The sequence below is a fragment of the Mangrovibacterium diazotrophicum genome, assembly GCF_003610535.1.
Classification (GTDB): Bacteria; Bacteroidota; Bacteroidia; order Bacteroidales; family Prolixibacteraceae; genus Mangrovibacterium; species Mangrovibacterium diazotrophicum.
Map to the genome: position 1 here is coordinate 2,306,856 of NZ_RAPN01000001.1, position 230,686 is coordinate 2,537,541.

General features: G+C 45.1%; 179 protein-coding genes, 5 tRNA genes and 1 pseudogene (1 of these 185 running past the window's edge). 74 read left to right on the plus strand and 111 right to left on the minus strand.

Annotated elements, in window-relative coordinates; translation table 11 throughout:
- Positions 1 to 65 precede the first annotated feature (65 nt).
- Both BC643_RS09110 and BC643_RS09115 read right to left on the minus strand, forming a co-directional pair.
- Positions 66 to 1,166 (minus strand): PAS domain-containing sensor histidine kinase, encoded by a 1,101-nt coding sequence (locus BC643_RS09110; protein ID WP_120272787.1) that lies wholly within the window; start codon positions 1,164 to 1,166, stop codon positions 66 to 68.
- Between the two features lie 254 nt (positions 1,167 to 1,420).
- Entirely contained in the window at positions 1,421 to 2,344 is a 924-nt protein-coding gene (locus tag BC643_RS09115) for a LysR family transcriptional regulator (RefSeq protein ID WP_120272788.1), read from the minus strand.
- 93 nt (positions 2,345 to 2,437) lie between these two features.
- On the opposite strand from BC643_RS09115, the gene BC643_RS09120 reads away from it, so the two are divergent.
- Positions 2,438 to 3,034 carry an NAD(P)H-dependent oxidoreductase gene (locus BC643_RS09120; RefSeq protein ID WP_120272789.1) on the plus strand — a complete coding sequence of 199 codons (597 nt, stop codon included), beginning with the start codon at positions 2,438 to 2,440 and terminating at the stop codon, positions 3,032 to 3,034.
- 1,042 nt (positions 3,035 to 4,076) lie between these two features.
- Here BC643_RS09120 and BC643_RS09130 read toward each other — a convergent pair.
- The 4 genes from BC643_RS09130 to sucC form a co-directional block, all read right to left on the minus strand.
- Positions 4,077 to 5,093 (minus strand): mechanosensitive ion channel family protein, encoded by a 1,017-nt coding sequence (locus BC643_RS09130; RefSeq protein WP_211338022.1) that lies wholly within the window; start codon positions 5,091 to 5,093, stop codon positions 4,077 to 4,079.
- Between the two features lie 3 nt (positions 5,094 to 5,096).
- Positions 5,097 to 7,973: an ATP-binding protein gene (locus tag BC643_RS09135; RefSeq protein WP_120272791.1), complete on the minus strand. Its 2,877-nt coding sequence runs from the start codon at positions 7,971 to 7,973 to the stop codon at positions 5,097 to 5,099.
- A gap of 156 nt (positions 7,974 to 8,129) precedes the next feature.
- A complete protein-coding gene (sucD, locus tag BC643_RS09140) occupies positions 8,130 to 9,011 on the minus strand; it encodes a succinate--CoA ligase subunit alpha (RefSeq protein ID WP_120272792.1) in 882 nt (293 codons plus the stop codon).
- Between the two features lie 33 nt (positions 9,012 to 9,044).
- Complete coding sequence (gene sucC / locus BC643_RS09145; protein ID WP_120272793.1) at positions 9,045 to 10,178, minus strand: ADP-forming succinate--CoA ligase subunit beta; 1,134 nt, start codon at positions 10,176 to 10,178, stop codon at positions 9,045 to 9,047.
- A 275-nt stretch (positions 10,179 to 10,453) separates the two neighbouring features.
- On the opposite strand from sucC, the gene BC643_RS09150 reads away from it, so the two are divergent.
- The 3 genes from BC643_RS09150 to BC643_RS09160 all read left to right on the plus strand — a co-directional run bounded on the left by BC643_RS09150 (position 10,454) and on the right by BC643_RS09160 (position 13,847).
- The gene (locus BC643_RS09150) at positions 10,454 to 11,080 is read left to right on the plus strand and encodes an SIS domain-containing protein (protein WP_120274222.1); all 627 of its coding nucleotides are present in this window, start codon (positions 10,454 to 10,456) and stop codon (positions 11,078 to 11,080) included.
- Positions 11,081 to 11,208: 128 nt separating this feature from the next.
- Positions 11,209 to 11,751, plus strand: coding sequence for an isochorismatase family protein (locus BC643_RS09155; protein ID WP_120272794.1), 543 nt, complete (start codon positions 11,209 to 11,211; stop codon positions 11,749 to 11,751).
- Positions 11,752 to 11,894: 143 nt separating this feature from the next.
- Positions 11,895 to 13,847 (plus strand): sensor histidine kinase, encoded by a 1,953-nt coding sequence (locus BC643_RS09160; protein ID WP_170154506.1) that lies wholly within the window; start codon positions 11,895 to 11,897, stop codon positions 13,845 to 13,847.
- 12 nt (positions 13,848 to 13,859) lie between these two features.
- On the opposite strand, the gene BC643_RS09165 is transcribed toward BC643_RS09160, so the two are convergent.
- From BC643_RS09165 to purN, 10 genes are all read right to left on the minus strand, one after another.
- A complete protein-coding gene (locus BC643_RS09165; RefSeq protein ID WP_120272796.1) occupies positions 13,860 to 16,430 on the minus strand; it encodes a T9SS type A sorting domain-containing protein in 2,571 nt (856 codons plus the stop codon).
- 276 nt (positions 16,431 to 16,706) lie between these two features.
- Positions 16,707 to 17,372 carry a transaldolase family protein gene (locus BC643_RS09170; protein ID WP_120272797.1) on the minus strand — a complete coding sequence of 222 codons (666 nt, stop codon included), beginning with the start codon at positions 17,370 to 17,372 and terminating at the stop codon, positions 16,707 to 16,709.
- 72 nt (positions 17,373 to 17,444) lie between these two features.
- Positions 17,445 to 18,716, minus strand: coding sequence for a zinc-binding dehydrogenase (locus BC643_RS09175; RefSeq protein WP_120272798.1), 1,272 nt, complete (start codon positions 18,714 to 18,716; stop codon positions 17,445 to 17,447).
- 148 nt (positions 18,717 to 18,864) lie between these two features.
- Positions 18,865 to 20,832, minus strand: coding sequence for an SDR family NAD(P)-dependent oxidoreductase (locus BC643_RS09180; protein ID WP_120272799.1), 1,968 nt, complete (start codon positions 20,830 to 20,832; stop codon positions 18,865 to 18,867).
- A 41-nt stretch (positions 20,833 to 20,873) separates the two neighbouring features.
- Positions 20,874 to 22,109, minus strand: a complete 1,236-nt coding sequence (locus BC643_RS09185) for a hypothetical protein (protein ID WP_211338023.1) — start codon at positions 22,107 to 22,109, stop codon at positions 20,874 to 20,876.
- Positions 22,110 to 22,205: 96 nt separating this feature from the next.
- On the minus strand, positions 22,206 to 24,674 hold the full coding sequence (locus BC643_RS09190) for an IPT/TIG domain-containing protein (protein WP_120272801.1): 2,469 nt from the start codon (positions 24,672 to 24,674) through the stop codon (positions 22,206 to 22,208).
- Positions 24,675 to 24,685: 11 nt separating this feature from the next.
- On the minus strand, positions 24,686 to 25,828 hold the full coding sequence (locus BC643_RS09195) for a hypothetical protein (protein ID WP_120272802.1): 1,143 nt from the start codon (positions 25,826 to 25,828) through the stop codon (positions 24,686 to 24,688).
- A 145-nt stretch (positions 25,829 to 25,973) separates the two neighbouring features.
- On the minus strand, positions 25,974 to 26,996 hold the full coding sequence (locus BC643_RS09200; RefSeq protein WP_120272803.1) for an adenosine deaminase: 1,023 nt from the start codon (positions 26,994 to 26,996) through the stop codon (positions 25,974 to 25,976).
- Positions 26,997 to 27,170: 174 nt separating this feature from the next.
- The gene (locus tag BC643_RS09205) at positions 27,171 to 27,704 is read right to left on the minus strand and encodes a hypothetical protein (RefSeq protein WP_211338024.1); all 534 of its coding nucleotides are present in this window, start codon (positions 27,702 to 27,704) and stop codon (positions 27,171 to 27,173) included.
- 56 nt (positions 27,705 to 27,760) lie between these two features.
- Positions 27,761 to 28,345 (minus strand): phosphoribosylglycinamide formyltransferase, encoded by a 585-nt coding sequence (gene purN / locus BC643_RS09210; RefSeq protein WP_120272805.1) that lies wholly within the window; start codon positions 28,343 to 28,345, stop codon positions 27,761 to 27,763.
- A gap of 188 nt (positions 28,346 to 28,533) precedes the next feature.
- On the opposite strand from purN, the gene BC643_RS09215 reads away from it, so the two are divergent.
- The 5 genes from BC643_RS09215 (at position 28,534) to rprY (ending at position 33,362) form a co-directional block, all read left to right on the plus strand.
- A complete protein-coding gene (locus tag BC643_RS09215; protein ID WP_120272806.1) occupies positions 28,534 to 28,770 on the plus strand; it encodes an acyl carrier protein in 237 nt (78 codons plus the stop codon).
- Between the two features lie 19 nt (positions 28,771 to 28,789).
- A complete protein-coding gene (gene fabF, locus BC643_RS09220) occupies positions 28,790 to 30,031 on the plus strand; it encodes a beta-ketoacyl-ACP synthase II (protein WP_120272807.1) in 1,242 nt (413 codons plus the stop codon).
- A 64-nt stretch (positions 30,032 to 30,095) separates the two neighbouring features.
- Positions 30,096 to 30,782, plus strand: coding sequence for a ribonuclease III (gene rnc, locus BC643_RS09225; RefSeq protein WP_170154507.1), 687 nt, complete (start codon positions 30,096 to 30,098; stop codon positions 30,780 to 30,782).
- Between the two features lie 293 nt (positions 30,783 to 31,075).
- Entirely contained in the window at positions 31,076 to 32,701 is a 1,626-nt protein-coding gene (locus BC643_RS09230; protein WP_120272809.1) for a sensor histidine kinase, read from the plus strand.
- Entirely contained in the window at positions 32,661 to 33,362 is a 702-nt protein-coding gene (rprY, locus tag BC643_RS09235; protein WP_120272810.1) for a response regulator transcription factor RprY, read from the plus strand. Before BC643_RS09230 ends, rprY begins: the two co-directional genes overlap by 41 nt.
- A gap of 63 nt (positions 33,363 to 33,425) precedes the next feature.
- Here the strand turns inward: rprY and BC643_RS09240 are convergent, their stop codons facing one another.
- The 3 genes from BC643_RS09240 to BC643_RS09250 all read right to left on the minus strand — a co-directional run bounded on the left by BC643_RS09240 (position 33,426) and on the right by BC643_RS09250 (position 36,354).
- On the minus strand, positions 33,426 to 35,408 hold the full coding sequence (locus tag BC643_RS09240) for a cation:proton antiporter domain-containing protein (protein WP_120272811.1): 1,983 nt from the start codon (positions 35,406 to 35,408) through the stop codon (positions 33,426 to 33,428).
- 324 nt (positions 35,409 to 35,732) lie between these two features.
- Entirely contained in the window at positions 35,733 to 36,044 is a 312-nt protein-coding gene (locus BC643_RS09245) for an isoamylase early set domain-containing protein (RefSeq protein WP_120272812.1), read from the minus strand.
- 109 nt (positions 36,045 to 36,153) lie between these two features.
- The gene (locus tag BC643_RS09250; protein ID WP_120272813.1) at positions 36,154 to 36,354 is read right to left on the minus strand and encodes a hypothetical protein; all 201 of its coding nucleotides are present in this window, start codon (positions 36,352 to 36,354) and stop codon (positions 36,154 to 36,156) included.
- Positions 36,355 to 36,772: 418 nt separating this feature from the next.
- On the opposite strand from BC643_RS09250, the gene BC643_RS09255 reads away from it, so the two are divergent.
- The gene (locus BC643_RS09255; protein ID WP_120272814.1) at positions 36,773 to 39,280 is read left to right on the plus strand and encodes an NACHT domain-containing protein; all 2,508 of its coding nucleotides are present in this window, start codon (positions 36,773 to 36,775) and stop codon (positions 39,278 to 39,280) included.
- Between the two features lie 28 nt (positions 39,281 to 39,308).
- Here the strand turns inward: BC643_RS09255 and lepA are convergent, their stop codons facing one another.
- Positions 39,309 to 41,096 carry a translation elongation factor 4 gene (lepA, locus tag BC643_RS09260; protein WP_120272815.1) on the minus strand — a complete coding sequence of 596 codons (1,788 nt, stop codon included), beginning with the start codon at positions 41,094 to 41,096 and terminating at the stop codon, positions 39,309 to 39,311.
- Between the two features lie 207 nt (positions 41,097 to 41,303).
- Here lepA and BC643_RS09265 point away from each other — a divergent pair, with 207 nt between their 5' ends.
- Together BC643_RS09265 and BC643_RS09270 are read left to right on the plus strand one after the other, a co-directional pair.
- Positions 41,304 to 41,993 carry a lipid-A-disaccharide synthase N-terminal domain-containing protein gene (locus tag BC643_RS09265; RefSeq protein WP_120272816.1) on the plus strand — a complete coding sequence of 230 codons (690 nt, stop codon included), beginning with the start codon at positions 41,304 to 41,306 and terminating at the stop codon, positions 41,991 to 41,993.
- A gap of 11 nt (positions 41,994 to 42,004) precedes the next feature.
- Positions 42,005 to 42,982 (plus strand): GDP-mannose 4,6-dehydratase, encoded by a 978-nt coding sequence (locus tag BC643_RS09270; protein ID WP_120272817.1) that lies wholly within the window; start codon positions 42,005 to 42,007, stop codon positions 42,980 to 42,982.
- Here BC643_RS09270 and BC643_RS09275 read toward each other — a convergent pair whose 3' ends face one another.
- Positions 42,983 to 43,768, minus strand: a complete 786-nt coding sequence (locus BC643_RS09275; protein WP_120272818.1) for an SDR family NAD(P)-dependent oxidoreductase — start codon at positions 43,766 to 43,768, stop codon at positions 42,983 to 42,985. It lies immediately after the preceding gene.
- Positions 43,769 to 43,959: 191 nt separating this feature from the next.
- Positions 43,960 to 44,340, minus strand: a complete 381-nt coding sequence (locus BC643_RS09280) for a MotA/TolQ/ExbB proton channel family protein (RefSeq protein ID WP_120272819.1) — start codon at positions 44,338 to 44,340, stop codon at positions 43,960 to 43,962.
- 228 nt (positions 44,341 to 44,568) lie between these two features.
- On the opposite strand from BC643_RS09280, the gene BC643_RS09285 reads away from it, so the two are divergent.
- The 5 genes from BC643_RS09285 (at position 44,569) to BC643_RS09305 (ending at position 48,537) form a co-directional block, all read left to right on the plus strand.
- On the plus strand, positions 44,569 to 45,663 hold the full coding sequence (locus BC643_RS09285) for a sensor histidine kinase (RefSeq protein WP_120272820.1): 1,095 nt from the start codon (positions 44,569 to 44,571) through the stop codon (positions 45,661 to 45,663).
- Positions 45,664 to 45,671: 8 nt separating this feature from the next.
- A complete protein-coding gene (locus BC643_RS09290) occupies positions 45,672 to 46,403 on the plus strand; it encodes a LytR/AlgR family response regulator transcription factor (RefSeq protein ID WP_120272821.1) in 732 nt (243 codons plus the stop codon).
- Between the two features lie 74 nt (positions 46,404 to 46,477).
- Positions 46,478 to 47,347: a cation diffusion facilitator family transporter gene (locus BC643_RS09295; protein WP_120272822.1), complete on the plus strand. Its 870-nt coding sequence runs from the start codon at positions 46,478 to 46,480 to the stop codon at positions 47,345 to 47,347.
- A gap of 70 nt (positions 47,348 to 47,417) precedes the next feature.
- Entirely contained in the window at positions 47,418 to 47,885 is a 468-nt protein-coding gene (locus tag BC643_RS09300; protein WP_120272823.1) for a DUF6452 family protein, read from the plus strand.
- On the plus strand, positions 47,830 to 48,537 hold the full coding sequence (locus tag BC643_RS09305) for a DUF6048 family protein (RefSeq protein WP_147377185.1): 708 nt from the start codon (positions 47,830 to 47,832) through the stop codon (positions 48,535 to 48,537). The genes BC643_RS09300 and BC643_RS09305 overlap by 56 nt, the downstream gene beginning before the upstream one ends.
- Before the next feature lie 143 nt (positions 48,538 to 48,680).
- Here the strand turns inward: BC643_RS09305 and groL are convergent, their stop codons facing one another.
- The 6 genes from groL to BC643_RS09335 form a co-directional block, all read right to left on the minus strand.
- Entirely contained in the window at positions 48,681 to 50,315 is a 1,635-nt protein-coding gene (gene groL / locus BC643_RS09310) for a chaperonin GroEL (RefSeq protein ID WP_120272825.1), read from the minus strand.
- Positions 50,316 to 50,349: 34 nt separating this feature from the next.
- Positions 50,350 to 50,628 carry a co-chaperone GroES gene (locus tag BC643_RS09315; protein WP_120272826.1) on the minus strand — a complete coding sequence of 93 codons (279 nt, stop codon included), beginning with the start codon at positions 50,626 to 50,628 and terminating at the stop codon, positions 50,350 to 50,352.
- A gap of 440 nt (positions 50,629 to 51,068) precedes the next feature.
- Complete coding sequence (secG, locus tag BC643_RS09320; RefSeq protein ID WP_120272827.1) at positions 51,069 to 51,422, minus strand: preprotein translocase subunit SecG; 354 nt, start codon at positions 51,420 to 51,422, stop codon at positions 51,069 to 51,071.
- Positions 51,423 to 51,435: 13 nt separating this feature from the next.
- Positions 51,436 to 52,014 carry a hypothetical protein gene (locus BC643_RS09325; protein ID WP_120272828.1) on the minus strand — a complete coding sequence of 193 codons (579 nt, stop codon included), beginning with the start codon at positions 52,012 to 52,014 and terminating at the stop codon, positions 51,436 to 51,438.
- Positions 52,014 to 52,541 carry an LptE family protein gene (locus BC643_RS09330; RefSeq protein WP_120272829.1) on the minus strand — a complete coding sequence of 176 codons (528 nt, stop codon included), beginning with the start codon at positions 52,539 to 52,541 and terminating at the stop codon, positions 52,014 to 52,016. The genes BC643_RS09325 and BC643_RS09330 overlap by 1 nt, the downstream gene beginning before the upstream one ends.
- Positions 52,528 to 53,766, minus strand: a complete 1,239-nt coding sequence (locus BC643_RS09335) for a sigma-54 interaction domain-containing protein (RefSeq protein WP_120272830.1) — start codon at positions 53,764 to 53,766, stop codon at positions 52,528 to 52,530. Before BC643_RS09335 ends, BC643_RS09330 begins: the two co-directional genes overlap by 14 nt.
- Positions 53,767 to 53,927: 161 nt before the next feature.
- Between BC643_RS09335 and BC643_RS09340 the strand changes: the two genes are divergently transcribed.
- Positions 53,928 to 56,576, plus strand: a complete 2,649-nt coding sequence (locus tag BC643_RS09340; RefSeq protein ID WP_120272831.1) for an Ig-like domain-containing protein — start codon at positions 53,928 to 53,930, stop codon at positions 56,574 to 56,576.
- Positions 56,577 to 56,670: 94 nt separating this feature from the next.
- Here the strand turns inward: BC643_RS09340 and BC643_RS09345 are convergent, their stop codons facing one another.
- The 4 genes from BC643_RS09345 to BC643_RS09360 are packed head-to-tail and all read right to left on the minus strand — an operon-like array spanning position 56,671 to position 61,175.
- Positions 56,671 to 58,146 carry a glycosyltransferase family 2 protein gene (locus BC643_RS09345; protein ID WP_120272832.1) on the minus strand — a complete coding sequence of 492 codons (1,476 nt, stop codon included), beginning with the start codon at positions 58,144 to 58,146 and terminating at the stop codon, positions 56,671 to 56,673.
- Complete coding sequence (locus tag BC643_RS09350) at positions 58,146 to 59,534, minus strand: HEAT repeat domain-containing protein (RefSeq protein WP_120272833.1); 1,389 nt, start codon at positions 59,532 to 59,534, stop codon at positions 58,146 to 58,148. Before BC643_RS09350 ends, BC643_RS09345 begins: the two co-directional genes overlap by 1 nt.
- 3 nt (positions 59,535 to 59,537) lie before the next feature.
- The gene (locus BC643_RS09355) at positions 59,538 to 60,815 is read right to left on the minus strand and encodes a YaiO family outer membrane beta-barrel protein (protein ID WP_120272834.1); all 1,278 of its coding nucleotides are present in this window, start codon (positions 60,813 to 60,815) and stop codon (positions 59,538 to 59,540) included.
- On the minus strand, positions 60,816 to 61,175 hold the full coding sequence (locus BC643_RS09360) for a response regulator transcription factor (protein ID WP_120272835.1): 360 nt from the start codon (positions 61,173 to 61,175) through the stop codon (positions 60,816 to 60,818).
- A 286-nt stretch (positions 61,176 to 61,461) separates the two neighbouring features.
- Between BC643_RS09360 and kdsB the strand changes: the two genes are divergently transcribed.
- Together kdsB and BC643_RS09370 are read left to right on the plus strand one after the other, a co-directional pair.
- On the plus strand, positions 61,462 to 62,214 hold the full coding sequence (gene kdsB, locus BC643_RS09365; protein ID WP_120272836.1) for a 3-deoxy-manno-octulosonate cytidylyltransferase: 753 nt from the start codon (positions 61,462 to 61,464) through the stop codon (positions 62,212 to 62,214).
- The gene (locus tag BC643_RS09370) at positions 62,214 to 62,687 is read left to right on the plus strand and encodes a putative molybdenum carrier protein (protein WP_120272837.1); all 474 of its coding nucleotides are present in this window, start codon (positions 62,214 to 62,216) and stop codon (positions 62,685 to 62,687) included. The genes kdsB and BC643_RS09370 overlap by 1 nt, the downstream gene beginning before the upstream one ends.
- A gap of 1 nt (position 62,688) precedes the next feature.
- On the opposite strand, the gene uxuA is transcribed toward BC643_RS09370, so the two are convergent.
- Together uxuA and BC643_RS09380 are read right to left on the minus strand one after the other, a co-directional pair.
- Positions 62,689 to 63,912, minus strand: coding sequence for a mannonate dehydratase (uxuA, locus tag BC643_RS09375; RefSeq protein ID WP_245994900.1), 1,224 nt, complete (start codon positions 63,910 to 63,912; stop codon positions 62,689 to 62,691).
- Between the two features lie 42 nt (positions 63,913 to 63,954).
- Entirely contained in the window at positions 63,955 to 64,764 is an 810-nt protein-coding gene (locus BC643_RS09380) for an SDR family oxidoreductase (RefSeq protein ID WP_120272839.1), read from the minus strand.
- 106 nt (positions 64,765 to 64,870) lie between these two features.
- On the opposite strand from BC643_RS09380, the gene BC643_RS09385 reads away from it, so the two are divergent.
- Positions 64,871 to 65,746: an AraC family transcriptional regulator gene (locus tag BC643_RS09385; RefSeq protein WP_170154508.1), complete on the plus strand. Its 876-nt coding sequence runs from the start codon at positions 64,871 to 64,873 to the stop codon at positions 65,744 to 65,746.
- A gap of 158 nt (positions 65,747 to 65,904) precedes the next feature.
- Positions 65,905 to 67,452 (plus strand): acyl-CoA dehydrogenase family protein, encoded by a 1,548-nt coding sequence (locus BC643_RS09390; protein ID WP_120272841.1) that lies wholly within the window; start codon positions 65,905 to 65,907, stop codon positions 67,450 to 67,452.
- A 62-nt stretch (positions 67,453 to 67,514) separates the two neighbouring features.
- On the opposite strand, the gene BC643_RS09395 is transcribed toward BC643_RS09390, so the two are convergent.
- From BC643_RS09395 to BC643_RS09415, 5 genes are read right to left on the minus strand one after another with little or no spacing between them, the layout of a single operon-like run.
- Positions 67,515 to 68,966: a DUF4230 domain-containing protein gene (locus tag BC643_RS09395; RefSeq protein ID WP_147377186.1), complete on the minus strand. Its 1,452-nt coding sequence runs from the start codon at positions 68,964 to 68,966 to the stop codon at positions 67,515 to 67,517.
- Entirely contained in the window at positions 68,954 to 69,598 is a 645-nt protein-coding gene (locus BC643_RS09400) for a DUF4230 domain-containing protein (RefSeq protein ID WP_211338025.1), read from the minus strand. The genes BC643_RS09395 and BC643_RS09400 overlap by 13 nt, the downstream gene beginning before the upstream one ends.
- Positions 69,567 to 70,352 carry a hypothetical protein gene (locus BC643_RS09405; protein WP_120272844.1) on the minus strand — a complete coding sequence of 262 codons (786 nt, stop codon included), beginning with the start codon at positions 70,350 to 70,352 and terminating at the stop codon, positions 69,567 to 69,569. The genes BC643_RS09400 and BC643_RS09405 overlap by 32 nt, the downstream gene beginning before the upstream one ends.
- Positions 70,349 to 71,059 carry a DUF5675 family protein gene (locus BC643_RS09410; RefSeq protein WP_120272845.1) on the minus strand — a complete coding sequence of 237 codons (711 nt, stop codon included), beginning with the start codon at positions 71,057 to 71,059 and terminating at the stop codon, positions 70,349 to 70,351. Before BC643_RS09410 ends, BC643_RS09405 begins: the two co-directional genes overlap by 4 nt.
- Complete coding sequence (locus tag BC643_RS09415) at positions 71,056 to 71,892, minus strand: N-acetylmuramoyl-L-alanine amidase (RefSeq protein WP_120272846.1); 837 nt, start codon at positions 71,890 to 71,892, stop codon at positions 71,056 to 71,058. Before BC643_RS09415 ends, BC643_RS09410 begins: the two co-directional genes overlap by 4 nt.
- A gap of 353 nt (positions 71,893 to 72,245) precedes the next feature.
- Here BC643_RS09415 and yccS point away from each other — a divergent pair, with 353 nt between their 5' ends.
- Both yccS and BC643_RS09425 read left to right on the plus strand, forming a co-directional pair.
- On the plus strand, positions 72,246 to 74,405 hold the full coding sequence (gene yccS, locus BC643_RS09420) for a YccS family putative transporter (protein ID WP_120272847.1): 2,160 nt from the start codon (positions 72,246 to 72,248) through the stop codon (positions 74,403 to 74,405).
- A 102-nt stretch (positions 74,406 to 74,507) separates the two neighbouring features.
- Positions 74,508 to 75,878, plus strand: coding sequence for a dipeptidase (locus tag BC643_RS09425; protein ID WP_120272848.1), 1,371 nt, complete (start codon positions 74,508 to 74,510; stop codon positions 75,876 to 75,878).
- Between the two features lie 57 nt (positions 75,879 to 75,935).
- Here the strand turns inward: BC643_RS09425 and BC643_RS09430 are convergent, their stop codons facing one another.
- The 9 genes from BC643_RS09430 to BC643_RS09470 all read right to left on the minus strand — a co-directional run bounded on the left by BC643_RS09430 (position 75,936) and on the right by BC643_RS09470 (position 86,490).
- Positions 75,936 to 76,685: a LytR/AlgR family response regulator transcription factor gene (locus tag BC643_RS09430; RefSeq protein ID WP_120272849.1), complete on the minus strand. Its 750-nt coding sequence runs from the start codon at positions 76,683 to 76,685 to the stop codon at positions 75,936 to 75,938.
- Entirely contained in the window at positions 76,685 to 77,728 is a 1,044-nt protein-coding gene (locus BC643_RS09435) for a sensor histidine kinase (protein ID WP_120272850.1), read from the minus strand. Before BC643_RS09435 ends, BC643_RS09430 begins: the two co-directional genes overlap by 1 nt.
- Before the next feature lie 72 nt (positions 77,729 to 77,800).
- The gene (locus BC643_RS09440; protein WP_147377187.1) at positions 77,801 to 78,439 is read right to left on the minus strand and encodes a hypothetical protein; all 639 of its coding nucleotides are present in this window, start codon (positions 78,437 to 78,439) and stop codon (positions 77,801 to 77,803) included.
- A gap of 30 nt (positions 78,440 to 78,469) precedes the next feature.
- Complete coding sequence (locus BC643_RS09445) at positions 78,470 to 80,635, minus strand: TonB-dependent receptor (protein WP_120272852.1); 2,166 nt, start codon at positions 80,633 to 80,635, stop codon at positions 78,470 to 78,472.
- Between the two features lie 168 nt (positions 80,636 to 80,803).
- On the minus strand, positions 80,804 to 81,517 hold the full coding sequence (locus tag BC643_RS09450; RefSeq protein ID WP_120272853.1) for an OmpA family protein: 714 nt from the start codon (positions 81,515 to 81,517) through the stop codon (positions 80,804 to 80,806).
- 207 nt (positions 81,518 to 81,724) lie between these two features.
- On the minus strand, positions 81,725 to 82,999 hold the full coding sequence (locus BC643_RS09455) for a spondin domain-containing protein (RefSeq protein WP_120272854.1): 1,275 nt from the start codon (positions 82,997 to 82,999) through the stop codon (positions 81,725 to 81,727).
- Between the two features lie 224 nt (positions 83,000 to 83,223).
- Positions 83,224 to 84,174, minus strand: coding sequence for a bifunctional methionine sulfoxide reductase B/A protein (locus BC643_RS09460; protein ID WP_211338026.1), 951 nt, complete (start codon positions 84,172 to 84,174; stop codon positions 83,224 to 83,226).
- 131 nt (positions 84,175 to 84,305) lie between these two features.
- Complete coding sequence (locus BC643_RS09465; RefSeq protein WP_120272855.1) at positions 84,306 to 85,778, minus strand: sensor histidine kinase; 1,473 nt, start codon at positions 85,776 to 85,778, stop codon at positions 84,306 to 84,308.
- A gap of 16 nt (positions 85,779 to 85,794) precedes the next feature.
- Positions 85,795 to 86,490 carry a response regulator transcription factor gene (locus BC643_RS09470; RefSeq protein ID WP_120272856.1) on the minus strand — a complete coding sequence of 232 codons (696 nt, stop codon included), beginning with the start codon at positions 86,488 to 86,490 and terminating at the stop codon, positions 85,795 to 85,797.
- Between the two features lie 209 nt (positions 86,491 to 86,699).
- Between BC643_RS09470 and BC643_RS09475 the strand changes: the two genes are divergently transcribed.
- Positions 86,700 to 87,173, plus strand: a complete 474-nt coding sequence (locus tag BC643_RS09475) for a hypothetical protein (protein WP_147377188.1) — start codon at positions 86,700 to 86,702, stop codon at positions 87,171 to 87,173.
- Here the strand turns inward: BC643_RS09475 and BC643_RS09480 are convergent.
- From BC643_RS09480 to BC643_RS09500, 5 genes are all read right to left on the minus strand, one after another.
- The gene (locus BC643_RS09480; RefSeq protein ID WP_120272858.1) at positions 87,170 to 88,864 is read right to left on the minus strand and encodes an MG2 domain-containing protein; all 1,695 of its coding nucleotides are present in this window, start codon (positions 88,862 to 88,864) and stop codon (positions 87,170 to 87,172) included. The genes BC643_RS09475 and BC643_RS09480 overlap by 4 nt on opposite strands.
- A gap of 10 nt (positions 88,865 to 88,874) precedes the next feature.
- Complete coding sequence (locus tag BC643_RS09485; protein ID WP_120272859.1) at positions 88,875 to 90,035, minus strand: DUF4249 domain-containing protein; 1,161 nt, start codon at positions 90,033 to 90,035, stop codon at positions 88,875 to 88,877.
- Positions 90,022 to 92,832: a TonB-dependent receptor gene (locus tag BC643_RS09490; RefSeq protein WP_120272860.1), complete on the minus strand. Its 2,811-nt coding sequence runs from the start codon at positions 92,830 to 92,832 to the stop codon at positions 90,022 to 90,024. Before BC643_RS09490 ends, BC643_RS09485 begins: the two co-directional genes overlap by 14 nt.
- Positions 92,810 to 93,514 carry a hypothetical protein gene (locus BC643_RS09495; RefSeq protein ID WP_120272861.1) on the minus strand — a complete coding sequence of 235 codons (705 nt, stop codon included), beginning with the start codon at positions 93,512 to 93,514 and terminating at the stop codon, positions 92,810 to 92,812. Before BC643_RS09495 ends, BC643_RS09490 begins: the two co-directional genes overlap by 23 nt.
- Before the next feature lie 269 nt (positions 93,515 to 93,783).
- The gene (locus BC643_RS09500) at positions 93,784 to 95,424 is read right to left on the minus strand and encodes an AMP-binding protein (protein ID WP_120272862.1); all 1,641 of its coding nucleotides are present in this window, start codon (positions 95,422 to 95,424) and stop codon (positions 93,784 to 93,786) included.
- Positions 95,425 to 95,742: 318 nt separating this feature from the next.
- Between BC643_RS09500 and BC643_RS09505 the strand changes: the two genes are divergently transcribed.
- The 7 genes from BC643_RS09505 to BC643_RS09535 all read left to right on the plus strand — a co-directional run bounded on the left by BC643_RS09505 (position 95,743) and on the right by BC643_RS09535 (position 103,880).
- Positions 95,743 to 96,387, plus strand: coding sequence for an HD domain-containing protein (locus tag BC643_RS09505; protein ID WP_120272863.1), 645 nt, complete (start codon positions 95,743 to 95,745; stop codon positions 96,385 to 96,387).
- Between the two features lie 26 nt (positions 96,388 to 96,413).
- On the plus strand, positions 96,414 to 96,803 hold the full coding sequence (locus tag BC643_RS09510; protein ID WP_120274224.1) for a VOC family protein: 390 nt from the start codon (positions 96,414 to 96,416) through the stop codon (positions 96,801 to 96,803).
- A gap of 147 nt (positions 96,804 to 96,950) precedes the next feature.
- The gene (locus BC643_RS09515; RefSeq protein WP_120272864.1) at positions 96,951 to 98,147 is read left to right on the plus strand and encodes an alpha/beta hydrolase-fold protein; all 1,197 of its coding nucleotides are present in this window, start codon (positions 96,951 to 96,953) and stop codon (positions 98,145 to 98,147) included.
- Between the two features lie 110 nt (positions 98,148 to 98,257).
- The gene (locus BC643_RS09520; protein WP_120272865.1) at positions 98,258 to 100,444 is read left to right on the plus strand and encodes an ATP-binding protein; all 2,187 of its coding nucleotides are present in this window, start codon (positions 98,258 to 98,260) and stop codon (positions 100,442 to 100,444) included.
- Between the two features lie 237 nt (positions 100,445 to 100,681).
- Positions 100,682 to 100,963: a hypothetical protein gene (locus tag BC643_RS09525; protein WP_120272866.1), complete on the plus strand. Its 282-nt coding sequence runs from the start codon at positions 100,682 to 100,684 to the stop codon at positions 100,961 to 100,963.
- Positions 100,964 to 101,037: 74 nt separating this feature from the next.
- Positions 101,038 to 103,194, plus strand: coding sequence for a hybrid sensor histidine kinase/response regulator transcription factor (locus BC643_RS09530; protein ID WP_120272867.1), 2,157 nt, complete (start codon positions 101,038 to 101,040; stop codon positions 103,192 to 103,194).
- 116 nt (positions 103,195 to 103,310) lie between these two features.
- Entirely contained in the window at positions 103,311 to 103,880 is a 570-nt protein-coding gene (locus BC643_RS09535; RefSeq protein WP_147377189.1) for a hypothetical protein, read from the plus strand.
- A 95-nt stretch (positions 103,881 to 103,975) separates the two neighbouring features.
- Here the strand turns inward: BC643_RS09535 and BC643_RS09540 are convergent, their stop codons facing one another.
- Entirely contained in the window at positions 103,976 to 104,554 is a 579-nt protein-coding gene (locus BC643_RS09540; protein WP_120272869.1) for a DUF3109 family protein, read from the minus strand.
- Between the two features lie 213 nt (positions 104,555 to 104,767).
- A complete protein-coding gene (gene gpmI, locus BC643_RS09545) occupies positions 104,768 to 106,294 on the minus strand; it encodes a 2,3-bisphosphoglycerate-independent phosphoglycerate mutase (protein WP_120272870.1) in 1,527 nt (508 codons plus the stop codon).
- Positions 106,295 to 106,625: 331 nt separating this feature from the next.
- Here gpmI and BC643_RS09550 point away from each other — a divergent pair, with 331 nt between their 5' ends.
- The 3 genes from BC643_RS09550 (at position 106,626) to BC643_RS09560 (ending at position 110,594) form a co-directional block, all read left to right on the plus strand.
- Positions 106,626 to 107,768: a carbohydrate porin gene (locus tag BC643_RS09550; RefSeq protein WP_120272871.1), complete on the plus strand. Its 1,143-nt coding sequence runs from the start codon at positions 106,626 to 106,628 to the stop codon at positions 107,766 to 107,768.
- A 14-nt stretch (positions 107,769 to 107,782) separates the two neighbouring features.
- On the plus strand, positions 107,783 to 110,284 hold the full coding sequence (gene feoB / locus BC643_RS09555) for a ferrous iron transport protein B (RefSeq protein WP_120272872.1): 2,502 nt from the start codon (positions 107,783 to 107,785) through the stop codon (positions 110,282 to 110,284).
- Between the two features lie 82 nt (positions 110,285 to 110,366).
- Positions 110,367 to 110,594 carry a FeoB-associated Cys-rich membrane protein gene (locus tag BC643_RS09560; protein WP_120272873.1) on the plus strand — a complete coding sequence of 76 codons (228 nt, stop codon included), beginning with the start codon at positions 110,367 to 110,369 and terminating at the stop codon, positions 110,592 to 110,594.
- Positions 110,595 to 110,903: 309 nt separating this feature from the next.
- Here the strand turns inward: BC643_RS09560 and BC643_RS09565 are convergent, their stop codons facing one another.
- Complete coding sequence (locus BC643_RS09565) at positions 110,904 to 113,420, minus strand: S9 family peptidase (protein ID WP_170154509.1); 2,517 nt, start codon at positions 113,418 to 113,420, stop codon at positions 110,904 to 110,906.
- Between the two features lie 195 nt (positions 113,421 to 113,615).
- On the opposite strand from BC643_RS09565, the gene BC643_RS09570 reads away from it, so the two are divergent.
- The 5 genes from BC643_RS09570 to BC643_RS09590 all read left to right on the plus strand — a co-directional run bounded on the left by BC643_RS09570 (position 113,616) and on the right by BC643_RS09590 (position 120,216).
- On the plus strand, positions 113,616 to 113,963 hold the full coding sequence (locus BC643_RS09570; RefSeq protein ID WP_120272875.1) for a hypothetical protein: 348 nt from the start codon (positions 113,616 to 113,618) through the stop codon (positions 113,961 to 113,963).
- Between the two features lie 147 nt (positions 113,964 to 114,110).
- On the plus strand, positions 114,111 to 115,112 hold the full coding sequence (locus BC643_RS09575) for a glutamate ligase (protein ID WP_120272876.1): 1,002 nt from the start codon (positions 114,111 to 114,113) through the stop codon (positions 115,110 to 115,112).
- 69 nt (positions 115,113 to 115,181) lie between these two features.
- A complete protein-coding gene (locus BC643_RS09580) occupies positions 115,182 to 116,552 on the plus strand; it encodes a glutamate--cysteine ligase (RefSeq protein WP_120272877.1) in 1,371 nt (456 codons plus the stop codon).
- 106 nt (positions 116,553 to 116,658) lie between these two features.
- Positions 116,659 to 118,404: an ABC transporter ATP-binding protein gene (locus BC643_RS09585; RefSeq protein ID WP_120272878.1), complete on the plus strand. Its 1,746-nt coding sequence runs from the start codon at positions 116,659 to 116,661 to the stop codon at positions 118,402 to 118,404.
- An 18-nt stretch (positions 118,405 to 118,422) separates the two neighbouring features.
- Entirely contained in the window at positions 118,423 to 120,216 is a 1,794-nt protein-coding gene (locus BC643_RS09590; RefSeq protein ID WP_120272879.1) for an ABC transporter ATP-binding protein, read from the plus strand.
- Positions 120,217 to 120,273: 57 nt separating this feature from the next.
- On the opposite strand, the gene BC643_RS09595 is transcribed toward BC643_RS09590, so the two are convergent.
- The 4 genes from BC643_RS09595 to BC643_RS09610 form a co-directional block, all read right to left on the minus strand.
- Complete coding sequence (locus tag BC643_RS09595; RefSeq protein ID WP_120272880.1) at positions 120,274 to 121,833, minus strand: ArnT family glycosyltransferase; 1,560 nt, start codon at positions 121,831 to 121,833, stop codon at positions 120,274 to 120,276.
- A gap of 253 nt (positions 121,834 to 122,086) precedes the next feature.
- Positions 122,087 to 125,272 carry a T9SS type A sorting domain-containing protein gene (locus tag BC643_RS09600; protein WP_120272881.1) on the minus strand — a complete coding sequence of 1,062 codons (3,186 nt, stop codon included), beginning with the start codon at positions 125,270 to 125,272 and terminating at the stop codon, positions 122,087 to 122,089.
- Between the two features lie 410 nt (positions 125,273 to 125,682).
- A tRNA-Phe gene (locus BC643_RS09605) sits at positions 125,683 to 125,755 on the minus strand.
- A 159-nt stretch (positions 125,756 to 125,914) separates the two neighbouring features.
- Positions 125,915 to 125,987 (minus strand) — tRNA-Phe (locus tag BC643_RS09610).
- Positions 125,988 to 126,176: 189 nt separating this feature from the next.
- Between BC643_RS09610 and BC643_RS09615 the strand changes: the two genes are divergently transcribed.
- Together BC643_RS09615 and BC643_RS09620 are read left to right on the plus strand one after the other, a co-directional pair.
- The gene (locus BC643_RS09615) at positions 126,177 to 127,397 is read left to right on the plus strand and encodes a M16 family metallopeptidase (RefSeq protein ID WP_245994903.1); all 1,221 of its coding nucleotides are present in this window, start codon (positions 126,177 to 126,179) and stop codon (positions 127,395 to 127,397) included.
- The gene (locus tag BC643_RS09620; RefSeq protein ID WP_120272883.1) at positions 127,397 to 128,035 is read left to right on the plus strand and encodes an O-methyltransferase; all 639 of its coding nucleotides are present in this window, start codon (positions 127,397 to 127,399) and stop codon (positions 128,033 to 128,035) included. Before BC643_RS09615 ends, BC643_RS09620 begins: the two co-directional genes overlap by 1 nt.
- A gap of 69 nt (positions 128,036 to 128,104) precedes the next feature.
- Here the strand turns inward: BC643_RS09620 and BC643_RS09625 are convergent, their stop codons facing one another.
- From BC643_RS09625 to BC643_RS09655, 7 genes are all read right to left on the minus strand, one after another.
- Positions 128,105 to 129,541 carry a monomeric [FeFe] hydrogenase gene (locus tag BC643_RS09625; protein ID WP_245994908.1) on the minus strand — a complete coding sequence of 479 codons (1,437 nt, stop codon included), beginning with the start codon at positions 129,539 to 129,541 and terminating at the stop codon, positions 128,105 to 128,107.
- Between the two features lie 188 nt (positions 129,542 to 129,729).
- On the minus strand, positions 129,730 to 129,939 hold the full coding sequence (locus BC643_RS09630) for a CCE_0567 family metalloprotein (RefSeq protein WP_120272884.1): 210 nt from the start codon (positions 129,937 to 129,939) through the stop codon (positions 129,730 to 129,732).
- Positions 129,940 to 129,947: 8 nt separating this feature from the next.
- On the minus strand, positions 129,948 to 130,199 hold the full coding sequence (locus BC643_RS09635) for a hypothetical protein (RefSeq protein ID WP_120274226.1): 252 nt from the start codon (positions 130,197 to 130,199) through the stop codon (positions 129,948 to 129,950).
- Between the two features lie 261 nt (positions 130,200 to 130,460).
- Positions 130,461 to 131,405, minus strand: a complete 945-nt coding sequence (locus BC643_RS09640) for an aldo/keto reductase (protein ID WP_120272885.1) — start codon at positions 131,403 to 131,405, stop codon at positions 130,461 to 130,463.
- A gap of 50 nt (positions 131,406 to 131,455) precedes the next feature.
- On the minus strand, positions 131,456 to 132,571 hold the full coding sequence (locus BC643_RS09645) for an aldo/keto reductase (protein WP_120272886.1): 1,116 nt from the start codon (positions 132,569 to 132,571) through the stop codon (positions 131,456 to 131,458).
- A 25-nt stretch (positions 132,572 to 132,596) separates the two neighbouring features.
- Positions 132,597 to 133,652: an SDR family oxidoreductase gene (locus tag BC643_RS09650; protein WP_120272887.1), complete on the minus strand. Its 1,056-nt coding sequence runs from the start codon at positions 133,650 to 133,652 to the stop codon at positions 132,597 to 132,599.
- Between the two features lie 58 nt (positions 133,653 to 133,710).
- Positions 133,711 to 134,112: a DoxX family protein gene (locus tag BC643_RS09655; protein WP_120272888.1), complete on the minus strand. Its 402-nt coding sequence runs from the start codon at positions 134,110 to 134,112 to the stop codon at positions 133,711 to 133,713.
- A gap of 150 nt (positions 134,113 to 134,262) precedes the next feature.
- On the opposite strand from BC643_RS09655, the gene BC643_RS09660 reads away from it, so the two are divergent.
- From BC643_RS09660 to BC643_RS09675, 4 genes are all read left to right on the plus strand, one after another.
- A complete protein-coding gene (locus tag BC643_RS09660; RefSeq protein ID WP_120272889.1) occupies positions 134,263 to 135,105 on the plus strand; it encodes a helix-turn-helix domain-containing protein in 843 nt (280 codons plus the stop codon).
- Between the two features lie 162 nt (positions 135,106 to 135,267).
- Complete coding sequence (locus BC643_RS09665) at positions 135,268 to 136,452, plus strand: aldo/keto reductase (protein ID WP_120272890.1); 1,185 nt, start codon at positions 135,268 to 135,270, stop codon at positions 136,450 to 136,452.
- A 438-nt stretch (positions 136,453 to 136,890) separates the two neighbouring features.
- Positions 136,891 to 141,327: a beta strand repeat-containing protein gene (locus BC643_RS09670; protein WP_120272891.1), complete on the plus strand. Its 4,437-nt coding sequence runs from the start codon at positions 136,891 to 136,893 to the stop codon at positions 141,325 to 141,327.
- Positions 141,328 to 141,374: 47 nt separating this feature from the next.
- A complete protein-coding gene (locus BC643_RS09675; RefSeq protein ID WP_170154510.1) occupies positions 141,375 to 142,274 on the plus strand; it encodes an outer membrane beta-barrel protein in 900 nt (299 codons plus the stop codon).
- A gap of 152 nt (positions 142,275 to 142,426) precedes the next feature.
- Here the strand turns inward: BC643_RS09675 and BC643_RS09680 are convergent, their stop codons facing one another.
- The gene (locus tag BC643_RS09680; RefSeq protein ID WP_120272893.1) at positions 142,427 to 143,773 is read right to left on the minus strand and encodes an NUDIX hydrolase; all 1,347 of its coding nucleotides are present in this window, start codon (positions 143,771 to 143,773) and stop codon (positions 142,427 to 142,429) included.
- 174 nt (positions 143,774 to 143,947) lie between these two features.
- Here BC643_RS09680 and BC643_RS09685 point away from each other — a divergent pair, with 174 nt between their 5' ends.
- Positions 143,948 to 144,358, plus strand: a complete 411-nt coding sequence (locus BC643_RS09685; RefSeq protein WP_120272894.1) for an acyl-CoA thioesterase — start codon at positions 143,948 to 143,950, stop codon at positions 144,356 to 144,358.
- Between the two features lie 7 nt (positions 144,359 to 144,365).
- On the opposite strand, the gene BC643_RS09690 is transcribed toward BC643_RS09685, so the two are convergent.
- Complete coding sequence (locus BC643_RS09690; protein WP_120272895.1) at positions 144,366 to 145,172, minus strand: alpha/beta fold hydrolase; 807 nt, start codon at positions 145,170 to 145,172, stop codon at positions 144,366 to 144,368.
- A gap of 216 nt (positions 145,173 to 145,388) precedes the next feature.
- Between BC643_RS09690 and BC643_RS09695 the strand changes: the two genes are divergently transcribed.
- Positions 145,389 to 145,922, plus strand: coding sequence for an LptM family lipoprotein (locus BC643_RS09695; protein WP_120272896.1), 534 nt, complete (start codon positions 145,389 to 145,391; stop codon positions 145,920 to 145,922).
- 245 nt (positions 145,923 to 146,167) lie between these two features.
- Positions 146,168 to 148,549 (plus strand): outer membrane beta-barrel family protein, encoded by a 2,382-nt coding sequence (locus BC643_RS09700; RefSeq protein WP_170154511.1) that lies wholly within the window; start codon positions 146,168 to 146,170, stop codon positions 148,547 to 148,549.
- Between the two features lie 2,028 nt (positions 148,550 to 150,577).
- Here BC643_RS09700 and BC643_RS09705 read toward each other — a convergent pair.
- The 6 genes from BC643_RS09705 to BC643_RS09730 all read right to left on the minus strand — a co-directional run bounded on the left by BC643_RS09705 (position 150,578) and on the right by BC643_RS09730 (position 155,544).
- Positions 150,578 to 150,653: transfer RNA gene (locus tag BC643_RS09705), tRNA-Gly, on the minus strand.
- A gap of 22 nt (positions 150,654 to 150,675) precedes the next feature.
- A tRNA-Leu gene (locus BC643_RS09710) sits at positions 150,676 to 150,759 on the minus strand.
- Positions 150,760 to 150,768: 9 nt separating this feature from the next.
- A tRNA-Gly gene (locus BC643_RS09715) sits at positions 150,769 to 150,844 on the minus strand.
- A gap of 133 nt (positions 150,845 to 150,977) precedes the next feature.
- Positions 150,978 to 153,596, minus strand: coding sequence for a DNA mismatch repair protein MutS (gene mutS / locus BC643_RS09720; protein ID WP_211338027.1), 2,619 nt, complete (start codon positions 153,594 to 153,596; stop codon positions 150,978 to 150,980).
- A 188-nt stretch (positions 153,597 to 153,784) separates the two neighbouring features.
- Positions 153,785 to 154,963 carry a lipoprotein N-acyltransferase Lnb domain-containing protein gene (locus tag BC643_RS09725; RefSeq protein ID WP_147377190.1) on the minus strand — a complete coding sequence of 393 codons (1,179 nt, stop codon included), beginning with the start codon at positions 154,961 to 154,963 and terminating at the stop codon, positions 153,785 to 153,787.
- A gap of 155 nt (positions 154,964 to 155,118) precedes the next feature.
- Positions 155,119 to 155,544 (minus strand): DUF1761 domain-containing protein, encoded by a 426-nt coding sequence (locus BC643_RS09730; RefSeq protein ID WP_120272899.1) that lies wholly within the window; start codon positions 155,542 to 155,544, stop codon positions 155,119 to 155,121.
- Between the two features lie 160 nt (positions 155,545 to 155,704).
- On the opposite strand from BC643_RS09730, the gene BC643_RS09735 reads away from it, so the two are divergent.
- Positions 155,705 to 156,835 (plus strand): PSP1 domain-containing protein, encoded by a 1,131-nt coding sequence (locus BC643_RS09735; protein WP_170154512.1) that lies wholly within the window; start codon positions 155,705 to 155,707, stop codon positions 156,833 to 156,835.
- A gap of 41 nt (positions 156,836 to 156,876) precedes the next feature.
- Here BC643_RS09735 and BC643_RS09740 read toward each other — a convergent pair whose 3' ends face one another.
- From BC643_RS09740 to BC643_RS09780, 9 genes are all read right to left on the minus strand, one after another.
- Entirely contained in the window at positions 156,877 to 157,794 is a 918-nt protein-coding gene (locus BC643_RS09740; RefSeq protein ID WP_120272901.1) for a mevalonate kinase family protein, read from the minus strand.
- 3 nt (positions 157,795 to 157,797) lie between these two features.
- Complete coding sequence (gene mvaD / locus BC643_RS09745) at positions 157,798 to 158,829, minus strand: diphosphomevalonate decarboxylase (protein ID WP_120272902.1); 1,032 nt, start codon at positions 158,827 to 158,829, stop codon at positions 157,798 to 157,800.
- 6 nt (positions 158,830 to 158,835) lie between these two features.
- Positions 158,836 to 159,771 carry a GYDIA family GHMP kinase gene (locus tag BC643_RS09750; protein WP_120272903.1) on the minus strand — a complete coding sequence of 312 codons (936 nt, stop codon included), beginning with the start codon at positions 159,769 to 159,771 and terminating at the stop codon, positions 158,836 to 158,838.
- Positions 159,755 to 161,080: a hydroxymethylglutaryl-CoA reductase gene (locus tag BC643_RS09755; protein ID WP_120272904.1), complete on the minus strand. Its 1,326-nt coding sequence runs from the start codon at positions 161,078 to 161,080 to the stop codon at positions 159,755 to 159,757. Before BC643_RS09755 ends, BC643_RS09750 begins: the two co-directional genes overlap by 17 nt.
- Positions 161,067 to 162,077: a beta/alpha barrel domain-containing protein gene (locus BC643_RS09760; RefSeq protein ID WP_120272905.1), complete on the minus strand. Its 1,011-nt coding sequence runs from the start codon at positions 162,075 to 162,077 to the stop codon at positions 161,067 to 161,069. The genes BC643_RS09755 and BC643_RS09760 overlap by 14 nt, the downstream gene beginning before the upstream one ends.
- A gap of 172 nt (positions 162,078 to 162,249) precedes the next feature.
- Positions 162,250 to 163,410 (minus strand): acyl-CoA dehydrogenase family protein, encoded by a 1,161-nt coding sequence (locus BC643_RS09765; RefSeq protein ID WP_120274228.1) that lies wholly within the window; start codon positions 163,408 to 163,410, stop codon positions 162,250 to 162,252.
- Positions 163,411 to 163,491: 81 nt separating this feature from the next.
- Positions 163,492 to 165,465: an acetyl/propionyl/methylcrotonyl-CoA carboxylase subunit alpha gene (locus BC643_RS09770; protein ID WP_120272906.1), complete on the minus strand. Its 1,974-nt coding sequence runs from the start codon at positions 165,463 to 165,465 to the stop codon at positions 163,492 to 163,494.
- Positions 165,462 to 166,268 carry an enoyl-CoA hydratase-related protein gene (locus tag BC643_RS09775; protein WP_120272907.1) on the minus strand — a complete coding sequence of 269 codons (807 nt, stop codon included), beginning with the start codon at positions 166,266 to 166,268 and terminating at the stop codon, positions 165,462 to 165,464. The genes BC643_RS09770 and BC643_RS09775 overlap by 4 nt, the downstream gene beginning before the upstream one ends.
- Before the next feature lie 79 nt (positions 166,269 to 166,347).
- Entirely contained in the window at positions 166,348 to 167,913 is a 1,566-nt protein-coding gene (locus BC643_RS09780) for a carboxyl transferase domain-containing protein (RefSeq protein ID WP_120272908.1), read from the minus strand.
- A gap of 321 nt (positions 167,914 to 168,234) precedes the next feature.
- On the opposite strand from BC643_RS09780, the gene BC643_RS09785 reads away from it, so the two are divergent.
- The 3 genes from BC643_RS09785 (at position 168,235) to ygiD (ending at position 170,601) form a co-directional block, all read left to right on the plus strand.
- Positions 168,235 to 169,065, plus strand: a complete 831-nt coding sequence (locus tag BC643_RS09785) for a helix-turn-helix domain-containing protein (protein WP_120272909.1) — start codon at positions 168,235 to 168,237, stop codon at positions 169,063 to 169,065.
- Between the two features lie 106 nt (positions 169,066 to 169,171).
- A complete protein-coding gene (locus BC643_RS09790; protein ID WP_120272910.1) occupies positions 169,172 to 169,699 on the plus strand; it encodes a YceI family protein in 528 nt (175 codons plus the stop codon).
- A gap of 11 nt (positions 169,700 to 169,710) precedes the next feature.
- On the plus strand, positions 169,711 to 170,601 hold the full coding sequence (ygiD, locus tag BC643_RS09795) for a 4,5-DOPA-extradiol-dioxygenase (protein WP_211338028.1): 891 nt from the start codon (positions 169,711 to 169,713) through the stop codon (positions 170,599 to 170,601).
- Between the two features lie 200 nt (positions 170,602 to 170,801).
- On the opposite strand, the gene BC643_RS09800 is transcribed toward ygiD, so the two are convergent.
- Positions 170,802 to 171,158, minus strand: a complete 357-nt coding sequence (locus BC643_RS09800; RefSeq protein WP_120272911.1) for an arsenate reductase family protein — start codon at positions 171,156 to 171,158, stop codon at positions 170,802 to 170,804.
- Between the two features lie 117 nt (positions 171,159 to 171,275).
- Here BC643_RS09800 and BC643_RS09805 point away from each other — a divergent pair, with 117 nt between their 5' ends.
- The 4 genes from BC643_RS09805 (at position 171,276) to BC643_RS09820 (ending at position 173,752) form a co-directional block, all read left to right on the plus strand.
- Complete coding sequence (locus tag BC643_RS09805) at positions 171,276 to 171,659, plus strand: DUF6122 family protein (protein WP_120272912.1); 384 nt, start codon at positions 171,276 to 171,278, stop codon at positions 171,657 to 171,659.
- A 243-nt stretch (positions 171,660 to 171,902) separates the two neighbouring features.
- Positions 171,903 to 172,544: a DUF4272 domain-containing protein gene (locus BC643_RS09810; protein ID WP_120272913.1), complete on the plus strand. Its 642-nt coding sequence runs from the start codon at positions 171,903 to 171,905 to the stop codon at positions 172,542 to 172,544.
- A gap of 247 nt (positions 172,545 to 172,791) precedes the next feature.
- On the plus strand, positions 172,792 to 173,232 hold the full coding sequence (locus BC643_RS09815; RefSeq protein WP_120272914.1) for a YybH family protein: 441 nt from the start codon (positions 172,792 to 172,794) through the stop codon (positions 173,230 to 173,232).
- 85 nt (positions 173,233 to 173,317) lie between these two features.
- A complete protein-coding gene (locus BC643_RS09820) occupies positions 173,318 to 173,752 on the plus strand; it encodes a hypothetical protein (protein ID WP_120272915.1) in 435 nt (144 codons plus the stop codon).
- Between the two features lie 84 nt (positions 173,753 to 173,836).
- Here BC643_RS09820 and BC643_RS09825 read toward each other — a convergent pair whose 3' ends face one another.
- On the minus strand, positions 173,837 to 175,213 hold the full coding sequence (locus BC643_RS09825) for a C1 family peptidase (RefSeq protein ID WP_211338029.1): 1,377 nt from the start codon (positions 175,211 to 175,213) through the stop codon (positions 173,837 to 173,839).
- Between the two features lie 337 nt (positions 175,214 to 175,550).
- Here BC643_RS09825 and BC643_RS09830 point away from each other — a divergent pair, with 337 nt between their 5' ends.
- Positions 175,551 to 176,564, plus strand: coding sequence for a fibrobacter succinogenes major paralogous domain-containing protein (locus BC643_RS09830; RefSeq protein ID WP_120272916.1), 1,014 nt, complete (start codon positions 175,551 to 175,553; stop codon positions 176,562 to 176,564).
- Between the two features lie 58 nt (positions 176,565 to 176,622).
- Here BC643_RS09830 and BC643_RS09835 read toward each other — a convergent pair whose 3' ends face one another.
- The 18 genes and pseudogenes from BC643_RS09835 to BC643_RS09915 all read right to left on the minus strand — a co-directional run bounded on the left by BC643_RS09835 (position 176,623) and on the right by BC643_RS09915 (position 205,202).
- Entirely contained in the window at positions 176,623 to 177,225 is a 603-nt protein-coding gene (locus BC643_RS09835; protein WP_211338030.1) for a nitroreductase family protein, read from the minus strand.
- A gap of 86 nt (positions 177,226 to 177,311) precedes the next feature.
- Entirely contained in the window at positions 177,312 to 179,675 is a 2,364-nt protein-coding gene (locus BC643_RS09840) for a glycoside hydrolase family 127 protein (protein ID WP_120272917.1), read from the minus strand.
- 6 nt (positions 179,676 to 179,681) lie between these two features.
- Complete coding sequence (locus BC643_RS09845; RefSeq protein ID WP_120272918.1) at positions 179,682 to 180,236, minus strand: DUF6144 family protein; 555 nt, start codon at positions 180,234 to 180,236, stop codon at positions 179,682 to 179,684.
- 33 nt (positions 180,237 to 180,269) lie between these two features.
- Positions 180,270 to 182,456 (minus strand): family 43 glycosylhydrolase, encoded by a 2,187-nt coding sequence (locus BC643_RS09850; protein ID WP_120272919.1) that lies wholly within the window; start codon positions 182,454 to 182,456, stop codon positions 180,270 to 180,272.
- Positions 182,457 to 182,487: 31 nt separating this feature from the next.
- On the minus strand, positions 182,488 to 185,079 hold the full coding sequence (locus BC643_RS09855) for an alpha-L-arabinofuranosidase C-terminal domain-containing protein (RefSeq protein ID WP_120272920.1): 2,592 nt from the start codon (positions 185,077 to 185,079) through the stop codon (positions 182,488 to 182,490).
- Positions 185,080 to 185,098: 19 nt separating this feature from the next.
- Positions 185,099 to 186,466, minus strand: coding sequence for a glycoside hydrolase family 27 protein (locus tag BC643_RS09860; protein WP_120272921.1), 1,368 nt, complete (start codon positions 186,464 to 186,466; stop codon positions 185,099 to 185,101).
- A gap of 407 nt (positions 186,467 to 186,873) precedes the next feature.
- Positions 186,874 to 188,817, minus strand: a complete 1,944-nt coding sequence (locus BC643_RS09865) for a glycoside hydrolase family 127 protein (protein WP_211338031.1) — start codon at positions 188,815 to 188,817, stop codon at positions 186,874 to 186,876.
- Between the two features lie 116 nt (positions 188,818 to 188,933).
- Positions 188,934 to 190,571 (minus strand): RagB/SusD family nutrient uptake outer membrane protein, encoded by a 1,638-nt coding sequence (locus BC643_RS09870; RefSeq protein WP_120272923.1) that lies wholly within the window; start codon positions 190,569 to 190,571, stop codon positions 188,934 to 188,936.
- 21 nt (positions 190,572 to 190,592) lie between these two features.
- Positions 190,593 to 193,823, minus strand: coding sequence for a SusC/RagA family TonB-linked outer membrane protein (locus BC643_RS09875; RefSeq protein ID WP_120272924.1), 3,231 nt, complete (start codon positions 193,821 to 193,823; stop codon positions 190,593 to 190,595).
- A gap of 174 nt (positions 193,824 to 193,997) precedes the next feature.
- Positions 193,998 to 195,035 (minus strand): FecR family protein, encoded by a 1,038-nt coding sequence (locus BC643_RS09880; RefSeq protein ID WP_170154513.1) that lies wholly within the window; start codon positions 195,033 to 195,035, stop codon positions 193,998 to 194,000.
- A 115-nt stretch (positions 195,036 to 195,150) separates the two neighbouring features.
- On the minus strand, positions 195,151 to 195,717 hold the full coding sequence (locus tag BC643_RS09885) for an RNA polymerase sigma-70 factor (RefSeq protein ID WP_170154514.1): 567 nt from the start codon (positions 195,715 to 195,717) through the stop codon (positions 195,151 to 195,153).
- 179 nt (positions 195,718 to 195,896) lie between these two features.
- Positions 195,897 to 197,447 carry a RagB/SusD family nutrient uptake outer membrane protein gene (locus tag BC643_RS09890; RefSeq protein WP_120272927.1) on the minus strand — a complete coding sequence of 517 codons (1,551 nt, stop codon included), beginning with the start codon at positions 197,445 to 197,447 and terminating at the stop codon, positions 195,897 to 195,899.
- Between the two features lie 12 nt (positions 197,448 to 197,459).
- Positions 197,460 to 198,863 (minus strand): annotated as a pseudogene (locus BC643_RS09895) (SusC/RagA family TonB-linked outer membrane protein); the annotation flags it as partial.
- Positions 198,863 to 199,039, minus strand: coding sequence for a hypothetical protein (locus BC643_RS23390; protein ID WP_170154515.1), 177 nt, complete (start codon positions 199,037 to 199,039; stop codon positions 198,863 to 198,865). The pseudogene BC643_RS09895 and the gene BC643_RS23390, both read right to left, overlap by 1 nt.
- Before the next feature lie 140 nt (positions 199,040 to 199,179).
- On the minus strand, positions 199,180 to 200,793 hold the full coding sequence (locus BC643_RS09900) for a SusC/RagA family TonB-linked outer membrane protein (protein ID WP_120272929.1): 1,614 nt from the start codon (positions 200,791 to 200,793) through the stop codon (positions 199,180 to 199,182).
- Positions 200,794 to 200,889: 96 nt separating this feature from the next.
- Positions 200,890 to 201,882 carry a FecR family protein gene (locus BC643_RS09905; protein WP_120272930.1) on the minus strand — a complete coding sequence of 331 codons (993 nt, stop codon included), beginning with the start codon at positions 201,880 to 201,882 and terminating at the stop codon, positions 200,890 to 200,892.
- 75 nt (positions 201,883 to 201,957) lie between these two features.
- Complete coding sequence (locus tag BC643_RS09910) at positions 201,958 to 202,521, minus strand: RNA polymerase sigma factor (RefSeq protein ID WP_120272931.1); 564 nt, start codon at positions 202,519 to 202,521, stop codon at positions 201,958 to 201,960.
- An 80-nt stretch (positions 202,522 to 202,601) separates the two neighbouring features.
- A complete protein-coding gene (locus BC643_RS09915) occupies positions 202,602 to 205,202 on the minus strand; it encodes a carbohydrate binding domain-containing protein (RefSeq protein ID WP_120272932.1) in 2,601 nt (866 codons plus the stop codon).
- Positions 205,203 to 205,633: 431 nt separating this feature from the next.
- Here BC643_RS09915 and BC643_RS09920 point away from each other — a divergent pair, with 431 nt between their 5' ends.
- The 11 genes from BC643_RS09920 (at position 205,634) to BC643_RS09970 (ending at position 217,186) form a co-directional block, all read left to right on the plus strand.
- On the plus strand, positions 205,634 to 205,969 hold the full coding sequence (locus BC643_RS09920; protein ID WP_120272933.1) for a hypothetical protein: 336 nt from the start codon (positions 205,634 to 205,636) through the stop codon (positions 205,967 to 205,969).
- Between the two features lie 133 nt (positions 205,970 to 206,102).
- Positions 206,103 to 206,813, plus strand: coding sequence for a hypothetical protein (locus BC643_RS09925; protein WP_120272934.1), 711 nt, complete (start codon positions 206,103 to 206,105; stop codon positions 206,811 to 206,813).
- A gap of 437 nt (positions 206,814 to 207,250) precedes the next feature.
- Positions 207,251 to 207,706 carry a DUF423 domain-containing protein gene (locus tag BC643_RS09935; protein ID WP_120272936.1) on the plus strand — a complete coding sequence of 152 codons (456 nt, stop codon included), beginning with the start codon at positions 207,251 to 207,253 and terminating at the stop codon, positions 207,704 to 207,706.
- Between the two features lie 63 nt (positions 207,707 to 207,769).
- The gene (locus tag BC643_RS09940) at positions 207,770 to 208,951 is read left to right on the plus strand and encodes an NADase-type glycan-binding domain-containing protein (protein ID WP_120272937.1); all 1,182 of its coding nucleotides are present in this window, start codon (positions 207,770 to 207,772) and stop codon (positions 208,949 to 208,951) included.
- 128 nt (positions 208,952 to 209,079) lie between these two features.
- Entirely contained in the window at positions 209,080 to 209,859 is a 780-nt protein-coding gene (locus BC643_RS09945) for a GDSL-type esterase/lipase family protein (protein WP_120272938.1), read from the plus strand.
- Positions 209,860 to 210,189: 330 nt separating this feature from the next.
- Entirely contained in the window at positions 210,190 to 211,524 is a 1,335-nt protein-coding gene (locus BC643_RS09950; RefSeq protein ID WP_120272939.1) for an MFS transporter, read from the plus strand.
- A 115-nt stretch (positions 211,525 to 211,639) separates the two neighbouring features.
- A complete protein-coding gene (locus BC643_RS09955) occupies positions 211,640 to 212,638 on the plus strand; it encodes a family 43 glycosylhydrolase (protein WP_211338033.1) in 999 nt (332 codons plus the stop codon).
- A 201-nt stretch (positions 212,639 to 212,839) separates the two neighbouring features.
- On the plus strand, positions 212,840 to 213,043 hold the full coding sequence (locus BC643_RS23305) for a hypothetical protein (RefSeq protein ID WP_147377191.1): 204 nt from the start codon (positions 212,840 to 212,842) through the stop codon (positions 213,041 to 213,043).
- 353 nt (positions 213,044 to 213,396) lie between these two features.
- Entirely contained in the window at positions 213,397 to 215,676 is a 2,280-nt protein-coding gene (locus BC643_RS09960) for a TlpA family protein disulfide reductase (protein WP_120272941.1), read from the plus strand.
- A gap of 156 nt (positions 215,677 to 215,832) precedes the next feature.
- Positions 215,833 to 216,444: a sensor histidine kinase gene (locus tag BC643_RS09965; RefSeq protein WP_147377192.1), complete on the plus strand. Its 612-nt coding sequence runs from the start codon at positions 215,833 to 215,835 to the stop codon at positions 216,442 to 216,444.
- Positions 216,437 to 217,186 carry a LytR/AlgR family response regulator transcription factor gene (locus BC643_RS09970; RefSeq protein ID WP_120272943.1) on the plus strand — a complete coding sequence of 250 codons (750 nt, stop codon included), beginning with the start codon at positions 216,437 to 216,439 and terminating at the stop codon, positions 217,184 to 217,186. Before BC643_RS09965 ends, BC643_RS09970 begins: the two co-directional genes overlap by 8 nt.
- A gap of 83 nt (positions 217,187 to 217,269) precedes the next feature.
- Here the strand turns inward: BC643_RS09970 and BC643_RS09975 are convergent, their stop codons facing one another.
- From BC643_RS09975 to BC643_RS09990, 4 genes are all read right to left on the minus strand, one after another.
- Positions 217,270 to 218,073, minus strand: coding sequence for an HAD-IIA family hydrolase (locus BC643_RS09975; RefSeq protein ID WP_120272944.1), 804 nt, complete (start codon positions 218,071 to 218,073; stop codon positions 217,270 to 217,272).
- A 157-nt stretch (positions 218,074 to 218,230) separates the two neighbouring features.
- A complete protein-coding gene (mtaB, locus tag BC643_RS09980; RefSeq protein ID WP_120272945.1) occupies positions 218,231 to 219,532 on the minus strand; it encodes a tRNA (N(6)-L-threonylcarbamoyladenosine(37)-C(2))-methylthiotransferase MtaB in 1,302 nt (433 codons plus the stop codon).
- Positions 219,532 to 220,890 (minus strand): tRNA (N6-isopentenyl adenosine(37)-C2)-methylthiotransferase MiaB, encoded by a 1,359-nt coding sequence (gene miaB / locus BC643_RS09985; RefSeq protein ID WP_120272946.1) that lies wholly within the window; start codon positions 220,888 to 220,890, stop codon positions 219,532 to 219,534. The genes mtaB and miaB overlap by 1 nt, the downstream gene beginning before the upstream one ends.
- An 80-nt stretch (positions 220,891 to 220,970) precedes the next feature.
- Positions 220,971 to 221,651, minus strand: coding sequence for a ferredoxin--NADP reductase (locus tag BC643_RS09990; protein WP_170154516.1), 681 nt, complete (start codon positions 221,649 to 221,651; stop codon positions 220,971 to 220,973).
- 158 nt (positions 221,652 to 221,809) lie between these two features.
- Here BC643_RS09990 and BC643_RS09995 point away from each other — a divergent pair, with 158 nt between their 5' ends.
- On the plus strand, positions 221,810 to 222,292 hold the full coding sequence (locus BC643_RS09995; protein WP_120272948.1) for a flavodoxin domain-containing protein: 483 nt from the start codon (positions 221,810 to 221,812) through the stop codon (positions 222,290 to 222,292).
- A 19-nt stretch (positions 222,293 to 222,311) separates the two neighbouring features.
- Here BC643_RS09995 and BC643_RS10000 read toward each other — a convergent pair whose 3' ends face one another.
- Positions 222,312 to 223,022, minus strand: coding sequence for a tRNA1(Val) (adenine(37)-N6)-methyltransferase (locus tag BC643_RS10000; RefSeq protein WP_120272949.1), 711 nt, complete (start codon positions 223,020 to 223,022; stop codon positions 222,312 to 222,314).
- A 258-nt stretch (positions 223,023 to 223,280) separates the two neighbouring features.
- Between BC643_RS10000 and BC643_RS10005 the strand changes: the two genes are divergently transcribed.
- The 3 genes from BC643_RS10005 (at position 223,281) to BC643_RS10015 (ending at position 227,999) form a co-directional block, all read left to right on the plus strand.
- Entirely contained in the window at positions 223,281 to 223,481 is a 201-nt protein-coding gene (locus BC643_RS10005) for a hypothetical protein (RefSeq protein ID WP_120272950.1), read from the plus strand.
- 530 nt (positions 223,482 to 224,011) lie between these two features.
- Positions 224,012 to 226,780 (plus strand): TonB-dependent receptor, encoded by a 2,769-nt coding sequence (locus BC643_RS10010; protein ID WP_120272951.1) that lies wholly within the window; start codon positions 224,012 to 224,014, stop codon positions 226,778 to 226,780.
- A 109-nt stretch (positions 226,781 to 226,889) separates the two neighbouring features.
- Entirely contained in the window at positions 226,890 to 227,999 is a 1,110-nt protein-coding gene (locus tag BC643_RS10015) for a phytase (protein ID WP_120272952.1), read from the plus strand.
- A gap of 78 nt (positions 228,000 to 228,077) precedes the next feature.
- On the opposite strand, the gene BC643_RS10020 is transcribed toward BC643_RS10015, so the two are convergent.
- Positions 228,078 to 228,998, minus strand: coding sequence for a DUF6263 family protein (locus BC643_RS10020; RefSeq protein ID WP_120272953.1), 921 nt, complete (start codon positions 228,996 to 228,998; stop codon positions 228,078 to 228,080).
- A 230-nt stretch (positions 228,999 to 229,228) separates the two neighbouring features.
- Between BC643_RS10020 and BC643_RS10025 the strand changes: the two genes are divergently transcribed.
- The gene (locus BC643_RS10025) at positions 229,229 to 229,879 is read left to right on the plus strand and encodes a hypothetical protein (protein WP_147377193.1); all 651 of its coding nucleotides are present in this window, start codon (positions 229,229 to 229,231) and stop codon (positions 229,877 to 229,879) included.
- A 12-nt stretch (positions 229,880 to 229,891) separates the two neighbouring features.
- Here BC643_RS10025 and BC643_RS10030 read toward each other — a convergent pair whose 3' ends face one another.
- Positions 229,892 to 230,686, minus strand: partial view of a diacylglycerol/lipid kinase family protein gene (locus BC643_RS10030; protein WP_120272955.1) — the 3' portion only. Its footprint extends 90 nt past the window's final position; only the last 795 of its 885 coding nucleotides appear in the window; the start codon falls outside the window, past its right edge — the gene reads right to left on this strand; its stop codon occupies positions 229,892 to 229,894.

The following is a 230,686-nucleotide window of genomic DNA, read 5'->3' on the forward strand; positions in this document are numbered from 1 at the left end:
GATCGTTTGCTGAAAATTGCAACAGCCGATCCGCCGGATAAAGAGACGTTACAACCGGACGGCCTTTAGCTTTCCTGAATTGGAACACTGACATAAAAGGTGCTGCCAACGCCAACTTCGCTTTCAACCCATATCGATCCGCCCTGGCGTTCGGCCAGCATTTTACAAATTACCAAGCCCAGTCCATTCCCGATTTCCCGAGATGTTCCCTGCGTGGGCTGGTTATGCATATTCTTGAATAAAGTTGCTAATATTTCTTCCGTGATACCTTTACCGGTGTCCTTCACCGATACGATGATTTGACCATCTTTCTCTGTGGCGTCAAAGCTGACTTTTCCATTGAGATTGGTAAATTTCAATGCATTGGTCAGCAGGTTGCGGATAATAATCCGAAGCATGTTCGCATCCGTATACACCTGCAGCTTTTTGTCAATTCTGTTTGCAATGATGATCTTTTTGTTCCCGGCAATCGGCTCCAAGATGTCAATCGTTTTCTGGCAAATGTCTTTCAGGTTGAAGTAGTCCGGCTCAAAGCTCATGGTACCGGAAGTGGAGCGAGACCAGGTTAAAATTTCCTGCAACAGATCGAACGCCTTTGTTGAAGCTTCATTGACGATTTCGACCTGCTTCTTGATTGTCGACCTGTCATAACTGTCGAGATTCGAATTGAGAACCCCCAAATACCCCAGGATGGTGTTGAACGGGCTGACCAAATCGTGCGCCAGAATGGTAATAAAATGGTCTTTATCTTCATTCAGCTTGCTCAGCTGGTTGGCATAGTCCAACAGCTGCGATTCATACTTTTTACGTTCCGAAATATCGCGGTAAATCGATTGGTAAGTACCATCGGGCATCATTTTCGTGCGCATTTCAATGGTAATTGTCGTTCCGTCCGAACGAATCAACTCGCGCTCACTCACCACCAATTGTCCGCTGCGTAGCAAGTCGAAGCGGAAAGGAGTTTGCTCAACACTTGCTTTCACAAAAGGAATGTCCGCAATAAATAAACCCACCAACTCTTCTTTGGGGCGCCCAATCATCTGGCAAAATGTTGAATTTGCCTCAATTACGATCCCCTCATTCGAACCAAGCAGGATACCATCAGTCGCCAATTCAATTAAGTTGCGAAGTTTTTCTTCTTCAATACTCAACGATTTTCCGTCCATTCCCTTACGATTTTCTACAATGGACTAAACTTACATATTTTGTGTGTAAAAGCCACACACTGCAAAACGGTTTTGCAATTGGGCAAAGCAACACGATTTTTCACCAACATTCAGCTACCGCTTTCTCCGAACGCAAAACGAATCGACAATATTCAAGCTTTAATGGTCGATGGTTGAAAACGAACGTTCCCATTTTTTGATAGGTTACCTTCTTTTCTACCTGAAACTTACAAAATCTGTTAGCGAGCTCCTCTTTATCCTAAATGTTGCGCAACGTTTTTCATTTTCGTTTTAAATATATTTTGAAGCACGTCCAACTCTTTCTTGTTTTTTGAGTCTCCTCTTGAAGCAAAATAAAGTGTGTTTTCCGTCTTTACTTTTCCTTTCCAGATCAAGTTAATCTTGTTCGTCAGAATCTCGTCTTGACAAAGAAAATCCGGAACGATGGAAAAACCGCTCCCATTATTCAAACACCTGATTATTGAGGTTATACTTGGTAGTATATAATTGGGTTTAAACGTTGGTTTCCGGTTAAAATTCTCAAACCAGAACCGTCTAAAATGTTCCATTTCATTCGACGAACTGTACCAGGTATTTTTCAATAATTCGCGTTCCAACTCCTTCCAGTCATTCGCTTCGATATGTTTCATTACGAGAGAAACATCCGTTTTTACTCCGGCAATTAAAACAATTCTTTCTTTGGTAAAAGGAACATAGTCAATAATCGATTTTTTATCGGTTTGCTTTTGCGGCGTAATAACCAGGTCCAATAAGCCATTATTCAGATCCTTGATTAACTCGCTGTGGTCTCCGAACCGAGCAACCAAATCGAAGTTCAGCGTGGGTATCTCCGGTTCAACAACCAGTTGAAACAACTCAGAACACATTCCAATATTGATAGAAGGGTATTTTTCCTGTGTTGTTTTTTTAAAATGTTGTTCTGCAATCTCCAGCTTATTTAATGGTTCAATTATACACTCATATAAGATTTTTCCCTCTTCCGTTGGAATCATTTTTCGAGAAGTTCTTTCAAACAATTTCTTCCCAACATATGCTTCCAGCGAGTTTAAATGGACACTAACGCCCGGTTGAGAAGAATACAATGCGACTGCAGCCTGCGTCAGCGTTCCTGTCTCGTAGATTTCCTTAAAAGTCCGATACCATTCAAGGTTTACCATTAATATCAATTTATTTATACAAAGGTATCATTTGTATTATTTTAATAATGCCTTATCATGATTTATTTTTGCAGAAATTAATGATTAAGAAAAATGAAAAACATACTAGTAATCAATGGAGGTCATCCATTTGCCCATTCGGAAGGTCGGTTTAATGATACTCTATTCAGAACGACAACAGAGTATTTTAAATCTATCGCCGACAAAGAGGTGAAGTCAACTGAAGTCGGTACCGATTATGATCCCCTGGAGGAGGTTGAAAAGTTCAAATGGGCAGACTTAATTATTTACCACACGCCTATTTGGTGGTTTCAAGTTCCCTTTGGTTTTAAAAAATACCTTGATACTGTCTTCACTGCAGGACATCAAAACGGCATGTACAGCAGCGATGGAAGAACCAGAACAAATCCTGATTTTAATTACGGAACCGGGGGCTTGCTGCATGGGAAGAAATACATTCTCACAACAAGTTGGAATGCCCCTAAAACGGCGTTTACATTGGAAAACGAATTTTTCAATCAAAAGAGTGTTGATGAAGGCGTCATGTATGGATTTCACAGAATGAATGCTTTCACTGGAATGGAATTATTGGCAACTCACCATTTTCATGATATCGAGAAAAATGCGAATGTGCCGCTGGAGTTGAAAAACTACCATGCTTTTTTAAATGAAGTGATCAAGTCCAATTAACTGACATACTACTATTTGCAGATTTTACTCGGCGCAGTATCTGGATGGACACAACGCACGCCACTACACCCGCGATGTAATTTGCAAATCCTAAGTTTTTATTTTATTTATTCAAATAGTAAAGCTACTTATATGATATTGTCCAATCAGACTTTTGCATATCTGCCTCTGTATATTGATACCGTTTCAGAATCACATTATACTTAACAATACTATCCCAATGTATTTTTTCTATAATCTCTCCATCAAATAAAAATAATTGCATCGTTTCGTTTACAGCAAAATCTGCTGCCGGCAAAGTCTCTTGGTTATCAACTAAAATCCGATGAGATATATTCCCGTCTCGCCCCGGAATATCCGCAATATTTTGTATGCGGTATCTGGATATGAATATGAAATTCCATAATATATCGTTTTATCAGAATTATTTTGCAAATAAATATATCTATGAACGTCTTCATCATGACACCCCGATACAACAAACGCTACAATTATCATAAAAATGAATGAACTCATTTTGCATTTCATATTTTGCATCATTTTAGTTTCATCAGTTATATGCATTTCATCAAATTGTTGCCAAAACTAGCCACGAACAGCACCAGTTGTTCCTATTTTGCTTCTATCCAACTCAACGAAGTTCACCTGCCAATTTACAATTTTTCATAATCAAATAATCAATTTTTAGATGGGAAGTGTGATTTGGGAAAATCATGCGGATGAAAAAAAATTTCTTGCTTACGAAATTGAAGAATCATGCTTCTAATTTAGGGAAGGCACAGGAGACAGGTTCAGCAATCGGATAGTCTTCCCCGCCTACTCGTCATTGGCTTTTAAAAGCATTTTGCCCGAATATTGCCGGGTACAGAGGTTCTAACCCACTTTTTTAACATTCTAACCTGGGGTACGGCCTTACTAACCTACTTTTTTGAGGCTCGAACCAAGGTTAGAAGCTCCCTAACCTACTTTTTTAACGTCCTAACCTGGGGTACGGCCTTGCCAACCCACTTTTTTGCTATTCTAACCTAAACCCCAAAGCTGTCTAAATCGAAATCTTCGGGTCAAGAATACCGGCTTTCAGCAACTCACTGATAACGATTTCGGTCATCTCACTCTTAAAGGCGAACTCGTAGCGGATATCCATCACGTAGGCTTTCAGTCGCATTTTGTAGCAAAGTTTGTCGTGCTTAATGTCGTTGAAAAACAAAACGGCAATGGGCTTGGCGAGGTAAATATATTGAGACGTTTGCGCGGCTTCAACAGCAATTTGCCGCACCTTGACCGTGTCGATCGTGATGGGCAGGTAAATTTCGGCTACCACCTGGCAGTTCGATTCCCCCGAATTTGAGTTGGAAATAGGCTGGTTCAGCAGTTCGCCATTGGGCAGGGTAACCAGCGAGTCGTCGGCCGTTTGGATCCGGGTCGAGCGCAGCGACATGTCGAGCACCTCACCGTACACGCTGCCCACCTCAATCTTATCGCCCACCTTAAAGGGACGGTCAATCAGTATGACAAATCCACCGAAAATATTTTTGAGCAAGTCCTGCGCGGCAAATCCAATGGCCACCCCAATGGACGCGCCGAATGCAATCAACGAGCCAAGCGGAGGATTGAAAATACCGCGAATAACAATGTAACTGACAATAATCCAGCTGGCAATTTTCACCACCGGCAAAAGCGCCTTGCCCTTAATGCGTCGCTCCGCATTCTTCTCGGACCACGCCTCGATACTCTTGGAGAGGAAGCGAATGATAAAGTAGCCAACAAGGCAAAAAACGATCGCCCAGAAAATCTTGGCAAAGGAGAAGATTTCCTTCAGTTCGACCGGGGGGCCGCTTTCCACCGCTTTCTTCAACCCACCATCGGTTGTTTTCGTGGTGTCGGCAGCTGCACTAGCCGAATCGGCAACAGCAACCGGTCCCCCTTGTGAAACGATCATATTGATGGTATCGGGCAATTGCAGTACATTTTGCTGCGTGGTGTCGGCTGCCCGCCCTGTGACGGCCAGCATCAGGAACACCAGCAAAAATCCCAATTGTATAGAAGCTCTTTTTCGCATAGCCTAATAGATAAAATTCAACGATTTGAGCTGACTAACCAGCATTCGGTAAACCAAGGGGTTGATGAAGTAAATGTCGTCGCGCAACTCCAGCAAGCCGTCGTCGGTCAGCACCATCAGCTTTTGAAAACTACTCTCGGCACTGCAACGGAAGATTTGGCTGTGTGCATTCAAATCCAGTCCCCCATGAATCAAGATAGCGTGGAGCGTGGTCAGTTCCGGGGTCTTCAGCGAGTTGAGGAAACTAAAGTTCACACGTTTTTGCTGAATGAAGATTTCGCCGTCTTCCACCTTTTGAATGGCCCTCAACCAAAAGATAAACGCCAGGCTGAGGTTCGACTGCGCATATTGTCCCAGCTCTTCAAAAAACATGTTTTTCAGAAAAAGCTGCTTGTCTTCGTCGCTCATTTTCTGGTAAGTCTTTTTGGGTGCAAAATTCTCAGGTTCCAGGTAGGTCAATGAGAATCCACTCACCTGGTGGCGTTTCAAAATCGCATCGCGCAATTGCTCGAGATTCATCGGGCTAAATTCGATAACGTAAGCAAAATAACCAGCAATATCGTTGGTGAAATCGAGCAATTTCCAGCTGTAAATGTAACAGCTGGTCAACCAGAAAACCTTACCGTTCGTCTGGCTAATCAGTTTAAATAAGTGGTGCAGGTTCCTAAAATTACCGCTGCTTCGGATAAACAGGTTATGAATGTTTTCGAGGACAATGACACGTGTTTCGTCCATTTCCTGAATTTCGGCAATCAGCTCGCCCACCGAGTTAAAGGTGATTGAGGGAAAAGCCTTTGAGAGCAGTTTTAGCAATTGTTCTTCTTCTGTAATGTTCTGAACAACCTCCAAACGGGTTACCGAAAGTTCTTTGGCTGTTGATTTAGCGAAGAAATTCAGAATCGTGGTAATCCCGCTCCCCTGCTCCCCGACAACACAGACCGGCGAAAACCGCCCGGCTTTCCAGTTTTCGAAAGCGTCGTTCAGCCGCTGTATCTCAATGCGGCGCGCGATGTAGAAACGCTCTTCTTTGAGCGGCACGTTCTCGAACAACTTTTGGTACATCAGCGGCAAACGGCGGATGGCCTGCTTGGTTTCAGACAGGTAGTTGGCCAACTCAGCGCTGATCGGCGCTTTCTCGTACGAAATGCCCAGCAGATTACGAAGGTTGAAATATTTACTGGTCCAGGCCGAATAGAGTTCCTTGCCTTTTTTAAAGTAGTGAATTGAATACTTGACGGTCTGCTTCCAGAAATCGCGGATTTGTGCTTTCCGGCGCGAAATGAACTCGCGGCGCTGGTTAATCTTTTCGGACTGATGCAGGCGGTGTGGCTCGAAATACTGCAAAACCTGTTCGGCAAAAACCTGAGTCATCCGAGAGAAAGTTTCCGTAATCAGTTCCTGCATCGCTCCCAGGTAACTAAGGTTTTCGTCGGCCTTTTTAACACTCCTCTTCAGGCTTTCAGCAAATTCGCCCGGTGCGTTCTCATCGCGTTTCTGCGAAAAATAGAAATCTACGCTGTAGTTCGCGGCATATTGAATTTCTTCGAGGCTGGTGTTCAGCTTCTGCACCAGGCTCATAAATTTCTTTCGTTCTTCGGTAAACTCCACTTTCAAGGGGCTCAGAACACTTCCTTTCAAAAGTTCGCGGGTCTTCACCGGATCAAAGGATTTCCGGCTGATCTTCTTGCCGTCGAAAACGGGAGCTGCAAATTGGTGCAACTCGGGACCGGCTTCAATCGCCTGTTCCAACTCGTTAACCGGCCGATCGATCTGGCTGGTCAATTTGGATTGAAACACCAACTGAATCAGCTCCGGCATCCGCTGCTTAACGAAGGATCTGATCTCGAGCACTTTTTTGCGATCCTCCCAAGTACTGACATCTTCAGTAGCGAAGGCGTTCAGATCTTTCTTCAGGTTGACAAAAGCCGGCTTTAGTTCGTTATTGATCAAATCCAAAAGAACAGAGCCCTGCTCCTGCGATTGATCTTTCAGTTTAAAAATGAGATCGCGGTTATGCAACTTGAGTCGCCAGTGTTCGCCAATGGCAAAAAACACCATCAATTGCTCATTGAGCACCCGATCCAGCCGACCGGTCACTTCTTTGGCTCTTTTTGCCAACTTAGCCGGCTTCAATTTTCGCAATGGAAACTCGAAGGTCCCGGCAATTTGGCTTAGCGAATTAAATTGCTTTTCCAATTCGACGGACTCCTTCTCGAAGAAGGTTTCGATTTCTTTTCGGTCAATCTCCAGATCTTCTTTCAACTGCTCCACTGTTTCCGTAAAGCCTTCATGCTCTTCACCCAATAACTGGAATTGCTCCAACTCTCGGTCGAGCACATAAAACTGCCGAATTCGAATCTCGCGATTTTGCAGCAGCTGATCTAAAAACGGAAGCAGATCTTCGCAAAACCGGTTCATAAAAACATGTTCGGCAAGTGCCAGCTCCGGAATTTCGTGCGACCAGAACTCCTTTCCCTTTTTCTCCTTTCGGAACAGATTGGCAAAACCCGTGAATAGCCAACCCATTTTGAGTGCAAAGCGCTTGCCCAGCTTACGCACCCGAACAGGAATACGATCGCCCTCAATCGAGTAAAAGCGTTCCAGCGCTTGCTTCTCCTTTTTGGTCTCGACATAGCTATCGAAACTCGCGCGGAGCTCCTCCATGTTATTGAAGGCCGACATAAACGAACTCAGCTGCATCGTATTCAGGTTGCTGCTCAGTAATGCAGACAACTGAGCTGAATACTCCGGATAAATCGTCGCATTTTTTTCAGGCAATCCTGTAGTCTGATATGCGTCAAGTAATTCCGCCTCAAAATTCAGCGAAACGAGCATCCGCTCTTTTATAGCCTTGTACTTTTCCTCGGGAGAATGCGCCATGGGTCGATATTAGTCTTCTTTGAAACAATGATGATCAACTAAAGTTAAAGCAAATCCTTTAAATCTGATAGGTTTTGCGCCTTTCGGCGGGCCAAAAACAAAGAAATCCCGCAATTTCTTGCAGGATTTCCACATATCATTTTATGAACGAATAGCCTAAACGGAAGCTTTCGCCATTTTTTCCTTTAACAAGCCTGGAATTTCAGATGGTTCTTTTGCCACCGGAACACCAGCTTTTGCAAATGCTTTAATCTTGTCTTCAGCCGTTCCCGAGCCGCTGGAAATGATCGCACCGGCGTGGCCCATGCGTTTTCCGGGAGGAGCTGTTTGACCAGCGATGAACGACACAACCGGCTTGGTTACATGCTTGGCAATGTATTCTGCAGCCTGTTCTTCAGCGTCGCCACCAATTTCGCCAATCAAGACAATTGCTTCTGTTTCCGGGTCATTTTCATACATCTCCAGCAGGTCGATGTAGTACAATCCGGCAACCGGATCGCCACCAATACCAACAACGGTACTTTGTCCCATGTTGTTTTCGGTCAACATGTTTACCACTTCATAGGTCAAGGTACCACTACGCGACATCAAACCAATATTCCCTCTTTTGAAGATCATGGCCGGAGAAATTCCGATCAATGCTTCATCCGGCGTAATCAGCCCCGGGCAGTTTGGCCCGATGAGTTTGGTACCGTTCTTTTTAATAATTGGCGTCACACGGATCATATCCAAAATTGGCACCCCTTCTGAAATACAAATTACCAGGTCAACCCCTGCATACGACGCTTCGAGAATCGCATCAGCAGCAAACGGAGCGGGTACAAAAATGATTGATGCGTTGGCTCCTGTTGCTTTTACAGCTTCCTCAACCGTATCGAAAACAGGAATACCTTCGACTATTGTGCCGCCTTTACCCGGTGACGTACCTGCTACAACCTGTGTTCCGTATGCTTTCATTCGGCCGGCGTGAAATTGGCCATCGCGACCAGTGATTCCCTGAACCACCAGCTTTGTATCTTTATTAACGAGTATACTCATTGTAATTCTTCTTTTTTGATTTCGGTTTTTCCACTACTTCTTACTTAACTCAATTGCTTTCTGAGCCGCTTCGCTCATAGTTGATACCGTTGGCAAGCCGGTTGCTTTCAAAATAGCTAAACCTTCGGCTGCATTGGTACCTGAAAGGCGCACAACAATTGGGATTTTTGGTTTAATAATGTCAAGGGCTGTGATCAAACCACGGGCAACATCATCGCAACGGGTGATTCCACCGAAGATATTGATCATCATCGCTTCCACGTTTTTATCCGAAAGCAAAATATTCATGGCATCAACCACTTTTTGCGGATTCGAACTACCACCGATATCGAGGAAGTTTGCCGGGCTTCCACCATACAACTTGATCATATCCATGGTTGCCATCGCCAAACCGGCACCGTTCACCATACAACCAATGTTTCCATCCAGTTTGATGTAAGAAAGGCCTTTTTCTTTGGCGTCAATTTCCTTTTGTTCGTCCTCGTCGACTTCGCGAATAGCCAACAGCTCCGGTTGACGATACAGCGCGTTGTCATCGAAGTTCATTTTGCCGTCGATGGCTAAAATGTCGTTATCAGGCGTTACCACCAATGGGTTAATTTCAGCTAGTGTAGAGTCCGTATCCAGGTAGATCTGGTACAACTTTTGGAAAATATCAGCTGCTTTACGGGCCAGCTTCACATCTTTGAACAACTTCAGGGCAATGTTGCGAGCCTGGAAGTCCAGCAGGCCGGTCATCGGATCGATGTTGAACTTGTAGATCAACTCGGGCGTGTTTTTCGCCACTTCCTCGATTTCGACACCGCCTTCGGCACTCACCATCAGGGTAACCGACTTGGAGTTGCGGTCGCTCACCAAGCCCACATAGTACTCTTTGGCTATGTCGGCTGCATCGGCAACAAGCACTTTTTCAACTGTGAAGCCTTTAATATCCATTCCTAGGATTTGTTCGGCTGCTTTTACGGCTTCGTCTTTTGTTTTCGCCAGTTTCACACCACCGGCTTTACCACGTCCGCCAACTAAAACCTGGGCTTTTACCACCACCAGGTGATCGATACTTGCCATTGCTTCTTTTACTTCCTCAACCGTATGGCACAATACTGAATTGGGTACAGGAATGCCATATTTCTTGAAGATGGCTCTGGCTTGATACTCGTGTATGTTCATAGTTTGAAATAATTAATTTTTATAGGTCAGTATCCTAATTTGTTAAAATTATTAATTCACAGGTTTTCAAAAATGGAACAAAGTCAGATTTTGTTCTATTTTAAAACATATCAACACCGCTTTATCCGAATTGTTTGGACATTTTCCAGAATTTGCCATTTTAACACGAACGGCCGCCAATCAAGTGATTCCAAGCGGTTCGGGCACCTGATTTTTATCGCTTGAATTCCTTGATTTTTGAATTAGCTTTGCAGTTGTTTCAAATCAATAAACCTATGATCAACGAAGTACAACGATTAATAAACCATGAGGCGGAAGCCATTCAAAACATACCGGTAAGTGATCAGTATGAGCGCGCCATTGAACTGATTGAGAAGCATGTCCATCAGTTACATGGAAAGCTGGTAGCCAGCGGAATGGGGAAAGCAGGACAAATTGCTTTAAACATCGCCACCACGTTCAGTTCAACCGGAACCCCGGCTGTTTTTCTGCACCCGAGCGATGCCCAGCACGGTGATTTGGGTGTTATTCAACCCAACGACGTGTTATTGCTGATCTCCAACTCAGGCAAAACACGCGAAATTCTGGAGCTAGTCGATCTGGCCGACAACCTGTGGCCGAACCTGCCGATCATTGTGATTACCGGAAACCCGGACGGCGAATTGTGCAAAATGGCCAATGTAACCTTGTTCACCGGAAACCCTGCTGAAGTATGCACCCTCGGCCTCACTCCAAGTACGTCAACGACAACGATGACCGTTATTGGCGATATCCTGGTTGTACTGATGATGAAACGCATTGGCTTCACCAATGCGGAATATGCCAAACGTCACCATGGCGGTTATTTGGGTGACAAATCGCGCCGCCAGGCCCGGCTGACACCTGACCAGTTATCGAAGTAAGCGAGCGGAACAAAACTCGTGTTAAACCAATTTGAAACCTCCGTGAAGTTCCGCTGAATAAATCGCCCGAAGATCACCGAAACAAAATAAATTAGGGTATTTTTACGGCGAGAAAAAAATAAAAAATCATGCGAATTAACAGAGAAAATACGGTTGGTTTAGTGATCGACATGCAGGAGCGCCTGGTACCCGCGATGGAAGGACAGGAAGAATTGCTGCACAATTGTCAGATTCTGATCAACGGTCTGCAGGAATTGGGACTCCCGCTACTGGTTACACAGCAGTACAGCAAAGGATTAGGCGAAACAATAGAGCCGATCCGGAGCATTATCAAAGACTTTAAAACCATCGAGAAAAAAGATTTTAGCTGTTGCGATGACGCTAACTTTGCCGCTGAATTGGAGAAGCTGCACGCAACAAATATTATCATCTGTGGTATTGAGAGCCACGTGTGTGTACTTCAAACAGCACTCGATTTAAAAGAAGCCGGCCTGAACCCGGTGATTGTCATGGACTGCGTATCATCACGCTCTTTCGACAACATCGATCTGGCAGCAGAGCGCTTCCGCTTTGAAGGCATCATGATGACTTCATACGAATCCATTTTATTCGAATTGACAAGAACAGCTTCGGCTCCTGAGTTCAAAGCAATCTCGAATTTGGTGAAATAATTGCCGAAAAAGACGTCCATTTAGTCCTTTTTACAGGAACCATTGGTCTAAAATATAAAGTTGACCCGCAATCATTCTGATTTGGGTCAACTTTTTTATATTTTCGCCTACGCAATCATTCGATCAACCAGATGAGCTCCAGAGTGAACAGGACACCTTTCAGAATTTTTCTGCCGGCACTTTACGCGCTTCTATTCCTCATTTTCCTGCTAACGGTATCGTACTATTATGCCTCGTACCGTCGCGGACTTTGGGAGAAAGATATTCGTAACAGCCTGTTGGAAACGCTGGTGATGAAAAAGTCGAGGATCGAAAAAGCCCTTTCTTCACGCGTTTACTATACCAAAGGAATCGCTGCCTTTGTTTCCATCCAGCCCGACATTACCGACAGGGAGTTTTACAACCTGGCCCAGCAACTCGTTCAAAACGACCCGGTTATTTCAACCATGTCGCTCTCGCGCGATGGAATTATTAATGCTATTTACCCACTCGCAGGGCACGAAGCTGCCATTGGATTAAACCTGATGGCTCACCCCAAGCGAAAAGAGGTTGTGGAGAAAACGATCCGAACCCGTAAGACCTTTATTGCCGGCCCGGTTGAATTGATTGAAGGCGGAGTCGCATTCATCAGCTATACGCCCATCTTTACCAAAAATACTGACAGCTCGGAACGTTTTTGGGGAATGACCGATATTGTCATCAAAAAAGACGAGCTTTTCGAAGATGCCGGATTGGTTGATACCGAGAATAATTTCGAGTTTGCAATGCGGGGTATGGACGGAACGGGCGAAAACGGAGCTGTCTTTTTCGGCGACTCAGCCGTTTTTGATCAAACACCTGTAGAGATCAAAATTAATCTTCCCGACGGCAACTGGATCCTGGCAGCAACACCGTTAAAAGGTTGGACACACTTCTTCGATCAGGACAAAACGCTGGATTACATCATGATCATCAGCGCCTTTATCATCAGCATTTTATTCTGGTTGCTGTTGCGTACTCAGTTTAAAGTCAATGCGAACGAGAAAGAACTGAAAGCAGTGTTCCGGTCGATGCAGAACCTGATTATCGAATTTTCCGATGAAGGCGAATACATTCGCATCCCCGAAACCAACAAGGAATTGCTGTACAAAGAAGAGAAGCAATTGCTGGGCAAGCGAGTAACCGAGATATTCGACTCGGAAATGGCCGATCTGTTCATGTCTGCCATCAAAAGATGTCTCGCCTTAAAGGATTTGGTGGAGATTGAATACCCACTCGACATCAGCGGGAAAAAACACTGGTTTTCCGCACGGATATCCTACAAATCGCCTCACCGGGTGATTATGAATGCCTACGACATTACCGACCGCAAGGAGAACGAACAAAACCTGCGTAAATCGGAGCAACGCATGAAAGAGTTGAACGATGTGAAAGACAAGTTCTTTTCAATTATCGCTCACGATTTGCGAAGCCCTGTCGGTAGCTTCAAAATGCTGACCGAAATCATGCTGAACGAAGTAGAATGTGCGGATCAAAAAAAGAACAAACGGATGCTCACTTCGATCCACTCGGCCAGCTCAAACCTTTACGACCTGCTTGAAAACTTGCTAAGCTGGTCGCACACCCAACGAAATTCCCTGATTATAAACAAGGAAGAACACAACCTCTTCCACTTGGCCGACGATGCTATTGACTCACACATCGTCAACGCTGAGATCAAGAATGTCGCGCTCATCAACGAGGTGAAAGAGGATGCCAGGATTGTTTGCGACCAGTATGTGACGCTGACGATTATCCGGAACCTGGTTTCGAATGCGCTGAAATTTACCCCGACAAAAGGTAAAATTGTTGTTTCGAACCAAACGATTGAGAAAGATGGAATTCGCTACCAGGGAGTGACTGTGACTGACACAGGAGTTGGAATTGCTGCAGATCGCCTGGGCACTATTTTCAACTTCAAGCTGGCTGACACTACGATTGGAACTGCCAACGAACAGGGCAGCGGCCTGGGTCTGATGCTCTGCCGCGAATTCAGTGAAAAACAAGGCGGTTTCATCACCATCCAAAGCGAAATTAAGAAAGGCACTACTGTCACTTTTGCCCTTCCGCTCAGCTAGAGAAATAATCGACTACTTGACAAGGATCAATTTCTTCGACATCATCTCGCCATTGATCGACGCCCGGAAATAGTAGATTCCTGCCGGATTATTTGACAAATCGAAATCGATAGTATTTTCATCCTGATCGAACGTTCCCGTTCCCGAGTAAACCATCTGCCCAAGCTGATTATAAACAAACAGCTCCGCTTCGCCGCCTTCAACACTTGCGACAGTCAAGTGATAAAGTCCCGAAGACGGATTCGGATAAACCTCGATGGAATTGGTCAACAAACGCAAGCCAATCTCGCCTTCAGCTGCATCGGTACCATCCACCTGCAACCAGTATTTTGCGCCGGGAGTGACCGAAAGATTTTCAATTGCAGCAGCATCATTTCCGTCAGCATCCCGTTCCGAGGCACCAACCAGATTATAGGAGGCTGTACTTCCCGACAACAGATAATCGGCTGTTGTTGCACGGTAGACCGCAATCTGAGAATCGATGCCCTCTGTCTGAATGGTTATCGAGCTGCTCGATGGTCCTTCAAAATAAAACCAAATTGAATTATCCAGCACATCGGTGCCGTTCGGTGGACACCAATTATTGGCGATCGAACAACCAGCGGTTTCCGGTGAAGGCTCATTGTCTTCAACCGTGGCACACGCGTTTGAATAATAACCGTTGTTCCCCAACCTTAAAGCAACCGCCTGCGCTACATTGTCGTTTTCGGGGATGATGACATGAATCAGGACACTGTCGGATGCAGAGCACCCACCTTGCGTACCGGTTATTTTCGCATAGGTATCAAAAGAGCCTTCCTCGCGACCTTCGTCCGACAAACTAACCGAAAACACATTGTCAGTTTGTGTCACCACAAATTTACTCTCGGCCGTTAGCTCCAGACTGTACTCCGGTGCCCCCTCTGCCACAAACTCGTAACCATCAAGCTCCCAGCCGCACATCGTCATCTCGTCGGGAAGGCCCGCCAAACGAACGGGCAACTGCGCATAAACTGAAACAAAATCACCTTCTACCAGCTCGTCGCTTCCGTTCTCATTTGCAACGGTCAGGCTTACCGAGTAAACACCTTCGCTTAAAAATTGCACCTCCGGGTTTTGAGAAGAGGCAGAGGTTCCATTTACAAAAACATAAGTTGAAGGCGAAATTTCCCAACTCCAGCTCTCCGGTGAATATTTCGATTCGTCGGACAAGATCAGGTTTTCCGAGAGACATAAAATTGACACTTCCGCAGAAAAAGCGGCGACCGGCCGGGTATAGGCTTCCAGCCCTTCAATTTGTTCCATCCCGGTATCATCCGGGTCGAGCCAATGTTTTAGCTGGCGATCCGACTCCGAGCGATAATCCCACGACAGGGAAAGCTTTCCGAAAAGAGACGAATTGTCGTCGCCACCGTGCAATTGGCCAACTAGAAGCTTGTCCTGATTGAACAACGGAGCTCCCGACGAACCACCTTCGTCAATACCCGCATCGTAATCCACTTCCCAGTGTGAGTTGGGTTGGGAGATTGTTCCATCATCCCAGCGCACGGTGTAACTGTTACCTGTCACCTCATCATAGTCCAGAGCAATACATTTCGTGCTCCCCTTTGGATGATGAATACAGGTTCCGGATTCGGATGTGGAACCGCTAACGTCCCAGCCTGCGAAAAAAGGATTGTATTCTTTGGGCGGATATTCCTGTAATTCGAGCAGTGTAAAATCTGAATATTGATTGGAAGCTCGCAGGCTCGCGCCCGACACCGACTGACTCAGGCTTGCGTCGGAAGATTCGCAGGTTGAATTCTCGTAATTGAAGTAGGCAACCAATGTTGATGCTTCGGTGGTTGAAGAAATACAGTGATTGGCCGTCAGGAAATAAGGCGTTCCATCTTCGCGGGCATTATTCAGTAGTGCACCGCTACAATAATAGCTGTAAGTTCCGTCGCTAAAAGTGATCATGCACACCGCTTTCTTCTGCTCCTGCCAGTCCTCCCCTTCCGGGCAATTAATCTGGATTCGCTCGTTGGCGTTTGCTTCAAGGCTGCGATAAGCTTTCACAACAGCACCAATGACAACGCCACCTTCGAAACTCGCCGAAACCGGTTCGTCATACTCAACAATCAATTGGTCACCCATCAGGTCGCCAACCCGGAAAAGACCGCTCTCCTTCTTGTTTTGCCAGGTATAAGCCCCTCGAACGGTTTGCTGATCGGGCGTGTAAACATACAGAGAGGCACCCTCCGGAATATCAAAAGTACTCAAGATTACTGCCAGCGACAGCGCCTCATCGGCACTTAGCTGCAACCTCCAAATATTCATATTACCGGTTTGGGAATAGCTGCCAGCTTTCCGGATATCCAGCGCAACATCTTCAACTACCCCATATCGGTTTTGAACGCCGTCTTTTTCATCAAGCGAAATTTGCTCCTGAAGATCAATTGGGTTGAGTGATTTTTGAGAAATGATTGCCGCTGCTTTGAGATTAGTTGCGAACGATGCAGGTAAACCGCCATCTTCAATCTGGCCCCAGGCAACATTGCCGGTCAAAAGCACACCAATAATTACCAAGGCATTCAGCCTGCGTGTCCAGTTCGCTATTCTCACTCTCGTTTAATTTTTATGCAGTTTAAACATTCTGAAGCAGATCAGCACAAATCGCCCTCGTTTTCGGTCAATTCTTCGAACTAAATTAAAAAATGTGCCGGAAACACTGCAAGCTGAAAGATTCATCTATCATCTAACTAACAACCAAAACTGATTATTGTATCACGAAACCTTCAACTTTTTTTTAACCGTCCGAGATGTCTCCCTCCCTAACCCAAAATAATAAAAAAAGGGCCCGAAGGCCCTTTCTGTTGAAGTCATGGTATATTTCAAATCCTAAAATGAAATATCGTATAAATCTTTCCCGTCTTCCAGGAATGTTGCGACACTGATATCAGTCATCGGGTGCTTAATCAATTGCATCAACAATTCGGGGCCCACAGTTGCCGAGTGCGATCCCACCATGCTCACGCGATGGATCTGGTCGACTGTTTTAAAGCTGGCGGCCAACACTTTGGTCGGTAATTTAAAATCGTTCATGTTTTTGGCAATATCGCGAACAACTTCAATACCGTGTGACGAAATGTTATCCAAACGGCTCACGTAAGGAGCAACGAAATCAGCACCGGCTTTCGCCGCTACCAGGGCTTGCTGCTGGGTAAAGATTGCTGTTGCAGTAACATTGATTCCGGCGTCTTTCAAAATTGTCATCGCTTTGTATCCTTCCGGAGTCACCGGGATTTTCGCGTAAAAATTATCGCCGATATCGAAGAAGTTTTTGTAAGTCTTTGCTTCGCGAACAATATCTTCTGCTTCTTCGCTCATCACCTGCACGTGAATCATCCCGTGACCAATCAGTTTCAAAATGTTTTCGATTGCCACCGACAACTTATTTCCCGACTGTTTCAAAATCGTCGGGTTGGTTGTCACACCTTCCAACGGAAAAAAGCTGTACAAATCTTTCAAGGCTGCCAAATCAGCCGTGTCTGCCATGTAAATCATATCGTCTTTCTTATTTTAAGTCTCAACAATTGTCGACAGCCGGCCGTGCAAAGCAGTCCTTAAGTACCTCAATTAAATATCATTGGCATTCGCCAACAGGAACTCTTCAGCTTCGACGGACCAAAGTTCGTTATTTCGCTGGCAAATCTCGTGCAGACCTGCAAACAGAGGATCAGATTTACCTTTTTCTTTAAATTCAGCAATGGCAGTCAGCGGAATGTCCTTGTGCGTGTAGATTAACTTTTTGCCACCCGGGATTTCCGGCAAATGCAAAGTCGTATCAATCACCGCATTCAAGCCACCAACATGAGTAACCAGCCCGGCAGGATCCAATCCTTTGCCGAACATTTCCAGCGATTCTACCATGTCGTCGTTGTTACCGCCCGATGTTCCCACAATGTGGGTTGAAGCGTAATGAACGTTGTAGAAGTTCATTTTCGCCGTGAAATCCGCGTTGCCCGGCCCGGCAAAGAAGTTCAAACAGCCATCGTTCGAAAGGATAGCATCGCCCTGCTCAATAACCGGAGGAACCGGCGCAAATACAAACACATCATTGTAGCCTTCGCCACCTGTCAGGTCGCGTAACTTTTGCACCGGATTTTCGCCGCTTGTGTTCAGATAAATCAACTCAATCCCTTTCGATTTTGCCCATTCGGGTGAATAGATTGAAGCTGCCCGATCCAAACGCGACTGATCAATATCTGTTACCACCATCAACGACGGCTTGCGATCTTCGCGCATGATGACGTAATTGATGGCAGCCAGGCCCATCGGGCCAACACCTGCCAGGATTGCCATTTTACCACCGTCAATAATTTCCATTTGGTGCACATACGAGCCCGGCTTGGTGTGATAGTTGGCATGCATGGCGCCAATCACACAGCTCAGTGGTTCGGCCAGCGACGCCGGGTAATAGCCAGGTCCTTCATAGGCCAGCAAACAATCCTGCACCAGCACATCTTTCGGAATGATGACATAAGTGGCGTCACCGCCGATGTATTGATAAGAATATCCGGGAGCACTCAACACGCCAACCGGGCCTTCTTCGTAATAGATTGCCGGCTGAATGGAAAACTTCTGCCCGGCTTTGAATTTATGTTGCCAATTGGCACCAATTTCAACCAACTCGCCGGCAAACTCGTGCCCGATCAGGATTGGTTTTTCCGCTACATCATCCGGGATCCGCTTGTGGTCGCTCCCCTGCGACGCCGCTTTGTAGGACGACATGCAAATACTGTCGGACACCACCTTTGCTAAAATCTCATCAGCTGTAATTTTCGGAAGTTCAAACTCTTCCATCCGCAAGTCCTTCTTGCCATATAATCGAATACCTTTTGTTTTCATATCCTGGTTACTGGTCGTTGGTTGCTAATTACTAGTTGCCAACGATGATTAATAATTTACTTTTATACGATTCATTCACATCGTTCCGATTCTACCGCCTTGGTTCCGGATTGCGAAAAACCGGGAACCAGCAACGAAGAACCAGAATCTAGTTCAACATATTTTGCCCACCGGTTACCGGAACCGCCTGGCCTGTTTCATACTCCTGCTCAATTACGTAGAAAATTGCCCGCATCACATCAATCGGTGTGCAGCCACGGCCTGCCGGAACCTGTGCTTCGTAAAAGGCCTTCACATCGTCGATGGTTTTGGCACCGGGAACCTTGCCTGCGTTCAAATATTGTACGAACAAACCTCTGTCCGGATCGGCCCAAAGCGGTCCATCGAAGAAGTTACCGGGACAAATTGAATTCACCTTGATCCGGGAAGGCATCAGCTCGAGCGCAAAAGATTGAGTCAAACCAATTCCACCAAATTTACCACCAGCATAGGCAAAGTTTTTATTACTGCCTTTCAGGCCCGATTTCGAGTTAATCTGAATGATATCGGTGAAGTGATCGCGCTTAAATTTATTCTGCAATTTCATAACAGCCGAAGCATATTTTGCACACAGGAAGTAGGCTGAATAATTCACTTTGGTCATCAGCTCGAAAGTCTCTGGTGTCATTTCATCCAAACCTCCGGCACGCAAAATACCGGCGTTGCTGATGAAAGCGTCCAAACCTCCAAAGTTGATTACCGTTTGACAAACCAGCTGCTCAACCGACGCGGCATTCGAAACGTCTGCCTTCACAAACAAAGCTTTGTTTTTGCGATTTCCCATGTTCAATTCTTCCGCAAAAGCAAGACCTTTTTCCTCATTCAGATCTGCAATCACCACATTTGCCCCGTGTTTCATCAGTTCTTCAACAATACCGGCACCGAAACCTTGTGCACCGCCGGTGACCACAATTACTTTGCGGTCGACGCGACCGGCTGTTGCTCCGAGCGAAACTTTGGAGCGATATTGCTCTACCTCCCAGTTTTCGATAAATTGAATCTGCTCAGGCGTCATCGGATGCTCGCCTCCAAACGACTGCGCCAAGCTTGCAATGCGACAACTATCAGTCACAACATCGTACAAAATATCGGCACCCTGCGCATGATCGGCAATCAACAACACGCCAAGCCCCGGTGCAAAAATCACTTTTGGCAGCTTGCCTTTGGTCGTTTCGTATTCTTTAATTTTCGCTTGAATGTCATTCAAAAAACTATCAACATCGCCTGTGAATTCAGCATAAACAAAAGCTGAATTTGCATAAACAATGCCATCGGGCGTGAACGGCTTCGCGACGGCTTTGTAATTCTCTTTGTCGAGATAGTAATTGATGAGGCTGTTATTCGCCAAACGAACGCTCTTGAGTCCTTCGCCGGAAACCATCATCCGAACGGCAGGTACAATCTTCGCCGCTTCTGCAGGCACCGAAAGCTCCTCAATCGCAGCTTCATCTCCAAACGCCGCATCCAATTTGGCGATTATGTCGTCGTAAATTGCTTTGATTTCGTCAATGCTATTTGCCCCCACGAATACACCGTGGTTTTGCAGCAAAATAACGGCCGGATCTTTACCCTTTTTCGCACGGTATCCGAGCACCGCTTTTTCAACAACCTTAAACAAAATATACCCAGGATCATCGTAGGGGACATACAAAACATCGTCGCCAAAAAGTTCAGCCGCCTTCTCTTCCGCCTGGTTACTGCACATCAGCCCATTGACCTTGGTCGAGTGCGTGTGCACAATGAAGGCATAATCAATCAGGTTGTGCAGCGAAGTCTCAACTGAAGGGCGTCTCCCTTTCTCCGGTTCCATCCGACTTTTCAGCAAATCATTTTTGATTTCCTCTTCGCGCTGCAACACATTCGTTGAATAGTTTTTGGTATTGATTTCATTTAATTGCTTACGATCCAGCTTGGCAAAACCAGGCTCGGTGATTGTTGATAAGCTGAAGCCACTGGCCTTTACCCGTAGGCAATCGGCCGTTTTATAGGAAGTATTACCACCACCAGCCAATACAAAATCTTTCTGCCGGCCGTAATACTGCGATATCTCAACTAAGTCTAAAATTCCTTGTTCCATAGGTTTGAAAACTCCTGTTTGATTGGTTTGAATTGATTGGTTTAATTTCCGAGGACGAATTTTTTAATCACCGCATTGCCTAATGCGATGAACTCATTACGTTGCTCAACTTTTGCTTTTCCGGACTTGTGCAGGTACCCGCCTTTCCCTTTCGACTTCAGGTACTGGTGAGCCGCAATGACGCACGCCCCTTCGTAACCGATCTTTTTCATAGCCGGACTCAGCTCGTTGCCATCGCCGCCATAAACCGTAATCGGATCCAATTGTGGCGTATTGTGCTCGGTTCCAAAGGTGATAACGAATCCTTTATCATTAAAGAAATTGACGAACTCTTCCAGAATTTCCGGTTTGTTACGTCCGGGAATCAGCTCTAACATGAAGACATTTTTGGCAACCAGCTTCTTGTAAAGCTTATCGTAATCACCCTCGAAGTCGGTAAACTCGCCTTTCGGATTATCCAGCAAAACCGGGTAACATGGAATACCACCGGCGTGGATGATCAGCTCCATCACCTGCTCCAAACTGAGGAAAGCCTTGTCGTCTTCAGGAACAAAAGCGCGACCGCCCGACTTTAACAGGTTACCCCGGATTTCATTTTCAAGCCCAGCATAGTCAGTCATTGCCGACTTCGGCTCCTTACCCGAAAACAGTTTTACAAAAAAGGCCTTTTGCTCGTCTTCCGACGGGTAATGCTCGACAACCGCTTCGCGCAATGCTTTGGCAATATGCCTTTCGCGCAACAGGTTCTTGGCGTACTTGGCTTTCATTTCATCAAAACTGAAAGAAAAATCGGCTCCGAGTTCCTTCAAAAAAGCGTTCAGCTTTTCGATCATCTGGGCGGTTTGCCGGTTACTTTCATCCTGCACCTGGAACAAGCGCTCCACCATCGCTGCATTCAGCTTTACCGGGAAACGCAATCCTTTACCACTAAAATAAGTTCGTCCGGGATTATTTGGGTCGTTTACCCGAACACCAGCGGCCTGCAAATCCTTTTGCAAACTCATAAACTCGATGTTGAACAGGGGAAACACCATCGCTCCTTTGGCCAACGCATTGAATTCTTCGTAACCATCGGTGGTATAAAAATCGTTTATACCCAAGACTTTTACATTCTCGTGGTGCGCCATATCAAATGGCTGTCGGATTTCGGTAAAAGCGCTGAAAGAATAAGGCGTGTGAAAATGCCCGTTCACCTGCAGCACTTCCGAATTGAAATCGCCGACCGAGGCATACATTTGCTCCGGCCCGGGATATTTGGAAAATACAGAAGAAGACATAAGATTTTGATTTCGTTTTTGGTTTGTACATCAAATTAACGAAATCAAAACCGGATGGCTATCCTTGGGTGTCCTGCTACTAGATCAAAACAGTTCTCATTCCGTATAAATATTCGGAACTTCAGACAACGGCAATATTCCCAACCACCAATAATCTACAAACCCCATATTGGAGTAAAAATAAATATCATCATTTACCCTGTAGAGATCGAAATCTCCTGACCATTCGCCTGGTGGAGGAATGAGACTAATTGAAGTGTTCATTAATGGATCATATTCAACGAATTTTCCGACCTCCTGATATCCTTTTCCTGCCACATAAACTTTGTTGTCGACAACTAAAGTAGCTCCTCCATAATAGAGATTAACAGGAGCCGCTCCCAAATCAATCCAGCTATCATTAGTACTATCGTACTTCCAAAATTCTGTAACTGCATCCGTCACACCAGAGTATTTGTAGAACCCCACATAGCCAAAATTCCCGACAGCAAAGTTTATTACCCCTTTCATTATCATAGACTGATTAGTCGGAATGCTCGCTCTCTTTATCCAATTCCCAGCATCGACATCGTAACTGTAAAAACTTTGACTAGTCCCCACATATGGTATTCCCTGAATAACAAACGTAAATATTTTGCCTTGATCATCCACAACCGGCGGGACATTATCCAACTTCACCCAAGAATTGTCAGTTATAGAATAACAATAAAACATTCCCTCACCAGCATAGGTTATCCCAATTAAATAGAACTTTTCGCCAATACCAAAGGACGTTAATAAATACGCATGAGAAAAAGCATTAATCCGTGTTATCTCTCCCCATTCATTCGTCAAACCATTAAACTTCTCTATAACCGCATAGTCCGACTCTAAAAAGCAAGCATAGTTTTCTCCTCCTATATTGACCAAATGTCTTTTTTCTCCAATATAGTCAGAGTTTACATCTATTCGCTCCCAACTTTCTTGCAAATCAAATGCATTGGGTACTGTGGCTTCTATTTGGGAAATGAAAGCTGTTAACGTCGGTTGCTCCAAGAAACTAGCATAAATTGGTATCTGAACTTCGAATTTATCATTATCAATCCGTGTATACTCACACCAAACATCATCAACTTTAAACCCATAAGAACCATAAATATAACCATCGGGATAATTCTTCGTTACTACTGTCAGCGTTTCTCCTCGCCTCAACGTTTTTGGGGAATAATCCACCACCTCTATCTGAGGTACGGTGTATTCAACCGAATTTGATTGTTCTCCACCAAAATTCAGGAAGAAAGAGTAATTCCCAGGTGTCAAATCACTATTTGCAGTAATGCTGGCCACGTTATCGCTCTCATATAATACTTTCCCTAAATTCGAAGTAGCCCCATAAGCTAACCTTTCCCCTTCAATCCGAATAACTTGGTCTGGGTAAATCAGGGAAGACGATACCGATGTAATAACTGGAGGTAATACATGTACCTTTACTTCAGACAATATCGAGCTATTGTAAAATCGCGCAGATATATAATCAGAACTTGATGCCCCTTTAATCTGTAGTTTAACAATGCTATCGTTTTGAGAAAGAACCTGCAACCAAGTCCCTGGTAGCGTAAAACTTTCTAACAAACTCAAATTAGTTCCTGTTAATGTCAATACCGAATCAACCCAAGCAACTTGAGGATTAACACTTTTAATAGTTGGTAAAACCACTTCTATTTTTTGAGCAATCGGCACTTCCCGGTCTATCTGCACTAGCGACAATGCTTTTTGACCAGCAGTTTCATCATAATTCAACTCGATAACCAAGGTTGTATCAGTCTTCGTCGACGGATTATAGGTTACAGTTCCGACTTTTACCTCAGTGACCGAAGCTAAACTTTTCCCTTTCAACAAAACCTTCTCATGAGGCAAAGCCTGCAAAATACTATCTGAAGTAACCTGCGGCATACCTAAAGCGAGTTTGTCGTCAAAAACACCTGTTTTACCAGCTGATGTTACCTGCAATGCAATATTGCTCGAGCTCAGAACCGCCGGCACAATTACTTTCAGCAAACTGTCTGAGGCCACCGCCGAAGAAGTCGATACTGTTCCAAAAGCCACCGCATTCAAATCATTGTCATCTGAAAAGTGTATCCCCTTTATTTCCAAGGTATCGCCAACATCAATTGTTGTAGAATTAACCGAGTAAATCACGGGAGTCATCGCTCCCATACTGACAAAGTTAATTACATTACCATAAACCAAATGACTATCCGTCTGCGCATAAGCCTTCGCCCAATACTCTTTCCCTTCGATTAAATTGTTGTTTATCTCTACTTGGTAAACGCCTTCACCTGAATTCTGATTTCCAAGAGATAGCTTAAACGTAGTATTTCCATACGACCCAACTGCGTATAGAACCCCACAGTCGACAAGCTGTTTCGAACCAACATGTTCAACCGAAAAGCTAACAGTAGCACCATCGGCGTTAACCGATACGGCCTCCGAAGTTGTAACTTCCGGAAAACCAACGCCACTTCGATCGTCAGCACATTGAACCAAACACAAGGCTACTAGAAAAAGTGCATAAAAACGTTTCATCAGCTTAGAAATTAAAATGTGTACCGAATAAAAAATGAAGCCGAGCGAGTCAGCTCAAGATGAAAATCAGAATTTGTACTAAACATGTGGTATTTATAACCTCCTCCGATTGCAAACTTCGAACTCAGTTTCGGGAACTTCAATAGCATTTGATTGGACTGTGCCAGAAAGACCGGAAGCCCGTTCTCTGTTTCCAAAAAACTCGTGTTTACAACCCCATTCTTCTCCTCTTCCAAGCGAAGCTTATAGTTCTGCCACTTGATCAACTCAAAATCAACACCTGCCAAAAAAGACAAATCTACCATTGGAGAATTTATTAATTTGAAGTCAATCAACATGGGAAATGCAACGCTATAGGCGTCACCTGAGACCGTATAATAATCGGTTGACCAAGTAGCAGGAAATTCGGCTGTTTCTTCGTCTATATTCAAATAGCTAAATCGAGCACCTAAGTAAAACGACAGGAACTTTGGAATAGAGTGGCTTTTGAAATGAAATCCGGCTTCGACAAATGCGCTCGTACCCGACAAAACAGCTTTCTCTGCTTCAGACACTGTTAATTGAACCTGGTTTAGGTTTCCACCAAAGCTAATTTCGGTTGTATGCGTTACTGCTACATAGGTGGTATAATCTTGGTATTTCAAGCCTTTTTCTTCGTGATACTTTCGAATCGGCTTGGACAAGGAAGACGGCTCGTAACGCATGGTATTGAAATCATAATCCACCTTTTTATTGTAAAGCGCGATCATTTGTCCGATATACAATTTCACACCTCTTCTCCCCTCTGAATCGGAATTCTTCTTTAACTTATACAACTCACCATTCCTGTGGATATAATAATCCCCTTTGAATAGCAATAGTTGGTCCTCCCCATCAAAATAGCAACGCATCCAAACAGTTCGGTTTTCGCGTGGATGCTTGACACTGACGTACATTTTTTTATCAGGAATACAAGCTAACTCCGCATTTTCGGGGTAAATAATATTCCAGTGACCAGCAGCCCCTTTCCTAACGTAAATCTGATTTTCAAACTTTCTCTTTCTAATCTGTATCTGAAAACTTGACGTATCGTTATCAACAACTAAATAGCCTTCATTTTGTGCAGCTACTGCCAGGGACGTGACAAGTAGAAACAGGATGAGCGTTATCTTCATAAAGATTTCGAGGTTGGTTGATTTAACATTCCACCTCCGAAAATAATCAACTTATCCTTTTCATAAAAATATTTTCCATGAATTTACAAAAAACAAAAAGGGCACCTCCAAAACGGAGACGCCCTTTTCAAAAAAATCCCATAATCTATGCAAATGAGGCACAATAGTGCTCGATCGTATTCAAATATTTTTGTTTCTCGTCAGGTGTCAGGAAACTTCCTTCGAAGGAATTCTTCGCCAACTGAGCCAGTTCATCCTTGCTCAGCAGAAGCGCGTTCGAAACAGCCTCGTAATTTTCATTAATGTAGCCGCCAAAGTATGCAGGATCATCAGAATTTACTGTAACCAATAACCCTTTGTGCAACATCTTTTTCAACGGATGTTCTTCCAGATTTGTCACAACCTTGAGGGCCTTATTCGACAACGGACACAATGTCAACGGAATTTGGCGCTGTTTCAACACCTCAACCAAATGGTCGTCCTGAATTGAAGCATTTCCATGATCAATGCGATCAACACGCAACAGATCAATAGCCTCTCGGATATAATCCTCTGGCCCCTCTTCTCCTGCATGGGCTACCAAGCGGAATCCCTCTGCCTTAGCTTTCAGAAATACGTCCAAAAATTTCGAAGGTGGATTTCCTTTTTCTGATGAATCCAGTCCAACAGCATAAATCAAATGGCGGTATGGTAAGGCATCTTCCAGCGTTTTGAAAGCAGACAACTCCACCATGTGGCGCAAGAAACACATGATTAACTTACTGGTAATTCCCAATTGCTCGCGGCCGTCATCCAATGCCCGGTGAATACCGGTAACAACAACGCCCAACTCAATTCCCCGAGAAGTGTGCGTTTGCGGATCAAAAAAGATTTCGGTGTGAACGATTCCCTGTTCTTTTGCTTTTTGCAAATAGGCCCAGGTTAAATCGTAGAAATCCTGCTCAGTCTGAAGCACATTGGCTCCTTCGTAGTATATATCCAAAAAGTCCTGAAGTCTCGAAAAAGAATAAGCTTCCTTCAGCGCCTCAACAGTCGGATATTTCAAATCAATTTTATTGCGTTTTGCAAGTTCAAACAATAGTTCCGGCTCAAGCGTGCCCTCAATATGGACATGCAACTCGGCTTTCGGCAAACCATTAATAAAGTCGGCTGGTACGTTCTTCGACATATAAAATAATTTTGGGCAAATTTCCGTATTCTTTCTAATTAAAAATCAAGACAAAAGTCATCTTCTGACACACTGTTCAGAAATAACGCTAATGACATCCTTTTTAAAGTCGAATAACTAGCAAAATGTTCTCGGAAATTGCTCTTTTTTTAATGTCGATCCGGTAAGAATTTTTTATTTGGACTGCCCCTTAAAATAATCGTCTTTTTCGGCGAATAAAACATTGAAAGTCGTTAAACTTCCGTACGCCCGGGTAATGTATTGCTGAAGCTGGACTTTATCCTGATCGTCCAGCTTTTCATGGGTATTTATATTCTGTTCCAGTACGCGCAAGCGATCGCGAAGCATTACGATTTTATGGAAGAAGGTTTCCATCGGAATGTCCTTCGACTGCAGCTCCGGGTTTGCAGGCTTCATTTCCAGCGTTCCGCCTTTCCATTTGTCGGCCATCTTTGCGTCGTAGGTAATCCCCTGGTATTTATCCAACACCAAAGCAATTACCTTTTCCACTTCAATCAAGCTCAAACCGGAACGAGGTTTCTCTTCCGAAGGTGTACTTAGAATCTCTAGTTCTGTATTGTATTTGGTGAGCTCCATTTTTCCGCCCCGCTCGAAAAAGATCTCAAAGATCGTCAGATGTGAGCGACTGACAATTCCCTCGCCGTAAACAGCGTGTTTCACCCTGGTTCCAACAGCCAAATCTTCCATAGTCTTCAGTTTTTTTCGAAACTACTCCACTATATTATAAATACGTATCCTGAATATTATTCGTAATCACTCTCTGCTTCTTCCTTCATCAGCATTTCTTCAATTACGCGCGGAAAGTGCTCGTACTCGAGTTTATGTACCCGTTCCGCCAAGCTTTCAGCTGTATCGCCAGGCATCACTGGGCAAGTCGCTTGAAAAATAATTCCGCCCGAGTCGTAGCGATCATTCACAAAATGAATCGTGATACCACTCTCTTTATCCTTATTTTTCAATACTGCTTCGTGTACATACTTTCCGTACATCCCTTTGCCACCATATTTCGGCAGAAGCGCGGGGTGAATATTTACGGTTACGAATTCCTCCGTGAGGTTATTGGGAACTAACCACAGGAAACCGGCCAGCACAATCATATCAACTTTGCGATCACTCAGCTCTTCCAGGATTTCAATACTGTGGTAAAAGTCATCGCGGTCAAACGTAAAAGTCTCAATCCCTAACTTTTCCGCCCGAATAAGTGCGTAAGCATCCTCATTATTAGACCACAACGAATCGACCTGAATGTCGCGACTGCTTTTAAAATACTCGATAATATTCTGTGCATTAGTGCCTGATCCTGAAGCAAAAATGGCAATTCTTTTCATAAAAAAACGTCTTAGATCTTGTTTTTTGAACTTTAGACTAACTTGTTCAATTATAGTTTGCTTTTATCTCTTTTAGCTGGCCAAACCAGCGATTTATTTCAATTTTATTTTGAAATATTTTGGGTAAATTTATTACTTTGCACCGATTTTTTAAAAACAAAATTGAATATTAACTTAAAATTAGAACTATGTCTGACATTGCATCTAAAGTAAAGGCAATTATTGTCGACAAATTAGGAGTTGACGAAAGTGAAGTAACCAATGAAGCTTCTTTCACAAATGATCTTGGTGCAGATTCTTTGGACACTGTAGAATTGATCATGGAATTTGAAAAAGAATTTGATTTGGCTATCCCAGACGATCAGGCTGAAAAGATCTCGACTGTAGGTGAAGCTATCGCTCACATCGAAGCAAACAAAAAGTAATAAATCAGAACAAGAATTTATGGAATTTAAACGGGTAGTTATTACCGGACTTGGAACCGTAAACCCGCTTGGTAATTCTGTACAGGAATATTGGGAAGGGCTTAAAAATGGCGTTAGTGGATGTGCACGTATTACTAGAATGGACGTGGACCTTCACAAAACCCAATTTGCATGTGAGTTAAAAAACTTTGATCCGACAGTTTATGTTGAGAAAAAAGAGGTTCGTAAACACGACCCGTATACACTCTATGCATACGCATCAGCACAACAAGCCATCGAGGATTCAGGTCTCGACCTGGAAACCCTTGATAAGGACCGTGCAGGTGTAATTTGGGGAGCCGGAATTGGTGGTTTGCAAACCTTCTACGAAGAAGTTAAAGCATACGACCTGGAGCGCCCTAAATTTAATCCTTTCTTTATTCCGAAAATGATTGCGAACATAGCTGGTGGATTATTATCTATCCGCTATGGTTTCCGCGGTCCCAACTTTACAACTGTAACAGCATGTGCATCAGCTTCACATGCCATGATCGAAGCGTTTAACTACATTCGCATGGGTAAAGCTGACTTGTTTATTACAGGGGGATCGGAAGCTGCAATCAACCAGGCAGGACTCGCTGGTTTCAATTCGATGCGTGCACTTTCAACACGGAATGATGATCCCGCGACTGCATCTCGTCCCTTCGATAAGGATCGCGATGGGTTTGTTATGGGCGAAGGATCAGGTGCTCTTATTTTTGAAGAGTACGAACATGCCAAAGCCCGCGGAGCAAAAATTTACGCTGAATTTGTAGGCGGGGGGATGTCGGCAGACGCCTACCATATGACTGCCCCTGATCCGGATGGAAAAGGTGCTTCCCTGGTTATGAAATGGGCCTTGGAAGACGCAGGTATCAAACCGGAAGACATTGACTACATCAATGTTCACGGTACCTCTACTCCTCTTGGAGACATTGCAGAGCCAAAAGCAATTCAAGCTTGCTTTGGCGATCATGCCTATAAATTGAGCATTAGTTCCACCAAGTCAATGACTGGCCACCTTTTGGGTGCTGCCGGAGCCGTTGAAGGTATCGCATCAATTCTGGCGTTACAAAACGGAATTATTCCTCCAACTATCAACCATTTCACGGACGATCCTGAAATCGATCCAAAACTCGATTTCACGTTCAATGTTGCTAAAAAACGCGATATTACTTACGCGCTTAGTAACACATTCGGGTTCGGAGGTCATAATGCTTCAGTAATTTTCAAGAAATACTGATAACGTGATACGATCACTCGTAGAAAAAATAAAACTCTTTTCAAATCCACGAAAAGAGTTTTATTTGTTTTTAAAATCGCTGTTTGGATACGCTCCAAACCACCTGAATTTGTATGAGACCGCACTCATACACAAGTCTGCGTCGAAACTGGACTCCCAAAAGAATCTGGTCAATAACGAACGTCTCGAATATTTGGGCGATGCCATTTTGGGCTCGGTTATCGCTGAGTTTCTCTACAATCGCTTTCCAAACCAAGACGAAGGATTTCTCACCCAAATGCGTTCGAAGCTGGTTAACCGTGCGTTCCTGACCGAATTGACCTACCAGATCGGCTTAAATAACTACATCAAGTCGAACACCAACAACACGGCAGAGAACAGTCACATCTACGGTGATGCCTTCGAAGCTTTGATCGGCGCGCTATACCTGGACAAGGGATACAAGCGAACCCGGGAGTTTATTATCAAGAAATTACTGGCCAACTATGTCAATCTCAGTGAAGTTCAACATACCAATACGAATTTCAAAAGCCAGCTGATCGAATGGAGCCAGAAAAATAAGAAAGAGATTAATTTCGAAACAACGGAACATCTGTCGGGCGACAACCGAAACCCTAGTTTTATAACGGTAATTACCACCGATGGACAGCCGATTGGCCAAGGGGAAGGAAGTTCGAAAAAAGAATCGCAGCAAAATGCATCCAAACAAGCTTTGGAACATTTAAAAGCAACAGAACCGGGATCATTTTAACCTGACAATCAGAGGTGTATATAAAAAATTTGCGGGGTCCCCTGACCCCGCAAAACCAAAACCTAAATTCACCTTGTTAAAACTCAGTTAAACCCCAAATTGTAAAAAGACAATTGCTTTGCTTTTCACATTTCAAAGATAGATATTCACATTGGTACGACATGTAAACAAATGTTAAAGCCTGTTAACGATTTTAAGTGCGAAACAGTTCTCCTAAACATCAGATTTTCAGGCCATGTTAAATTGTGTTAAGTACTAATTTTAGCTAGCCATTTAAAGTTATATTTGCGCCCATGAGCAAAAAGATCATCATCAGCCTTATTGTTTTAATGGCATTAGTTATGACCAGTCTGATCCTGGTTCAGTCTAATTCCATTAAAAAAGCTTTTGATATTCGGGAGGAACAATTTGACCAAACCGTTGGGCGAGCTCTGCGCCGAGTGATCGACCGGATGGAACGGGAGGAGATGTCGCGTTTGAATAGCACCTATTCGTCACAATCCAGCGGAAGCTCATTATTTCCCAACATGGGCCGAAACGGCAACTTCGTTCCGCAAAATAAGAAACAAGGTGAAGTTAGTTTCTCCAGAAAGTTCTACCAACGAAACGGAGCAAGTGCCATCTACCAGGAAGAGTTGACTTTTAGCTACTCCGACTCTGTTGTCGATTTGAACAACGAACGAGGCAGACCCGGAGAATTCCCTTCTGCTTTCGACATGTTCCACGACTACGACAGCTACTTTATTCAAGAATACGAACGTAAGCTGGATGAACGGGCTGAAGCCCTGCGCATCATTCAAAATCAACGTTTCTTTGCAGAGCTTCCGTTGACCGAGCGCATTAACCAACAACAGCTGGAGCACGCCTTACAATCGGAATTGGAAGACAACGGGATTGATCTCGATTTTAAATATGCTGTAAAGTCCTACCCGCTGGCCAAAGAGCAATTCGTGTTTGGCGACAAGGATTACAACCCGGGAACACGTAAAGAGTACAAAGACGTGCTGTTTCCACGCGACATCGGAGAATTGAAGCCAAACTACCTACGCATCTATTTCCCGAAGCGTGATACCTTCCTTCTAAAAGCGACAGGTTTCATGGTGATCCCGACAGCAATCCTCACCTTCATGCTGATTGCCATTTTCGTGTACACCATCCTGATCATTTTGAAGCAGAAAAAGTTGTCGATCATCAAGAACGACTTCATCAACAATATGACCCATGAGTTGAAAACGCCAATTTCAACCATTTCGTTGGCCAGCCAAATGTTGCACGACAATAGTGTGTCGAACACGCCACGGACGATTGAGCACATCTCAAATGTCATTCTACAGGAAAGTAAACGCCTCAGTTTCCAGGTTGAGAAAGTGCTGCAAATGGCTATCTTTAACGAAGGGAGACTTAAACTTAAGTTTAAAGAGTTCCACTTTAATGACTTAGTTAGTAATGTTATTATTAACTTTGAACTAAGGGTCAAAAACAAAGGCGGAAAGCTTGATGCTGAACTTTTAGCGGGACAAGATCTGATTAAAGGAGACGAAGTGCACATCACCAACGTTATTTTTAACTTGTTGGACAATGCTGTCAAGTACAGCAAAGGAGAGCCCGCAATTTCAATTAAAACAGAAAACAAAGGAAATAATTTACTGGTATCGGTAAAAGACAATGGAATCGGGATTCCGAAGGAACACCTTGATCAGATTTTTGAGCGCTTTTTCCGGGTACCAACAGGAAATGTTCACGACGTAAAAGGATTTGGACTTGGGTTGAGCTACGTGAAAAAAATTATTGACTCGCACCAGGGAAAAATCAAAGTAGAAAGTGTTGTTAATAAGGGAACGAAATTCATTCTTTACTTCCCGCTTAATATGAAAGAAAATGGAAACAAAAGCAAAACTTTTATTGGCCGAAGACGATGAAAACCTCGGCTTACTTTTAAAAGAATACTTAATTGCCAAAGGTTTCGATACCGATCTCTTCGGAGACGGAGAACTGGCTTACGCAGGATTCAAGAAAAACGAATATAATTTGTGCATCCTTGATGTAATGATGCCCAAAAAAGATGGTATTTCACTGGCACGCGACATCCGCCTGATCAACCAGGAAACACCGATTATTTTCCTTTCGGCTAAAAACCTGAAAGAAGATGTGCTGGAAGGTTTCCGCACTGGTGCTGATGACTATATCACCAAGCCGTTCAGTATGGAAGAATTGATTTTCCGTATTGAAGCGATTTTGCGCCGCACTGCGCAGGAAACCAATAAAGCCGGAACTGAGCAGTCCGTATTCAAACTCGGGCGTTTCACCTTTGATCCGCGCAAACAAGTTTTGACGGACGACGAAAAAGACGAAACCGTAAAACTGACAACCAAGGAATCAGAATTATTGCGTCTGCTTTGCAATAATGCCAACAAGGTACTGGAACGCAATTTTGCGTTGAAGACAATTTGGATTGATGACAACTACTTCAATGCACGAAGCATGGATGTATATATCACCAAACTGCGCAAGCATTTGAAAGAAGAACCGTCGGTTGAAATCATCAACGTTCACGGTAAAGGCTACAAATTGATTTTGTGATTTGACAGAGAAACCAAGTATACCGACAAGATCCCGGCACAACCGGGATTTTTTTTGCTTCTGCTAGGAGGTCTCGTCTTTCCCGAATAAGTTGAATGCATTCGAAATTTCTTCGGAACGCCCCATGATATAAACGGTATCATTCTCTTGGAGCACAAACCGAGCCTCGGGATGTTCTATCAAGCGATCATCACGTAAAATCGCAACCAGCGTCACGCCGTACTCTTTACGAAACTGAATTTCCTTAATACTTTTAGCAATCACTTCGGAACCTTCCCTCACCTTCAGCGCGACAATATTCAGGTTGGGTAATTCTTTAAAAATTTGATTGGAATCGTCGCTGTCGTCCCTGAAAATTCCGTAGTGATCATCCCTGATCTTGGCGATCAGCCTGTTAATTTCACGCTGCGGAACCAATCGCTTGCTCAGTACTTTTTCAAACAAATCAATGGCTGTTTCAAACTCCTCCGGAATCACCTGGTTCGCACCAATGCGGTACAATTCATCCACATCAAAAACATGCTTGGTTCGCACAATGATGTGAATACTCGGATTCAGATGCCGAATTTTCTCAATAACCGACATAGCGGTGATCAGGTTGCCAACCGAGATCACTACAACATCAGCGGTATTGATGTACGCTTTCTCCAGAATTGGTTCATTCACTGCATCTCCATAAATTACCGTCTCCCCTTTCGCCTGCAGCTTCTTCACGACAACCGGATCGAAAATAATAGATACATACGGTAAGTTAACATACTTCGCCATTGCCGACAGATTGACAGCACGCGAGTCCTTGCCGATGAAGACAACATGATTTTTAAAAGCAGGCAGTTCAATTTGAGGCAGTGGGAATAGCCCATCAACAAGTGTCTGCGGAAGCGGCAATTTCAGCAAAATAGTTGCGACCCTCCGCGAAACCATGATGAGAAGGGGCGTAACCGACATACTGATAATGGCAACCGCCAAAAATAACTGGTAATATTCATCGGCGATAATACTGTACTTCATTCCTGTTTGTGCGAGGATGAAGGAGAACTCCCCCACCTGACACAAAGCGAATCCAACCATCACCGTTCCCCTAAAGGTGTGCCCTAAAACGAAAGCAGTTCCACCTGCAATTACGGTTTTCAAAACCAAAACCAACAAAACAGTTCCAAACACGAGGAACGGATTATCGATGACGAAACCGATATTCAGCAGCATCCCAATACTGACAAAAAAGAAACTGGTGAAGGTATCTTTAAATGGAATCAAATGTCCGAATGCGTTGTGGCTGTACTCCGAATCGGAGATCATGAGGCCCGCGAGGAAAGCTCCAAAAGCGAGCGAAATACCCATTTGTGCTGTCAACAGAGCCACCGACAAGCATATTACAAAAATGCTCATCATAAATAATTCCTGGTTCTTGGTGTGCGCAACCATTTGCAACACTTTTGGCATCAGCCAGCGATTGCCCACATAGACAAGGCCAACCAAAATAACGGTTTTACCCAACAGCAAAAGCAACTCATTGGTGTGGTTGCTACTTTCGCCGCCCAACATTGGCGTAAAAAGCAACAATGGGATCAGAATGATATCTTGAAAAATGAGAATTCCGACAACGGTTCTCCCGTAGTTTGAGGTGATTTCCGATCGTTCCTGCATCAATTTCAATACTACTGCAGTACTGCTCAAGGCAGTCAGGAAGCCGACGAACAAAGCTCCCGGCCAATCGATTTTATACAATCGTGCGACCAACATAGTAATCCCTGCAGTCAACAGCAACTGCATAAATCCACCAACAAATACAACTTTACGAATCTTGAATAAATGATTGATAGAGAATTCCAACCCAATTGTAAACATCAGCAAAACGACTCCAATTTCGGCCATCAACTCGATGGAATGCGGCTCGCGAATAACTCCCAACGCGTACGGACCGGCAATAACTCCGGTGAGCAGATAGCCGATAATCGTCGGCACTTTTATCTTCGTAAACAAATAGTTTACGGACGTGGAAAGAGCGAAAATGATAACAATGTCAATCAGCAGACTAAGATCCATAAATATTCCGGGTTACTATATCAGACAGAAATTGTTGCGTTATAAACAACAAATGTCAAAATAAGCAAAAATGAGCAACCCATTGATATGCCCGTAATCCTTTCACTACAATTCTTTTTATAAAATTGACTTTCCGAATTCGGCAAAAGCAAAACAAACGGGTTGCCTCGACCGGCTGAGAAAAACTGGTCGTTTTTGAGTGATTGGAAATAAGCGAAAAGGTTGTCTGCCTAATTACACGAAACGGCTTATAAAAAAGGAACTCGAAAATCTTACCGCATGATAAGATCTTCGAGTTGCCAGCTGTTAATTATTCTGATTAAACTAAAGCACGATCACTGAATTGTAATCTTCCTTGCCGGTACCGGAAGGAACAAGGTCGTCTGCGTCGGGATCATTTTCCCAAAACTTGTTGTCAACCAAGTAGCGAAACTGATACTCCTGATCTGCATCGAGTTCCAACACCTTCGTAAATACTCCTCCTTCAGACTTTTCCATCGGCTCACTCGCAAAATCCCAATCATTGAATTCTCCAATAATCCGAATGTTCTTTGCATCGAGCCCGTTGCCGTTAATAAGCCTGAATGTTACTTTATACAATTGTTTGCCTTTTAAATATTGTCTCTTAATACTCATCAAAATCTCCTTTTAAAATAAAACATACACCTCTTCTTTAATCTCTATTTAAAACCGCAAACAGGAAAAACTTCTCAACCGAAGTCAAAGAGTATAGCCTATCGAAATACTAAAAAAAATGTTTGGATTGTGGTTTATTCGGTTGGGTATGAACATTTCCTACCTGCCAATCAACAACAAATTCCTGGCGACCTTTCTCTTTCGCCACCGGGTTCAAATGACGCGACGCATAAGCGGATGTCGCCTTTTCTTCCGCCCAATGATGTCCGGAAGAATGACTTTTCAAGTTAGTTTTAGATACACGATTCATATAGCTTGGATTTTTAGTTAATTAGAAAACGTCGGCAAGATATCTTTTTAACATTTTTTTTGTTCCTTTTTCACCATTCATTTCCTGTTCATTTTATTCATTCACACACATTAATACAAAAATCCTAACTGTCAGAAAAACAATTAGTACAGCTGAAATTAAAATAATATTACACTTTCATTTTTATTACATATGTTCTATAATTGCAATTAGAAACAGCGCAAAAGGCACCGAAAAGTAGATTTACATAAATTATTGAGCAAGTTAAGGACAACTCGTTTTCTCATTTTTTTCGTGTTAAAAGACATTGAGAGAACCACATATATTTCAATAAAACCTTGATAGAACTTTCGGTATTTTTTTGTAAATTAAGTATGGTTTGATGACCTGATCGAATAAAAATTTTACTCCGCGCAACATGAAGGGGCAGGAATTTGAAATAAAAGAACTCATCAATGACGAAATCCGCAGAAAGTACGGACACAAAATCCGCTATGCCAAAGACTGCCAGGTTCTCGCCGACTCGATCACGGAAACTACGAACAGGCAAATCAGTGTTTCTACCTTAAAACGATTTTTCGGTATCATTAAAACGCCTTTTAATCCGTCTCAATACACACTCGATACCTTGGCTATTTACCTCAATTTCGAAAATTGGGAAGACTACGCCAACACATTCGAAAAAAATAAGCATTCATTCTCGAATTTGAATTCCTGGCAGCAACTAAAAAGGCGGATGCTTTATATTACTTCCACCTCCATGGAATCAATCGGGGCGAAGATTGGAAGAGATGCCTGCGAATGGCCACTCCGCGAATTCGCCGTCAACAAAATCGACACTTTCCTGAATTCACAAAAAACGGCGACCGCATTCATTGCTCCCGATGGCTATGGAAAATCGACGCATATTTACCGACTGGTCGAACACTATTTCACCGGACAGAATGCGAAGTATCCCGACGACATTGTGCTGCTAATTGATGGAGGCAGCCTGGTTAACATGGTCAATAAATATTCGAGCAATGCCCGAATAAAGAATCTGCTGAGCTTTGACCCGGGCAACAGCTTCAGTAACTATTTCCGCGAAAATCCTGACGAAATAACCGGTCGCTTCGTTTTAATCATCGACGGATTGAACGAAATATTTTATCAAACAGATAAGTTGAGCGGGTTCATCGAAAACCTGTTGGACATTGTTGCCTTTTACGAAAACACCCCCTGGTTCAAGCTGATTCTGACCGCACATCCGGATAACTGGAAAATCCTATCTGGCATTACGCAGAAAAAGACGTCGATCCGGAAGCAATGGTTTGATGTGAGCTTCAATGCGCTCGTGAACGAGACAATCAATATTCCGTTACTGAAGAAAAAGGAAATCAAACAGCTTTTGGAAAAGCATCATTCGCAAAAGCAGTTGCAACAAATGTATTTTCAGGCTCCGCATACGCTGGAAGTGATCAGCCATCCGTTCTTTCTAAATCTATTCCTCAAGAAGAAACAGGAAAATATTGAAACAGATATCGACCTTCTGCAGGACGCAATTTGCAACAACTTATTTTCAGAACCGTTCTCTGTTCAGAAAGCCGCCATTATCGATACAATCTTCCAACACTCCGAATACGGACGAAAAATTACGTCTATCGACAAAGATGTCTTTCCAACAACCGAAGAATTCACAGCAGCATACAAAGATTTGGTTGCGAAAAACATCCTCTATGAATATACGATTCCCGGCTACTATCTTTCACTGAAAACCTGTGTCAATTTTTCGCACGACATTTTGATGGAGTTCATGCTGGCCAACAAATGGCTTCGCGAGAATAAGTTCGACCTTAACCTGATTAAGAGAGTCAGCGATTACTATTCAGACAACAGGCAGCTGCGGTCGAACATCATTAAATACCTCATTAAAATTGCCTTCAGGGAAAGTAAAACAGAACTTTTGAAAGACATTTATTCCATCTTCAAAGTTGGTAGTAGTAACGAAATCCTGATTGACACGCTGGACATTGACTCCGATGCTCTAAATATTCTGACGCTTGAACTCCGAAAACACAAGGAGATTCGGGATTACCTTATTCCCCATTACGCAAAATCTCAGGCCGGCCAACAGTTTTATTTTGAATTCTTCTTCGACATGGATGCATTGGTATTGCACTCGGGAGAGAATGTGAATTATTATCTGGAAAATGCACCGAGGGAAGACGCTCAGATTTACGGGCACTATTTGAAATTTACACAGTTTTTCTTCGAAAAGGATATGGAAAACTTGCAGGCGGAAGCTGGATGGTTTGCTCAAATTCAACAACCTGAGAAGCTGGTTCCTCTAACAGCTGGCTTCTACTACGCAGTGCAGATCATGTCCGAAGTGTTCCTTCAAAACCGGTTTAGCGATCAACTGATGCAACGGATCATGAAGCAATCGGAACAGTTTCTGACCGACAAAGCGCAATTAAAATTCAGCTTTCCCATATTTGAATACCTGGTAGCTAATGCTCTGAATTACGCCAATCGCTTTAATGAGATCGTTACGGTCACGAACGCAGTTACCGACAAATATATTCTAGATAAACATCGGTCATCCTGGCTGTATGAACTAATGAGAGCGTTTTACGCCCGGGCACTTTTAAATACAGGCGAAGAAGAAATAGCTCGGGAGAATCTCAAAGAAGTGGAACTAAGATCTGTCTCCGTCAACTACAAATACTATGTGAAACTACGCTACTACCTGGTCCAGGTCGACTTTTTACTGCATGACGAAAAAACGGGGCAGGCGATAGAGCTTTTAGATGAAATAAAAAGCATCGCCAAGATGATCAAATTCAAGTATTTCTACGACCAAGCCAGCACAATCGAAAAGAAGCTCAAAAGCAATTCTTCGAATTCATCCAACATGCACGGGCGAAAAAATCTGGAAAAGATCTAAAAAAAGAAAAGGAACACAAGGTTCCTTTTTAATCCAGTTTCAATACAGCGAGGAAGGCTTTCTGCGGAACTTCCACGTTACCAACCTGCTTCATTCGTTTTTTACCTTTCTTCTGTTTTTCCAACAGTTTTCGCTTCCGGGTAATATCACCACCGTAACACTTCGCAGTTACGTCCTTACGCACCGCTTTAATGGTTTCGCGGGCGATGATTTTAGCCCCGATAGCTGCCTGAATCGCAATGTCGAACTGTTGACGAGGGATTAGCTCCCGTAACTTTTCGCACATGCGGCGGCCAAGGTTATATGCGTTGTCAAAGTGAATTAACGACGAAAGTGCATCGACCATTTCACCATTCAGCAGGATATCCAAACGAACCAACTTAGCTGGTTTGAAGCCAATCATGTGGTAGTCGAATGACGCGTATCCTTTCGAAATCGACTTCAGTTTATCGTAGAAATCGAATACAATTTCGCCCAATGGCATATCGAAAGTCAGTTCGGCACGCTCTGCAGTCAGGTAATCCTGCTTGGTCATTAACCCGCGCTTTTCCATACAAAGGGTCATGACCTGCCCGATAAAATCAGACTTTGTAATGATCTGTGCACGAATGAACGGCTCTTCAATTTCCATGATTTTATTGGCCGAAGGCAATCCGCTCGGGTTGTAAACCTGTATGGTTTCGCCATCGGTTGTATGCACCAGGTACGACACGTTGGGAACAGTTGTGATCACGTTCATATCGAATTCGCGATCCAATCGTTCCTGGATGATTTCCATGTGTAACATCCCGAGGAACCCGCATCGGAAACCAAAACCAAGTGCCGCTGACGACTCCGGCTCGTAGGTCAGCGAAGCATCATTGAGCTGCAATTTTTCCATCGCCGCTCTCAAATCTTCGTAGTCGTCTGATTCGATCGGGTAAACGCCGGCAAAAACCATCGGTTTCACTTCCTCGAAACCTTCAATTGCTTTATCACACGGACGTTCTTTATGCGTAATGGTATCACCAACTTTTACTTCTTTGGCCATTTTAATACCCGAGATGATGTACCCCACATCTCCGGTCCCCAGCATTTTGCGAGGTTCCATTCCTAAACGAAGTACTCCAACTTCGTCGACGTCGTACTCCTTCTTGGTGTTGACAAATTTCACCAAATCGCCTTTGCTCATCGAGCCATTCAGTATTTTAAAATAGGCGATTACACCGCGAAACGGGTTGAAGACCGAGTCGAAAATCAAGGCTTGAAGCGGTGCTTCCGGATCTCCTTTTGGTGCCGGCACACTTGCTACAATCCTGCGAAGAATCTCCTCTACGCCTTCTCCGGTTTTTCCGCTGGCGCGAATAATATCGCTGCGGTCGCAACCAATCAGGTCAATAATCTGATCTTCGACAACTTCCGGCATAGCATTTGGAAGGTCCATTTTATTCAGGATCGGAATAATTTCCAAATCATGTTCCAATGCCAGGTACAGGTTTGAAATCGTCTGAGCCTGGATCCCCTGGGTTGAATCGATGATCAACAAGGCACCTTCGCATGCCGCAATCGACCGCGACACTTCGTACGAAAAGTCAACGTGTCCCGGAGTATCAATCAGGTTCAGGATATATTTTTCTCCGTCCTGCTCATAATCCATTTGTATGGCGTGGCTCTTAATGGTAATCCCTCTCTCCTTTTCAAGGTCCATACTATCGAGTACCTGAGCCTGCATCTCCCGTTCGCTAACCGTTTTGGTTATTTCCAACAAGCGGTCAGCCAAGGTGCTTTTACCATGATCGATATGAGCAATAATGCAAAAGTTACGGATGTTCTTCATCTAATTATTTTCAAAAATTCTTTAACCGGTTATCCCAATGTCATTTGGCGCAAAGATATTCAAATTTTGGTAACTATTACTGCAGGTTCATCGGGTTCGGGAAGTTTAAATGTGTCGTGTTTTTGTTAATTCTTGCAAATATTCGGCAATAAAAACTTCACCAATCAGATAAGCTCTATCTTTGCAGGGCTTAAAGAGACTGTATAGATGGATCATATCCTGATAATTTCAATCGGATTTCTTGCGCAAATCCTGTTTTTTGGCCGTACAATTGTGCAGTGGTTCAAGTCGGAACACGAAGGCAAAGTCTTATCGCCCACCCTTTTCTGGAAAATAAGCTTGTTTGGTTCTATTCTAATGCTCACCTACGGTATTTTGCGTCAGGACGCAGCAATCCTGATCGGCCAAATCCTGGTCTATTTTATTTATGTCCGAAATATTCAGCTGAAAAACGACTGGAAACCAATGGCACTTCCGATGCGGATTTTTATTTTGGCCACTCCAGTTGGCATTTTGGCTTACTTGTTTTTCGGCACGGATTATTCGCTGTCCACCTTTTTCAACAACTCGAAAAATCCCCCGCTGTTGATGTTCTGGGGGATCGCAGCCCAGTTAATTTTCATCTCGCGTTTTTTCTACCAATGGATATATTCTGAAAACCGGAAAGAGTCGGTATTACCCGTCGGCTTTTGGGTGATTAGTATCGTTGGTTCGGCAATGAATTTCATTTACGGTATGTTCCGGCTCGATCCGGTACTTTTGGCTGCCCATAGTTTCGGAATGTTTGTGTATCTTCGTAACATATTAATTCACTACAACAAACAGAGTTTATTCAGTCGACTAGACGTGCCGGCCCTCAATAAACTAATCGCCCGAATATCGGGAAAGATAAAGTAGATCCTAATTTTATGGCAGTAATTCTCGTTACAGGTTGTGCCGGATTCATCGGCTCCCATCTTACCGAAAAGTTATTGAAAGAAGGCTATCGGGTTGTTGGAATTGACAACTTTGATCCGTTTTACGATCGAAGTATCAAGGAGCGTAACATGAAATCATTCATCAAGCATCCTTCGTTTTTATTTTTTGAGTTAGACCTGACTGATGGGCCAACCATGGAAGCCAATTTGGCTGATATCGAAATTGACGGTATCGTTCATTTGGCGGGGAAAGCCGGAGTTCGTCCTTCAATCATGTCGCCTCACGCTTATACGCGGGCAAATGTCACCGCCACTCAAAATATTCTGGAAATGATGCGCAAGCGCGGAATCCGCAAGATGGCCTTTGCATCATCATCGTCAGTCTACGGTAACTCAACCGATATTCCGTTTCTGGAAACGCAAGATGTAAGCAACCCGATTTCGCCCTACGCTTTTACCAAGAAAGCTTGTGAGCTGGCTAATTACACTTATCATACCCTGTACAACCTGGATATCGTCAACATGCGGTTTTTCACCGTTTTTGGACCGCGTCAGCGCCCGGATCTGGCAATCCATAAATTCACCGAGCTGATTTTGCACAAAGCAGAAATTCCAATGTTTGGCGACGGAAGTACCTCGAGGGATTACACCTATTACGAAGACACCGTTGATGGAATTTACAAAGCGCTGCAATACCTTTTTGCACACGACAAGGTCTACGAGATTGTGAACCTCGGTAACAACCAACCGGTGAAACTGACCGAGATGATCAGAGCAATTGAAAAGGCAACCGGTGAAAAAGCAAAAATAAAACAACTTCCCATGCAGGCTGGCGACGTCGACATTACTTATGCCAACATCGACAAAGCAAAGAAACTGTTTGGCTACAACCCACAATATTCGTTCGAAGAAGGTGTCCGGAATTTTGTAGAGTGGTACAAATCAGTTCACGCGGAATGTAACCTGTAGTTATTGTTTTTGCCGGTTCTTTTCCTGAATGCGCATCACCATCTTTGCTTGCGAAGTAAGCGGTACGAATCGACGGACAAACAGGATAAAATTGTTCATGAAGCCGGGTACTGCCAGAACTTTTCCTTTAGTCATGGCCCGATAACCAAAACTGGCCACTTTCTCGGCACTGGCCATATTCACACTGATTTTGGGATCGGAAGAACCAACCGCTTTCTGGAAACCGGTCTTGGTAATTCCGGGACAAAGTACTGTCATACTAACGCCCGTTCCCTTTAGTTCCGTAGCAACAGAGGTGGTAAACGAGAGTAAATAAGCCTTGGTGGAATAATACATACACATGAGCGGGCCGGGATGGAAAGCTGCCAAAGAAGCAACATTCAAAATTCGTCCGTCTTTCCGATCAATCATGCCCGGAAGGAACAGTTTGACAAGCTGTGTCGGTGTGTAGACGTGCAGGTTGATCATCTTTTCTTCCCGTTCCCAGGATGTTGAAGCGAACATTCCGAAGATGCCAAACCCTGCGTTATTTACCAGAACATTCAACTTCACGCCCATTTTTTGTACCCAATCGTAAACTTGCGTTGCAGCCGATTTGTCGCTGAGATCGCAGGACAGCGTTTCTACCTTGTTGCCATATTCTTGTTGAAGCTCATTTTTACGTGTCGCCAGATTCTGCTCGTCCAGATCGATCATGAATAAATTATATCCGTCAGCACAAAGCAGCCGGGCAAGTTCCAAACCGATTCCTCCGGCTGCTCCTGTGACTAAAGCCCATTTGTCCATATTTTTGGTTTTTCCCTGTTTTTCGAAGTTTCAACAGGTATTGTTATCTAAACAGTCCGAAAATATAACAAAAACAGACGGATATTATTGCCGCGGGCTCAGGCCTCCGCGGCCCGCTACTCCAGACTAAACTCAAACGATCTGACTGGCAAACACTTTTGGATCGATGTTGGCGGTCAAAAAAATTGAAATTAATTTTCGAGGCCTTTCCGGATTACTATTTCCCGAAGAATTCCCCATAACAGCAAGCCGATGACGAAGGCGAAACATCCGTAAAGAGGCGCAATCATACTAACCTTGAAACCACCTGCAATTAATGCGGGGGAAATATCACCGGCTGCTTGAATTGCGTCGAACGCCATAAACAAACCAATTGCCTGGCCGAGAATACCGGTTACAAACGCTAAACTTCCGAAAAGAAGGATCAGATCCAAGCCTGCTTTGGTATAGCTTTGCTGCACAAAAATCTGGATGATTTTCAGCACAATGAATACCAGCATTGCAATTGTCCAGATGGTTACGATTCCCATAAACAACGGACCACCCATAAAGAAAAGATCAGTGAATTTCATGACATTTAAATTTAGAGATTTATTAGCAAGTTTACACCATCCTCATCCCATGTCAAATATTAATCGATCAACGACATCATCTGCAGATGATATGACATCACAACAGTAAATCGTGTCGTTTCCGGATGATCCCGGTCGTATCCACCCGCGATTGAAACGTTCGTCGACAATTGTTTTGCTACCGTAAAAAATTCGGGTAAATTCAATTCAAAAAAAGAAGCTGGTAAAATGATAGCCCTGATTCCAAAAGAAACATTCAACCGCCGATCGGCTCTAAACGCCGGTCAACACTTGCTGTTTTGGATCATTGCCTATTTGTTTTTTGTGCTGTTTTTTGGTCGCGCCAACCGCGACTATCCAACAACCATCACATTCGCGTCCATGCTTTTTCCGCTGGCCATCGCAACCAGTTATTTTCTGAACTACTTCCTCATTCCCAAATTCCTTTTCACCAGATCTTACTTTCGCTTTGCGCTGTTTCTGTTTTATACCCTCATCATAACCCTTTGGCTCGAAACGCTCATCAGCATGTTTGTTTTCATGTTCATCACCGACCTTAAACTGTACAAACTCGATCCCTCTGCCTTCGATGTCGTTTTCCTACTTGTTGGGCTCTATTTTGTCATTCTCGCGTTCATTGCAATAGAACAAATAAAGCGAGCCTTCGAGATGAAAAAAGAAAATACAGAGCTGGCAAACCGCCAATACGAAACCGAGCTAAAACTGAGGGAATCGGAATTGAAACTGTTGCGCGCTCAAATTCATCCGCACTTCCTGTTCAACACACTGAATAATTTATATGGATTGACGCTCGAAAAATCGGATCTGGCACCGGAGCTCGTACTGAAGCTTTCGGATCTGATGGATTACATGCTCTACAAATGCAACAAACCGAAAGTGAAACTTGGTGATGAATTGGACCATTTGAAAAACTACATCGAAATTGAACGGATTCGCTACGGTGAGAAATTGAAACTCGATTTCAGAATAGACGGACAAACAGAAGAATTGGAAATAGCGCCAATGCTTTTGCTTGCATTCTTCGAGAACGCGTTCAAACACGGCGTCAGCAAATCGCTGGAGAAACCCTTCGTTGACATCCGCCTAAATATAGCAGGAGCAAAACTCGAACTGAATATCAAAAACAGTTGTGAGACCACGAGCCCCAAAGAGGAAGACTATACCCATGGAATTGGATTGAAAAACGTACGAAAGCGACTGGAATTGATCTATCCCGGCCACAACTTGCAGATCGTGAACAAAGCCAATACCTTTGAAATAGATTTAATACTGAACCTAACAAACGATTCACCAACACGCTAAACCAGCTTATGACCGACAGCACCTACAACTGCCTCATTGTTGACGACGAACCCATCGCAATCAGGGTTATCAAGAATCATCTATCTGAATTTAAAAATTTGAATTTGGTAGGTGAATGCAGTAATGCAATTGAAGCAATTGAACTTTTGTCGCGCTGTAAAGTGGATTTGATTTTTCTCGACATTCAGATGCCTCAGATAACCGGCGTTGAGTTTTTAAAAAGCTTAAACCAGGCGCCGAAAGTGATCTTCACTACTGCCTATCGCGATTATGCCATCGATGCCTTCGAACTTGACGTAGTGGATTACCTGCTGAAACCCATTTCCCTTGTGCGCTTTTCGAAAGCCGTGAACCGCTTTTATCAACGGATGAACGAAAGCACACCATCGCAGCCAGCTCCTGCAACCGAAATTAATACCGACTACATATTCCTGAAAGTCGACAAGAAATACCAAAAGGTATTGTTGACAGACGTTCTCTACATTGAAAGCTTTGGCGATTACCTGATTGTGCATTGCGAAGGAAACCGGTTTACGATCAAAGACCGAATCAGCCAAATGGAAGAGCAACTCCCCAGCGAACAATTTCTGCGCGTGCACCGAGGATTTATCGTCTCACTTGGTAAAATCACAGCTCTGTTGCCCGGATTAATCGAAATTGGCAGCCACAGAGTTCCGATTGGCCGAAGTTACCGCGACGCCGTGGAAAACTTCCGGCAGGGGCCGTTACACTCAACTTAAACGGAACGATCTTTTTACATTTGTATGACAATCCTTTTTGCTTTATACAGCTCGTTTTGCTTATTTTTGCCCCAATGAATACTTCCAAACACAAATACGTCATTTGGGAGGGTTGGATCTCCATTATTGCCAACACCCTGTTGTTCTTCCTGAAATACTGGGCAGGTATTGTTTCCGGATCAATCGCATTGATTGCCGACGCCTGGCACACCCTGACGGACTCTGTTTCTTCGGTAATCGTATTAATTGGCGGTAAATTGTCGCGCAAACCTGCCGACGACGACCACCCTTTCGGGCATGGCAGAGCCGAACACATTGCCGCTGTCATTATCGGCGTCCTGTTGGCAATTGTAGCCTTCGACTTCATCATCTCCGCCTACGAGAAACTGGTTTCGCGCCAGTCCGGTAATTTCGGAACCATTGCCATTGTCGTCACCATTATATCTATCGTTGTAAAAGAAGTGATGGCACAATACGCGTTTTGGGCCTATCGCAAAAGCGGTTCCTCTATTTTAAAGGCCGACGGCTGGCATCATCGAACCGACTCACTTTCATCGGTAATTATCCTGGTTGGTATTTTGCTGGGCAAATATTATTGGTGGATTGACGGCGCACTGGCCTTTGTCGTCGCTGTGATGATTGGCTACGCGAGCTTCGAGATTTTGTCCAAAGAAATCAAAGCCTTGCTGGGTGAAGATGTTTACCCGGAAGACATCAAAGCAATCACCAATGAAGTGTACTTGTTATTGAATCGCGAAGTCTACATTCACCATTTTCACCAACACCGCTACGGCGACCATAATGAATTAAGCTGCCACATCAAGCTTCCGGCAGAGATGCCGCTGGAAGAAGTTCATAATATTTGCACAAAGATTGAAAAAATGATCTTGCAAAAATTCAACATGGTAGCGACCATTCACCCCGAGCCGCTAAAAAGACCGTAAAGAAAGTTCCTTCTCTTCTTCTTGTTTACCTGAGAATATGATTATTTTTAGCTGCTATTAAAGACACCGCATGAAACAACTTGCTCAATTTTTCTTCCTCCTTTTGGCTTTGGCGGCTTGTAAAGAAGTGTATGACCGACCGCCCCAATCGCAGGTACAGTTAAATCTATACAGTATTGACGATGAGTCGTCGCTAACGACCTTAGTAAGTGTCTACGGCCTGGATCAGGACAGCATTTGGATTGACAGCAGCAGTGTTACCTATTTCCAGCTTCCGTTGAACGACGATAGCGATACATCGATCTTTATCCTTTCACTCGATTTGGTAAACGACACGATCATGTTAAAATATGACACCGAGCTGGTTTACGAATCGATGGAATCCGGTTTTTACACGAACCACTACCTGAAGTGGATTCGCTCGACGAGCAATAAAATTGATTCAATTAGTCTGATTGACACTCTTGTAATCTCAACCTGGCATGAAAATATTCAACTATACCTTAACGATAGCACTAATATTACTGAGTCTGAGTAGCTGGGCGCAGGAGAAGGAAAAGAAGAAGATGCCCAAGCGTACGGACAACTACATCCATATGCCAGGGATTCGCATCGGATTCGACCTTACCCGCCCTTACCAAAACCTGTGGACCAAAGGAGATCGCTACGGCTCTGAATTCAGTGGTGATATCGAACTTAAGCCCAACCTGTACGGAGCGGTAGAAATTGGCTGGGAAAAATTCAAAATGAACCACGCCTATGTGGATTATGAAAGTGCCGGTTCGTATACCCGCATCGGGATTGACTACAACTTGCTGACAACGGAAAGTGCCGACGAACGGGACATTTTTTACGTGGGGCTTCGTTACGGTTTTGGCGCCGCCAGTCAAACTGTTAATTCTTACAGTTTCGATGATTACTGGGGAGATACCAGCGGTTCGTTCCCCAAGCAAAATTTCACCTCGCACTGGATGGAAGTGGTGTTGGGGTTGAAAGGAGAAATCCTAAAAAACTTTTATATGGGCTGGAGTGTCCGCGCGAAGTTTATGCTGGCGCAAAAAGACTTCGATATCCCTCCTATTTATTTCACTTCGGGATTCGGCAAATCAGAAGGTGGTGTCACACTGGATTTCACCTACTCGGTTTATTACACACTGCCGTTTAAATTCCGGTCTGAATCGACGAAATAACATGACAACCAACGATTTCTCACAAAAGTAAAGTATGGTTTTACTTCAGCGAGAAAAGGAAAAAGATAAAGCATTAAAAAAGAAAAGCGCAGCCAAATTGACTGCGCTTTTTATATTTATGGTCGCATGTATTCGTTGCCCGATTACATCATGCCGCCCATACCGCCACCCATTGGAGGCATTGCAGGAGCGCCTTTTTCTTCTTTTTCATCAACCAACACACACTCGGTAGTCAGGAACATACCAGCGATAGAAGCTGCATTTTCCAAAGCGACACGAGTTACTTTAGCCGGGTCGATAACTCCTGTTTCCAGTAGGTTTTGGTATTCGTCAACGCGAGCGTTGTAACCGAAATCACCTGTACCTTCTTTTACTTTTTGTACCACAACGGCACCTTCTTTACCAGCGTTAGCTACGATCTGACGCAATGGTTCTTCGATGGCACGTTTCACGATTTCAACACCGGTTGTTTCGTCTTCGTTGTCGCCGGTCATACCTTCCAAAGCAGCGATTGCACGGATGTACATTACACCACCACCAGGAACGATACCTTCTTCAACAGCTGCACGAGTGGCACTCAATGCATCGTCAACACGGTCTTTCTTTTCTTTCATTTCTACTTCAGAAGCCGCACCAACGTACAATACAGCAACACCACCAGCCAATTTAGCCAGACGTTCCTGCAGTTTTTCGCGGTCGTAATCTGAAGTTGTTGTTTCAATTTGCTTTTTGATCATGTTCACACGAGCGTCGATTTGAGCTTGATCACCGGCACCTGCAACAACAGTTGTATTTTCTTTGTCAACAGTGATTTTTTCAGCAACACCTAACATGTCCAAAGAGGCGTCTTCCAGTTTCATGCCTTTTTCTTCGGTAATTACTGTACCACCTGTCAACACAGCTAAGTCTTCCAACATTTCTTTACGACGGTCACCGAAACCAGGAGCTTTTACAGCACATACTTTCAATGAACCACGCAGGCGGTTAACCACCAAAGTAGCCAATGCTTCACCATCAACATCCTCAGAAACGATCATCAACGGACGACCAGTTTGAGCCGTTTGTTCCAATACCGGAAGCAAATCTTTCATGGTGCTGATTTTTTTATCGTGGATCAAGATGAATGGGTGATCCAACTCAGCAGCCATTTTTTCGGTGTTGGTTACGAAGTACGGAGAAATGTAACCACGGTCGAATTGCATACCTTCAACTACGTCAACGTAAGTATCGGTACCTTTTGCTTCTTCAACAGTGATAACACCTTCTGTTTTTACTTTTTCCATTGCTTCAGCAATCAACGAACCGATTGTTTCGTCGCCGTTTGCCGATACTTTAGCAACTGATTTGATTTTATTGTAGTCGTCGCCGATCAGTTGTGATTGCGCTTTGATGCTTTCTACAACTTTAGCAACAGCTTTGTCGATTCCGCGTTTCAGATCCATTGGATTGGCTCCTGCAGTTACGTTTTTCAATCCAACATTGATGATTGATTGAGCCAATACTGTAGCAGTAGTCGTACCGTCACCTGCGTCGTCACCGGTTTTGCTGGCAACTTCTTTCACCATTTGTGCACCGATGTTTTCGTACGGATCGCTCAATTCGATTTCTTTTGCTACCGAAACACCGTCTTTGGTGATTGCCGGAGCACCGAATTTTTTCTCGATAACTACGTTGCGGCCTTTAGGTCCCAAAGTTACTTTTACTGCATCAGCCAATTTGTCAACACCTTTCTTGAGTTGATCTCTTGCTTCAATATTGAATTTAATTTCTTTAGCCATTTTTCTTTGCTTTTAATCAATTGTTTCTAACTAATTACGCGATATACAATACATCGGTTTGTGACATCAACAGGTAGCTTACGCCGTCAATGTTCAATTCAGTACCAGAATACTTGCCATAGAAAACAGTGTCGCCAACAGACACTTCCATCGCTTCGTCTTTTTTAGCAGCACCTACCAAAACGACTTTACCTGCTTGTGGTTTTTCTTTAGCTGAATCAGGAATGATAATTCCGCTTGCTGTCTTAGTTTCTGCTTCCTGCGGTTGAACAAGAATTTTACCTGCAAGGATTTTACCTTTTAATTCTGCCATTTTTCAAATTATTTTAGTTATACATGTTTTTAAATTGACACCCTTCCATATCCAAAGCTGTGCCAAAGCCATTATCGGGGCGATTCGGGGTAAAAGTTGACAGTCTCGACACCAGCCGAGGCCGAAAATCGGAAACATATGACAAAAACGTTGATTTCCAGATTGCTTTAAACTGACATTCTTTCAGTCAAACTGACAGCGAACAAGAAGTAGGCAGTGATCAGTAAACAGTCGCAGTGATCAGTCGCAGGATTCAGGTTCACTTATTCGGAGCAAGTGACAAGTCCAAAGGAATATACAAGAATCAGAAGATTCACCAAGAAGGAGCATTGCGAAGAAGCGAATCTCTTTGCGCCTTTCCGCCTCTGCGTGCATCGATATTAAACAAAAAAAGGCTCACTCCGAAGAGTAAGCCTTTCTATATCGATTTGCTAAAATTCTTATTGAGCTGAATCAGCTGGTTGAGCAGTTGCAGCATCCGGAGTAGCTGTCGGGAAGTTAGGAACAGCATTCGGATCAACAGCTTGTTCTACCTGGTCTTTGATCGCTGACTCGTTTGTTTGTTCTGAACCGTGAGGGATGAATGCGCTACCAGCTACTGAAAGAATCAATAAAGCTGCAGCCAAAACCCATGTTGACTTTTCCAAAAAGTCGTTGGTTTTACGTACCCCCATAACTTGGTTGGTAGATTGGAAATTACTTGCCAAACCGCCTCCTTTTGAGTTTTGTACCAATACAATCAAGATCAAAAGAACACAGGCGATAAATATTAAAACAGTGATCAGCGTATACATTTTTGCCTTCTATTTAGTTCATTAATTTTTTTACTTCGTCAATTTGACCGGCAAAGTAAATATTTTTTTCCGGATATTTCAAACTTAATTTTTCGTAAGCCAAAATAGCCTGTTTGTACATTCCCTGACGCATGTAAATTTTTGCAAGCGTTTCGGTTACAAACTCGGGAGATTCGTTGCGCTCGCCGGAATTATCTTCATTTTCGTTCAGCGTTGCCGGTTTCAACGAGTTCTTTCGTCGCAGCGACTTCACCAGATCCGACAGCGATTCCTGCGGATCCGCTTCCTGCTCAATCTGGTAACTTCCGGTCGACAAATACTCGCCTGCCAGTTGATCCATGTCCTTCACCGCCTTCTTCCCTTCGATCATCAGATAGTGGTACAACTTGCGACGATCGGCAACGTAGAACGCGCCTTTTGCCAGGTAAGCTTCAAACTCAGGCGAATTCACGATTTTCAAATTCTTCAGCAACAACATCCATCCCAATTGAAACGCCGGTTTACGCGCAACAAGCTCCTTCAACAAGGGAAGCGTTGCCTCGTTTAACTGTTCCGGATCCCGGAGTAATTTATGAAAATCAGCAGCCAGCATTACCAGTTAGCAATTGAAGCATTGAAAATATCGTCGGTTAATTGTTCAAGCACTTCTTCCATCAAACTTTCTTCCACATCGCTCAACAACTGTGTACTGTCGTAGTCCACATAAGATGAGAAGGATTTCTCCCAATCATCGTCGTGGTTCTTATTGTTCGTGTACTTAATCTTAACGGTTACGGTCAAACGGTTTTGCGCCGCTGTATCGCCTTCCTTAATGTTCATCGGGCGAATATCATAACCGGTAATTTGTCCTTCAAACTCCAGGTCACCACTGTCTTCCACCATATTCAACGAAGTTTGGCGAGTCAGTTTATCCTGCAGCGCCTCTGTCAATTGTTGACTCAAGTTCGGGTTAACCAATTTGGCCCGGTTAGGAATGTAGTAAACTGTAAATGTTTTTACTGCCGGAGAGATCGACGCACCGGTGAAAGAATAAGATATTTTACACCCTTGAAAAGCCGGAACCGACAGCACCAGTATAAAGCTTAGGGTGAATAGAAATTTTAGTTTATTCAATGTCATACTCCTTAATTTTCCGGTACAAAGTCCGTTCTGAAATACCCAGTTCCTGGGCGGCATATTTTCTTTTTCCTTTGTGTTTTTCCAATGCTTTTCGAATGAGCTCGATTTCTTTGTCCTCCAGCGACAGTGATTCCTCAACAAACTCCTCAGTATCCTGAATATCGTCGTGCTCCACGTGATGATCGTAATGAACAGGTTTGCTCACTGCCGGTTCGGGCATGTAAGTTGCCGCCGGATCTTTCTGGTACAAATCGCGAATAATCTGCGCATGTTCCGCCCGCACTTCCGAGCTGGGCGCTTTTTCATGCATCAGGTCAAAAACGAGTTTCTTCAGGTCGGTCATGTCCTTTTTCATGTCGAACAAAACCTGGTACAAAATCTCGCGCTCCGACGAGAAGGTTTTCTCATCAACTCCCCGGTAAATAGCTGGCAACTGAGGAGCTCCTCCCGAAGGCAAATAATTCCGCATGGCTTGCCCCGAAATATTCCGTTCCTGTTCAATGATCGAAATCTGTTCGGTAATGTTCTTCAACTGGCGAACGTTTCCGGGCCAATGATAATTTTCCAGCACGTGACGCGCATCATCATCCAAACGCACCGGAGGCATCCGGTAGCGCTCGGCAAAATCCATCGCGAACTTCCGGAACAGGATAAAAATATCGTCCCGGCGATCCCGCAGCGGCAATACCCGAATTGGAACTGTATTTAAACGATAATATAAATCTTCGCGAAACTTGCCTTCATCAATGGCTTTCGGAAGGTCGACATTGGTAGCCGCAACAACCCGAACGTTTGTTTTCAACACTTTCGACGACCCTACTTTGATAAACTCACCCGCTTCAAGTACACGAAGTAACCGAACCTGGGTTGACAATGGCAACTCTCCAATCTCATCCAAAAAAATGGTTCCGCCATCGGCCTCTTCAAAATAACCTTTACGGTCGGACAAAGCGCCGGTGAAAGCTCCTTTTTCGTGACCAAATAGCTCTGAATCGATCGTCCCTTCGGGGATGGCGCCGCAGTTTACGGCGATATATTTTCCGTGTTTGCGAGCCGAAAATTGATGTATAATTTGAGGAAACGACTCCTTACCTGTACCGCTTTCCCCGGTTATCAAAACCGTCAGGTCAGTCGGTGCGACTTGAACGGCTACTTCAATAGCCCGGTTTAAACCAGTCGCGTTCCCTATAATTCCGAATCGTTGTTTTATTTCCTGAACGTCCATTTTTCAGTTTCAGTATTAATTCAGCAAAGTTATAATTTTAAGCAAAATCAGGAAGAACAAGCACAAACTGTTCAAGTTAATTTTTGTTACTATATCGATATTTATTAATAAATTGGCTGCCGAAACTGGTTAGAAAATGCGCTTAACCCAAATTATCTTTTATGAAACGAGACTTAGCTTTCGCAGGCTTGCTGTGCCTGCTCTTCTTATTTTCAACCCAAAACATTTATGCTAAACAAAAAGAACTCGACTGGGCCGAACTAAGCACTTGCACCGATAATACAACAATTCCTTTTAAAGCGAAAGGAGACTATTTTTCGGTGTGGGACGGCAAAGACTACACAAAGCTTTTCCTGAAAGGAATCAACCTGGGGATCTCGGTTCCCGGAACCCTGCCCGGAGAGCTTGCTGCAAGCTCGGAACAGTATGCCAAATGGTTCGACCAAATGAAGCAGATTGGCTACAATAACATCCGGCTTTATACACTCCACTATCCCCGCTTTTACGAAGAATTGCGGAAATACAACCTGGCGCATCCGCAAAGTCCGCTTTTGCTGTTCCAAGGAATCTGGCTGGAGGAACCGGAAACAGACCTTGATTTATACAACAAGACAACTTCTTTTGAAACCGAAATTGAAGAAGTAATCAACTGTGTACACGGGAATGCCACCCTCGACACCCGCTTTGGGAAAGCCTACGGGACCTTTACCGCCGACGTTTCTCAATGGGTGATTGGCTACATTATCGGACGCGAGGTATTTCCCGGCGAAATAACCGTGACCAACGATGCGCACAGCGACAATGCTTTCACCGGCAACTTTTTATCCATTTCCGAAGCAACGGCTTCCGAGACCTGGATCTGTTCGCGCATGGACAAAACTATTACCTACGAATATCAGCAATACGCTACACAGCGCCCCGTTTGCTTTTCGAGCTGGCCAACACTCGATCCGCTGACTCACCCAACCGAGGCAAACCGCTACGAAGGCTTGGAAGACCGGGAATCGATCGATCTTTCGAAAGTAGACGGCAGCAACGCGCAAGCCGGATTTTTCGTTTCCTATCACGCCTATCCATATTATCCGGATTTCATGAGCGACCAACCGGAGTACACAACTTATTACGACAGCTACGGCCCGAACAGCTACCTGGGCTATTTGTACGATCTGAAATCGCACTACGAAAATATTCCTCTGGTAGTGGCCGAATTTGGCGTACCGACCAGCTGGGGAATTGCCCACCTAGCACAAAGCAACATGCACCACGGTGGCATTTCCGAAGAAAAACAAGGCATCTACACCATTCGTATGCTTGAAAATATCGAGGAAGCCGGGCTGGCCGGCGGCATGCAGTTTTCGTGGATTGACGAATGGTTCAAACAAGCCTGGATCACCAACCCGCTGTCGGACGAAAATCGCCGCTATGTTTGGCACAACATCACCAACCCCGAACAAAATTTCGGCGTTATCAGCTTCGATGCTCCCCAAAGTAAAAAGACGACAATTGGAAGTTATTCCTCGGCTTCCGCGATCCAAAAAGTAAAAGCCTCGGCCGACCCGACCTATTTTCACGTAGACATTTTATCCAACACGAAAAAGGACATCAAAGACGGCGAGTATTGGATCGCTTTCGACACCTATTCCGCCGACGCAGGTGAATCAATCCTGCCCGATGGCGAATCGATCACCAAAGACGGACAAACGTTGCGCGCTGAGTTTGCTCTACAGGTAGACCTGAATGATACTGTTGCCAATTTGTACGTGACAAAAGCTTACGATACTTACGGCATCAAGCTGCTTGACCGCCTGGACACCATTGTTTCAACGGTGACAGACGGAGAAGACTGGAACCCGGTTCGCTGGAAAGTGAACTACTCGAGAAACGACATTCAGTATATTGGACGAATCAAAATCACACCAAGCAGCAGTCCTTACGGCAGTTTGGATCCGATTTACTGGAACTCGGACAGCATCTCAATCGCGCTGCCCTGGACCTTGCTCAACTTCCGCGATCCGTCGCACAAGAAAGTGACTTACTACACTTCAAACAATGATGGTGGCACCATCAACGTACTGACCCGCGATTCAACCTCTACCGGGATTGCGATGACAGTCGTTCACCAGAGCGAAGTGTTCCAAACTGACCGCTACGCATGGGAAGACTGGGAACCTCGTGACCTAATCGACAATCCACCGCTTGAACGACTGAAGCAGTCGGCTCTTTATATTGAAGACCATTTGTCCGAATTCAACAGCGCACCGGTTGCCAACTGCGACAACTACGAAGTAAACGTGGGTGAATACATTGAAGTAAGTGCAGCTAACGGACTTTTGGCAAACGATATGGATTTCGACAGCGAGGACATTGAAGTAGTTATCCCCGATGGCTATTCCACTATGCAGGGCAACCTGTATGTACACCCGAACGGCTCGTTTGAATACGAACCATTCGAAACAGCCAGCGGCACCGACCAGTTTATGTATTATGCAACCGACGGCGATCAATATAGCCGATTGGTGACCGTGACCATCACGCTGAACACCAGTGGAACGTCGGCTAGCAGTCCGGTTGCCGAGGCTGCAACAATTGTTTACCCCAACCCAACCACGGGGCAATTCAAGATTAACATCTCTGAAGGAACCAAAATCTCGGATCTGCAAATATCCAGTTCAACCGGTTTCATGATCAAACAAATCGAGGAAATCAGCAATGATCAAACGATTGACATGAGCAACCAACTCCCGGGAATCTACAATATCAGTTTTATTGTGAACAACCAACGAGTCACAGAGAAGCTGATTAAATACTAAAACGGGAAAAGGCTGAAGCAAAAACTTCAGCCTTTTTTTATGCGTTGCAAAATATTTTTCAGTAGAGACTTCATCCGACAAGAGTGTCTAAAAACTAGCCAACTTTCACCTCGGTAACCGCCGCTTTAACGGGTTTCTTCTTTTTACCACCATTTGCCAAACCTACTCTCGACATATTTCCCCAAGAGCGCTTACGCAGTACGAAATAGTCGAAGTTACCGCGAATCGCAGCAAACAAAACCAACGGATGATAGAACAACGGCTCGACCAAAGCAGCACCCAATTGCTTAAAAAGCATGCTCCAGCTTTTGTAACGATAAAACGCAATGTGGTCGTACAAAATAGCGTAGCTGGTAAACGAAATGGAGAAGAAATAAACGAAGAACAGAGTCACAAAGAAATAGGGCCAGTTTGCAAATCCCAGCAGAGCGATGGTGATGAAATACACCACACCAAACAACTCGACAATCGGTGCCAGCCACTCAAACATAACCCAGAACGGATGCGACACCAATCCCATCATGCCGTATTTCGGATTGAGGAAGATGTTCCAGTGCGAAAACAGCGTTTCGATTGTTCCGCGCGTCCAGCGGTTCCGTTGGCGGATCAAAATATTCAGGTTCCCCGGTGCTTCTGTCCAGCACAATGGATCCGGTAAATATTCAACCCGGTATGGTTTATTATTGTCGGCCATGTAGCGACGCATACGAACCACCAATTCCATGTCTTCGCCCACCGTGTAGCGGTGATAACCACCACAGGCAATTACAATTTCTTTATCGAAAAGACCCAAAGCTCCTGAAATGATCAGCAAACCATTCAAACGGCTCCAAGCCAATCGACCGAGCAGAAAAGCCCGGTTATATTCCAAAACCTGGAACAAGGGTAAAATTTTATCAGGCAGCTTAATATTTACCAGGTGCCCATCAACAATCTCGCAGGAGTTCGCGATACGGATGACACCGCCTGTCGCGATCACCTGTTTGTCGCTTTCCTCCATAAACGGCTTCACCATTTTCTGCAGCGCGTACGGATCGATAATGGAATCGGCGTCGATAGCAATAAAATATTTACCACTCGCGATATTCAAACCGGCATTCAAAGCATCAGCCTTACCGCCGTTCACTTTGTCAACCACTGTCAGATTGTTCAACGCGCGTTTCCGCGATTTGTAAACACCCCGAATCTCAGAACAGAAAATACGTTCGTTAACCACGTAACTGACCTTCTCCAGGTCAAACGCTTCAATCGCGCGCTGCAACGTATCATCCTTACTACCATCGTTAATAACGACAACTTCGAAGTTGGTATAATGCAGTGCTAACAACGCGCGGATGTTCTCAACAATATTCAAAGACTCATTAAAAGCCGGTGCCAAAATGGAAATTGAAGGCGCAAACGGAGATGACAACACCTCGTTGTGATCGGCTATTTTTGAGTTTAAAAAGTAGCGGCGGAGGACAAAAGCCGAGATGACAGCCAGGACGAAGTACAGCAAGAATATAGCTACCGTGTAGTAGAAAATAAAGGATTCGACCCAAAAAGAAATTATTTTAGCTATGATGTCCATTAGTTTCGCTGGTCTTTTATGTGTTCAACAAATCGCTTTAAATCAAAATCTTCGCTTTCGCTGTACTCCTTCAAAAAGGCGCGCCCACTTTCTCCCATTTGGTAGAATGCCTCTACGGCTTGCATTTTTAGCTGGATATTTTCATTCTTCAAAACACCGATCAGGAAACTAAAATCTCCCTCATCCCCTAAATCGCGAATAATTTTCAGAATGCTTATTTTATTGGCAATCGTTTCATCTTCGTAGCGTTCTTTCGCCGGCACTTTCCCCTCAAACAGGTTCAAATGTCGAATAGCCCGGTATACATAGCCTCGTGTCTGCTCGTTCGGGTGATTCATTTTTCGAATCAAGTGTTCCGAATTTTCACTCTGCTGGAAATAATCGATCATCCGAATAGAAAAATCCTGCACATCATTGTTCGACGAGTCAATCCAGTGATGAAACGACGGCACATTGCGTTCGTGCAGTTTCACGTAGTTCAGAATGTTTAGCTGTACCCAAGCCGACAGCTTTTGATCCATATCATTCAAAAATCCGAAGGAAGTATCTTCATCCAGATAGGCATAAGCAATTTGCGCCTCACTGCGCACCATGTAATTCTTGTCCTTCACATACTTCATGATCAAGGCTTTTGCGCCCACCGGGTACATATTTGCCAGCTCGCGGATGCCTTTCACCCGCTTGTAAGTGTGTGCCGACCGCATTTTCCGCGACGATATCTTGAATAGCTCCATCTTATCGTAGAGCTCCAAAATACGATCCCGGTATTCACCAGAAAGGTTTCGCTGGTAGTTGAAGAAAATGTCGATGAGCAAATCCCGTCCCAAAGTCGTTTTCACTTGTTTCAGATCTTTCAAAACATCTTCCTGGCTCAAATCATAGAAAAGGTATTTCGTCAACACATCCTCGAAGCGCTGATTCAAACGCTCTTTATAACTTTCCCGCGCTTTCTTGTAGTAACTTACAATCACCAACACAACCGTTACAATAAAGACATTCACGATAAACGTAAAGCTCAGCAACAGCAAGATGATCAGCAATGGGATCTGGAAAACGATGTCGATGACCGATTTCAGAAACGATTGCCACGACATTGGGAAAATTCGCTCCACTCCTGAATACAAAAACTCGTGAAAAATCCTCCGCATTCGTTCCCAAAATGTATAATGAGGAATTTGTCCTGCTTTTTGATCCAGGTAATTTGAAACGCGAGCTCTTATAGCTTCGTCGCTCTCCGCAGTATTTGATTCAGAAATGACAGGTGCCTCTTCTGCATCCACATTCTGCTCAACAGGTTGAGTTTGGGGCTCCATTTTCTCCTGGCTAAATCCGGGCATTGCTCCGGCCAGCAGAATAAGCATCAGGTATAGTATCAGGTTCTTGCGCATCTCTTAAAACAAAAATGAAATTGCCGAACGAATACTAAATTGGTTCCGACGCTCACCATCGGTATATTCAGCATTTTCGTAACCAGCCTGTAACTCAATCAACAAAAAGTGATTTATCTTCTGTTTCCACTCTGCTTCCACCCGCCACGACTGCAAGTCGGGAATTTTTTCGCCACTTGTGTAAAAGAAAGGATTGTCGGGCGAAACACCCGAACTCAGAATCAATCCAAGGTAACTTTCTTCGGTCGGCAAATAGTACCGGCCATTCAGCAAAAATATGTACGATGTTTCGCTGTCCTGAAAAACCACATACGGACGGAACGACAACCAGTATTTTCCCATGTAACGCCCAACCGAACCGGTCAGAATATTGATATTAACCGCATCGGTTAAACCTTCAGTAAAATTGTAATAGCGGTAACCACCGGATAGCTCGAAGTGATTCCGGAAAACATGAAAATATTCCAGTCCAACCCGGTGTTTCGGGAATACCGCATCGGGCGACCAGGCATAATTCACGTACATGGAATTGTACTCGTCCAGCTTCGGATAACATTCCAGCGAAAACTGTTTTCCAACTCCATCACTGTACAATTTTTCGCCATCGCCGATCAGGTCGCCGACATACACTTTAGCATAATAATCACCAAAAGCTGTCCGCCGGCCATAGCCCAGCGAACTCATGTGCCATTTCCGGTCGTATGGCTTGTTAAAGGTATCGTAGTAGTGCTCCAGTCGGATGATATTACTGGCCTGAATGCCGGCTCCCTTCTTCAAAACCGGTAAGGACTCGTTTTCGGGATCAAGCTCTTCCAACTGCGCAATTGTCGCCCGCGATGCTTTTACATCATTATCTGCCAGCTGCACCTTGGCTTTCTTCACCAACAAGTTCGAATCCTCTGGATAAAATACCAAAGCCCGATCCACCGTGGTCAACGAAGCGCGGTTATCGCCGCTCCAAAAATAAAAATCGACTAACGCATTCAGCGCATCGTAATTCTTTGGATCTTGTTCCAGCACCTGGGAAATATTTTTGACGGCATTCTCGTAGTCGTTCTGCCAGGCGTAAGTGCGGGCCATTAGAATTCGAACGTCGAAGTACTCGGGATACACCTCCAGAATCTTCTCCGAAAGATTGATTGCTTCGTCGTATTTGCCGTCGATAGAATACTGACGGGCTACAAAAAACAACGAATCGCCATTCATCTTTTCCTGCGAGAAAGAAACCAGTGGCAGCAAAGCCCACAGCGCAAAAGCAATTATAGACAGAGGGCTCTTCATTTACCTAAGTAGTTTTCGGATTCGGATTGTTAATTCACTCAAGCTAAACGGCTTGATCACGTAGTCGTCTGCACCCAGTTCGAAGGCTTTCAAAACCGTGTCTTCTGCCCCATCAGCCGACAATACCAAGATCGGCATGGTCAGGTTCAGTTCATTCCGGGCAATATTGATGACCTCATGCCCATTCACGTAAGGCATGTACAAATCGGTTATTAATAAATCGACAGGATTTTCCTTCAGATAGGACAGACATTCTTTCCCATCTAAAACTTTCACGACATCGTAACCGTCGCGAATCAACTTATGATTTATCGTCTCAAGGATAAGTTTATTATCTTCGGCGACTAGTATTTTTTTCATACAACGGGGTTTTCACCAGAAATTAAAGGTATACACAAGCACTCACAATACGATGAGAATCGCAGGTTGAAAATAACCGATAAGATTCACATCTACAATAATTTTCGACGATTTTATTTAGGTCCTCTCTAAACCCGAAACGACCGAAAATTATCCGCATAGATAAATCAAAAAATCAGTAAAAGATTAAAATGACTTAAAATATTACTTTTGCATAACGCACAGGATCGCTAATAAATTATATACCAGATTAAAATATCTTTATTCTAAACACAGAAGTAATCCAATGAAATTCATTGCCATCATCCCAGCACGCTACCAATCGACCCGCTTCCCGGGTAAACCGTTAGCTATTTTAGCCGGAAAACCGATCATCCAGCACGTGTATGAAAATGTGTTGAAAAGTGTCGATCTGGTCTGGGTTGCTACCGATGATGATCGGATAGCCAAAACCGTCGAAAGCTTCGGCGGAAGGTACATCATGACACGGGCAGATCACCCGAGCGGAACCGATCGATGTGCAGAAGCCGCAGAACAAATAGCACAAACGGTGGACTTCGATGTGATAATCAATGTGCAGGGAGACGAGCCTTTTGTGTGTGAACCTCAATTGGAAGCTCTAAAAAATTGCTTCGAAGATCCGAATACTGAAATCGCAACTTTGGTAAAGGTGGTCGAAAACGACGAAGTTCTTTTCAACCCAAACCGCCCCAAAGTAGTCTTCAATTCGAATCATTATGCGTTGCTGTTCAGCCGGTCTACCATTCCTTATATTCGGGGAAAAGAAACCAGCGAATGGTTGAGCAGTCATACCTTCTACTCCCACTTGGGAATGTACGCCTATCGCAAGGAAGTTTTGCCACAACTAACCAAATTGCAGCCATCGTCGCTGGAGCAAGCCGAATCGCTGGAACAGCTGAGATGGCTTGAAAATGGCTACCGGATTAAAATTGCCGAGACCAAATTTGAGAGCATCGGCATTGATACGCCGGACGACCTGGAACAGGCCAAACAGTTTTTGGAACAAAAAATGTCTTAATGGGATTGCAAATCATCATAAGTGGCGGGCAAACCGGAGTTGACCGGGGCGCACTGGACGCTTGCCTGGAGCTGGAGTTTCCCTGCGGAGGCTGGTGTCCTGCCGGACGAGCGGCCGAAGACGGCCCGATTCCGCACCGCTACCCGATGATTGAACTGCGCTCTCCTTATTACGACGATCGCACCCGGCGCAACATTGTCGAGTCGGATGCAACACTTATTATTTCAAACGGAAAACTCAGCGGCGGAACTTTACTGACAGCCAACTTTGCCAAGCACATCGGCAAGCCCGTGTTTACCTTCGAGCTTTCGCCGTTTTTCATCGATCGCACCATGGAAGACCTGGTTGATTTTCTGGAAGCATTTCAGGTAGAAACGCTCAATGTTGCCGGCCCACGTGGCAGTCAGTGGGACAAAGCCCGGGAAACAACCTGCCACATCATTAAACAACTGATCCGGCAATTGTATCCCTGAATTACTTCATCATTCGCTCAATTCCCATTTCCAAACCACAAAGCTCGGCCAGTCCTTTCAAACGGCCAATCAACGGATAACCTGGATTTGCCGATTTTCCGTAATCATCGAGCATTTTAATTCCGTGATCCGGGCGAACCGGAATACGAACATCCGAACGACCTTCGGCAGCACGACGCTCTTGTTCTTCCAGCAACGCTTTCATAATCGGGAATAAGTCTACATCGCCATAAATATGACCGGATTCGTGGAAGCAACCGTCGGGCAAGAAAACATTGTTTCGCAAATGTGTAAAATGAATGCGATCGCCAACAGATTTCACGATGCCGGGTAAATCATTTTTCCGGTTGACCGACAACGAGCCGGTACAAAAAGTAACGCCATTAGCGATCGAATCGTAGGCGTTGCAAATCCATTCCAGATCAGCCTGCGTACTCACAATGCGCGGCAACCCCAACACCGGGAACGGCGGATCGTCGGGGTGAATGCAAAGCTTTACGCCCGCTTTTTCGGCCACCGGAACCACATCCTGCAAGAACAGCTTTAAATGCTCGCGCAGTCGGTCGGCGTCAATTTTTTTATAGGTATCAATAAATTGAAGGAATAACTTTTTATAATCGGGTGCAGAACCGTCCACCACGCCATCGATAAACCCCTGGGTCACAACGATGATATTGTAAGCAATCAACTCCTGCTCTTCACTGCTCATGGTTTCAGCCAGCTTGCGGGCTTTTTCAACAATGTCAGCCGGGTAATCCGCTTCAGCTCCCGGACGCTTCAGAATAAACGCATCGAAAGCTACGAAAGTGGGGAAATCGAAAAACATGACTTCGCCACCGTTGTCCAGCTTATAATGAAGATCGGTGCGCACCCAGTCGAGCACCGGCATAAAATTGTAGCAAACGCGATCAATCCCACATTCGCCCAGGTTTCGGATCGACTGCTGATAATTGGCAACCAGTCGCGGATAATCTGCGTTATGCGTTTTAATGCCTTCCGAAACCGGCAAACTTTCCACCACACTCCACCGCATGCCATGTGCCTCAATCTGGTTCTTCACCTTCATGATTTCTGAAACCGGCCAAACTTCTCCGTTGGGAATGTGATGCAAAGCTGTCACAACTCCCTCAACACCCATTTGCCGCAAATCTGCTAATGTGACCGCGTCTTTCTGACCGAACCACCGCCATGTTTTCTCTAAGCCCATAAATCTGACAAAATCCAAAGTTTCAAAATTCAAATTCCAAATATTCGACTCATCTCGTGGCTAGACACCAGAGAATGAGCTAAAGCCCCCGTCAACGGGGATAATTGCTCCAGTGATGAAGCTGGCTGCGTCTGAGCAAAGGAACTGCACCAAACCATTCAGTTCGCTGATGTCGCCAAATCGGCCCATCGGTGTTTTGGCCAGTACTTTTTTGCTTCGTTCAGTGTACGATCCGTCCGGATTGATCAGCACCGCCCGGTTTTGATCGCCAATAAAGAAGCCCGGAGCAACCGCATTTACTCGAACTTTATCGCCGAATTTCATGGCCATTTCCATCGCCATCCACTGCGTAAAAATGTTGATACCGGTTTTCGCGACTGAATATCCCATTACACGGGTAATTGCTGAATAAGTTGCCATTGAAGAAATATTGATGATGCTTCCTTTGCCGCTTTTAGCAATTGTTTCTCCAAAAATCAAACTTGGAACAATGGTACCGTCCAGGTTCAACTCGGTTACTTTTTTATAGTCGTCAATCTTCATGTCGAAGATCGTTTGAGCCTCCGTCAGCGTGGCACCCGGAATATTTCCGCCAGCTACATTAATGAGAATGTCAATCCTGCCCCATTTGTCAACGATCAGATCCCGAACTTCACGAATCCGTTCTTCATTCAACACATCGCAGGGATAGCCGATTAGACTTTCGTTTCCACCGAAATCGGCAACAAACTTCTTCAACTTGTCCTCCTGGCGGCCCAAAACGGCCACACGAACGCCTGCTTCCAACAAACTTTTCGAGATACTTCCGCCCAAAACTCCGGTTCCGCCGGTAATAACAGCAACCTGTCCTTCTATGCTAAAATTATTCATAAGTCGGTGTCTTTACATTTCGAGCAAAATTACGGAAAACCAAGGATTCGGATCCGTACAATATTTGCACATTTTTGTATTATTTTTGCAACAAATACATTCGCCGATGAAAATCATGCACGAACAGTTGAGTTTCCAGGGAAACAACTCATTTAATATTAAATGGGATGATTTTCCGCACTTTACTTTTCCTTGGCATTTTCATTCGGAGTTTGAGCTTGTCTATGTCATTCAAAGTTTTGGACGCAGATTCGTTGCCGACCACACTGAAAATTTCAGCAATGGCGATCTTGTTCTTATCGGCCCCAACCTTCCTCATTACTGGAAAAACGACGAAGTGTTTCACAAAAATGATCCGGATTATAAAGTGAACGCCATCGTTGTACACTTCCCCGCGGATTTTTTCGAGCAACAATTGGAAAGCTACCCCGAATTTTTGGCGATCAAAAAATTATTAAAACGCGCAGCACGGGGAATTCAATTTCCAAAGACCACCACATCGCGCCTCGACAAGAAATTGCGCCAGCTATTAAAACTTTCAGGCATGGAACTCACGCTGGCTTTTCTTTCGCTGTTGAACGAACTAGCACAGGAAAAAGACTGGAAACAACTGGCCAGCGAAAGCTACCAACCGGATTTGAAAAACTGGACCGGTACCCGCATGGATAAAGTCATGCACCTGGTCAACACCAACTATCGCCAACAGATCAAATTGGATGACATTGCAACTGAAATCGGGATGAACGCCTCAGCCTTCAGCAGGTATTTCAAAGAAAAAACCGGCAAATCGTTTATCCGCTTCATCAACGAAATGCGTATTGGCTATGCCTGCAAATTACTCCAGGAAAACCGCATGAACATTGCAGACATTGGTTTCGAAAGCGGCTTCAACAATCTCTCAAACTTTAATCGCTGCTTCAAAAGCATCGTTGCGCAAAGCCCGCAACACTACCGAAAACACTTCCTCGAAAAACATTTTTAAGCGAATTCGGGGAGCCGCCGACACGCCTTTCCCTAAAAGTTTCTACAACACATAATTGCAAGCTATCTAAATATGCTTTTTTCAAAACAATGTTGTAGTAATTACGTTTTATTACCCGTAAAGGAATTTTTCACCTTTTTATCTTGATAATTAAAAACATGAATGAAACGATTTTAAAAGCCTCCACCCTGAAAAAAGAAATTGCCAGCCAAACTACGGAATCCATCCAAGACTTTTTATCCAAATTGAAAGATAAAATGCAGCAGGTGTTCCACTTGCGCGGCGACATCAACCAATATGCACAACAACGGGGACTCCCTCCATTTGTACTTCGCGAAATCATGGATACCAATCCGCTATCGATCGGAATTCCGAAAGAATACGGCGGCCGCGGTGCTGTTATGGCAGAAAATTTGGCCTTGCTTGAAGCAGCGTCATATGAATCGTTGGCACTTTCGCTGACCTTTGGTATCAACTCTGCTTTGTTCCTGCAACCAGTAGGCAAATATGCTACGCACGAAGCGAAGTCTGAAGTCTTTAAACGCTTCCTCGAAAACAAAACGATGGGCGGTTTGATGATCACCGAGCCGGACTACGGCAGCGACGCGTTGAACATGCAAACTTCGTTTACCGAAGAAGACCAATTCTACAACCTGAATGGTAAAAAACATTGGGCCGGACTGACCGGATGGGCCGAATTTTGGTTGCTGACCGCCCGTCAACAAACTGAAAAAGGCGATTTGCAGCGCGATATCGACTTCTTTATTTGCGACGTTACGCAACCGGGACAAACCATTAAAGTGGAAGAATTTTACGACAACCTGGGATTGTATCAAATTCCTTACGGTCGGAACCACATCGATGTTCGCATCCCGAAAACACATAAATTGATCCCTCATTCAACTGGCGTAAAAATGATGCTCGACCTGCTGCACCGCAGCCGGATGCAGTTCCCTGGAATGGGAATGGGCTTCATTCAGCGTATGCTGGACGAAGGAATGAACCACTGTAAGCAACGTTTGGTTGGTGGCAAGAGCCTGTTCAGTTACGATCAGGTTCAGGAACGTCTGTCGAAACTTCAGGCTTCGTTTACTGTTTGTTCGGCTATGTGTGCCAACAGTGCTAAAAACGCTGGTGTCGAAAAAGACCTGACGGGTATCGGTATCGAAGCAAATGCCGTGAAATCGGTTATCACCGACCTGATGCAACAAGCTGCCCAATCGGTTACCCAGTTGGTGGGCGCCAAAGCATACCGCAACAGCCACATCGCTGGCCGTGGTATCACCGACAGCCGTCCATTCCAGATTTTTGAAGGATCGAACGATATTCTGTATGCACAGATTTCAGAAGGCGTTGTAAAACAAATGAAACGTTTGAAAGAAGCGAATCTTTTCAATTTCCTGAAAGAAAACCCGCTGACAAGCCGTTCTGCAGACCAACTGAAAGATCTGTTCAACTTCAAGCTCGACTTGCAATTGCCGCAGCGTAAATTGGTTGAACTGGGCCAAATCCTTGGTCGTGTCATCTCGATGGACATGGTTCACAAACTGGCCGACGAAGGTTTCCGCAAAGATTTGATTGATGGTGGTATTCAAATGCTCCACCAGGATATCCAGCAATTGATGGGTTCATTCCATCTGAATCCACAGCTTCAAGTCGTTGAAGATTATCAAGACAACAGTTCCTGGTTAAAATATTCAGTGTAACCGCTGATCACTATTTTAGGGCTAAAAGCATCTTCCTTGTGAAGGTGCTTTTTTATTTTGAATTATCGGGCAGGAGTAAGCTGCGCCAAAGTATCCGTACGGAAATGATTCTCCAACCTGTAAAGATCGTTCTCGAAGTTCGTATTTACCCGATCCAGATAACTTGCGATCGAATCAGTGAGATTTCCGCATTCACTTTCACACCAAATCGAATCAAGCGCAGTAACCCGGTGCAGTCCATCTATCGAGCTGGATTCCATCGAATCGAGCCGATGATCTTTAAGCAGGGTAAACAGTTCCGTTGAACGGGAATTGAGCTGAAATCGCTGACCCTTTATTGTTGGTTTTGCAGCTTTAAGTGAATCAATGAATTCTTTGCAGGCTCTCGGACTAAAATCTGCTCCGCTGCGCTTTTTATACTCCAATAGCAATTCCTCAACCACCGGTATTTTATCGTCGCTCAAAACTGAGTCCTTCAAAAGGGCATCCGCCGAATACTCCAGAAAATCGGTATAAAAGGCAATCTCCTGCACTTGTTCACCTGCCAACAGGCTGAAAAAGTGCTTCAACTGATCTTCAGCGTTGGATTGCGCCCTGCCCAAAATATCCTTCGAAATAGCTTGCGCTTCCAGCTTTGTCAGGCAAAGCCGCTTCACCCGATTTGTCCACCGGGAGTCGTACTTTACTTTTCGTTCAACAATCACAAACTCGAATCCCTCCACCCCCTCTTCCGGGATGAACCACGGATTGATGGTCGCACTGATGATTTCCGGCTGCATGCCGATAAAAATCGCGCGGTTATGCTGATTGTCGTACAAAAAATTCTTTTCACTGAACTCGTCAAACCGAAAGCCGGCCTTCACCCATCCCCGCCCCAACAAAACGAGCTGCCGTTTGTGGGCCGTCTTCTTTGCCGATGATTTCTGAACTTCCCGAAAATTCGCCTGAATTTCGGAGGTTCCAAATTCGTGCAGGTCTCCCCGCAACTCTTTTTTACGCTTCAGACACAAATCTTCCACCAAATCCAATTGTTGCTTTCTCGGCAGCGATTTCTCTAACTCGCGACGTTTGTAATTGCGATCCTTTAATTTCTCGCGAATGAAATACGTATAGAATCCAAAAAGGCTATCCGTCAGCAAATCGCTGTACTCCAATTTGAAAGTCCCGGAGATTTGCTTCCTGTTCAAGTCTTTAGCAGCCAGACTATCGACCACATCCAGAAACTGACGGTGCAATAAATCAATACGGTAGTTGAATGTGTCTATTCTAGACTGCGCGTCCGTGTTGACTATTTCCTCGACCGAAGCAATCACCTCTCCATAATACTCCGCTGTAATCAGTTCACCGATTTCGCGGATGCTCTCCACCTGCACAGGCGTATTCTGAAGCTTCCGTTTGGTAGGAGCAAGCAAGTCGAAAGGATCGAACCAGGAAAATGCAACCACGGCTGCAATCACCAAAACAACCTGAAAGACGAGGCTTCCCAATGACGATATGTATTTTAAAAAGGCCATTCGTCCGGGATTTTAAGGTTGACTTTTTTGATGATCTGCCCCGAGTCGGCAAAACTGATGTAAATTTCGTCGTAACCCATATTTTTCAATAAAGCCACCATGATTTTACGGGTATTCTCTTCAGTTTGCTCCCTGATCCCCATGTATTGCAGGTTTTCGCGGATATCGAGTTCGGCTTTGCGGAAGAAAAATTCCTGGTCAATCACATCAATCTTGCTGAGCATGGCATTGGAAGTGAGATTCGGGTCAATCCGGAAACTGTCAAACGGATAGCTGAAATCAAGAACCTCGACAGGGGGCAACCTCAACTCAATGGCACTTCCATCAATCTTGATATCATTTTTCTTCAGCTTTGTGAGATCGACTCCCGTTTTCACAAAAGCCTGTGAATAGGCCACAAACTCGGCATTACTGACATTGATGAGCCCGAACACGCGACGACTTTTATTGCCGATAACAACCTTATCAATGGCCGTTTCGGTGGTTGCCAGCTTGGCGGAACTTTGTATTTTACTCACCACCAAGTGACGCTTGTGCCTTTCACACGAACTCAGCAGCACAATCAGAATCAGGAGATATGTCAGTTTAAATGCCCCCATTTCACTGTACGGCTTTTGGATTGTCAAAATCATCGCTTCCCAACTTATCGCTCAGGCTTTCAGCAATCGGATTCTGTTGTAGCTGATTTTTCTTTTCGGTTGCAGCTCCTGTCACCGGCGACACCGGAGCAATCGGCGCGGCTTCTGCTGTGGTTTTATTTGCCTTCGCGTCTTTACCGGCTTCCGCTCCCCCGCTGATTGTCTTCGTATTCTTGTAGCCAATGGTTTCCAATGCCTTGTTGCCGAAATAAAAGGCAATCATCATCAGAAAGGCGGTTTTGAAAAAGTCGAAATTATCAACCAAAAACGTATTTACGTCTACACTCGAATCCATTCCCAGAGACGCAATTGCCAGAGCAATACTGCATACCAAAAGGGTCAGAGCGATGGTCCCACGCAATGTTCCGGGAGGCAGTCCCAGAGTTTGTCCTGCATTCGGGTTCTCGGTGGGCTCATCTGTTTGCCCTTCCTGTACATATTTTTTACGCTCCCGGATTTCGGCCCAATCCTGGTTGGTGAGGCCCAGATTAATGTTGTAAAAGTAAATAGCCCAGGCGTAGTAGGCGAACAACACACCAATCCAGATCAACATCAGCCCCATTCCAAACAAACGGTAAAACTGTTCTGCTTCATTCTCGTCAGTTATTTGAAGCCCCTTCAACTTTACCAGAATAATGACAATCGCTACAAAAAGAATGGCTTCCAGCATGAGCATGCTGCCCAGAAAAATCAGGTTCAGCTTCTTCTTGTCTTTCAAACTTTGGGGGATCAGATTATCTGGAATCATTTCGTCTGTGTTAGTTGGTTAATCCATTTTTCGTCGTAAATCGAAATCCGGTGAGCTGTACCGGCCGCCAGTTGTTGTGACATAAACTGGTACAACCGCTGGAAAGTGAGCATCGAGTTCGTCAATTCGGTATCGGATCCTGTTGCCTGAATACTGTCCGAAACCAGGATGCATCCCTGGGTCGTATCGCGATGACTGCCTCCATGGTGAATGTAAACAGCATCATGCTTTGGAACCTGCGACAACTGCAAGTGCTTGCCGAACCACGACGGGTACTTGGCGCGATAGGACAAGGTCATTTCGTCGTTTTGCTTACTAAAGCTGATCGGGTAGTTACCTGCCGGAATCCGGACCTCCGCAGGATTGTCGGTACGTTTCCCCGTATCTTCCAGGGTGTAGCAATAAAACTGATCGTTCACATAAAGCATCCCGATTGTGGTATCCCCGTCATCGGAAACACGCAAAAGTTTCAATTTATTTCCGCTGAAGGTATCCGGTTCACTTGGTGCAACGGTTTGACTTTTGGAATCATCGCCATCAAACAGACCTTTAAAGTACTCGATGATCGACTGAAATCCTTTAATGATCAAACCACTCAAGCCAATCGCCCAAATCCAAATATCATTCAACAACTCCGGTTTAGTGGCGAAGAGAATGACCAGAAAGGTCAGACCGGCAACGACAACAAGTAGTAAAACGCGCTTCATTTTTGATCTGTTTTAACAAAGCCCTTGCTGACCCAGCCGGTAATTTTGGTTTCAACGCGGTACCAGCCATTCTTCTCTTCCAGCACTTTCAATTTGGCACCGGTAAGCAGCGGCTGCGCTACTTTTTTAGCTTCAACTGAAGGACTTTCGCGGATATTCAGCAAATCGGCATTGACGACGATTCCATCTAAATCCAACAGGGGCTGATCATCGCTTCGATTCTGGGAAAGCAGCATACTGCGGAACTTATCGAGCGGGAAAGCCGGTCCCGGATCCGTCTTCCGACCCGGAGAAATTTCCTCATGTCCAAGAATACTGCCGATATTGTAAGCAGGGCTTTTGATGAGTAACTCGCAAACCTTACGACAAGCTTCTATCTGCTCGGGCGTATAAACATGCCACCAGCTTGGCATTTTTTCGTTCCGATGAACAGCCTGCAGCACATCGTTCGCCTGGTATTTTTGGCCAAACCAAGCCTGAAACTCAGTTCCAACTTTTTCCATGCGCCCGGCGTTGTCCAATTCAATACCAATTGAATACCGATTGTACCAGCTTCGTCCGGCATATTGACTCTCACCGGCATGCCAGGCAACCGTATCAAAGTCCACCAACTGATAAATTTCGCCCTGCCTACCAATAACGATGTGAGCCGAAGCTTTAATATCATCGCGGCATAGGTACTGCGCCGATGACAAGGCATCGCGCCCCGCCGTGAAGTGAATGATAATGGTATCGGGCATTCCGGTAATAAATTTGTCGTGATTTTTGGGACAAGCCATCGGGCTGACTGTGTCGCCCACGAGCTTATGATTCACAAGAGACAGTGCACTCATGTTGAAAAAGTTTAGTTTGTTACGCTAACCAGAATTAGTCTGACTACAATGGGAAATAAATCCTGTTTCTATCAAAGTTACAGAATCAAAAGTCGAAAGTCAATTCATTGATAAATAATAATTTGAGACAACAAATAAAATCACAGTCGAATTTCAAACATTAATTTGAGTGAAAATACAGCAGACATCCGCGTCTTCTTCGCTCTGTTTTGGACATAGGTATAAAACCAAGTGCTGAAAAAGAAATGCTTTTTATTTTGAAAAGGTTAACGAATCTGTTCCATATCGCCGCCCGAAGTTCCCCAATGAATTGATTTACTACTTTTGCTCCGTAAACCTTTAAAATCCCCGTCGTGAAGCTGAAGAAGCAACTGAACAACTGGTTGGAAAAGCAAGCTTGGTTTGAGCTGTGGCGCCGCGAGTTTTGGAGCCGCCCCGATCGGCTGATGGCCACAAAAGCAACATTGGCAATTGCCTTGTTAAGCGTTCCGTTTGTTGCTATCGGAAAACCCTTCTTCGCTATCACACTGGGTCTTGGCGCGCTGGCCGGCGCACTTTCCGAAACCGATGACCACCCCAAAGGACGTATCAAATCGCTTTTATTGAAAGTTGTCAGCTTCGGAATCTCCAGCCTCGCCGTCGGACTACTCCGCCCCTATCCGATTTTACTGGGACTGGGATTGGGTATTTCAACCATTGGCTTCCTGCTTATTGGCGGTTTAGGCGAACGCTATCGAGGCGTGACATTCGGCGCCATCCTGGTCGGTATTTACGCCATGCTCGGGATCGAAATCAGCCCTGCCTGGTACTGGCCCGCAGTACTGATGCCAACCGGGGCACTTTTTTATGGTTTACTTTCTCTTGCTCTTTTGTACTACAAGCCATACCGATTGCTCGAAGAACAGCTTGCCCGAGGCTTCAGCGCTCTTGCTGATTATTTTGATGAGAAAGCCAACCTTTTCCCCAGTGATGAGAAAACACAAAGTGAAGTGCGAAATAAACTGGCTTTGCTCAACGTCAAGTTGGTTGGATCACTCGACCGCTGCCGCGAAGTTATGCGTAGTTATGCGGATGCCTTAAAAGATGACGCCCCGCTGAAACCATATCTGCAGCAGTTTATGCTGCTGCAAAGTTTACACGAGCGCGCTGCCTCCAGCCACGAACGCTACGATTTGCTGAGCCAGGACCCGCACAACCTGGAAATCATGGAAGGTATCGGACAGATTCTGCACCAAATGGCCGAAGCCATCAAGCAATTTGCTTATGCCATGTTGACAGGCATTCAGTACCGCCATCCCGTTGCGCTGAACTGGAGCATTAAAGCACTGCAGGACAAGCAAATTCTGTTTAAACAGAGCGAGAACAGTCCGTTAAGCCTGCTTATTCGCAACCTGGTTCGTTCCAACCTGGCACTACAACGGTCGAACGACGAGAACCAACGCACCATCACACCCAAACTGGCCAAAGATACACGTACGTTGTATCAACGTTTAAAAGACCAACTGAGCTTGCATCACCCGCGTATGCGCCACGCCATCCGGTTAAGTATTTGCTTTATGATTGGCTTTGCTATTTCCGAAGGTTTCAAAATGCCCAAAGGTGAATGGATCGTGCTTACCAGTTTGTTTGTTTGTCAGCCCAGTTACAGCGAAACCCGCCGACGTCTGTTTCAACGTGTCATGGGCACCATTACCGGAGTGATTGTCGGCGTGCTGATTATCCAGATTTTACCAACTGTTGCAGGTCAATTGTTGCTCATGCTCGCTGCATCTTTCTTCTTTTTCAGCTGGCTGCGCCGAAAATATTCTACAGCAGTTGTTTTCATCACCATCTTTGTGCTTTGCGTATTCAACCTGGGCACACACCAAGGGGTAGCTGCCATGGTTCCGCGACTGATTGATACCATTATCGGTTCGGCCTTGGCCATTATTACGGTTCGCCTGCTTTGGCCCGATTGGCAGCACAAACGTCTGCCTAACCTGCTGAACACCGCTTTTGAGAAGAATGCGGCTTATTTTGAAGTCATCATCAACGAATACAGAGAAGCCTCAACCGGCGACGATTTCGAATATCGGATTGCCCGTCGTCAGGCTCACCGTGCCGACAATGCTTTGGTTTTAGCCTGGCAGGATATGCAGCTTGAACCTCGTCGCCACCAGCAAATGCGCGAACAATCATTCACGCTGACTTATTTGAACCACGCGTTACTTTCCTACTTGTCGGCCTTGGGTGCACACCGGGAGCAGAGCGATTTCAATACCCGTGAGTTAGTCGAACCGGCCAGCAAGATCCTGGAAATTTTGAGACATGCTCAAATTCCATTGCCCGGAGATATCAAGGATAAACAGGATGAATTGGCAGCTTTGCTTGCTGAATTAAGAGAGAAACAAGCAGCAAATGAGAATTCCGCATCATTGCAGCAAACCGGTTTAGTCATCAACATCGCCGAGCTTACATCAAAGCTTTTGGATCGAGCACAACCGTTCAATCCGCAATTGTCGCAGAAAGACTGATAAATATCAAGTTTTCCAATTGTAAAAGCTTTCAAATGTACTGGATCGTTCCTTTTGAAAAGCTTAATTTTAATGCGATTTATATCTAAAGAATTTCATTGAATGAGCAGTATTGAACAATACATCGAAGAGAACCAACAACGGTTCCTCGATGAACTTTTCGGATTGATCCGAATTCCTTCTATTAGTTCTATTTCACTACACAAACCCGACATGTACAGGGCAGCAGAATACTGGAAAGAGATGTTGCTGAAAGCGGGTGCCGATCGCGCAGGTGTGTACGAAACAGCAGGTAACCCGGTCACCTACGGCGAAAAGATAATCGATCCTTCAAAACCAACGGTTTTAATTTACGGCCACATGGACGTGATGCCGGTTGAACCGCTGGAATTGTGGAAATCGCAGCCGTTTGAGCCGGAGATCCGCGATGGCAAAATTTACGCGCGTGGTGCCGACGACGACAAAGGTCAATCGTTCATGCACGCCAAGGCATTCGAATACATGGTTGCCAACAACTGCCTCCCATGCAACGTGAAGTTCATGATTGAAGGCGAGGAAGAAATTGGCTCGCCGAACCTGGGTGCATGGTGCGAAGCCAACAAAGATATGCTGAAAGCCGATGTGATCCTGGTATCCGACACCGGCATGATTGCCCGCGATATTCCATCGATCACAACCGGGCTGCGTGGTTTGGCGTACTGGCAGGTTGAAGTAACCGGCCCCAACCGCGACCTGCACTCGGGCATGTACGGCGGTGCCGTGGCAAACCCGATCAACGTGCTGAACAAACTGATTGCGCAAATGACCGACGAGAATGGTCGAATCACCATCCCCGGCTTTTACGATGACGTGCAAGACGTGTCAGCCGAGGAGCGCGAACTTCTGGGCCGTGCGCCATTCAATCTCGACGACTACAAAGCTGCACTGGAACTGGAAGAAGTTGAAGGTGAAGCAGGATATACTACCAACGAACGCACAGGAATCCGACCATCATTTGACGTGTGCGGCATCTGGGGCGGTTACACCGGCGAGGGTGCCAAAACTGTCATCGCATCAAAGGCTTACGCCAAAATCAGCTGCCGCCTCGTGCCTGATCAGGATCACGAAAAGATCGCAGTGTTGTTCAAAGAGCACTTTGAAGGAATCGCTCCTAAAACCGTTAAAGTTGAAGTGACTTCGCTGCACGGCGGACAAGCTTACGTTTGCCCGATCGATATCCCGGCTTACCAGGCAGCTGAAAAAGCATACACCGATACCTTTGGAAAACGTCCGGTTCCGGTTCGCAGTGGCGGTAGTATTCCAATCATTTCAACCTTTGAACAGGTATTGGGAATTAAATCAGTCTTGATGGGCTTTGGTTTGGGCTCAGATGCCATCCACTCGCCGAATGAAAACTACCCACTGGAACAATTTTTCAATGGGATTAAAACCATTCCGAAATTCTACCAGTATTTTGTAGAGTTAAGCAAATAAACCAATTCAAATACAACTCAGAATCCGCTTTTCCACTTTGGTCAAGCGGATTTTTTGCTAACGATCCAGCCACTCTTTGAAGTCAGCAACGCGCTCGCGGGCGACGATCAGATCCGGTTCATCCAGTCCTTCAACCTTCAGTCGAAGACGCGAGTTGCTCCAGGCCAGCATGTCGGTGCAGGCATCGATGCCAACAATGTATTTACGGTTGATGCGAAAAAAGCTCTGTGGGTTTACCAGCTGCTCCAACTGGTCAAGTGGATAGTCGATGCAATAGTTACGCTTGTCTCGGGTTAAAATGAAGGTAGCTTTATCCTGGCTGTAAAACACCTGGATCTCCTCAACCGGAACCGTTCGAATCTTGTCACCCACCTTCACCATAAATCGACTTTTGTACTGCTTTTCTTCTGTCGGTTGCTGGATAGCCATCAGCTTTTCGAGCAGCAGGCCGGGAACAAATTGGCGGGCTTTGTCAATCGCTTGTTTCAGCCGCTCTTCCTCTACCGGCTTCAGCAGGTAATCGATCCCATTGGTTTTGAAGGCTTCGATTGCATACTGGTCGTAAGCCGTGGTGAAAATGATCGGACAACCGACCTCAACCTGCTTGTATATCTCGAAGCTCAGCCCATCGGCCAGCTGGATATCGGAAAAGATCAAATCAATCTTTGGCCGGGCCGACAAAAACAGCACCGCGTCGCGAACCGACTCCAGCCGGTGCAAAACCTCTATGTCGGGCGAAACCTGGTTCAGCAGACGCTCCAAATGGTTGGCCGCCCGCTTTTCATCTTCTATAATTAATACCTTCATCAATTTTCAACTTTAAGAATGGGCACCCGCACCCGGTAAAACTGTTCTGTCTGTTCAATCTCCACCGGCTTTGCGGAGAAAAAGGCAAACTGCTGCCGGATGTTTTGCAAGCCTGTTTTCTTCGAATCATCCCCCACCGATTTGGGCTGCAGGTTATTCTCCACCTCCAGGTAATCGCCGTTCTGACGAACTGTAACTTTCAGCGGAAAAGCTGCCGAAACTTCGTTGTGCTTTACGGCGTTCTCGATCAGCATTTGCAGTGTCATCGGAACCATAAAATCATCCGACCTTGCCTCCACCTGCAGGTCGATCTGCAACTTTTCTTCGAAACGGGTTTTCAATAGAAAAATATAAGAATCCAGGAAATTCAACTCTTCCTGCAGCGGCACCAACTCCTTGTCGCGGCTATCGAGCACATAGCGAAACAGATCGCTCAGCTGCCTAATAAACCGCACCGCCTGCTGCTGGTCTTCATACACCAGATCACTCAACACATTCAGACTATTGAACAGAAAATGCGGGTTAATCTGGTTGCGCAGCGCTTCGTACTGGTACGTCATCATTTGCGTTTTCAGTTGCGCCGAAGTGATGGTTTCGCGCTTCCAGGCCTTAAAAAAGCCAATGGCCGTAAAGAGCAGCGAGATGAACAACGAAATTAAAACAGTGTAGATGCTCGACTCCAGGAGAAACTCGTACCAATTTGAAGGCGTTATGCCATAAAAGATATACAATAGCAGCAGTTTATCGATCATGAACATGACCAGCGAGTACCCCACCAATACCACAATCCCCAAAACCGACCGAAGCACCGGCCGTTCCATCCACTTGATCCGTTTATCCATCAGATCGGTCAGCAACATGCACCCCGTCCAGATGGTGATGGAAATGACAAAGGACCACACGAAGCCAATCCCCAACATTTTCGGGTCGCCCGGAAAACCGGGTGTGGAAAAAACAGCGATTATCAAAGCCAGCACAACATTGGCCAGCAAGTAGCGGGGTATAGAGAATTGATCGCGTCTGAAACCGGGAATGTAGTACATGATTACCGAAATTTTGTGGTTTGATAAAGGTAAAATTATTCTCGTTTTTTCGGGAGCATCCTTCCCGAAGTCCTATTCACAACTTTTCACCAATCCTACCACCTGTTCTTTTCCCCAGTTCGGGTGAATGGGTGATTTCGGCTTGTAGCTATCCCAGTCGGCAAGCAATTGTTTGGCCTGATCGCAATAGGCACTTACATCGCCGCCCATGAAGCGGGCTCTGCCAATTTCCATTTGGACGTTCAAATAGCGGGCCCGCGGGTTTTTCGGGTCCAATGACAAAGCTTTGCCATTAGCCTGACCGCTTAACGGACCATATTTCTGCGAGCGTTCCATCGGGTTTACCACCAAACGGCCCGTGTAGTAGAACGACTGCAACGCATAAACTTCCGACTCTTCCGGAACCATTTCAATCAACTGGTTCACCAGCTTTTCAGCCTCGTCCAGGTACGGATCTTTCTTCGCCGGCTCCGATTCGGTAAAACTCATCAGAATATAACTTTGTGCCTCGTAATAAACCGGCAACCACTCTTCGGGTTCAGCCTTGGCAATCACTGCAAACTTATTGGCAATTTGCTGAAAGTCGGCCGGCGAATGAGCCGTTGCATATTGAGACAAGGTTTTGCCCATGGCTTGCATGTAAGCCGGTTTTTGAGCCATTGCAATTACACACATGAGAAGGAGAACAGAACTAATGATTAACTTTTTCATCGTATTCATTTTTAAAGGTTATCGTTTTAATTATTGAATTTTATCGAGTTGATTGGCGTCGCCACGACGAGTAAGTGTGATGAAACAGGCCAGCACGAAGAAGCGCGTTGAGCCGGGTTGAACAGCCACACTGTTATAAACACCATCGGCATCGGGGCGATCGGCATAAGTACGGCCGTACTCGTTTTTAAAGCCGGGCAGGTTGGTCACAGCACCGTACAGAATGATGTTTTGGCGGTACAGGTAGCTCCAGCTGAGATCGAGGCTGCGGTATGCACTCATCTTTTCGCCATTGAAAACCGAGGAATTTGGATCGTTGTACACCCGTGGCGACGAGTAGTTAAAGTTGACGCCAACCAGTGAGCGCAAGCTGCCCAGCCAATGTTTGTACACCACCGACAGGTTGTGCTTGCTGGCAAACGAAGGGCGCGCTTCATAAGGATAGTTGCGGTAATCGCGTTTGGTATCTATGTATGAATAGGAAATCCAGTAGTTGCCACCGGGAATGGTTTTGCCATCGCGCCAGAACAGATCGAGCCCGCGAGCATAACCCGAGCCATCATTCGAAAAGTCGGTAAAAGCACCGTCCGCATCAACACTATATTTCACCAGGTTTTTGTAGTCTTTATAATACAATTCGGCACGCAGCGTCCGCTCATTAGCCGACGAAAGGAAAGTCATCGTATAATGATCGGCACGCTCCGATTTCAGGTTATTGGTTTGCAACAGGTAGTTGTTCTCAGGCGTTTGGTAGAACCAGCCGTAAGCAGCCGACAGTTGCGTGTTTTTCGTCAGTTTGTAGGCTGATGACAAACGCGGCGAAAGGTTAAATTCGCCCAGCACATCCGAATACTCGCCCCGCGCGCCAATGCGGCTCACAAACTTGTTCGAACCGTATACCTGTGCTTCGGCAAAAGCCGTGACCGTATTATCATCCAGTTCGATTTTGAAAGCATCGCCTTCTTGGTCAACCTCCTGACCAATGTGTTTCGAGAACCACTCGCCACCGGTTTTCAGCAACAAACGGTCGCTAAAGGAATATTTGAAAGCCGCTTTCAGGTAGAAGGCTTCTTGTTTGTTGGTCACCTTCGTTTGATCGTACTGAATATCGTCGGTGTTGTTGGTGTACGATGCAGCCGCGTTCGTCCCCAGCTTCTCGCTCAGCATACCGTTCCACGAACTGTTGGCAAAGCCGTTCCGGTTTTTCAGTCCGTAAGCAAAACTGTTTCCCGGTTCGTTCAGGTTATCCTGTTGCAGGTTGAAATTGGCATAGTCCAGGGTTGAATAAGCTTTCAGTATGCCTGTTTTACCGGTCTTTTGGCGGAAGCTCAGCGCTCCCGAAGTCGACTCGGGCTCGTGGTTCCATTCGTAATTTTGTTTCACCAGGTTCATGTAGGGCGACAGGTTTTGGTACGAAGCCGTTGCCGTGATAGCGCCGTTGTTCCAGCGCTTGGTACCCGCCACATCGCCTCCGATCGACAGAACCGAGAGGTCGAGCTGGTCTTCCTCCGGCAGGTCGTTAGTGTTCAGCAACAAAACTGACGATAAGGCTTGTCCATACTCGGCCGAGTAGCCGCCCGTGCTGAAAACCATTCCCTGGAACATGAAGGGGTTGAACCGACCGCGCGTACCGTGATTGGGAGCTGTTGAGTTGTAGGGAACCGGCACCCAGGCGCCATCAATGTAGGTTTGCGATTCGCCGCTATCGCCCCCTTTCACAAACAGTCGGCCCGACTCGCCGTTGGTGGTTGTTCCGGGTAGCGACTGCAGCGCACCATACACATCGCCATTGGCCCCGGCGGTAGTCACCATATCAAGCGGGGTAATTGTCACCGCTTGCTTTTTGTCGCTGGCCTCGAAAGTTCCCGCCGTGATGGTTACCGCATTCAGCTGGTTGAAAGCCTCCTTTAACCGAATGTCGAGCCAAATGTTGTCGCCGGTCAACAGCAAGCTGCGCGATTCCGGCTCGAAGCCCATAAACTCAATCTTCAGGGTTTGCGCTCCGGTTTCGTCGGTGGTAAACCGAAAGCGGCCGTTATCGTCGCTCGAAGCACCGTCGTAAGTGCCTTCCAGGTATGCATTCACGCCGGGAAGCGGATCGCCGTTTTCCTGGTGCACCGTGCCGCTGATGATGGTTTGTGCACCTGCTGTCAGGTTGATCAAGAAGAAAAGGAGGATTATCGCGGTTGTTTTCATGATGCTTCGTTTTTGATTGTTGATTCAAAGTTGAAGCAAAACGCGGCCTTTCGCCAATGGAAGTTACCGAACTGTCGGAATTGAGGGATGAACTGTCACTGATTTCGAAGAAGCACAAAAAAAGCAGGCTACGAGAGTAACCTGCTTTATCTTTTCTTTTATAGATGTCTATCTCAGCGTACCGTCTTCAGCCTGCTGAATCATCGTTTCGTTGGCTGTGATGTAGATTTCTACACGACGGTTTTGGGCGCGCCCTTCAGCAGTTTCGTTGCTGGCAACCGGTTCGTCGTAAGCTTTACCTTCAGTCACCAAACGACTTCCATCCACGCCATTTTCAATCAGGTATTTTGCAACCGATTCGGCCCGTTCGTTCGATATCTTTACATTGATATCGCGTGAACCCGTATTGTCGGTGTGTCCGTAAATTTTCACATCGGTTTCCGGAGTCGACTTCAACGAAGTTGCAAACTTCACCAACGCATCTTTCGAAGCAGCACTCAGGTTACTTTTACCTGTTGCGAAAAGAATCCCGCTATCGAAAGTTACTTTAATCGCTTGCAGGTTATTTGAGTCGGTTACCGTTTCCACCTGTGCACCTTCAATTTTTTCCAGTTCGGCTTGTTGCTTATCCATTTTCTTACCGATCAGGACACCAGCGCCGGTACCAACTGCACCACCAATAGCAGCGCCAATAATGGCACCCTTACCCGAGTTTTTGGCAAAAATTGCTCCCAAACCGGCACCAACTGCTGCGCCGCCGGTACCACCATAAACCGCACCTTTTGTTGTATTGCTTTTTGTGGCCCATTGGCTGCTCGAACAGCCAGCCAACAACATTGAGCCGCTCAAAAGTACGGCCATCATGAAGTTTAACCTTTTCATTTTCTGTTTTCTATTTAATTGATCTGAATGAATAATTTTCTCTCAATTCCTCTGTCAAAATTACGAGAAGTTTTACCATTTCGTTCTAAATAGATGTTAAACAGCAAAAGAAAATAAATTATCAAAAGCGGCCACTTAAGCTATAACACAGAGAACTCCTCGCAACATGGTTAGCCACAAGGAGTTCTTTTTTTATTCAATAGATTTTCAGTTTTTCATGATGGTTACTTTAATCACCTGGTCAGCTTCCGGCCAGGGCAAACCGTCGTCCAGCATCCGCACGTTACCTCCCTCCACCGTATCGGCCGAAGTTTGTGCCCCGGGATATTCATTTACCTCGGTTCCGGCATCCCAGAGCATGACATACTCGGTAATATCACCGTTCAATGCCACTGAACTCGCAAACAAGGGGATTCCCATATCGCCAAAGGCAAAGAAGATATCGTTGGAAGCTCCCAACATGGAAGCGATACTCAGGTAATCGCCCGGCTGTCCCTCAAAAGTGAAAGTGTACATATCTCCCGGGAAAAGCGGCCCTGCTTCCGAAGCACCTTCCGGTATATTCACCACACCAACGTCATATTTGTCAGCCTCCAAAGCGCTGAACAAGTCGGACGGATCACCGGTTTCTGCCAATTTTTCCAAACCGATTCCGTAGTCGGGCATATCCTCTGTAAAAATTGGCATTTCGTTTTTATGGTGCAGTACCCACAAGACCGGCGCGACTGGCGAAACATAGCCGGAATGCATTGCCAAGTAGTCTGCCAAACCGGGCGCATTGCCGTCTTCGGCCAAACCTTCCAGGCCATCGCCATAATCAACCATATTCTCTGTAAAAAGTGGGTTTTCGGCGCTATGTACCACCCAGGCCACCGGAGAAATCGGCGTTGAACTGCCACTCAGTACATCGATCTTCACGGTAAACATGTTGTCGCCGTCGTATGTCAACATCACCTTGATATTATCGGCAACCGGCGGATAAGTATAGCCATCCATCACATCGGCAATTTTACGGACGGTCCCGTTTTCATCCGGTCCTGTATTCGGACCACTTTGTTGCGGCCCCGTGTTCGGACCAACTCCGGGTTCTTCATTTACTTCGGTACCCGCATCCCACAAATAAACCTGAGAAGTGATATCGCCCTCAACCGGCGTACCATTATCGTACAACGCAATACCCATCCCGTCGGGTGCATAGAACAAATCGTTGGAAATTCCATACATGGTTGCAAATGACAAAAGATGTTTTTTGCCCGCATGGAACGAAAAAGTGAACGAATTTCCGGGGGTCGCGGGTCCGGCTTCTGTGGCATCGTCGGGGATTGCCACCGCACCCGATTCGAAGAAGTCGTAGGGTTCCGATACGTTTTCAACTGTTACTGTAAACATACCTTTTAGCTGTCCCATAGCATGATCTTTTTCCTGACAGGAAGAAAGCATGGACAACAACACAACACTGAGAATAAACGATAATACTTTCATGACATTTCGATTTAATTGATTACACTGAACCAAAGGTCTTTAGAAAGTATCACGGGAAAGTCACGCTGGGTTAAACCTTTTATCACAAAGGCAGATGATCGATTTTCAGATTGCTGGACTTTTAGATTTTAGACAAAAGACGATCAAAAAAAAGATGCTCAGACAATTCGGCATTCCGAAAAATCTGAGCATCCAACAATCCGGGAATCTGGAAATCCGGCCATCTAAAACCTTTCCACGTATTTGTGGCAGTATGGCGTGCCGCCTTTTCGTTCGTAGTGATTCTGGTGGTATTCTTCGGCGGGCCAGAATTTAGAGGCCAGCTTCACTTCAGTTGCCACCTTGTACCCCTTCTTCTCCAGAAGCTCGATCAACTTCTCGGCAATTTGTTTCTGTTCTTCCGTGCGGTAGAATACAGCCGAGCGATACTGATCGCCAACATCCGGTCCCTGACGATCAACCTGCGTGGGATCATGGATTTCGAAGAACAGGCGAGCCAGTGTTTCATAATCCGTTTTCGCCGGATCGAATACCACCTGCACTGCTTCGGCATACCCGGTTGTATGACTGCAAACATCCTGATAAGTTGGATGATCTGTATGTCCATCAATGTAGCCACTTTCAACATTCAGAACACCCGGAGCCTGTTCCAGGTAATATTCAACGCCCCAGAAACAACCACCGGCAAAGATAGCCGTGTCCTGTTTGGCTTTTTTCGGGGTACCTACCGGCACAAAAACCAGCGAGATTGAATTCACACAGTGTCGGGTATTTTTATTGGTTAGGCCCTCGTTCAAAAACACATGTCCCAGGTGACCGCCGCAATTGCTGCAGGTGATCTCGGTGCGCATGCCATCCGGATCGGGCGTGCGGGTAACAGCACCGGGAATTTCGTCGTCGAAGGCAGGCCAGCCACAACCAGCATCAAACTTATCCGAAGAACGGTACAACTCGGCTCCGCAGCGTTTGCAAACGTAAATCCCATCTTCGTAAAAATCATCGTATTTACCGGTAAAGGCAGCCTCGGTTCCTTTATGTACAATCACCCGCTCTTCGGCTTTCGTCAACGAGCGGTAATCGCTTGATTCTTTACCCGTTTTCATCTTTTTTCCTTCTTGCGCACAACTCGTCAACACAATCAGTGTCAACAAAAGCACATTCATCATTCGTTTCATCTTTGTTCTCCTTTCTGCATTTGTTTAAAGTTGAAAACATACACGGCAAAACCGCAGGTAAGTTTTCATCTGTAAATATCACAGCAGTTTATCACAACAAGTTCACAGAGAAATTTTATTTCTATCCAATTTCAGGCAACAACCGGCAGGTCGAACACAAAAGTTGTCCCTTTCCCGTACTGGCTGAATACCTGAATGCTTGAATGGTGCAGCTCAATAATTTTTTGCACAATCGCCAATCCAAGCCCGGTGCTTTGCTTGTCTTCCCCGCCTTTGTAGTAGCGTTGGAAAACGTTCGGCAAATCCTCCTGCCGGATTCCTTGCCCGGAATCTGCAACGCGCACTTCCACTTTCCCGGGCAACTTACTGTCGATTTCAATGTTGATGGTGTCGCCTTCGTTGCAGAACTTCATCGCATTGTCAATCAGGTTTTGTAATACCCGGTCAATCATCGAAATATCAGCCTCCACCAAAGGGACATTTTTCGCAATGGTTGTGTTCACGCTGATGCCTTTCTTCTGCGAAATTATACGGTATTTATTGGCGATATCATAGACCAACTCGGCAATTGAGAATGGCTCGGTGTTTGGTTTCACCTGCTGGGTTTGCAGCTTCGACAGCTCAAACAAATCTTCCACCAGCTTCTTCAGCCGGCCGCAGCTTTTAAAAATGACTTCAAGGTATTTTCGCTGCTCCTCCTCTTTTATCTGACCCTGTTTCAGCAATAAGGTTTCGGCATAACCCTGAATAGAAGCAACGGGGGTCCTCAAATCATGCGACACATTGCTGATCAATTCCCGCCGGAGGTTATCCACTCCTTTCAACTCCTGAATATTTTGCTCAATCGTATCGGCCATTTCGTTAAAGACCAAGCCAATTCGATCAATTTCGGTATCGCTCCGCACCTGAATCCGAGCCTGAAGGTTGCCCTTTCGGAACTCATCAATCCCGTGAATAATCGGGTTCAGCCGGTTGGTGATAATCCAAATTGCCAGCAGGCCAACCAAGGCTGAAATGATTAAAATGAAAATAACCGAACGAATGGACAAACCGAGAATGTAACTTCCAAGCACCGCCTGCGCATTCGACACGTATTTCTGGCTCGCCAGGACAATGTATATATAACCGGTCAACTGGCCGTTTTCGATGACTTCGGTAGCCGAGAAAGTTTTGTATTCCCCGGGGTTCCGCGGATCATCGCCATAAATGATGCTATGCTCCGGGTCGTTGATAAACTTCCGGATTGGATCCAAATTAACCTGTTCCAATTGCACCACTTTGTCCGGCGCTACATATTTCAAAATCTTGCCGGAGGTATTTAAAATGTAGACCTCCACAATCGGGTTGATTACCATCATTGAGTGCATGATGTCAGCAATCGCCTCGTCGCTGATCTTTCCATCCTTGATATAAGGCTTGATCATATCGGCAGTATTTTGCGCCAACTCACGATTCAGGCGCTGATTGACCTCAACCGAATAATCGCGCGAGGCTTGCACCGAAACATACATGGCAATGGCCGTAAACAGAAACAACACCAACAGGAAAATAGCCGATACCTGCAGGTACAACCGATTGAATATTTTTGGTTTTAAACTGGTCATTTTATCCCCCTTTCTGTCAGGCTTCCCTGAATTTATATCCCACTCCCCAAGTCGTTAAAATGTATTCCGGCTGACTCATGTTTTGCTCAATTTTAGAACGCAACCGGTTAATGTGTGAGTTCACGGTATGCTCGAAACCCTCAAACTCGTAGCCCCAAATCTGGTTCAGCAACTGCATCCGCGAATAGGTTTTCCCGGGATGCGAGGCCAGGTAAACCAGAAGGTCAAATTCTTTTGGAGAAAGCTCGATGCGCTCACCACTAAGCTCAACCACGCGCATCCCAACATTAATGTACAAATCCTCAAAACGCAGCTCAACATTCTCTGCATCGGCAGATTCCGGAACACGCTCTGTCCTGCGAAGCACAGCTTTAATGCGCGCCAGCAATTCACGAATGCCGAAAGGCTTTGAGATATAATCGTCGGCGCCGATTTCAAGCCCCAGCACCTTATCGATCTCTTCCGACTTCGAAGTGATCATCAGCACCGGCGTATTATTCTTCTCCATTCGCAGCCGCTTGCAAACCTCAAAACCATCCAATTGAGGCAAGCGAATATCCAGCAAAATGAACCGATATTTGTTGTTCATCGCTTTCATCAAGCCATCCTTTCCGTCGAAAGCTTTGTCAACCTCCAAATCCATATCTGCCAGATGAATAGCTATCAATTCGGAGATATCCTTATCATCTTCAATGATTAGAGCCTTTTCCATGTGCTTTTTTAAGTTGAAACGTTGGAAAGGTAGAATGAGTTTATCACAGAATTATCACAAAGACTTAAAATAAAAGAATTTCCGGATTTTTAGGACCTGACTTCTTACCCGCCCCCTCACTCCGAGTAGCTCTGAGCCGACCTTTTTTAAAACAGTTCATTAATAAAATTAAGTTGCTATATTCAAGACCGAAAGCGAAAACCTAAAAAATGACAACTCTACTAAACCGACCGACAAAAAAATCTATCCGCATTGTATATTCAGCCTTAATCATGGGGCTCGTCTTTTTTTCGTGCATGAGTTTTTACCTGGTTCACACAACCGGGCCGCTCGGCGATTTCGATGAAGAAGCGATGGAATACCTCCTGCTTGTCGCCAATATGTTACCATTGATCGCAATTCCAACAGGGATTTTCATCGCGAGGAAACGCCTGAGCGAGATTGAGTCGACAGCAACAGCCGAACGCCTGACTCAATTTCAATCAGCAATGATTATCCGCGCTGCCACGATTGAAGCAAGCGGTTATTTTTTCCTGGTTTGCTTTGCACTAACCGGCATCCATCTCCTGCTAGTTGAAGCGCTGGTGATGATCACCCTTCAGGTTTACTTTTTCCCGAACAACATGCGGCTTTCGCGTGAGCTGAAACTGGATTTACGGGAACTGGAAAAAAAGCAGGATTAGTTGATCTCAAAATCCTGAACCGCGACTTTCACCTCACCGTTTTCATTTAAGTATTGAACAACCACCACAAATTTGCCGGTGCTATCTCCTGTTGAAAAGCTGAAAGATACAGCGTGTCCGCTCGTAACTTTCAGATCAGGATTCCAATACAAACAGTTACGCAAATCAGGAACATGTTTCATTTGGTGATCCGGCAGCGGTGGCACAGAATCTTCACTCAGCATATTGTAGGTAATAAAACGTCCCGCTGACGGCAAATCAATTCCGGCCAAGTCTCCTTTCCGTGAAAAAAGGCTGACAATTCCTCCAAAAATAATTCCACCGCGCACATAAGGCGTTGTAACAACCTCAATCCGCTCAAGCTTCTCGGGTTGAAGCGCCAGCACCCGTTCCATATCAAAAATGGGAACCATATCGATTAAAACTAGTGGATCATATATTTCCAATTCTGAATGGTCGCCCAAAACATTAATCTCAGCAATATCGTTGTGCTCGCGGACGCGAACCTGCGGCACCAGTTCATAAAAGTAATCCTGCATGGTTGGCAAATCGATAAACTTATCAAACTTCAGCACAAAGTCGGGCTTTCCGTAGAAAGCAGAATCCGAAGAAAACGAACGAATTTCCTCCGTTACTTTTTGTTGCTGATACAACTGTTCCATTTGGCTATTGAAAGCCAGTTGCTGGTAGACTTTCAACTTCTCAGGAGAGAGATCGACTGGAATAAAAGGCAAGCTCACTGGAGCAGTTGAGAAATCATTATCTACCAAAATCACCGGATGTTTTCCGTCACTCGCATCTGCAGAGATAAAGATTTCATATGCACCTTTCAATTTCGACAAATCGAAAAAGAATTGACCTTTTGCATCCGATAGAACGTTGAAATTTTCAGGGTTTTCCTTAAAAACAGTTAGCGCTACATGACTATATGGTAATGGAAGAGAATCCTGCTGACTGACAACAGTGCCGGAAACCGAAAGTCCCCGTGTCTCCGGAATATAATCCGACGAAAACTGAACGCCGCCGTCTTTTATTTTGGCTTTATTCCCTAAAATAAACGCCCCTTCGGGAATGACTGATACCGTGTAGTTCCCACTCATTCCCGCCGAACTCTTCAGGTCAATGCTTACGTCTACCGCCTCTCGTTTTTTATAAGCAGGTTTACCAATCTTGATCGAAACCGATCCCGCATCTGCTGTATCCGTATTCTCGTGTCCAGCCTCGCTGGAACCATTCTTTGCTTCTACCAACTCCAGCAATTCTGCCTTGGTTGAATTGATAACCGTAACCGGCTTGTAAAAATAATTGTAAGCTGAAAAATCGCGCATCCAACGGGTATAGGCCCGGACATAATAATTCCCGGTGAGTGTCCATTTCGGGACAAGCAAACTTCCGGAAGCGCCATCTGTATCGTAAGCAAATTTCTTTCGGGAAATAGACTCCCCATCCGGAGCAACCAGCTCGACGTAAAGCACATTACTCCATTCTGCGTTTTTCAACGCTGTTGAAGAGCAATTGACCGCCGAAAACTGAATAGTTTCACCTACAGCGTAAATATCCCGATCGGTAACTAGACTCGTTTTTTCAACCAGCTGACCAGCCTGAGAATCGGTTAATACAACCTGAGCTCCCCCATATTGGATCATTCCAATCAGGAGCATCAGCGTGAAAATTATCTTATGCTTTTTCATTTAGTTCCTTTTATTCGTCCCAATAACTTGGTTTTTCGGTTGTCCCTCCAGTCGTCTGGCAAAAAATACACTCTTCGCCAACAATTCCGGTATAGCTCTCACCTGTCGTTTCATCGATACCGACGGCGTAATAGATTGGTCGGTCAATTATTGGAGGATCCGGAATAACCGGCTTGCAATGAAACACTTCACTAAACGTAAATGAAGGATCCGGGTAAACCATCACCCGTTTAGTTCTTACTGCAGAAACCCCAAAATACCCCAGCGTATACTCAGTCGTGTCATTTATATTGTAAACATTCCCTTTAACTGAAGCTGGTTGACGACCAAACAAATCAACAGACTCCTGGTTATTTTCCTTTAAGTTCTTCCAGAAAGAATAAGCTGATTCCGTCATCGAGTACTGTTTCAGCAGTAAACTGTACTTATACAGTAGTCGTTGTGTATGATCGTTCACAAAATGAAGCTCAAAACCGGAATAACTATTTTGGGAAAAGCCATCCGTTGACAACACGTAAATCGAGGCTAAAGAATCGGTTACATAGCAAACCTGGTTCGAATAATCCGGTGTGACCAGGTCCGTATAAACATTGTCCACACTCACCCATTTATCAAGCGGAAAATCCGCATGGTATTCATAGGTTTCAATCAAACCGAAACGATAAAACCTCCCGTAAGTATCGTCTGCTTTAAGATCGACATAGAATTGAAGTCCATCTTCGTCAACATCCGGATCAGTCGTCTCTTTTGACGTTACTTCGGTATAAATGGAATCAACGTCCGGACAAGGCATCAACTCCTCATACTTGCTCCTGTATTCGTCTCCGTCTGGTGTTTTCACATACAAACGGTACGACATTCCTATGACAATATTAGAATCGGGAATTCGCCCATTGTAATATCCGGCGTTTCCTTCGCTAAATGTGAATTTATTTCCGTCTTCATCTTCAACATAGACTTCACAGCCGGAAACAGGCACAAACTCAGGCTCCGCCACCGACGATGACATGGACACAACAATCTGCTGATCTTCATCTTCGGTTGTAATAGTCCCTTCGATGACAATCTTCGACGTAAAGTTGGTTTCAGTGTCCGGGAAATACCTTTCGACACAGGAATTCAAAATAAAACCGAGCACAAAAAGTAGATAGTATGTTTTATTGATTTGCATAATTTCCAAGTTTCCAGTTCCACGAAATTGTTACAATTGGCTGGCCAATAACCGAATATTTATAGCCATGTAAATAACCATCCTCCGACAGGAAGAAGATTGAGTTTGCATTGCTGCGTCCAGTCAGGTTATAGACACTCAACATCCAATAGCTATGCAATGGTTTCTTCCGTTTCAGGTTTCCTTCCATTTTTAAGGACATATCAATCCTGAAGTAGTCCGGAATCCGGTAGGCATTCCGATCAGAATAATCAATGAACGGGTGATTATCGATGTAATAAACACCTTCCGGCATCGTTACCGGACGACCGGTATTATACACCAGATTGGATGAGAGCGAAAATCGACGGTTTAGTTTATAATTCAGGACGAGGTTCACCACATGCGGCTTATCAAAATTGGAAGGGTATTTCATTCCCTGGTTGATATCATCCCATGCATTTTCGCCGTCAACCGTAATAAACGAGCGCGAGTAGGTGTAGCTGGCCCAACCGTTTAAACGTCCCGTTTCTTTCGAAAGCATGAACTCCGCACCATACGCCTCCTGATCTCCCTGTAAAATTAAAGTCTCCGAATAGGGTGTCGATAAAAAGTCGACCCCGTCTTTATATTCTACTATATTTTTCCCCTGCTTGTAGTAAACTTCAGCCGTCGCATTCAGTCCCACACTTGGAAGATTACGATAAAAACCGAATGAGTATTGAAGCGACTGCGGCGGTTTTATGTGACTATCAACAAGTTTCCATTGATCATTTGGTGCAATCGAAATCGTATTGCTCAACATGAATAGGTACTGGGTCATTTGTGTGACTGACAATTTTATCGAGTTATTTTCATCGATTTTAACATCCAACCCTGCTCTTAATTCCGGATGATGATAACTCACAATCTTATCTCCACTGCCATAGGTCGTTTCACCTGATACATCATCCTCGTTCATCTCTGTTCCCTCGTAATACGATCGAACCGTGGCTGGTCCAAAAGCTGAAAACATGCTATAGCGCAAGCCAGCGTAAAAATTCACATGTTGCCCAATGGCAATATTATCGTCCACATAGAAGGCTGACTCAACACCTTTCTCCTGTCCCAAATCCAGCGAGGTTTTTAGCGACTCCGATCCGTATGGTTCAATTGCTCCTCGATCCAGTTGGTATAAAATGACATTTGTTCCAGCTTTAATTGTATGGTGCTCATTCAGCATCCAATTCATTGAGGCCCTGAATTCATAGTGATCCAGATCGTAACCATGTGTGTATGCCTCGCTCGCATTTTGCTTGGAAGTTGTCTCGAAATTATAGTTTGCACCAATTACTGATACCCCGGCTTTTATCCTTGGCGAAAAGCGGTGCGAGAAATTCACCGATGCGCCTTTATTTCCATAGTTGTAATCGGTATATCCGTTCATATCAAAATCGTCGCCACTGGTATAAGCAAAAACGCCCAGTCGACTTTTCTCACTCAGATCGATATCCAAAGCCGTTGCAAAGTCCTGAAACGAAGCGGTGCTATTTCTCAAATCGGGATCCTTCAATCGTTTCAAAATCCAGTCGGAATAGGTAGAACGTGCACTAAGCATCAACGAAGCTTTGTCCTTCACGATGGGCATTTCAACCTCCGCATTGGCTGAAATCGGGCTTACACCTCCTTGTGTAAAAAACTTATTTTTATGACCTTTCCGTGTTTCGACATTGAAAACGGAAGATAAACGCCCGCCGTACTCTGCGGGAACCTGTCCCTTGAAAATTGAGAAGTTATCAATGATATCTGAATTGATGGCTGAGAAAAACCCAAACAAGTGCGAACTGTTGTACACCGGAATTTCATTCACATAGAACAAGTTTTGATCGGCATTTCCACCGCGAACATTAACGCCCGCTGATCCTTCACCAACGCTCACAATCCCCGGCAATAACTGGGCTACTTTCAACACATCTTTCTCCCCCATCAGGGTCGGCAATTCTTTGATTGTTTTAATCGACACGCTTTCCATCCCAAGGCGAGCACCCCTCTTTTGGTTCTCTTCGCCCTGCACAACAATCTCTCCCAGTGCTTGTACTTTCTTTTTCAGACTCAAGGTGAAATAACCATCTGAGCGAACGTCCAGATTCCCTTTCTCTCCCTCCATACCTACACACTGAAACTCGGCGGCATAAATACCAGGCTTCAGTGCCAGGTTGAATACACCTGAAACATCCGTAGCGGCACCACGCTTTAAAACGGGAATATAAATCGTCGCACCAATCAACGGCTCGCCCGATTCATCATCGGTTAACTTTCCTGTGACAACTGCTGCACGACCTCGGCGGGCTTTGTCCCGGCTACCAATAACGATGGTTTGAATCATATCCGGTTGCCTTCCCTGTAGATATTTGTCTTCGATTGCTGTCTTTTCGGCATCCGCCGGCACTACAGACTCAACACCCCGCGAGGGATAGTAAAAAGTCGGTAACTCCTTGGCAAATTTCTTATCCGGCAAAATGTAAATAGTTCCCGGCGCCTGATAATCAAAATCCATCAGCGTGGGTAGCAACACCAGTTTCATCAGTTCCGGTATTGCCAGATTTTCAGCATTCACACTCACCTTCACGTTCTCTACCCACTCACTTTTATAATAAAAATGAACCGGATATTCGGCTTCGATCTGTGACACGAATTCCTCAAAATCAACATTCTTAAATGTCTTCGTAACTCTTAGTTCAGCTTTCTCCTGCGCATATCCAACAAAAGAAAGTAGCAAAAGAACAAGTGTTATTTTTAGTCGTGAAGTGTTCATTTTACTCCATAATATCCTCACCATACTCAATTAATGTCTGAAGTTGATTGGTACTCATTTTATTAAATCGTATATGATTGGATACCATATATTTTTTCAATTTCGTTTTTTCTTCCTTCGGGAAAATCTTCAAAAAATTTGACTTTGAACTGAACCGATAGAGTTGGCCTTCTCGAAGCAAAAAGTAATTCTTTTTCTCAGCGGTATATTCATACCCAATATTGGTGCCGGAACGGTTATACTGCAACATTTTAGACCAGCTGATATAACAACCGATCTCTCCTTCGTGAATAACTTGTAAGTAAGGCTGCGCGGGTTCTGAAAACTTATTCCGGATGAAAACGGCTTCCTTAATTTTTATCGTATCTACGGCTTCATTGTTTATAACTAAGTCTTGCTCTCGCGAATTTTCGTCCAGATAAATCAAAACGAACTGCTGGGTATGCAAATCGTATTTAACTTTTTGCGCAGGAAAGAACTTTCCGGCAACTGTTAAGTCAGCCCGCAACGGAGTTGCTGTTTCCCAATAGGGATGCCCTTTTGCCGGGTTGTTATTCGGGAAATACTTTCTGCCATTATTCAGGAGCACGTCGAGACCGTACTTTTCATCATATTTCTGCCGAAGAGAATCGACAAGCTGAGACTGAGCACCAACGGAGCTGGACAGGCTTACAAAAAGGACAATAATAAGATAGACCTTCCTCATAGGAATGTAAGAATTAGTTTTTTTTCAAGCCGATTATGTGAAGAAAACAGCATCAAATTACTTTCTCCCCCAAGAAAACAAGATGAAAAGCTATTGACTACCCCTTTAAAATATCAATTCGAAATTAAAGAAACTAAATTATAAACTAATTGGTAATACAGATTCTATTTTCCTAAAATAATTTCAATTTATCTTAATATTAACAAATGCATCATAAAAAAAGCCCTTCCATTGCTGGAAAGGCTTTCGACTTATTTAGTAATCAATATTTACAAGTATAAAAAACGCTTAATCTTCATGGTTGGCGTCTTCTCGAAAGGAACAGGCTGCAGTACAACCATTTGAATCCGCGAGAATTTATTCACTTCTTCGTTCACCTTCTTTTGGATTTCAACCAAAATGTCGTCCACTTTCGCATTGAACTTCTGGACTGCCTCTTCTTTCGCATGCTTGAAACGAGTTTCAATTTCCTCCATATTCAAATGCACCATCGCAACCAGACGTCCTTTTTGCTGCACAACCAGCGATTCGAGCACATACTCCATGCGGTTGATCACCGACTCAATTTCTTCCGGATAAATATTCTCACCGCTGGCACCCAAAATCATATTTTTGATTCGGCCTTTGATGAAAAGCGAACCTCTATCAAATTTACCGAGATCTCCCGTTTTGAACCAGCCATCTTCGGTAAACACGTCGGCTGTTAAACCCGGTTCTTTGTAATAGCCTTTCATCACATTTCCGCCACGAGCCTGAACTTCGCCCTCTCCGGTTGCAGGATCAGCATTGGCAATACGCAGTTCAACCCCCTGCAACGGAACACCCGTTGAAAGGTAACGTACATTTTTGCCAACGGCTCCCGCCAACAAGGGTGAAGTTTCGGTCAATCCGTAGCCAATCGCCAAGGGGAACTTCGCATCCATCAGGAAACGTTCCACCTCATTGTCCAGTTTGGCACCACCAATACCGAAGAATCTCAACTCTCCACCAAAAGTTTGATATAGCTTTTTTCCGGCAATGCGGCTCAGTATTTTTTGGAACGGGCGAATTTTGAACAACTCTCGCGTAATTGCTTTGCTATTTATTTGCGGCAGAATTTTTCCCTTGTACACTTTCTCGATAATCAGCGGTACCACCAGCATAATTGTAGGTTTCACCTGCTGAAGTGCCGGCAACAAAACCGGCGCTGTTGGTGCTTTCCGCAAATAGTGAATGGAACAGCCATTCATGATCGGAAAAATCAAGCCCAACGTATTTTCGAAAGTATGCGAAAGCGGCAACACCGACAAAAAACGATCAGTCTCATCAACATACTGAAACGTTATACTTTGCTGAGCAGTCCACACGATATTTTTGTGTGTCAGCATCACGCCTTTTGACTTACCGGTTGTGCCCGAAGTATAAATAATTGAAAGTAAATCTTCCTCTTCGACTGAGGCATATTCAAACGGATGGCTACCAGATAACTCAACAGCAACAACTTCGCCGTCTTTTGAGTATTCGTTGAAATCCTCAATACCGACAACCCGCACCCCGGATAGTTCCTCGCGGTCAATCTTCGATGCCAGCGTTTCGGAAACGAAGACCATCTCCACTTCGGCATGCTTTAAAATATTGGTAATCTCAACAACTGAGAAATCAGGCAGAATCGGCACGGCAACGCCGCCAACCGATGCGATAGCGAAAAAAGCAACACCCCAATTCGGCATATTGGCGCTCAGGATAGCCACTTTAGATCCTTTTCCGACACCCATACTCTTCAGTCGGGCACCGAGCAGTTCAACTTCAACTCTTAAATCTTCGTATGTTTTTCCCGGTTCCCCGACAAACGAAAGAGCATTGTTTGAACTATATTTCTTAAAACTCGCCTGAAGCATTTCAGGCAAAGTCAAATTCATCATCTTCGTCATAATATCACTTCCAACCTACTCTGACTCATATGAAAAACACATAAATCGACTGCAAATGTAACCATTTCTAACAAAACCGGTTTTCTTCCGACATGTTTTAAAAAATTTTTGCAGCCGTATCGTCAAAGCATGATTTAAGAAGCAAATACCTTGCCGCAAACAAAAGACGAACAACAAAATCACTCTATAAATCGCCATAACAACAACTTACACAAACTAAAAGCCTACCAAGACAGCAACTTCTATGCTTAAAAATTGTTTGAGACAATTGTCTGCAAAACAAAAATCATGTGCTAATATTTATGTACTTTTAACGGTATGGACAAGGTAGTTTACGTACAGGAAACAGCAATTTATGTGAGGCTTCAGTTTGAACAGGACGCCAGCGGACACGATTGGTGGCACATTCACCGGGTATGGCAATTGGCAATCAAGATTGCAAAACACGAACATGCTGATTTGTTTTTGGTTGAAATGGCCGCGCTTTTGCACGACCTGGACGACTGGAAATTATCGGAACACCAGCATAACGGTAGCCGCAGCGAAAAATGGATGACGAAACTCGGCATCCCTCCGGATTATATTAACAAAATTGAGCACATCATTTCCGAGGTTTCTTTTAAAGGAGCAGGGGTGGACACAACACCAACAAGTCTCGAAGCTCAGGTTGTACAGGATGCAGATCGTTTGGATGCGATGGGCGCGATCGGCATTGCACGCACATTTGCCTATGGTGGTAACCGGAACCGGCAAATTTACGATCCGGAAATAAAACCGGAAATGCACATCGATTTTGAATCGTACAAAAAAACAAATGCCCCAACCATAAACCACTTTTATGAAAAACTGTTATTGTTAAAAGACCGAATGAATACTGCTTACGGGAAAAAACTGGCCGATGAAAGACACCGATTCATGAAACTTTACCTGGATCAGTTTTTCAAGGAATGGAACCTCAATTAACACACTCGTTAAAAACAAAGTCGAATATGAAAATTGCCCACATCGCGATTTGGACTCGTGACCTCGAAGGGATGAGGAACTTTTACATGCACTACTTTGACGCCAGCTCAAAAGATCCCTATTACAATCATACCCGAGACTTTAAATCGTACATGCTCAGTTTCAGTGATGACTGCAAACTGGAGTTGATGCAAATGCCGGGAATACCGGCAAACAAAAACGACATTAGGAAACAGGCAACCGGGCTGATTCATTTTGCAATTTCACTGGGTTCAAAGACCCAAGTAGATGAGCTGACCAGCCAGTTGAAGATCGACGGTTTCAAAGTTATCAGCGAACCCCGAACAACCGGCGATGGCTACTACGAATCGGTTGTATTGGATCCGGAAGGCAACCGGATCGAGTTGACTGTCTGATTCATTCAACCTAATCGATTTAACAAGAAGCCACCTTTCAATTCAGCTTTTGGGAAACAACAGGAAACAAGCGGGAAATTTCAGGAAATAGCCCCGCGAATAGCATGGTAATTTAGATTTCAGTTTGAAACCTAAAATCAACATGCTATGAAAACAAAATCATTTCTCTACGTCCTGTTGATGGCCGTCTTTCTCTTTGCTTGCGAGCAAGACAGTCCATTTGAACCACCCGTATCCTCAGAAAATCAAACCAAGAGCGCGATTTTCATTCCCGACGGATTGACCGAAGGCATCGTAATTTCAGCAGAACTTTACAGCCCTTCGCTGGAAAACAACCTGATCGGCAACTCACCCTCGCGCGAAGTGAGCATCTACCTGCCGGCCGCTTATTTTAGATGTCCCGAAAAACGGTTCCCCGTCATCTACTTTCTACATGGTATGCCTGCCTGGAACAATATGCTGATCGAGCCCGCGCCTTTTGCAATCTTTCAGCAAATTTCAGGATTGGCTCCCGTGGACTTTCCGGCCGAAGGTTTTACCCAATGGCTAAACAAGCTTATTGATGAGGGCAAAATGAAGGATGTGATTGTGGTGATGCCGAATGCCCAATCTGCCTTTGGCCCCACCCTCTACCTCGACTCGCCAACAACCGGAAACTTTGACAGCTACATTGCCAACGACCTTGTTGCCTTTATTGACACGAACTTGCGCACTATTCCACATTTCAACTGGCGCGCCATCAGCGGCCACTGCGCCGGGGCTTACGGCGCCATGAACATCGCCATGCGCCACCCCAAAGTGTTTCGCTATGTTGCTGGCTTGTCACCTGCCCATTTCACAGACCAGCACATTCTGACAATTGCCGGCATGTCCATGGCCGAAGAGGAGATCTGGCAGCAAATGGGCTACCCGCCGGGACCCACACCTTACGACCCGATGAGTCCGTACAAGTTTGTGACCAACACCGTGTACCTGATCTCGCAGAGCTGGCTTCCCAATCCGGACAATCCGCCGTACTACTGCGACTTGCCCTACACCATTTCGGATGGACAGATTGCCTTGCTTCCTGAACTAATGGCCCGAATTGACCAGCAGAACCTTCTCGCCGAAACCAAAGAGTTCGAAAAAAGCCTGCGCCAACTGAAAACGGTCTACTTCGACTGCGGATCGAATGATGAGTTATACATGTTCCCCTTCAACCAAATGCTCGACCAGCAACTGACCGACATGCACATCAAGCATCAGTTTGAAGCGTTTGAAGGAACCCATTTAAGCAATCTGTACGAACGCCTGGCTAAAGCCTGGACAAAATTATCGCAAGATTTCCCCGATTACGGGGATTGACAAACCCGGGAGGTGGACTGGCTTCATGTCCACCTCTTTTTTAAGCACCTCAAAACAGATGATTTTCGTATAAGCAAAAAGGCAGGTAAAAAAGACCAGTTTTCTCGGAGATGAAATTTGAGCAATTACATCGGCAGTTTAGTAAATTTTCGGTGCCAAACTTTGGCTCTAAAAGAAGAAGTCATGTTGAAGCTGCCCTTTTCCGCTATTTCATTGCAGAATCATTGGTAGCCATCGGATTGGTCATTTCCCTGTTGACCATAGCCTTGATTGTGCGAGCCCCCATCATGGTCGAGTACGGGATCAGTCTTCTTGCCAGTATCGGAACACTTTCCGTTGTCGCTTTCATCCTGTTTAAAAAGATAGAACACTGCATACTCTTTCAGCAACTCCTCACGATAACGATCGTCGCTTTTTATACCGCCAGAATGGGCGGGCTGCTTACAAGTGGCGGCATCATCATCCTTGGAGCTGCACCCGTTTTGAAAACACTCGTTTTTAAACAACTCCGCAAAATGGTCACTGTGTACATCTACTTCCTTTGCTGTCTCACTCTTTTAGCCTTACTTGATCCCTACTTGAATGGAAAAAACCTTCTGGAACCAAGTCATAACAAATTCTTCTTTGCCCTAAACTTTGCTGTCATCATCAGCTATATTTTTCTTTTCGCAGCTTACACGCAACGCATGTTCTCAAAGCTCGAGCACAAAGAAGTTTTGAGGCAGAAAGAGATTAGCGATGCTAAAACCCGACTTTACACCAACATCACACACGAATTCAGGACACCTCTGACCGTTATTCTCGGCTTGGCCGATTCGATACAAAACAATGGACAAGCTGAGCTCCGGGAAAAAGCAAAAACCATCAGCCGAAACGGAGAACGATTGCTCGAGCTTGTTGACCAGTTGCTGAATTTGAGCAAACTTGAAAGTGGCAACTTAGAAGTGAAAAACATTTATGGCGACATCATTCCATTTCTTCGTTACATCTTTCAGCTTCAGAAATACCACGCTGAAGAGAAAAATCTGCAATTCGAGTTCCAATCGGCCAGTCAGTCGTACGAAATGGATTTCGACCCGGAAAAAGTCACCACCATTGTTTCAAACCTATTGGGCAACGCCATCAAGTTCACTCCTGAAAACGGAAAAATTTGTCTCAAGGTCAGCCGTACCGGTAACGATCTCTACATTAATGTCATCGATAACGGCATTGGCATTTCGCCCGGCTTGCAGGAGAAAATATTTGAACGCTTCTACCAGGTCGACGATCGGGATACCCGCCAGACTGGTGGCGCAGGCATCGGACTTTCGCTGACCAAAGAGTTGGTTTTACTTTTGAACGGAAGTATCAGTGTAACCAGTAACCCGGGTGCTCAAACGGTATTTACAGTGCAACTGCCGATGACCTCGGCCGAGAACAAGTCGCCGGAAATTCTTGCTTTCCTGCAACAAGAACAGCAGTCTTTAGCTGAAGACGCAGAAATTGAGAATCTCGCGGAAAACACCGGCAGTAGGAAAAGCAAAGACCTCCTGTTGCTTATCGAGGATAATCAAGATGTGGTTAGTTACATCGTTTCCTGCTACCGCGATCAATTTAAGATTGAAGTGGCACACAATGGGCAAGCCGGATTGCAGCAAGCTCTTGAATCCACTCCCGACATTATTGTCAGCGACATCATGATGCCCGGGATGGATGGTTTTGAACTGTGTCACAAATTAAAGAATGATTACCGAACCAGCCACATCCCGATCATCCTTTTAACAGCCAAAGCCGACTTACCTTCGCGGATACGAGGATTGGAAGAAGGCGCCGATGCGTTCGTTGTAAAGCCCTTCAACCAGCACGAGCTGTTTGTGCGTATTACCAAATTACTTGAGCTTCGGCGGAGACTGCGCGAACGTTATGCGGGCGGAGCACTCCCCTCCGAAAAACATGCCTGCACTTCGATCCAGCGGGAAGATCAATTTATGAGAAAGCTAACCGAATGTATCCGAAAAAATTTACCGGATGAGAATTTCGATGTTCCTGCTTTGTGCTCCGAAATGGCCATGAGCAAATCACAGTTGTATCGAAAGTTTAAAGCACTCACCAACATGTCGGCAGCCAAATACATCCGCAAACTGCGTATGCAGCGTGCACGGCATCTTTTGTTGACGAGCTCGCTGAACATCACCGAAATTAGCTGGGAAGTGGGCATTAAAACACTATCTACATTCAGCGAAATTTTCAAAGACGAATTTGGACAGAGCCCCTCGGAATACCAGGATCATTTCAATGGCAACCTCCGCAAGAACTAAGACCTCCGGTTCCATTCCTAAATCCGGACCCATGAAAAAGCCTTACTTCCGGCGCTTTTCAGAACAACCAAGCACAAAGATTCAACGTAAATGATGATGTCAGTGTCATCCAATCCATCCCTCCACCCATAGCAAAGCGTTCGCAGAAGCTCCGCCGAACAACAAGCCTTACCTGACGACGGCTCTGATTCCAACCATCGTTCCAATGATCGAGTTCAAACCTAAATTCGTGATATTATGGCTAAAATTAAATTGACACCGGAAGAAGAAGAAACCCTCGAGATCATCAAAGAAGAAGAGCAAATCGAGAAGAACAAAATCTACAAAATACTGGTCGGAGAAGCTTATTCGGACGACTCGAATGTCATTGGGTTCTTCAAGGACAATTGGTACAGCGAGCTGGAGAAATACTATCAGCTTAAATCGGAGGGAGACATCAATTACCGTAAAAAGTTTGAGAAGCTGATTGACAAAATGGATAAGTTAATTCAAAAGCACAAGGTAAAAGACGCCTACTAAATCCCGTTCCGGGAAAAATGTTCCTATTTGAAAATCGTTGACGCCCCCCAATTGAAAGGCTTTTATAAAATAACATGAGTTCAATCCGCACACCGCCGGGGTTTAAAGCAAAGCTAAACTATTTACTTTTCGAGCGATTTGATGCCTCGGAAAGAGAAATGCGCAAATTCCATTTTGGGACACAAATGGGATTTCTGGGAGGCATGTGTTTTTGTGTACTTGAATCCGTTATCGGCAATATTCCTGTCCTTCGACATTTTGGATTAACCGGAATTATTTATGCCTTTATCCTGCTACTCATCTTCTTTTTCATCAAAAAAGTTCAATACCTCATTTTGACAAAAGAACTTGGATTACTCGCCATTGTGTTTTATTTCACCTATCACACCGGCGGCCTTTTAACCTGCGGCGGAATCATTCTCGTCGGTATTGTTCCGGTTTTGGTATCACTTAGTTTTAAAAACTACCGACAAATCATTCCGGTTTTCTCTACCTACTTCCTCTCTGTCATCTATTTGGCTTTTGCCGATAAAAGCCTCCCTGGAAAAGACTTAATTCCATCGGATTGGAACCTGATTTTGTTTGCCGCAACCTTGTTGGCATGTACCTTTGTTTTCTTCATTTTTGCCTTGCTCGCCCAACGAATTTACACCAACCTGGAACACCGGGAGGCCGAAAGGCAAAAGGAAATCAGCGATGCAAAAACCCGATTGTACACCAACATTACACATGAATTTCGGACACCACTAACTGTGATCCTGGGATTGGCGGATTCCGCCAAAAGCAACGGCCAGCAAAACATCCCCGCGAAAATGGACACCATCATCAAAAACGGGAAAAACCTGCTTCAACTGGTTGACCAGATGCTGGATTTAAGCAAGCTGGAATCGGGCCGGATGTCGGTGAATAAGATCAGCGCCAATATCATTCCATTTCTAAAATATGTTTTTCAGTTGCAGGAATTCTACGCCGAAGCAAAAAATATCTCCATGCGGTTCTCTTCCGAAAGCCAGTCGTACGAGATTGAGTTTGATCCCGAAAAACTGGCCTCAATTGTTTCCAATCTCCTGAGCAACGCTATCAAATTCACACCTGACGATGGCCAGATCAACATGAAGGTTTACCGAAGCGACGAACATATGTGTATCGAGATTGTCGACAACGGCATTGGCATTCCGCCCGAAAAACAACAAACCATATTCGATCGGTTTTACCAGGTCGATGACGAAAGCACACGCAAACAGGGCGGTGCCGGAATAGGGCTTGCCATAACTCGGGAATTGGTCGAGCTACTGGAGGGCACCATCGAATTACGAAGTCACACGGATATTGGCACGGCCTTTACGGTGAAACTCCCTTATACTCCGGCTCCAGAGATAGCCGTCGCGCAAATCAACACAGATTGCGAAATTGATGTTGATGCCGATATTGACACAGATCGTCTGCTACAGAATGCTTCACCCGACCATCAACGGCTTTTAATTATTGAAGACAATCCCGATGTGGTTGGCTACCTGAGAGCCTGCTATCAAAATCATTTTTCAATTCTTGCCGCAAAAGAAGGAAAAGAAGGTTTCCAACGCGCAGTGGAAGAAATTCCGGATATCATTATTAGCGATGTGATGATGCCCGAAATGGATGGCTTTGAGCTCTGTCGAAAACTGAAGGACGACTACCGGACCAGCCACATCCCCATCATCTTGTTAACGGCAAAAGCCGATATTCCGTCCCGGATTGAAGGTTTAGAGACCGGAGCCGACGCCTACATCGTTAAACCCTTCAACCAACGCGAGCTGCTGGTACGCATGCAAAAATTATTGGAACTAAGAAGAAAGCTTTTCCGAAGATACAGCACCGATAAAACACGGGAACTTTCGACCGATCCAATCCTTCAGAAGGAAGATCAGTTCATTCAAAAAATAGACGAAACGATCCGCAACAATTTGGGCGATGAATTCTTCAACATCCAGGTGCTTTGCAGCGAAATGGCCATGAGTAAATCACAACTCTACCGGAAATTCAAGGCGTTGACCAATCAATCCGCTGCGAAGCACATTCGCACAATGCGCATGGAAAAAGCAAAAGATTTACTACAATCCACCTCTATGAATATCACCGAAGTTGGCTACGAAGTCGGCATGAAAAGTGTGTCTGCTTTCAGCCAGGTTTTCAAAGAAGAATACGGGCAAAGTCCGAGTGATTTTGTACACCGCATGCCGGACAATCACTAAAAATTGGGAGTAATTTTCAGACTGGGACGCATCCTAAAAACTCCGGGAAAATCCATAAACCCGATTCGTGGCGTTAGGGGTAAATTAGCTTGTAATAACCCAAAAAACCAAAAGCCATGAAAAGAGTACTTATTTTATTAATCGGATTCCTGATGATCAATATAGCTTGTCAGGATGAGTTTGTTGAACCGGACAACGATGCGACCACAGTCACCAAAAGCGCCAAATACGAAAAAGTAAAAACCTTCCAGGTCAAGGGTCATGTCGATGCTATTCCCAATGCTGACCTTCCTTTAGTTTCGTGCACTCCGCCTGAGTATGAGGTTGCGTTACCCGGCAGTGGATGGGTAAGCGGACATAAAAGCATCTTTGGCGATTTCGTTCAGGAGAAAAGCTTTTTCAACAGGGATCTTTGCGAATTCAGCCTTACTGCGGAAGGACCGGTCATTTACAGCCATGCGAATGTTGAAATCACGAGAGCCAATGGCGATAAAATTTTTGTCGACAGCCATTCCTGGGTCAACGCCGCTACCGGTGTGATTAGCGGCTACAATGTGATAAAAAACGGGACAGGCCGATTTGAGGGAGCGTACGGGGAATCAGATATCGTGAATGGAACGGTAGATCCCGATACCGGAATAGCCAGTTGGGACGAAGACGGATACCTCACGTTAGTATTGAAATAAAAAGTGTGAAGAACAAACATTTAGCACCGAGTTCAGTTTCGGATTCGGTGCTAAAAACTAAAAGGGGTGCGGGAAATCCTATAAAACAGGATCGGTTATTTTTGTTCCCAGGGTCGTTCTTCGGCAGCATAAGCAAGCTGCTCGTACCAAGCTTTGCCATATTTACGGATCAATGGCACTTTCAGGAATTGATACAAAGGCAACTTTTGCCCGCGACCACATTCACGGCCGGGTTTGCAAATATCCAATTCCTGGTAGTTTACGGCATCAAAGCGCTTGTATTCGGTAATCCGAATTGGGAAAAGTGCGCAGGAAACAGGTTTGCGAAATTCAACTTTCCCATCCAGATAGGCTTTTTCGATACCGCACTTCGTAATGCCTTTTTCGTCGACAAACACAAAAGCGCAGGCTTCGTTACTCATGAGTGGTGTCACCAGGTCTCCGTCGCTATCGATCACAGAAGTGCCTTTTTTTGCAACAACCTCTTTGCCTTCTTCGGTAATGTAAGGCTCGAAAACAGGATAGATTTGTTCAATAATCACTGCTTCTTCCTTGGTGAGCGGTGCTCCGGAATCTCCTTCAACACAGCATGCGCCTTTACACTTTAGCAAATCACACAAGAAGTGTTCTTCAACGACATCAAAACTAACGATGGTTTTTCCTATTTCGAGCATGGTCCGTATATATTCAATTTTTTCCTCTTTTCACACGTTGTCATTAGTGGTCATTAAATTGTCAATTGTTGTCATTGATTGTTGAAGCTCACGCCAAACCTAATGACGATGAATGACTAATGACAATAGTGAAAGACTATAAATGACGATCTATTTTTGCATTAAAAAAGCCCCTCCACGAGAGGAGAGGCTCATGTTTTATTTGATTTGCGACTAGCGTTCAATCAAAACTTTACCAGTCATTTCTTTCGGGATTTCGATGCCCATTTCTGACAATAAAGTTGGAGCTACGTCAGCCAAAATACCATCGTGAATCTTCAGGTTTTTGTCGTCGCTAACATAGATACAAGGAACCGGGTTCAGCGAGTGAGCTGTGTTTGGCGATCCGTCCGGGTTAACAGCGTTGTCCGCGTTACCGTGGTCGGCAATAATCAGCACGTTGTAGTTGTTTGCACGAGCAGCTTCTACTACTTCTTTCGCGCAAGCATCAACCGCTTCAACCGCTTTAAGCACTGCTTCGTAAACGCCGGTGTGACCAACCATATCACCGTTTGCAAAGTTCAAACAGATAAAATCGGCTTCACCTTTTTGCAACTCAGGAACGATGGCGTCTTTAATCATTGGAGCCGACATTTCAGGTTGGAAATCGTAAGTCGGAACTTTTGGAGAAGGACACAACAAACGTTTTTCGCCCGGGAACTCTTCCTCGCGACCTCCGCTAAAGAAGAATGTTACGTGCGCATATTTCTCCGTTTCGGCAATACGAATTTGTTTCAATCCTGCTTTCGACACAACTTCACCCATAGTATTTGTTGGGTTTTCTTTGTCGAAAATAACGTTCACGTTTTTGAAGTCTGCTTTGTAGTTGGTCATGGTGTACCATTCCAAATTCATGGTGTGCATGTCGAACTCGTGCAAATCTTCTTGTGTAAAGGCAATTGTTGTTTGGCGTAAGCGGTCGGTGCGGAAGTTGTAGCAAATAACCACGTCACCTTCTTCGATGACAGCTACCGGGCTTCCGTCTTCTTTAACCATGCAGATTGGCTTGATGAACTCATCGGTAACACCAGCTTCATAAGAAGCTTTTACCGAAGCCAATAAGTCGGTCGATTTTTCACCTTCACCTTTGGTATAAAGATCGTAAGCCAGGCGCATGCGATCCCAGTTTTTGTCGCGGTCCATTCCGTAGTAACGACCGATGATTGAAGCAAACTTACCGTTTGTACCTTTCAATCCCTCCAGGTCAGATTCCAGGAATCCGTAACCTGAACGAGGGTCCGTATCACGACCGTCAGTCAAACCGTGGATGAAAACATCACTCAAACCAAGATCAGTACCCATTTGGCAAAGTGCGATCATGTGCATGCTCAGCGCATGAACCCCGCCAGGCCCAATCAAACCAATCAGGTGAACTTTTTTATTGTTGTCTTTAGCGTAATTAAAGGCTTTCAGCAGCTGTGGATTTTCCCACATTGATTTATCACGGATGGCTTTGGTAATCTTCACCATGTCCTGGTAAAGAACACGACCAGCACCAATGTTAAGGTGACCAACTTCAGAGTTACCCATCTGTCCGTCTGGCAAACCAACATTTTCTCCGGAAGTAAGCAATTGTGAGTTCGGATATTCTTTCATTAACGAATCAATGAAAGGAGTTGAAGCCGTTGCAACAACGTCGCGTTCGGAACCATCACCAATACCCCATCCGTCGAGAATCATTAAAAGTGTTTTCTGTGCCATAATAATTTATAATCGATTTAAACTGTTTATCATTTCGGCTCACAAAATTATTCTTTTTTAGGCAGCTTTGGAAATGCCTTTTACCCGTCTTGCTCAAATTAACAATTAAATAATTGGTTCATTGAGCTTCAACCGCTTTCGAATCAGTCCGACTTCACCGTACGACCTGACAATTGGGATTTTTCGGTCTTTTTTTCAGAAAAAAACCAAAAATAAACAGCCTCCTCTCTGATATGTTCAACCGGCATAATTAAAATCCCTACATCTTGGGATTGATGGACCTGCTTCCTGAAAATACTTTTACAACAAAAACCAAATCACTTATTTGAGTATGAAAAATCTATTATGCATCGGGATGATGGCATTGGCCCTGTTCACCACAGGCGGTGCCTTTGCGGGGGCGGATGAAGCAGAAAAGCAGCCGGCCTTAAGCTTCTATGGAGGCTACAAAGGAGACTTTGTTTCGAATTTAAATGGAGGTATCAAAACGGGATCTACCTATTTAGGACTTGCCGATTTGTTCCTCGAACTGAATACGGAGAACGCCGGCCTGTGGAAAGGCGGCACGTTTATGCTGCACGGAGCAAACACACATGGAGGAGAGCCTTCGGCTGATTTGATCGGCGATTTCCAGGTTGTTTCCAATATTGAAGCCGGAAATCACACCTTCTTATATGAACTTTGGTATTGTCAGACGTTCGGAAACTTCCACACAACAATTGGTCTTCAGGACCTGAATGCTGAATTTGCCAATAGCGAGTTTGGCGGCCTTTTCATCAACAGCTCTTTCGGAATTCACTCTATCATTGCCGACAACATTGCAGCACCTATTTTCCCGTTGACTTCACCGGGTATCACCATTTGTTGGGAGGCAACCAGCCGACTGAACCTGAAAACAGCGATTTACAAGGGCTGTCCGATTGATTTTGATGACAATCCATACAACTTGAAATGGGACTTAAATTACTCCGACGCACTTTTATGGGTTGCCGAGGCAAACTTTCATTGCAGTGCCGACGAAGATTGTGCCCAACTGATTAAAGTGGGAACCTTCTACCACCAGCACTGTGAAGACGAAACCGTTTCGGATGATTTGGAATCGGACTACGGTTTCTATGTAGTCGGCGACCACCGCGTTAGCCCGGCAAAGGAATATGGCAAAGGACTCAGCGTTTTCTACCAATTGGGAGTTAGCCCCAGGAATGACAACGTTGGCTACATCGGTACCGGTATTCACTACACCGGACTGTTCTCGCAAAAAGGCAAAGACACGTTTGGCCTGGCGATGGCCAAAGGCGTGATGAATAAGGATGCCGGCAAAGACGAAACGACATTTGAATTGACATATAAGTTGCAACTAAACGATTATATCTATTTCCAACCAGACATTCAATATGTAATCAATCCGCGAGGCACTGATGCCACTCTGGATAATGCCTTGGTTGGCCTGTTTCGATTAGGACTAGAATTTTAAAAACCTCAGACGCTATGTTTTTACAAAACTCAGATAACAACACAAAAAGGCTGGCTGGTTTAAAAACCGGCGAGGAAGCCGTCATCAAATATGTATTTGGTCAAGGTGCCTTCCGCAAGCGGATCTCAGAAATGGGATTTGTGAAAGGGCAAAAAGTGACCGTGATCAAAAACGCCCCGATGAAGGATCCGGTGGAATATGAGATCATGGGCTACAAAGTTTCGCTGCGCCGCAGCGAGGCTGAAATGATCGAAGTAGTTGCCGAGAATGAAGCCGCTCAAATCCTGTCGGGCAAATTCGAGGGGACTATCGACCAGCAGCGGCTGAAAGTATCGGGAGGCAAGAAAAGCAAAAATATCTCAGTTGCCCTGGTTGGTAACCCCAACTCGGGAAAAACAACCTTGTTCAACTATGCTTCCGGATCGAAAGAGCGGGTTGGTAACTACGCCGGTGTCACCATCGATGCTAAAGAAGGCCGCTTCCGCCAAAACGATTTTTCGTTCCGCATTTCCGACTTGCCGGGAACTTATTCCATTACCGAATACTCGCCCGAAGAACTATTCGTGCGTAACCACATTGCCGAGCGCAAACCGGATGTTGTGGTCAATGTGGTTGATGCCTCCAACCTGGAGCGCAACCTCTACCTGACCACGCAGCTGATCGACATGAACATCAAAGTGGTCATCGCCCTCAACATGTATGACGAACTGCAACAAAAAGATGTCAAGTTCGATTACAAACGCCTGGGTGAGATGATAGGAATTCCAATCGTTCCGACAGTTGCATCAAAAGGCAAAGGTTTGAAAGAGCTTTTCAATAAAATCATTGAAGTTCATGAAGAGCGCGACCCAATCGTTCGCCACATCCACATCAACTACGGTGCCGACATAGAGCAGGCTATTTCGACCATTCAAACCGAAATTAAAAAAGACGAGACGCGCAATAAAAATTACTCAACCCGCTACCTGTCTATTAAATTACTGGAAGACGACAAAAACACGCAGGAATTGCTGAAAAGCAATACCAATTACGAAGACGTGTTGAAGGTTGCAAATGACGAAATCGGTCGTTTGGAGCGCCTTCTGGGTGACAAATCGGAGACACTGATCGCCGACGCCAAGTACGGTTTTATTGCCGGTGCGCTGAAACAAACGTATAAACCGGGCGCTCAAACACGTCGCGAAAATAGTCGCGAAATCGACAAAATTCTGACACACAAATTCTGGGGATTCCCGATTTTTATTTTCTTCATCTGGGCCACCTTCCAGCTAACCTTCACCCTGGGTAGCTACCCGATGGACTGGATGGATGCCGGTATTGGCTGGCTTGGAGAAACTGTTGGCAACCTGATGCCCGACGGTGCGCTGAAGGACCTGATCGTCGACGGAATCATCGGCGGGGTTGGTGGTGTGATCATCTTCCTGCCCAACATCCTTATTTTGTTCTTCTGTATTTCGCTGATGGAAGACTCGGGCTATATGGCTCGTGCAGCATTCATCATGGATAAGCTGATGCACAAAATGGGACTTCACGGCAAATCGTTCATCCCGCTGATTATGGGATTCGGATGTAACGTACCTGCTGTAATGGCCACCCGCACGCTCGACAACAAAAACGACCGTTTGCTCACCATGCTCATCATTCCGTTCATGTCGTGCAGCGCGCGTCTGCCGGTTTACGTGTTGCTGATTTCAGCCTTCTTTGTTGCACACCAGGGAGCCATTTTATTCCTAATCTATTTTATCGGGATTGCCTTGGCCGTATTGGTAGGCTTGCTGTTTAAGAAGACGCTGTTCGCGAAGAAAGAAGTGCCTTTTGTGATGGAACTTCCACCCTACCGGATGCCGACCCTGAAAAATACGACCATCCACATGTGGCACAAAGGACAGCAGTACTTGCGCAAAATGGGTACGGTCATTTTGTTCGCCTCCATCATTATCTGGGCAATGGGCTACTACCCGCGCAATGTGGAATATACACAGGATTACGACCAGCAAATTGCGCAGGTTGAAAACAACACGACACTGAACGAAGACCTAAAAAGTGAACAAATCGGGCAGTTGGAGCTTTCTAAAGAAGAAGAAAGATTGGAAAAATCATACATCGGCCAAATGGGCCATTTCATTGAACCGGTTATTCAGCCTTTGGGCTTCGACTGGAAATTGGGAATGAGCATTATTACGGGGATGGCTGCCAAAGAAATTGTTGTAAGCTCGATGGGGGTACTTTACCATGCCGGCATGGAAGCGGACGAAACGTCGCAATCGCTCATGGAAAAACTCCAAAGCCAGACGTACACCAGCGGCCCTAAAATTGGGCAAAAAGTATTTTCCCCCCTGGTGGCCTTTGGACTGATGATTTTTGTACTGATCTACTTCCCCTGTGTTGCGGTAGTTGCTGCCATCAAGAAGGAAGCCAACTGGAAATGGGCGATCTTCACGACGGTTTACACCACGGCGATTGCCTGGATCGCAGCCTTCGGGATCTACCAGATTGGAAGTTTATTTATTGGATAACCGGATGTTCGGATTGCAGGATAACCAGACCGGAAGATGTCTCAAAATCCAGTAATCCGAAAATCTAAAAATCTTGACAAAAATGATTCAAAATATTATCGCTCTGATCATTGTCGCAGTCGTTGTTATTAAAGTTGGATACAACACGTACAAAGCGTTAATCACCAAAGAAAAGGGATTATGCGGAGGGTGTGCAAGCTGCGATCTCAAACGTGAGTTAAAAAAGAAGGGAAAACTTCATCCGCTCAACCGACAGGAGTTGAAAGCTTTTAAAAAAGGTGAAATTCGTTTTGCCGGAAAGCACGACTAAGCATTCAGATCGATAATTCAATTCAGGCAGATTAGCTGCCAGAGGTTCAACATAGCAACAGAAAGGCTGTTTCGAAAGATTCGGCCTTTCTGTTTGATGCAAAAATGCCTTTGCCCGAGACTAACCAAAGGTTGTGAAAGTTGAAACACGAACGACTATTCGGTTGTCATGGTTGTCAAAAAGTTGTCGGGGTATCCTCCAATCGGTATAAACGCCTTGTTCTATCTCGTCTTTACGTCTCGGCGGGCCTAACTTTCAGTACAAAAAAAGAGCCTCCGTTGCAAACGAAGGCTCCTCTCAATCTTTAACTCAGAACTGCTTATCCGGATACATTTCATTCCACTCATCCGGTTGGTTCTTCAGTTTTTTATCGAACCACGACATTATCGTCTGGTGCCACTCAATCCGTTTTTTGTAATCCAGAATGTGGTGATCCTGCCCGTCAACCAGCACCATCTCCACATCTTTTCCCAAAATCTTCAGGGCTGCATAATATTGCAAACTCTCACCAACAGGCACGTTGGTATCAGAAGTTCCGTGTAACAACAGGATTGAATTCTGAAATTTATCGGCATTATAAATCGGGCTGTTGTCGACATAAATATCCTTGCGGTTCCAGGGATAGCTTCCTTTGGTTGCTCCGGCACTGTACGAATAGCCCCAATAGCCCTCGCCCCAGTAACTGGTAATGGCACTAATGCCCGCATGCGCAATGGCAGTCTTGAACAGATCAGTTCGGGTTTGCAGCAACATGGTTGTGAATCCGCCATACGAAGCACCGATACAGCCTACATTCTGAGCATCTGCCGAAGGGTGTGCTGCCAGGAACTTCTGCGTTCCCTCAATGATGTCGTCAATCGCGTCACGGCCCCAGCCGTTCACATGTAAAGCTGAGAAATCCTGCCCAAAGCCTGTCGCACCGCTGGGCTGCAGAATATAAACCAGGTACCCGTTGGCTGCCCAGGTATTGGCCGGGTAACGACCACCAAACGACCGACTAATCGGAGATGTTCCTCCATAATAATTCACAATCAACGGGTATTTCTTTGCCGGATCGTAATTCACCGGGTAATAGATTCGCCCATAAATAGTCGTTCCTGTTGCATTCGTAAAATTCCAATCCTCGTTCTTCCCAAACTCCACGTCAGCTAATTGCTGCTCCTTCGGGTAATCCAACAATTCAGCTTTTCCACGTTCAAGGTTCAGCATGTACAATTTTTCAGGTGAGCTAATGCTTGTTCCCTCAAACACGGCCAGCGACTTCTCGCGGGCATAATCAATCGGGCCAAGCACATCAACCGGCAATTCAATCGGGGTATATTTTTTCGTTTTCAGGTTGAAACGGTACAAGCGAACGTAATCCTTTTCGGTTACCGACAAGTAAATATTTCCATTGGCAGACCAATAAGCATTGTTGATCGCCGGATCAAAATCGCGGCTCAACGCTTCTGCTTTTTTCGTTTCCATGTTAAAAAGATAGAGCTGGGTATCGTAACTGTTTGGGATTCTACCTTCGCTCACATTTACTCCCAAATCGCCAAAACACTCCGGACCACCGGTAACCAGCAGCTGTTTGCCATCAGGCGAATACTGACACGAACCACCGTAAGGTTTTTCGCTCCAAACAGTGTCAATCTGCATGGTTTGGACATCCATTTCGTATAAGTTTTGCTTGCTAAACGGAACCTCCGAGTAATCCATCCGTTCGGTTGAGAACAATATTTTGGTGCCATCTAGCTGGATATCCTGCAAACTGGCCGACAGATAACCTGCGGTGAGCGGACTAACAAGCCCTGATTTCAAATCCAGTAAATACAGGTAGGAACGATTACGGAAATACGGAAGGCGATCATCGTTACCGTAAACCCGCTTCAAATCACCATGCTTTTCGGCTTCGACTGACTGCGAATAAATCAAAAAGTCTTCGTTTGGCGACCATGTGACCGCCCCTAAATCCTGAATTGCGGAGGCTACTTTTTGTTCTTCTCCGGTATTCAGGTCGTAAATAAACAGGTCCGACGTACCATCTTTCGCCACTGAATAGGTCAACCGATCGGTCTTCGGCATCCAGCCGGAGCTGTAACCTTCTGCATTGCGAATCACAAATACATTCTTCTTTTGCTCCAAATCGTAAACCCGCGCATGTTTGCTCGTTTTTCCGCTCCCGGGAATCACTTCACTGTAATTGACCAGCACATATTTCCCCGATGGTGATATTTTAGCCGATGAAATGCTTTCGCCATTCAACACATCGTAAATGGTGAATGTCCGTTTTTCGTTCGTCGTCCAGCCGAGTCGGGCTTCACTCAAATCGTTGGCCGTTGCCAAACTCGCCGCAAACTTTGTTTTGGCATCTGTGCTGATCAACTTCAGAAACAGTTGATGTTTGCCCGTCTCCAATGTCAGATCCACATCCACCGAAGTCTCGCTTAATTTCGGCTGCGACTTCAGTTTTTGTCCATCCAGATACAGCTCGAACAAGGCATTGGTTGCAATCGTCATTTTGGCTTTCACCCAGCGGTCGGTTGTAAGGTAACCAGCCAGCTGAACCAGTTGATTTTCGCCGTCCACGGCTGACAGCAAACTATCGCCGGCTAGTTTCAACCCTGGCCACGATTTTGTTTCAGGGCGCTCGTCCAGTTGAGCCTTTTCTAGCAAATCAGCGCGCTCGAACTTCTTACCGTCAGTTGATCCGTCGGCAGCAAAGGCGGGCAGGTACATTTGAATAAAATCCGTGGTCTTCCACTCGCTGCAACTTATTTTATTTTGAGCAAAAACAAGATTAGCTGCCCCAAAAAGCAGCAGGCCAAAAAGTAACTTTTTCATCGGCTTTATCTTTTTTATCTGATCGATTGGAATCGAATAGTTCAAAAATAAGAACATTTAACAGCCAGCAATATGATAAAGTCCAGCAAAAAGATAAATAAACACAAACCACCCAGTTCTGCGAAACTCGTTTCTGCGATTTCAGTATAATTTATTAATTCACGACAGACACGGAAAACCTAAAACTGAAAGACGATGGAACGAGAATTAAATCAAATTGAACAGGAAATTCTGGATATCCTTTACCACGAAGGCAATCCGGCAGAGTGGTCGCTCCAGCGCGTTTTGAACGCACAAGATACCAACGGCAAACAGCGTTTGCACGATTTCAAAGGATCTGAAATCCAGTACGCCAAGAAGAACTTGGCACGCATGGGTTTGATTGAAGTGATTGAGGCACAACGTCGGCACGATCTGGAAGAAGGAGACGGTTTTACGCGCGTTGGCGACGATGTCACCTTTTATTACTACGACCTGGACAAGAAGCTAAAAATTACGAATGAAGGCATGAACTGGTGCCAGCATCATCTCGAAAAACTGTAACCGAAGATCAAACATTCAGGGCCGGTATTTTTGCCGGCCTAATCTTTTCTTTCCATTAACTGTTTATTACCAAACGACCAGCAACTGCGAATAGAAATTGAGTCTGCTCAATATTCGTAACTTTGGTCGGCCAACGAGAAACAAACAATGGAGAAGAGTAACTACAACTTTACACCTTTGCCCGGATACGAGCAATTTGAGGCCACTACACAAATTATTATTGCCGAGGTTTTGCGCCGGAATTTACCCCTTGAGATCATCGACGAAACCAACAACCTGATTGCCGTAACCTACGAGGGAAAAGAATACATCATTCACGAAGGCACCATTTCAGATGCCAACAGCCTGATTGCTTACTGGATTTCCAACGACAAATGGATGACCCGCCAGTTCCTGAAACGAAAAGGAATTCGCCAGGCCAACGGGGTGCTTTTGCAAAACGGGTACGATTCCGCTGTGCTAAAAACAATCAGTTTTCCGGCAGTGGTAAAACCAGCCGACACGGATCACGGCATCGCAGTAAGCACCAATATCCGGAATAACGACGAATTGAATGAGGCCGTTGAACGCGCCTTCCGACACTCAAAAAGGGTGATTGTAGAAGAGTATTTTGCTGGGCAGGAATACCGTTTTTTGGTGATTGATGGAAAAGTTCGGGCAATCGCTTTCCGCGAACCGGCCAACATTACCGGCGACGGCATCCAAAGCGTTGAACAACTCATCGCTGCCAAGAACCAAGGCCGGGGAACCGACTACCGCCACCCGCTTTTACAAATCAAAGTTGACGAAGAGGTGCAGCGACATTTGAAAGCACAGTCGATTGGAATGGACACCGTTTTAACGAAAGGTGAAAAAATCTACCTGCGGAAAAACTCGAATTTGAGCACCGGTGGCGACAGCGTTGACGTGACCGATAACATGCCCGACTTTTACAAAAATATAGCAGAGCAGGCAGCCCTGGCAGCTGACCTCAACATTGCAGGTATCGACATCATCATCGACGACTGGACAGCCGAACCGGGCGAGGAACATTACATCGTAGTGGAGCTGAACGCACCGGCCATGCTGTCGATGCACAATTTCCCGTACATCGGTAAAAACCGTCAGGTTGAAAAATACGTTTTAGACAGCATCCTGAGATCGAAATAACAAAGCATAAAAAAACAAATTCCAGGTTTCAAATTCCAAACCTGAAACTTAGAACTTGCAACTCATCCCATGACAGAAACAGAAAAACAACAAATAATCCGCAACAAAGCGCAACTGGTTGACTATTTCGAGCGGGGAAACACGCCTTTCGACGATTGGGGAATCGGTACCGAGCACGAAAAGTTCCTCTACAAATTGGGTGACTTTAAGCGGCTACCCTACGAATCGGAAGTTGGGATCAGAACAATCCTTCAACATTTTCTGAGTGAAGGCTGGAACCCGATTATGGAAAAAGAATTCCTGATTGGCGTGAAGCAGAACGGCGCGTCCATCACACTGGAACCGGGCGGTCAGTTTGAGCTTTCTGGTAAGAATTTCAAAACCATCCATCATACATTCGTAGAAACCAGAAAGCACTTTGATGAACTAAGCTGCATTTGTCGCGACCTGGGATTTTTTACCTTGCCGATGGGTGTTGATCCGCTGTGGAGTGTCAACGACATCTCGTGGATGCCCAAGGAGCGCTACGCCATCATGAGAAACTACATGCCCACCAAAGGCAACCTGGGACTGCAGATGATGAGCAACACGGCAACCATTCAGGTGAACCTGGATTACGAAAGCGAGCAGGACATGATCAAAAAGATGCGCATCGCGCAGGCGCTGCAACCTTTTGCATCGGCTATTTTTGCCAACTCCCCGTTTTCGGAGGGCAAGCCCAACGGGTATCTCAGCTACCGCACGCAAATTTGGAATGATACCGATCCTGATCGCTGTGGCTTTCAATCCTTCATTTTCGACGAAGGATTTGGAATTGAACGTTGGGTCGACTATTTGCTCGATGTGCCGATGTATTTCATCTACCGTAACGGCAAATATCACGCCTCCAATGGAATCACATTCCGTGAGTTCATGCAGGGCAAACACCAATTCGCCCCAACCATGGAAGACTGGGAAACACACGCGTCAACCGTATTCCCCGATGTTCGCTTGAAGCAATACATTGAAATGCGCGGCGCTGATGCCAGCTGTGTAAAACACATCGCAGCGCTGTCGGCTTTCTGGGTTGGATTGTTGTACGACGAACGCAGCCGGAATGAAGCTTATGAACTGATCTCCGGTTGGAACATTGACGAAATCCAGGATATTCGGGCACAGGTTCCAACAAAAGCATTGAAAGCGGCCACTAAAAATCTGGATGCCGGTAAAATTTCAAAATTGCTTTACCAGCTGGCCAGCGATGGCCTGAGCCGCAGAGCCAAACGCTGTGGCACAAACGACGAAAGCCAATACCTGAATCCGGTTCGGGAGATTACCGACAGTGGTCTAACTCAGGCAGAGCGACTGCTCAATTGCTATCGTGACGACTTCGATTCGAACCTGATTCGCCTGCTCGAAAACTGGCGCGAAAAACAATTGCAAAGTTGCCCGGTTAAGTAATCAGGCGATTGATTGAATCCTTCAGCCGTTAATTTGTAGATTTGCTAAGTCGTCAGTAAAAGGCCCATAATGGTAAATGGTAAATTGTTCAACTGTAAATTAATTCATGTTTTCGAAATTAAAATTTGTCTTTAAATACACGCATCAATACCGCTGGTGGTACACTGGTGGAATTATCTTTTTGGCTTTAACGGTCTGGGCATCGATCACTATCCCTGAATTTATCCAAAAGACAATCGACCTGATTGCTGCCGGAAAAGCCGGCAATGAATCGGAGTTTCAGCGGAACGTTTTAATCATTGTCGGGCTGGCTGTCACCTTGATCCTTGTTCGCTCGCTCTCGCGCATTCTGATTTTTGTTCCGGCGCGATTAATCGAGCGGAACCTCAAAGGCGAAATGTTTAAAAAACTCGCATCGTTCCCCAAAGCCTATTACGACGAAAACTCGACCGGCTCCATCATTTCCCGAATCAACAACGACATCAACGGGGTGCGCATGATCACCGGTTTCGGGATTCTTCAAATCGTCAACATCATCCTGTCGCTATCGCTGACCCCCTATAAAATGTGGCAACTGTCGCCTGCCCTCACCCTGTATTGCGTCATCCCGATGGTCGTCATTTTCGTGACCGTGCGCGTTGGAATGGCTGTCATGGTGAAGTACACGCATTTGCGCATGGGAACCTTGCAGAGCCTTTCTGGAAAAACCATTTCATTTTTGTCGGGGAATGCCGTTATCAAAAGCTTCAACATTTATAATTATGCCGAAGAGGAAGTTCAGCACGATAACCTGAAGCTGTTTGACGAAGGCATGAAAATTAGCTGGATTCGATCGTTCATCATGCCTCTGCTTGCTAACCTCGGACAGATCCTGAAGATCCTTGTTCTGTTAGTTGGTGGTTTGTATGTGATCGATGCGAAGTTCACCATCGGAGAACTCACGGCCTACATTGCCTACGCCGCCCTGTTGGCGCAACCAATCATGGGACTCGGCTGGGTGCTGACCATTTTCCAGCAAGGGATGGTGGGGATAGACAGTATACAAACCATCCTGTCGCGCAAAGGTGCGGACGATGAGAGACAAAGTTTGGTGAAGGAGGAAAAAGAAAAGCTTTTCGAGTCCGAAATCAAATTTGAAAACCTGAGCTACACTTTCCACAACGCTGAAAAGCCAGCACTTGAAAATATCTCGTTCACCATAAAACCCGGACAAATCATCGGGGTTACCGGACAGGTTGGTGCCGGAAAAACAACTCTGATTAACTGCCTGAATGGCTATCTCCGCCCCGAAAAAGGCATGATTTATTTCGGGAAAAAGGACGCTGCCGAAATGAAAAGCGAAGACATTCGTTCTGTTGTGCGGACTGTGAGCCAGGAAGTGTTCCTGTTCTCAGATACCATTGAAAATAACGTTGCCTTTGGATCAGAGAAAGCAGCAACGAAAAACGAGTTCGACGAGGTTATTTTCAAAAGTGCCTTCCGCGAAGAACTGGCCCGCTTTGGCCAAAAAGAAAAAACACTGGTTGGCGAAAAAGGAATCATGCTTTCGGGCGGACAAAAACAACGACTGAGCCTGGCTCGTGCGCTTTACACGCCTTGCGAATTGCTGATTCTGGATGACGTTTTCTCGGCCGTGGACACCGACACCGAACGTTTTCTGATCAAGCAGATCGTGGAGAACAACGCGGCCAAAAGCCTGGTGATTGTTTCGAACCGAATCAGCGTGCTGGAAAAAACAGATTATACTATTGTATTGGAAGACGGACGAATGGCTGCGCAGGGAAGACCTGATGAACTGCTGAAAACATCGGACTTTTACCGGGAAATCGCTCAATTGCAAAAGGAAAAGTAAAAACAGGAAGAACAGATCATGACGCTATTGAATACAAACTTCTTTAAATCGAAAGACTGGAACCTGATACGAAAATTCGGGCGCTACTTTGTTCCGCACAAAAAGTGGTTCGTTCTCAGTATGGTTTCGATCCCGATTACGGCCATCGCCGGCATCCTCTTCCTGTGGCTCGTTGAAAATATTATCGACCACTACATTGTGCCGGGAAACGTGGCTGGGTTGAAAATCCAGATTATACTGCTGGCCGTGGTTCTCATCCTGAACTTGCTGTTCGACGGAATTTACAGCTACTCCTTCTCCAAATCCGGCGGGCTGGCGATTGTCGATCTGCGTAAAGAACTTTTTGCCAAGTCGCTTCGGTTTCCGCTGAGCTACTTCGATAAGAAACCGATTGGTGTCACCCTATCGCGCCTGACCAGCGACATGGAGGCCATCTCCGAATCGTTTGCCGCGGGTATCCTGGGGCTATTGGCCGACAGCATTAAAACACTGGCACTGGTAGCTTACCTGTTCTACCTCAACTGGCAACTCACCCTGATTCTATTGCTGGTTGTTCCACTCATTGTTTTGGCGATGCGTTTTCTGCGAAAAAAGATCCGGCAGGCCTACGATGCTTCGCGATCCAGCTTGGCGAAATCGGCTGCCTATCTGCAGGAATCGCTGAACGGGATGAAAACGATCCAACTGTACGCTGCTGAAGGGGAAGCTTTCGAGAAATTCGACAAGCTCAATAAAGAATTTTGCGATGCCCAAAACCACTCCAACGTTTACGATTCTGCCTTATACTCTATCGTTGAAGGAATCACCTCCGTGGCTACGGCGCTGGTAATTTGGTACGGCGCCATTCAGATCTGGGACCAGGCTTTTACACTCGGGGTTCTCATCGTTTTTGTTACCACCCTCGAGCGCCTGTTTATCCCGGTGAAGCAATTTGCACAACAGATTTCCACCATCCAGCGAGCATTGTCGGCACTGGAACACGTGAGTGAGCTGCACGATCAGAAGGTGGAAGAACCGGGCACGGAAATTACATCAGAAGTTCCGGCGCCACTGGCTCTGCAGGAAATTGAATTCGACCGGGTTTTCTTCAGCTATTCAGCCGACGGTCCCGACGTGTTGCAGGACGTTTCCTTCAAACTGAAAAAAGGCGACCGACTGGCACTTGTTGGAACAACCGGCTCGGGCAAGTCGACCATCATCAAGCTACTGGCGAAAACCTACACGGGATACCGCGGCTCCATCAAAGTAAACGGGCGGGAATTGAAAAACATTCCATTGGCACAACTTCGTGAAACCGTTTCGGTGATGCAGCAGGATATTTTCATGTTCAACAATTCAGTGGAATTCAATATTTCGCTGGGCAGAAAAGGCCTCTCCTCAAACGAGGTGGAACAAGCGGCTTCATTTGTGTATGCCGACCGATTCATCCAGAATCTGCCGAACAAATACCAGTTCGTCATTCAGGACAACGGCGACAACCTGTCGAAAGGCCAGGCCCAGCTGATTTCGTTTGCACGCGCTATTTGCGGCAACAGCGAACTCATCATTTTGGATGAAGCAACCAGCGCCGTGGATTCAGTTACGGAGAAATACATTCAGCAGGCAATTGCTAATATCTTCTCCACGAAAACCGTCATTGCTGTGGCGCACCGACTAAGCACGATTAAAAACTCGGATCTGATCCTGGTTTTGGAAGAAGGTCGAATTATTGAGCGCGGCAACCACGAACAACTGATTGAACACGGCGGAAAATACGCCCAACTTCTGCATCATTTTGAAGAAGAAAATGAAGAAGTTCGTCTGAAAGAATAGTCGGTTCAAAGCAAGATCGAAGTCATCGTCTATCCAAATAATCCGGAGACCGGAGCGTTATTCTATTTCGTGATAAACCCCTGTCATCCGTCGACTAAACAAGTCGTGGTCAATTCCGACACGTTTGATATTCGGAATAGTATCCATGTAGCTCAAATCGTGATCGCGGGTTAAAACCAACACATTCTTATGCTGCGCCAAATAAGCTTCAAGCTCCTTTTCCGTCTGAAAAACAGGAATCGGACGCTGTGCATAAAAGGCAAAAGCATTGTCGAAATCCTTGTACGCAACCACATTCGGATGCGCACTAACCAACTCGTGGTACTTCTCGATGGGCGACTGGTGATTGATAATATGGAACGGTCCGCCAAAGAAGATCAAGGTTGAAACCATAAACGTCCCGGCAACCGCCAAGAGTCCCTTTTGCACGGACTGGCGCATGTAGAAAACAGCGAAAACAGCTCCCACCGGGAAAGGCACCAGGCACCAGGCAATCCACCGCACTGTTTCGAGCGGAGGCGTATTTTCGGCGATGAAATAGACGCCCACCGGAATGCCCAAAGCCAAAACGGCAATGATAGAAAATTCGATCAGAAGTTTCCGGTTCGAAAAACGACCTTCAATCAGATTCGAAATAAAATATCCCAATAAAATAGCAAAGAATGGGTAGGCCGGCGACGTATAATTTATGAGCTTGGTGTGCGAAAAAGCATAAAATACGGCCACAACGCCAACCGCCACCAAGGCAAATACCAGCAAACGATCTTCCTTTCGATTCTTCCAAACCGCACGTAGCGCTCTAACAGCAAAAACCGAAAATGGCAGCATACCAGCCAATATAAAAGCCACGGTCAGTATAAACGGGCCACCGTGCCCCTGTAACCCATTATTGAATCGATCCAGGTTGTGTTCCAGAAAAAAGCCCCTGGTCCATTGACCTCCGGTTTGCACATCAACTGCCCAATACCAAGGTAAGCTGAAGAACAGAACGATAAAGGTTCCCCACCAAGGCTTGAGTAGCACAATATTCTTCCAGTTAAATGCTTTGGTTACCAGCAGAAAGATTCCTACGGTCAGCGACGGCAAGAGCAGTCCAACCGGCCCTTTGGCCAAAATACCAAGTCCCAGGAAAACATACATTCCGGCAAACCATTTCCATTTGCGCGAAACCCAGCCTTCGTAAAAAAGATACAGCGATAGTGTGTGACATAAAATGAGGTAGGGATCGGGCGTTGCCAGCCTGAACTGCAAAATGACGTGCAAGGACGACAACAGCACCAGCGATGCCCACAATGCAGCCTTCTCTCCCCAATGGCGGCGGGTAAACCAGAAGGTTGCCAGTACAACCAGTACACCGCACAGCGCTGAGAAAAAACGGGCCGCTGTTTCGTTCACACCAAACATCAAATAAGCGAGGATCATCCCGAAATATTCGAGGGCGGGCTTATCGGTACGTAGCTCGCCATTAAAGGTGGGAACGACCCAATTGTCATTCTCCAGCATTTCCTTGGCACATTCAGCATTGCGGGCCTCCGCCACCTGAAATACGGTTGTTTGTCCCAAAAAAGTGAAGAACAAAACCACACTTAACAAAAGAACCAAGACAAATTTTTTCATCACACAAGCTTTAAATCAATTCATCAAACCGGGCAAAACGCTTTTGCCGATCAGTTCAGACTTCATTCAACAAACAGTGGGGGTGGTTCGATCTGCGAATTTGCATTTTTTATTGCTTAGTCTAACATGATTAATCAATTTTCTTGATCAATAGGGGGTTAATCAATTAACATTTTCCTTCGAAAGCGACAATCAATCCGATATCTATTAAATCTCTACTTAGGATATCCAATGAACTTCTATTTATAAAGTTTTACTGTAATATAACTTTACAACTAAAATTTCGGTCTCCGTTTATCATTAACACATAGTGTCCGGAACTTAGGGATGACAGATTAATGTTGTATTCAGCTGTTGAATTGGCAGATAATATTTTGTTATAAACAACATTCCCCTTCATGTCATATATCTCAACATTGCATTTTTTATTTTGATTGTTGTCCTGAAGTTTTAGATGTAATATTCCATTACTTGGATTAGGATAAACAATAAAAGAACCGTTTGATAAGGTGTTTACATCTGTACTTATATCCGTTGTTGATTCTAAGGCGTAAGTCATAATTAGTCTATCAAATGCACCATGGCTGTCTGTCGCTCTGAATATTATTAATGAATCTGTTGAATAATTATCATTCCGAGACAAAATTCCATCGTCAGTTACTGCTAGCCAATCAGGGCCTTGTTCAATCGAATATGTAATAGAATCTCCATCAGGATCTACTGCCAGCAAGGTATCCCGATAATTTGGATTAGAAAAGTTTTCTAGCTCAGGTCGTTTTACAAATAACGGAGGCTGATTAATCGACTCAGGATGTGAAAATTTAGCGACAGTGCCCACACTCCATACATAGTAATGAGTGGATGATATGTTGTTGGTATAGCCACTAACTAAAGGATTATTATTGGCATCTACTTTAATATCTGTTATTTGTAAATTCGCTGCTAACGTATCATTAATGCATTGATAACTAGTTATTGAATCACCATTGGGAGCAATTTTCATTATTGCATTATTGAAATAATTGTCTGTAAGAAGTAAATTTTGAAGACTATCTTCACAAATTAGAGTCATTTTAACTGGTGGGTACTCTTTTTGATAACAAAACTCTCTTTTATTGTTAAATCTCAAGTAAATGCTGGCATCATCCGATCCACCAAAAACAACAAGGTCTCCGGAGGGCAGATCCATCGAGTATTTACCTTCAGCAATATTGTTATCACTATGCTCCCAAAGAATTTTTCCCGTCGAGTCTATCTCAACAATCTTTATACGATCTCTGTAGCCAGACTCGATTGTGCCTGTTAAGAAGAATGTTCCTTCTTTCGTTTTTCTTACATGATTAATGCTCTCAAACTCCGATATCTCTGTTCGCGATTTAAGTATTCCGTTCTCTGAAATTTCAATAAGATCTCCGTCTTTCGAGATAAAATCGATTTCACCATTATCTTGCTCTATGAAAAACCCCGGTTCATCTCTGTTTAGCTCTTCTTCAAAATTAAACCGCCACAACTCATTTAAATCGGAAGACAATTTTATTATTTGTGATGGCTTGGAATAATAAGGTAAATACAAATAAATGTTGTTCTTAGAATCAATATGAATGTCTCTTACAAGTGTACCTATTTCAGTTTCTATAATATTTTTGGCAAAGAGATCTCCCTCTGGGGAAAACTTATAGACATAGATATCTAAGGATGAAAAGCCTGATAAAAGAATATTACCATCTTTATCAAACAACAACTTCATATATTCAGATCTGTATGATAATTGTTTTGTCGTATCAGTGGAAATTCGTCTGGACCAAGCCAGATTACCTAAAGCATCAATCTTTTGTAGTAATAAATGTTGATTTTCAAAATAGCTAGTTCCTGTACCAATTGGTCCAATTTGGCTATCTCCGCATACATAGCTATTGTTGAAACGATCCGATATAACCTTTTCAAATTGTATATCTGAAGCCCCGGTTCCAGTATTTGTTACGCTCCACTGTTCAGTCCCTTCTTCATTATAACTGGCAACCCATTGCTCGCTATTCGTATCTTCTGGATATTGAGGTGTAACAGTATTTCGAAGCTCTCCTGTAAAAATTAGAGAATTATTCGTTTTATAGATGTTCTCTGGGTGGCATCTGTAGCCGTTAACGCCAATTTCTTTGCGATAGTCAATTTGAGATGTATTTACCAAACGCACAAGGTTTGTTCTGTAAGTTAACGAGTCAAATACATTCTCTGTAAGGTATACCGTATCATTTGAAACATTTAATGATCTAACGAGACCTCCCTGGTTGTCCGTATTATTTAAATAAATAAGGTTTTCATTTGCATTCCTATCGTATTGAAGGATAAACGGCTTCATCGACAAGTCGTCTTCAAGTGTATAATAAACGCCACCGTTTATGTATATATTTCCGCCACACAAAGAAACGTTATGAGGATAAATGTCATCTGTCGGAATACTATTCGGTTCAATATCTGCTATCTGATTCCAGTTATTGTCAAAATAGAATATTTTTAATTTATAGTACTTTTTGCCACCATACCAATACCACAATTTACCTACAATGGCCTTTTCGCCTGTTGGAAAATTAACAAACCAAATTTTTTCATATCTCCTCGCCCCCATACCTACATCTCCTTTGTTACCTAAATGATATTCCCTTTCAATCTCACCAATATCTGAAAAGGTGGCGATCAGGAAGGGGCCAACTTCTATATGCAAAGAAACAAAAGTGATTTTTCCATCAATAAGATCTAATTGGGCATTGCTATAATCAGTATTTTCAGGTAAATCAAAATGTGAAACGAAAATTTGATTACCCGCATTGTCATACTTAACCAAACTATAAGCCGGACTATCAATTGGTGCGTGGGTTAATAACCATGAATTTCCTAGCGAATCAACATAGAAACCACGAAAAATATCGTCTACAGCAAAATCAATCCCCTGACGATAGAAGATATTTTTCCATAAGATATTTCCCTGCCTATCTTGTTTCATTACAGCTACATCTTGTGAAAAATAACCATTATTAAAATTCTCCTCCAAGATAACTGCACTATAAAGGTTTTCGTCTTTATCTAAATAGCTTGAAACAGGAATATCTTGTGAATTAATTCCTCCTCCATCATAATTTAAAATAATTGTATCTGCTTCATCTTTAATTGATGAATACTGCGTTTCCCATAAAATTTTCCCGTTTTCGGATATTTTTGCTGAAATAAAATCGGTATTTGTGAAACTCGCTTCTAATCTCCCGGTAAAAATAATTTCGTTGTTGCCGGTTAAAAATGATTTTAAAAGGTAATCTCTACTCGTGCGTAATCCGTCGTCATAATGATAGTTCCAGAGTAAATCTTTTTGGGCGACAGACGTATTGATAAATACCAAACAAATAATTGAAACAAGAAAAGCGCTGCAAATGGAGGAAATCTTACACATATTTGATAAATATTTGCACGCAATTTAACAAAAATAGAACATCTTAAGAATCCCCCTTGCCCCTCTTTTGCCGCAAGCGAAAGAGATTTAGTACTTATGGGGAAAATCTCTGTCGTTTTATTTTTTTCAAATCCTTGATTGGATCAATGACCAGCAGAAATGGTATAAACATTTCCGCAAATTACGTTGATGTTTTGTCTCGCGCCTTACAAAATTTGCAACATCCAGTTATTTAGTTAGTCTGTTTTTTTTCATCCAGTTATACACCTACAAAAAAACTTTGATCAAGAATTTCCAGAAGGAATATTGGATTCTTTAAGAAAAAAAACTGTTTTATCTGTGATCTACTAAGAAGACAAAATAAAAAGCCCCGCGAGTCATAACTCACAGGGCTTAATTTTCATTTTCGGTGGTGCCACCAGGAATCGAACCGGGGACACATGGATTTTCAGTCCATTGCTCTACCAACTGAGCTATGGCACCGTCGGCGTTGCGTCAAAGCGTATTCTCTTTCGCAATTGCGGTCGCAAATATAGTAGAAAACTTTATAGTTGCGAACAGATTTTCATTTTCCTCAAAAAATATTTTTCAGCCTCCGAAAAGACATAAAAAAAGGAAAGACATTCATCTTTCCTTTTGCAGTGGTGCCACCAGGAATCGAACCGGGGACACATGGATTTTCAGTCCATTGCTCTACCAACTGAGCTATGGCACCGCTGGTGTGCAACTGCTGTGTTTCGCAATTGCGGTTGCAAATATAGGGCAAAATTTCTGACTTCAAAATAAAAAACACCGTCCGGCGACATTTTTTATGATTCTTCTGTTAGAAATCTCTCTTTTTCATGAAATTATCGATTGTATTTATTTCGCGTATTTCTACTTTTGCACTCCAATTAAGCAGAAAGTGAAAATAGATACCAGTATACTATCCAATGGAATCCGCATCATTCACCAACAGGTGGAGTCGCCCGCGGCCCATTTTGGCATTATTCTAAATACCGGCTCCCGCGACGAAGCAATCGGAGAACAGGGCATTGCGCACTTTATTGAGCACGTGATTTTTAAAGGCACAAAAAAGCGCAAAGCCTATCATATCCTCAGTCGGATTGAAGATGTGGGCGGCGAGATTAACGCTTATACCACCAAGGAGGAAACGGCCGTTTACGCCACCTTTTTGAACGAGTACTACAGCCGCAGCATGGAGCTGATCAGCGACATCATTCGGAACAGCACCTTCCCGGCCCGCGAGATTGAGCGCGAAAAGGAAGTGATTATCGAGGAAATCAACTCATACAAAGACAGCCCCTCGGAACTGATTTTTGACGATTTTGACGAATTGTTGTTCGATGGTCACCCGATTGCCCGCAACATACTGGGAACACCCGAGTTGGTGAAATCATTCAAACGCGAAGATATTCTTCGCTTTATTCAGAATAACTACCACACCAGCGAAATGGTGTTGAGCTCAGTGGGAAACATTCCGTTTGAGAAATTCCGCAATCTGGCCGAACGCTACTTTGGCGAAGTTCCGGCTGCGCCACGCCAGCACCAGCGCCAGTTGTTCGAGAATTACGTTCCCGGATTTAAGCAGGTAAAGATGGACACCTACCAAAGCCACTGCGTCATCGGGAATATTGCCTATAACGCGCAGGACGAAAAGCGGATGGGCATGGTGCTGTTGAACTCCATCTTGGGAGGTCAGTCGATGAATTCGCGCCTAAACCTGACCCTGCGCGAACGAAACGGGATGGCCTACAACGTGGAATCGAACTACACGGCTTTTTCAGATACCGGGCAATTCAACGTTTACTTTGGTACCGACCGCGAAAACCTGGAAAAGGCGATTCGTTTGGTGAAAAAAGAATTTAAGCTGATTAAAGAAAAACGCCTCGGCCAACTGCAACTGGCAAAAGCCAAAAAACAATTGATCGGGCAAATTGCGATTTCGAGCGAAAACCGCGACGACCTGATGCTGACACTGGGCAAGAGCCTTCTGCTCTATAATAAAGTGGACGACTTACCCGCGATTTACCGAAAGATTGATGAGATAACCGACATCCAGCTTCTGGAAATTGCTAATGAAGTACTGGAAGAAAGCGCGCTAAGCACCTTAATTTACGAGTAATGGATCGAAATTTCGAACTGGACAAATACATTCTGGAACACAGCACGCCGGAAGACCCGGTTTTGTACGAACTGGATCGGGAAACCAACATCAGCATCCTGCGGCCGCGCATGCTATCGGGGCACATCCAGGGCATGTTGCTGACCATGCTCAGCCAGATGATTCGCCCAAAGCGCATTTTGGAAATCGGCACCTTTACCGGCTACTCGGCTATTTGCCTGGCCAAAGGTTTGGTTGAAGACGGGAAACTGCACACCATCGAGGTGAATGATGAACTGGAATGGATCGCGACCAAGTACATTGAAAAAGCAGGGATGCAGCAAAAAATTCAACAGCACATCGGCGATGCCTGCGAAATCATCCCCTCGCTTGACGAGACTTTCGACTTTGTTTTTCTGGATGGAAACAAACGCGAATACAGCCGCTACTACGACCTGGTTTTCGACAAAGTTCGCCCAGGCGGCTATTTACTAGCCGACAATATCCTTTGGGATGGCAAAGTGGTAGAAGAAGTGGATCCGCGCGACGAACAAACCATCGGCATCCTCGCCTTCAACGACAAAGTAAAGAATGACCCACGGGTAACACAAGTTATCCTTCCGCTGCGGGATGGGCTGATGCTGATCCGGAAACAGTGATCAGTGACCAGTCAAAATGTTCAGTTTTCAGGCCGAAGATCCGGCAATCCGACAATCCAAAAATCCTTTTTATTTCGACAACTCTTTCATCGAGTTAATGAAGTTCTTTTTCGCTTTGGCTGATTTGATGTTGGCACCCGGTCCGGCAATACATCCGCCTTCGCAGGCCATTACTTCATAGAACTGGGCCGACACTTTTCCTTTTTCCATCTGCTTCATCGTACGAATCATCGCTTTGTCGATTCCGTTAATGGTTTCTGCCTTGAAGCTTTCCAATTGCTTTTCGGCAACCACAGCGCCCAAAACACCTCCACTCTGAGCAAAACCACGCGATTCGGCTGTGTATGATTCAACAGCGATACCTTCCATTTTGGCGGGTTGAATATCCATTCCTTCCAGCATCGAATCCAACTCTTCGAAACTCAACACAAAATCAGCACTGTTCTGGTCACGCGCTTCTTTACGCTTTGCCACACAAGGTCCAACAAACACGAGTTTCGCGTTCGGATATTTTGCACGCAGTTCTTCAGCTGTGTAGGCCAAAGGAGATGGCGTGTGCGACACATAAGGCTCCAATCCGGGAACATGTTTCCGTACCGTTTCCACATACGAAGGACAGCAGGAAGTCGTCATAAATGGTTGCCCCTCGGCCAGCTTTTCTTTCAACTCGATGGCCTCGTGACGGGCTGTTTTTTCCGCACCGCGGGCTACCTCAACCACTTCTGAAAAACCAATCTGCTCAATGGCAGCAAAGACCTGCGCTGGTGTTTCGGCGTACTGCGCCAGGATTGATGGTGCCACCATTGCAATCACCTGCTCTTTGCGCTCAATTGCACGCATCACATCAATAACGGCTGAGAGTTCGAAGATGGCTCCAAACGGACAAGCAGTAATACATTTGCCACAATAAACACATTTATCCTCGTCGATTTCCTCCTTGCCGCTCGCATTCTTTTTAATCGCACCAACCGGACAGGCTTCTTCACAGGGAATTGGCATGTAAATAATGGCATGGTAAGGACAAGCTTTTTGACACAAACCGCAGTTAACACAGGCTTCGGGTTTAATTTCTGTTTGACCGGTCGGTGTAAAACGAATCGCGTTTTTCGGACAGTTCATCACGCAGGGACTCGCCACGCAACCACGACATAAATTGGTAACCACATAGTTAGCTTGCACACAACCGGTACAAGCTTCATCAACAACCGTCAAAATATTCTCAGGTTGCTGTTTGCGATCCATCGCCAAAGATGCATATTCGCTCAACTGGTGTAAATCGATGTCGTCATTGGGAACCTCGAAGCCCAAAAGCGGCAACATTTTGTAACGGGTGATCGCCCGTTCCTTGTAAATACAGCAACGACCCCGCGCCTGGCGCTCTTTCGGGTAAAGCTCAACAGCGAGGTTATTAATTTTCGACTCCAGTTCACCAGCTTGAAACATGCGTACCAATCGGGCAATCAGCTCGTGACGGATAATCATTACGTTATTTACATATGCTGCCATTTGTCAAAATTTTGAGGGCACAAAATTAGCCAATTTTGTGTTGAAGAACATATTTGCCTCTAATTTAAAACCATTCTATTCTGCAACCAGAACAGTAGCGTCAGAAACGCCAGTCTACTGACACGCAGCGACAAAAAAAAGAAAAGGGGTAACCCACTGGCTACCCCCTCAGGCTAATTTGTGTTCAGTTAAACGCCCTTAATTTGCTTTAATTCTTTTTGCTTGTCGCTCCATTGTTTACAGGCAGCATACGCAGCTTCGGCAAAAGCCGGGATGTCTTCAAAGTCGGTCAGCAAACGATCTTCAATCAGGTCGTGCAATTCACTGGCTTTTTGCCCCGCTTTGAACTTTAGTTTATTTACTTCTTTCTCCAACGTCGCGATATCTTCTGTACTCATAGGTCCTCCTATTTTTCATCATTACTTATGGTGCGGATTGAACTGATTTTTGACCAGTCGAAGTAGGTATTGCTCACCATTCCTCCGGTAGTCTCCGACACCCACAAAACAGATTCTTCGAGGAAGAAAGTTGCAGCTTCGAAAACAATACCTTCGTTAATCTGGATTTTTACTCCCTTTCGCTGTTTACGCGAAAGACTTCCGTGTAAGGGCATGGTGGCATACTCAATCACCTTTTCCCATGTTTGTTTGATATCCATCGTCAATTCATTTTTGGTTCGCCACAGGGTATGCAAGAATGATGCAAACTGAAAATAAACGCTGAAAAACAGGAACTTGACAAATGTTAAAATACAATTATGTAGGCATTCGAGAAGACCAATTACAAATATGTGGGACAGTTTGAATTACAGAGTTTTAACTCATTAAATATGAATTTTGAAAGAATCGCTGCCTGAAAACAAAAAGAGGACGCCCAAAACGGACGCCCCCTTTAAAATGAAACAACCTATCTCTAATTCTTATTTGCTCGACTGACCAAGCAATTTAAGATCTTCACTATCAAGTTTCAGTTCCGGCGCATCGAACAACGTCTGCAACTGACTTTTGCTTGTTGCACTCACAATCGGCGCTACAAGCTGAGGCTGTGCCAGCAACCAGGCCAGGGCCACTGTTGCTTGCTTACTGTTGTGCTTTTCTGAAATCTGATCCAACGCAGCGAGAACAGCCAAACCTTTTTCGTCCAGATATTTCTTCACACCTTCTCCGCGAACGCTTTTCCCAAGATCGGCTTCCGAGCGGTACTTACCGGTCAGGAAACCTGCAGCCAGCGACCAGTAGGGAAATACCGACAAGCCGTATTTTTCTACCAAAGGCAGATAGTTTTTTTCGTAGCCCTCGCGTTCGACCAAATTGTAATGAGGCTGAAGAGCTACATATTTTGGGAAACCGTTTTTCTCGGCTACCGCGAATGACTCCTCCAAACGGGCAGGTGAAACATTCGATGCAGCAATATAACGTAGCTTTCCGGCTTTTACTAATTCGTCGTAAGCAGACATGGTTTCTTCCACAGGCGTTTTATCATCGTCAAAGTGAGTGTAAAACAGATCGATATAGTCGACTTGCAGGCGCTGCAACGATTCGTCAACGCTTTTCAGAATCTGTTTTTTGCTGATATCCTTTGGATGCACTTTGGTTTCAGATCCAACCTTTGTGGCAATCACCATTTTCTCGCGATTTCCGCGGGCTTTCATCCAGTTTCCGATGATGGTTTCCGACTGTCCGCCGACTCCATTCACCCACCAGGAGTAAGTATTCGCCGTATCTACAAAATTGAAACCTCCGTCAACAAAGGCATCCAAAATCTCGAACGATTGTTTTTCGTCCAGTGTCCATCCGAACACGTTACCACCGAAATTAATCGGAGCAACTTCCAGTTCGGTGTTTGCTATTTTTACTTTTTTCATCTTAAAAACTTTTACATTAATATTTTATACTCCCTTCGGAGCATTCCTGTTCATACCGGCGCATTTGCATCAATCAATTTCGCCTCTTTTAATTCGACCCATAAATCGGCGGGGACTTTCACATTTGCCGACAACGAGTTTGCTACAACCTGAGTGGCGCTGCTTGCCCCGGGAATCACAGCAGCAACCGTTGGGTGTGCAGCACAGAACTGCAAAGCAACCGTACCAAGATCAAGCTGGTATTTTTTGACGATGCGATTAAGTTCAACTCGTTTCTGCAGCATTTCCACCGGCATTTCGCCGCCATAATTAAAGCGATCGCGGTTAGCCAAAAATCCGGCATTCAAGGGGCCACCGATAATGGCCTTCACGTTCCGCTTTTCCATCGCAGGGAAGACTTCGTTCAACGCATTCTGATGTTCGACCAATGAATATTGAATGGCAACAAGCATCACATCCGGATCAGCAACTTCCAGACAGTTCAGAATAGGTTGCGGCGTATTCACGCCCATCCCCCAGGCTTTGATAATTCCTTCTTCCCGCATTTTTGTCAATTCGGGGAAAGCTCCTTTACGGGCCATTTCAAACTGGTCGATCCAGCCACTTCCGAGGTCACCATTATCCGGAGAAAGGTCGTGCACAAAAACAACATCGATGCTCGACAGTCCCAACCGCTGCAAGCTATCCTCAACCGATTTGCGAACACCTGATGCCGTATAATCATAGCGATGACGGAAATTCAACTTCCCTTTCCACAGCAAATCCGGGTTGGGCGTAAAATCCGCATCCGGCTCCAGCACACGGCCTACTTTAGTCGACAAAATGAAATCTTCCCGCTTCTTTTCAAAAAGGAAATGCCCCAGCCGACGTTCACTTAAGCCCAAACCATACCAGGGTGAAGTGTCGAAATAACGAACACCATTGTTCCAGGCTGCCGTGAGGGCATCGGTAATTTGTTCGATCGTATTTTCATGAAACCCGTTTCCCATGGCCACTCCGCCAAGTCCCATTTTCCGATTGATCCGGATATTCTTCCCGTCAACCTGCTGGAGGATCGCTCCAAATCGGGAAAAAGAAGGGTTGGCCCCCATCCCGGAAAATGAAATCGCGGCCGTGCCTGCTGAGGCCATCGCCGTCTTTCGTATAAAATCTCTTCTTGATGTCATTTGTTTTCTGTTTTAATTGTCTGTTTCATGGAATAATCTTTTCTGCTTTCAGTTGCCTGAACGTTTCCAGGAACACCCCCAGGCTGTCTCCGTTCATCTCGTGAAAACCGGCTCGGCGAGCTTTGTTTACATCCTGGAAGGCATCCGACTCAACATTAAAAATAAAATCGCCGAAACCCCACTGTACCAACCGATCAAGCTCATACGGCTTCAAACCGTACTTTACCGTCATTTGTGCCCACAATTGCTTTTTACCCGGCATGTATTCCTGCAGCGAGAACCGCTGTGGTTCGGCTACCTCAACACCAAAGTACTCACCAAACCGGGGCCACAACTGGCTCCAACGGAAAACATCACCATTGGTCACATTGAAAATTTCATCAACGGCCTGCCCCGCATTCGCTGCCCAATCCATAGCCTTTGCCAAAACTTTCACTCCGGTAACATTCACCAAAGCCTGGTAGGCCTGTTGTGATCCCGGGAAACGCATCGGGATTCCTTCTTCTTTACACAAATTGGCATAAACCGCAATCAGGTTTGCCAGGTTCATCGGGTTGCCAATCGTAACTCCGATCACTATATCAGGCCGAATACTGGTCCAGCTCCACTTTCGGCCTCTGCTTTCCTCCCGCAAGAAATCTTCCTGGTCGTAGTAAAAGTTTGGCGTAATCGTTCGCGGATCCGACTCGTAAGCCGGCGTTTTATAGTATCCAAGGTGAGCACCGTAAGCTTTTCCGCCTTGTATAAACAACACCCGTTGCAGGTTGGTTGCTTTTTTCTGGATAGCTAAAACCAGGTTTTTCATCAAGCGCCCGTTGGCTTCCGACTGCTCATAGGGATCCTGCCGTTCTGTATAAGCAGCAAAGAAAACGTGGGTAATCCCGTTGAGCGTGTCCCCCATTTGCTCTTCGACGTTTGCGGCACTTAAAGCGAGTGGAATAAAATGCGCCGATGTTTCGTAATGTAATCCGGAACGGGACGTTACAAACACTTCCCACTCATTTGTTTCACACAGGTACTGTGTCAGGTTTTTCCCGACAATTCCGTTTCCACCAACAACTAATGCACTCTTTCTGGTCATTCTGCACCTCCTTTAAAGTTGATATCAATCTTACGCCCGCATAAATCCCGGCGTTACTTCAGGCCTCCTTTCCGCGAAACCAATCCAACGAAAAACGATCGTACTGAATAAGGTAAAGCAGCGCTGTCAGATAACCGGCATGCAACAGCTCCGAAGTAATCGCTTCCCAATTTTCAATGGTCGTGTTTCCGAAGACAAACAAGGCCATCAAAGCCAGAGCAAGATAAATGGTTTGCCGGGTGTAAAAACCCACAAGCAACAATACCCCGGTTACCACTTCAACAAAGGGAACCAGGTAACTAAAACTGCGAATCATCACCTCTGGCAAATACGAATTGGCCATAAAATTGACCATCCAGTCGCTAAATATCTGCAACTTGGGTATCCGAACCAAGCCATGCCCCAACAGGGAAAGTGCCATTGGAAGCTTCACAAAGAAATAACTGTACTTTGCATTCATCGTGTTTAAATTTTAACGGAGCGTATCCGGGTAAAGCAGAAGTATGTTCAGTTATTACCGGCAAGTCTGTCTGTGAAGTCTCCTACAAATTTCCCTTATATTATCCATCTTTCGTTGTACAATCCGAGGTTTCATTTGTATTTTTACGGGATGGAGATTCGCAATTTACATCAACCTTTCGAGGTTGAATTTCTGACTATTGGCAAGCAATTCGAAATACCGAAGTATCGCAACACTTTTTTCGAGATGGTCTTCATTCTTGAAGGGACGGGAACTCATACGGTAAACGACCACAAACTACCTTACGCCAAAAATAAACTCTACCTTCTTTTTCCGCAGGATACTTATAGTTTTGAAGTGGAAGAGCAGACCCATTTTTGCATAATTCGCTTCAACCTCACTTATCTCCGAACACAATCGCGGGACTGGCTGCAACGCCTGGAATTTATATATCACCAGCACAATCACATGCCAAGCTGCATCCTGAAAACCATCACCGACAAGCCTCTGGTTCGTGCGCTGGTTGAAGCACTTGAGCGGGAATACACAAGCCCTAATCCTCAGCAACAACTCGTGATACGCCAGTTGATCGATACAATTTTGACCGTGGCCAGCCGAAACCTCCTCCTAGCTACTTCGGGAGTCGACGCCACTATTAAAACAGACAATGCAATGCTCCTGCTGAATTACGTACAACAAAATATTTACGATCCCGAGCGATTGAAAGTCGACCAGATTGCCATGGAGTTCAATCTGTCGCCCAAATATGTAAGCGAGTATTTCAAGAACCATACCGGGCAAAGCCTGCAGGAATACATCAACACCTATCGCTACAAAATCATCGAAACGCGCCTTCGTTATACCGACATGCGCATCAACGAGATTGTGCTGGAACTGGGACTAAGCGATGCCAGCCACCTGAACCGTTTGTTTAAAAAGCATTCAGGAGTCAGCCCCAGCGATTACAAACGGTCGTTGGCAGTCGAAGCCTGAGATTTCTGCCGCTTGCTCTTACAAGCTCGTCACCCTGATATTCGAAAACAGACATTAGTAAAAAGTTAAGAAAGGGCCGTAATTCGACTTGGCTCAACCTTATTCCATACTTGTTGTTTTAGATCATTACTTTTGGTTTCGCAATTAACAAGCTTCGAAATAATGGACTTCAAGAATGTTTCGCTTTACAAGCCCAAAATGGAATACCGCCGTTTTGGAAAAACCGAGAAAAATGTCAGTGTAATTACCTTGGGTGGCATGCGCTTCAAGCATGGCTGGACTGAACCCCGCCACGAGATCCCCCAGGATACACTGGAAGAATGCCGCGATACGGTTGAAAAAGCTCTGTACCAAGGGATCAACCTGATTGAAACAGCTTACGGCTACGGAAAAAGCGAAACCGTTTACGGCATTGTACTGAACGATGTATTGAAAGTTCCGCGCGACTCTTACTACCTGATGACAAAAGGGGCCTCGACAACTGCTGCCGACATGCGCAAGCTCGTTATGGAACAACTGGCAACGCTGAAGACCGACTATTTTGATTTCTATGCCTGGCATGGCATGAACACGATGGGGTTGTTTGAAACAGCCTGCGCGCCCGGAGGCCCGGTTGAAGAGTTGCTGAAAATGAAAGAAGAAGGCCTGATCAAACATGTCGGATTCAGCACGCACGCACCTCTCGATGTTATTCTGAAAGCGATCCATACGGACTTGTTTGAATTCGTCAACCTGCACTATTACTACTTCTTCCAGCGAAACAAAGCTGCCATCGACCTGGCTGCCAGCAAAGACATGGGTGTCTTCATCATTTCGCCCAACGACAAAGGCGGCAAGCTGAGCACTCCTCCTCAAAAGTTGATTGACCTCACGGCTCCGCTTCACCCGGTGCAGTGGAATGCCCGTTTTTGTCTGAGCCACGAAACCATTCACACACTGACTTTTGGTTTGCCCGCCACCTGCAGCTTCGATTTACTGGACGGCATTTTCCCGGCCCCTGCGCCTTTTAGCCCGGATGATGAAAAGATCAAAGAACGCATGGATGCCCAGCGCGAGCTCGATCCGTACGGCCATTACGAAGGCTACGAAATGCTGGACGATCCTTCCGGATTGAATATTCCCGAGATCCTGCGTTTCAGGATGATGCTGAAGTGTTACGACATGCGCGAGTTTGGTTTGTACCGCTATAACATGTTCCAGGAAAAAGACCACTGGTTCCCCGGCAATTTCCCGACTGCTGAAAATATGCAAAAGATCGACACCAAGCGTTGCCCTGCCGACGTCCCAATTGTAGAACTGATTGAAGAAACACATCGGGAACTTTATAAACCGAAAGAGAAAAAATAGCTAAAACGAAATTCCGGAATCGTGACACCGGACTCAATTTTTCATTCGCAAAAACATCGCGATCTGTCTTCTGACTTTCAAATATTTAGTCAATTTCAGACCGAAATCGAAAGGTATTTTTGTGCTTTTTCCATCTCCTTAGTCTATAAATCTGACGTTCAAAGGGATAATACACCGGTAGCGAGACATTCAAAAAGGGAATATTTTGCACAAAAGACAACTAAAATTCGAACTAAATTGATCATAATTTCACTAACAATTCTTACCCGAAAATCCTCCGAACTCCACCACCCATAGTCTCTTCGCACCTTTAAATACATCTCAAATAATTCTATATCAACTACATAGGTTAAAAAACATATTCTAATATTATTTTTCTCCGGTTAAAATTCATTAGCTTAATCATACTGATTTAACTTAACCCTAAACTGAAAAATAATGGTTAGACATTTACGTGGATTCTTTCCAGCGGGAAAGAAGTACCCTCCGCAAAGCGGATACCTATGGGGTATTTTTCTAAGCTTATTTTTGGTACAGCTTAACACAGCGGCTTTAGCCCAAAACACCGACCCGATTGCAATTTGCAAGCCTATAACCGTTTACCTGAATTCAAACGGAACTGTCACAATCATGGCCGAAGATATCGATGATGGCTCGTATGATGCTGAAAGTGGCGTACAACTGTTTGTTGATATTGAAGAATTTGATTGCAGCGATATCGGCGATAACACCGTTCGGCTAATCGTTTTGGACGATTACGATGGAGTTGATATTTGCTTTACCACCGTTACGGTTGTTGACGACCTGCCACCAACACCGGACATCCCCGTTTTGCCGGACATCCTTGCGGAATGCTCTGTTTCAGCGTCTGACGTTATGACACCCACTGCCACCGACAATTGCTCATCAACAATTGATGGCGTAGCTGACCTTAGTTTTCCGATTACAACACAGGGAACCACAGTAATCACCTGGACCTACACCGACGCCGGCGGAAATTCCGTCACACAAACCCAGAATGTCATTATTGATGACACAACAGCGCCTGTTCCGGATGCCGGGACACTGGCCGATATTACCGCCCAGTGCCAGGTTGAAGCGGGCGATGTTACTGCGCCAACAGCAACCGATAATTGCATGGGCGTGATCACCGGAACAACTGATGCGGTTTTCCCAATCTCCACGCAAGGCACAACAGTTATCACCTGGTCGCATAACGATGGAAATGGCAATACCTCAACACAGACCCAAAACATTGTCATCAGCGACACAACAGCTCCAACGGCGGATGTAGCCAACTTAGCCGACATCACCGCCCAGTGCGAAGTGACAGAAACCGATGTAACAGCACCAACAGCAACCGACAATTGTGGCGGAACGATTACCGTAACGCACGACGCCAGCTTCCCGATCACGACACAGGGCACAACTGTGATTAGCTGGACCTACACTGACCAGTACGGAAACAGTTCAACACAGACGCAAAATGTGGTCGTCGACGATACTACTGCTCCAACTCCGGATGCGCTAAGCTTAGACGACATTACGGCCCAATGCCAGGTAACCGAAGCCGAAGTTACCGCTCCAACTGCCACAGACAACTGCGGTGGAATGGTTACTGTAACCAACGATGCGACCTTCCCGATCACGGCACAGGGAACAACGGTAATTACCTGGACTTACACCGACGTGAATGGCAACACTGCAACACAACTGCAGAATGTCGTCATCGACGATACCACCGCGCCAATAGCTGACGCTGAAAGTTTGCCGGATGTAACAGCTCAATGCTCCGTTTCGGAAGCCGACCTGACCGTTCCAACCGCCACCGACAATTGCGGAGGAACAGTAACGGTGACTAACGACGGAACTTTCCCGATCACCATGCAGGGAACAACCGAACTTACCTGGACCTTCGAAGATGAAAACGGTAATACCGCCACACAAACGCAAAACATCATCATCGAAGATACGACTGCGCCAACACCCGATACGGAAACGCTGAGCGACATTACAGCACAATGTGTAGTAATGGAAGCAGATGTGGCCATGCCAACCACCACCGACAATTGCGGCGGAATGGTGACGGTAACCAGCGATGCGGTTTTCCCAATCTCTATGCAAGGCACAACGGTCATCACCTGGACTTACGAAGACGTAAACGGAAATACATCAACACAGACGCAGAACGTAGTGATCACCGATACCACAGCACCAATGGCTGACAATCCAAGCCTATTGGACATTACCGCTGAGTGTGAAGTGACCGAAAGCGATGTAACAGCACCTACTGCAACCGACAACTGCGGAGGAACGGTTACGGTAACGCACGACGCGACCTTCCCGATCAGCACACAAGGAACAACCGTGATTAGCTGGACCTACACCGATGCTGCCGGAAACAGTTCAACCCAAATGCAAAATGTGGTGATTACCGACACAACGGCACCGGTAGCCGACATTTCGACACTTGAAGATGTAACCGCACAATGCCAGGTTGCCGAAACAGACCTAACGGCACCAATGGCAACTGATAATTGTTCGGGAGCCATCACCGCTACCACCGATGCAACCTTCCCGATTACCACACAGGGAACAACGGTAATTAACTGGACCTACACGGATGCCGTTGGAAACAGTTCCACCCAGACGCAGAATATTGTCATCACCGATACAAGTTCGCCAACACCGGATGCTGAAATAATGCCCGATGTTACCGCCCAGTGCGAAGTCGCCGAAACGGATCTTACTGCGCCGACAGCAACCGACAATTGCGGAGGAACCGTAACGGTGACCAACGACGGAACTTTCCCAATCACCATGCAGGGAACAACCCTGATCACCTGGACCTTCGAAGATGAAAACGGCAATACTGCCACACAAACGCAAAACATCGTCATCGAAGACACCACTGCCCCACTGCCCGACGCGGAAACCCTCGCCGACATAACTGCACAGTGCTTCGTTCTTGCCAGCGATATCACGGCACCGACAGCTACCGACAACTGCGGCGGAGTCGTTAGTGTGACGAACGACGGTACTTTCCCGGTTACCACGCAAGGCACAACGGTCATCACCTGGACCTACGAAGACCAATATGGCAATACTTCAACGCAGGAACAAAACATTATTATTGAGGATATCCTGGCTCCTGTTGCCGATGCGAGCACTCTGCCGGATCTTACAGCGGAATGTGCAATCACCGAAGCCGATGTGCTGACACCTACGGCCTCCGACAACTGCTCGGGAATGGTAACCGTAACAAACGATGCCACGTTCCCGATCACTGCACAGGGAACCAGCGTCATTACGTGGACTTTTACCGATGAAGCAGGGAATAGTTCAACACAAACACAAAATGTTGTCCTGACCGATGTTACCGACCCGGTTCCGGATGCGAGCAGCCTGCCGGAAATCAACGGTATTTGCGAAGTAACAGCTAATGATGTAACGCCGCCAACAGCCTCAGACGACTGTTTGGGAACAGTTACTGTTACGCCTGATGTTACCTTCCCGCTGACAACAGCAGGCACCACCGTTGTTACCTGGACTTTCACCGATGCCGGTGGAAACACCGCGACACAAACTCAAAATATCGTCATTGAAGCGTCGCCGGTGGCCGATGTCAGCTTTACCGACGGCAGTTTCAGCTACGATGGTATGCCGCACAGCCTTGCGGTAAGCACATTGCCCGCAGGCGCATCCGTGACCTACGAAAACAACGACCAAACGAATGCCGGTACCTACACCGTAACGGCAACGATTGATCCGGGAGTGGCAAGCTGCCCGCAAGTGCAATTGACCGCCACCCTCACCATCGACAAAGCAGCTCAAACCATCAGCTTCGACCCTATTCCGGTGAAAAACCTGGAAAACGATGCCGACTTCAGCTTAACCGCAACAGCCAGCTCCGGCCTGCCGGTGAGCTACAGCTATACCTACACCTCAGACACTACCCCTGCAACCGTAAGTCCGGAAGGCGATGTTGTTCTGTTGACTTCAGGAGTCGTTGAAATTACCGCATCACAGGAAGGCAACGACAATTACCTGCCTGCCGATCCGGTATCGCAGACGCTGACCATTGAAAGTTCGGATGCCACCATTCACTCCATCACCATCAACGACGTAACGATTCAGAATCCGGGTAACAAGGTTTCTTACTACATCGACTGCGGCGATAATATGGACGAAATAGCTGTTTCGTACACCAAGGAGACGAATGCCAGCTCGAATATGCCCGAAAGTTTTACCATGGGTATTAGCGGAACGGGAACCTTTACCCAGGTCATTAACCTGACCTCGCAGGACGGCTGTCAAACGGCCAGTTACACGGTCGAAATCGTGAAACCGTTCAACTACCTGGCTGCAGAAGGTTTGGTGATCCAGAAATTCAACAATGTACTGCTGGTGAACAACAACCCCGCCACGAACGGCGGCTACAACTTTGTCAGCTTTAAGTGGTACATGAATGGTAACGTAATCGGAACCGGGCAATATTATTCAGCCGGAGACAATGCAAGCAATACCCTGAACCCAAATGCCACCTACTGGGTGGAACTAACCGACGCCAGTGGCAACCGTTACCGCTCGTGCGACTTCGACGTTTCGCTGACAGCCACTGCTTATACCATTCAGGTTTCGCCCAACCCTGCCGCGGCTGGGACAACGGTTGACGTGAGTACCACCTACACACCGGAGATGCTGTCGAATGCCAAACTGAGTCTGAGCACCTTGTATGGCACACCGGTTTGGCAGGACGTGACCGTAACCAACGACAGCCGGATTATTCTTCCGTCGTCGCTAAGCCCGGGAACCTACATCCTGACCTCCAAAGCGGGTGATGTGATTCTGAGCACCAAAATTATTGTGAAGTAAGAAGACGTTCAGATCAAAAAAATTGTCTCATGCAAAAACGAAAAAAGATGAATAAATACAGAATAAGCTGTTTCAAGCATATCGGACTCCTGGCGATGGCATTGCTGGCAGGCCTGGGACTGTTTGCCCAGGAAGTGCAGGTGCCCGAGTCCGAAATCTCCGTTTACCTGAAAGCTCCCATCTCGCACATGAGCTTCGACGTCGGTAATTACGGCGAACAAAACAACGGCTTTGGCGCCGGTATCGGCGCTCAATATGCGCACTACTTCAATTTTAACTGGAGCGTATCAGCCGGTCTCGAGTTTCAAACTTATCGCTCCGAAGCAATGTTCAACGCTTTTAGCGACAGTTACAGTACGACCGATATGGAAGGCGATAATTTCGAATACCGCTATTCGGTTGACTCCTACCACGAACGCGAATACCTGTCGTTATTGAATATCCCCATCAAAGTACAATACGAACGGGGAATTAACGAGACGCTGACATTTTTTGGTTCAGGTGGTTTCGCGATTGGTTTTCCGGTCAGTGCGAAGTACAAAAGCCAGGTTTACAATTTAAAAACTGCCGGCTATTACCCCCAATGGGATGCCCTGCTGACCAGCCCCAAATTCATGGGCTTCGGTAGCTGGGGAAACCGCAACACGGGAAAGATCGACATGGATACGAAAACCAGTTTCACCTTTTTGCTCGAAGCCGGGCTCAAATACAAACTGACAGCCGGAACAAATTTCTACATGGGCCTGTTTGCCGACATTCCGCTAAATAAGCTGAACAAGACGGATGGCGGACCGGATCCATTGGTCGAGTACAACACCAGCCAGCCAACCACACTGATTTTTAACCCGGCGATTAATTCAGCTCCCGGGGCCGAAGGCACACCCTTTGCCGACAAGCTGAAAGTGGTCGCCTGGGGCGTGAAACTCCGCTATGCGTTCGATTTTTAGGAACCTTTGCTAAATTTTCTATACCACAAAACGGGCAGGTACTCAGAGGAGGCTTGCCCGTTTGCCTTCCTATTCAATTAAAAAACTGACAATAACGGAGATGAATATCAGTCTTCTACCAGGACAGATTGAGACCACGACCTATCGGCTGCCTACTCTTTTGTAACCGCCATGACTGTTTTCAGGACAAGGCGTTCGCTAAAACCGGCAGCAAACGAAATCACATAGAGTAAAAAGAGATTATCCGGCTTGTTATCAAAGCCGTCCAGTTGCAAAACCAAACCTGCCTGAATAAACACATAAAGAATCAAGGCGGAAGCGCCTCCGATAAAGACTCGGATCAACGAAAGCCGCGATGCATAAACCTGTTCCGGAATGCGGCTGGAACCGCGCTCCGGAGGTATTTTCAGAAGCGTACTGAATGCACCTCCAAATATCCCGAAACCAACAACGCCGAAAATCGGCGGAAGAAACGACAGTGGCGACGAACACCAATGCGCATAATACAGGTAAGCAAAAACGAGAAAAGCACTAACCACGAGGCACACTAAAATTGTCGACAGATAACGTTGAAAAAGCTGATCTTTATACGCATTATTATTGAAGTGCTCATCACGAATCTGTGCCGCCTGATACACCGATTCATTACTTAAGCCCGGAGGAATCAGCTCGCCTTTCTTTCCCAACAATTCTTCGATTGCAGCCTGACGCCAACCTCCAATCTTTTCAGCCTCACTTCGAATCACCTTGGCCTCGGCCAGTAACGGCTCCGAATCAAGTGTCAAAATCTCCTGCCTTTGCGATTCGTGAAAACATTTCCAGGCAATGTCCAGCTCATTCCCGTTTAAGTAAAATTCAGCCGTTTTCAAAAGCTCTATCCCTTTATACAGATGTTGCAACTTCGGCTTTAAACAGCTTTCCAACTTCGACTCCATCCGTTTCCGTGAGGTCGTTATCGAACCTTGCAAACGAGACTTCCGAATCTTGTTTCCACCCCGAAAATGCTTCATCCTACTACGCCAAGTCTGCCTTGAATCTCCTTTTGCCAAACGTACTTCCTGCGATTCGCCGACGGGAGCCCGCAAAGAAGTACCAGAGCGAACAATCAGCTTCTTCTGCTCATCGTATGTCAACAATTTCGAAGCTGCTTCAACAGGTAGCCATAACAACTGATCCGCTTCTTTATCCCTCGTCCGGACATTTTCTTCAACTAATTGCATGTGCCAGAAAAACACCAGCTTTTCCTTTTCGCCGATCTTATATTGCAGAAAATCGGCAAACGAAACAAGCTTCGCGGTACAAGCTGTTTCCTCACTCACTTCACGCAAGGCTGTTTCCTCAAGCTTCTCTCCGGGTTCTTGTTTTCCTTTCGGCAACAACCACTCGCCACCATACCGGGTTCTGTGGATAACCGCAAGCTCGGACAAAAAAGGCTCACCGCGCCACAAAATACCGCCACCCGCCAAGACGGAGTTATTCGTTGAGTGCTCTATCAACATCGCAATAAAATTTAAAATTTCGTTAGTCTGAAATATTGGAATTGAACGTAATGAGAATTCTTCAAGTTACGTGATTTCCGGCAAACTCGTCAATTTTACGTCGACCAAACGGAGGATTCGGGCAGACAATTCATTCGCTTTTCCTTACCTTTGGGCTTTCTAACAAACAAATGCATGGATTTTATTTTTGAATTGCCTTTCAAAGTTCGTGACTACGAATGCGATTTACAGGGTATTGTAAACAACTCGGTTTATCAAAACTACCTGGAACATACCCGTCACGAATTTCTGGAAAATGTTGGCTTAAACTTCGCTCAATTACACGATGAAGGAATTGATGCCGTAGTGATTCGGGTGGAAATTGACTACAAATTCCCGTTGAAAAGCGGCGACCAATTTGTCTGCAAACTTCGGGTTGACCGCGAGGGGAAGCTAAAATATATTTTCTACCAGGATATTTACCGGCAGTCGGACGACAAACTCATCATTAAAGGGAAAGTGGTGTCAACAACAATCAATGCGCAAAGTGGCCGACCCGTTTTTTGCGAACAATTAGCCGAGATTTTCGACCGCTATATCCCTTAAATCCGGATCATTTCTGAAAAAATTGGAGGACGGTCTCATTGAACAGATCGGGGTGTTGCTGACAAACGCCGTGATGTGAATCGGGGAAAATACATAAACTCGCTTTCGGGATCGACTCAAAAATCTTCACCGTGTGTGCTGTTTTAATCAGGTCGTGGTCTCCGGCCATTACTAGAACGGGGCACTGTATTTTCTTCAGCTCCCGGAATGGAATCTGCGGTTGCTCTACCATCATTCGATTCAACGTAACATCCCTTGGAGATGAAGATGGATTGTCGACAACCGCCTGCATCTCCCGAAGAACAGCTACCGGCAACGCGGTAGAATCAGGCACAACATTCGCACCCGAAACGGCCAGTCTCTTGACTTTGTCCGGATAATTCATCGCCAGCAGAATTCCGTTGATTCCGCCATCACTCCACCCCAGTACGAAAGCCGAGTCAACTCCGAGGTAATCCAACAAGCCATTAAAATCATCAGCCATTTGCCGGTAAGAAAGCGAATCTGCAGAACCGCCTGACCTGCCCTGCAAACGACTATCAACAGCAATTACGTGATAATGCTTCTCAAAAAAAGGAATTTGAAACCGGAAAGCATCAATTGATCCACCGTTTCCGTGAAGCAGAAGCAAGGGCTCACCACTACCATATTCTTCGTAATACAGCTTTATTCCATTCACCTCCGCATAATTTCCTGCTTGCGGATTGTTTCCGTAATCGACCTGCTGCCCGAGGGCATGTTGACCACCGACGAAAGCTAAAACAAGCAATCCGAATCGAATAGCATGAACCAATTTTCTCCAAGTTTCCTGCATGATTTCCTGATTTTATGGGGACAAGCTAAATTAAATCAATTCTGAAAAGTCACTGATAAAATAGCTGCCTTTTTATGCATAGAATTGAATATTAATTCGCGTTGCCGTAATTTTACGACATCAAACATAAAATTCAGAAAACATCCAACGCAATAACCAGTCACATAATTGATTTCGCGTGAAAAAAATCGATATATTTTAGTTAAAATTGAATCTATGAAAAAACTTAGCCGAATTTTAATGATTCTCACGCTTGCCTTCCTGGCAGCGTGCGAAGGAGAACAGGGACCTGCCGGTGTTCCTGGGGAAGACGGATACAATATTCTCGGAACAGTGTTCGAAATTGAAGGAACGTTCAGCAATTCAAACGATTACATCCTATATGACGAATTTCCAAGCAGTTTTGAAGTTTATAACGGAGATGTGGTCATGGTGTACATCCTTTGGGAAGTGACCGACGGATTGGATGTTTGGCGTGCCCTACCCCAAACCATCTTTTTCAACGAAGGTCCTCTGATGTACAACTTTGACTATACGCTGGTAGATTTCCAAATCTTTCTGGACGGAGCAATTGACTTCTCAAGTTTGGATGCAGCCTGGACAGACAACCAGATCTTCCGGATTGCAGTAATTCCGGCCGATTTGTGGGCACAAAACAAATCGCTGGATCTCACGGACTATAATGCGGTTATGAAAGCACTAAATCGTCCGACCGAATCGAAAGACATGACTCAGATCGAAAAATTATAAAACGTATTGACGAAAACCGTTGCTTTGAGCAAGTTCGAAAAAGACACCTTTCTCCAGAGGTGTCTTTTTTTTGTCCTTTTCGAAGCGCTCGCCTTCAACAAAACAAATCCACTCAATCCGCCAACTATTCTGAAATTCCACCGTAGCATTCAGATATAAACATCTTTTATTATTGAAATACGTTCCCCGATATGACTCAGTTCGACATCACTCGAACACCCCTTTTATATTTTCTTTTCCTAATCATGTTCCCTTTTTTCAGCCAGGCGCAGATACAAGGATCCGTTCGTGACTCGACCGATCTTCCGGTTGCTTTTGCCAATATCCTGTTGCTGAATGCAGCCGACTCGACGGTTGCAACCGGCGTCATGGCTACCGACGAAGGCACCTACAACATTACCGATTTTAAACCGGGCAAGTATCTTATTGGTGCCAGCCTGATCGGCTATGATCCGGTCTATTCCAAGCCATTTACGATCAAAAGCAGCAACGAACACTTTCACCAAAATCCGCTCTACATGCGTTCAAACGCCAAGCAGATCGAAGACGTAAATGTGGTTGCGAAAAAACCAATCTACGAACTGCAAATCGACCGAATGGTGGTTAATGTTGAAAACAGTATTACATCGAGCGGAAATACAGCTCTCGAAGTACTCGAGAAATCCCCCGGTGTGATCGTCGACCGGCAAAACAACAGCATCTCGCTGGCCGGTAAAAGCGGGGTCATGATCATCCTGAACGGCAAACAAACCCGTATGCCAATCGAGGCAGCCATGCAAATGCTGGATGGGATGAACGCGGAGAATGTAAAAAAGATTGAATTGATTACCACACCGCCCGCAAAATATGAAGCCGAAGGTAATGCCGGAATTATCAACATCGTGCTGAAGAAACACGAAGATTTTGGCACCAATGGTTCTTTCTCGCTGGGCGCCGGAGTGGCCAAACGCGAGAAGATGAACGCCAGCCTCAACCTGAATCATCACGTGGAAAAAGTGAATTTCTTTGGCACCTACAATGTCAATTACAACAACCTATTTCACCAAATCGACTCGTATCGAAGGTACCTGAAAGATGATCAGGTCAATGAATCGGAAGCAAGCAGCTACCGGGATGCTATTGTGCTGTTTCAGAATATCCGAATGGGACTTGATTACACCATCAGTAGTAAGACGACCTTCAGTGTACTGACAAACGGCTACATCAGCAGTTGGGATATGGACGCAAGAAATGACATCCGGTACATGACCAACGGAACAACAACCGAGACCTCGGTAATGGCCAACTCCGAAATCAACAAATGGTACCACGGCATGGGCAACCTGAACCTGCTACACCATTTCGAGGAAGCGGAAACCCTTGAATTCAACTTCGACTACCTGAACTACTACAACGACGATCCCTCCGATTACGACTCGGAAGTTACCGACAACACGGGCGCAATGACTTCTGAAATTATCGAGATTGAAAAGACCACGCCAATTGATATCCTCGTGGGCTCGGTAGACTACTCAAACCAGGTAAACTCGGATTTTAAACTGGAAGCCGGCGCAAAGATCACGTTCACCAAGTTTAAAAATGACGTTGCTGTTCGCTACCTCGAAAACGGCGGTTGGTACTACGATCCGGAACTGACCAATAATTACAGCATGGACGAAAACATCATGGCACTGTATGCTTCCGCAAACTACAAATTTGCGAAGAACACCAGCATTGTCGCGGGGCTCCGTTACGAATACATGAACTCGGTTCTGGATTCGGAGACCGAAAAGGGAATCGTTGATTTACATTACGGTGAATTCTTCCCCACCCTTTTCCTGTCGCAAAAATTCGATGACAACAATACGCTGCAAGCCTCGTACAGCCGCCGGATCAACCGACCAACCTTCAACCAGCTTGCTCCATTCCTGATCCTGATCACACCCGAAAGTTTTGTGTCCGGAAATGTAAATCTACTACCCGCGTTCAGCAATATTTACAAGATCGAGTACCAGTTTAAATCGGCCATGCTCTCGGTAGCTTATACCGATACAAAAGATGCAATTTCGCGTTTTGCCCCAACCAATAGTGCCGACGGCGACAAACAATATTTCTTTTCCCGGAATATTGATAAAAGCGAAACCTACGCAGCCACGCTGGCCATCCCGATTACCGCTACCCCTTGGTGGAAAATGCAGAATAACCTGATCTGGACCAAGCAGAAAGTTGATACGGAATACGATGGAACGGTGTACAAAATTGACCAGGATAATTACCGGATTACAAGTAATCAAAGCTTCACCCTCACCAAGTATTTCTCGGCCGAAATTTCCTGTTTCTACAACTCGAAATCCATTTGGGGCATCTACGAAAGTAAAGCGTTCGGGCGCGTGGATGCCGGCGTGCAATGGAAGTTGAAAAATGAAAACAGCCGCTTTAACCTCAACGTCAGCGATATTTTCAAAACAAATATTTACCGAAGTGTCGCCAACTTACCGGAGTTGAATATTTATAACCGTTGGCGCCTGGATTTTGAGCCCCGTGTGATCCGCCTCACTTTCACCCAAAACTTTGGGAATGGGGCAGTCAAAACAAGGCATCGAACAACTGGTTCGGAAGAAGAACAAAATCGCGTTAGTCCTCAGTAATTTAAATCATTCCTTATTAAGGCATAAAAAAAAGGATGGCCTCTACCATCCTTTTCTCACTTAACCAAACCTATCTCTATGAAAAAAACTACTTATTACTTTGCTTATTGTACGCTACAAAGATACGCCCTGCTTCAGTTAACGCCTGCCAAGGAACGTTAAAGAACTTTAGAAATGAACGAAGGCATGGGAAAGCTATCAATTTTAAGAAACCGTTGAAGATGCTGTTGTCAGGTTGTCATTAGTTATTCGGGTGCCTTCCGGCGCTGACTCGAGGCTATTTTCCACTCTGCGCCTTCGCGTCCGCGTGTGCATTAACCAACGACTTGCTCGTTTCAGCAAACAAAAAAAGGATGACCGCTGCCATCCTTTTCTCACTTAACCAAACCTATCTCTATGAAAAAAAATTACTTATTACTTTGCTTATTGTACACTACAAAGATACGCCGCGCTTCCGTTAACGGCTTTCAACGAACGTTAAAGAAGCTTAGAAATGAATGACATAAAATCCCGAGTGCGAAATACTCGATACAACTGAAGTCACAAAAAAAGGATGGCCTACACCATCCTTTTTCCCTTCTAATCAAAACTATCTCTATGAAAAAATCTACTTATTACTTTGCTTATTGTACGCTACAAAAATACGCCGCACTTCCGTTAATGCATGAAAAGGAACGTTAAAGAACCTTAGAATCGACTATACTGGAATAGAGTAAGAATAGCGCAACTGGCTGGTCGTTTCAGCAAACAAAAAAAAGGATGACCGCTGCCATCCTTTTCTCACTTAACCAAACCTATCTCTATGAAAAAAACTTACTTATTACTTTGCTTATTGTACTCTACAAAGATACGCCGCGCTTCCGTTAACGCCTGCCAAGGAACGTTAAAGAACCTTAGAAATGACAAGACTTGAAAAAGTAAGAATAGCGCAGTTGGCTGGTTATTTCAACAGACAAAAAAAGGATGACCGTTGCCATCCTTTTCTCACTTAACCAAACCTATCTCTATGAAAAAAACTTACTTATTACTTTGCTTATTGTACGCTACAAAGATACACCGCGCTTCCGTTAACGGCTTTCAACGAATGTTAAAGAAGCTTAGAAATGAATGACATAAAATCCGGAGCACTAAAAACTCGATACAAATGAAGTCACAAAAAAATGGATGGCCTACGCCATCCATTTTCCCTTCTAATCAAAACTATCTCAATGAAAAAATCTACCTATTACTTTGCTTATTTTACTTTACAAAAATACGCCGCACTTCCGTTAATGCCTGAAAAGGAACGTTAAAGACCCTTAGAAATGAACGAAGGCATGGGAAAGCTACCAATTTAAGAAACCGTTGAAGATCCTGTTGTCAGGTTGTCAATAGTTATCTGGTTGTCTTCCTGCGCTGACTCGAAGCTATTTCCCCCTCTGCGCCTTTGCGTCCTTGCGTGCTTCAACCAACTACTTGCTCGTTTCAGCAAACAAAAAAAGGATGACCGCTGCCATCCTTTTCTCACTTAACCAAACCTATCTCTATGAAAAAAACTTACTTATTACTTTGCTTATTGTACTCTACAAAGATACACCCGACTTCCGTTAACGCCTGACAACGGATGTTAAAGAAACTTAGAAGTGATTGGAATGAAAGAAATGTTCCAAAGTCTGCGAAAGCGATAAAAATTCAGAAACCGTTGAAGATCCTGTTGTCATGTTGTCATTAGTTCTCGGCTTGTCTTCCGGCACTAGCCCGAAACTATTCTCCACTCCGCGCCTTTGTGTCTTTGCGTGCACCAACCAACAACTTACTCTTTTCACCACACAAAAAAAAGGATGACCACTGCCATCCTTTTCTCACTTAACCAAACCTATCTCTATGAAAAAAACTTACTTATTACTTTGCTTATTGTACGCTACAAAGATACACCGCGCTTCCGTTAACGCCTGCCAACGGATGTTAAAGAACCTTAGAAGTGAGATTTGGAGCGCGAAAAGTATGAAAAACGAAAAAAGCACCTCAGTATCCTGAAGTGCTTCTATATGGAGCGAGAGACGGGATTCGAACCCGCGACCCCAACCTTGGCAAGGTTGTGCTCTACCAACTGAGCTACTCTCGCAATATGTGTTTTGTTCTAAAAGTACCCGGAGCGGGACTTGAACCCGCACGATCGTAATGATCATTGGATTTTAAGTCCAACGTGTCTACCATTCCACCATCCGGGCATCCTAAGATGGAGCGAGAGACGGGATTCGAACCCGCGACCCCAACCTTGGCAAGGTTGTGCTCTACCAACTGAGCTACTCTCGCATTTTATACTTTCAGTATCCTTTTGAACTGTGCTACCCCTTTCGGAAACAGCGATGCAAATATATTGCTAATTTTTTTTTATCCAAAAATAAATCTCAAAATTTAGAATCTATTTTTTGCCCGAATTCGGAAGCTACTTTAAGCCAGATAGTTTTTTAATTTCATTCAGTTTGTTCAATGCTTCAATTGGCGTCAGATTATTAATGTCGAGGGTACGAATCTCGTCCCGAATCGACTTCAGCACCGGATCGTCCATCTGAAAAAAGCTTAATTGAAAGCCTTCACGCTTCTCGGCCATGCCGTCCAACGGCTTTGCCAGGCCGTCTTTTCGGTTGTCTCCTTCCAGTTGAACCAGAATTTCGTCGGCTCTTTTAACAACCGACGGCGGCATACCGGCCATGCGTGCCACGTGAATACCGAAACTGTGATTACTGCCTCCGCGAACCAATTTGCGCAGGAAAATGACTTTATTACCGACTTCCTTCACACTCACGTTGAAATTCTTTACGCGGGAGAAGGATTTCTCCATTTCATTCAACTCGTGGTAGTGGGTCGCAAACAAAGTTTTCGCTTTGGCCTGTCCATGCTCATGAATGTACTCCACAATGGACCAGGCAATCGAGATCCCGTCGTAGGTTGAAGTTCCGCGTCCCAGTTCGTCCAACAGAATCAGACTTCGGTCGGAAAGGTTATTCAAAATACTGGCCGCTTCGTTCATCTCCACCATAAAGGTTGACTCGCCCAACGAAATGTTATCCGAAGCCCCGACACGGGTGAAGATTTTATCTACGTAACCGATACTGGCCGACTTGGCCGGAACGTACGAACCCATTTGCGCCATGAGCACAATCAGGGCTGTTTGGCGCAACAAGGCCGATTTACCCGCCATGTTTGGTCCGGTAATGATGATCACCTGCTGATCGTCGGTATCCAGAAAGACGTCGTTGCTGATGTATTCTTCGCCAATTGGCAGCTGCTGCTCAATTACGGGGTGTCGCCCTTCTTTTATTTCGATGACTTTCGTATCGTTCAGCTCGGGCTTGTTGTAGTTATTGGCCAATGCACAGCTGGCAAACGACAGCAAACAGTCCAGACGGGCAATCACCACGGCGTTCAACTGCACTGCCTGAATATATTCGGACAAAGCCAACACCAAATCGTTGAACAGTTTTCCTTCCAAAGCCAGAATCTTTTCCTCGGCTCCCAGAATTTTGCTCTCGTATTCTTTCAGTTCCTCGGTAATATAACGCTCGGCGCTGACCAGGGTTTGTTTCCGAATCCAATCAGCCGGAACCTTATCTTTGTGTGTATTTCGAACTTCAATGTAATAACCAAAAACGTTGTTGAAGGCAATCTTCAGCGACGGAATACCCGTTCGGGCCGATTCGCGCTCCTGCATCTGGGTCAGGTAATCCTTTCCCGAATACTGAATACTACGCAGCTCATCCAATTCTTCCGATACACCTTTTTTGATCACATTCCCTTTGTGCAGCAACATCGGGGGATCATTCACGATTTCCTTCTCGATCCGGTCGCGAATACTGGTACAGGGGTTCAGTTGTTCGGCAAAACGTTTTAATACCGGATGATCAACTCCTTCAGCATATCTTTTGATCGGCTCGATGGCATTCAGCGCATTTTTCAGTTGATTGACTTCACGAGGATTGATACGACCGACAGCCACCTTCGAGATGATGCGTTCCAAATCGCCAATGTGGCGAAGGTGCATTTCAAGATCTTCCTTTTCTCCCTCATTACCGGTAAAATACTCAACCACCGACAGCCGCTCGTTGATGGCATTGATCTCTTTCAACGGCAAGGCAATCCAACGTTTGAGCATCCGGGCTCCCATCGGCGAGATGGTCTTATCCAGTACCTGCACCAGTGTTTTCGCACCTTCGTTGATGATGCCAAAGAGCTCCAGGTTGCGAATGGTAAAACGGTCGAGCCAAACATATTTGTCTTCCTCGATGCGCGAGAGTGCAGTAATGTGCTGCACCTGCGTGTGTTGAGTCAAATCAAGATAATGCAGAATGACGCCCGAAGCAATCACACCGTAATTCAATTCCTGAACACCGTATCCTTTTAATGATTTGGTTTCGAAATGACGAAGCAAACGATCGGTTGCCGCATCTTCGGTATAAGCCCAATCGTCCATGGTGTAGGTATAAAACTTGCCACCAAAGTGCTCCGAAAACTCATTCCCTTTCCCTTTTTGGTACAAAACCTCTTTGGGTTTAAAGGAATTCAGCAGTTTATCGATGTACTCGAACCCCCCTTCTGCAGTCAGGAATTCACCGGTTGAAATATCCAGAAAAGCGACACCGGCCATTTTCTTATCGAAATGAACCGAGGCCAAAAAGTTGTTTTCCCGATGCTCAAGAATGTTGTCGTTGATGGAAACCCCGGGTGTCACCAATTCGGTAATCCCGCGTTTAACTATCTTTTTAGTCAGCTTCGGATCTTCCAGCTGCTCGCAAATCGCCACTCGCTGACCAGCACGAACCAATTTAGGTAAATAAGTATCCAATGCATGATGCGGGAAACCAGCCAACTCGACATAGCTGGCAGATCCGTTTGCCCGGCGGGTCAGGGTAATCCCCAGAATTTCGGCCGCTTTAATGGCATCCTCTCCAAAAGTTTCGTAAAAGTCGCCAACCCGAAACAGCAAAACAGCATCCGGATGCTTGTCCTTGATGGCATAATACTGCTTCATCAAGGGTGTTTCCACATATTTTTTTTCTTTCGACAAACTCTATCGTTTTTGATTGCTTAGCCAACAAAGATAAAAGAAGTGTTTCCAAGATAAAAAGAGGCGGGTATCCGGAAGCCGGAAACTTTTCAACAAGTTACCACAAAAGGGAAACGACAAATGCCAAATTCCAAAATTTCAAAAGGAGCATTGAATAGAAAACCAACTCACTTCTGAGAACTTCGCATCTAACTACGCATGATCACAAACCGGCTGTGCAGCAGCGAGCGAATCAACAGCATCGCTATCAACATGTAGAATCCGGGAGCAAATTCCTGAGGAAGAAACAAACTTAGAGGCAGGAACAGCAATAACCAACAAGAAAGCACCACCCAGTACCAACGCAACACGGGACGCCATTTTTTAACCATCCACAATAGCAGGAAGGGCAAGTTAATCGCGATTGCCCACAACTGGTTGTAATTGGCTGCCATCGCGGGGTGCTCTGAATACAGGAAGAACCAAAGCAATACAAATCCGGCCAGACCATTTATAAATAAGAGAATGTAGTCAATCCAATAATTGATTTTTCCCGACTTCAACTGACGATAAGTCAACCAGAATATCGCAATCAGAATCAGCAGCAAAATAATTTCGGGGGAATGAATCGTCAGCCAGGACGCAGAAAGAGAAGGAGCCTCGTAAATAGCATTGGTCTTTTTCACCAAAGGACGCTCATTTCCATTTTTTGAGATTTTTGCGCCTGCGAAATGCTGAAACAAATAGTCGGGTAAAAACATTTCCTCGTACGCCGAAGCAACTTTATCCGAGGGACTTCCCAATACCAGGTTAATTCCGAAATTGGTCCAAGGCAATATTTTCTGATATTCATCCGCGTGTTGGCGGAACGTCATGCCTACATTTTCTGTAGGAAACTCAACTTTACCGTCTACCTGATTTTCGACCAGGTCGCGCACGCGGGTCGCACAGTTGTCGTAGAAAAAATTGTAGCGATATTCCCGATTCTCCGGCTTGGCATTATTAATTAGGAAATTCAACATTTGCTGTTTCTCCGAAAGCGTTAGATTCAAGACCTGCTCCTGAATGCTGCGCCCGTTTCGGATATAATCGTCATAAAAGTCCTTGTAATATTCAGGAGCCAGCATGTAATTGGCATTCCCCTTGGCAAAACGATACACAAAATTAGGCTCACGAAAACTGAACACACCGTAGTTGAACACCACATCCCAATTTCGGGCCGGGTCGTGCACCCGAACCGCTGTGTGCCCGTAAATGGCATGAATCAGATCGCTGGGGCCACAGGACATGACACTAATTTCAGCTTGCGGACTTAAAATTATGGATTGACTGCGGACTGCCGATTGGACTCCGAAGAAAAGCAGGATTGCCAGGAGGATTTGCTTCACAATGTTTTTATTTCAAAAGAAATAAAAAGCAACTATAACACGAAACGGAACGATACAAAAATTCAAAACATTTAAGCTCGTTTACATCTAAAGCATAAAAAAGAAAGCTACCCGGGAAAAGGTAGCTTTCAAATCTATATGAACAAAAAACTCAATTAGCGCCACGCGCCAACAATCGCTCCCATAACCATATACGACACCAAATCATACCCTGCATGAATCAGGAAAAGGGAAAATTTTTGTTGCTCAAACAGGATCGTGTTCAGGCGGGCAGTCGAGATCCAAAAGAGGGCAATCATGAACCCGGAGAAAACACCAATTCCAAAATTACCGGTAGACCCCAAAAACATCGCCAGGGAAAAGGCCGCAAAGAGGGAAGCGATAAAAGAACTGCCGAAAATAACGGGCATGGGATATACCCCTTCTTTCAACGAGTCCTCCGTAAAATCGTTTAAAATCATCCATTTTTTTCCGAAAAGAAGAGAAGAATACCACAGGCTTCCAACGACAAATGTGCTGAGTGCAGCTACAATGACAGCCCAATAGTTCACATGGGTAACCACTTCAACCAAATTCATCATTCCTTTTTCACGAGTTTAAGTCCAATGTCTCTTCAAGTTACAACTATTTTTCATTTTTTCCTTATTTAGACTTGATTAATATAGACTAAGTTTTATTTTTAGATATTTTTGTCTGAATTTCAATTTAAAGAATAAACCTATGGGATGTAATGGATGTGCCATGAAAACGAGTAGTGACCGTCCGCAAATGCTGACAACTCACGATTGGTTGAAAGATTTGCCGGATACTAGTCACCTGAGCAAGATCGTGGAGGTCCGGTTCAAAGGCACGCATAAAGATTTTTACAAAAACGAAGATATGCTTTCGCTCAAAGTGGGCGATTTAGTCGTGGTTGCTAGTAACCCCGGGCACGACGTGGGGACTGTGACACTGACCGGAACATTGGCAAAGAAACAGTTCGAGCGTAAAATTAAACGCCCCGAGCGTTATACCTGGAACAAGATTTACCGCAAAGCCAGTGATGTTGACAAGCAAAAGTGGGAAGCTGCCAAAGCGCGGGAATACGCCGTTATGGTTCGCTCTCGCCAAATAGCTGCCGAGCTGGGCTTGAATATGAAAATCGGCGATGTGGAATTCCGCGGAGACGGTTCCAAAGCCATCTTCTACTACATTGCTGACGATCGCGTTGACTTCCGCGAATTGATTCGCCGCTATGCACGCGAGTTTCAAATCAAAGTTGAAATGAAACAAATTGGTGCCCGTCAGGAAGCCGGCTTGGTTGGCGGAATCGGATCGTGTGGACGGGAACTTTGCTGCTCCAGCTGGCGAACTGATTTCTCGAGCGTTACTTCGGATGCTGCCATGAAACAAGGGCTTTCGCCCAATGCCGAAAAAATGGCCGGGCAATGTGGAAAACTGAAATGTTGTTTGATGTATGAGTTGGACAGCTACCTGGAGGCTCAGGAAGATTTTCCTTACGAGTTGCTGAACCTCGAAACAGAAAAAGGACTGGCTAGACACTTCAAGACAGAGATTTTGAATAAAAAGATCTGGTATGTTGTTGAAGGCGCCTACTCGAACAAGCCGATCGTCATGGATTTGAAGGATGTCAAAACAATTATCCAGCTCAATAAGCGAGGCAAAAGACCATCACTGGATCGTTACCTCGGCGAGGAAGAAAAAACGGTCAATGAGATGAACGTTGGAACTGTTGACATGGAACTGATGGAAAAGCAAAAAACGACGCACCAAAAGCGCAGGAAGCCAAACCAGAAGCGGAGAAACAACAATAACAACAACGCGAACAACAACAATCGCCCTCCACGCAACAAAAGAGCAAACGCTCAGTAATATTTATAATTGAAGAAGTTTCCGGATTGAAGAACGTCGTTTCAGAAAATCCGGAAACTTTTTTCTTTTTCGGGAAATACAGCACCAGCCGGCACAAAAGCCAATAAAAAGCCTCCGCCACCCGATCCGAGCAATTTCACCAAAATCCCTCTCGATTTTAACTCTCGGATGAATTCCAAACAGGAATCCGGAATCATTTCGCAAAGATGTTCAGATTGAATGTCATGAAGTTCCTTCAAGTGCGAGAAAAAGAAATCAGCATCGTTTTGCATAAAGGCCAACGTAGCTCCATCATTGGCGGGGACGTAGCTTTGATGGAAAATATCCTTGAACTCGTCCACTTCCATCTTTTCAATGAAAAGCTTCACCAGCGGCGAAGTCGGACTTGTAATTTCGGTATCAATCAAATAAACGCTCCAGGGTTGTTTGTGCAGTTCCAGTTCCGGCAAACTAATCTTGCCGTCTTCAACCAAAACCGGCCGATTCAGGAAAGCCACCAAAGGATCGAGACCGGAGCTCCGCCCATGAAAATAGGATTCGAGTGTAATAAAATCTTCACGCAGTTTTGGAATCAGGTCGGGATTAAATTCCGGACTGAAACCTGCAGTTGCACTAAAACTGCTGTACTGGTCGTACAAAGCAGCGCAAAGTGCACCCGAACTACCAACCCCGTATTGCAAAGGCACATCCGACTCGAAATACAGACCTTTTTTCAAATCGGCATTCAGCCGCTCCAAATCCAACGGGAAGTTCATCTTTGAGGCGATTTCTTCGGTGGCAAACCAACTGGCAAAACGCTCCAGCTCTGCTGCGCTATTTTTCTGGTAATCCGAAGGTGAATTGGCATCAATCCAAGCAAAATAACCCGCAAATTTTGGGAACGGAATGGCCAAAGCTTTCGCTCCAAACATCAACCCGTATTCACCAAACATCAATAATTTCGCAGGATATTTCTTCATTTCTTACGCTTTTACCGGACCTTCTCCCACCCGATCATCCAGCCATTCACCGTTTTCGGTGTGGTAGAGCAACTCTGTTCTAATAAACGCATGCACCGCTTCCTGGTCTTCTTTCCAGTACAACAAGTGAATATTCGGACCGGCATCAATCGTGAAACCAACGGGCAAACCGGTTTGCTGGCGAAACTCGCGAATCTTCTCAATAATCTCCAAACTACCTGGTTTCAGCAATAAAAACGAAGGAGTCGAACTCATCATCAGCGCGTGCAGGCTCAAGGCCTCCTGCTCAACCAAATCGATAAAGGCCATCCGGTTTCCATCGGTTTTCATCAAACCAATTAATTGCTCAATCGTTTGATTTGCCTGCGCCAACCGAGCTGCCTGGTACGGGTGATTGTTCATCAAATCGTGACCAGCCGAACTAGACACTTTCTTTTTTTGAGAATCGACAAGCAAAACAGCGTCGCAAAGTGAGAAATAACTTTCGTGAATTTGATTGGAAACCGGCACTGCGTAACAATCGGTAGAACCTTTCATCGCGGCAGATTTTCCCCACCAGGCGAAACCACCGTACACCGAACGCGAAGCACTCCCGCTGCCTAAACGAGCAAGGCGCGAGGCAGTCTGAAAAAACTGGTCATCTTCGGAACTCGTTCCAGTTAATTGGCTATTCAGATCAGCCAGGCAAAGTGCCAAAGCTCCAAAAGCTGACGCCGAAGAGGCAATTCCGGTTGAGTGCGGGAAAGTATTGGAACTCTCCATCTCGAACGAGTAGTCGTTAATCCACGGAAGATCAATTGCAAGTTTATCGAGGTACTTCCTAATCCGTGTGTCGAAAGATGATTCTTTGCCTTCAAATAAAAACAGAAGTCGTTCGGCACTTTTAGGCACGATAGCTACCGATGTGCGCGTCCTTGCCTGCTTCAAACTGAAGCTCAGCGACGGGTTCATCGGCAGTTGTTCCGGCTTTTTCCCCCAATATTTCACCAAGGCAATATTCGACGGGCAAAGCCAGCTTGATTTATAAATTGTCATGTAATTTTATCGTTCGTTCAAAACCAGTTCTCGCCACGGGAACACAACGCGTAACCCTTTTTGCTTGAAATAATTCAACACATCCCGGTCGTCCATAGGTGTTGCAATCAGGTAGAAATCGCCGCCCCAAGCACCCAAGGATTTCACTTCGCCGTTAAAATCGGAGAAATATTGGGACTTCACGGTCGGTATTCCCAGCAACGACGACACCATCTGTTCGTGTTCCGCAATCAATCGCTGGAACTCTTCCAAAGTTTTTGCCGTCGCAAATGATTCCGAAAGTTCATTCATCCGCTCAACCTGTTCCTGCGTCACCGCTCCGTCATTCAGAAAGCGTTTCACTTCATTCCGGGTGCTCTTCTTGGCGCCCGAATAAATGAAGTACAACTGATCCATGAACGGATAATTCAACTCGAGTGGTTGTGGCTGCTGGCTCCGGGTGTAGAAAATCGGCCCTTTCGCCGTTGCGCAGGCAATATCGAATCCACTGCCATGGAAGACTGTCTCATTCAATTTAAAAGGATCAACCTTGGCCCATTTCGCCAGGTTGGCAATCAGCGTGCTGCTGCTTCCAAGTCCCCATTGGTTGTTGAAGTCGATGTAGGTGTGCACATCAAGCGAGCTTTCAGGTCGAAAGGCTGGGTTCATTTGCTGAATTGTGCGAAAAGTATCACGCAAAATCGCAGCTTTGTCCGCATCGGAACTGTTCACAATCTCGAAATCGGGAAGCTTCAACTCGCAGGAAAACCAAAGTCCTTCCTGCATAAACGCCTTCCAGCTCAATATTCCATCTTCCCTGCCGGCGCTCACCTCCATGCGCTGGCCGTACTGCAAAGGCAAGGCAATTGATTTTGCGCCACGCAATACAAAGTACTCAGCAGTCAACAGCAGTTTGCCGTGTGCCTGATAGGTTTCTTTCAATGTTTTAACGTCCGGTATCATTTTTCAGGTATTGCTCTACGTCGGAAAAACTGACGTCCCGTTTCTCAAAATAAAGTTTGGCGGCCGCTTTTTGTTCATCAGTAGCCCCCAAAGTATTCAAAATATTGCTCAGGTGCATTTTCATATGCCCCTGCTGGATGCCCGTTGTCACCAGAGCGCGCACGGCCGACCAATTTGACGCCAACCCCGCAATGGCCAGGTATTGCATCAATTCTTCTGCTGACGGGTGCTCCAGAATCTGCATCGCCAGCTTCGCCATCGGGTGCAAGGCAGTAACTCCGCCCACGACACCAACAGCCAGCGAAAGCTCCATCGAAAAGGTGAAAATCCCATCTTCAATTTTCGCCTCACTCAGCCCTGCATATTCTCCTTTCCGTGCAGCAAACGCGTGTCCACCAGCTTCAATCGCCCGAAAATCATTTCCGGTAGCCAATGCCAGTGCATCTACTCCGTTAAAGATTCCCTTATTGTGGGTCACTGCACGCGAAACATCGTTACGCGAAATGTGAACCGCCTGCACAAACTTTTCTGCAAAATTACGAGCTGCGTCCGCATCATTCGTCTCCGAAAGCTCCTCAACAGGACATTCTACCCAAACACGCACCCGGCTATCGGGAACGTAATTGGACAAAATGGCCATAATGATTTCGGCTCGCTGTTCTGCTTCCGACCAATCATTTTGAGCTGAAAGCCAGCCCTTCAAACTTTTACCAAATTGTTCCAGGCAAGAGTTGATGAAATTCGCTCCCATCGCATCGCGGGTTTCAAAAGCTACATCCAGCTGGTAGTAATCCGGTAAAATTTCGGGTAAATATTTCAGTTCGATTGTGCTGATTCCACCACCACGCTTCTCCATTTTTTGCGTAATCGGGGCAGCGTCTGCACGCAATCGTTTTTCAATTTCGTTGAAATGCGCTTTTATTTTCTCCGGATCGCCTTTCCAAGAAAAGTGCAATTGCCCTTTCTTCTCTGTCCCCAAAATCTCGGCATGAAAGCCGCCGCGTTTTGCCCAAAAGCCGGCAGCTTTTCCCAAAGCCGCAACCACCGAGCTTTCTTCGGTTACAAAAGGCAATACACGGTATTGCCCATTCACTAAAAAGTTGGGAGCAACCGAAAAAGGAAAATGAAAATTGGAAAGATGATTCTCGCTCAAATCAGCAATCACTGCTTGTGCCTCCGGACTTTTCGATTCAAAATCAGCCAGAAAAGAGGCCGTATCAGTAGCCAGTCCCAATTGCTGAATCAGCCATTCGGTCTTCTGGTTTTTACTGAGTTTTGAGAATCCGGATATCGGTTTATTGTCCTTCATATGCACTGTTTACACGCAAATAAGCTTCAGCCATTCGATAGGCACTCAGCAAATTTTCGATATAAATCTTTAAATCCTTGTAATCGCCGGTGGCATGTTTCAGCACCGCCGAGGCCATGCCAAAAACAGCAGGTAATTTACTCTTCGACACCAGGTAATAACCGTCGAGGTAGTTTTTCACACCACCAGAGATTATCAGCGAACGGCAAGCGACTTCACTTTCGTCAACCAGGCTATTCACATCCTTCAGCATTTGCTCGGCAGTTTGGCCTACAAAAGCAAAAGGTTGATGCAGGGTTTGCAAAGCTTCGTCCTCACGCATCATTTCGAGCTTCGAAAAGTTGGTGCCACCGTAAGCCGCAAATTCAATCGCTTCAATCGGCAGTTTGAGCAACTCGCGCAGGCTCTCGCGGCCCATGCCCTGCCCGACTTCTTTCACAATCAACGGAACCTGAATCCGGCTCATCAACTGCTGAATCGTTTCCAGCGGAGGCTGTGTCAGATGATCGCCCTCGGGTTGAAACCATTCCTGCAACGGGTTCACGTGCACAATCAGTCCATCTGCGTTCAGGTTGCCAATCAAATCGACAATCGCCTGCTCTTCCTTTTTAGCCAGCAACTGTTCGACCTGAGCAACGCCCAAATTCGCCCAAAACGGCTGATCGGGACCGATCAAATCGCGCACATCAAAATCTTCCCAATAGGTTTTATCAAAAAGAATTTTGCGACACGAGCCCAGGCCCATCCCCAAACCAAACTCACGACATGCCTGAGCCAAATTTCGGTTGATATTTTTGGCGACACCCGTGCCTCCCGTCATGCTCGACACCCACAATGGGGCGCGCATTTGCTTTCCTAAAAATGAAAACGGGTGGGAATCTTTCTCCGGATGTGCTGCCAGTAAAGGCTCGTATATAAAACGTCGATCCTGTTCCGGAAAACCAGTCTGCGAATCGAAGGCCATCTGAATGTGCTCGAGTTTTCGGTCTTTTTCCATTAGTCGCTATAAAAGGTAACAGGCAAATGTAAACAATGCATTTGCCTATTCCTTCTTATTCGTTTCAAATTATCGTCTGGATCCGTCATCCCGAACTTGCTTCGGGATCGCCTGCTTGATGATCAGATCCCGAACCTAGTTCGGAATGACTTTCGTTGCAAGCGTGACAATCCTATTCGTCTTTCAATACTTCGCGCGAAATTACCATGCGCAACACCTCCGATGTTCCTTCGCCAATCGACAGCAAACGCTGATCGCGGAAGAAACGTTCAATCGGGAACTCGTCGTTGCGGAAGAATCCGGCACCACCGAAAATCTGCATCGCTTCGCTGGCTACATCGCTGGCCACCTGTGCACAATACAATTTCGCCATGGCCGCCTGTTTTCCAAATGGCTGATTGTTATCTTTCAACCAACAAGCGTTGTAAAGTAAATTTCGGGCTGCTTCAATCTTGGTTGCCATGTCGGCCAACTTAAAAGCTATTGACTGAAAACCGGAAATTGCCTGTCCGAACTGCTTTCGTTTTTTCGCAAATGCAACTGCCATTTCGTAAGCACCCTGCGCCAACCCAAGTCCCATTGCCGCAATTGACAAGCGACCGGAATCAATGGTCTTCAGCATGATTTTAATTCCATGGCCTCGTTCACCCAACTGATCATCAGCCGGAATCTGCAAGTCGTTAAAATAAACCATGCCATTATCGGCAGCGCGCCACAGAAACTTTTGCTTCATAAACTCGCGGGTGTAACCCGGAGAATCTTTTGAAACCAGGAACGTGGTAAATTCTTTACGCCCATCAGGACGCAAACCGGTTTGAGCCACAAAACTAATTCCGGCAACCATATCCGATGCCGCATTCGTAATGTACTTTTTATGCCCGTTCACCAACCAGCCGTTTTCGTTTTGCACAGCCTGCGTTTCAACGCCCTGCGCATCCGAACCGGCATTTTCTTCCGTTAACCCAAAGCCCCACAGGTTTTCTGCTGTGCACAAGGGTGGTAAATATTTTTTCTTTTGAGCTTCGGTACCGAACATCATAATCGGTCCAATCCCCAGAGAGTTGTGCGCAGCCACCGTTGCAGCCACCGAACTGTCAACGCGTGCCAGCTCTTCAACCGCAATAATGTACGACAAGTAATCGCTTCCTTGTCCGCCGTATTCAACCGGTGCATGCATCCCGAAAATATTCAGACTGCGCATCGATTTGATCAACTCCATCGGAAAGATCTCCATAGCCTCAAATTCGCCGATAACCGGCTTAATCTTCTCTTCGGCAAAAGCCCGAACTTTGGCTCTCACCTCGTGGTGTACTTTCTTGAGTAAAGCGTTCATAAATGGTTTTTCTTTTGAGGTCACTGACCTATTCTCACTTTAGTTGTTTGCCACGGGGCAAATATGATGATTGAAACCCGCTTAGGAGCGAGCTTCCAAATCGACTAATATTTCTTTATCCTGAACGATTTTGCCTTTGGTTACATGAATATTCTTCACCACCGCATCCACCGGACTTTGAATCGTGAATTCCGTCTTCATCGACTCAATAACCAGCAGATTCTGACCTTTGATCAGTTGATCGCCGGGAGCCACAAACACATCAACGACCTTGCCGAACAAATCAGCCACAATACGCGACTGCAACTCGCCATTCAAGGTCGACGTTTGCCGGTTTAAACTCACCTTACCAGGCACTTGCTTACTCTTCAATTCAAAACGGAAAGTCTGCGACTGGATTTCAGTCAGATTCTTTTTTTCATTCCAAAAGACGTCCTGTTTTTTTCCGTTTAGGTTAAAAGAAACGCAATAATTATTGTAAAGAACAGCGCTGACGAAAAGCGGTTCATTTTTGTACTGAAATAAATATCCTTTTTTCTGTTTTCGAACCAGAAGCTGCACTGCCTGGCCGTCAACCTCGATCTCAAAATTCGGATTTAATCGCCAGTAGCCCAATTCATTTGAACCATCCTCAACACTATAAAAGTGATGCAAAATGTATGCGACCGCCGGTACCGCCGGAGAAACTTCCGTTCTGCGAACCTCCAACTGGGCCAACAGCTCAGATAAATTTTGTTCAATATATTTTGTATGAACGGTCATCTTACGGAATGCTTCCTGTTGAACCAAGACTTTCAAAAAAGCCTGGTTAGTTTTAATGCCGCCCAGCAAAAGCAAATCCAGCGAACGACTCATTTCCGCAATCGCCTGCTCGCGGGTTGCGCCGTAAACGACCAGCTTACCAAGCATGCTGTCGTAGGCAGGCGAAAGCTGACATCCTTCCGAAACGAAGCTATCCCAGCGCGCCTGTTCCGAGTATTGAACGGCTGTAATTGTTCCCGATGAAGGAACGAAGTGATGTGCCGGATCTTCGGCGCAAATACGAACTTCGATTGCATGTCCGCACGCCTGAATATCATCCTGTGCCAACGGCAGACCATTTCCGGCGGCAATCTCCAATTGCCATTCCACCAAATCCAAACCGGTGATCATTTCAGTCACCGGATGCTCAACCTGCAGGCGGGTATTCATCTCGAGGAACCAACAGTTTTGCTGCTCATCCACCAAAAACTCAATTGTTCCTGCTCCGCGGTATTCCGATGCTTTTACAATTGCCAAAGCATTTTGATGCAGACTGACTCTCGTTTCGTCCGACAAGTTCGCGGCTGGCGCTTCTTCCACAACTTTCTGGTAACGGCGCTGCAAGCTGCAATCGCGCTCGAAAAGATGAACGGCATTTCCGGCTCCATCGCCCATCAGCTGCACCTCCACGTGACGTGCCTGAGGCAAATACTTTTCAACGAATAGCTCGCCATTGGAAAAGTACTCCAAAGCCTGACGTTGCGCCTGCTCCAAAGCTGCGGCCAAATCATCAGCCTTACTTACGATCTGCATGCCTTTGCCTCCGCCACCAGCAGCTGCTTTCACCAAAACGGGGAAATCAAGTTGCCCGATATTTTCGAGAATTTCGTCAACAGTTCCACGAAGCCCCGGCAAAACCGGCACTCCCAATTTCTTCACAAAATCGATGGCGCGGGTTTTCTCGCCCATCAATTTAATCTGTTCCGGAGTTGCGCCTATAAACGCGATACCAGCCGCTTCAACCAATGCTGAAAAAGCTGCATTCTCCGATAAGAATCCGTAGCCCGGATGAATAGCATCAGCTCCGGCCTGTTTCGCCAGTTCAACCAATTTTTGCTGATTCAAATAAGTCTCAGCTAACAGGCTTCCTTCCAACAAAAAAGCCTCATCGGCCAAAGCCACATGAAGCGATTGCTCGTCATCCAACGCGTAAACAGCCACCGTGCGAATTCCTAGTCGGCGGGCCGTACGGACAATCCGAACGGCGATTTCGCCCCGGTTGGCAATGAGTATTTTATGAAATCTTCGTCTCAATTCTCGCTAATTTTTAATGCTGACCAGTCCGGTTTTCGTTTTTCAAGGAATGCCCGAAGACCTTCCTGACCTTCTTCCGATTCAACTAACTCGGCTAACACTGCCGCGGTGTATTCACTGCTATCGGTATTCACTTCCCCCGAGTCTACTTTTAAAACCAAATTCTTGCAAGCCTTTAATGCGTTCGGAGAAACCTGTTGCAGTTCGGAAATCAATTTATTCACGACTTCCCAACGACGGTCGTCTTCCGCAACAAAGTCAACCAAACCGATTGTCTGCGCTTCAGCTGTCCATATCCGTTCACCCGAGAACATCAGCTTTTTCAGATTTTGGGTTGAAAGACGTTTGGCTACAAAAGGCAGAATGGTTGCCGGGATGATTCCCAACTTCACCTCGCCAAAAGCAAACGCGGTCGACTTTTCAGCAACTGCAAAATCGCAGGCTGCAACCAAACCATTGGCACCTCCCAACACATTTTTGTGCGCCGCAGCAATGGTCACCTTCGGGTAGTTGTATATTTTCTTTAGTAAATCGGCCATCTGCAGATACTCCTGCCAGTTTTCCGATTTTTCGCGATTCACAGCATTGGCAAACCAACTGATGTCGGCTCCGGCGCAAAACGAGCGTCCTTCGCCGGCAAAAACCACAAAATGCACCTGATCATTTCGCGCCAACTCGTCCAACGCCTCATGCATGTCTGAAATCAACTCCGGGTTCAACGCATTGTGCTGCTTGGGGCGATTCAACAAGATCGTCGCTTTGTCGTGATCTAGTTGTACGATAATCGTTTTATATTCCTTCATTCATTAGATTTTTAGACTACTAGATTTCAGACGATCAGACTATTTAAACAATACGATTGTCTCATCCTAACAGCCTTTTTTACATTCGGAACACGCCGTACCGGGCTTCCCGGATTGGCTGGTTCAAGGTTACAAGGAACAGGAAAGCCAACAAATCGCGGGTATCGACAGGATCAAAAATTCCGTCATCCCATAGCCGCGATGAGCTATAATAGGCCGTACTTTCCTCGTCGAATTGTTCGATCAGGCTATTGTCCTTGCCGCTTCCGCCAATGGTTTGCAACACGCCCGACGCCTGCTCGCCACCCATTACGGCAATGCGCGAATGCGGCCACATCAGCAGAAAGTCGGGATCGTAAGCACGCCCGGCCATCGCATAATTACCGGCACCAAAGGAACCTCCAATCACCAGGGTAATTTTAGGCACCGACGAGTTCGCAACCGCATTGATCAGCTTCGCTCCGTCGCGGGCGATACCTTCGTGTTCATATTTTTTACCGACAATGAAACCACTGATGTTCTGCAGGAACAAAAGCGGTATTTGCCGTTGATTGCACAATTGAATAAAGTGGGCTCCTTTGCGGGCGGCCTCTGCCGTAAGGAAACTTTGGTTACCCAAAATGCCAACCGGAATTCCTTTAATGCGGGCAAAACCCGTCAATAAGGTTTTTCCGTATTCAGCTTTAAATTCCTGAAAGCTGTGTCCATCGACCAAACGTTTGGCAATTGCCAACACATTAATTGGCTTCTTCAGGTCGGTCGACAAAAAGTCGTACAATTCCTCAGCAGGCTCCGATGGTTCAACCACCTTTTCCAGATCGATCTCCCGCTTTTTCACGCGCGGCAAACCGGAAACCAGATCGCGACAAATGCGCAAAGCATGCACATCGTCGTCGGCCAAATGATCAGCAACTCCTGATATCTTTGTGTGCACATCGCCACCACCCAGATCTTCAGCCGAAACTTCTTCGCCCGTTGCAGCTTTCACTAACGGTGGCCCACCAATAAAGATTGTTCCCTGGTTGCGCACGATAATGGTTTCGTCGCACATGGCAGGCACATAAGCTCCACCAGCCGTACACGAGCCCATGACAACCGCAATTTGCGGAATGCCTTCAGCCGACAAACGAGCCTGGTTAAAGAACACGCGTCCGAAATCGAAACGATCGGGGAAAACCTGCGCCTGTTCCGGCAAAAAGATTCCGCCCGAGTCAACCAAATAAATGCAGGGCAACTGATTTTGCATCGCAATCTCCTGTGCCCGAATATGTTTTTTGATGGTTTCGCGAATGTAAGTTCCTCCCTTCACGGTTGCATCGTTGGCCACGATCATGCACTCGCGCCCGTGCACCATGCCAATACCGGTAACAATTCCGGCTGAAGGAAAAGCATCGCCATACTGCCCGTACGCAGCAAACGATGAGAGTTCAACAAAAGGAGTACGTGGGTCAACCAACAGGTCGATACGCTCACGAGCAAGCAATTTACCACGCTCCCGGTGCTTCTCGACCGCTTTTGCCGGACCGTGGGAAGTCACCTGAGCGACGCGCCGATGAAACTCGGCTATCACCGCAAGGTACTCACGCTCATGAGTATTCCCGTTCGATACCTCTTCTGTGGAATAATTGTGTTTAATATTCTCCATGATCTGATTAAACAGAAAAAGATTGAAAAATCTCTTATAACGACAAAAAAGCGGGACATAAGTTCATCAACCAGATTACTTTTTTCGAGGCTTATTCAGAGAAAAAGCCAAGCCCGCGTTGCCGTCCAAAAATAGATCTCTCAATTAAAATCTCACAGAAAAGTATAAAAGATATTTTTATCTGCATATTCTCAGGCAGTTCGGAGCTCAAATGATAATTCAAATTTAGCATGAGCCTTGGTGGTTATTCTGAAATTATGCAACTTTCAACCGTTAAAGCTTGTTTCACCACACGCAAGCCCAAAAGTAATACTTGGAGTCATGAATGAAACTTTCAGAATATTCCAACTTTCGCCCGAAGATGTTGAACACATCCAGGCTTCGGAAAATGAACCACACACACACGATTACGAAGAGTTATTATTGGGTGTTGAAGGTCAGCTCGAACATTTCATCGATTTTGAATCGTCCAAAATGGACGCCCCTTTTGTGAGCTTCGTCGCTAAAGGCAAAGTGCACCGGGTAATCCCGTACCTGAAAAATGGGAAGTGCAACATTTGGGCAATTCGTTTTAAAAGCGAGTTTATTCCCGAGACCACTTTCCAACTTTATGCCTATTATCACAATAACGCCAATATACAATTACCAGCCGACCGTTGTTTTCAACGAATGGAAACGATTTGTAGTTTAATGCTGGAAGAAACCAAAGCGTCAACTCCGGACTATTCCATTATTCGACATTTATTGAGTGCGTTATTTACAATGATAGAATCAGAACGTAAAAAACAAGAATCAGATCAGTCACACTTAATTAAAACACAAAGCTCGACCTTTAAAACCTTCCTGTTAACATTGGAGGAAAATTTCAGGCGACCGGAAGGTGTGGAGTTCTATGCCGAGAAATTATTTATGAGCAGCCGAAACCTCAACATCATCTGCCAAAACATAATGCAGCAAAGCGTCTCTGAACTTATTGAAACCCGGAAATTGATTGAAGCTAAAAACCTGCTCACCACCACCGACAAAACCATTGCCGAAATTGGCTTTGAGCTGGGATACAACGAGAAATCCTACTTTACGAGCGTTTTCAAACGTAAAGCCGGCATAACTCCGAGCGAGTTTCGAAAAGAGATGCAACAGCTGATTTCCTGAATTTACTACTCATTTTCCGAAAAGTGATACCCCTTGCGCCCGGGGATGTTGCAACTTTGTATCATCAAAACGAAACAAAGTAGAAACAATTTAAAACTTAAAGAAAATGACAACTATTTGGACATTAGACCCAGCTCACAGCGAATTGACATTCAAAGTAAAACACATGATGATCTCGAATGTAAGAGGTGAGTTCAAATCTTTCAATGCATCAATTGACGGTGAAGATTTCGAAAAAGCAAAAATCAGCGCTGTTATCGATTCATCTTCAATTTTCACAAACGCAGGCGACCGTGACAACCACTTGAAAAGCGCAGATTTCTTCGATGTAGAAAATTACAAAGAATTGACTTTTGAGGGTGTATCTTTCAAAAAAGTGGATGACGACGAATATAAATTGACAGGTTTACTGACCATCAAAGGTGTAAGCAAAGAAGTTACTTTCGATGTAGAATTTGGCGGAATCAACAAAGACCCTTGGGGTAACGAAAAAGCAGGTTTTTCTTTGACCGGAAAAATCAACCGTAAAGACTGGGGACTAAACTGGAACGCTGCACTGGAAACCGGTGGTGTACTGGTAAGCGAAGAAGTTAAAATCGCCGCAGAAGTACAGTTTGTAAAACAAGTATCGTAACGAACAAAGGCATGAAACGGAAACAATTTTTGACAACTCTTTCGCTACTGCCTTTAACAGGAACAGCCATGAAATTAAATGAATTAAGCAAAATAACATCGTCCTTTGACAGCACGGAGCTCATGCCCCTGCTGTTTCTGGGACACGGCAGCCCGATGAACGCGATCGAGCAGAATGAGTTTACAGAAGGTTTCCGTGACATTAGTACAAAATTTGAAAAGCCCAAAGCCATTTTGTGTATTTCGGCTCATTGGGAAACCCGCGGAACGTTTCTGACAGCGATGGAACACCCGCAAACCATACACGATTTTGGAGGCTTCCCGCAGGCGTTGTACGATGTGCAGTACCCTGCCCCCGGTAGCCCGGAACTGGCCAGCGAAGTTCAGCAGCTAATCACATCCACCGATGCGGGATTGACAGATAAATGGGGACTTGACCATGGCGCTTGGAGTGTGATTCGTCACTTATACCCTGACGCCGATATTCCGGTGATTGAAATGAGTATTGATTATACCCAAGGCCCCCAATACCATTACAATTTAGGACGGGAACTGGCTGCATTACGCCGTAAAGGTGTATTGATCATCGGTAGCGGGAACCTGGTGCACAACCTTCGCATGGTTGACTGGAAACGAATGAACGACATCGGCTACGGATTCGATTGGGCAGAAGAAGCCCGTGCAAAAATGAACGAATGGATTCTTTCGGGAAACCATCAACCGCTGATTCAATACGAGCAACAGGGAACTGCCTTCAAACTGGCCATCCCCTCGCCCGACCATTATTTACCGTTGCTTTACGTGTTAGGCTTAAAAGGCGAAAAAGAAGAGATTTCACTCTTCAATGACAAAACGATGGCTGGCTCGTTGAGTATGACATCCGTTTTCATTCATAAATCGTAACGGAAAACGACAGAAAAAGACGAACAAGCTTTGCTGATTTATTAGGAGAACAGCAGGGGTTAAAACGATAGAGGTGCCGAATGGCGCCTCTTTTTTTTGAATATCGAGATGTACATCCTCTTCAAATTTAACCACAGAGCTCGGCACAGTGTTACACTGAGAAAGCCGAGACACCGACACCATCTCGCGCGTCACCACTCTCACTCTCTCAGTGCGTCCTTGATCTCCTCAACAGTTTTCTTCGCATTACCAACAAACAGTTTACCATCAATCTCAAAGACCGGGCGCTTCAAAAAGGTGTAATCCATCAACAAAAGCTTTTTGTAATCGGCATCTTCTTTAACCGGATTCTCCGCCAGCGCGTCTTTTAATATTCGGGCGCGTTTGTTGATTAGTTCTTCATAGCTAACGGTATGCTTGAAAAAAGCTTCGACCTGTTCTTCAGTTACAGGGTGGAATTTAATATCCTGTTGTTCGAAGCTATCATCCACGCCAACTTCTTTCATAATTCGTTGACAGGTGTCGCATGTTGACAGGAAATAGACTTTTCGTTGCATTGTTTATTTTGTTTTGTGGCGGGAAGATAGAAAAAACAGCAGAAAGGTTTCGGCGGGAGATTGATTTATTTGGATAACTTGCTGGCTAATTTGAACGCTTAGTCCCAGCTATATTTTATGCAGACATTCATTCACTACTTTTTGCACCTGGTATTTCCAGCCCTCATTGCCTGGCTATTCTTCCGTAAAGAGTGGAAAAAAGTTTATCTCATTTTGCTTTTAACCATGCTGGTCGACCTGGATCATTTACTGGCAACACCGATCTTTCAGGCTAACCGATGCAGTATTGGTTTTCATCCTCTGCACTCCTATTATGCGATTGCCGCTTACGTAATTTTGCTAATCTTCCGAAAGCCATTCAATATTATTGGTATCGGGCTGCTATTCCACATGTTCACCGACCTGGTTGATTGCCTGTTCACTTTCAACCACTGCCCTGACTGTTTAGTCGGTGCCCCGGCTTATGAACTCATTCGATCGATATCGAATATATCAATATAAATCAGTCCCCCCAGTCTTATTGCCAACTCAATTTTAACTGCTGTGGGAGAATGAGATGACTTGCCGCTCCAACCATAGAAATAAATTTTGACCGACACTAAATAAAAATGCACCCCGCTTCGTTTCAAAAGAAAATTGTATTTTAACAGCGTCGAAAAAACACGTTAACCTATTCAGCGTCAAGGGAACAATTATTGCGCCCTTGATCAAAAACGACTAACTAAACGCAAAGAGGAAATTGGAATGAAAGAGCAATTAATAGAAAAAGTGAAAAGCCTTACACAAAGGCTCAAAAATCAGAATATAACTGATCAAGAGATCTCCAGTGATTCATATCATAAATATGACTCTACAAGTTTTGTTTCGCCAGAAGAAATAGCTCAAAGGATAATTATTGAATATGCTGTCTTTTATGGTGCAATAAACAATGACAAAATAGATAAAATCAAAAATTGGTTAATTGCCTGCAACTTATGGTCCAAGTTATACGATCTCGAAAAGATTTTTTTTGAAGGGAAGATCACTTCACCAGAGGAAATAAAAAACTTAGCCTGGAGGATCGAGAAAGCATACATTTTAGCCTGGACACTTGATATTGTTAAAGATAGACCTCAAACAATAGATCAAATCTCGGACAAGCAATTTGACAATTTCATTCTGAATGTGCCTAAAATAGGAACAAAAGACCTATCAAGATTCATTTGTGGACAGCAACTCCGGAGCATGAACGAGATTTATGAGGAATATTTATTTTATACAGAAGTAACAACAACTCAAAGTAGCAGGTTATTTATTGAAACGAAAAAAATCGGACTCACTCCCGGAGCCAGCTTTGCGAGATATTCAACATTGGCCTGGGTATGCAAATCGAAAACAGGAAACTAATATAAGCGACTAACATAGCCTATATTAAACAAATTATTCCGGATCAAAGAGTCTTAAAGATTTATACAATTCGAACGATGGGATTCTTTATTTTGACTATTATCAGAAGCGACTAACCGCCGTTGTTAGATCTCTATATTCTTTAAAAAAATAAAATACTCAATCATCCTAAATTCATTTCAAATATTGCAACTCTCTTTTAAAAAAGCAGTAAGCTAAACTGTTACATTAAAGAAAGGAGTAAACCATGTCAAATGAAAAAGAAGTTCAGGAAGCGTCGCGGACGTTTTACAGAGCACTGAACCAGATGGTAAACGGAGATCCTGAAGAACTAAAAGCCATATGGTCGCACAGCAATCAAGTCAGCACCATGCATCCGGTTGGCGGAAGAGAAATCGGCTGGGACGAAGTATGGAATACATGGGATCAGGTTGCCCAGGTCTCCAGTGACGGAAAGGTCGAATTGCAGGATCAGTTTATCTGTGCTTCCAACGATCTGGCCTATGAAATCGGCTTCGAGAATGCTGAGTTCAAAGTAGCGGGAACGAAAACAGAAGGTCATGTTCGGGTGACCAACATCTACCGTAAAGAAGGCGGAAGCTGGAAAATTGTACACCACCACACCGATGTGGTGCCGGCAATGGTCGAAGTCGTCAGTAAGCTACAAGAAAGTCACCACGAACATTAAAACCCCAACACAAGCAGACTAAAAGAAACGCTCATACAACCACATCCCCAAACCACAATCAATCTAATTTATGGGAGGGTTCATTATGAAAGTCAAATCATTGCTTATCACTGCTCTTTTTTCGCTTTGCCTATTCAACCTCAGCTTGTTCGCCCAAGCTCCGCTGGAGGGAACCTGGCAAGCAACCTATCTTGAATTCACCACACCCGACACAACTTTCACTCGCTCCGGCGAACAGGCGGCATCGCAAATTAAGGTGATTAATAAAACTCATTTTGCCACCATCGCTCAAGGCACAAATATGGAGTCGAGTATGTTTAACGGCGGGAGGTACGACCTGGGGAAAGACACCTACACGGAGCATCTGGAATATTTCTCGATGCCGGCCCAAATTGGAAAGTCTTTCACGTTTAAATGCACGCTCGATAAAGACAAATGGGAAATTACAGGCCCCGTTGTGAAGGATGGAGAACCGGCACCTGACTGGAAACTAAAAGAAGTATACAAACGAATTGATTAACCCTGCAGCTTTCATTGAAGCAAAAACATCCAATTCATAACGAAGGCCACCTTACAGGGTGGTCTTCGTTATGAATATCGCTCATTAGAACATTGGATCCCACGGCGGAAGCATTTCCGACTTTTGACCGTAAATATCCAATACTTTTGGGCTGATGTATTTCTTATTGACTACGATGCGGAACATGTACTCATCGAACCAGCGATCGGTAAACGTGAGGTAGCCTTTTTCTCCCGCGGCTGCTCCCCAGCTGTTCTCAAACTGCCATTTCAGTGGTTTTTCGTCTTTATCCACTTCAACGGCAATCAACGCCATCCCGTGACTCGAACCACTGTCTTTCGTTTCAATCCGTTGTGCTTTATTCATATTGAATGGCACATTGTAAACCGCTTCATAGTTGAAGTTATCAACATCCAATACGCCGAAATCTTTCCGCAACTGCTTGCCAACATCACACGAAGCATACATGGCCTCGTTGTTTTTGATCGATTCGATACAGAACTGCTTGATTACGTCATTTGGCAAATTCACATAGTGCCAGTTCTCGCCTTCCTGCACGTTGCGGTAGTTTTCCACTTCGTAGTGTTTCCAGTACGGACGGGTTGGATCGTTCATCAGCATCACGTAATCGCTCAACTGAATATCGCCCAACACTTCTTTCATAAACGACTGCGGTGTGTATGTCTTTGTATCGGCCAATTTGTTGTCTTTATCCTTGTAACGATACTCGAACTCGACCGGAGGTTCTCCCAAATTAAGGGCCAGCATGCGGTAGATTACCCCAAGCATTTCTACTTTGCGTGCTTCGATTTGCTTGTCGTTCTTACCACCATTTTTCATATCGCGCAACTCCAACGCCTGTTCGCGCAGTTTGCGTTTGATCAGCTTGGTCATCCAGGCTGTGTTCTCGCTCGAATAAGTCTCTTCCATCGCCTCTTTAGGAACCATGCCGTATTTATTTGCCAGGTTCACAAAGTTGATCCATTGCCCACCGTCATCAACCGGAGAGCTGAGGTACCAACGTACCTTTTCATCGTCGAATCCACGATCGGCTGTCGCCACAATGTTATTCAGGAACAGGTTCGATTTTTCGAACAGATCCCAGAAATAAAGGTAATTCTGCGAAAACTCGAACGAGCTGGTATTGAAATGTTGCATCGCCATCGGACGGAATACATTCAAAGAGGTAAACAGCCAACAGCGCCCCGATGCCTTCTGGTCGGTGATACCCGAAACATCCACCCGGTAGGTAAAATAATGATCAGTTGTTCCTTCGTTATCCCGGCTCCAGGCCAGTTTTGTAATTGGATTCGACGACAGGGCGTTCTCCATTCCAACCGTATAATTATCCTTTACATATCCCGAACGGATAGTCTCCAGTTGCTGCTGATCGATGCTTTGAGCCGTGCCAATAAAGGGCAAAGCCAAGCCGGCAAGCATTAGCCATTTCAATTTACTCATGTATTTTCAGATTAATTTTTTTCGTTGAAGTTTCAAAAATAACAATTCCGACTAATTGTCAAAACGACTGTTATCACTCGCGGATTCACTCGTTTGTAAACTTAATCTAACCTTCGTTAAATTTTTTTCAACTTAAAAAGTCCAACGGTTGAAATATTATAGTTTTACATCCCGCAAATACATCTGAAACGATCGATAAATAAAGGCATCGAGTTAAATCGACAGCTTTTTGAAGGACTCAATCACCGAACTCGGAAACACGTCATTCAGCGCTGCCCAAACGACTCCGCCAAACAACTTAGCGATCATAGTTATTTAATCAAATCACCCCATTATTATGAAAAAGATGCTTTTTCAACCACGCTTTTTGAGCATATTTATGCTTTGCCTCTTTCTTATCTCCTGTTCCAAAAGCGAAGATGATACGCCTGAGGAAGAAAACACAGACATTGTAACACCAACCATTGTTACGAACTACGCCTCTTGCATCGACATCAATTCGGCGACTGCTTCGGCAAGCATCAGTGAGACCGGTTCATCGGCCATAACCGCCAGCGGTTTTTGCTGGAGTACCAGCCAACTCCCAACGATTGACGACTCGAAAACAAGCGGCTCTGTAACCGAAGGCGACTTTACAGCTTCACTTTCCAATCTATCGTCGAACACCCTGTATTATGTGCGCGCTTATGCGACAAACGGAGCCGGAACAGGTTATGGCGAAGCAGTTCCTCTGAAAACCTACACCGGGCAAATAACAGATATCGATGGAAACACCTACTTTACCGTTACGATCGGCAACCAGCTTTGGACCGCTGAGAACCTGAAAGTACGTCATTACCGTAATGGAGACGAGATAAGCTCAACCGAAGACGACGGAGGAAACTATTACATCTATGACAACGATGAAAACAACGCCAGTATTTACGGCCTTCTTTATAACTGGTATGCAGCCAATGATAGTCGCAACATCTGCCCGGAAGGTTGGCATGTTCCAACCGCCGATGAATGGGATGTTTTAATTGAATACTTAGGAGGTTTTGATGTAGCAGCCCCAAAATTATGTGAGGCAACTGGCCAATACTGGATTCTACCTGAAACCTACTACTCAACATCGACGGATATCTCAACCAACGAATCAGGATTCACGGCTTTACCGGCAGGCATTGCCGAATACGCCGAAGTGCCTTACCAATGGCTTGGCATCGACGCCGGTTTCTGGACCACCACTGAAAGCACCAGCTCCTCAACTCATGCTCAGCTTCGAGACATGGTATGGGGAATTGCCAAGGTTTACTCGTTAAACCATTTTAAATATGTCGGGCACTCATTGCGTCTGATAAAGGATAACTAATCTGCACAAGCTATTATAATTTAAAAGCGGCTGCCCATTTAGGTCAGCCGCTTTTAAATTATATCGAGTAAATAACTTTATCAATGTCGATTCTTGACTTAGGCTTCAGTGAAGGCTGGTTGAAATCATCCGGATCACGATAGCCCAAAGCGACTGCAAACAAAGTCTTGTGATCTTTAAGCCCCAAGACCCGATCGTACTCCGCCGCATTGACACCTTCCATCGGCGTCGAGTCAATTCCCAACGAAGCTGCACCACTCAAAAAGAAACCCAATGCCAGGTACACCTGATGGGCCATCCAGGCTTTGATCTGTTCCTCACTGCCCGGTTTGATATTGTTGTTGTAATAGGCAATTGCGCCTTCAGGTAAACTCGCAATATTCTCGCTTTCGAATTTCTCCAGATTGTCAATCACACTAAAAACCACAATGTGACTGGCATCTTTCAATTTAGACGCGTTATGAAACGAGAACGGAGCTAATTCTTCTTTTAACTTTTGATCGCTCACGAAGGTAAAACGCCAGGGTTGGCTATTTATTGAAGAAGGGCTCAACCGCAAAATCTCCTTTAATTGAGCAACCAATTCGTTCGAAATTTTCTTGCTCGGGTCGTACTTCTTCGTTGCGTACCGATCACCCGCCAATGTTTTAAAATCCATCATTTCTGCTTTTGTTTTCAATGCATTAAAACTACAAAAACAAAGCCCGGTAACAACCGGGCTTCCCATTCAAAATCTAATATTTAAGATTATTTTTCCATCAGACGTACTTCATAAATCCCACCGGCAACAGAGCCCGGATCTGCTTCAAACTTTACGCGAAGTTTTCCAGCCGCTTTGTCCAGAATGTCCTGCGGAATATCGTAGTCGATGGTAAAAAATTCGAATCCTTTACTTCCGTCGAGGCTCACGTCTGTCAACTTTTCACCATTAATGCTGATTGAAAAGTTTCGTCCGTTGTCCAATCCAAAGTACATGATTCGCAGCTTGCCGGCATCGCCATCCTTATCAGTTAGAAGGTAACTAAACCAGCCCGTTGCATCCCGCCAATGTTTATCCTGATTCACTCCTGAATTGGTATTTTCAGATTCGATGAAATGATCCGACTCCGGTTGTTGCTCGCCGGGAAACACCAAATCAACCGTCGCATCCTCCAACGCTTTCTTCTCGGCTTCCAGAAAGGCAGTCTTCTTCTCCATCGCCACCAAATCATCCGGACTCACCACATTGAAATAAACCATGTAGCGAGAATCGTGCAGCCGAAAGAATGGAATCAATTCCAAATCTTTATATTTTTCGGGGTACAAACCATCAATTGTAAAAGTCAGCGGTTGCCCTTCAACAGCTTTCACTGCCGAAGCCACGTGTTCCACCGTACCTGCAATCACCGGCATCTCATTCAACGGATATTTTTGCCCCGATGCAATATGTCCGCCACGGCTATCATCAGCATACAATCCAACCATATCGGTAGTGTCGGTTTTGGCCGCCATTACAATCGGGCCGTGTAAAATAGAATAGTAGCTTTCACCGTCGGGCAATTGCTCAACCGTTGTTCGCATGGGCAAAGTCAGCTCCACTTTGTCACCCTTTTTCCATTTACGATTCAAAGCCACATATTGACCGGGAGTTCCGTCGACCTCATGTTCTTTACCGTTTATTACCACTTTCAACGCACCTTCTTCAACCCATTTCGGATAACGAACATACAAGGTGAACGTAGATTTCTTTTCCGGATTGATCGTCAGGGTTGTGGATTCGGCATCCGGAAATTTTGTTTCCTGTGTCAGTTCCAGTCCCTTTTCTTTCCAGTTCAGAGTTGAAGGGATGAACAAGTTGACGTAAATATCATCACCCAAATGCGCATAAATCAACTCTCCGTATTTGGTGTGATTTTCCAATCCCGAACCAACGCAGCACCAAAAACTGGTTTGCGGCTGCGAATAAACCCGGTAGTGCCCCGGACGCATGGGCGTGAAGTAAACAAACCCGCCGTGATCCGGCTCTTCAGTCGATAAAATATGATTGTACAAAGCTCGTTCGTAGTAATCCATGTATTTCACTTCCGGGTCGCTCAAAAACAAGTGCTTCGTCAGTTTCAGCATATTGTAAGTATTGCAGGTTTCAGGTCCCTGCTCACTCTCAATCATCGAGCTGAAATCATCAACCGGGTGAAAGTGCTCGCGCACGCTGTTTCCACCAATCGACACGGTGCGTTTATCAACAACATTCTCCCAGAAATAACGCGCTGCGTCCGCCCAGGATTCATCCCCGTCAACTTCGGCAACTCTTTTAAAACCGATCACTTTCGGAATCTGTGTATTGGCATGCATACCTGTCAAATGATCTTCATGCTTAATCAGCGGATCCAAAATTGCCCGGTGCGAAAACTGTTTAGCCAGCTTCAGGTATTTTTCGTCGCCGGTAATATCAGCCACATCCGCAAAAATTTCGTTCAAGCCGCCGTGCTCACTGCGCAACATATCCTGAATTTGATCATCCGCCAGGTTTTGCACCAGCTGAATCGCCCAGTCGGTCAACCCGATCAGCATTTCTTTGGCTTCCTCGCTACCACCAAAAGTATAAGCATCATACAAACCGGCGTAAATTTTATGAATATTGTAAAGCGGAACCCACTTCTTATTCAAACTGAAAGAACCTGCATCAATCTTGCCTTCCGAAATTTCCTGCCACATCGCTTTTCCACCGGGAACGCCCGACAAATAACCGTCTCCATTCGCATCCTGCGCGCGCTTCAATTCCGACAACATATAATCCATGCGGTCTTTCATGCGCTGGTCGCCGGTAGCGGCATACATTTTCGCCAATGCCGACAAGTAATGGCCTCCAATGTGTCCATCCAATCCTGTATTTTCCCAATTCCCGTAGTTTTCGGCTTTAGGTTTCAGGCCAGCTTCTTTCAAATAGGGAGCCAACAGTCGGTCCATATCCAAATCCAGGATGTAGTTCATGTCGGTCATCATTGCCTTTTTAAACGGACTGTCGAGTAAACGCACCTCCGATAACGAAAATACCTCAGCAGCCGGTTTCTGTTGTGCGAGCGCACCAAAAGGCAACAAGCCTAAAAGGAAGATTAAATTTCTAAGTTTCATTGCGGTTTATAGTTTGATTTGATATTTACAACGGTCGTTCCCCCGATGAATTGACGAGATAACAGTAGCCTGTACAGGATGCCCGACTACTTTGGAAAACATTAACTCGGCAAAACCCTCGGAACAATAACACAACACGCCCATATTCATCCCCTGTTGATGACTCACCATTGGGCAAACACAGAAGTCTTTGTTTTCGTCGGCATGGATAATCCCGTTTTCCCGGTCGAAATCCACTTTCCAATTCCAGCTTTCTTCCAGAAAACGAGCAAACGCCTCCGGGTTACCTTCAAAAGGCTGCAAAACTTCGTCCATTTTTAGCTGATCGTAGTGTGCCCGGGCGCAACTTTTCATGATCTGCCTCGCCAAAGTCTCATCCATCTGCTCGTCCATGCTGACCATCAGAATGGAGATCCATTCCTGCATCAGTTTTTTTTGAGTATCTTCTGCCTCCTGACTTTTCCCTGCCTCAACTCTTTGTCCGGCCAGGAATGAAAAACCGCAGAAACATCCTCCTGCAGCACATGCTTTTTTCAGAAAATTTCTGCGGTCCTTATTCATTGTAGCTCTATTTGTATTGAAGTAAACGGGTTCTTAGTTTACCGGATCAATTCCCTTAAAAGTCGGTTTCACTTCCAGGATGTTGTCATCGCCATCAAACTCCAGCTTATCGATACAAACTTCGCGATGGAAACCGCCGCGGCGGCCCATTTTCACACCATTCGGGTAACTGAAGCGGTGGTAAACCAGGTACCACTCATCTTTTCCCGGAATCTGGATGGCCGAATTATGACCGGTTGCGAAAATGCCTGTTTCGTCGTCGCGCTGAATAACGATGTTGTTTTCCGGAATTGTCAGCTTGCCCAATGGCGAGTCCGTTTTCGCCCAACGCACTTTGTAGTTCGGACTGCGGGTATCGTCTTCCGACCACATGAAATAATAGGTTCCGTCGCGGTAAATCACGTAAGATCCTTCGCGGAAAGTACCATCAATATTCATCTGTTTCAGCGTTTTCATATTGAGGGAGATCATGTCATCGTTCAGCTCAGCCGCAGCCATATAGCCATTTCCCCAGTACAGGTATGTTTTGTTTGTTTTCGGATCGGTAAACACATCCGGGTCAATTTCCTGCCCGCGGTTCACACCGAGCGTTTTGAAGTCGATTAGTACTTTTCCGCTGTCAGTGAAAGGACCTGTTGGATTGTCGGCTACAGCCACACCAATCTTTTGAGCTGCCGTGAAATAATAGAAATATTTGTACTCGCCGTCGATCTTCTTTTCAACGATACATGGAGCCCAAGCATTGCGATCGGCCCAGCTCACATCTTTGTGCAAATCGAGAATGATTCCTTCATCGGTCCAATCAACCAAATTGTCAGAGGAGAACACTTTGAAATAGTAACCCGACCAATTTTCAAATCCGTCAGTTGTTGGGTAGATGTAGTATTTACCTGTTTTTTCCGAGTACAGAATATCGGGGTCGGCATAGTAGCCTTCCAACACCGGGTTGTGATCTTCCGAAGCTGAAACTTTATAAACCACATCACCTTTACCTTCAACTGTAATGGTGTAATCAACCGGGCCATTGGTGAAATCCTGCGGTCCTTCCGGCGTCACCGTTACGCATGGGAAAGATTTAAACTGCGGATCAAAAGCTGCCAAATCAGTTCCTCTTTTTACAGGAAGATGAATTGTTTTAGCCTCACCTTTTACATCAACATTCAACTTTTTCAGTTGTGCCGAAGTCGCCTCAATCAAAGGATCATTCAAGGTTCCCCATTTCGCGATCAGGCGTTTCAACTCTTTGCCGGTAATCGGCAACACGGTTCCGTGACGCGGGTGAAAATTCATCGACACCTCCTGATCAACAACTTCAAAATGCTGCAGATCGCTGCTTTTGGTGAACTGGTAACGCCCGCTGGTGTACACGTCGTACATCAAAATATAATCGTCCGAGTTATTCAGTTTGAAAATACCAGAGCCTTCCACCTTATTGGTTTCACAATCCACGCGTTTATCGTTTACCAATTGGTAGCCTTCAGTCAACTTATCCGAAATCGCCAGTTTGATGCCCGGATTTCCGTCTTCGGCTTTGTGGAAGAGGTAGAATTTACCGTTGAACGGGATAATATCGCCGTCGATACACGCTTTGGTATTGCTTTCAGCCGGAGGAAAATACAACTGCTTTGGCGCTTCCTCCAAACCCGTAAAATCCTTGTTGGCGTAGGCGTAATAGATGATGTCCGGGTTATCGCCTTGCTTCATCGAGAAGTAGATCATGTACTTGCCGGTCGCTTCATCATAAATGGTTTGCGGAGCCCAGACCCGGTTTACATCTCCAAATTCCTGCGAAAAAATCTCGGGAATATTCACAACCGAAGTCTCCCAATTGACCAGGTCGGCTGATTTCATCAGGATCATGGCGTAATTGTTCCAGCCCTGCTCGGTCACATACAAATCGGTAGCTACCATATAAAAGGATTTACCATCGGCGCCGCGCAAAATATGCGGGTCGCGAACACCACCCGATGTACTGATCTGTTTCGAATCCAGGATCGGTTGATTGTCATTCAACGCCCGAAAATTGTAACCGTCGGTGCTCACCGCAAAATGGATGGCTTCTTCGCCCGGCCCATTTCCCGTGAAATAAGTGAATAGGTAGGCAGAAAGCTCATCGTCGGCCGACTTTGACGGTTCGCATGAACTCAGAAAAGTCAGGAGAACAGCAAAAATGCCGATCGCCTTTAGTGAAAAATATTTCTGTTTTTTACTGGTCTTCATTGTTTCGTTTTTTGTCTTTTATGACTTGTTTTTAATTTGACTTCATCCGGATGACTGAGAACGAATAAGCTGGCAGGTTGTATTCAAAATCAGCGGAAACCGAAATAGTTTTATTTTCCGGCTCGGCGTGCAGGTCGGAGACTTCTCCTGCAAGAATGGTCAAATCAGCATCACCGGCAATAATTGGCAGATCGGCCAAATTGATTTTCGCATTCACAGCCACCGGCAGCAGGTTCGCCACCTTTAAAATGTAATCGCCGGTTTTTGCATCACGAACGAGCGAGCTCACCACTCGCTTTTTGACATCCGGAGCGTTATCACTCAAACTCAGCTGGGAGGCAATGTACTCTTCGCCGGAGTTTTGTCCGAACATCATTTGCACATAGTAATCCGGTGTCAGGAATACTTCAGTGTTATTAAAATAAACCAAGTCGGGATTCCACTGTGTATGCCCGTGTTTGGCCAACAATGGCGCGTACGAAGTCATATGGACCACATCGGCATTTCGCTCCACATTAATCAAATGCAGCGCATCGCACAAGGCGGTTTCCGTCGTGAGTTTTCGACCAGGAATGTGTGTCGCATATTCACCCAAATAAACCTTTGGTTTCGAGCGGTCGTAACGATCGTAATAATCCTGGTTATTCAAATACCAGCCCGGTGGTTGGTAGTAATGCTCGTCAACCAGGGGCACCTGCAACTTGGAAGCAATTTCCCAGCCCACACGATAATCCGTTCCTTCCGAAAAAGGACCGACCGTTCCAATCACGGTAATCTCAGGATGCTTTTCCTTGATGGCATTGAAAATCATGGTGAAGCGCTCTTCGAAAATATCGTTGATCAAATCCTCGTTGCCAATACCCACATATTTCAGGTTGAAGGGGTCGGGGTGACCGGCTTCGGCGCGCAATTTACCCCATTTGGTATTTTTGTCACCGTTGGCCCATTCAATCAAGTCGAGGATATCCTGCACATATTGATCCATGTCGCACATCGGAATTCCACCTTGCTGCCCGTAACCTCCGGTCGATGAATTCTGGCAAGGAACCCCCGCAGCGATAACCGGCAGCGGCTGGGCACCGATATCTTCGCAGAACTGGAAATATTCGAAGTACCCCAATCCCATCGACTGGTGATAATTCCAGATATTGCGGTCGCCCTTGCGGGTTTCCAGCGGACCGATGGTGTTTTTCCATCGGTAAATGTTATCCAATCCGTCGCCATGGGAAACACAGCCACCGGGGAAACGCACGAAACGCGGATGTAAGTCGGTAATTGTCTGTGCCAAATCGGCACGCAAGCCATTTTTGCGTCCTTTGAATGTCTTCTCCGGGAAAAGCGAAACCAGATCAAGGGCTACCTTCCCTGTAAATTGAGGGATGACCTTCAAATGTGCTTTATCCACATCTCCTTTTGCAGTCACAGTCAGCATCAATTTTTTCCAGTCAGCACCTACAGATTTGCTCGTGCCTTCTGCAAAAACTTTTCCGTTCTCATCAACCAGACGAACCAAGAACTTGCCTTTGGCGCCATCCAGTCCCTTGGCAAAAACAGAAAAATCGTATTTATCGCCGGCTTTCAAAGCGATGCCATCAAAACCTTCGTTTTGAAGTGCGTCGCCAATGTTGGCAACCGTCAACACAGCATAGTGTTTTTGATTCGGATGTACCGGTGCTACCGTGTCAATTGTAAAACCATCGTCTTGCCCGGTGAACGACCAGGCATAAGAGCTGTTCCAATCCTGATTTCGGTTTTTGGTATCAGCCGGCGTATATTCAAATCCCCGGTTTTGAACCAACTCGGCGTACAGACCACCGTCCGCAGCATAGTTGATATCTTCAAAGAAAACGCCAATCAGCATATCGCTAATCGCTTTATTGTCTTCGGGAATCGCGGTTATTTCAGCATCCAATGGTTTTAAATCCGGATAGCGAGTCGCGTCATCCGTCAAACGCTCGGCGCGTTGCTGTTCATGGTACTTCGTCAGTTCGTAAAACTGAATCGCTCCCTGCAGCTGCGACCAAGAAACCTTGGCAACAACACCCAACTGCTTTTCACCATCAATCATCACTTCTTCCCGAGCGTTCAACCGGTCGCTTTCGCTTCCCTCAATCGTTTCTGCGTAAGTTTTAAAATCGGTTGTTGTCGCTTTGAAAACCTTTTGTTCGCCATCCTGATCGCTCAACCAGGTGACGATGTAATTATTCTCAGCTGGTTGGTACGACACCTCCGGCAACATTACATTACCTTTTGTCATGACTTCCGGGTACTCCTGCGGTTCCCAAGTAAATAAATCATTGGTTTCCGCGTGAGCAAATTGACCGACTGCTTCATTCAGGCTCCAGATCTCGTGCCAGGTTCCTTTTTGGTCCTGAAACAGGAAAGGCGTGATCATCCGCTTTTGTGAGCCCCATGTTCCAAAATCACAAAACAGAAATCGGAATTCGGGCCCGATGCCTTGCCAGTGTTTTCGATCAACACTCCAGGCATAATGTAGCCCGTTGTGCCCTTTGTCTTTTAAGGTCGCATATGAAAAAACGTAGGCTGAATCAGGTTCGTTAGCCCGTGCTTGCGACCCAAAAAGAATTGCAAGAAACAGGAAGATAATTGGTTGTAGTTTCATTGTTATGTTGTAAGAATAGTTAGTAAACAAGTTTATACAACGCACTGGCATGCGGAGCCAATTCAATACTGTACTCACCCGAAATCTGACCGGAATCCTCACCTGTCCACAGGTTCACCAGACCGCAATCGCTGATATAGCCAAGCTGAGTCAGGTCTACCGTAATGGTTTGCGGCTCATCAGCAATATTGAATAAAGCCATGTATTTGTCGCCATTCGCCGGGTGCTCGGAAACAATTGCCACTTTGCCATCTTCGTTGAATAACTGATGTACGTTGGTGGCTTCAGCATGCATTTTCAATACTTCTTTGTTGGTCAAAAGTGAAAGCGTGAAATCGTCGTTGCTTGGCAAGTCACCACCAAACATCAACGGCGATTTGAAAATCGTAAATAAAGTCATCAGCGAATATTGCTCATCTTTGGTCAAACGGGTCATGCGGTCGTTGCCTCGCTCGCCACGAATTGAGATCCGTCCCAGCGGGATCATATCACAGTCCGGCCAGGTTCCCGGAGCAATGTAAGGGTACCATTTCTGACAAATATCGATCAGGTGCGTGAAGTGGTGCCAGGTGTCCCAAACATCATCTACCATGCGCCACATGTTGGCATGTTCTTTCACATGGTCAGCATCTTCAATTGGAGTTTCACCCGGAGAAGTACTCAATACAATCGGGCGCCCGCACTGATCAATCGCGTTGCGGATCAGCTCGATCTCTCCTTTATGATAGGGGCGCGAGAGGTCGTCAACTTTTACGAAGTCAACACCCCAATCGGCGTACATGTCGAAAATTGAGTTGTAGTATTCCTGTGCTCCCGGTTTGTCAGCAACAATTGTATAATTGTCGCGCAACCACTGACATTGCAGTTCGGTTGAGTAGATCTGATCAGCGGTGATGCCGTCAGTTCCCAGGATTGGCAATTTATCTTCCACTGCTTTTTTCGGGATTCCGCGCATAATGTGGATCCCGAATTTCAACCCTTTACCGTGAACGTAATCGGCAAGCTCTTTAAAACCTTTTCCGTCGGCAGCCGAAGGGAAACGGTTGACAGCCGGCTGGTAGCGTCCGTATTCATCAATCACATAGCGCGGGTCAGTCTGATTGTAACCACCGGCTTTGTCATTCTCCACAAACCAGCGAATATCAACAACAATGTATTCCCATCCGTAATCTTTCAGCTTTTCAGCCATGTAATCGGCATTCGCCTTTACTTCGGGTTCTTCAACGGTTGGACCGTAGCAGTCCCAGCTATTCCAGCCCATTGGCGGAGTTTGCGCCCAAGATTTAAATTCACCTTTTGCAAAAGGTTCTGCCTTCTTTTTAGAAGGTTGGCAGGATGCTAAAAAAGCGACCAGAGAAACGGCCAGCAAGAAATTAAGTAATCTCATCTATTGGATTGTTTAAGTTTGAAATTCAGTGCCTTTATTTTTTTAAAGGTAAAAAGTACGTTTTTTCTTCAAATTGCACAATCTCCCGGATAAACAAGAACCATCACCCCTCGAAAAACAACCCCCTAAAAATCTGTCTTACTGCAGATTAGAACATCACCAACATTTTACAAGAAATGCTTATTTAGGTAATTTCTAAACTCACATCAAGCGATTCTAACAACTTTGAGAATTGTATAAAACACAAGAAGAATCGGTACTTCAACCAACGAAAGGCTGTTTTAAGAAAAGACGAATAAAATGACGATTCCCCCTAATCCTTTTTTAACGATTGTCAAAAAAGCAAAAAAACGGCTGCCGGAAATCAACCAAGTACAGCCGTTCTTTCTCTTGCAATTCTTGAAATACTATTCCTCTGTCAGCCAGACCTTCATTTTATTGGCTCCGCGGTTGTCCCAAACGTAATATGGGATTGCAGTAAACGCTTTTCCTTTGGTATCTGAAGCGGTGATGACTTCCACACCTCCTAACAAGTCAGCGGCAAACGCATTGTCGAACGCTGTTTCCGGATTCACACCAATTTTGTCAACATCTTCATTATCGACTCCCTCAACACAATAAACAATCGGGCCCCGCTCCAAAGCAACCAGCCCCCGGTCGGCGTCAACGGCCTCATTCGCCTTCACTTTACGAATCTCCATTGGTAGGCTGTATTCGATCACATCTCCTTTTTTCCACTGACGGGTTAAGGTTGCATATCCGTTTTCGGTCGCGTATTCTACTGCTTCACCATTTACTTTCAGCGCAATCGGCAATTGACTGGTACTTTCGTAAGCATACAAGTCTGACGGAACAGGTTTGTCTTGCGCCCATCCCGGGATACGAATGCAAACGGTGAATTCTTTTTCTGTTTCCGGAGACACCAGCAGCTCAACATCACCATTCCATGGGTAGTCCGTTTTCTGACTTAAGGCCACTGCAGTGCCTGCAACTTTTATATCAGTTGCGCTCTGAATGAAGAGATTCACAAAAACCTTATCCTCATTTTGTGCATAAATATAGCCTGGCACTGAAGGCATAAACCGACAGAGGTTTGTCGGGCAACAGGAACAATCGAACCAAGGCTCGCGGGTCAAACTTCCTCCCGAGTTGAAGTGATATTCCATATCGCACTCAAGTGGGTTTGGATAGAAGAATGTTTTACCATCCAAGCCAACACCGGAAATGACGCCATTGTAAAGACTGCGCTCCAGGACATCGATGTATTTTGAATCGCCATGAAGCAGGAACATACGATAGTTCCAGTACACATTTGCGATAGCCGCACAAGTTTCGTTATAGGCTGTCAGGTTAGGCAGTTCATAATTATCTCCGAATGCCTCCCCCTCATGACGGGAACCAATGCCACCTGTCAGATACATTTTCTTCGAGACAATGTTGTTCCAGATCTTATCCACCGCAGTCCGGTAACCAGCATCATCGTACAAAGCTGCCACATCGGTCATTCCCGCATACATGTATGTTGCACGAACGGCGTGTCCCACAGCCTCATCCTGCTGCAGAACCGGTATGTGATCCTGCGTATAAGGCCCTTTGATTTCCCGGCGGGTGCTATCTCCGCGCACATCCAGAAAATGTCGGGCAAGTTTCAGGTATTCTTCCTTGTGTGTGATCAGGTATAACTTGATTAATCCTGTTTCCACAATCTGGTGCCCCGGCACTTCGTTTGGAAGTTTATTGTTGAAAACATCGACCAGCAAGTCTGCATTCTTCGTAGCGATATCCAGGAAGTTCTTTTTCCCCGTTGCGTGATAATGTGCTGCTGCTGCCTCGAACATGTGCCCGCTGTTGTACAATTCGTGACTACACTCCAGGTGCTCCCAACGCGCACCCGCCGGACACCACGACCAACGCACAAAAGTAGTATCGATGGTTTTGTAAGTGGTTAGGTAACCATCCTTTTCCTGTCCGATTGCAATTAGCGAGATGACCGAATCGACATATTGATCCAACTTCGGGTCAGGGGTCGTTGTCATCGAATAGGCCGCTCCCTCTATGATTTTGTAAACATCGGTATCGTCAAAAGGCATTTCCCCTTTCACCGGGCCATCCATCTTTCCACCAGCAATCAGGAAATTATCCATGCGTCCCATTTCCTCACATTTCGCAAAGGAAGCAGGAATGGTAACTGTTCGGTTTGTTTCTATTTTCGGAGCCCAAAAATTGTCACTCAGGTGAACTTCGTTAAACGGAATTCCCTGGATCGCATAATCGGGTGTCGACTCAACATTCTCTTTCGTCCTGGGCTGACAGGCTGCCAACGCCAAAATCAGGAATGCGAGAAATTTCATTTTTTTCATTGTTTCAGGCCTTATTTTGATTTGAGTTTTGAGAAAATTCAACTGAATAAAAAATATAAGTGGGGAGCGATTTGTAATTGCTCCCCAACATATCTAAATCATAGAACTTAATAACCTGGATTCTGTTGCAAGTTTGTATTTGTTTCAATCCGACCGCGGGGAATCGGATAAATCGAACGATAGTCTCCGTTTGGTGAGTGTGCAAAGAATGATTTCGTCGTGTAAACACCAAAACGAATCATATCCTGACGGCGACGGCCTTCCTGGTTAAACTCCCAGGCCAGCTCGTCCAGGAAACGACCGTACTGGATGTCATCCCCTCCCTCATCTGTTTCGGCACTTTCAGTGCGTAAACCATAGTCATAAACACTGCCTTCCATCAATTCGGAACCCGTCACTGTTGCTTTTGCCGGAGCAGTTTTAAATGCTCGTTCGCGCACTTGTGTTACAATTGTTGCAGCTCCATCAGCATCGCCGGTACGAAGCATTGATTCGGCTTTCATCATTAACACATCGGCGTAGCGGAACAGCGGGTAGTCGTTGTTCAAAATATTGGAGGATCCCATTGCAATTTCGAATTTCTCGAAACGATAGCCATGAATTTCCTCCGAATGGCTTATATCCGGAACTTCATTAATCAGAATAAGTGGATCGCCCACGAGGTTCCCCATGGTTACCAGCAATTCCTCACCACTTGCCGCATATTGTTGGCCCATCATGAAGTTGGCAGTCAAACGGCTGTCGTCCGGATCGAATGTATCGATGAACTGCGGAATAGCACACATACCACCCCAAGGAGTTAAAGTCAGATTATACTTGGCCTGCATGGAAGGCTGACAGGTTTGCATATGAATATCGAACTGGTTCCACTCGGTTGTGTACTGATCGTCGATGGCCAAACCAAAGATAATTTCAGCCGAGTTTTGGTTTTCGGTAACGAAAACACTCTTCTGGCTAGCTTCCAAAGCATAACCCGCTCCCGAATTAATTATCTGATCACAAGCATCGATACAATCACTCCAATGTGCTGTTCCGGTGTAAACTTCCGCATTCAGGTACATTTTTGCCAATAGGGTCAAAGCAGCCCACTTATTAAAACGTCCGTAAGTTGCCTGGCTTCTGTCTTCACTTAAATAAGGCAAACTCTCTGTGATTTCCTGCACGATGAAATTATAGACCTCGGTTCGCGTATTTTGCTCAGGCAAATACCCATCCGGCACGTCAAAATCAGTTACAATCGGTACATTACCATACAAGTCGCAAAGGACATAGTAGTAACTGGCCCTCAAGGCTCGTAACTCTGCAATTGTCGCGTTGTATACGTCTTCATCCGGTATTGGAACAAAACCTGTTTCAACCTGATAGATAATCCGATTACAGGCTGCAATTCCGTAGTAAGTCCGATCCCATGTCTGGTAAACAACATCTTCGTCCACCGTCCAGGTATGCTCGTGTATCCGACGGTAAATTCCACCGTCAACCCATCCGTTCGGACGTCCGGGGATCACAATTTCATCGGCACCAACTTCATTGGCACGCCAGTAGCCATTCCAAAGCAATAGGATATTACGCCAGGAACCATAAGCATTCCCGATAATGGCAGGAATATCTTCTTCAGTCGGATTAAACTGATCTGCTAAGAAGTCACTGTAACTCTCGTCGTACAGCTTGGTACAGCTCGAAAATAGAGTTACCAATGAGATTAACAGGATGCTCAGTGCATTTTTATATTTATGAGTATTCATGTCAAACTAGTATTTAAAGGTTTAGAAAGTTAAATTAACACCAAGGGTAAAGGTTCTGGTTGTTGGGTACTTATCCCTTCCGTCGTTACCAGGAGTCAAGCCTCCGGAATAAACTTCCGGGTCAATGCCCTTATAGCCGGTAATTACAAAGGTGTTCAGGGTAGACGCATAAATACGAGCTTTCTGAATGTATTTACCTAAGTTAGTCATGGTGTAGCCCAAGGTGATATTATCGATCTTCCAGTAATCACCATTTTCAATATAGTACGAATTATATTCCAGATCCATATCGGTACTTAAAACCGCTTTTCCAAACACCGGATCGTAGGCTGATTTCAACCGGTTGTATTGTACTGTTTTGGTGTTTTCCAGATACATCCGTTCGAAGTTCAAGATTTGGAAATCGAATGCGCCACGCATAGTTATTGACAAGTCGAAATCCTTATATTTGAACGTATTGTTCCAACTACCGATATATTTCGGAATACCGTTACCCAACACTTTTTTGTTCTCAAAGGAGTGATCAAAATCGTCGTAGTTGACGGCGTTTCCTTCAGCATCTTCATAAATCCATTTTCCTTCCTCGTCGACATCAATTACCTTAAAACCATAGAAGTTACCAATCTCACCACCAATATCTACGCGGTGAGTAAATGTTTGAATTGGCTCACCTGTTGCTCCAGCAGTGAAATAATCGCTCGTTGCCTGGTACAATTCATTGGAAAGACTAACCAATTTATTATTGTTCGTAGAGAAGGTTACATTGGTATTCCATTCAAAATCGTCGCTGGTTATCGGAATTGCATTAATTAAAATCTCAATCCCTTTGTTTTCCATCACGCCAACATTGGCAGTTGTCGTTGTTACCAGGTTTGGCGGCACGGGCACGGAGTAGTCGTAAAGCAGCCCGTCAATCTTACGTTTGTACAGGTCGATACTACCCGACAAACGGTTTTTCAGCATGGCAAAGTCAACCCCGATATTGGTTTCTTTCTTTTCTTCCCATCTCAGGTAAGGGTTCGGGTTACGGGAAAAGGCTAAAGTCTGAATCCATTTACCATTGTTGTAGAATGGGTTGCTGTAATTCAGCGATGCCAACCCGAGGAAAATATCGTCAGGCTGAGTACCTGTAACACCATAACCAGCACGCAATTTCAGGTCGTTGAACAAGCTAACACTCTCCATGAAGGGCTCTTCTGTCAAACGCCAACCCACTGATACCGCGGGGAAAGTACCCCAAGGATCGTTTGTACCGTAAAGCTGGCTGGCAGCTTCATGACGAACACTGGCCATCAACAGGTAACGGTTCTTGTAGTTGTAATTCAAACGACCAAAGAAACCGATGAGGTTGGTTTTGGTTTTGCCGCTACCCATTCCCCACGACGTACTTCCTTCTTTTGCTCCACTACCAAGCCCCATATTGTTGTAGCCAAATTGATCCGACTGGAAATCGTTGTTGTAAGCGTAGAAACTTCGACCTACAAAATCCTGCCAGCTGTAACCTGCTAAAACATTGAAGTTATGCTCGCCGATACTTTTTCTGTATTCCGCGGTAATATCAATCAACTTTTCTGCATTTTCAGCCGCATTGTTCGACGCAAAGCCGTTTACCCCGCTCCGCACCGTCGAAATATGTTTTTTTGTTTCGTAGTAGCCAATTGTCTGGTTCCATTTCGAGTAAGACATTAAACTTTTCAAGGTCAATCCCTCGATTGGTTTTAATGTTACAGTTCCCGTAACACGTGTCAGGTTGTTACTTGTTTCACCGTCCGACTCTTTAATCCGGGATACCGGGTTATCGTAGTTGAAAGCTCCAGGTTGCTCCATCCAATCACCATTCTCGTCTTTTACCGGCGATGTCGGATTGTAAATCAAAGCCTGCCGGTAAGTATAACCATCAAAACCTACATTGGCATTATAGCTGTTCATCTTTTCGGTCTTAGTCAAAATTCCAAGGTTGAAATTCAACATGTCATCCAGCATGGAATGATTGATATCTGCCCGGGCTGAGAAACGCTCTGCATAAGATTCCAGAAAAATCCCTTCAGCGTTTCGATAGTTTACTGTTGCCAGATAATTGGTTTTTGAGTTTCCACCTCTGAATGTCAAGTTATGCACGTGAATGAGCGGTGTCTGTGTAATTTCATCCAACCAGTTGGTATCGCCTCCCAAGTCGTCCGAACTAGCACGAGTGCCTGCTGCAATTTGATCGCGATAATCCTGGGCAGTCAACATATCCAGCTTATTAGCAATGGTCTGTGTACTTAAGTAGCCGGTATATTCAACATTGCTTTTATAGTCGGCTCCTGCCCGTTTGGTTGTAATAATGATCACCCCGTTGGTACCGCGGGTACCATAAATCGCAGCTGCAGAACCGTCTTTCAAAACATCGATAGATTCAATATCCTCAGGCGCAACCGTGTTCAAATCGCTGGGAACACCATCGACCAAAATCAACGGACTTGTACTTGTTCCGTAAAGGGTTGTATTACCGCGCAAACGAATAGAAGTGCCGGCAGTAGGGTCACCACTGGTAGTATTTAATGAAAGCCCGGCCACTTTACCTTGAATCAACTGACCGGCATCCTGAACACTTCCTACGTTGAAGTCTTCTGATTTCACCGTACTCACAGAGCTGGTAACATCAGCTTTCTTGATTGTACCATAACCAATGGCAACAACTTCCTCCAGGCCGATGGTTTCTTCTTCCAAGGCGATGGAAATCGATTGTTGTCCGGCAACGGGAACTTCCAGCGATTTCATTCCCACAAAAGAGAACACCAGCACAGCATCGCCGGCAACATTGTTCAGCGAATAGTTTCCTTCAAAATCGGTGATTGTACCAATGGTTGTCCCTTTAATAATTACCGTCACCCCGGGAAGGACTTGTCCGCTCGCATCAGTAACTTTTCCCGAAACATCGAGCTCTTTTTGCTGCGTTTCAACCTGAACTTGGTTGGAAAGGATAATTTGACGGTCAACAATTTCGTATTTTATATTCGTTCCGCTAAACAACTCGTCCAGCACATTTTCAATGCTATTATCAGGAACGTTCAGTGAGACTTTCTTTTCGACATCGACAAAGCGACTGTTGTAAAGAAAATAGTAATCGGTTTGATCTTCTATTGTGCTTAACGCTTGCTTGATACTCTGGTTCTCAATTTTCAGAGAAAGTCGAGTTCCCTGTGAATAAGAGTTAATCGCGAAGCCTTGAGCTACAAATAACAAGAGTGCTAGTAATGTTAGTTTCATAGTTAAAAAGTACTTGTTCTTCCAGGATATAACACACCTGGGAGCAATTAGAAACTGCTTTTTTTTCATAAGTTTGTCTTGTTTTAATTTAACAAATCAGGTTTAAGCCGACAGGCTTAGCTACCAGGGGAGATGGGCCAACATTTCCCCTTTTTGCTTTTAAAGCCCTCTGCCTTATTTTGAACTTTTGGTTAAAACTATTTTTTGTTTCTCATAGACTCCGTTTTGTTGTTTCTTACTTGGTAGGATATCATATTCGAATGGAGAAGTTCTCTTCAACAGATCCAGTACTTGAGTTATCGTTTCGTGCTTAAAAGTCCCCGTAAAGATGTAATCCTCGATTTCCGGGTCTTCTATCAGGATATTCACGTTGTACCAACGTTCGAGACTGCGAACAACTTCCGTCATCCGGTCATCCCTAAAAATCAGCAATCCATCAATCCAGCCGATGTATCTGTCAACATCGACCTCCCGCAATACGACTTTCTCTTCCGTTCGCTTAAAAACAGCCTGTTCTCCCGGCTTCATAGCCACAAGTAATGCATTCCGAGTTGTATTGATTTCGATGAGATCGACCTTGCCTTCTTTTAGGACAACCTCCGTTTTATCTTCATCGGGGTAATTACAGACATTGAATTCTGTCCCTTTCACTTCAACTCCAATCTTTCCCAAACCAACAACAAACGGATGTGCTGCATCCTTGGCTACTTTGAAAAAGGCTTCCCCGTTAAGAGTCACGCGTCTTTCTTTTCCTGAAAAGCTGGAAGGATATTCAAGTTTGGTATCTGAGTTCAAAAAAACAGATGTTCCGTCGGGAAGATATACCTCGGACTTAACTCCCGGAGGAGTATGGTAGGCCAACCAAAGCTCAGTGCCTTGTTGTGGCTTGCGATCAATGAAAAAATAAACGCTGGCTATCAGTAAGGGAAGGATCAGGATCGCTGCAGCACGCTGCCAATAATAAAGCAATCTCTGAACAGGGTACTCTCTACGTACCCGCTCGTTTAATTTATGCAAAGCAAGCGATGAATCGTAATGCTTCATTTCTTCAAGTAAGTCAAGGGAATAGTAAACCTTTTCCGACTCCTGAAAAATCTGCAGATTCTCGTCCGAAGCGTTTTTCCATTTTTCAACAGCAACACGTTCCTCCTCGCTCAATACTCCGGCAAAATAATCCGGCAACAAATCAATGTGATCTTTTTTGCTTTCCATGCTTGTTCGGTTAGGCTGATAAAACATGCCTTTCTTTGACCTTATCAATCAGATGACAGCCCAAGTCTTCGAAACACATATTCGAAAACAAAAAAAATTGAATTTTTTAAATCGATTACTTGATGATATAAAGCAGCAGAGCCAGCGGTAAGTAGTCTTTCAACTCAATACGAAGTTGTTTTAATGCATTGCTTATTTGTAATTCAACTGTTCGTTTCGATATTCCTAAAGCCGCAGCGATGCTTTCGTTATCCTTTCCTTCGAAACGACTTAAAACAAAAATTTCGCGACAACGGGGAGGTAATTTCTGAATTGATTTTTCGATTAAATCTGCTAATTCCGATTCTGAAAACTCCCAACTTAGCGATTGACCATCTCTCTCTCTTTTTTCGTTGATATACCTTTCGTAGTCCTCTTTTACTTTTACATGCTTCATATAGTTAAACGCCTTGTTTTTCACCGACGCAAAAAAATATGATTTGAGAGACGTTGAGATTTCCATCTCTCTTTTACTGATCCAGATTTTGAAAAAGAACTCTTGAACCAGGTCTTCGGCAACAGCCCTGTTGTCTACAATTTGAAAAACAAAAGCACATAGACCAGAGTAGTAATAATTGAATACAAAATCAAAAACAGTTTTGTTCTTTCTGTTGAGCTCCGCTATGAGATATTTATCTTCCAATTCCGGTGTCAATTTTAGTTTGATTAGCGTCACGCAAGTTAAAAGAAAAAAATAAGTACCAAATTAGTTTTTTTGTTAACCTTCAGTTATCCTGGTACTATTTTGGAGATCAATTAAACGAAGAAAAAAAGGGGAGCAAATTGAATTTGCGCCCCTTTCTTTTCCAAATATTTCGATAATTAGTATCCCGGATTCTGCGGGAGTAAGTTCTCGTTGATATCGATATCGGCTTGCGGAACCGGCCACAGCCAGCCTTTTGAAGCGTTAAATGTTCTTACATCAATTCGAATTTGCGAGAACACCCATTTTGTCGGATCTGTTGGATCAGACAACTTCGATTTGTCATATCCGTACACGTCGTGAACTAACGACTCGTCTTTCCAACGCAGCATATCGCCATATCGTGTTCCTTCCATACAGAATTCGACTCTTCTTTCATGACGTACGATTTCTCGAAGTTCGTCCTGGCTTAGTCCGGTGCCTTCAACAGATTCAACAGAAGGCATACCAACTCTCGCACGCACGTCATCAATCAAATCGTAAATCTCCTGATCGGTACTTCCTGATTCTATCAACGCTTCGGCACGCATCAGGCAGACATCTGCATAACGCATGAGAATCGTGTTCAGCGTACTAATGTTTACATCAGTGACTCCATATTCGGCATATTTACGCGGTTTAGCACCACAAGGATATTCCGCATAGCTGGCCGGAATAAACGTTGCATCACCATACATTGTGCCAGGCAATACCACTGTGGCATCCAAGCGCGGGTCCCTATTGGTGTAAGGATCCTGATCGTCATAACCAGACGCAGCGTCTGTGATTGGCAATCCATTGGTCATGTAATAAGAGTTAATCATATCAGCCGTAATGTTCGATGTTTGCCAGGTACCCAGAACAAACGGCTCAGCAGGCCATGGTTGAGTCTGTGATGTGGTATATTGAATGTCGAAAATAACTTCTTCATTATTTTCGTTGGCTTCTTCGAACAGCCCAACATAGTCCGGATAAAAATCATAAACACCAAGGTCAATAACTTGCTTGGCAGCACTTGCTGCTTCGCTCCAGTCTTCATTGAAGAGTAAGATTTTAGCTTTATAGGCCAATGCGGCTCCTTTCGTAGCACGCCCAACTTCTGAAACGGTGGTCGGAAGAGCGGCGATGGCATCATCAAAATCGGCAATGATCTGATTGTAGACATCACTTTTAGGATCACGCGACACATAGGCGTCTTCCAGTGTTTGTACCGTAGTAATCAAAGGAACATCTCCGAAATAAGTAATCAAATCAGAATAAGCGTAAGCTCTCAAAAATTTCGCCTCACCCATCATCTGCGACCTGACCTCATCACTCACCGGAGCTGTCTCTAAATTCTGCATAAATTCATTTGCTCTGGAAATAATCGAATAGTCCAATGTCCATTTGGCATAGGGTGCCCAACTTGTTGAGGTTGTACTCCAAGAACCAACTTCATTTGAACCTTGCCACGCGGCCTGGCAATACCCATTGTCGGCCATAAATTCGAATTGGTAAAAATGGGCCGGAGTTGCATTGGGTTGAATTGCATTGTATACCCCGACCAATGCCATCATTGTCTGTGTTTCATCCTGAAAGAACGTTGAAGGAGATAAGGCGTCCTTCGGAGTCTTATCCAGAAGATCTTCGGAACAACCGAATAAAACGGCTGAAACAATAAATATGGTGATGATTCTATTTAGAATTTTCATAATCCTGATCTTTTAAAAGTTAACATTTAAACCCACAGTCATTACCTGAACTTGAGGGAAAGCCTCTGCCCTGGTTTGACTAGTATTTTGTTCCGGATCAAAACCTTTAAAATTGGTAATGGTAAACGCATTCTGAATATTTCCATAAACGCGTACAGAGCTCAAACCAACTTTAGAAACCAATCTCGAATTAAAAGTATAACCCAACTCAATGTTCTTCAGGCGAAGATAAGAGGCATCCTCCATGTAGAAAGATGAATGGATATTGGTGCGGGTTTCATCCAAAATCAGACGAGGTAAGGTGTTTGATGGGTTTTCAGGAGTCCAGCGATTTTTCCACCACGAGCCCATGTTAGCAACACCACTGAACGGCGATGCAATTTCATAGTAAAGATATCCTTCAATGCCGGCAACTCCCTGGAAGAACGCGCTAAAGTCAAATCGTTTCCATTCCAGACTCAAGTTCAACGAATAAGTCAGATCCGGATATTGCTTTCCAATTACGGTTCTGTCGTTATTCGCATCTACAACACCATCGCCATTGAGATCCTTGAATTTAATATCTCCGGGTTGTGCCGTGTAGTTGGTCACCGAGGTCACTCCTTCTTTTAAGGTATAAGTACTTCCGTCGTAGTTAAAATCGTCAACCTGGTATATTCCATCCATCTTGTAGCCATAGAACGAGTTAATGGCATAACCGACAATTTTGGCTTTTGGCGATTTAATGTCTTCCGGCGACATTTTGGTAATTTTATTGACAATGTGCGACGCGTTAAATGTGGCGCGGAACTTCATATCGTTCGAGAATGTTTTCCGGTAAGTAAAGGAAGCTTCAACCCCTTTGTTCTGAACTTCACCATTATTCACGTAAGGCTGATTCTTTTGCATTGTTAAAGGAATTCCCTGTGGCCACAACAAATCTTTGGTCTTCTTGTCGAAGTAATCGGCGGTCATTTCAAAACCATTAGCCAAGGTCAAATCAACACCGAAGTTCAATTGTTGCGATGTTTCCCATGTGAGCTCTTTATTCGTCAGGTCTTTTACAGCTACTCCCGAGTACAAGTCACCACCGAAGGAGTAGTTAATACCTGAGGCGAGAATATCGCTCGCGGTATACATGCGACCAGTGCCGATATTTTCGTTCCCTAGTTGTCCCCATGAAGCCCTAAGTTTTAGTGAATTTAACCAGCGAAGACTCGACATAAAATTTTCCTTCGAAATAATCCAGCCTGCTGACAATGAGGGGAATGTTCCCCATTGATTTCCTTTCGCAAATCGCGATGATGCATCTCGGCGAACGTTCGCTTCAAACAGATACTTCTCGTCATAAACATAGTTGATACGCCCAAAATAAGAGCGCAAACCTAAGTCATAATTTCCGCCATCATTTTCCATAGTTGCAGCGTCTCCAAGGTTTAAGACGCGTTGTGTGTTATTAACGAAATTACGACGATAGCCACTCTGCCAGTCATAGGTAAACTCTTCTCCTGGTAACCAGCCAATAAATTGAGGCTGTGCTTTCCGAAAGTATTATTGTATTTCAACAAAGTCGTCAACATGGTCTGCACATCTGTTGCATCAGTAACTTTCAAATCGGATGCTTCCGTTTTATAACTTCCGTCCTTGTTGGCTAAAACGACATTTGCATTGAAAGCATTTGTATTCGACGTTACAACATTATAGCCATAAGTTACTTGCGCGCTTAACCCTTTAGCGATCGTATATTCAGCTTCTAACTGACCATTAAAATTATACCGCTGTTTTTTGATGTACTTCCCGCTTTGATCTCGGCATAGGGATTTAACTCTCCATTTACACTCATATATTCTCCGTCTGCATTCTGCAACGGATATATCGGAGCCAGCGTAGCATACCAGGTTGCATTCCACACGCTGGTTGGTTCACCTTTAACGCCAAGGTTACCAGCCAACTTAGTCGACAACCTTAATTTCTTATTATTTAAGAAATAAGCATCCACATTTGAACGAAAATCCGTCTTCTTGTAATTGGTCGCAACCATGATACCATCCTGATCTAATTGGCCAAGCATAAAGGCATATTTCACGTTTTCGCTACCACCGGTCATGCTCAAACGATGATTCTGCGTATTTGCCTGACCATAATAAACATCAAAGTAATCTATATCCGGGTACATGGGATCATTGTGTGCCTCAAACTTAGCAAGGTCATCAAGCGAATAGGTTTGAACACGTCCTGCATTCTCCGAAGCTTCTCTGTGAAGAGTTACGTATTCAACAGAATTCAAGGTATGTGGCAAACGTGTTGCCTTCTGAACACCGTAATAGCCGGTATAGCTAACCTGCATCTTACCGGAATCTCCCCGTTTGGTGGTAATCAAAATAACACCATTGGCTGCCCTGTTCCCGTAAATAGAAGATGATGCAGCATCTTTCAACACAGAGATTGATTTAATATCATTCGGGTTTACATCAGACATCGAACCGGGGAAACCATCAATAATGATCAACGGGGAATTGTTACCCCACGTTCCAACCCCGCGGATATCGATAACAGCACTATCGTCACCCGGCTTTCCTGAATTTTGTAAAGCGTATACACCGGAAACTGTTCCTTGCAAAGCCAAACTGGCATTCGTTAATGGTCGGCTTTCCAAGTCATCCATCTGCACGTTACCAACCGCTCCGGTCAGATTGGCTTTTTTCTGAGTTCCGTAACCAACAGCCACAACTTCCTCCAGGCCAATGGTTTCTTCTTCCAAAGTCACAGAAATTGTACTTTTGCCTGCTATCGGAACTTCAATCACTTTCATCCCCACAAAGGAGAAAATAAGTACGGCACTGCCGTCGACGCCTTTCAGCGTATAATTACCATCGAAGTCGGTAATTGTTCCATTCTGGGTTCCTTTAATCATAACAGTTACCCCCGGAAGTGCCTGTCCGTCCGAGTCTGTAACCTTTCCGGAAACAGAGATTGCTTGTTGGGTGCTTGTAAAACTGGTCTCTTCCCCAGTCTTTTTCAGAACAATGTACCGGTCAATCATTTTATACTCAAGCCCGGTTCCAACCAATAGGTTACTCATCAACTCGTCGATATTACCATTCTCAACATCGATTGATTTTGCCTGTAGGTTTAGCACATCTGCATTATTATAGTAGAAATAATAGTCAGACTGATCTTCGATCTGCTTTAGTGCATCAACTAAAAGTCCATTGGTGATTTTTAGGTTTAGTTTCGAATTCTGAGAGTAACTACTAGCACTGACAGATAGCGTTAGAAGAAATACAAAAAAGGTCGTTAGCTTCATAATACGCATAATCTTTTTAGGCAACCAAGGGTCGCCGTAAAACATACGGTGATTTTTCATAAATTTGGAATGATTTAAAAATGAAACACTTTTGTTTTATTGACAGGCGGTAAGATGTTCGCAGCATTTTATCGCCTTTGTTTTGTTACATAGGCTCTATTTTTTAGCGATTTTAATAATGTCCTTTTGACTTGGTTTGGATAGATACTCCGTTCGAATCGGAGCTAAAAATTCAAAGACCTGGATAATCTGTTGAACCGGTTTGTTCCTCAAAACAGTTCCGGTGATTTTATATTCAACCAAAGCAGGGTCTTCAATGATTACGTCAACATTATACCAACGTTCAAGTTTCTTTGCAATATCCCCTAGCGGCTCGTCTCTGAATTCCAAAGTGCCGTCTTTCCAATCGGTGTAGTATTTCGTGTCAACCTTTTTGATTGCTAATTTGTCCGCAGTTGAGTCCAACTCGGCCATTTCTCCTGGTTTTATCGTTGTAATTTCTTCCCCCCCGGGCCAATTCAAGCGAACACTCCCTTCTTCCAACACAACTGCCACCTTTCCATCATCGTCATACGAGCTTACGTTAAATGAGGTTCCAAGTACTTCTACCTCCAGCCGTTGAGTCTTCACTTTGAACGGAACATCTTTATTTTTAGCAACTTTAAAAAAGCCTTCGCCTTCTAAAATTACTTCTCGCTCACGTTGATTAAACTGACTGGGATATTTGAGCTTACTTCCTGAATCCAGCCAAACTTCCGTTCCGTCAAACAGGAATAGATGCCCCATTTGTCCGTACATCACTTCTACTTCGGCGTATTGTTGTGCAGGCATTGGCTTAATTTGATTTTTGAGAAGATAGCCAACCAAAAGACTTACCAGCACAATGGCTGCATATTTGAACGTTGAAAAAGTAATTCGACGAATTTTGGTGGTTTGGATCCGGCCCTGGATGGATTGCCAGCTTTTGTTCTGGTTGGGAGCTGAAATTTCAGAAAGGGCGTCGAGTCCGCCTTTGATCTTTAGCGAAGAATCCCAGTCTTCCGGGTATTCTCCCCGGTACTTTTCGAACAAGGCTTGCTCTTGTGCCGTCAACTCCCGTTGGTGTTTAGCGGCAAAAAGTTCCCAATATGTCGGTTTGTTTTCTTCCATTAGTCCGTGGTTCTATTGCTATGACGAAAACAATGGAAAAACAGGGTGACAGCAAATTGATTTTTTTTCGACTTTTTATTCGGCTTTGAAATAAACCGACAAAAACAAGGTGAAACGGCGATCGCCAATCTCCTCTTTCAGAAACTGATAAGCTCGTCCCATTTGCGTTTTAACGGTATTTACTGAGATGCTTAATTTTTCCGCAACTTCACGGTAAGTCATCGAATCGAGAGCTGCCATTTCGAGAATCTGACGCCTTTGTTCGGGCAACTTTCCAATGGCGCGGTACAAAATGGCGTAAAACTCTTGCCGGTCAATTTCTTCTTCCGTCGGGATCTCCGGAATCTTTTCGTCGACCGCCACCAACTTGTTTTTATTTGCCCGCACATAGTCGATTACCTGGTTGCGAACCATGAAGTACAGGTAGGCCTTTACTGACTGGTGAATCTGAATTGTTTTGCGCTGCTCCCACAGTCGCATGAAACAGTTCGAAACCAGTTCTTCCGAAACCGGCAACTGGTGCAGTGATTTATCCGCAAAATGACAAAGCGCAAAAAAATACCGATCATGCAAAGTTCGGAGAGCACCGACATTTCCGGCGCGGATGCTTTCCCAAATTTGCTGATCGGTTTGTTGCATAGTTATCGCTTGGCTCGCTCAAAAGTAGAAAATACTTTTTTAATAAAAATGAGCATCTCCAGTTGTTGCTAACTAAAATACTATTCTACCAGCACTTCATCAACAAACATCCACGAATTGGTGCCTTTGAACAGATAACCTTCCGGGATTGCGCCGAAAGTTTCGACCTCCAGTTTTAAATAGCGCGCTGATGTGCCCAGCCCGTCAATCTCAACTGCGTACAAATAAGGTTCGCCACGCTTGGAGATTTCCTTCACCCGGAAATCCTTGAGCAAACGATAGCTTTTGCCGTCTTCCGAAGCAAAAACTTTGACACCGCGCGGCAGGAAGATTCCGCTGTTGGCATCGCTCAAGCAACTTAAATCAACCGAGCTCACTTTTTGCACCGCATTTAAATCGATGACAAAGGTGACCATCGAATCGAGGTAGCCCATCCAGTTCGGATTTTTAAACGAGGTGGTTCCCAGTTTTCCGTCGGTTAACGATGCCAGGCCCTGGGCTGCATACTGCTCGTGCGGTTGGCTTTCGCCCACTACCGGTTTATTCAGGGCTTTGTTGATCGGTACAAAAATCTGCCCTTCAGCCAAGGTCTCTTTATTCTTCTTAACCAGCGCTTTCACCACCGTCGGCTTAGTCACGGTAAAAGGCGCGCTGTATTTATTTTCGCGCTTGCTGCCGGCGAAACTGTAGTACAAACTCGTTTCCTCGATGTTAGTCCGGATCGATACCAAAGCGCTGTTGTCATCCTGAATAGCGTAACTCAAACCAGGTTCCTGGCTCACATTTACCTCGTCGAACCAGGCGGTTCCTGCGCTTACCAGATCAAGGTTCAGAATCGCGTTTGTACTGGTGGTATCCGATTTGAACAGGAAGGAATACTGCGCCCATTCCCGCGTTAGTTCGAAACTTTGCTCCTGCTTGCAAGCCGGAATGCTCAAGCGGAAAGTCGCTGTCTCCCCTGCTTTCTGCTTGGCCCACACCGAAACCTGGTAAGTGTTTCCTTTTTGTAAAATGATAGGCAGAAAGCGCACCATTTTCCCGGTGCTGTCCTGCGGCGTTATTAACCGCAGGCTGAATAGCCCTTCTTTCTGCGTGCGGGCATCAACAAAGACCGTTGCTGCCGGATCAGTTTTTCCGTAGAAAGACTCTCCAAGGCTTTGCCCTGTTGCCAAGCCCGGTGCAACCGCCTGCTCAAAACCCGGGTTATAAATCAGGTTACCGGCACGCTTCACTTCTGAAGCTTTATCCTCAGCATCCAAGCGATAAACACGCGTACTCATGGCATCGATGAAGTCAGTCAGCACACCGCCTTTTACTAGCACCGAACGATTCTCAAACCATAAATCGGCTTTGGAATAACCGGTCGTATTCAATTTGAAGTTGACCTGCAAAGGCTCGTTCGAGTGATTGACCGCCACTATCAGCTTTTCATTTTTGTAGCTGAAACACTTCGCTTCAACTTTGGGGTAATTAGTTTCCACCGTCACCGGAATTGAATCCGACAGCAGGAACGGCGTCATCTCCGAAACCTCTACTGCCATATCGCGGCAAACGTTCCACATCGACACCGACTGTGGTGTTGTTTTCTCCACCGTGCGCATGAAATATTGAATTCCGCGTGCACCGTGCAGCAATCCCAGATAAGTCATCACCCGAAGCTCCTTGGCCGAGGGCTCGCGCGGCCACATTTCGGAGCCGCCAAAAGCCTGCGGCACCAGCCAAAGCGATTTTTCGAAGCGGAATTGGCGGCCGATTTCATCCACATAGTCCGACACACCGGTTACCGAACGCGGAACCGGGTAAGGATCGGTCATGGCAATATCCATGGAATGGCGGAACTGACCCACTTTCGACGGCATCATAAACACAATCGACACCGGGTGATACGGATCCAGCTCGCGGATAAACTGGTAGGCTTTCTCCATCAGTTCGGAAGGGCGCCCCTGCCCATCGGGCTCGTCGTTGATGTACCACGACAACAATGCCGGGTGATCGCGAAAGGCCAGCACTTCGCTTTTCAATAGTTCAAATTTCTCGTCTTCCGTTCTGTCCAGGCCTTTCGAGCCGTTGTGCCCCGAGCCAACTAGCGAGTTCACGCCGTACTGCACCTTCATGCCCAACTGCGCGCACCGATCCATGTAGGCTTTGCGCTCGGCATAGGTATCGGGCAGGTTTCCCTGGTACGGGCCAATCATATTGAAGCCATTCACCACTTCCTGTTCGGGCAGATCGGCTACCTTGCCCGAATAGAAACCATAGGGTAGAAACGGAAGTCCGTCGGCAATCAATCCACCTGTTTCGCGGTCAATCTTCACCTCGTTCGCCTTTGGTTCCAGGCGGGTAATCAAAACCGTATCCGTTTGAAGCGGTTGTCCGTTTGCTGTCAATTCAACTTTTAAAACACTTTCACCCAACTGGAATCCCGACATCGGAACTTTCAGCCTTGCGCGGGCATTTCGGATCAACTGCTTTTCAATAAAAACCTGCTCGCCGGAGCTCATGCGCACATGCAAACCGCCGGATCGTAAATCGGGAAGATCGAAAACAACGGTTGCCGAATCTTCGGTGGTGTAATAATTGTATTTGCTGAAAACGGAAATGGAGGCATCAACCTCCTGGCTTCGAGCCTGCTGAAAAAAGCACACAGCCAAAGCCCACAAAAGGAATAGTCTTTTGCTCATGAATTAATCGAATTTAATAATGGTATAGGTTGCCGTGAAGATAGGAATATCCAACGGCTATCCGGTAGCAAGAGTCAAAAATTCCGACAGAAAGATCCGAAATAACACCGGGCTTAGATTTTCTGAACCGCCACTGCTATGAACCACTTCTGAAGTACCCCCTCGCATCATTTCTAAACCATAGAATTAAGAAATTCGCCGACAGCCGAACCTCAACTTACTTCATCGATGTTTTGTAAAATATAATTGATAAATTAGGTGGCTAAACCGCGAAAGTTAGTAGCGGGAGATATGTACCTGGTACATATACACAGACGTTATGCCCAATTTAACAGAGAAAAAATGTCGCATATTTAGCAAACTTGATTAGTGGAAATAGTAGTATCACAAGAAGACAACTAACGATAAACGGAATTACTTAACCTAAAAAAATGAATTATTTAAGCGCATTAATTGTATGCAAAGTAAGCGGGACACCGATTAAGATAAGTGAGTTACGCCACATACAGAAAAATGGGAAAGAACTTGAGCCTTTTTTGCGAGCAATTGTGGAGCTGAATAAAGGTGGAGTAAAATACGATAGAAAAAAACTGTCAGATTACTATTTGAATGGCGGTAATGTAGAGAATATCTCTCATGGACTTGTAATTGCTAGAAAGGTTGGGCAGTTTTTATCATTATCGGAGGCAATTGACACAGATAAGAAAGGATTAGATTTTATAGAATATTTTGAAAATAAATTAAAAACAGGGCATAACAAATTGTAATATGGCAGGCGGGGGGTTTAGCGGTCTGACTTGTCAGACCTTGCGCCCACCTTCCTGCGGGTCTGACAAGATTTCTCCTCGAAATCCCGCCCGACCACATACAAGTGACCGTTGTGTGTGATTTTAAGAAAAAATGAACGTACAAGAAGAAACATACAGACTACTTGCTGAAAAGTTAGTAACCGCAATCGACAGTAAGAGATATGTTGATTGGGCAGTTAGTTTGCTTGTAGCTGGATTAGAATCTGAAAGTTTAATAATTCTCGCTGGATTAGACAATTATCCAACAGAGGAAAGAGAAAAATACTTCTGGCAATCTGTAAATGAATTGAATCTTGATTTTAAGAAATCAGATTTTGAATTGATTGAGGATTACTCAATTTATACTGCACAGAAAGTTTTGAGCGGAGAGTTGAATGAATTAAAAGCATTGAAAATACTGAATGAAGTTTGGATTGCATCAGATTATAACCCCAAATACAGACAGTTTGGTGACTTATTAGAAGATGTTGATTATTTAGAATATGAAGGAACTACTATTTTTAATTCAGGCTTAAATAAAAATAACATTGAAAAGTTTGTAAAAACTGAATTTGAACTATTCCTTAAAGCAGAAGAACTAAAACTTGATAATGAAATAAGAGAAAAATCAATTTGTGACAAATGTGATTTAATAGTTAAACCCAAACTGAAAACAAAGCATAAATTTATAAGCTCTAAATCTTATCAAATTTGGGTTTGTGGGAACTGTGGTTCCGAAAAGATTGAACACTTTAGCTCTCAGAATGGAAAAAGAAGAATTATTGAAAGAAAACTTTGGTTTAAAAAACTAACCAGAAGATAAAGACAAATGGACATTTTGATAAAAATTTTTAAAATAATTATTCTGCTTTTAGTTGTCTATTTTTGGAATCGTTTCATTGTGAAAAATATGATAAAATGGTTAGTTGGGTTTCATAAAACGAACAACGTTAAAAACTTGAATAAACAACCAGTTAAATTCGTAGTCGAAAATGAAAAGAACATTTACAATTTTGCAGCAGGATTTTATTGGATTGGAGCTATATTAATTTCATTAGGAATTTTAATAACCGAATAAAAATACGTTGCCTAACAAAGTGCCATATTGCATAGCGGGTTTTGGTGGTACGCCAACTGCAGATTCTCGTATCGCAGTTCCGTGTCCTTCGGACGGGAACGCTCTCCCCTGCCTGGCGGCAGACAGGGAAATCCGCCCCGACAACATGTACCATTCGTTAGACAAACATTAAAAACAACACTATGAAAACCTGGAATTTTAACTCAAAGAGTAACCCAAAGTTGATTGGTCAGAAACTGAAAGCTGCATTTGGATCTGGCAGCGGTTTTGTGTTTAAAATGGATCCCGGAACAAATGATTCGGTTACATTTAAAGTGCATAAAAGTATGGCTGCATACGGATATGGTGTCCTGAACGACATTCGTGTAAACGGGAAACTATCCAAAACGGGGCATAAAAATGAGACCAAGCTCGAGATCTCCTTTGCCAACCACTTTTTAACCCCGGTGCACCTGGCTATTGTCTTCGTATTGGGTCTGTCGGCAATTATCGTAGGCATAATCCACAATTCGAACATGTACCTGTACGGCGGACTGATATTTGTGGTCGGAATTGCCTCATGGTTTAACGTGCGCAGAAAATCGGCGAAGGACATTGAAAAATATAAGACACTAATTTCCGGAATAATAGAGGAATAGAAGAGAACAAAGCGAATGCACTGTCCATAGAACCAAAGCCGACTAACTAAAAGCAACCAACCTATGAGAAAAATAACAGTGATCGTGATATTGACAGTCATAGCTATGACCAATTTCGCACAAGATTTAAGAACGCTTATTCCTGTAGTTGGTAAAGAAATAAATTATTCGGCTACGGAACAGGAGGATTGGGAGGCAGCAATAGACGTTTTGAATCAAGACAATTATGAAGCCTACCAAAATAGTTCTGCTAAACTTAGGGATCTAGTCGACAAAATAGAAATGGGGGACGGACCCCTGACTCAGGGAGTCGGATGCAGTTGGTACTGCGGGGGCGGTCCTTATAAAATTTTAGCATCTTCGGAGTTAGATACAATAAAATATAAGGTAGACAATATCCATGATTTCAGTCTGTTCACAGGTTGGGTCGAAGGTAAAAGTGATTACGGCATCGGCGAGTTTATTGAATTTTATTTCGAACCCAATTCGCCGAGGGTCAACAAGCTGATTTTCTACAATGGATATTTCAAAAATCACGTTCTGTGGGAAAGTAACTCCAGAATTAAGAAAGCTAAGCTTTATATAAACAACACCCCATACGCTTACCTCAACTTCCGGGATGTAAGTGCGTCACAAACTTTCTCGATAGAACCAATAAGTTCAACGGACGAAAACCAAGATTTAATTTTGAAAATTGAAATCCTGGAGGTTTATAAAGGAACTAAATATTCTGACGTAGTCGTTTCTGAGATAAATTTTGATGGGCTGGATGTGCATTGTTTAGCAAAAGGCACGAAAGTTCAACTGGCCGATGGTTCACTAAAAAATATTGAGGATCTGAGAACAGGCGAATTAGTTGCCTACTTCGATCAGGAATCAAATCAAGTTAAATCAGCCAAGATTGAGCAACTTGAAAAAGTAATTCATCACGGATTGGTAAAATACAAGTTTGAGAGTGGACTGGAAATTACCGCAACACAAGACCATCCGTTTCTTGTTCTCCAAAAAGGTTGGGCCTCCCTGACGCCAGATAAATCGGCCCAATACGTAGGATTTGATAATATTAAAAAAGTAAAAGTTGGTGATTTGTTTTTAACTGCCAACGAAACAGAAAAATTGATTTTGGTTGACTTTTCAAAAGGAGAACAAGAAACCTACACGATTTCAAAACTAAGTTCGGGGGATAATTTTATTGCAAACGGATTGATCGTTGGAGTAGAAGAATTGAAAAAGGATGAACGTTAGGAAATCGTAAGGAAGCGAATCTTATGATCACTTCGCTCTACATCCGCGAAAAATAATCCTATTTTTACGTCTCAATCGATTTGACTAGTAGGGATCGACGAATTTCTCACCCCAAAAAACCAGAAACTATGCTTCTTCGGAAAACTCGCATCAGCATCATTTGGGCCTGCCTGGCATTTTTTATTGCTGCCAGTTCGGTCAACGGCCAAACCAGTAAAGTTAAAATCGCCTTTGTTGGCAACAGTATCACCGAAGGTGTTTACGATTATGGCAAAAAAGATCCGCAGGTTTCCTATGTCACCCAATTTGGCAACCTTATGAAAGACGTTTACGGCGATACGCTGGAGATTTTAAACGCCGGTGTGTCGGGCCGAATGATGACCAAACATGGTACCCGCCCAATCTGGATTGAACCGAAATTCGCAGAGGCGTTGGACTTCGCGCCGGATATTTGCGTGATTGCTTTGGGAACAAACGATTCGAAACCCGATCTCTACGACCTGGTTCAAAAAGAGTTTTACAGCGACTACCAGGATATGATTGACACCTTCCGGTACATCAATCCAAACGTTAGGTTTGTGGTTTGTCTCCCGCCTCCAATTTTTGAGGGACACCCCTACTCGCCGGAAAGTCCGCATAACGACACCCTGCTCGTCAAATACACCATTCCGCTAATCGATTCCATCGCCAAGAACAACCACCTTGCCGTTGTTGATTACCACACCGCACTGACCGATAGCATCTGCTATTTTACGGATCACTTACACCCAAATGTCGAGGGACACAAAAAACTGGGCAAGATCCTGTTTGATGAATTTATCGGGCAAAACATCATTGGCAAAACCATTCAGTTAATGGATTCCGTTGAAGCCGTAGAAACGAAAAGCACAAAGTTGCTTGAGAATTAGGCTGCTTCCATAAATCCGATTCCTCAGCAGGAGCTTTGGGCTAAATTCAACGTTGTAAATCACGGTATTATTTAGTCAGAGAAATAATCCGGGAAATTATAATTGCTGGAAATCGTCTCTCACTCTCCCACACTCCGCGCTTGCCGCTCTCTTTCACGCTTCAGGAGGACAAATTCACATCCGGTTTTATTCAAAACTCCACCTATCGGCACAAATCCTCCACCCGTTTCTTAATTTTAACGGCCATCTTTGTGAAGAAGCAGGTCCGGTAGTGGTGTAAAAACGCGATGCCCGGTTTCTGCCTGACAATTAAAATCAAACCTCAAACTAATGAAATCTGCAAAACTAAGCGTTCTTGAAAAGATCGGATACGGGTCGGGCGATGCTGCCGTAAACGTCGTCATCTCGTCCATGTTCCTGATCATTACCTATTTTTACACCGACATTTTCGGCATTAAACCCAAAGATATTGCCCTGCTCTTTCTGCTGGTGCGTTTCATCGACGCCATAACCGACCCGCTCATGGGGCTGATCACCGACAAGGTAAAAACCAAGTGGGGTCGCTACCGCCACTATTTCCTGTTTCTCTCGGTCCCGTTCGGCATCTCGGTCTTCCTAACCTTTACGACACCGGGCTTCGACTACACCGGAAAACTGATTTGGGCTTACGTCACCTACATCTTCGTCACCATCATGTTTACCTCGGTCACCATCCCCTACATTTCGCTGATTGGAGTATTGACCAGCGATCCGAAAGAACGTTTGTCGGCCAACGGCTACCGGCTTTTCTTCGCTAAAATTGCGGCCTTCATGGTTTCAATTGTGGTGCCGATTATGGCCGAAGCGTTGGGCAAAAACGATATGGGCCGCGGATACCAGCTGGCGATGGGCACCATGGCGCTTTTTGGCACGCTGCTTTTCCTGTTTTGTTTCTTTACAACCCGCGAACGAGTGGAACACGTCGTGGACAAAACACCCCTGTTTCGTCAGTTCAAAATCCTGATCAAAAACGGACAATGGACCCTACTGTTCGGCGTTTGCTTCTTCGGAACGGTGGGCTATGTGATCCGAAATTCTGTAGCAATCTACTACGCCAAATATTTCCTGGGAGGCGACGCCAGCGTGCAGTCTTCGTTTTTAGCAACCGGTGTTGTTGCTGCGATCCTGGCCATGCCGGTGTCGACCCTCATTACCAAGCGTTATTGCAAAGTGAAACTCTTTAAATGGACCCAAATCGCAGTGGGCGTCATCAGTTTAATCATGCTCTTGGTGGTTAAACAAGGCGACATGTTGCTGGCTTACCCCTTATACTTCATCCTGTCGTTTGTGGTCGATTTGCATGCACCGGTATTTTGGTCGGCCATTGCGGAAGCTGTGGATTATGGACAGGCTGAATCGGGACAACGCGTTTCGGGCCTTGCATTCGGAGGTATCTCCTTTGCCCAGAAAGCCGGGATGGGAATCGCCGGAGCTATGGTTGGTGTCCTGCTCGACTATTTTGGCTACATTCCGGATGGCGAACAAAGTCAATTTGCCCTGATGGGGCTTGCCCTGATGCTGACCGTGATCCCCGGCGTCTTCCACATGATTATGGGTGGAATGATGTTCCGCTACAAAATCACAGATGACTATTACGAAGTGATTAAAAAGAAAATCAATATCTAAAACAGACAACAGATCTTTAGACTCTAGATTTACAGACAGTTGCAATACGATATTTGAAAATCGCGAATTAGAATTCTCAGATAGAAAAAAGAACGAAGTCAGAAAAAAAATGGATATGAAACCAACAAATGCACCGCTGGTTGAGCAACGCGCCGACCCGTTTGCTTACAAACATACCGATGGCTACTACTATTTCACCGGTTCGGTTCCAACTTACGACCGAATTGAGCTGCGCCGCTCGAAAACGCTGGCCGGTTTGCAGGACGCCGAAACCTTCGATGTTTGGTTTAAGCACGAAACGGGGCCGATGAGCCGCCACGTGTGGGCGCCCGAAATTCATTACCTCGACGGCAAATGGTACGTTTACTTTGCGGCCAGCGAAGAAGAGGACATTTGGAAACTGCGCCCTTATGTGCTGGAATGTACCGGGCAGGATCCGCTGAATGACGAATGGATCGAGTTGGGACAAATGCAGGCAGCCGATGGCGATGAGAAAAGCTTCATCGACTTTTCGCTGGATGCCACCATTTTTGAAAACCAGGGAAAAAGATACTATTGCTGGGCTGAGAAAACCGGCGGACAATTTGCAGCGTCAAACCTGTATCTGGCCGAAATGGAATCGCCTATCAAACTGAAAACTGTTCAGTTTATGCTGACGACTCCCGACTACGATTGGGAACGCATTGGCTTTTGGGTGAATGAAGGGCCAGCCGTGATCAAGAATGCCGGCAAAATTTACATCAGCTTTTCGGCCAGTGCCACCGGTGCCTGCTACTGCATGGGACTAATGGAAGCCGATGAGGATGCGGATCTGCTGGATCGCAATTCGTGGAAGAAATCACGCTACCCGGTACTGGAAACCAACTATGAAAAAGGCATCTACGGCCCGGGACACAACTGCTTCACCGTAGCCGAGGATGACGTGACTCCACTGTGTATTTACCACGCCCGCGACTACGAAAACGCGGTTGGCGACCCGACAGTTGTTCCGAAAAGCGACACCCGCCCGCTGGAAGAAATCATTGCGGATCCCTTATACGATCCGAACCGACATGCACGCGTAATGGAAGTAAAATTCGACGCCGACGGGAAACCGCTCTTCGAATTTTATTGAGAAAGAGAAATATTCGTTCCAAATTAACTTTTCAATACCCAAACAGGCAGGGCGATCAGATCGCTTTGCCTGTTTTATTTTGGACTAAGGCCAATAAACTAAGACTTAATCAAGCGGACTTATTCAGCCCAACGAGGATTCAATTTGTAACATTCCGTCTCGGTCGGCATCTAACTCTCAAAAGTTAATTCAAGCAAAAAAATGTGCACAACCAAAAGAAGTAAATGGAATGTCATGATTAGCATCGGCATGTTGATCGTGGTGCTGCCCAACTTATATCAAAAGTTCTCCGGACACCAATTGAGCGACTTCTGGTCGCTATCAATCATGTTCACCGGCATCACCCTGGAAATTACAGGACTCATCAAAATGATGCAAGTCAGAAAAAGAATATCGGGACACTAGCGGATGCCCTTTTATTCGTTGGATCGTTAGCCTTTAAAATCTTTCACAATTTCGGCAGAGGGAACAACAGGCACCCTTTCAAATCTGAAAAAGGGTCTTTCTATTTTCGGTTTACTCCAAGTCCCTAATACTGGGGCCGGCTCAGCCCTCAAGAATAGTCAAAACAACAATACTGAAAACCAGATTTTGTCACCAACCTGAAGTTACAGGGCAAAAGATTAAGTTTTTGCGCTTCATAAAACTGATTTCATACCGTTCCTACATTCGAACTCACCATTTATACATTTATATTATTTTTATTGTCTAACTGGCCTTAATTTCACCATTGAATTAAACATCAAAAAACTACTACTATGAAAAAAACAATCATGCCTTTAATTATCCTTTGCTTTTCCCTATCGACAACTTTGGGGCAGTCGATTCGACTAAACCTCGGCGATGAGTTTAGCTATCGACACTCCACATTTTCCCATAAGGACAATCAAAATCCGGCTGATGAAGAAATCACCCAAACTGAATCGTTCGACTGCCAACAGGTCAATTTCAAGGTCACAGAAGTGTTACCTCATCATTATAAATTAACTGCTCATTGCGAAACAGTTCAGCATTATGACAGGAGTAAAAATGAAAGTAATGAACAGTGGAAAACAGGACAGAATTACGACAAACCATTGAAAAATCAATACACCACGTTTTATTCCCCTGATTATGACGCTGAATTTATACTCACTGACAAAGGTGAGATTAAAGAAACAGTTATCCTTACACAAGTGTCCCTTGATAAGGATCATAAAAATAATGTTCCGGATTCGATTTTAGTTCGTCTTTTTGAAGGGGCAATTAATGGTTTTTTCTTCAATCATTCCAAAAAACTAAAACGCGGGCAAACAATTATCATCAACGAGCAAGAATGTACGGTTGAAGAGATTGTGAATAATCAACTTGTCTTGACATCAACATCCAATGGCCGGCAAATACAAAGTCAGTTGAAATACGATTTAAATAAGGGACTCTTGCTGGAGCGGAACAGCTATGAAGATTCTCATGGAAAAAATGAAAAGTCAGTCCGCTATCCTGCTCCCGGGGAACGAGAAGAAATTACTTACAAGACCGACGAGCGAAGAATAGTCAGCACCAGGCTTATTGTTGATAACCACAAACCTTTTCAATGTCGATTTCGTTCGAACGATTGCGAGAAGGATACTGTTTTCACCACAACTAATGTCCGGATTCGGGGTAAAATTAAAAACCCGAGAGGCAATGGCGATGTGGCGATTCATTTTAATGAAAATGCCCCCAGTGCCTACTACCGAAATATGATTATATCGAAAGTTGCTGAGGACAATACCTTTGAACTCCGATTTCATCTGGATCAGCCTCGCGAAGTTTCGTTTCGACAGCGAGAAGTTTCCTCCATTTATTTAGCGCCTGGAGACGATGTTTACATTGAAGTAGATTTGGATGCTTTTGATGAAACAATTACCGCCACGGGCATTGGCAGCGATAAACTTAACCATTGTTTTCAAAAATTCCGTTTTGACGAAGAGGAAAAGTCAAGCATCCGACGAATGCAAAAGGATCGTGAACGAAATTGTAAGGAATTATCACCTCAGGAATACAAGAATTATTACCTGGATCTTCTTGAAAAACGACAGGCCTACTTAAACAGTCATTGTAAATGGATTCTCCCCGAACAATATTTGGCTGAATATTGGGAAACACAAACAACAATCGTTAGTATTTTATCCAGCTATCCCGATAACCAAAAATACTACCGCAAGCAAGCCGGAAAACAACCATTTGAAATTGATAAAAACGTATTCTTCGACTCCGCATTCTATTCGTTGATTCACCCTGATAATGATCTGATAGCTTTTTACGACAATTATGACCATTTTATCCGGGAATATGTTTTCTTCTTTCTGGATAAAAAACTAGATGCCATTACGGGTAAAGGAGCAGTTATAACAGTGAATAATTTCTTTGACAACTTATACTATTCGAATTATGGATTCAGCAATTCTTTTTTTACAGGCACAACACAACATGTGCTAAAATATCAAACGGTTTGTGATGCCCTGAAACAAGCGAACTGGGATTGTTTTGTCGATCTTTACAAGCAGTTTATAGCAGAATACCCTGATGCCCCCAGAACAGACCTGCTAACTGAGGCCTATCACAAAGCTGAAAAAGTTGCACCAGGTCAATTCGCTTATAATTTTGAATTGTCCGATTTCGAAGGAAATAAAGTCAAGCTCTCTGATTTTAAAGGCAAAGTGGTGTATATCGATTTTTGGGCGACCTCCTGCGGCCCCTGCGTAGGGAGCATAAAAAAGTATGGTCTGGAAATGCAAGAGGCTTTTAAAGACACGGATGTTGTATTGCTTTATGTGGCCCTGGAAAACGATGTTGAACGTCCGAAAAAGCTGATGTCGGAACAAGGCATTGAAGGAGTACATTTGATCGCGAAAGGCAAGGAAGAGTCACTTATTCGCGAGAAATATTTCTTCAATGCCATACCGCGTTATTACCTCATTGATAAAGAAGGTCGAATTGTAGAGAAAGACGCTCCGGATCCCTATCAAATTGTTAAAGATCATTCGCTTTTACTTTCGGCCTTGGAGCCGCAATGAAGAGCAGATGATAACGAGCAAACAATTTATCTGCTGAAGATTATCGCTGGTTCACTGGGGATTGTCCTGTTGCTGGTTGTGCTTGTTTTCCTATACACGCGACAGAAAAACAGGAGAAAGCTCAAACTCTCGAATTTAAACACCAAAGTACGTGAATTGGAGTTAACAGCTATTCGGGCGCAGATGAATCCGCATTTCATGTACAATTGTTTGAATTCGATTCAAAACCTGGTGCAGCAAAAGCGATCGGATGAAGCGCAAACCTACATCTCGAAGTTTGCATCGTTGATCCGTGATGTTTTAAAATACAGTGACAAAGAAGAGATAACCCTGGCTGAAGAACTCAATGTCATTGAGAATTATGTGAGTCTGGAAAACCTCCGTTTCGACATTGATTTTCGGACACACCTGGACGAACAAGTTGATATTTACGCGGTGTTTGTTCCGCCACTCTTGCTTCAGCCGCTGGTTGAGAATGCAATCATTCACGGATTAGCACCCAAAGCTGACGACAAACGATTAGATTTACAAATCAACGCAAGGCCTGATTTCGTTTGCATTACGATTGAAGACAACGGAGTGGGAAGAAAGCGGGTCGGAATGAATAAAAATCAGGGCACAGGTAACGGATTGAAATTTAGCCGGGAGCGCCTTGACTTGATGAAGGCAAAACTCAATATAGATTATAAAATGACAATAACAGACCTGGAAACTCCAAGCGGAGAACCCATTGGAACCCGGGTTGAAATTTGCATTTCAGATGAATAAGATGACAACTATAAAAGCCATTTTGGTTGATGACGAAAAAAATGGGCGGGAAAATCTTCGGGGCTTACTTCAGCAGTACTGCCCCGAAGTGAGCCTGCTTGCCGAAGCTCAAAATGCGCTACAGGCGATCGACTTGATCCAGGAACACCAGCCCGATTTGGTTTTTCTTGATATTGAAATGCCCGGTGGCAATGGATTTAAAGTACTCGAGTTCTTTAAAGAGCCTCAATTCAGCGTCATTTTCGTTACGGCCTATGACCATTACGCGATCCAGGCCATTCGCTTTTCCGCCTTGGATTACATCCTGAAGCCGATTGATCTATTGCTATTGAAGAGTGCTGTCAACCGGTTCGTTGAGCAAAAATCTACGGAGGATAAACGGTTGGAGCAGTTTTTAAAGAATGAAACTAGAACGAAGGAGAACAAAAGAATCGCGCTCCCGATGACCGATATGATCAACTATATTGAGATCAACTGTATTATCAAATGTCAGGGCGAAGCCAATTACACTCGATTCTACCTGACTGGCGGAAAAGAATATTTGGTGTCGAAATCACTTGTCGAATACGAAGAGATCCTCAATGGTTTTGGTTTTTTTCGCACCCATAAATCATTTCTGGTGAATGTTTCACACATCGTCTCCTTTGTAAAAACCGATGGTGGATACCTTGTGATGTCTGACAAATCGACTGTTCCGGTTTCCCGACGAAAAAAAGAATTGGTTTTAAAGGAAATCCAATAAATAAAAACAAAAAAGCTTCGTAGTAGCAATTCAAAGACAAATAAATGTCGATCGTATCACTCCCACGGAGCTCTCTTCTACTCTTAGCCTTTAAAATCTTTTACAATCTCGTTTACTCCGTCCAGCACATAGTGCGGACGATAGGCAAACTCGTCAATTGTTGCCCGGCTCGAGATTCCTGACAAGACCAGGCAAGTGTCAATTTCAGCCTCGATGCCCGCGACAATATCGGTATCCATGCGGTCGCCAATAATGATCGTTTCCTCACGTTGGACATTGAGTTTTCGCAGCGCAATACGCATCATCAGCGGGTTCGGCTTGCCCACAAAGTACGCTTGCTTGCCGGTTGCCAACTCAATGGGTGCAATCAGCGCTTTGGTTGCCGGAGCAATACCATTCTCGATGGGCCCACTCACATCCGGGTTCGTACCAATCAATTTCGCGCCCCGCTTCACTAGGTTCACCGCCTTTTCAATGACTTCGTAACTGTACGAACGCGCCTCGCCCATCACCACATAATCCGGGTCGATGTTATTGCTGGAATAGCCCGCGTTGTAAATGGCATTAATCAGGCCGGCTTCGCCAATAATGTAAGCGCTGCCGTTGGGTTTCTGGCTCTGCAGAAAAGAAGCCGTCGCCAGCGCGCTGGTGTAAAAATGCTCAGTTCCAACGTCCAGCCCCATGCGCGATAATTTACCCTGCAGCTCGCGAATGGTGCGCTCACTTGAGTTGGTCAGGAAAACAAACTTCTTATTTTCGGACTGCAGCCACGACACGAACTCTTTCACACCATCCAGAATTTTATTTCCGTGGTAGATGACACCGTCCATATCGCAGATGAATCCTGATTTATTGCGAATTTTTTCAATAATTGCCTTGTCGACCATGATTTGTCTTTTTGAATTTTTTCAAGAGCATGAAATTACAATCTTTGAAGCGATAATAGTAAGCAGCGACCACTTTTATCTAAGAGCGGCAGTAATTAACAAAAAAGAGGTCACATCCGTGATGCAACCTCTTCTCCATATCTCATTTCAATAATGACTATTCAACCAATTCGCCGATCACACGGGCGTCTTCCCCGCGTCCTTCGACTTTCAGCAGTTTCACTTTGTGGAAGGTGTTTTTCTCCAGCCCTTTGGCTTTAAAACGAACCGGAACATAGTGTTCTCCGTAGCCGTTTGCCACATTGCGACCGTCGATGCCTTCAATCAAAACCGTTTGGGTTTTACCAACAAACGACTGCAGGAATTTCTCGCGGCTATCTTCCGACGCTTCGCGCAAACGGGCCGAGCGTTCGTTCTTTACTTTCTCGGGAATGTGGTTTTCCATCCGCTCGGCACGGGTTCCGCGACGAACCGAATACTTGAAGGTGTGCACATGTCCGAAACCGAAGTTATTCACAGAATCAACACTTTGCTGGAATTCTTCCTCGCTTTCGTCGGGGAAACCAACAATCATATCAGTTGTAAAATTGAAGTCGGGATAGTGAGAGCGGAACAGCTTCACCACGTGCTCGAAGCGAGCCAAATCGTACATGCGGCGCATGCGAAGCAAAACCCTGTCGGAACCACTTTGCAAACACAAGTGCAGGTGGGGAACCAACTTCGGATTCTCGAACAACTTCACAAAGTCGTCGCTGAAACCATCGGGTTCCAACGATGAAATCCGAACGCGGAAATCACCTTCAACATTCAGAATGGCTTCCAGCACATCTTCAAAACGTTTGTCTTCCCACTCGTAACGGCCAATATTCACACCGGTAATGACCAGCTCTTTGAAACCGTTGGCGAGTGTATCTTTTACGTTTTCGATAATCTGTGGCAACGGGCGGCTCACGGCACGTCCGCGCACCGACGGGATGATGCAGAAGGTGCAGAAGTTATCACAGCCATCCTGAATTTTGATGGCACTGCGCGTATGCAAACTTTTGTCCACCGCATGAAACTGGAACACATCGGCATGCAGTTTTTCCGGGTGCATCAGCTCACCACCAAAGTGGCCGTTCACCAAATTCAGAATCGATCCCTTGCGGTTGTTCTCGACCACGTAGGTAATCTTCTCCTCGCCTTCCAGCGTTTCTTTATAATTGTTCGCCATACAACCGGTAACCACCACCACCGAACCTTGATTGTTACGGGCAGCCTGGCTGATTGTATTCCGCGATTTCTGATCGCTCTGGTTGGTTACCGTGCAGGTGTTTACCACTACCACATCGGCTTGTTCCTTGAAGTCGACAACTTCGTAGCCAGCCTTGTCAAAATCCGATACCAAAGCATCGGTCTCGTACTGGTTCAAACGGCAACCAAGCGTTTTAAAAGCGACGCGTTTTTTTACTGAATCCATTATTCGTTTACTGTTTCTTCCTGAAGTACCAATTCACCACTCATTGAAAAATCGGCAGCCTGTGTAATTTTCACATCCACGATTTTCCCCATCAATTCAGGAGCTTTCCGGTCCAGACGAACCTGGATTTTTCCTTCAGTCAATCCCATGGAATGACCGGTTTTCCGGTCAGAGCCGTTCACCAACAAACGTATGGTTTTACCAACCATGCTTTCGTTGTATTCACGGGTATATATTTTCATCACTTCCGAAAGGTCGTGGTAGCGTTCCTTCTTCACATCCTGCGAAACTTCGTCCTGCCAACGGTAGCTTGCAGCTCCGGGACGCGGCGAGTACATCGCAATGTAGGCCATGTTGAACTTGAATTCGTGGAAAGCATCAACGGTATGCTGATATTCCTTATCTCCCTCGCTGGTAAAACCAACAATGATGTCGGTGAAAAGGGTTGCCGTCGGCAGCAGCTCGCGAATATCGTCCACAATCTTGCGGTACTTGTCCATCGAGTGCTTACGGTTCATTTTAATCAGCACCTTCTCGTCGCCACTTTGCATAGGTAGGTGGATCTGGTTCGCCAAACAAGGGTATTCGGCAATCATTTCAATCACATCGCGGGTCATATCCTGCGGGTGTGGCGAAGTAAAGTAAACCCAAAATTCCTCGCCCGACTGGTTGCCGTACTCGCCGATTTGGCGCAGCAACTCCGAAAAGCTCACTTCTTCGCCCTGCTTATCGAGTCCGTACGAGTTGACGTTTTGTCCCAGCAGCGTAATCGATTTATAACCTTGATTCACCAGGTGACGAACCTCGGCAACAATATCGCCCGACGGACGCGAAACCTCGCGACCACGCGTGTAAGGCACAGCGCAATAGGTGCAAAATTTGTCGCAACCATTCTGGATTGGGACAAAAGCTTCATAGCTCGATTGGTATTTCGGTTTAATTTGCCACAAATCAACAATGTGCTCATTCTTTGGCATCACCGGTTTCGGCTCGGCAACCCGAAGCGAAGCTGCGTTGACAATACCGTAGCTACGAATCATATCAGGAAACTGGCTCAGTTCGCTCATCGGGAAAATGATGTCGAACTGCTTCAGCAATTTTTCTTTATCGGCAGCCAATACACAGCCCGACAAAAAAGTAATCAGGTTGCGCTTATTCTTGGCCTTGTTCCATTGGGAGATTTTGTTGTATACCTTGTCGATCGGCTTTTGCCGAACCGAGCAGGCCAACATACCTAACAAATTGGCTTCTTCCTCATTTTCCGTCCGCTGGTAGCCCATACTTTCCAACACCGCAGCAACACGCTCACTGTCGGAAATATTCATTTGGCAGCCCAATGTAATTAAGTGATACTTCATTTGTAAAAATCCAAATTTCAAATTCCAAAATTCAAAATAGCTTTTCTCGAGACTCGCGTCTCATTACTCGCTACTTTGATCTAAAAGTATACCTCACAGTGAATTTGATCGCGATCGAAGCCTTTGTCTTTCAACACTTCAATGGCGTCAAAAATCATGTTACTGTTTCCGCAGAGATAGAACTGTGTGTTCTTCTCAAAGTCAGCACTTTTCAGGTATTTCGTCAAACGTCCGTGCACTTTGCCGGTCTTGTCGCCCGAGGTACACAAAATATGACGATCAGCCGCGTATTCCTGTTTATCGTAAGCTTCGCTTCCGTAACGCACCCCGTGAATCAGCGTGTAATCCAAATTCGGGTACGTACGAACCATGCTGCGGAAAGGGGCAATCCCCGTGCCGCTGGCGATAAACACGAACTTATGGTCCTTAATTTTCTTATCGTCGATTTTAAATTTACCGAAGGGGCCGTTTACTTCCACCAGGTCACCCGGCTTGAGTTTGCTCAACTTCGGCGTGAAATAGCCATCTTTCACCTCTTTCACAAGCACTTCCAGGTACTCGTCGTTTTCACCACTGTAAATCGAATATTCGCGACTTTGGTAGTCGCCCTGAATTCCCAGTGAAATGTGTTGTCCGGCGTGATATTTAAATCGACTTTTAGGTAATCGAATAGAAAAAGCCTCATCGGTTAATTTTCTGATTTCTTTCACCTTGTAAAAAGTCTCGTCCAATGTAATATCCGGTTTAAATTCCATAGTCATGGCTAAAATATTTTGGGCTGCAAAGATATTGATTTTTTTCAATAAGGACATCGCTGTCCGATTATATCTTAAACTGCTTATAAATAATTAATTTGCCACCCGAAAGGTTCAACAGATTTTCGCAAAAACCGTATTTTTAATAAAAAAACCTAAACGCCATGAAAACTGCCATCATCTACATGTCTTCGCACGGCACGGTGACCAAGATTGTGAAACAACTGGCGAGTCAACTGTCGGGCGAAATTCAACTTTACAATGTGCGCGAAAACAAACAGGTTGACATTGAACACTCCGACCGCGTGATCATCGGGGGCTCCATCCACGGAGGAAAAATCCAGAACGGAATCCGTCAATTTTGCGAAGAAAATCAGAAGAATCTGGTTACAAAAGAATTGGGACTTTTCATCTGCTGCTTTTACGAAGGCCCCAAAGCTATTCAACAACTCAAGGACGCCTACCCAACGATGTTGCATAAACACGCCAAAGCTGAGACAATTATGGGAGGCGAGTTCAGACTCCAAAAGTTAAATCCGTTCGAGCGTTTCCTGGTGAAGCGAATTGCCAAAACAACCAGCGACATCGACAAACTGGACCGCCAAGCGTTTCAAAATTTTGTATCAGCTATGGAAAAGGCAAGTTAACCATTCCCAATGAATCAAATTAGAAGGCCAGGTAAAAATCTTTCGTCAGTTGCCGGTACTGCTCGGTGTACTCTCCCGTTTCTGCGTGGCGTATGTAGATTGATTCAATCAGGTCAACCTGACTATCTCGGGACAACTCGACCAGTATCCGGTGAGATTTCTTGCGCTCATCCGGAAAAACACGGGCACACTTGGTCACCCAAAGTCCGAGTGTCCGTGCCAGGTACCGCAGCCGTTCCTCTTTATCCGATGGCAATACCAAACTGATGCGGCCGCGTGGCTCCAGTAAATCTGCTGCTTTTGTCAGCAAATCCACCAAGGTTAAACTATCGGCATGACGAGCCTTCGCTCTCTTGTCGTCGCCGGACTTGGGAGATTCGTCAAAAAAAGGAGGATTCGAGATAATGTGATCATATGTTTTTTCAGTCTCAAATTCCTGAAAAGCGGCAACAAACAATTGCAAACGCTCCACCCAAGGCGAATTTCGAAAATTAGATTCGGCTTCCAGGGCTGCTGAAGGCTCTATTTCCACCGCATCAACACGCGCACTGGTGCGCTGCGCCGCCATCAACGCCAACAATCCGGTACCGGCTCCCACATCCAAAATATTTTGCTCGGCACCAAAATCGACCCAGGCTCCCAACAGTACGCCATCGATGCCAACTTTCATAGCTGCCTGCTCCTGCACAACCCGAAATTGTTTGAACTGAAAAAAGGTATTTTTTGCCATAAACTGCCCGAAATTAGTCTCATTTAACCAGCTCCGCCGAAAACATCCTCAAAATTAATCTTTCCATAACAATCAAAACAAAAGTCACACAAACACACAACACGCTAAATTAGAGCAAGTAACAAACAATACATATCGCCCAAATTAAGCAAAGATTAAGCAAGAAATAAAAATTGACAATTTTCTGGTTTCTACATAAAAGTATTTTCTACATTTGCCCCCCGTAAAAAATGAGCGCATCGGCGCAACAGTTTAGTTATGAAGAAAAGAGATTATTACATTTTGGCCATTTTAGCCTGCTTAGTCGTTTACGCAGCGCTGCACCGCAAATCATTCGCTGAAGAAGGTGCAAACAAAATCAATAACCTTTTAAAGCAAAACGCAAGCACTGAGGCCATGTCCAGCCCAACAGATTCATTGATATCCCGAAGCATGGACGTTCGCAAAGGAGAAATTTAGTACCTCTCTGTTTTTGCTCAATCACCTAAACATTTTCGATTACCACTTTCTCCCCCTCCGGGGTCGGGATCCGTTTACCATTTTCTGAAGCAAAAATCAGTTTTTGATTTTTCAGATCGTCGCGAAAATATGATCTTCGCTACGTGACTTGTCATGTTCAAAATTTTGAACTTTTGACAGATATTTTATCTCCGAAATACTTCTGAAATGATCGCTTAATCTCCCTTATTTTCATTGTAATCATTCTGAATTATTTTGTTAAGAATAAATTCAGATTGGCAGAAGCAGGCTCAATACAACATAACAAACTAGACTGCTGTCTGTTATGATCCATTCTTTACACTACCCTAACCTTAAACCAACGCAGACAACTATTTAATAACAATAAATAAACATTTCATATATCTGATATTTAAACCAATAACCTATTCTGTCATTTTCTCATAATTAAAAATCACCTAACTTATGATTAACATACAAGCCCGTTTTCGCCCTCTACTTTTGCGCTCATTCAAACAAAATCTATCGCTATGAATTCTAAATTTCTGATGTTGATTTTTGCAATTTCACTATTCTTAAATCAATCTATTTTTGCAACAAATGAGCCCGAAGGTGATATGCCAACCGACTACGGGGTAATTGCCGGTCGTGTGCTCGACCAGGATAAATTGCCATTACCGGGAGCAACGGTAATGATCAAAAGCCTCAACCAGGGAGTGGTGTCCGATGTGAACGGATTTTACCGCATCGTAAAACTGAAAGAAGGCACTTATGATGTAACCGTTAGCTACATTGGCTTTAAAGAAGCCAGCCAACAGGTCCAGGTTGAAGTGGGCAAAACAAGCACTGCCAATTTCTACATGGAAGCCGGTGTTGATCTGAATGAAGTGGTCGTGAACGGCTCTCTTCAGGGACAATCAAAAGCATTGAACCAACAAAAAAGCAGCATCAACGTAACCAACGTCATCTCTTCGGACCAGGTTGGTCGTTTCCCGGATGCTAACGTGGGTGATGCGCTGAAGCGTATTCCGGGTATCAGCGTACAATACGACCAGGGTGAAGCCCGCTTCGGAACCATCCGCGGTGCGTCGCCTGAATACAACTCGGTAACCATCGACGGTGACCGCATTCCGTCAGCGGAAGCTGAAACCCGTGCTATCCAGCTCGACCTGGTTCCTTCCGATATGGTTCAAAGTATTGAAGTGAGCAAAGTGGTAACTGCCGACATGGACGCCGATGCGATCGGTGGCTCTGTGAACCTGGTGACCAAATCAAATCCTTATGCCCGCCGTATCAGCGGTACAATTGGCGCTACCTACAACATGCTGACAGACAAACCAGCTGAAAATATCTCGTTGCTTTACGCCGACCGCTTCTTCAACAACAAGCTTGGTATGACGCTGGCCGGATCCCGCCAGAATCACAAGATGGGTTCTGACGACCTGGAAGCAGAATGGAAAGACGATGACGGCAACATCCTGATGACTGAAATGCAGGTTCGTACCTACTGGATTCAGCGTTTACGCCAAAGTTACTCGGCCGCCTTCGACTACGAAATCAACCCTTCCAATAAAATTGAGGCCAAAGTCATGTACAACCACCGGAATGATTGGGAAAACCGTTTCCGTGTTGTTTACAAGGATTTGGATGAAGACGAAGCCAAAATTGAACGCGAAGTAAAAGCCGGGACCAACAAGGACGCCCGTTTGGAAGATCAACGTACCTGGCACATTGCCTTAAAAGGTGATCACCAGCTTGGTGCACTTGAAATGAAATGGCAAGGTTCGTACTCGAAAGCCAACGAAGACCGCCCAAACGAACGCTACCTAAACTTCGCCTACAAACACGTAGATTTCCAACAGGTTTTGACGGACACTAAAAAGCCTCAGGTAATTATTAACGACGCGGATGCTCAGGATTTCAACGCCAACTGGGGCTTCGATGAGCTGACTGAAGAACACCAGTATACTGAAGATATCGACAAAGCTTTCAAAGTAGACTTTAAATTACCGTTGGCCGAAAGCAGCAAATCGAAAGTATTGCGCTTTGGAGCCAAGTACAAAGGCAAATCAAAATCGCGCGACAACGACTTCTATGCTTACGAGCCAACCGACGAAGACGCATTTGTGGCCGACGCTGTTGCACACACGAAAGTTCAAACTAAAAGCGATTACCGCGCAGGAAATTATATTGCCGGAACATTCGTTACCAAAGAATTTGTTGCCGGCTTGAATCTGGAGAATTCAGCCGACTTCGACAAAGAACAAGATCCGGAAGAGCTAGCAGGGAACTTCGACGCCAGCGAAGATGTAACAGCCGGTTATATTCGTTACGACCAAACATTTGGAAACTTGGATGTGGTTGCCGGTGTACGTTTGGAAAACACCAACCTGAAATATTCGGGTTATGCCATTACGCTGGATGAAGACGGAGACTTCGAAAGCCTGGATAAAACAGAAGAGGAAAAAAGCGACTACACCAACATCCTGCCTTCTCTGATGTTCAAATACAAATTCAGCAAGAACAGCCAACTGAAAGCCGGTTGGACAAACACCATTGCTCGCCCACGCTACTACGACCTGGTTCCGCACGTTGAAACAAACAACGAAGACAACGAAATCAGCATCGGCAACCCGGATCTGAGCGCTACAACATCAATGAACTTCGACCTGATGTTCGAACACTACTACCAGTCGGTTGGTATGTTCTCGGCCGGAATCTTCTACAAAGACATCAACGACTTTATTGTTGAAAGCAGCATGGAAGATTATCAGTACCTGAACAATACCTGGGATAAATTCACACAACCAATCAACGCCGGCGACGCGAAACTGTATGGTATCGAGGCAGCGTACCAACGTCAGTTCGACTTTTTGCCGGGCTTCCTGAAGCAAATGGGTTTCTATGCCAACTACACCTACACCAAATCGGATGTGAGCAACTTCCAGATTGAAGGACACAACGAAGACGATGTGACTTTACCCGGAACTCCTGAGAATACATTGAATGCATCACTTTACTACGAAGGCAACAAACTGTCGGCGCGCATTTCGTTCAACTATGCAAGCGACTTCGTGAGCGAGTTTGGTAGTGAAACCTTCGAAGACATTTACTACGATAAAGTGACTTACCTGGATGTAAACGCCAGCTATGCCATCAGCAAGCGCTTCCGCATTTTTGCCGAAGCCAACAACCTGCTGAATCAACCGCTGCGTTACTACCAAGGCGAATCAAAATTCACCTACCAGGCTGAATACTATGATGTAAAACTAAACTTTGGATTGAAGTTCGATTTATAATTAAACAGCGAAGAAATTCCCTGCCTCATCCGAAGCGGGGAATTTTCTTTTTCACCTCCCACAATCTATTGTATCTTACTGCCGAAAACAGGCACGAAATTAATGCACTATGAGAGATTTGATGTTCCAGTGGAAACAACTACTTCTAATTACAATACTATTTTCAGGAGCAGCCTGCCATCGCGCGAGCGAGGGTTCGCAGCGCGCCGCCAATAAAATAAAAAAGACAACGACTGCCCTTTACGAAACAGAACCAATGCCTCAACCGGTTGACGAAGATGCAGCCGACGACCCGGCCATTTGGGCAAACCCGAAAGATGCCTCACAGATCTACATCATTGGCACCGACAAAAAAGGAGGATTGGCTGTTTACGACCTGAAAGGCAAGCAGCTTCATTATTATGCCGACGGCAATATGAACAATGTGGACCTGCGCTACGGTTTTGTATTGAATAATGACACGATTGACTTGGTTTGCGCAACGAACCGCACAACTGAAGGACTTTCGATTTATAAAATACTGCCCGACGGAAGCCTGATCAATGTGGCAGCCCGAGCTATCAAAACCGAAATGAACGGAGAAGTTTATGGTTTTGCAATGTACAAAAGCCCCCAGACCGATCAAATATATGCTTACATGAACAGCAAGGCTGGCGAAGTGGAACAATGGGAACTGTTCGCCACCGACTCACTCGTTGACGCCCGCTTGGTGCGCAGCTGGAGTGTGAACACACAAGTTGAAGGCATGGTTGCCGACGACGAAAACAAAGTATTTTTTCTGGGGGAAGAAAACGACGGAATCTGGAAGTTTGAAGCGGAGCCCAACGCGAAAACTGAAGGAAACAAGCTGGCCAAATCGAGCGAAGCGGATAACGAAAACATCAGTTTCGACCTTGAAGGTTTGGCCATCTATTATTTACCCAAGGGCGAGGGCTATTTGCTTGCATCGAGCCAGGGCAACTACAGCTACGCGGTTTACGAACGGCAGCCGCCGCACAAATACATCGGCAGTTTCCGAATTACCGATGGCGATGTGGATGGTGTGGAAGAAACCGACGGTATTGACATATTCAGCAGCTATTTGAATGAAGATTTCGAACACGGCTTGCTGGTTGTACAGGACGGCTACAACTACGATGACAAGGCTGCAGTTGCTCAAAACTTCAAGCTGGTACCTTGGGAAAACGTCGCCAAACTCTTCAAGCTAAAAAAGAACTAGTACGCTTAAGAATAGAATGCAAACAAAAGCGGCAAAAGACTTCATAGTCGATTGCCGCTTTCTATTTTTAGCCCGGTGTTAATTTCCGGTATAAGTTGAAGTCGTTTTCATCGTCATCGGAATATCCATTCCGTTAGGCAACTGATCGGTTGGAGCAACTTTTGTTTTTCCTGTCATTTGCTGTTCGGAAGTGCCCGCCATAACCCAACCAGTTTTCTTGTCAAGCTTCAAATCCGACACCATACTCCCGCTCATCTCGAACGACATTTGCATACCGTTGCTCACAACAGGCGAGCCGCCTTCGGGAGTTGCCATCGTACCTTCACCCGAAATCAGGTAAAAACCGCCTTCTTCTCCTTTGAAAGTATAAGTCATCGCCACATCCATGGTCATTCCCGACTTAAGCGCGAGCGATGATTTCCAGCTATCGCCCACTGCCACGGGATGATCCGGGAAGATTGTCAGCATCGTTCCCATGCTTCCACGAAAGGCGTCTTCGCCATAACTATCGCTAAGCTGTTTCATCAGCTGCTCTTTTTGCACCGCCGGCAAATCTCCGATTTCAGAAAGTGCTGAATCCATCAGCACATCCAAATTTTTCACAGCCAACACCTCCCCTTTTTTCGACAGGGTGAATTGAAAAGAACGCTGCGTCATTTTCGCCAGCATAGACGATAAAGGATCCTGCGAATCAGGTGTCTCAGAGCTAAACGTCATGGTAGTTTGTGGCATTTTCATGTTCATAACTAACGAAACATATTTACCGTCAATTTCAAATGCATTATCCAATTGATTAGTCACCGTGAAGGCCATCACCCCAGTAATTTCCATGTCGATCTTAATACTCTGCCCCATGACCTCCTGCGTGATTTCTCCAATAGAAACCGATTTGGATTGGTAGGTAGCCCCTTTCTTTAAGTTAAGGCTGATATCGACTTTTTGTGCCTGGAGTGCGAAGGTTGCCAAGCAGACAACCACTAAAAGGAATGTTTTTTTCATACTTGTACGTTTGAATCCGGGTTTGTGATTTTGGATTTTCTTATAAAACTGAGTCTAATTTACGGCAACTTTTCGCCCGATACACCATGGTCTATTATTTTGTTTGGTTGATCGATTCCGGATACGTTACCAATGTGGTCAAAATCACCCAAATCCGAACAATCGATAACAAAACATTTCGTATGTTTGCAAGAGAACGACTTACCACACACTCCCAAAAGATAAACGATATGCGAAAAACTCAATTTGCTCTTCTACTCCTGCTGGCCGCTATGTTTGCCTGCAAACCCATGGAAAAAGTAACCGATGCTTACATTGATCGCGAAGCGCTGCCAAGCGAGCCCTACGATACCGTTTGTGTGTTGGCCATCGTCCGTGATCCGGCTATTCGGGTAAAAGTTGAAGAAAAAATGGTTGAGCTCATCCATTCCCAAAAGAAAGGAATGGTCGCTTTGGAAAGCAACAAAATCATTCCGGGTGATGCGGACAAGCAGGGATTCATTCCCAAAGAAGAACTTGCCAAAATATTTGAACAAGCAGGTTGCCAGGCCGCAGTGACAGTGGCTTTAAAAGATATAAAAACCGAATCGCGCTACACGCCGAAAAGTGGTGAAAGCTATAATCCGCGATTCAGCTACCTGTATTACGACAACTACTATCGGTATTACACGTTCGAGAATGATGCCCAGCAAAACACCGGCACCATGGAGGTTGACAAAACCTACTTTGTTGAGACCAACTTTTACGACCTGGCGACCGAGAAAATACTGTGGTCTATCCAATCCGAATCGTTCAATCCCGACAGCTTCGACAACCTCTTCAATGGCTATGCAAAGATGCTAACAAAAGAATTGAAGCAAGACGGCCTGATTAGAAAGTAAGCAATCGGGAAACTACCGTTTATTCGGTTGAAGTAAATTTAAGGCTTTCTCTTTCACGGTTATTTTCACTGGTAAATCGGTGTTATAAACATCCCCATCGCAATGAAAATAAGGGCTGGAAACCGAATGAATTTCGGCAGTCCTCACTTTCCTTGTTTCTACATAAGGTAACTTGTGAATCGTTTTGCGGAAAAGCGCCGCTACCACAACAGGTGTGTAATATAGCGGAAACGGACGAATCATGATCACGTCCAGGTAGCCGTCGTCGAGAACCGCGTCAGGCGCGATAAAAGCATCGTTACCGAACTGGTTGGCGTTAGCAAACGTCACCACAAAGTATTTGCCGGCGTAGCTCTGCCCATCCAAAACAAACTTGGCCTCAACACCACGAAACCGCCAAAACTTTTTGAGAACCGACGTCACGTAAGTCCACAAACCACGGGTGGTGCTATCACTAAATTCGTGTGCAATCAGCGCATCGAAACCAAAACCACAAGTACAGAAGAAATAGTCGTTGTTTATTTGACCGACATCAATTGAGCGGGCTACTCCGTTTTCCAGGTAATCAGGAATCTTTTCAATTTTGCTTGGAATATTCAGCATTCGGGCCAAACCATTTCCGGAACCGCGCGGAATGTGAGCCATCTCGCGCGAGGTACCAACAAGTACCGAAGCAGCCTCATTAAAAGTTCCGTCACCCCCAACCGAAACGATAACGGCATCGGAGCGCTCCAGTCGCTTTTTCACCAGCTTGGGTGCATGACCGGCTCGTTTGGTTTTTTTGCTCTCGAACGCTATTCCCCGCTC

Bases quoted from the DNA above. Each gene is read 5' to 3' on its own strand.
- BC643_RS09410 (WP_120272845.1), bottom strand. From the start codon at position 71,059: ATGAAGCGCGTTTTACTACTTGTTGTCGTTGCCGGTCTGACCTTTCTG.
- BC643_RS09325 (WP_120272828.1), bottom strand. From the start codon at position 52,014: ATGCTGGCTGCTGATTTTCATAAATTACTCCGGGATCCGGAACAGTTA.
- BC643_RS09580 (WP_120272877.1), top strand. From the start codon at position 115,182: ATGACAGAAACAGAAAAACAACAAATAATCCGCAACAAAGCGCAACTG.
- BC643_RS09370 (WP_120272837.1), top strand. From the start codon at position 62,214: ATGGGATTGCAAATCATCATAAGTGGCGGGCAAACCGGAGTTGACCGG.
- BC643_RS09800 (WP_120272911.1), bottom strand. From the start codon at position 171,158: ATGCAACGAAAAGTCTATTTCCTGTCAACATGCGACACCTGTCAACGA.
- BC643_RS09290 (WP_120272821.1), top strand. From the start codon at position 45,672: ATGACCGACAGCACCTACAACTGCCTCATTGTTGACGACGAACCCATC.
- BC643_RS09755 (WP_120272904.1), bottom strand. From the start codon at position 161,080: ATGAAGGACAATAAACCGATATCCGGATTCTCAAAACTCAGTAAAAAC.
- BC643_RS09195 (WP_120272802.1), bottom strand. From the start codon at position 25,828: ATGAAGATAACGCTCATCCTGTTTCTACTTGTCACGTCCCTGGCAGTA.
- BC643_RS09975 (WP_120272944.1), bottom strand. From the start codon at position 218,073: ATGGTCGACAAGGCAATTATTGAAAAAATTCGCAATAAATCAGGATTC.
- BC643_RS09960 (WP_120272941.1), top strand. From the start codon at position 213,397: ATGAAAAAAACAATCATGCCTTTAATTATCCTTTGCTTTTCCCTATCG.
- BC643_RS09760 (WP_120272905.1), bottom strand. From the start codon at position 162,077: ATGGAAAAAGACCGAAAACTCGAGCACATTCAGATGGCCTTCGATTCG.
- BC643_RS09395 (WP_147377186.1), bottom strand. From the start codon at position 68,966: ATGGCCTTTTTAAAATACATATCGTCATTGGGAAGCCTCGTCTTTCAG.
- BC643_RS09300 (WP_120272823.1), top strand. From the start codon at position 47,418: ATGAAACAACTTGCTCAATTTTTCTTCCTCCTTTTGGCTTTGGCGGCT.
- BC643_RS09490 (WP_120272860.1), bottom strand. From the start codon at position 92,832: ATGGTGAGGATATTATGGAGTAAAATGAACACTTCACGACTAAAAATA.
- feoB (WP_120272872.1), top strand. From the start codon at position 107,783: ATGTTTTTACAAAACTCAGATAACAACACAAAAAGGCTGGCTGGTTTA.
- BC643_RS09655 (WP_120272888.1), bottom strand. From the start codon at position 134,112: ATGAATGCAAAGTACAGTTATTTCTTTGTGAAGCTTCCAATGGCACTT.
- secG (WP_120272827.1), bottom strand. From the start codon at position 51,422: ATGTATACGCTGATCACTGTTTTAATATTTATCGCCTGTGTTCTTTTG.
- BC643_RS09255 (WP_120272814.1), top strand. From the start codon at position 36,773: ATGAAGGGGCAGGAATTTGAAATAAAAGAACTCATCAATGACGAAATC.
- BC643_RS09660 (WP_120272889.1), top strand. From the start codon at position 134,263: ATGGAGATTCGCAATTTACATCAACCTTTCGAGGTTGAATTTCTGACT.
- BC643_RS09405 (WP_120272844.1), bottom strand. From the start codon at position 70,352: ATGATTCCAGATAATCTGATCCCCCAAAGTTTGAAAGACAAGAAGAAG.
- BC643_RS09670 (WP_120272891.1), top strand. From the start codon at position 136,891: ATGGTTAGACATTTACGTGGATTCTTTCCAGCGGGAAAGAAGTACCCT.
- BC643_RS09750 (WP_120272903.1), bottom strand. From the start codon at position 159,771: ATGATACCGGACGTTAAAACATTGAAAGAAACCTATCAGGCACACGGC.
- BC643_RS09570 (WP_120272875.1), top strand. From the start codon at position 113,616: ATGGAACGAGAATTAAATCAAATTGAACAGGAAATTCTGGATATCCTT.
- BC643_RS09805 (WP_120272912.1), top strand. From the start codon at position 171,276: ATGCAGACATTCATTCACTACTTTTTGCACCTGGTATTTCCAGCCCTC.
- BC643_RS09460 (WP_211338026.1), bottom strand. From the start codon at position 84,174: ATGAAACGAATGATGAATGTGCTTTTGTTGACACTGATTGTGTTGACG.
- gpmI (WP_120272870.1), bottom strand. From the start codon at position 106,294: ATGGCACAGAAAACACTTTTAATGATTCTCGACGGATGGGGTATTGGT.
- BC643_RS09295 (WP_120272822.1), top strand. From the start codon at position 46,478: ATGAATACTTCCAAACACAAATACGTCATTTGGGAGGGTTGGATCTCC.
- BC643_RS09865 (WP_211338031.1), bottom strand. From the start codon at position 188,817: ATGAAATTTCTCGCATTCCTGATTTTGGCGTTGGCAGCCTGTCAGCCC.
- BC643_RS09455 (WP_120272854.1), bottom strand. From the start codon at position 82,999: ATGAAAGTATTATCGTTTATTCTCAGTGTTGTGTTGTTGTCCATGCTT.
- BC643_RS09430 (WP_120272849.1), bottom strand. From the start codon at position 76,685: ATGAAGGTATTAATTATAGAAGATGAAAAGCGGGCGGCCAACCATTTG.
- BC643_RS09550 (WP_120272871.1), top strand. From the start codon at position 106,626: ATGAAAAATCTATTATGCATCGGGATGATGGCATTGGCCCTGTTCACC.
- BC643_RS09355 (WP_120272834.1), bottom strand. From the start codon at position 60,815: ATGAAGAGCCCTCTGTCTATAATTGCTTTTGCGCTGTGGGCTTTGCTG.
- BC643_RS09785 (WP_120272909.1), top strand. From the start codon at position 168,235: ATGAATGAAACTTTCAGAATATTCCAACTTTCGCCCGAAGATGTTGAA.
- BC643_RS09495 (WP_120272861.1), bottom strand. From the start codon at position 93,514: ATGAGGAAGGTCTATCTTATTATTGTCCTTTTTGTAAGCCTGTCCAGC.
- BC643_RS09995 (WP_120272948.1), top strand. From the start codon at position 221,810: ATGAAAACTGCCATCATCTACATGTCTTCGCACGGCACGGTGACCAAG.
- sucD (WP_120272792.1), bottom strand. From the start codon at position 9,011: ATGAGTATACTCGTTAATAAAGATACAAAGCTGGTGGTTCAGGGAATC.
- BC643_RS09330 (WP_120272829.1), bottom strand. From the start codon at position 52,541: ATGACATTGAATAAACTAAAATTTCTATTCACCCTAAGCTTTATACTG.
- BC643_RS09130 (WP_211338022.1), bottom strand. From the start codon at position 5,093: ATGCGAAAAAGAGCTTCTATACAATTGGGATTTTTGCTGGTGTTCCTG.
- BC643_RS09695 (WP_120272896.1), top strand. From the start codon at position 145,389: ATGAAAAAACTTAGCCGAATTTTAATGATTCTCACGCTTGCCTTCCTG.
- BC643_RS09875 (WP_120272924.1), bottom strand. From the start codon at position 193,823: ATGAAACTAACATTACTAGCACTCTTGTTATTTGTAGCTCAAGGCTTC.
- BC643_RS09475 (WP_147377188.1), top strand. From the start codon at position 86,700: ATGACAACTCTACTAAACCGACCGACAAAAAAATCTATCCGCATTGTA.
- BC643_RS09690 (WP_120272895.1), bottom strand. From the start codon at position 145,172: ATGCAGGAAACTTGGAGAAAATTGGTTCATGCTATTCGATTCGGATTG.
- miaB (WP_120272946.1), bottom strand. From the start codon at position 220,890: ATGAAGTATCACTTAATTACATTGGGCTGCCAAATGAATATTTCCGAC.
- BC643_RS09275 (WP_120272818.1), bottom strand. From the start codon at position 43,768: ATGGACAAATGGGCTTTAGTCACAGGAGCAGCCGGAGGAATCGGTTTG.
- BC643_RS09285 (WP_120272820.1), top strand. From the start codon at position 44,569: ATGATAGCCCTGATTCCAAAAGAAACATTCAACCGCCGATCGGCTCTA.
- BC643_RS09535 (WP_147377189.1), top strand. From the start codon at position 103,311: ATGAAAAGAGTACTTATTTTATTAATCGGATTCCTGATGATCAATATA.
- BC643_RS09945 (WP_120272938.1), top strand. From the start codon at position 209,080: ATGCTTCTTCGGAAAACTCGCATCAGCATCATTTGGGCCTGCCTGGCA.
- BC643_RS09380 (WP_120272839.1), bottom strand. From the start codon at position 64,764: ATGAATAATTTTAGCATAGAAGGACAGGTTGCTGTTATTACCGGCGGA.
- BC643_RS09425 (WP_120272848.1), top strand. From the start codon at position 74,508: ATGAGCAGTATTGAACAATACATCGAAGAGAACCAACAACGGTTCCTC.
- BC643_RS09415 (WP_120272846.1), bottom strand. From the start codon at position 71,892: ATGAGTGCACTGTCTCTTGTGAATCATAAGCTCGTGGGCGACACAGTC.
- BC643_RS09915 (WP_120272932.1), bottom strand. From the start codon at position 205,202: ATGAGCAAAAGACTATTCCTTTTGTGGGCTTTGGCTGTGTGCTTTTTT.
- BC643_RS09925 (WP_120272934.1), top strand. From the start codon at position 206,103: ATGAACGTACAAGAAGAAACATACAGACTACTTGCTGAAAAGTTAGTA.
- BC643_RS09335 (WP_120272830.1), bottom strand. From the start codon at position 53,766: ATGGACGTTCAGGAAATAAAACAACGATTCGGAATTATAGGGAACGCG.
- BC643_RS09640 (WP_120272885.1), bottom strand. From the start codon at position 131,405: ATGAAAAAAGTAAAAATAGCAAACACCGAACTGGAAGTTGCTCCGATT.
- BC643_RS09870 (WP_120272923.1), bottom strand. From the start codon at position 190,571: ATGAATACTCATAAATATAAAAATGCACTGAGCATCCTGTTAATCTCA.
- BC643_RS09775 (WP_120272907.1), bottom strand. From the start codon at position 166,268: ATGAAGGAATATAAAACGATTATCGTACAACTAGATCACGACAAAGCG.
- BC643_RS09385 (WP_170154508.1), top strand. From the start codon at position 64,871: ATGAAAATCATGCACGAACAGTTGAGTTTCCAGGGAAACAACTCATTT.
- BC643_RS09575 (WP_120272876.1), top strand. From the start codon at position 114,111: ATGGAGAAGAGTAACTACAACTTTACACCTTTGCCCGGATACGAGCAA.
- BC643_RS09950 (WP_120272939.1), top strand. From the start codon at position 210,190: ATGAAATCTGCAAAACTAAGCGTTCTTGAAAAGATCGGATACGGGTCG.
- BC643_RS09665 (WP_120272890.1), top strand. From the start codon at position 135,268: ATGGACTTCAAGAATGTTTCGCTTTACAAGCCCAAAATGGAATACCGC.
- BC643_RS09590 (WP_120272879.1), top strand. From the start codon at position 118,423: ATGACGCTATTGAATACAAACTTCTTTAAATCGAAAGACTGGAACCTG.
- BC643_RS09525 (WP_120272866.1), top strand. From the start codon at position 100,682: ATGGCTAAAATTAAATTGACACCGGAAGAAGAAGAAACCCTCGAGATC.
- BC643_RS10010 (WP_120272951.1), top strand. From the start codon at position 224,012: ATGAATTCTAAATTTCTGATGTTGATTTTTGCAATTTCACTATTCTTA.
- rprY (WP_120272810.1), top strand. From the start codon at position 32,661: ATGGAAACAAAAGCAAAACTTTTATTGGCCGAAGACGATGAAAACCTC.
- BC643_RS09190 (WP_120272801.1), bottom strand. From the start codon at position 24,674: ATGAAACGTTTTTATGCACTTTTTCTAGTAGCCTTGTGTTTGGTTCAA.
- BC643_RS09685 (WP_120272894.1), top strand. From the start codon at position 143,948: ATGGATTTTATTTTTGAATTGCCTTTCAAAGTTCGTGACTACGAATGC.
- BC643_RS10005 (WP_120272950.1), top strand. From the start codon at position 223,281: ATGAAGAAAAGAGATTATTACATTTTGGCCATTTTAGCCTGCTTAGTC.
- BC643_RS09990 (WP_170154516.1), bottom strand. From the start codon at position 221,651: ATGACTATGGAATTTAAACCGGATATTACATTGGACGAGACTTTTTAC.
- BC643_RS09635 (WP_120274226.1), bottom strand. From the start codon at position 130,199: ATGGATATCAAACAAACATGGGAAAAGGTGATTGAGTATGCCACCATG.
- BC643_RS09955 (WP_211338033.1), top strand. From the start codon at position 211,640: ATGAAACCAACAAATGCACCGCTGGTTGAGCAACGCGCCGACCCGTTT.
- BC643_RS09500 (WP_120272862.1), bottom strand. From the start codon at position 95,424: ATGACGAAGATGATGAATTTGACTTTGCCTGAAATGCTTCAGGCGAGT.
- BC643_RS09850 (WP_120272919.1), bottom strand. From the start codon at position 182,456: ATGAAGACCAGTAAAAAACAGAAATATTTTTCACTAAAGGCGATCGGC.
- BC643_RS09675 (WP_170154510.1), top strand. From the start codon at position 141,375: ATGAATAAATACAGAATAAGCTGTTTCAAGCATATCGGACTCCTGGCG.
- BC643_RS09205 (WP_211338024.1), bottom strand. From the start codon at position 27,704: ATGGAAGATTTGGCTGTTGGAACCAGGGTGAAACACGCTGTTTACGGC.
- BC643_RS09480 (WP_120272858.1), bottom strand. From the start codon at position 88,864: ATGAAAAAGCATAAGATAATTTTCACGCTGATGCTCCTGATTGGAATG.
- BC643_RS09835 (WP_211338030.1), bottom strand. From the start codon at position 177,225: ATGATGGATTTTAAAACATTGGCGGGTGATCGGTACGCAACGAAGAAG.
- BC643_RS09625 (WP_245994908.1), bottom strand. From the start codon at position 129,541: ATGGCAGCATATGTAAATAACGTAATGATTATCCGTCACGAGCTGATT.
- BC643_RS09245 (WP_120272812.1), bottom strand. From the start codon at position 36,044: ATGAGTATTAAGAGACAATATTTAAAAGGCAAACAATTGTATAAAGTA.
- BC643_RS10000 (WP_120272949.1), bottom strand. From the start codon at position 223,022: ATGGCAAAAAATACCTTTTTTCAGTTCAAACAATTTCGGGTTGTGCAG.
- BC643_RS09530 (WP_120272867.1), top strand. From the start codon at position 101,038: ATGAGTTCAATCCGCACACCGCCGGGGTTTAAAGCAAAGCTAAACTAT.
- fabF (WP_120272807.1), top strand. From the start codon at position 28,790: ATGGAATTTAAACGGGTAGTTATTACCGGACTTGGAACCGTAAACCCG.
- BC643_RS09700 (WP_170154511.1), top strand. From the start codon at position 146,168: ATGTTCCCTTTTTTCAGCCAGGCGCAGATACAAGGATCCGTTCGTGAC.
- BC643_RS09445 (WP_120272852.1), bottom strand. From the start codon at position 80,635: ATGAAAACAACCGCGATAATCCTCCTTTTCTTCTTGATCAACCTGACA.
- BC643_RS09465 (WP_120272855.1), bottom strand. From the start codon at position 85,778: ATGACCAGTTTAAAACCAAAAATATTCAATCGGTTGTACCTGCAGGTA.
- BC643_RS09650 (WP_120272887.1), bottom strand. From the start codon at position 133,652: ATGACCAGAAAGAGTGCATTAGTTGTTGGTGGAAACGGAATTGTCGGG.
- BC643_RS09515 (WP_120272864.1), top strand. From the start codon at position 96,951: ATGAAAACAAAATCATTTCTCTACGTCCTGTTGATGGCCGTCTTTCTC.
- BC643_RS09680 (WP_120272893.1), bottom strand. From the start codon at position 143,773: ATGTTGATAGAGCACTCAACGAATAACTCCGTCTTGGCGGGTGGCGGT.
- mtaB (WP_120272945.1), bottom strand. From the start codon at position 219,532: ATGGATTCAGTAAAAAAACGCGTCGCTTTTAAAACGCTTGGTTGCCGT.
- BC643_RS09345 (WP_120272832.1), bottom strand. From the start codon at position 58,146: ATGGACATCATAGCTAAAATAATTTCTTTTTGGGTCGAATCCTTTATT.
- BC643_RS09110 (WP_120272787.1), bottom strand. From the start codon at position 1,166: ATGGACGGAAAATCGTTGAGTATTGAAGAAGAAAAACTTCGCAACTTA.
- BC643_RS09280 (WP_120272819.1), bottom strand. From the start codon at position 44,340: ATGAAATTCACTGATCTTTTCTTTATGGGTGGTCCGTTGTTTATGGGA.
- BC643_RS09270 (WP_120272817.1), top strand. From the start codon at position 42,005: ATGGCAGTAATTCTCGTTACAGGTTGTGCCGGATTCATCGGCTCCCAT.
- BC643_RS09645 (WP_120272886.1), bottom strand. From the start codon at position 132,571: ATGACATCAAGAAGAGATTTTATACGAAAGACGGCGATGGCCTCAGCA.
- BC643_RS09920 (WP_120272933.1), top strand. From the start codon at position 205,634: ATGAATTATTTAAGCGCATTAATTGTATGCAAAGTAAGCGGGACACCG.
- BC643_RS09485 (WP_120272859.1), bottom strand. From the start codon at position 90,035: ATGCAAATCAATAAAACATACTATCTACTTTTTGTGCTCGGTTTTATT.
- BC643_RS09730 (WP_120272899.1), bottom strand. From the start codon at position 155,544: ATGATGAATTTGGTTGAAGTGGTTACCCATGTGAACTATTGGGCTGTC.
- BC643_RS09155 (WP_120272794.1), top strand. From the start codon at position 11,209: ATGCGAATTAACAGAGAAAATACGGTTGGTTTAGTGATCGACATGCAG.
- BC643_RS10025 (WP_147377193.1), top strand. From the start codon at position 229,229: ATGCGAAAAACTCAATTTGCTCTTCTACTCCTGCTGGCCGCTATGTTT.
- BC643_RS09840 (WP_120272917.1), bottom strand. From the start codon at position 179,675: ATGAAACTTAGAAATTTAATCTTCCTTTTAGGCTTGTTGCCTTTTGGT.
- BC643_RS09595 (WP_120272880.1), bottom strand. From the start codon at position 121,833: ATGAAAAAATTTGTCTTGGTTCTTTTGTTAAGTGTGGTTTTGTTCTTC.
- BC643_RS09825 (WP_211338029.1), bottom strand. From the start codon at position 175,213: ATGAGTAAATTGAAATGGCTAATGCTTGCCGGCTTGGCTTTGCCCTTT.
- BC643_RS09820 (WP_120272915.1), top strand. From the start codon at position 173,318: ATGAAAGTCAAATCATTGCTTATCACTGCTCTTTTTTCGCTTTGCCTA.
- BC643_RS09115 (WP_120272788.1), bottom strand. From the start codon at position 2,344: ATGGTAAACCTTGAATGGTATCGGACTTTTAAGGAAATCTACGAGACA.
- BC643_RS09230 (WP_120272809.1), top strand. From the start codon at position 31,076: ATGAGCAAAAAGATCATCATCAGCCTTATTGTTTTAATGGCATTAGTT.
- BC643_RS09120 (WP_120272789.1), top strand. From the start codon at position 2,438: ATGAAAAACATACTAGTAATCAATGGAGGTCATCCATTTGCCCATTCG.
- BC643_RS09340 (WP_120272831.1), top strand. From the start codon at position 53,928: ATGAAACGAGACTTAGCTTTCGCAGGCTTGCTGTGCCTGCTCTTCTTA.
- BC643_RS09880 (WP_170154513.1), bottom strand. From the start codon at position 195,035: ATGGAAAGCAAAAAAGATCACATTGATTTGTTGCCGGATTATTTTGCC.
- BC643_RS09470 (WP_120272856.1), bottom strand. From the start codon at position 86,490: ATGGAAAAGGCTCTAATCATTGAAGATGATAAGGATATCTCCGAATTG.
- BC643_RS09150 (WP_120274222.1), top strand. From the start codon at position 10,454: ATGATCAACGAAGTACAACGATTAATAAACCATGAGGCGGAAGCCATT.
- lepA (WP_120272815.1), bottom strand. From the start codon at position 41,096: ATGAAGAACATCCGTAACTTTTGCATTATTGCTCATATCGATCATGGT.
- BC643_RS09780 (WP_120272908.1), bottom strand. From the start codon at position 167,913: ATGGAGAATATTAAACACAATTATTCCACAGAAGAGGTATCGAACGGG.
- BC643_RS09600 (WP_120272881.1), bottom strand. From the start codon at position 125,272: ATGTGTAAGATTTCCTCCATTTGCAGCGCTTTTCTTGTTTCAATTATT.
- BC643_RS09905 (WP_120272930.1), bottom strand. From the start codon at position 201,882: ATGGAAGAAAACAAACCGACATATTGGGAACTTTTTGCCGCTAAACAC.
- BC643_RS09540 (WP_120272869.1), bottom strand. From the start codon at position 104,554: ATGCTCGAAATAGGAAAAACCATCGTTAGTTTTGATGTCGTTGAAGAA.
- BC643_RS09815 (WP_120272914.1), top strand. From the start codon at position 172,792: ATGTCAAATGAAAAAGAAGTTCAGGAAGCGTCGCGGACGTTTTACAGA.
- BC643_RS09350 (WP_120272833.1), bottom strand. From the start codon at position 59,534: ATGCGCAAGAACCTGATACTATACCTGATGCTTATTCTGCTGGCCGGA.
- mvaD (WP_120272902.1), bottom strand. From the start codon at position 158,829: ATGACAATTTATAAATCAAGCTGGCTTTGCCCGTCGAATATTGCCTTG.
- BC643_RS09940 (WP_120272937.1), top strand. From the start codon at position 207,770: ATGAGAAAAATAACAGTGATCGTGATATTGACAGTCATAGCTATGACC.
- BC643_RS09450 (WP_120272853.1), bottom strand. From the start codon at position 81,517: ATGAAAAGGTTAAACTTCATGATGGCCGTACTTTTGAGCGGCTCAATG.
- BC643_RS09250 (WP_120272813.1), bottom strand. From the start codon at position 36,354: ATGAATCGTGTATCTAAAACTAACTTGAAAAGTCATTCTTCCGGACAT.
- BC643_RS09740 (WP_120272901.1), bottom strand. From the start codon at position 157,794: ATGAAGAAATATCCTGCGAAATTATTGATGTTTGGTGAATACGGGTTG.
- BC643_RS09970 (WP_120272943.1), top strand. From the start codon at position 216,437: ATGAATAAGATGACAACTATAAAAGCCATTTTGGTTGATGACGAAAAA.
- BC643_RS09890 (WP_120272927.1), bottom strand. From the start codon at position 197,447: ATGAAAATTCTAAATAGAATCATCACCATATTTATTGTTTCAGCCGTT.
- BC643_RS09585 (WP_120272878.1), top strand. From the start codon at position 116,659: ATGTTTTCGAAATTAAAATTTGTCTTTAAATACACGCATCAATACCGC.
- BC643_RS09935 (WP_120272936.1), top strand. From the start codon at position 207,251: ATGAAAACCTGGAATTTTAACTCAAAGAGTAACCCAAAGTTGATTGGT.
- BC643_RS09510 (WP_120274224.1), top strand. From the start codon at position 96,414: ATGAAAATTGCCCACATCGCGATTTGGACTCGTGACCTCGAAGGGATG.
- BC643_RS09520 (WP_120272865.1), top strand. From the start codon at position 98,258: ATGAAATTTGAGCAATTACATCGGCAGTTTAGTAAATTTTCGGTGCCA.
- BC643_RS09845 (WP_120272918.1), bottom strand. From the start codon at position 180,236: ATGAATAAGGACCGCAGAAATTTTCTGAAAAAAGCATGTGCTGCAGGA.
- BC643_RS09830 (WP_120272916.1), top strand. From the start codon at position 175,551: ATGAAAAAGATGCTTTTTCAACCACGCTTTTTGAGCATATTTATGCTT.
- BC643_RS09560 (WP_120272873.1), top strand. From the start codon at position 110,367: ATGATTCAAAATATTATCGCTCTGATCATTGTCGCAGTCGTTGTTATT.
- BC643_RS09200 (WP_120272803.1), bottom strand. From the start codon at position 26,996: ATGTCGAAGAACGTACCAGCCGACTTTATTAATGGTTTGCCGAAAGCC.
- BC643_RS09855 (WP_120272920.1), bottom strand. From the start codon at position 185,079: ATGAAACTACAACCAATTATCTTCCTGTTTCTTGCAATTCTTTTTGGG.
- BC643_RS09440 (WP_147377187.1), bottom strand. From the start codon at position 78,439: ATGAAAAAGTTAATCATTAGTTCTGTTCTCCTTCTCATGTGTGTAATT.
- BC643_RS09215 (WP_120272806.1), top strand. From the start codon at position 28,534: ATGTCTGACATTGCATCTAAAGTAAAGGCAATTATTGTCGACAAATTA.
- BC643_RS09185 (WP_211338023.1), bottom strand. From the start codon at position 22,109: ATGTCTTCTTCTGTATTTTCCAAATATCCCGGGCCGGAGCAAATGTAT.
- ygiD (WP_211338028.1), top strand. From the start codon at position 169,711: ATGAAACGGAAACAATTTTTGACAACTCTTTCGCTACTGCCTTTAACA.
- BC643_RS09735 (WP_170154512.1), top strand. From the start codon at position 155,705: ATGAAAACGAGTAGTGACCGTCCGCAAATGCTGACAACTCACGATTGG.
- BC643_RS09360 (WP_120272835.1), bottom strand. From the start codon at position 61,175: ATGAAAAAAATACTAGTCGCCGAAGATAATAAACTTATCCTTGAGACG.
- BC643_RS10020 (WP_120272953.1), bottom strand. From the start codon at position 228,998: ATGAAAAAAACATTCCTTTTAGTGGTTGTCTGCTTGGCAACCTTCGCA.
- BC643_RS09240 (WP_120272811.1), bottom strand. From the start codon at position 35,408: ATGGATCTTAGTCTGCTGATTGACATTGTTATCATTTTCGCTCTTTCC.
- BC643_RS09135 (WP_120272791.1), bottom strand. From the start codon at position 7,973: ATGGCGCATTCTCCCGAGGAAAAGTACAAGGCTATAAAAGAGCGGATG.
- BC643_RS09620 (WP_120272883.1), top strand. From the start codon at position 127,397: ATGGATCGAAATTTCGAACTGGACAAATACATTCTGGAACACAGCACG.
- BC643_RS09390 (WP_120272841.1), top strand. From the start codon at position 65,905: ATGAATGAAACGATTTTAAAAGCCTCCACCCTGAAAAAAGAAATTGCC.
- BC643_RS23305 (WP_147377191.1), top strand. From the start codon at position 212,840: ATGTGCACAACCAAAAGAAGTAAATGGAATGTCATGATTAGCATCGGC.
- BC643_RS09900 (WP_120272929.1), bottom strand. From the start codon at position 200,793: ATGAAAAATCACCGTATGTTTTACGGCGACCCTTGGTTGCCTAAAAAG.
- kdsB (WP_120272836.1), top strand. From the start codon at position 61,462: ATGAAATTCATTGCCATCATCCCAGCACGCTACCAATCGACCCGCTTC.
- BC643_RS09860 (WP_120272921.1), bottom strand. From the start codon at position 186,466: ATGAGATTACTTAATTTCTTGCTGGCCGTTTCTCTGGTCGCTTTTTTA.
- sucC (WP_120272793.1), bottom strand. From the start codon at position 10,178: ATGAACATACACGAGTATCAAGCCAGAGCCATCTTCAAGAAATATGGC.
- BC643_RS09180 (WP_120272799.1), bottom strand. From the start codon at position 20,832: ATGGAACAAGGAATTTTAGACTTAGTTGAGATATCGCAGTATTACGGC.
- BC643_RS09400 (WP_211338025.1), bottom strand. From the start codon at position 69,598: ATGATTTTGACAATCCAAAAGCCGTACAGTGAAATGGGGGCATTTAAA.
- BC643_RS09265 (WP_120272816.1), top strand. From the start codon at position 41,304: ATGGATCATATCCTGATAATTTCAATCGGATTTCTTGCGCAAATCCTG.
- BC643_RS10015 (WP_120272952.1), top strand. From the start codon at position 226,890: ATGAGAGATTTGATGTTCCAGTGGAAACAACTACTTCTAATTACAATA.
- BC643_RS09810 (WP_120272913.1), top strand. From the start codon at position 171,903: ATGAAAGAGCAATTAATAGAAAAAGTGAAAAGCCTTACACAAAGGCTC.
- purN (WP_120272805.1), bottom strand. From the start codon at position 28,345: ATGAAAAGAATTGCCATTTTTGCTTCAGGATCAGGCACTAATGCACAG.
- BC643_RS09505 (WP_120272863.1), top strand. From the start codon at position 95,743: ATGGACAAGGTAGTTTACGTACAGGAAACAGCAATTTATGTGAGGCTT.
- groL (WP_120272825.1), bottom strand. From the start codon at position 50,315: ATGGCTAAAGAAATTAAATTCAATATTGAAGCAAGAGATCAACTCAAG.
- BC643_RS09170 (WP_120272797.1), bottom strand. From the start codon at position 17,372: ATGATTTACATGGCAGACACGGCTGATTTGGCAGCCTTGAAAGATTTG.
- BC643_RS09910 (WP_120272931.1), bottom strand. From the start codon at position 202,521: ATGCAACAAACCGATCAGCAAATTTGGGAAAGCATCCGCGCCGGAAAT.
- BC643_RS09790 (WP_120272910.1), top strand. From the start codon at position 169,172: ATGACAACTATTTGGACATTAGACCCAGCTCACAGCGAATTGACATTC.
- BC643_RS09765 (WP_120274228.1), bottom strand. From the start codon at position 163,410: ATGAACGCTTTACTCAAGAAAGTACACCACGAGGTGAGAGCCAAAGTT.
- BC643_RS09435 (WP_120272850.1), bottom strand. From the start codon at position 77,728: ATGTACTACATTCCCGGTTTCAGACGCGATCAATTCTCTATACCCCGC.
- BC643_RS09305 (WP_147377185.1), top strand. From the start codon at position 47,830: ATGAAAATATTCAACTATACCTTAACGATAGCACTAATATTACTGAGT.
- BC643_RS09565 (WP_170154509.1), bottom strand. From the start codon at position 113,420: ATGAAAAAGTTACTTTTTGGCCTGCTGCTTTTTGGGGCAGCTAATCTT.
- BC643_RS09175 (WP_120272798.1), bottom strand. From the start codon at position 18,716: ATGAAAACAAAAGGTATTCGATTATATGGCAAGAAGGACTTGCGGATG.
- BC643_RS09630 (WP_120272884.1), bottom strand. From the start codon at position 129,939: ATGAGTACAGAAGATATCGCGACGTTGGAGAAAGAAGTAAATAAACTA.
- BC643_RS09315 (WP_120272826.1), bottom strand. From the start codon at position 50,628: ATGGCAGAATTAAAAGGTAAAATCCTTGCAGGTAAAATTCTTGTTCAA.